Source organism: Promicromonospora sp. NPDC052451, assembly GCF_044547525.1.
In the GTDB taxonomy this organism is placed as follows: domain Bacteria; phylum Actinomycetota; class Actinomycetes; order Actinomycetales; family Cellulomonadaceae; genus Promicromonospora.
Genome location: NZ_JBIUAP010000003.1, coordinates 83,632 through 314,317, shown reverse-complemented (window position 1 = coordinate 314,317; position 230,686 = coordinate 83,632). Strand labels below are relative to the sequence as shown.

Genomic DNA, 230,686 nt, shown 5'->3' with positions numbered 1-230,686 from the left:
GGCCCGGACCCTGACGCGCACCTCGCCACGACGCGCGTGCGGTTCCGCGACGTCGCGCACGTGGAGCACCTCGGGACCACCGAATCCCTCCCGGACGACGGCGCGGCTCATGCGACGCTCCGGGCGTCGCCGACGAGCGCTCCCCCGATCAACCTGCCGTACATCCGCACCGACAGGCGCCGGGGCATGAGGTACCTGCTCATGAGGTCCGCGACGTTGTTGACGACGCCCGGGACCACGTGGGCGCGCCTGCCGAGCCCGTCCAGGGCAGCGCGGACCACCCGGGACGGGTCCATCTTGCGGCCCACGAGCCTGTCGAAGTCGATCCCAGGGGTGTTGTCCAGGCCCTCGGTCCGCGTCTGGCCGGGAGACAGCACGAGCACGTCGACGCCGTCCCGCTTGAGCTCGTGGTTCAGCGCCTGCCCGAGCGACGACACATAGGCCTTCACGGCCGCGAAGTTGGCCTGGTACGGCACCGGGACCGCCGCGATCATCGACGACAGCAGCACGACGGCGCCGCGGCCACGGCGCGCGAAGTCCTGTCCGAAGCCGTGGGCGAGCTGCAGGGTCACCGTGCCGTTCAGCGTGAGCACGTCGAGCTCGTCGGCCAGCGAGTGCTCCGTGAGGACGCCCGGTACCGACGTACCGGCGTTCGCCACGACCATGCCGACGTCCAGGTCGGCGACGGCGGCCCGCAGCTCCGCCACCGCACCGTCGTCGAGAAGGTCGAGCACCACGACCCTGCTGGCGGTGCCGTGCCGGTCGGCGAGCTCGGCGGCCAGCGCCGCGAGGCGGTCGCGGCGACGGGCCACCAGCACCAGGTCGAGCCCGGCGGCGGCCAGCTGGCGGGCGAACTCCGCCCCGATGCCCGAGGACGCCCCGGTCACGACAGCGTACGAGCCGTACGCACGAAGGTCTTTCATCTCGTCTCCCGTCCTGGGCGGTGCCCCGTGGCACACGCCGTCCTGCCCGCCCGGCCTGCGGCTGCCGAGCCGTGTCACCGACTTCCGTGCGGGCGTTCCAGAATTAACGTAGGACTTCTTGGACGACCAGTCAAGATGTCGTAGCCTGTGCCCATGGCGAGGACGGGACGACCGCGCGGGTTCGACACGGCGGTGGCTGTGGACCGTGCGCGCGGCATCTTCTGGGCGTCGGGCTACGGGGGCACGTCCATCCAGGACCTGGTGGACGGCCTCGACGTGGAGCGCGGTAGCCTCTATGCGGCGTTCGGCGACAAGCGGCTGCTCTACCTCGAAGCCGTGAAGCTGTACTGGGCGGAGTACGAACGAGCCCTGGAGACCGCACTGGCCAGCGTGCCGCTGCTGCCCGCCCTGCGCGAGCTCCTGGTCATGCCGGCGCAGCTCGGCGGCGCGGCCGACGATCCCGGCGCTCCCCACGGGTGCATGATGGGCAACACCGCGGTCGAGCTCGTGCCGTACGACGCGGAGGCGACGGCGATCGTCAGGCGGTCGTTCGGCCAGTTCGTGCAGCACGTGTCGGACGCTCTGCGCGCCGCCCAGAGCCGTGGCGAGGTGACCACGGCGTCCACCCCCGAGGCGCAGGCGCAGCTCCTTCTCGTCCTGGCCGAGGGAACGTCGCTGCTCGCGCGCACGGGTACGGATCCCGCAGTTGCCAGCGCAGCGATCGACGCGGCGCTCAGCGGGCTGCGCGGAACCAGCCCCGACGGCCCCTGACGCCGGCATCACGCCCGGCGTCAGGGACAGGCCGAGCCTGAGACGCCGGCGTCAGGCCCACCGGGAGAAGAAGCCGTGCAGCGCCTCGAGCAGCAGCTCCGGCTGCTCGTCGGGGATGAAGTGGCCGGAGCCGCTGATGCGGACCCCCGTGACATCGGCGGCGATCGGGCGCAGGGCCGCCGCCATGTCCGGGATCGAGCCCTGCTCGCCCGAGACGGCCAGCAGCGGGACGCGGACCTGCCCGCGCTCCGCGAGCTCGCGGTTCTGCGCGGCGGACAGCGTGATCGCGCGGTAGTACGCAAGGACGGCCCGCAGACCGCCGTCGGCGGCCAGGAGCCGCGCATAACGAGCCACGTCCTGCTCGCCGAACGTGCCGGGGACGGCCGACTTGCGGGTGAGGAACCACTCCACGTACTCGCGCTCCCGGCCGGCGATGAGCGTCTCGGGAAGGTCGGGCACGGCATGGAACGCGAAGTGGGCGAGCTTGGCCGCCCGCTCGTCGAGCGGAACGGCCTCCGGGAGGCTCACGCCGGGGATCCCCGCGTCCATCAGCACGACGCCGAGGAGCGCGGTCCCGTCGCCGCGCAGCGCGTAGGGGGCGGCGACCCACGCGCCCACGTCGTGCGCCACGAGCCAGTAGCGCGTCAGGCCGAGCTCGTGCACGGCCGACCGGATGCGCGACGCGACCGTCCCGGTGTCGTAGCCATCGGCCGGGCGGCCGGAGTGGCCCTGGCCCGGCAGGTCGAAGGCGATGACGCGGTACGTCCGGGCCAGGTCGGTCATGACCTTGTGCCACGCGTACCAGGTCTGCGGGAAGCCGGCGAGCAGCACGATCGCGGGCGCCGCCGGGTCTCCCCCGTCCACGAGGTGCAGCCGCACGCCCTCGACGTCGAGCGTCCGGTGCCGGAACCCGGGCACGTCGTCATGGGGCACATCAGCCACGGTGGTCGGCGTCGGGGACGCGCCGGACGCTGCCGCCTCCGGGACGGCGGAGGGCGTTCGTAGAGTCGTCACGAACACACGGTAGCCATCTTGAACCGATTGGTCCAACATGGATCAGGCGCGCCGCACCCGGCGCGGACGGCCCGCCAGAGAGGACCCGACCATGGTCGGCAGGAAGCAGTTCGACGTCGACGCCGCGCTCGAGCAGGCGATGCTCACCTTCTGGCGCCAGGGCTACGCCGAGACGTCCCTCGGTGACCTCACCACCGCCACCGGGCTCAACCGCAGCTCGCTCTACGCCACGTTCGGCGACAAGAGCCAGCTCTTCCTGAGCTGCCTGGAGCGGTACGCGCAGCGCTACGGCGAGCGGTACGACCGCGCGCTGGCGACCGCTGCCGACAGCCCTCTCGACGCGGTGGCCAGGTTCTACGACGTCACGCTCGACCGCATCGCCGATCCAGCCCTGCCCACCGGCTGCCTCGTGGCGCAGTCCACGATGGCGGCCCCCGCCCTTCCCCCGGGGATGGCGCGGCGCACCGCACAGGCCCTGGGCGCACAGCGTGACCGCCTGCGCGCAGCCCTCGCGCACACGCGGCTCGACCCCCAGGAGGCGGACCGGCTCGCCCTGCACCTGGCAGCGGTCAACCAGTCGCTGGCCGTGCTGAGCCGCGCGGACGTGCCCACCCGGCAGCTGCGGTCCGTCGCCGACGTCGCCGTCGCCACCCTGGCCCATGCCCTTGACGCCGCCGGGCAGAGGTAGGCCCCTCGGCGACGACGCCGCCGAGGGGCCTCCGCGATCACCGTGCGCGCTCAGCAGTGCGTCAGTACAGGATGGACGCCTGCTCGCGCGGCCACGCCAGGGTGGCGTAGATCTGCACCATGGCCGCCTGCTCCAGCAGCTCGGTGTGCTCGTCCCCGGCGTTGAACAGCCCGGTCGTGCGTTCCCGCTCGGTGCGCCACTGGTGGTCGGCGTAGTCCGCCATGGCGGTGCGGTAGGTCGTGCCGCCGGTCACGGACTCCAGCAGCAGGAGGTTCTTGAACCAGATGGAGTTGAAGAACATCGGCTGGCCGTCCAGCCGCCCCTCGGTCACGTAGTAGCGGTAGGACGCCGCCGCGATCGCCTTGGCCTTGTCCAGGTACCGCTCGTCGCCGGTCGCCTCGTACAGCAGCGTGTAGGTACCCACCGGGACGCCCTGGTTGTACGACCACTGCGTGCGGTCGACGGACCCGTCGAGCTTGATGTTGTCCCAGTAGAGGCCGTTCGGCGCCAGCAGGTGCTCGTCGGCCCACCCCACCATCCGCAGCGCCCAGTCGAGGTAGTGCCGCTCCCCCGTGATCATGTACAGCCGGGTGGCGAGCTGGGCGCCGGGCATCGTGGAGACGGTGTTCCGGTCGGTGCTCCACGTGGCCTGGGTCCAGAACACACCTCCGGGCGCCGGGTGGGACGGATCGGTGTCCCACCCCGAGACGACGAGCTCGAAGATCTCCTCGGCGCGTGCCAGTGCCGCCTCGTCGCCGGTCGCCAGGTGTTGCTGCACCTTGGCGAGCGCGACCCACTCGTTGTCGTCGTAGAACATGTCGCCGCCACCGCCGTACGGGGCGCGAGGGTACGAGTCGTAGCCGGGCAGCCCGGTGGTGCCGCCGTCGGCGTTCCAGAAGTGCTCCTGCCCGCGGGCGACGTCCGCGAGGTCGTCCTCGAACGACCGCCCCAGCGGCCCGGGCAGCCCGGTGAGGTCGAGCGTCGCGACGTGCGCCTGGGAGTGCGGCCACTCGAACGAGTAGGTGCGGTCCTCGGCACCGCTCGGGTACCGCTCGCGGTAGAGGCCGGTGCCGTCGTCCGCGGCCATGTACTCCTGCATCGCGTCGTACGACGCGACGGCCCGCTGCACCTGCGTGCGCTGCGACGTCGCGGCGGCGTCCTGCGCGCCGGCAGGGGTCGCCGCCCCCAGCGCGCAGGCCACCGCGACGACCGTGGCGGCAGCTCTGGTGAACCTCATCGTTCGCTCCTTCGTTCGGTGGTGCTCGGTCGTTCGGTGGTGCTCGGCCTGCCGGTGGTGCTCGGCACGAGCCCCACATCCCCGCAGCGGTGAATGTCAGCGCTGTCATCCCGACGTACGGACATCCACGTGCTCAGTTCCCTGTGCCACACCGGGAGCCCCGGCGATGCCGTCGGCCACGTGCTCGGCCACGGACGGTGCGGTGGTCGGACGCAGCCCCGCGAAGTCTTCTTCGACCCGGTCCTGAGAACGCCCTCGCCAACCGGCCGCCAGCCTAGGCGCCCTGGACCTGCCCGGTCAACGACACCACCTGGCCGGCGGCCCCCGAGGCGCTACGGGGCGGGCGCGTCGGCCCCCGCCTGGCAGGCGAGGCAGAGCAGCGTCGACTCGACGACACCGCGGCGCACGAACCGCTGCCCCAGCTCGACGGCGAACTCGTCGCACTCCGGACACGTCCAGGGTCCGTTCGCGCCCTCGTGCACCGACGTGATGATGTCGTTCCACCCGTAGCTCACGGCGGGGACTCTATCGGCCCGCCGTGCTCCGCGGACCGGCCCCTGGGGACCGGTGTCAGGTCAGATGGTCGAAGTCGCCGCGGGCCCACGCCGCGTGACGGTCCGCCGAGCGCAGCACGATCTGCCGGGCGTCGACCGGGATCACGCCGTCGAGGTTGTTGTAGAGCCGGTCGAACGCGAACCGGCTGACGTGGTGCGCCACCCGCTGCACCACCGGCCCCGACAGCGGGATCCGGTTGGGATAGCTACGCATGAACGACACCGACGTGCGGTCCGGGTTGGCGAAGATCGTGTCCCCGCTCAGCAGCACACCCCGGCCCCCGGCCCCGGGAGCCCAGTGCGCCACCGCGGACCCCGGGAAGTGCCCACCCGGCTGGCTCAGCGTCACCCCGGGCAGGATCTCCCGGTCGCCCTTCCACAGCTCCACGGCGTCGTCGGTGCGGGCCAGCCAGCTCGCGTCCGCCTCGCTGACCAGCACGGGGACACCGCCCAGGCGGCGGCTCCACTCGACCTGCACCCCGTACATGTGCGGGTGGCTGGCCACGATGTACGCCAGCCCGCCCAGGTCCCGCACCGCGGCCACGGCCTCGTCGTCCAGGTAGCCGGGCACGTCGAACATCAGGTTCCCGCCCGCGGTGCGCACGACCTTCGCCGTCGGGCCGATACCCACGTCCGGCACCGTCGTCAGACCGAACAGATCCGGCTCCAGCTCCTCCACGCGGATGGACCGCCCGTCGGCCCTGAGCCGGTCCAGCGTGGTCCAGCACTGTCCCTCCTGCGCCACGAACTCACGCTCGTCCGCGCACACGGCACACACCTCGGGACGGGACTCGTGCTCGAGCCCGCACCTGCAGCAGATCCAGAACGTCACACGTCGACTCCTTCTCCCTCGCGACACGCAGTGATCGCGACTTTGTGCGCACGACGTCGATCACGCAACCCGCAAGCGGTCCCGTCACGCCCCGTCCTGCGGGGTGAGGCACCACGGTCGAGAGCCGCGCCGCGGGACCGTCGGGTGGCCCGGGAGCCGGCCTCAGGGAGCCTTCCCCTTCCCGGTCGAGACCGCGGACGCTAGCCTTGCTCAATCGGTCTAGCACAGTTGCCCGACCGTCAGTGTGCACCGTTCCCGCGCCGTCGAAGGAGACCCGCATGCGCGCATCACATCGTCGTGCCCACCCTCGAACCCGGCCCCTGGCAGCAGTGCTGGCCGCCGTCCTCGTGCTGGGCGGGGCCACCGCGGCACGAGCCGCCGAACCCCCGACGGCGGACCGGAGCGCCCGGCACGAGGTCCTGGGCGTCACACCCGTGACGGAGGTGGGTTCGTTCGGCCAGCAGGTGACCAAGGTCGTCATCGAGTACCCGACGAGGGTCGACGGCAGGAGGCTCTCCCCGTCGGCGTTCCGTGTGGAGGACTCCGGGTACAACTTCCGCTTCGACCCGGCGTCCGAGCTCGGGAACCTCGTGGACCGGCGGATCGCCGACGTCTACACGACGGACGACCCCGCGCGGCTGCTCGACACCGACCGGCCCCGCCGGCCCGGGCGCTACGTGGTGCTCGAGCTGGCCGACGACCCGAACGGCGGCTGGACCGTCATCACCTCGCTGTGCCCCACGTTCCTGTGCTCGGTGCGCGTCAACCCCGACCAGCTCACCCAGGTCACCCAGCTGGCGGACGTCATGGGCCCGCGCGGCACCGTGGTCTCGGCCGCCGCGCCGCAGACCGCGCACCGGATCACCGAGGAGCCGATCGACCGCGAGGTCGACCAGTTCCGCAGCGGGTCGCTGGAGACCGAGACCGGTGAGCTCCTCTACGACTACCGCCTGCCCGACCGCTACGACCCGCGCAAGCGGTACCCGCTCGTCGTCGCGCTGCCCGGCCACGGCATGGGCTACGACGGGCAGAACCGCGGCGTCCAGCTCGCCTCGGACATGCTCGCCCTGGCGTGGAACCAGCGCGAGTGGACCAGGACGCACGAGGACGTGATCGTCGTCGCCCCGCAGAACCGGCGCGTCGGCAAGACCGTCGAGGGCGCGCAGGTCGTCGAGCTGGTCGAGGACCTCACGTCCCGCCTCGCGGTGGACCGACGGCGCGTGTACGCGACCTCGGTCTCGTACGGCTCACAGCTCATGTGGGAGGCGTTCTCGACGCGACCGGACCTGTTCGCCGGCGGACTGCTCACCGGAGGCTTCCCCGCGGACGCCGACGAGCTCGCGCCGATCGCGGCGGCCGAGGTACCGATGTGGATCACCCACGGCACCGGTGACCACCTGCTGCCGGTCGCGAACGCGCGGGCGTCGTACGACCGTCTCGTCGCGGCGTACGAGGCCCGCGGGCTGAGCCAGAAGCGCATCGCCCACCTCGCCCGGTGGACCGAGTACGGCGACGACGCGTTCTCGCTGCCGGACCGGCACCTCGCCGCCGCTCCGACGCTGGAGGACCCGGAGACGCTCCAGTGGTTGCTCGCCCAGCGCAAGCGGTCGTGACGCCGGGCGTCGGCTGGGAAGGCAGTGGCCGGCGCCCCTCGACGGGCGCCGGCCGGCCGTCGGGTCAGCCCTTGACCGCGCCCTGCATGAGCGCGGCCACGAAGTGCCGCTGGAACACCAGGAAGACCGCCAGCGTCGGCGTCAGGATCAGCAGGGACCCCGCGCACAGCAGCGGGATGTCGGTCCCCCACTGGCCCTGGAAGGCGCCGAGCGCGCCGGCCATCGTGCGCTTGGTCGGGTCGTCGACGAGCACGATGGCCAGGAGGAACTGGTTCCACGTCCACAGGAACAGCAGGATCGCCAGCGAGGACAGCGCGGGCATCGACAGGGGCACGTGGATCCGCGTGAAGAGCTGCCATGTCGAGGCGCCGTCGAGGCGCGCGGCCTCGGACAGGTCCTCGGGCATGTTGACGAAGTGCGCCCGCATCCACATCACCGCGAACGGCATGTAGAGGCCGATGAGCGGCAGGATGATCGCCCAGCGCGTGTTCAGCAGGCCCAGGTCGCGGATCTGGTAGTAGAGCGGTACCACGACGCCCTCGAACGGGAGCGTGAGCCCCAGGAGGAAGGCGATGAAGATCGCCCGGTGTCCCGGTGGTCGCAGGTGCCCGAGCGAGAACCCGGCCAGGGTGCCGATCAGGAGCGCGACGGGCACGACGCCCAGCTCGATGAGCACGCTGGAGACCAGCATGTCCGCCATGTCGGCCGACTGGAACGCCGTGACGAAGTTCCCCCAGTAGGGGGTCTCCGGCAGCGCGAGCCCTCCCGGGTACGTGCCCGGTTCGTGCAGCGCGGTGATGAACAGGCTCACGAAGGGCACGATCGTGAACGCCATGAGCAGGACCAGCAGGATGCGGCCGGTCAGCTTCTCGCGTGCCGAGGTGATCATGACTCCCTCCCGCGGGTGACCCGCTGGAGCGGCAGCACGACCGCGAGGACGAGGACCATCAGGACGACCGCGAGCGCCGAGGCCTGGCCGACCTCGCGCTCGAAGAAGGCCAGGTAGTAGATCTCCAGGCCGGGTACGAGGGTGCTGTTGCCCGGCCCGCCCTGGGTGGAGATGTAGATGATGTCGAAGCTCGCCAGGGCACTGATCACGGTCACGGTCAGGCACACCGCGAGCTCCTGGCGCACGCTGGGCAGGGTGATGGCGAAGAACTCGCGCACCGCTCCGGCGCCGTCGAGCCGTGCGGCCTCGTACAGTGCCGGGTCGATCTTGGTCATCCCCGCCAGCAGCAGGACCATGCACAGCCCGAGCGAGACCCATGCCCCGATGAGGCCGACGGCGGGCAGCGCGGTGTCGAAGTCACCGAGCCAGGCGCGGGCGACCGACCCGAGCCCGACCAGGCGCAGGAGCTGGTTCACGAGGCCGTCGGTGGACAGGAGCCAGGTCCACATGATGCCCGCCGCCACGAGCGGGATGACCTGGGGCAGGAAGAGGATCACGCGTGCCACCACCGCGACCCGGCTGGTCGCGAACTTGCGGATGGTCGCGGCGGCGAGCAGTCCCAGGCAGACGGGAACGAGGCTGAAGTACACGATGAGCTCGAACGCGTGCAGGATCGGCCCGAACAGCTCGGGGTCGGTCAGGATGCGGGTGTAGTTCTGCAGGCCCACCCAGGTCGACGGCGAGATGCCGTTCCAGTCGTAGAACGAGTACTGCATCGTGGTGAGGATCGGGCGGATCACGAACATGCCGTAGGCCACCGCGGCGGGCACGAGGAGCAGCAGGGCCGTGCCGGCCTGGCGCAGGCGCCGCGTCCGGCCGGCGCGACGCCTGCTGACCGGCGGCATGACGGGTCCGGCCGCGCGGCGGTCCGGCGCGAGGCCGGCGTGCGCTGAGTGCGTCATGGTGTGGCCTAGCCGCCGATCTGGCTCTCGTAGTCCGACTGGACGGAGCCGAGCAGTCCGGCCGGGTCCTGCTCGCCGGCGACCAGCTTCTGGAGGTTCGGCGTCCAGCTCTTGGCGTAGATGGAGCCGGTCGCGTTGGCGATGAAGTCCATCGCGCCGTTGTTCTCGCCCACGGCGGCACCCGCCTGGAGCGTCTGCGCGGTGACGGTGTCGGGGTCGACCTCGGGCATGAAGGCGTCGGTGGGGCCCATCGGGTGCGAGCCGCCGACCTCGACGGCGATCGTGCGCGCCTCGTCGTTCGTGGCGATCCAGTCCAGGAAGAACGCCGCGCAGTCCGGGTGCTCCGCCCGGGCCGAGATGCCGTAGGTCAGCGGGGCGGACATGGCGCCGATCCCGCCGTCCTCCTCGACGGGCGGCATGAGGAAGAAGCCGACCTGGCCGGGCATCTGCTCGTCGAGGTTTCCGGACTCCCAGTCGCCGTTGAACATGAAGACGCTGCGGCCGTCGATGAACCGGCTCATCATCGTGGCGTAGTCCATCGAGTTGATGTCCTCGGCGAAGTACCCGGCGTCGATCCAGCGCTGCAGGTGCTCGGCCGCCTCACGGCCGGCCGGGGTGTCGATCGTCGCGCCCGGCTGCTGGTAGATCCAGGCGTTGATCTCCGAGGGGTCGCCGTAGGAGGCCATGAGGCCCTGGAGCGGGAAGGCGAGGCCGCCGGTGGCACCGCCGTTGAACTGGGCGGCGGGAGTGAGGTCGGCGTCCTTGGCCGCCTGCATGAGCGCGTCGAGCTCGGTGAGCGTGGCCGGGGGCTCGTCCATGCCGATCTGCGCCGCGAGGTCCTTGTTGTAGAACACACCGGTCATCGAGAAGTTGAGCCCCATGGCGTACAGCGGGCCGTCACCGCGCCGTCCCTCGTCGTCGACCCGCATCTGCTCGAGCTGGGAGGACGGCCACTGGTCCCAGCCGAGCGCCTGCGCGTAGCCGTCGAGGTCGAGCAGCAGGCCGTCCGAGGCGAGCTCGGACACCTGGGGCAGCCGCATGAGGTCCGGCGGGTCGTCCGCCAGGACGCGGGGCGCGTTCTGGGTGAGCACCGCGAACTGGTCCTCGCGGATCTCGAAGGTGACGTTCGGGTGCTGTGCCGTGAACTCGTCCGCGAGCGCCTTGAACAGCGGGAAGCCCGTCTCGACGTACGAGTCGAGCGTGACGTCCTGCGAACCGCAGGTGGGCGCACCGGCGGCGGTCTGCCCGGACGGCGCGGACCCGCCGGGCTCGTCGGAGGTGCTGCCCCCGGGTGGCGTGCAGGCGGACAGCACCAGTGCGGTGGTCAGTCCCAGAACGGGTACGGCCGCCAGCCGTGTACGCATGTTTCCTCGTCGACGAGACACCGTCATCTCCCTCTGCTCGGGCTCCAGAGCTTCCTTGCCTGGATTGCTAAACCGACTTAGCATCGCCAAATATGGGCGCGGTCGCTCGAACCTGTCAAGTGTCGAGCGGGCGATCCCCGGACGGGCGCCGCACCGGCGGGGCCGCCGGTCTGGCTACTATTCAGGCGACGAGAGGAGGGCCGTGGGACACAAGCGGGTCACGCTCGCCGACGTCGCGCGGGCAGCGGGGGTGTCGTCGTCGACGGCCTCGCTGGTCATGACGGGTCGTGGTCGCCAGCTGCGGATCTCCGAGGCGGTGCACGCACGAGTGCGTTCCGCGGCCCAGGACCTGGGCTACCGGCCGAACGCCGTGTCGGTCGGGCTGCGCAAGGGCACCACCAGGACGCTCGGGTTCGTGTCCGACAGCGTGGCGTCCTCCCGCCTCGCCGGAGACATGATCAAGGGCGCGATCGAGGCCGGCCGGGAGCAGGGGTTCATGCTCTTCATCGGCGAGACCGGCGGCAAGCCGGCCGAGGAGGCCAAGCTCGTCGAGGCGATGCTCGACCGGCAGGTCGACGGGATCATCCTCGCCTCGATGTTCACCCGGTCCCGGCCCCTGCCCGAGGACGTCGACCGCATCCCCGCCGTCCTGCTCAATCTCGTCGCCCCGCCCGGGGCGACCGTCCCGAGCGTCGTGCCGGACGAGGAGCGGGCCGGGCGCGAGGCCGCCCAGCTGCTCCTCGACGCGGGCCACCGGGAGATCCACCTGATCGGCGCCGGCCCGGGAGCGGACGACTGGCCGGCGGTGTCCGTGGCCGCCCACCAGCGGCTCACCGGGATCCTGGGCGCCCTGGAGGCCGCCGGCGTCCGGCCCAGCTCCGGGTACGAGGATCCCGCGTGGCTCCCGCAGCAGGGCTGGGACGCGTTCCAGCGGATCGTCGCCGGAGGTGGCGGCCCGCCGCGCGCGCTCATCTGCTTCAACGACCGCCTCGCGTTCGGCGCGTACCAGGCCGCCCAGGAGGCCGGCCTGACCATCCCCGACGACGTCTCCGTCGTCTCGTTCGACGACGCCTCCGTCGCCGGGTGGCTCAGGCCCGGGCTCACCACCTTCGCGCTCCCCCACCGCGCTCTCGGGCGACGCGCCGTCGAGCTGCTGCTGGAGCTGGTGGCCCAGGGGAACGACGCGGCCCCCGCCACGGCGGCTCCCGTCGTCCACCGCCTGCCGATGCCCCTGCGGGCACGAGGGTCGGTCGCCGCTCCGCGGGCGGCGGGTGCCTGACCCCGGGCCGTCTCCTCTCAGGACGAGCGCGACGCCGCCGTCCGCGCCCGGTCGATCTCGGCGATGTGCTCCTCCGCCCACTCACGCAGCACCTCCAGCGGCCCCGACAACGAGCGGCCCAGCGGCGTGAGCGCGTAGAACACGCGCGGCGGCACGGCGTCCTCGACCCGGCGTGCGACCAGCCCGTCCGCGCCGAGCGACCGGAGCGTCTGCGACAGCATCTTGTGCGACACCCCGGGCATGAGGCGGTCGAGCTCGGCGAACCGCAACTCCCGCCCGCCGTCCTCGGCGAGCAGCTTGACGATCATCACGGTCCACTTGGAGCCCACGCGGTCCAGGAGCTGCCGGGTCGGGCAGGCCGGGTCGAACAGGTCCCCCCGACCGGTGCCCGCACCACTCGTCGTCACCACCGGGTAACCACCTTTCACCGAAGTGCGCTCTTCCGCGCGGGCACCACCCTACCTACGGTGACGTTGTCACCAATGGTTACCGGAGGACGAGAGATGACCGGCATCGATGTACGGACCGTGACCGCCCACGGCGTCGACCTGAACGTCGCGATCGCGGGCTCCGGCCCGGCGGTCCTGCTGCTGCACGGCTTTCCCCACACCTGGGCCGTGTGGTCACCCGTGATCCCCCGGCTCGCCGCCGCGCGCACGGTGATCGCGCCCGACCTGCGCGGGCTGGGCGACTCGCAGCGCACGGCCGGCGGGTACGACGCCGCGACCACGGTGGCGGACGCCGTCGCCGTCCTGGACGCCCTCGACGTCGCCACGGCGGACGTGGTGGGCATCGACCTCGGCGCCTCGACGGCGACGCTCCTGGCACTGACCGCGCCCGCACGCGTCCGCCGGCTGGTCGCGATGGAGGGACTGGTGGGCACCCTGCCGGGCGCCGAGGACTTCCTGCGCGACGGCGCCCCCTGGTGGTTCGGGTTCCACTCCGTGCCGGGCCTGGCCGAGCACGTCCTGGCGGGCAACGAGGCCCCCTACCTCGATTTCTTTCTCCGGGCGGGCACCCGCGGCCACGGGGTCGACGCCGCCTTCCGGGCCGAGGTGCACCGCACCTACGCCGGGACCGGCTCGCTGCGGTCCGCGTTCGAGTACTACCGGGCCCTGCCCGCGAGCGCCGCACAGATCGCCGACGCCGCTGCGGGTCGGCTCACCATGCCGGTCATGACGGTGGGCGCCGCCCCCGTCGGAGACGCGACGTTCCGTCAGCTCAGCCGTCTCGCCGACGACATCGTGGGCCACGTCGTCCCGGACTGCGGGCACATCATCCCCCAGGACCGGCCCCGCGAGCTCGCCGCGCTGCTGGAGGCCTTCCTGGCCTGAGCCGCTGCTGCCCGCACCCTGCGGCCGGCGGGCACGCGTCGCCGCCGCCCGCTCGCGTGTCACGGTGCGGGCTCCGACGCGGGGAACCGCTGCCGGCGCCCTACGTCATCCGGGCCGTCGCGCGTCCCTACAGCACGCGGGAGACGTGGTAGTGGCTGATCAGCCAGCGTCCGTCCCGCTCCACGGCGACGACGGTGAGGTGCACGCGCACCGGCCCGTCCGGGCGACGGAAGGTGACGTCCGCGTATCCGAGCGCGGCGCCCGGTGCGAGCTCGCGGGTGTGGAGCACGGTGTGATCGGCGGTGAGCCCGACCGGCTGCTTGCCGTAGTAGGCCATGACGGCGTCGCGGCCGAAGGCCGGCTCCGGGTCGAAACCCTGGAACAGGGCGTCCTCGGTGAACTGGGCGGCGATCTGCTCGAGATCGCGGCGGCGGATGCCGTCCGCCCAGCGGTCGAGCAGCGCCGAGATCGTGGCGGTGGCGGTTTCGGGGTGGGTCATGACAAGGGTCTCCTGGTTCGGTCGTTCGACGACGGGATGGCGGGCGGGACCTACGGGGCGGCCCGGCGGGCCGCCCCGTCACGGCTCAGTGGCCGGCGATCTGCCCGCCGTCGATGTGCAGGAACTCGCCCGTCACGAAGGGCGACTGCTCCAGGTAGACGACGCCGCGGGCGACGTCGTCGATCTCGCCGAGGCGGCCCATCGGGTGGAGGCCGGCGAGCGCCTCGTGCGTCTCCTCGGGGTGCATCGGGGTCTTGATGACGCCGGGCGAGACGGCGTTGAAACGGATGCCCTGCGCCGCGTACTCGATGGCCAGCGCGCGGGTCGCCGAGGCGATACCACCCTTGGTCACGGAGGCGAGGGCGGAGGGGAACACGGACAGCGCGCTCTCGACGAGGGTGGTGGTGATGCTGACGACGTGTCCGCCGCCGGACGCCTGCATGTGCGGGATGACGCGCTGGGTGAGGTGGAAGAAGCCGCCGACGTTGATGGCGACCATGGTGTCGAGGTCCTCGGCGGTGTACTCGGTGAACGGCTTGGCGATGAAGACGCCGGCGTTGTTCACGAGCGTGTCGACGCGCCCGAAGCGCTCGACGGCGGTCTTGACGATCATGTCCGCCGTCGCCGGGTCCGAGATGTCTCCCGCGACGACCGCGAGGTCGTCCGCCTCCTCCTGGTCGATGGTGCGCGAGCTGGCCACGACGGCGTACCCGAGCTGCCGGTACGCGACCACGAGGCCTGCACCGATGCCCTGGGAGGCCCCCGTGACGATGGCTACCTTGCGAGTGCTCATTGCCTGAGCTCCTTGTCGTTCGATCTAGTAGACGGTCGGTCAACTACCGACCGCTTCCCGTTATAGTTGACCGGTCGTATACTGTCAACATGCCGAGAAGCTCAGATGGTCGAGAACGCCTGATCCAAGCGGGCGTGGAACTGTTCTCCCAGCGCCCCTACGGCTCGATCGGCGTCGCGGAGCTCTGTGCGCACGCCGGCGTGAACAAGGGGTCCTTCTACTACTTCTTCCCGTCCAAGGAGGCACTGGCGCTGGCCGTCATCGACCGCCACTGGTCCTGGCAGCAGGGCGTCTGGGCGCAGATCCTGGACGGCCCTGGCACGATCCTCGAACGGCTGCGCGGGCTGTTCGACGCCACCGCCCAGATGCAGATCGACGCCCGCGCGGGCACGGGGTGGGTCACGGGCTGCCTCTTCGGCAACCTGGCACTGGAGGTCAGCTCCCAGAACGAGCCGGTACGGGTACGGCTCCAGGAGATCTTCGACGAGCAGATCGACATGATCCGCACCCGCCTCGCCGCGGCCGTCGAGTCGGGCGACCTGGAGCGCCCCGTCGAGGACGTGGACGGCGCCGCCAAGGCGATCGTCGCGCAGCTCGAAGGGCTCGTGCTCTTCGCCAAGGTGTTCAACGACCCCTCGCACCTGGACGCCCTCTGGCAGAACAGCCTGCTGCTGCTCGGGCTCACACCGGCGAACGCGGCCTGACGCCGGCGGGCCTGAGGCGTTCCTGACTGATCACACACTGTTCATTAACGATCCATTGCCCTTTTCTGGAAGTGCCGCCTATAAAGGTATAGACCGGGTCATCAGAGGTGGCCCGGCATACCTGCGGGGGTGCTGTCCATGAAGCGACACCTGTTACGCATCGTCGGAGCCATCGCGGCGACCGGCCTGGCCACCATCGGACTCACGGCGACACCGGCGCCGCCGTCGTACGCCGCCGGCGAGTCCTACGTCGCCCTCGGCGACTCCTACTCCTCCGGAACCGGCACCAGGACCTACATCGACGACGGCACCGAGTGCCTGCGCTCGACCTACGCCTACGCCAGCCTCACCGCGGCGGCCAAGGGCTACACGCTCAACTTCCGCGCCTGCTCGGGCGCGGTCGTGGCCGACGTGCAGAACACCCAGCTCAGCGCCCTGAGCTCCAGCACCCGCTTCGTGACCATCTCGGTGGGCGGCAACGACGCCGGTTTCGCCGACGTGCTCACCGAGTGCGCCCTCCCGGCGTGGGCCAGCGACTGTGCCGGCGCGGTGGCGGGTGCCCGCTCGTTCATCAACGGCACGCTCCCGGGCCGGCTGAGCGCCGTGTACGGCGCGATCCGCACGCGGGCACCGAACGCGAAGGTCGTCGTGGTGGGCTACCCGAAGATCTTCATGGGTGAGGACTGCAACCTCGCGACCTTCTTCAGCCCCGAGGACCAGACGGCGCTCAACAACGCCGTCGTGCTCATCAACTCGGTCACCTCCTCCGCGGCGTCCGCGCGGGGGTTCACGTTCGTCAACCCGGTCAGCCGGTTCACCGGCCACGCGGTGTGCGACTCGACCGAGTGGATCAACGGGTTCTCCAACCCCGTCCAGGAGTCCTACCACCCCAACCGGCTCGGCCACTCCACCGGCTACCTCCCGCTCGTCAGCGGCGTACTGACCGGGACGAGCAGCGTGGCGACCGACGCCGTCCTCACCGCGGCGCGGGCCGGCGCCGCGGACCAGGCGGAGCTCCAGCGGAGGTACGCCGAGCAGGACCGCTCGATCAGGCCGAAGCTCTTCCGGCCGCCGACCGAGGACCGGCTGCGCGAGCTGGCGAAGGAGAAGGGCGTCGACTACGACGCCTGGCGGGCGACCGGGTCCCACGCCTAGGACGCGAGCCCGTCCGGCCCACGGGCCGGACGGGCTCCGTCGCACCCGACAGCTCACCCCGTTCGGCCAGAGGGGTTGAAACGTTTTCGACACACGGGCGTCACGGCAGTGGTCAGGACGCATGCCAGCGTCTGCCCGACAGGTCCGGCCTTCCGCGCGGACCACACTGCGTGAACCCTGGAGATCGTCGTGAGAACGAGAAGATCAGTCGTCGCGGCCACGGTCGCCGCACTCGTCGTGGGCGTCCTGCCGACGGCGGCCGCCGAGAGCCCCACGCCACCGGACGCGGCCGCGAGCGCGGCGTCGCCGCCCGCGGTCCCCGACGCCGACGTCGTCCTCGTGACCGGCGACCGCGTCACCACCGGCACCGGCGCCGACGGCTCTCCGACCGTCGGGTTCGAGGCCGCACCCCGCCCCGACGGCCGCCCGGTCACCTACGAGGCCTTCGGCGACGCGGCCGGCCACTACTTCGTCGTCCCCTCGGACGTCGCGCCCCTGGTCCCGGACCGGCTCGACCTGAGGCTCTTCGACGTCGCCGCGCTCGACGCGGCGCAGGACGAGGGGACCGACCTGCCCGTGATCGTCGGGACCACCGGCGCCCGCGCCGCGCGGGCCGGCGTGCCGGCCTGGAAGACCCTCGGCGTCGACGTCGACCGGTCCCTGGAGTCCATCGACGCGGTCGCCGGCGACGTCCCGGCCGACGACGCCCGCGAGCTCGTCGACGCCGCCGAAGAGGGCGAGACCGTGACCAAGGTCTGGCTCGACGCCCCGCTCGAGACCTCGGACGCCGACTCGGCGCCCCAGATCGGCGCGACCGACGCGTGGGACGCCGGCGTCGACGGCACGGGGGTCACCGTCGCGGTCCTGGACTCCGGCATCGACACGAGCCACCCCGACCTCGACGGCGGCGTCGTGGCCCTCGAACGCGACTTCACCGGGTCGGGCAGCGCCGGCGACGCGCTCGGCCACGGCACGCACGTCGCCTCGATCATCGCGGGCAGCGGCGAGGCGTCGGACGGAGAGAACCGCGGTATGGCCCCCGGTGCCCGGCTGCTCAACGGCCGCGTGCTGAACGACGAGGGCGAGGGCGAGGAGTCCTGGGCCATCGACGCCATGGAGTGGGCGGCGGCCAACGGGGCCGACGTCATCAACATGAGCCTGGGCGTCCGTGGTGCTTACACCGACGGCACCGACCCGGCGGCGCTCGCCGTGGACGCGGTGTCCGAGCGCTACGACACGCTGGTGACCATCGCAGCGGGCAACGAGGGCAACTGGGGCACGCCGTTCACGGTCACGACGCCCGGCACGGCCGACAGCGCCCTGACGGTCGGCGCCGTGACGGACTCGGACGCCATCGCGTACTTCTCCTCGATGGGGCCCCGGGCCGGCGACCACGCGATCAAGCCGGACATCGCGGCGCCCGGCGACGGGATCGTCGCCGCCCGGGCCGCGGGTACCAGCCCCGAGGTGCCGGTGGGCGACCACTACGCGGCCATGTCGGGCACCTCGATGGCGACGCCGCACGTGGCCGGCGCGGCCGCGCTGCTCAAGCAGGCACGCCCGGGCCTGGACGGCGAGGCCCTCAAGTCCGTGCTCATGGGCTCCGCCCAGCCCGCGGGCAACTCGGTGTTCGCCGAGGGCGCCGGGCGCGCCTGGGTGCCCGGCGCGATCGCCGAGACCGTCTACGCCACACCGGCGTCGCTCTCGTTCGGCCTGTTCGGCTCGCCCCGGGCCGACCAGGAGCCGCGGACCGAGACGGTGACGTACACGAACGACTCGGACACGGCCGTCGAGGTGGACCTCGCCCTCTCGGTCAACGCGGCCGACGGCGAGCCGGTCCCCGCGGGTCTGACGTCGCTGTCCGCCGACTCCCTGGCGATCCCGGCCCACGGCACGGCGTCGGTCGACGTGACGATCGACCCGCGCGTCGACGAGCCCGACGTCTTCGCCGGGGTGCTGCGTGCGAGCGGGGCCGGCTTCCCCGCCGTCCGGACCGTGCTGGCCTTCCAGGTCGACCCCGACATGTACACGCTGCGCATCGAGGCGAGCCGCCTGGGCGGGCTGCCCGCGGGCAACCCCGACGCGGGCTGGGTCCACGGCATCGACGACCCGAACGTGAACCAGTGGTTCCAGTTCACCGACGGCGTGGCCGAGGTGCGCCTGCCTGCCGGCCGGTACGCGGTCCTGGGCCAGCTCTTCGACGCGGTGTCCCCCGAGGCGGCCTTCCTGGACGGCGTGGTCAACTTCGCCCGGGACGCCGACCTGACGGCGGGCGACGTGACCCTCGTGCTGGACGGCAGCACCGCCGTGCCGGTGCGGATGGACACGCCGCAGAAGGTCGCTCCCCGCGCCCTGTCCTCCGAGCTGGTCCGCGACCTGCCCGGCCGCGTCGGCCCGGTGGTCACCGACGTCTCGTTCAGCACCGGCGACTACACCGGCGGCATGGATCTCACCGCCTACGTGCTGCCGGGCGACGGCCCTCTGACGGGCGGGACCACGGTCGCGTCGCGCTACCTGCTCGACCAGCCGCTGCTCGACGTCTCCGCCACCGGCCGGGGCAAGCCGCTCGACGTGTCCCGCGAGCTCGGCTGGGCGGTCCGCTCGCCGCGGTACGAGGGCCGGATGGCGGCGCGGCTCGTGGACGGCGGGACGGGCACGCCCGAGGAGCTGGCCGAGGTACGGGCCCAGGGCGCGGTCGTGCTGGTCGAGGACACCGGGGACCTGTCGCTCAACCCGCAGTCGCGGGCCGCGAAGGACGCCGGCGCGGTCGCGCTGATCGTGTACGGGTCCACACCCGGCCCGTTCTACCACCAGGTGGACAACCGGACGATCAACACCATGGAGGACCAGGCCCTGCCGACGCTCACGCTCGAGCGCGACCTCGGGCTGGCCCTCGTGGACGCGGCACACCGCGGTGCGACCCTGCGGGGCACGGGCCGCGCGACGCCGTCCTACCAGTACGTGCTGGGCTACACCGAGGACGGCACGACGATCCCCCGCTCGCTCACCTACCGGCCCTCGGCCAGGGACCTCGCCGCCGTCGAGACCGAGCTACGGTCGTTCAAGCCGTTCGCGCCCGGGCTCCGCAACGCGGAGCGGGTCACGATCACCAGCGGCAGCACGATGAGCGGCTGGCAGCAGTCGTGGACCACCGGAGCCGTGAGCGACCGGACGGTCTACTACTCGACCGAGCCCGGCGTGCAGTTCCAGCGCGGCGCCACCGCCGCGCAGGGCCTGAACGCCTGGCCCGCGTGGGTGGACGGCACGGCGACGACCTACTCCCCCGGGCGGCAGCCCCAGGAGACCTACAACGCCCAGGTGCACCACGGCGGGTTCTGGGAGTCGCCGGCGGCGCCGCAGGACGCCGCCGTCCACCGCGACGGCAGCACGCTGGCGATCGACCTGCCCTACCGGGTCGACGGCGCGGGCCATGCCCAGGAGTGGGGTCCCGACGAGGCGTCGACGGGCCGGTTCCGCGTCTGGCGGGGCGACGAGCTGCTCACCGACGACACGTTCGGCACCTTCGCCACGCACGACGTCGGCTCGGCCCGCGAGCGGTTCCGCATCCGGCTGGACACGCAGCGCGAGACCCCCTGGTGGCCGCTGTCCACCGACGTGACGACCGAGTGGGGCTTCACCTCGGGAGCAACCAGGACCCCTGAGGTGCTGCCGCTGCTCCAGCTCGACTACGGGGTGCGGGGGCTGGACGAGTACAACACCGCGGACCGGCGCACCACGGCGCTCGACCTCAGGGTGTCGCACCAGGACGGCGCGACCGGCACCGCACGCGTGACGAGCCTGAAGCTGTGGTCCTCCGCCGACGGCGGCGCGCACTGGGCGCCTGTCCGCGTCACCCCGACGCGGACGGCCGGTGCCTACACCGCGAACGTCACCGTCCCGCGCGGGGCGTCGACGGTCTCGCTGCGCTCCGAGGCCCGGGACGCTGCGGGCGCGACGTTCTCCGAGACGGTGATCGACGCGTTCGCGGTCGACGCCCGCCGCTGAGCCGTCCGGCGCCGGTACGCGACGAAGGCCCTCGCCAGGTGGCGGGGGCCTTCGTCGTTCGGTTTCGTGGGTCTCCGGGTCCCGCTTGACTTCAAGCGCTTGAGGTATCGGAGGCTGTCGGCATGGCAGGAGCGACCAGAGAGCACACCGCGGACCTCACCATCCAGCAGATGGCCCGGAGGTCCGGTTTCAGCGAGCCGACGCTGCGCTACTACGAGCAGATCGGTCTGCTGGGCGAGATCCCCCGGGACGGGTCCAGCGGCCACCGCCGCTACGGTCCCGAGGCCGTGGACCGCATCGAGGCGCTGGCCTGCCTGCGCTCGTCGGGCATGACCGTCGACGGCCTGCGCCGCTACCTGGACCTGCTCGCCCAGGGCGCCTCCGCCGCTGCCGAGCAACGCGACCTGTTCACCACGCAGGCGGGCAAGCTCGCCGCCGAGATCGAACAGCTCCAGGTGCGCCTGAGGTACCTGCGCGGCAAGGCAGACATGTGGGACGCCCGCGTACGCGGCGACGCGGATGCCGAGGCGCAGGCGATCGACGCCGTCACGCGCGTCATGCACGACATCACCAGCGCTCACCTCGAATCCACGACGAAGGACCGATCACGTTGAGCACAGAAGACCTCATCACCCCGTCCCCCGCTGAGCTCGGCACTGAGCCCGGTACCGCGCTCGGTACCGTGCTCGTCACGGGCGGCACCGGGTTCCTCGGCAGTCACACGGTCGCGCGGCTGGTGCGCGAGGGGCACCGCACCCGCGTCACGGTCCGCGGACCCGAGCAGCAGGCCACCGTGCTGTCCGCGCTCCGCCAGGCCGACGTCGAACCGGCCGGCCGGCTGGAGTTCGCCGTCGCCGACCTGAGCGACGACCGCGGCTGGGCGCAGGCCATGGACGGCGTCAGCCACGTGCTGCACCACGCCTCGCCCTTCCCGTTCACGCCTCCGGAGACGGAGGAGGAGCTGATCCGCCCCGCACGTGACGGCGCGCTGCGGGTCATCGCCGCGGCCCGCCGGGCCGGGGTCCCGCGCGTCGTCATGACGTCCTCCTATGCCGCCGTGGGCTACACGCTCAAGCCGGACGACCACTACTCGGAGCTGGACTGGACCGACCCGCAGACCCCCGGGCTGCCCGCCTACCACCGGTCGAAGGTGCTGGCCGAACGTGCCGCCTGGGACGACGTCCAGGCCCACGGGGACATCGAGCTGACCGTGATCAACCCCACCGGCATCTTCGGTCCCCAGCTCGGTGACCGGCCGTCGGCCTCCGTGGGCCTGGTCAAGGCCATGCTGACCGGGCAGATGCCGCTGGTCCCGGTCATGTACTTCGGCGTCGTCGACGTCCGCGACGTCGTGGACGCCCACCTGCGCGCCATGGTGCACCCGAAGGCCGCCGGTGAGCGCTTCATCGCCGTCGGCGGACCTGCGATCAGCTTCTTCGACATGGCGCAGATCCTGCGCGAGCACTACCCCGCGGCCGCCGACCTGCTGCCCGCTACCGAGCTGACCGTCGAACAGGTCCGCGAGGCCGCCCGGACCGACCCGGCCCTGGCCGACGCCGCAGCACTCCAGGGGCGCATCCCGGTCATCAGCAACGACAAGGCCCGGTCCGTGCTGGGCTGGGAGCCCCGCGACGTCCGCGACACGATCGTCGCGACCGCCGAAGGGCAGATCCGGCTGGGCCTGACCCTGCCCGACGGCTCCTGACGCTCCTCGCCCTTCGCCGGGCGCGGGAGACCTGGCCGCCAGGGTCGAGCACGCCGCGGCGCCATGGCCGGCGCCGCGGCGTCTCGCGCCCACCGTGTCAGGCGGGCGTCGCCGGGGTCTGCTGCCCGAGCCACTCGGCGAACGTCTGCGTACCGCGTGGGCCCTGCCCCGTGGGCAGCAGGCCACCGCGGCTCATCCCGCCGGGAAGGTACACCGGCAGCACCGGACGCCGCCGGGCACGACCCGCAGCCATCAGCCGGCGCGCCATGTCGGCCAGCGACTCGACCTGCGGGCCGGCGAACTCGGGCGCCATGGCTCGCGCCGGCTCGACGACCAGGTCGGCAAGTGCCTGCGCCACCTCACGCACCGCGACGGGCTGCACCCTCGCCGTGGGCACCACCGCGACCGGCCCCGCGACGCTGCCGAGCATCTGGCCGGCGAACTCGTGGAACTGCGTGGCACGCAGGATGGTCCACGGCACCGACCCGTCGCGGACGATCTCCTCCTGGCGCAGCTTGCCGTCGTAGTACGGGTTGCGCACCCGGTCGACGCCCACGATCGACAGGGTCACCAGGTGTCCCACCCCGGCCCGCCGCGCCGCATCGAGGAGGTGCCGCCCCGCCCTGTCGAAGAAGCCGACGGCGACCGCCTTGCGCATCGTGATCACGTTGCTGACGTCGATGACGGCCTCGGCACCCTCCAGCGCCCGGTCCACCCCTGCCCCGGTCAGCAGGTCGACGCCCTGCCCGCGCGAGAGCACCACCGGGACGTGCCCCCGCGTCCGGAGCTCGTCCACCACCAGCCGTCCGGCCACGCCGGTACCACCGGCCACCGCGATCCTCATCGTCACTCCCGTCGCTCGATGCCGTGTACACCACATCGACCACGCGGGTACGCGGTTCGTGACAGGGGCCCGGCGTGACCGGAGTCACACAGCAAGGCGTCGGCGCCGTGTCACCGATCGGCGGCGCTCGTTGTCTGACGGGTATGACACCTGGACCTTCCACGACCTGGCTGCGGGCAGGGCTCCTCCTCCTGGCCGCGCTGCAGACCCTCGTCTCGGTCTGGCAGTACTTCTTCCCCCGCTCGTTCTACGACGGCTTCCCCACCGTGCGCCTCGATCCCCCGTACAACGAGCACCTGGTCACCGACATCGGCGGGCTCGGCCTGGCCCTGACCGCCGTCCTCTACGTCGCCGCCTGGACGCTCGACCGGAACGTGGTCCTGTCCGCCCTCACCGGCTACCTGATCTATGCCGCCACCCACTTCACCTTCCACGTCCGCCACTTCGACCACTTCTCGCTGCGCGACGCCGTCGGGGTGGGCACGGGGCTCGGCATCGAGGTGGCACTGGCGCTCGTCCTGCTCCTGGTCGCCTGGCGTGCCCGCCGGACAGCACCTGCCGGATCGAACGGGGACGCGGCAACCAGCCCCCGTACCTGAAGCCACGATCCGTCCGGCCCGCGGGTGCGGCTCCGGCACGGTCGCCCGGTCACCCCCGATCAGGGGTGTCCGGGCGACCGGCGACGACCGCCTCGGCCCTCAGTGGATGGCCGTGAACCGGGAGCGGTGGTGCTCCGGGGTGTCGATCTCGTCGAGGACCGCCAGCGCCAGGTCGGCCGCGGAGATGGTGGAGGTCCCGTCGTCGGCCCGGAGCAGCACGTCACCACCCAGCACGTAGGTGCCCTTGTCCGGGGTGCCGAGCCACGCGCCGAAGTCGGCGGGCGGGCTCACGTAGAACCAGTCCAGACCCGCCGGGCTGGAGCGGAGCAGCTCGAGCGCGTCGAGGCCGGTCTGGATCTCGGGCTTGGTCTCGGCCGGGAGCTGGTCCTCGGTGACGTCCCACAGCCGAGGCCCGCCCTCGGTGACGTGGAGCGACGACGCCCCGCCCACGTAGCCCAGCCGGGCGGGCGTGCCGGCGAGCCGCCCGATCAGGTCCTCCACCACGCCTTCGATCCGCCCGGCCATGTCGCCCCGCGGCGACAGCGCGACCACGACGACGTCGCGCCCTGCGGTGACGGCGTCCAGGACGTCGGCGTCGAGCACCGAGCCGGTGACGTACTCGACGTCCTGCACCGGGGCGTCGGGTGCCGTGCGGCTCACCGCCGTGACCTCGTGACCGCGCCGCTGCGCCTCCGCGACCAGGGCGGCGCCCGCGTAACCGGTACCACCCAGGACTGTGATGCGTGCCATTTCCTGCTCCCTCACTCGTGTTCCGGTCGTGAAGCCTCAGACCAGCATGATCAGATCAACGTGAATCCGCCGGTCCAGGGGGTCTTCTCGGCGGCGGCCAGCGTGATGCCGAGGAACGCGAGAGCCTCCAGCTCGCGCGCCCGCTTGAGCGCACCGGCGTCCACGGCCCGCAGGCCCGCGGCCGTCACCAGGTCGACCACCGCCTGCTTCGCCGCGCCGTCGTCGCCCGCGACCAGGACCGCCGTCACCAGCGGACCCGCCTCGCCGGTGGCGATCGTGGCCCCGAAGTTGGCGTTGAAGGCCTTGACCACGTGCGCGTCGGGCACCGCGTCCTGGATGACCCGGGTGGCCGAGGAGTCGGCGGGCACCACGAGGTCGTCGAACGTGGAGAAGTCGACCGGGTTGGTCACGTCGACCAGCGTCCTGCCCGCCAGCCGGCCCTTGTACTGGTCGAGCACCTCGGCCACGGCCTGGTACGGCAGCGCCAGCACCACCACGTCGCCCGTGATCGCGTCGCCCACCCGGCCTGCCTCGGCGCCCAGCGGTGCGGCGACCGTGGCCGCCTTCTCCGGGTCCCGGGCGAGCACCTGCACCCCCGCCCCCGCCTTGCTCGCCAGCGCGGCGACCGCGCCGCCGATGTTGCCTGCCCCGATGATCGTCACCGTCGTCATGTCGTCCATCCTTTGGTTGTTGCGACAACTTATGGGTCGAGTGCCCACACGGTCGCACACACTTGGTTGTCGCATCAAGTAACGTACGATGAGGCCATGGCATTCCAGGTCGCCCGCATGACCAAGCAGGAGTCCGACGCCTGGCTGGGCATCGTCACCGTGTGCCAGCTGCTCCCCACGGCCCTGGACTCCCAGCTCCAGCGCGACTCGGACATGACCCACTTCGAGTTCTTCGTGCTCAGCGCCCTGCGCTTCGCCCCCGAGAGCACGCTGCGCATGACCGCCCTCGCCGAGACCACGAGCGCCACCCTGCCGCGGCTGTCGCACGTGTGCTCACGGCTGGAGAAGCGCGGCCTCGTCCACCGCTCCCCTGACCCGGACGACCGGCGAGCGACCAACGTCCAGCTCACGCAGACCGGCCGAGCGGCGCTGGTCCGCGCCATGCCCGGCCACCTCGCCACCGCCCGGCGCCTCGTGATCGACGCGCTCACGCCGGAGCAGCTGGACGCCCTGGCCGAGGTGACGGCCGTCATCCGGGACAGGCTGGACGGGCACCTGCCGTTCGACACGACCGGATGACGCCTCGGGCTCGCGGGATCGGTTCGACGCCGTGCGCTCTTGTGGTCGAGGCACGGGCCCGTGACCACAACCCGAGCCCGTTCACCAGGGCCGAGCCCGGTGGGCTCGGAGATCGAGCCAGCCCGGTGGGCCCGGAGATCGAGCCATAGGATCGACGAGATGGTCGTCAGACCACCCCAGGTGCACGACAGGAGACAGCACGATGACCGCGGACGCCCGATACGAAGCTCTCCGAACCGCTCTCGAACAGGACCCGGACCTCGACGTCACGGTGCGCGACGGAGCCCTCGTGGTCCGCCAGACAGCATTCGCCTTCCTGGCGGGCACCTCGCTCGCCGTCCGCCTGCCCGCCGGCCGCGCGGAAGATCTCATCAAGCGCGACATCGCGGTGCTCCTCAGGCACGACCCCGGCGCCGACTGGGTGACGATCTCGGACCCTGAGGACTGGCCGGAGCTCGCCGCCGAGGCCCACGAGCTCGCCAGCGGCCACCAGCCCGGCAACAGGTCGTGACGCTGGTCCGGTACCCGGCACGGCCACCGGATCAGAGGCTCATCAGGCACGATGGCACGGAGCAACGACATGCCGGCGACATGTCGCAGAGACAAGAACGCCCCCGCCTGGAGCAGGGCGAGGGCGTCATACACGCAGCAGTGAGTACACGCGGTGCTCACGAGAGACCCGCAACTCAACATCTCCGCAGGTCATCAGTGGTGTCCGGAGGGGGACTTGAACCCCCACGCCCGATAAAGGGCACTAGCACCTCAAGCTAGCGCGTCTGCCATTCCGCCACCCGGACAGGTGGACCGATCCCGGCGTTTCCGCCGTCCCGGTGCGTGGAAAAACATAGCACGCAGGACGCGTCGGTTCCGAATCGAAAAGCGTGTGACCTGGGCCGCGCGCCAGGATCCGCCTCAGCGCGCGCCCGGCACCGGCGAGACCTCCCCGCACGCCGGCCCCTGGTCGCCACCCTCGGCGAGCACGCCGGCCACGAGCAGCTGGGCCAGGCGCGACGCGTCGTAGCGCAGCGCGTCGCACCCGCCGATGGACAGGTTCCCGATGCCGCGCATGAGCATGTAGCCGGTCACGCGGCCCGAGGCGGCGGGGCCCACCGCGGCCTCCAGCAGCGCGTCGCACACCGGCACGAGCCGGTCGATGAAGTACTCGTGCAGCGCGTTCGCGCCCTCCCCCGCGTCGGCCCCGAGGGCATCGGCCAGTCCGTGCTTGGTCACGAGGAAGTCGACGAAGCCCGCCACCCAGCGGCGCAGGGCCTGGCCCGGGTCCCCCGCCTCGCGCAACAGGGCCGGCCCGGCCTCCGCGAGCGCCTCCACCTGATGCCGGTAGACGGCCACCACCAGCGCGGGCCGGGTCGGGAAGTGCCGGTAGATCGTGCCCATGCCCACCCCGGCACGGGCGGCGATGAGCCGGACGGGGGCGTCCACGCCGTCCGTGACGAACACGGCGGCCGCGGCGTCCAGGAGCGCCTGCTCGTTGCGCCGGGCGTCGGCGCGTCGCGCGCGGGAGGTCGTGTCGGCCGGGGTGGGGTCAGACGTCGTCATGGGTCACCTTCGTCGATGCTTGCTAAACGGAACAGCGCTCCGTATGATCCGGAACGGCGCTCCGCTTCCATTCTCCCGGGCGGAGGCCCTCCATGCAAAGGACGGCACACCCACCATGAGCACCACCCCCGCAACAGCCATCGGTACCCCGATCGTCCGCGCCCTGGACGACGTCGTCGGCCACGGCGAACCCGTCGTCTCCGTCGCGCCGGTCACGCTCGACTCCCCCGGCCGCGCCCGCCCGCTCGAGGTGCGCGTCTCCGCCCCTGTCACCGGCACGGACCTGCCGGTGCTCCTGTTCTCCCACGGCAACGGCTGGTCCTACGACGGGTACGCGCCCCTGACCGCGTTCTGGGCCTCCCGCGGGTTCGTCGTGGTGCAGCCCACGCACCTGGACTCGCGTCGCGACGGCATCACGTTCGACGACCCCCGGTTCGGTCAGGTCTGGGCCCGGCGACGCGAGGACCTGGTGAGCGTCCTGGACCAGCTCGGCACCGTCGAGGACGCCGTCCCGGGCCTCGCCGGCCGGGTCGACCGCGATGTCGTGGCCGCGGCCGGCCATTCCTGGGGCGGGCAGACCGTGCAGATGCTGCTCGGCGCGCGCGTCCTGGACGAGGCCGGCCGGCCCGGTCCGGACTGGACGGACCGGCGCGTGCGCGCCGGCGTCCTGCTGGCCACGGCCGGTCTCGCGGGTGACGAGCTGCAGCCGTTCGCCCGGGAGCACTTCCCGTTCATGAACCCGTCGTTCGCCGAGCTGACGACGCCCACGCTGGTCGTGGCCGGTGACGCGGACCAGTCGCAGCTCACCAGCCGGGGGCCCGACTGGTTCACCGACGCCTACACCCACGCGCCCGGGGCCACCGACCTGCTCACGTTGTCCGGGGCGGCCCACGGCCTGGGCGGCATCTCGGGCTGGGAGGCCGCCGAGACCACCGACGAGAACCCGGAGCGCGTGGCGGTCCTTGCCCGCCTGACCACGGCGTACCTGCGCACCGCGCTGGACCCGGCCGATCCCTCGTGGGCACGGGCGAGCACCGCTCTGGCCGACGTCGGCGGCTCGGTCGGTCACGTCGAGTCCAAGTAACCGCCCGGACACGTGCTGCGCCACGCCGTGCGCCCCGACTCGGTGGACGTCGACCGTTGTCCACAGGGTCCACACCACCAGGGCGGCCGGTGTCACCGGCTCCTGGCACACTGGCGGCCATGACTTCACCGGACGGCGCCCCGACCGCACCCGCGCTCGACCTGGCGCCGACCCCGCTGGACGTGCTGCGCGACGTGTTCGGCTACGACGCCTTCCGCGGCGACCAGCAGGAGATCATCGAGACCGTCACGGGCGGCGGTGACGCCCTCGTGCTCATGCCGACCGGCGGCGGCAAGTCGCTGTGCTACCAGATCCCGGCCCTGGTACGACGGGGCACGGGCGTGGTGATCTCACCACTGATCGCCCTCATGCAGGACCAGGTCGACGCGCTGGCGGCGCTCGGCGTCCGGGCCGGGTTCCTCAACTCCACGCAGAACCCGGACGAGCGACGCGAGGTGGAGCAGGCCTACCGGTCGGGCGAGCTCGACCTGCTCTACCTCGCGCCCGAGCGCCTCGGCGTCGAGTCGACCGCCCGCCTGCTCGACCAGGGCACCATCGCGCTGTTCGCGATCGACGAGGCGCACTGCGTGTCCCAGTGGGGTCACGACTTCCGCCCCGACTACCTGCGCCTGAGCGAGCTGGCGGAACGCTGGCCCGGCATCCCCCGCATCGCCCTGACCGCCACGGCGACGCGGCACACGCGCGAGGAGATCGCCACGCGCCTGGGCCTGGCCGACGCGCGGCACTTCGTCGCGAGCTTCGACCGGCCCAACATCACCTACCGCGTCGCGCCCAAGGACAACCCCGGCCGGCAGCTCCTGGACCTGCTGCGCACCGAGCACGCGGGTGATGCGGGCATCGTCTACTGCCTGTCGCGCGCATCCGTCGAGAAGACGGCCCAGCAGCTCACCGAGCAGGGCATCCGCGCGCTCCCGTACCACGCGGGGCTGCCGGCCCCCGTGCGCGCCGCCAACCAGTCGACGTTCCTGCGCGAGGACGGCGTCGTCATGGTCGCCACCATCGCGTTCGGCATGGGCATCGACAAGCCGGACGTCCGGTTCGTCGCGCACCTCGACCTGCCCAAGTCGGTCGAGGGCTACTACCAGGAGACCGGCCGCGCGGGGCGCGACGGCCTGCCGTCGACGGCATGGCTCGCCTACGGCCTGGCCGACGTGGTGCAGCAGCGCAGGATGATCGCGGAGTCGGAGGGAGACCTCGCCCACCGCCGCCGCCTCTCGGCGCACCTGGACGCCATGCTGGCGCTGTGCGAGACCGTCGAGTGCCGGCGGGCCCAGCTCCTGCGCTACTTCGGTCAGGAGCATCCGGGCGGGTGCGGTGCGTGCGACACGTGCCAGAACCCGCCGGAGGCGTGGGACGGCACCGTCGCGGCCCAGAAGCTGCTGTCCGCGGTGTACCGGCTGGACCGCGAGCGCAACCAGCGGTTCGGCGTCGGGCACGTGGTGGACATCCTGCGCGGCAAGGCGACGCCGAAGATCACGCAGTGGAACCACGACGAGCTCACCGTGTTCGGGGTCGGGGAAGACCTCTCGGACGCGGAGTGGCGCTCGGTGGCCCGCCAGCTCCTGGCCCAGGGGCTGCTGGAGGTCGACTCGAACCACGGCACCCTGCTGCTCACGGAGGCCAGCGGTGAGGTGCTGGGCCGGCGCCGTGAGGTGCGGATGCGGCGCGACCCGCGCCCCCAGGGCGGCGCCCGCCGGCCGGCCCGCGCGGGCGGGACCCGCCCGGAGGCCGCGGCGCTGTCGGACGCCGACCAGGGCGTCTTCGAGCGGCTGCGCGCATGGCGTGCGGCGGCCGCCAAGGAGCAGGGCGTGCCCGCCTACGTGGTGTTCCACGACGCGACGCTGCGCGCGGTGGCCACCGAACGGCCGGCGGACCTGGACGCGCTGAGCGGGATCAGCGGCGTGGGACAGGCGAAGCTGGACCGCTACGGCGCGGGCATCCTGGCGGCGCTGCACGCCACGGACTGACCGGGGCCGCGCTCACAGGTCGTGCTCGGCGAGCTCACGGAACTCGTCGGGCACGACGCCGCCACGGCGCAGCACCACCGGGAGGTAGCCGACGGCGTCGGTGCCGAACCGCGAGCGGATCGCGTCCACCGACTCGTCGACCGCACTGCGCGCCACGCCCGGCCCGGAGCCGGGCCGCCACGGGTCGGGCGGTTGGAGGTCCAGCTCGAGCTGGACCGCCGTCTGGTCCACGATGTTCGAGACGGAGACGCCGAGCAGCGTGATCTCGCACGGGGCCGCGTCCTCGATGGCGGACCAGGCCAGCCGCACCGCCACCTCGGTGAGGGTGAGCGTGGCGGCGACCGGGACCGGCAGCGTGAGTGACCGCGTCGCCCGCTGCATCCCCGCGAACCGGACCGCCACCGTCACCGTGCGCCCCGCGCGCTGCTTGGCCCGCAGGCGCCGCGACACCCGGTCGGACAGGTGCGCCAGGACCGCCCGGACGTCCTCGGGCTCCGGAGCGCGCCGGCTCAGGGCCGACTGGGCTCCCACGGAGCGGGCGCGGCGGCTGGTCACGACCCGGCGGGCGTCCTGGTCCTGCGCCATCGCGCTGATCTTGTGGCCCACGGCGTGCCCGAGGATGTGCTCGACCGCGGACGACGGGGTGCGCGCCAGCTCGCCGATCGTCCGGATGCCGAGGTCGGCGAGCCGCTGTCCGGTCACGGGACCCACGCCCCAGATCAGGCCGACGGGCAGCGGGTCGAGGAACTCGCGCTCGGCGCCCGGGTCGACGACGACCAGCCCGTCCGGCTTGGCCACCTGGGAGGCGATCTTGGCGAGGTGCTTGGTCCGTGCGGCACCGACCGAGATGGGCAGACCCACCTCGGCACGGACGCGCTCACGGATCCGCGCCCCGATCGCGGCGGGTGGGCCGAACAGGTGCGTCGCCCCCGACACGTCGAGGAACGCCTCGTCGATCGAGATCCGTTCGACCGTCGGCGTGAGGTCGGCCAGGACCGCCATCACGGCGTCACCCAGGCGCTGGTACTCCCCGAAGTGGCCCCGCACGAACACGAGGTCCGGACAGAGCCGGGCTGCTCGCCAGCCCGGCATCCCGCCCTGGACCCCGTGGACCTTGGCCTCGTAGGAGGCCGCGAGCACCACGCCCCCGCGCGGCCCGCCCCCGACGGCGACCGGGCGCCCGCGCAGCGCAGGGTCCAGCAGCTGCTCGACCGACGCGTAGAACGCGTCCAGGTCGGCGTGCAGGATCGTGGCGCCGGGCTGGGACATACGGCCATGGTACTCGAACGCGTGTTCGACCCCTGGCGAGGCCGTCAGGGATTGGCGTACATCTGCACCAGGACCCGGTCGAACCGCTCCGCCTCCAGGTCCTGGCGCGTGATCGTCCAGTACAGGACGCCCATCGGCACCCCGACCCACTGCGCGAGCACGACCCAGTCCTCGGGGCGGGAGCGGTGCTCGCCGGAGCCCTCGTACGCCGAGGCACGAGCAGGGTCCCCGTACCCGTCGAAGTCGTAGGCGTGCCCGCCGAGCTGCCACTCGCCACCGCCGTCGGACTGCTCGGACCAGACCTCCTGGAGCACGCTGGCCCAGGGATGCCCGGCGGCACTCTCGGCGTCGAGCGGGCAGGTGGGCAGGGACACCCCGGGGACCAGCCGAAGGTCGCCGGTCCGGCGCAGGGTCGCGTCCAGGTCTGCGGGCGAGTCGAACTCGTACGGCTCGTAGTCGGGCGCGGCCTCCCGCGCCTCGACCGGAGCTCCCGCCGGGACGTACACGGCGCCGCCCGGCAGCACCACGTCGTCCAGCTCGACGTTCGCGAACAGGAGCACGTGGCCACCGGGCGGCAGCGGCAGGTCGGTGGCACCCGGCGGGATCGCCGCGAGGTCGAGCGTGACGATGAGCTGGTACTCGTCGGAGCGGTCGGGTCCGTACACCGTGGCGGGCGTGGGGACGTCCGGCGGGAGCATCAGGGGCGTGCCGAGGCGGCCCACGGCCGGGCCGCCGCCGTCGCGCGCCGTCCGCAGCATCGGCCGGGCCAGACCCAGCCACCGGTCGACGTCGTCCGCCGGGACGCCCCGGTCGATCGCCTGCTCACGAAACCGGTCGAGCCACCTCAACACGCCGGCCGGAAGGTGCCGCACCGGCCCGGGCAGCACCCCGGCGCCTACCCTCCGGCCCGCCGCCCGCCCGCCGGCACCGCCCTGACCTGCCGCTTCCCCATCACCTCTGTGCATATCGGGAGTTTACGGACACCCTTCAGGTGCCAGCCGACAGCCGCCCGGCCCACCCCGCTGAGATTCGTTCAGCAGGCCATGGGCGACCCGCAAGCACCCGATGACCACCAGCGGCGTCTGCTGAACGACGGACAGGACCAACCATCCCCCGCCGTCATATATGATGTACGACGTGACCACGACTCCCCCGGCCGCCCTCCCCTCCCGGACCGAGCACGCGCTCGCGACCATCAAGGAGGGCATCCTCAGCGGCCGCCTCGCCGCCGGACAGCCGCTGGTCGAGGCGGAGATCGCGACCGAGCTCGCCATGTCCAAGACACCGGTCCGCGAGGCGCTCAAGACCCTGGAGATGAGCGGGCTCGTCGTCGTGCGGCCCTACGTCGGGGTGCGGGTGCGCGAGCTGACGCAGGAGGACGCCGTGGCCATCTACGAGACCCGCCTGCTGCTGGAGCCCGAGGCCACCCGCCGCAGCGTGCTGCGCGGCATGGACACGGCCGCGGCCCGGGCCGCGCTGGAACGCGCTGCCCGGGCGACGGAACCCGCGCAGCGCAGCCTGGCCAACCGGGCGTTCCACGCGGCGCTGTGGGGCGCGTCCGGCAACACGATCCTGATCGGCATGCTGGAGGGCCTGCGGGACCAGACGGCGCTCGCCGCGGTCACCACGTGGGCCAGGCAGCCGAGCTGGCGCGACGAGGCGCAGGAGCACGAGCGGATCCTCGACGCCGCCGAGGCGGGCGACGCAGACCTCGCCGCCGACCTGACCCGCCGGCACATCGCCGGCTTCCTCGACCGGCTCCACCAGGGAGGTGCGACCGACTGACCCGCAGGATCTGAGCCGCGAGCGCCGGCCGGCCACAGTGCCTCAGGCCGGCAGGAGCGGTACGCACGCGAGGTGCAGCCCGTTCACCGCCAAGTTCCCGGGCCGCACCTCTGGAACGTGTGCTCCATGGCGGAGCACGCACGTCACTCGATGGAGGAGCAACGATGCTCAATAGTACAAAGCAGCCCGCGCCCGTCGCGGCCCGTGCCCGGCGCAGCCAGATGCGCTGGACGATCGTCGCGTTCTCGGCGCTCGGGCTCACGATCGCCTACCTCGACCGCGCCGCCCTGAGCGTGGCACTGCCGTTCATCGCGGAGGACTTCCACATCAGCCCGGCCGTCCAGGGCGTGCTGCTGTCGTCGTTCTTCTGGACCTACGCCCTGTTCCAGGTGCCGTCGGGCTGGCTCCTGGACAAGTTCGGACCGCGCGTCATCTACCCCATCGCCGTGGGCTGGTGGTCTCTCTGGACGGCGCTGACCGCCGTCGCGACGGGCGTGACGAGCCTGATCGTCTTCCGGCTCGGCCTGGGGATCGGCGAGGCACCGGTGCAGCCGGCGAACATCAAGGTGGTCTCCACCTGGTTCCCGCGCCGCGAGCGGGCGTTCGCCTCCAGCCTGTTCGACATGGGTCAGCAGATCGGGTCGGCCCTGTCCATCCCGATCGTCACCTCGATCGCGGTCTTCGCCGGGTGGCGCTGGACCTTCGTGGTGATCGGTGCCGTGGGCCTGCTCTGGATCGTGGGCTGGCTCGCCATCTACCGCGCCCCGCAGGACCACCAGCGCGTCAACGCCGCCGAGCTCGACCACATCCGCTCCGACCAGGCCGAGATGGTGCGGCACAGCGGCGAGGAGGTGCGCTGGAGCACGCTGCTGCGCGACAACCAGACCTGGGCGCTCCTGCTGGGTTACGTCTTCCGGTCGCTCGCCGGTGCGTTCTTCCTGACCTGGTACCCCAGCTACCTGCTCAACGAGCGCGGGTTCACCGAGGCCGAGTTCGGCATGGTCGGCGCCCTGCCCGCCGTGATCGCCATCGGTTCGACCGTGCTGGGCGGCATCGTCTCCGACCGTATGCTCGCGAGCGGCCTGTCCCCGAACGTCGCGCGCAAGGTGCCGATCATCTCCGGCCTCGTGCTCAGTGCGTGCATCGGGTTCAGCCCGTTCGTGGAGAGCAACGTGGTGCTCATGGTGATCCTCACGGTCTCCAGCGCCGCGCACTCGTTCGCGGGTGCCGCGATCCTCAGCCTGCCGGCCGAGGTCTCCCCCAGTCCCGAGCGCGTGGGCTCGCTGGCCGGCTTCCAGAACTTCGGCTCGCAGCTCGGCAACCTGATCAGCCCGATCGCCATCGGCCTGGCCCTGACGGCCTCGGACGGCTCCTACCTGTGGCCGCTCGTGTTCGCGGCGATCAGCTGCCTGGTCAGCGCCGCCGTCTACGGCTTCTGGGTCCGCATCAAGCCCGTCGAGCAGCAGGACACCCCTCAGAACGGAGAATCATGACCGGGTACCACGACGTCGTCGAACGCCTGCGGACGGTCGTCGGCATCCCCGTCGTCCCCTACGCGCCCGACGGTTCCGTCGACCTCGCCCTGACCGGGCGGCTCGCCGGGCGCCTGGTCGACGCCGGGCTCGGCGCCATCACACCCAACGGCAACACCGGCGAGTTCTACGCCCTGAGCCCGCAGGAGCGGGCCGACGTCGCCCGCACGGTCACCGACGCCGCGGGCGACCGGGCCGTGGTCGTCGTCGGCGTGGGGCTGGACCCGGCCACCGCACAGGCCGAGGCGCGGGCGGCCGCCGAGCTGGGCGCGCACGCCGTGATGGTGCACCAGCCGGTGCTGCCGTACATGTCACGGCAGGGCTGGGTCGAGTACACGGCCGCCGTCGCGCACGCCGTGCCCGGACTCGCCGTCCTGCCCTACGTGAGCTCGCCCGTGATCCGGGGCACCGACATCGCGGCGCTGGCGCAGGCCGCGGCCAACGTAGTGGGCATCAAGTACTCCGTGCCGGACCCGGTGGCGTTCGCCGAGACGGTGCAGGACACGGACGCCGACCTGCTGTGGATCGCGGGGCTCGCCGAGTCCTACGCGCCGTCCGCGTGGCAGGCGGGCGCCCGCGCGTTCACCTCGGGCCTGGTCAACGTGGCGCCCGACGTCTCGTTCGGCCTCCTGGACGCCCTGCGGCAGGACGACGCCGCCCGCGCGTCCGCGGTGTGGCGGCGCATCCGGGAGTTCGAGCAGCTCCGGGCCCGGGACCGGTCGGCGGACAACGTGTCGGTGGTCAAGGAGGCCATGCACCAGATGGGCCTGTGCGACCGCTCCGTGCGGCCGCCCAGCACCACCCTGGGCGAGCCCGACCGCGCCGCGATCACGCGCATCCTCGACGACTGGAAGGCCTCGGCATGACCACCGGAACGAAGATCGCCCGGCTGACCACCTACCTCCAGCGGGTGGGCAACCGCCCGCGGGTGCTGCTGCGGATCACCACCGACGGCGGCCTCGACGGCTGGGCCGAGATCTACAACCACGGCCCGGACCTCGCCTACCCCGCGATCATCGAGTACATCGCGGACCAGGTCACGGGCCTCGACGCGACCCGCGTCGCCTACGTGAACCAGCTGCTGCACCAGTCGGCACGGTTCCCGCAGGGAGCGCTGGGCCTGGCCGCCATCGCCGCGGTGGACCACGCCCTGTGGGACATCGCCGCGAAGGCCGCCGGCGTGCCCGTGTACCAGCTGCTCGGCGGCGCCGTCCGCGACCGGGTGCGGGTGTACGCGGGCCTGTACGACGCGCCCGACGTACCGCAGCTGGTCGAGCGCACTGCCACGCTGCACGAGCACCACGGCGTGGACGCGTTCAAGCTCAGCCCCTACCGCCGCGACCTGCACCGGTCGCGGTTCGGGCTGGTCGCCCGGGAGCTCGGCGACTGGTTCGGGCAGATCCGCGAGAGCCACCCCGAGGAGTGGGAGTTCGCGTTCGACGCGCACGGCTGCCTCTGGGAGCCGCGCCAGGCCGTGGACCTCGCGGCGGCGCTGGCGCCGAACGAGCCGCTGTTCCTCGAGGAGCCCATCCGCCCCGAGTACCTGCCGGCGTGGGGCCGGATCCGCGCGGAGATGACGGTGCCGCTCGCCACGGGCGAGTCCCTGTACTCGCCGAACGAGTTCCTGGGCCTGCTGACCGTGCAGGGCGCCGACATCGTCCAGCCCGACATCGCCGTGGTGGGCGGGCTGACCCAGATGCGCAAGATCGCCACGCTGGCCGAGGCGCACGACGTGCCCGTGGCGCCCCACAACCCCATGGGCCCGCTCGCGACGGCGGCCAACGTGCACTTCGCGGCGGCCACGTGGAACTTCTCGATCCTCGAGTACAAGCCGGACGACGTCTCCTGGTGCCACGACCCGTACGTGCCGGTCGACGGGCACCTGGAGCTGCGGCCGGACCGACCGGGCTGGGGCATCGAGATCGACGAGTCCGCGCTGGCCACCGACGACTGGGTGCACTGGGAGCGCACGGTGCCCGTGCGCCGGGACGGGTCGACGGCATGGATGTGACGACGCCGGGCGCGGCGCCCGATCCGCAGGCCGTGACCAGCCGCGACGCACGCACGGGCCAGGTCGTGGAGCTGCCCGTGCGGGAGACCCTGCCCGCTGCCCTGGACGAGGTGGCCCACCGGGCCGCCGCGGCCGCCGACGAGCTCGCCGCGTGGCCCCGCGCCCGGCGCGCGGAGCTGCTGGACGCGCTCGCCGACGCCCTCGACGCCGAGCGTGCCGCCCTGGTCGCCGAGGCCGACCGGGAGACCGCCCTCGGGCCCGCGCGGCTCGGCGGCGAGCTCACCCGCACGGCCTACCAGCTGCGCACGTTCGCGCGCGTGGTGCGCGACGGCGGCTACCTGGAGGCGACGATCGACCACGCGGGCGACACCCCCATGGGCCCGCGCCCCGACCTGCGCCGCATGCTGGTGCCGCTCGGTCCCGTGGCCGTCTACGCGGCGAGCAACTTTCCGTTCGCCTTCTCCGTGCTCGGCGGCGACACCGCCTCGGCGCTGGCGGCGGGCAACCCCGTCGTGGTCAAGGCCCACCCCGGGCACCCCGCGACGTCGGAGCGCGTGGCGCGGCTGGCCGAGCGGGCCGTCGCGGCAGCCGGTGCGCCCGAGGGCACGTTCGCGCTCCTGCACGGGTTCGACGCGGGATCCGCCCTCGTGTCGCACCCCGCGATCCGGGCGGCCGGGTTCACGGGGTCGCTCGCCGGCGGGCGGGCCCTGGCCGACGCCGCCGCCTCGCGGCCCGCGCCCATCCCGTTCTACGGGGAGCTGAGCAGCATCAACCCCGTCCTGGTCACGCCGGCCGGCGCGCGGGAGAACGCCGACAGCTTCGGCACGGGGCTCGCGGCGTCGGTGCTCCAGGGCGGCGGGCAGTTCTGCACCAAACCGGGGCTCGTGCTGGTGCCCGCAGGCGACGCCGGGGATTCCCTGGTGGACGCGCTCGGCCGCGCCGTCCAGCGGGCGCCCGCCCTGCCCGCCCTCACGGCGGGGATGGCCCGGGCCTACGCGGACGGGGTGGTGGCCCGGTCGGCAGACGCCGCCGTCGTCGCACGCGGGCGGGACGACGGCGGGCACACCGGGTCCGACGTCGCGGCCGACGGCGGTGCGCCGCACAGCCAGGACGTCGGAACCACCCGCCCGGCCCTGCTGGAGGTCGCCGCGAGGTCGGTCACGCCACGCCTGGTCGAGGAGTGCTTCGGCCCCCTCGCCGTCGTGGTGCGCTACCGCGACGAAGCCGAGGCGGTCGCCGTCGTCGAACGGGTCGAGGGGTCCCTCACCGGCAGCATCCTCACCGGGGGTGCTTCCGACCGGGACCTGCCCGCCGCGCGCGCCGCGCTCACCCGACGCGTCGGGCGGGTGCTGTACGACGGCTTCCCCACCGGGGTCGCCGTCACCTGGGCCCAGCACCACGGCGGACCCTGGCCGTCGACGAACACGCTGCACACCTCCGTGGGCGCGACGGCGATCCGCCGGTTCCTGCGCCCGGTCGCCTGGCAGCAGGCGCCCCAGCACGCCCTGCCACCGGAGCTGCGGGACGGACCGGCGGTCGTGCCCGTCCGGGTCGACGGGGAGCTGGTGCTGCCCGACGGGTCCACTTCACCCGCTGCCCCGGGGGCGCCCCTGGGTTCCCCGGCGTAGCGTCGCGGGTACCGCAGCACCAGGCGGTGCGCCCGGACCCGACCCGCGGCACTGCCGCGCACCGGCCCGGCGCGCCCGCCCTGGTCCGTCCCCGCGGAAGGCTCCGCGGCCGGGCGCAGCGTCGCCGGCCGCGCGGTGGGCTCCGTGGAACGCCCGCGCGCACCACGCCCGGGCGCGACCATGAGAACTCGACGCGAGCGGCGTCCGGTCCGTCGACCCGCCCCAAGATCGCCGGGACCCCGCGATCGAGCGAGCCACCGATCCGGTACGGCACGGTCCCACCCGGCGGCGCCCTCGCGCGGCTGGAAGGAGAACGGGATGAGCTCCGAGAACCGTCGGGCCGGAGGATTGAGCCCGCAGGCCTGCGCAGTGATCCTCGGCGTCGCCGGCATGTGCGCCTGGGTGGCGCACGACGTCCTGACCGCTACCACAGCGGCGCCACCCGCGGCCGCGGCCACCGCGCCCGCGCCCGCGGGCGACGTCTATGTGACGACGCCGGGCGCACCACCGGCGGACACGCCACCGGTCGTGCTGATGCTCGCGCCGGACGGCTCGGCCCGGCCCGCCGAGACCACCTTCGCGCCGGCCCAGGCCGCACCCGCCCCGGCCGCACCCGCCCCGAGTGCCGGGCGCGCCCGCACCGCGCCGTCGGCCACGCATACCGGGCCCCAGGCCGCACGTACCAGCGGTGCGGCCCCGCTCACGGAACCGCCGCAGGCCGCGGGCACGCCACCACGCCCGGTGCGCTCCGCACCCGACCAGGGGCGAACGACCGACGCCGCAGGCCCTGCGGACCCCGTCGTCGTCGTGCCCATGGGACGGGAGCCCCGGAGCGGCGGTACGCACGGCACCACCTACCAGGTGCTCGCGGCCGACGGATCGATCGTCTACATCGGCGAGAACGGTGAGCTGGTGGCCAACACCGGCGCGGTCACCTCCAGCGGTGTCCTCTCCCTCGGGTCCGACGGCTCGTCGCTGCGGTCCGGGCAGTCCACGACAGGGTCGCACCAGAACGACACGTTCGGCGGGCTGCTCCTGGGTTCCGCCGGCGACCGGCCCATCGCGATCAGCGGCTTCGAGGACCACTCGGTCAGCGTCGTCGGCGACGACCAGGTGGTGACCTACGACGACTCGAACGTGTTCCTGGGCCGGGACGGCCGGATCAACGCGAACACGGGCGACACCGACTCCAGCGGTCTCAACGCGGTCGACGTGACCGGGTCGGTGGTCCGGTCGGGCAACTCGGGGGACGCGGAGGACACGGAGGACGAGAAGGAGGACGAGCAGGAAGACGACGGGCAGGACGACGGCGACGACGGTAAGGACGAGGAGGTGACCGCCCGGCAGAGCACCGGGAACAGTGGTGCCCACCGCGACCGGGGCGGTCCCGCCGGAGCGTTCGTCGGCCCCGTCGCCGGCCGGGTCGCCAGCCCCGCACCGGCCGGGCAGGCCACGGTCACCGACGAGGGCGAGTCCTCGGCCACCGGGCGCGGTGCGCTCGTCGTCGGGGCCGACGGGTTCGACGACGTCTCCGTCCGGAGCCGGGGTCATCGCAACGTCGTCACCTACGACGACTCGAACGTCGTGATCGGCGGTACCGGCCCGGTCAACACCCAGATCGGGGACAGCGACACCGGGGGCGCCGTCGTCATGGGCGTGCACGGCTCGGACGTGCGGGCGGGCTGCGAGGGAGACCTCTGCTACTCCGACTGACCCGCACCGACGCGCGGGTCCGCGCCCGCCCGCCGCCGCCGACGTGCTGGCGGACGGGCGCGGACCGGCGACGTCTCGCCCCGGAGCGGGATAGCCCCGGCGCCGTCGTCGACCTACGCTGGAGGAGTCCCCCTTCCGCGACGACGACGTGGCGGTGACGATCGATGGTCTGGACCTTCCTGACGCGCCCGAGGCCGGCGCCCGACCCGCTGGTGACCCTGCGGCTGCAGTCGCGGCTCGGCCAGCTCGCGACCGAGCTGCGCCGCGTCGAGCAGGACCCCGGCCTGTACGCGCGCGCCCACCACTGGTTCGCGGTGCAGAACGCCTACGACGCCCTGCTGCGCGAGGCGTGCCGCCTGGCGGAGCTGCCGACCGACGCGGACCCGCTGCGCGCGGACCAGCGGTCCGCCGCGGACGAGCGGCTCCGCGAGGAGCTGGAGCTCAGCGCGCGCGGCTGGTCGTGGTGACGCGCGCGACGCACCCGGCCGCCGCCGGACCGGCGCAGGCCCGCCTAGAGTCAGCACATGCTCCCCTGGCTCGAGATCGCCGGCTGGGTCGGTTCCGCCCTCGTCGTCCTGTCGCTGACGCAGGCCCGCGTGCTCCGCTTCCGCTGGCTCAACCTCACCGGCTCGGTCGTGGCCACGGCCTACAACGCGATCGCCGGCATCTGGCCGTTCGTCGCGATGAACGCCGCGATCAGCCTCATCAACGTCTACTGGCTGTGGCGCCTGAACCGCGAGCGGCACGACGCCGCCGTCTACGAGGTGGTGGAGGTGGCGCCCGACGACGCGTACCTGCTGCACGTGCTGCGCACGCACGCGGCGGACATCGCGGGCTTCGCGCCAGGGTTCGTGGCCGTCCCGGAGCCCGGTGAGGAGCGGTCGGCGTTCCTGGTGCAGCGCGGCGACGAGACCGTGGGGGTCGTCGAGGTGCGCGACGCCGGGGACGGCGCGGGCGTGGTGGAGCTCGACTGGGTGTCCAAGCGGTTCCGCGACCTGACACCGGGCGAGTTCGTGTACCGGCGCAGCGGCATCTTCGCGGCCAAGGGCTTCGACCGCGTCGTCGTGCCGCGGGCGGCACCGAGCGAGCACGCGTACCTGAGCGGCATGGGTTTCCGTCCGCAGGACGGGGCGTGGGTCCGGGACGTGACGGCGGACGGCGGAGGCTGATCCCGCGGCGCTGATCCCGCGGCGCTGATCCCGCAGCCGGCGTCCGCGCCGCTCCCGGCCCGGTCGCCCGTCAGACTGCCTCGGGGTCGGCGCCCTGGGCGGCTCGTCCCCCGTCGACGGGAAGCACGGCGCCGTTGACGAAGCCCGCCTGGTCGGAGAGCAGGAACGCGACGACGTCGGCCACCTCGCGCCCCGTGCCGACCCTGCCGAGCGGGTGCAGGGCGGCCATCTGCCGGTCCACGTCGGGGTGCTCCTGCCGGTACCGCTCGTAGCGCTCCGTCTCCACCGACCCGAGGGCGACGGCGTTGGTGCGGATCGCTGCGGGCCCGTGGTCGACGGCGACCGCGCGGGTCAGCGCCTCGATCGCGCCCTTGGCGGTGGCGTAGGGCAGGGCACCGCGCACCGGGCGCTGTGCCTGGTGGGAGGAGACGTTGACGACGGCGCCCGGCCGCCGGTACCGCAGGAAGTGGCCGACGGCGGTGTGGCAGCCGGTGATCGCCAGGGCGAGGTTGGCGCTGACCGCGGCGAGCACCTCGCCGGGCGGTGCGGTGACCGGCAGGTCCCGGAAGACGGCGGCGTTGTTGACCCAGCCGGCCAGGGGTGCCCGGTCCTCCGCCGCGTCGGCCGCCCGGCGGGCCGTCCCGGGGTCCGCGGCGTCGCCGCGCACGAGCGTGACGCGCGGGTCGTCCGTGAGCCTCCTGATGTCGCCGCTGGGCGGCTCCCCCGGCTCGCCCACGAGGTCGAGGACGACGACGTGGCCGTCCTGGGCCAGCCGCTCCACGACGGCACGTCCCACACCACGACCACCTCCGGTCACCACGAACGAGCGCATCCAGGCCTCCCCTGTGTCGCGTCCACCGACGACATCACACCTTGACACCGGAGCGCACCCCCGAAAAACTCACGGCAGCATCCGTCTGCATCGAGGCAACCGGATCCCCAGCTGCGACACCGACGTCCGGGAGAGAGAACAGTGGATACACCTTCGCGAGCTCAGGCAGGCCGGCGACCCCGGTACAGACCCCACCCCGCGGCGGCGTTGACCGCGGCGACGACCGCCGTGCTGCTCCTCGGCCCGGCGGTCGTCGCCGCCGGGGCTCCCGCCGTACCCGGCACGAGCGCCAGCGCCGTCACGGCGCAGGACCGGGCCGGCACGCTCGACGGACACCGGGTCGCGTCACCGGACAGGTCGATCGAGGCGACCGTCGGCGTCGTGGACGGCACGCTGACGTACGAGGTCGTGCGGGACAGGACCACGACCGTCGTGGCGCCGTCGGGTCTCGGGCTCACGCTGCGCGATCCCGCGGTCGACCTCACCGCGGGCCTGAGCATCACCTCCACCGACCGCGACGAGGTCGACGAGACCTGGACCCCGGCCTGGGGCAACGACGCACGGGTGCGCAACCACGCCAACGAGCTGACGGTCCACGCCGTGCACGAGGCCTCGGGCGTGGAGCTCGACGTGGTCCTGCGCGTGTTCGACGACGGTGTCGGCCTGCGCTACCGCTTCCCGCAGCAGGAGGCACTGGGCGACGGCGTCGTCGTGGCCGGGGAGACCACCGAGTTCGCGCTGCCCGCCGACACCACGGCGTACTCGATCCCCGCGGGAACGAGATGGAGCGCCGACGAGCAGCACTACCGCACGCAGCCCCTGCCCGACGTGGCCTCGGCGCAGACCCCGATCACGATGTCCCGCTCCGACGACCTGTTCCTGGCCGTGCACGAGGCGGCCCTGATCGACTTCCCGAGCATGACCGTGGTCCGTGGCGGCACGCCCGGCACCCTCGTCTCGGACCTGATCGCGCTGCCGAACGGTGACAAGGCGGTGATCGACGTCGACGCCGACGGGTTCAGCACGCCCTGGCGCACCGTGACCGTCGGCCGCACCGCCGGCGACCTCGCCGGGTCGCACCTGATCGAGAACCTCAACCCGCCGTGCGCCATCTGCGACGTCGACTCCGACGGCGACGGCACGGCGGACACGACCGACTGGATCGACCCCGGCACCTACGTGGGCGTGTGGTGGGAGCTGCAGCGCCGCGACACGACGTGGAACGCGGGGCCGAAGCACGGCGCCACCACGGAGCGCATCAAGGAGTACGTGGACCTGGCCACGGAGGCCGGCGCCAAGTACGTGCTGGCCGAGGGCTGGAACCAGAACGCGGGCGGCGAGTGGAAGGGGCAGGACTTCGTCACGCCGCAGGCCGACGTCGACATCGACGAGGTGCTGGCCTACGCGGAGGCGAACGGCGTCGGCTTCATGGCGCACAACGAGACGCGCGGCTACGTCGACTACTACGACGAGCACATGGACGAGATCTTCGACCAGTACCAGGAGTGGGGCATCCACGCCCTGAAGACCGGGTACGCCACACGGTTCGAGCTGGGCGGCGTCAACCGCAGCCACTACGACCAGGAGGCGGTCAGGCACTACCAGCGCGTCATCGAGTCGGCGGCGCGGCACGAGATCTCGGTCAACGCGCACGAGGCGATCAAGCCGACGGGGCTGTCACGCACCTACCCGAACATGATGACGGGCGAGGGCGTGGCGGGCATGGAGCAGCACAACTACATGGGCGCGGGCGGCAACCCGCCCGAGCAGGCCACCATCCTGCCGTTCACGCGGTGGATGGGCGGCCCGGCGGACTACACGCCCGGCGTGCTGGCCGTGACCTGGGACCCGGCGAACCTCAAGACGCGCGTGCAGACCACGACGACGGCGCAGCTCGCGCTCTACCCGACGTTCTCCAGCCCGCTGCAGATGCTCGCGGACACCCCGGAGAACTACGCGGAGCACGCGGACGCGTTCGACTACCTCAGGGACATGCCCACGCGCTGGGACGAGTCGCACGTGCTGGACGCCGAGCTCGGCGACCACACCGTCACGGCACGCCGCAGCGGCCCGGTCTGGTACGTCGGCTCGATCACCGACGAGCACGACCGCGCGGTCCGCGTACCGCTCGGGTTCCTGGACCGCGGCACCACCTACGTGGCCGACATCTGGTCCGACGCCGCGGACGCGTCCTGGAAGGGCAACCCGACGGCCGTCGAGGTGAAGCGCGCGCTCGTGGACCGGACCGACACGATCGAGGCGGCCATGACGGCCGCCGGCGGCCAGGCGGTCCGGCTGCGCCCGGCCACCGCCACCGACCTCGCGGAGCTGCCCCGCTACGCGGCCCCGACGTTCCGGCTCCAGGGGTCGCCCGAGGCGTCCTACGACCCGGTCGCGGAGGTCGTGACCGTCACGGCGACCGTCCGGAACAGCGGCACCACCGTCGGCCAGGCAGGGCTCGCCGTGGACGGAGAGGCCGTCGACGGGGCCACGGGCCGCGTCGCGGGCGGCGGCACGAGGACGTTCACCGCCCGGATCCCGGCCGACGACGTCACCTACGACGCCCGCAACGCGCTGAGCGTCGTCGACGCCGCGGGGAACGCCGGCCGGGCCGTCGACGTCGCGCTGCTGCCCTACCCCGACGCGGACCTGCTCGACCTGGTGGGCGACCGCCGTGTGGCGCCGGACCGGTCCGCGCTCCTCGTGCGGCACGCGCGACGCGCCCTGGAGGCAGCCGAGCGGCACGACCTCGCGACGACCCGGCTCGCTCTGCAGGCGGTGCGTCACGTCGCGCTCACCTCCGGTACCGACGACGTCCCGGCCGACGTCGGCGCGGCCGTCGACGCCGCCGTCGTCCCGTACCTGGGCGAGGCAGTGGGCGTGTTCGGCGTGCTGTCGCTGGTCCGGGACGCGGAGCAGGCGGGCGCCGTCGACCACCCGACGGCAGCCGCCCTGCGCGAGCCGGCGGCGGCCGCGGCCACCCACGCCCGCACGGGCGACGCCGCCGCGCTGGCCGGGTCGCTGGACGATCTCGCGGAACGGGTCGCCGGCGCCGCGGGCGACGCCGCTGCCCTGGACCGGCTCCGGGCCGCCGTCGGGGCGCTGCGGGCCGAGCACGTCGCCGAGGCCGAGACCGCCACGCTGGTGGGCGGCGCGCGGATCACCACGGAGCACCCGGGCTACACGGGGACCGGGTTCGTCCGTGACCTGACCCGCACGGGAGCCGGGGTGCGGTTCACGTACGAGGCGGCCGCTCCCTCGGCCGTCGACATCTCGTTCCGCTACGCCAACGGCATGGTGGTCGCACCGTTCGACCGGCAGCTCTCCGTGTCGGTCGACGGCGGACCGGACCGGCCAGTCACCTTCCCCAACCTGGGGCAGGACGCCGACCGGTGGCGGCGCTGGGGGCACTCCCCCGCCCTGCAGGTCACCCTGGCGCCCGGGCGGCACGAGATCCTGCTGCACCACACCGCCACCGACACGGGCAACATCAACCTCGACCACCTGCGCGTGGAGGCGACGCCGGGCGTGCGGCCCGAACCCGCGCTTCCGGCCTGGTCGGCCACGGAGACCTACACGGCGGGCGCCCAGGTCGTGTTCGAGGGATCGGTGTGGCTGGCATCCTGGTGGACCCGGGGCGAGACACCGGGCACCTCGGCCCACGGCGCGTGGCAGGAGGTCACCGAGGCCGTCGACGGCACGGCGGTGTGGACACCGTCCCGGATCTTCGTCGCCGGCGACTTCGCGGTGCACGACGGCAGGCTGTACGAGGCCCGCTGGTGGACCCGCGGGCAGGTGCCGGGCGCCGCGGACGGCCCGTGGCGCCCGGTGGCCTGAACGAGCCGAGGCAGGCCGCGGGGCTGCGTGGACGTCGTCCCCGCAGCCCCGCGGCCGTCGGGTCGTGGCGTTCTACCCCGGGTAGGGACGGAACGTCTGGGTGCGGTCGAGGAACGCCTCGGAGAAGTACTCGCTGCCGGCCGTGCCCTGCTGCACCCCGCGCAGGAAGTCGGTCGTCGTGATCTCGAGCCGCTCCCAGTCGCCGTCGGCGCTCTGGACGTACAGCGGGTAGGACGCCGGGGCGACACCGGGGTCGACCCGCCAGAACAGGGTGGCGCCGGTGCCCGTGCTCGCCCACGCGATCAGCTTCGTGTCCTCGCCGATGTCCTCCGGCGGGTCGGAGAAGCCGTTGTCCCAGAAGATCTTGAGGTCCTCGAACACGCCGAGCGAGTCGAGCAGGTTCCGGTCCTCGTACCGCTCACCCGGGGCGTAGACGCGCACGTAGTCGAACCACAGGCCGGCGCCGCCGGCGTCGACCAGGGCCCGGTAGTCCTCCGGGAGGGCGACCTGGAGGGTGGCCTCGGCCTGCTCCCAGTCGTAGGCGTCGGCGGGGGGAACCAGTCCGCCCGCGTCGATGAGTTCGTCCAGGCTTGCCATCTGTTACCTCGTCCCGAAGAGAAAGCCGTGCTGGTTCACGGAGATGTTCCCGGCCTTCATCTCCTGGCTGAGCAGGGGAAGGTTCGAGTTCGACAGGGTGTAGTCGAGCTGGTACCCGTTCGACCCCTGACCGCTGAAATGAATCGAGTGGGGAATCTCCGACGCTCCGTCATACTGCGGTGTCACCTTATACACGACGTCCTCGCCGTTCTCGACGACCTTGCGCACCTCGCCCTCGATGGCCCGCTGCCAGGGATTGTTGGACCTGTTGTACTGCGAGACGAAGTTGGCGGCATGGTCGTTCGGACCGCCGAGCTGCGCGCCGTGGAGGTGACCCGCCTGATGGATGGACGGGTCGTACCCGAGCGGCTTGACCGAGGGGTTGGTCTTGCCACCGATGGAGCTCTTGGTGAGCTTGACGTCGATCCCGGCGGGACGGCCGAGACCGTCCACCTTGTAGCTGCCGCCGTTGATCTTGTACGTGTGGTTCTTCTTCAGGGCGTTCGCATGAACGGCGTTGTGGACGAGGATGCTGATCTCACCGGCGTGGACGTAGTAGGTGGTGTAGGTCTCGACGTGGAAGTTGTAGACCGTCTCGACCTGATCCTCGGGCCGCTGCTCGATCTCGATGGCCTGAACGGGTGTGGTGGTTCCCTCGGGGGTGACCAGCAGGTCACCTTCCTTCAGGAACGCCGCATCGGTCCACCCCCGCCCGGCCACCATGAACGGATGCTCCGCCGTGGTCGAGACGACCTGGTCGTTGATCCTGAGGTGGAACAGCTCGTCGGTGGTCCGCACGAACGTCTCGACCACCAGACCCAGCTCGTCCCGACCGGTGACCGTGTCATGAGCCCAGACCTTGTCCCCCACCCGGATCTCCTCGATCGGGCGCGGACCGTCCGGAGTCCGGACCATCGTCCCGGCCACGAAACACTTCCCGAACCCGAACTTGCACCACCCGTTCTTCAACCCCTGCTTGAACGTGCCCTTGGCGATGCTCTTGGACAACCCCATCGCAGCCTTCGCCGCACCACCCAGACCGATCAACGACAACGCCGCACCCGCGATCGCGATCCCCGCCTCCGCCCACGACCGCTCACCCGTGGCAGCCAACGTGATATTCGCAACCGCCGACACGATCGCCGCCACGGCGGCGATCACGATCAACACCCCCGCCAACGCCTGACCCACCACCGGGATGAACGCCACCACGATCGCCAGAATCCCCGCGATCGTGGAGATCATGTCCGCGATATCAGCAATCGCCGCGACCAGCTTCGAACCCCAGTTGTCCCACCACCCATCATTGAGATCATCCGAAGAGGTGATCTCCTCGATCCGGTCCACCGCCGCGTTCGCCGCACGATCCCGATCCGACACCGCCGACTCGATCGTGCTCTTGGCCGCACTGATCGCCCCAGCAGCCTGGTCGGCATCATTGCCGGCCTGATCCGCCTTCGACTGGAACTCCTGCTTCTCGGTCTCGTCCTTCGCCGAATCAGCCAGCTCCTGCCACCGGTCCTGCGACCCCGACGCCGAGGCAGCCTGATCCTGGGCGTCCCGCGCCCGGTCCAACGCCGCCAGCGTCTCGCCCTGCACCCGCTCCAACGCCGAGGCATACCCCACCAGAGCGTCCCCCGCCGCGACATACCGCGCATGCGCCCGACGGATCTCACCAATGGTGTCCTCCTTGGCACCCATCAGAGAATCCACCGCCTGCGACACCGTCCCCGCCACATCCAGACGCGACATCGCCCCCGCCGCATCATCGATCGACCGAGCAACCTCCAGATACTCCTGCCCACCAGCAAGCACCAACACCGGATCACCCGGCGTGGGATCCACATCCAACCCCACCGGCGACCAATCCGACGGCCTCACAGCGCACCACCCGGGCCACCACCCGACGAAGGAGCAGCCTCATCGCCCTCCATCGCCCTGGCCAGATCCCTATCAATATCCGTGAACGCCTGCGCCACCTGCGTCGAGGCCTCCGCCAGCTTGCGCAAGTTCTCCGTCATCTTGCCCCGCGTGTCATCCCACTTGTGCGCGAAATCCCGCACCACCCCCGCCAACCCCTCATGACCCACCGCACCCGCAATCCGATCACTGTTCGCATTCGCGTTCTCGAACTCACCCGCCACCACCGACAAACTCGACCCCAACTCACGCACCGCATCCAGATCAACCCGCAGATCCACCATCACCAGACCTCCGTCCTGTTCGTCGCCGACCGCCGTCGAGTACCGTCACCGAAGCGTGAGGATACGGTGTCCGTGCAGGTCACACCATGGATATAACTCCCCATGCGGGGTGACCCGACGGCGGCCGGGACGACCGGACGCGCCTACGCCGCCATCAGCTCGCGCAGGGCCTCGACCACGAGTGCGTGGTCGTCCTGCTGCGCCAGACCCGACACGGTCACGACGCCGACGATGCCCACCCCGGCCACCCGCACCGGCACGGCCCCGCCGTGCGCGGAGTACTCCTGGAAGGGCAGACCGTGGTCGGCGTTGAAGTCGCTCCCCTTCGCCCGGGCGCGCAGACCCACCAGGTACGACGACGCGCCGAACCGGTAGACGACCCGCACCTTGCGCTCGATCCAGGAGTCGTTGTCTGGCGTGGTGCCGGGGCGCGCCGCGTGGAACACCTGCTGGGTGCCCTTGCGGATGTCGACGGTGACGGGCAGGTCCCGCTCGGTCGCCAGCCCGACCAGCCGCACACCCAGGTCCCACGCCTGCTCGTGCGTGAACGAGGGCAGGACCAGCTCGGCCTCCTGGGCCTCGACCTCGGAGACGACGGCAGTGACATCGAGTTCGCTCATGGCCTCATCCTGGCAGCACCTCAGTCCGTCCCGAACGTCGCCGAGACGTGGTAGACCCCGCCGCCCCAGCCGTCCGCGGGGAACGCGTCGGTCACGCGGATGTAGACCGCCTTGTCCGGCCCGAGGTACGGCGTCAGGTCGAGGGTGTGGTCGGCCTTGTTGGAGCCGTCCCGGACCTGCTCGTCCTCCGCCAGGACCGTGGTCCAGCTCTCGCCGTCCGGCCCGAGGGCCACGACGTACTGGTTGTCGATCGTGAGGGTCGCCTCGGCCGACGTCGCCTCGGCCGGGAACGGGAGCTTGTAGACGAAGCGGCTGGTGCCGTCGGCGAACCGGCTGCCCGCCTGGCTCAGGCCGGACCCGCCCGCGTCCCAGAGCCACGCGACCTCCTCGGTGCTGCCCGCGTCGAAGTCGACCACGCTCGCCACCTGCACCGTGGCGCGCGTGGTCCAGCTCAGACCCGGCCCCGCGGTGACGGTCACGGTCAGCGGATAGCTGCCGTCCGCCACGCCGGCGGGGACCGTCACGTCCAGCGGCACGACCGCCCGGGTGGGCGTCCCGTCCCCCGTGGTGGCGAGCGTCAGCCGGCTACGGTCCGGGTCGACGGTCCACCCCCGCGGGCCGTCCACCCGCACGTCCACGCGCAGGGGGCGGCGGCCGTCCGACGTGGCCGCGACCCCGACCTCGGTCCGCAGGGCCGACGTCGCACCCGGGCTGGGCATCACCACGAGCTGGTCGGGCGACATGGTCGCGGACAGCGACCGGGCGGGGGCGTCCTGCGGGACGTCCGCGATCAGGGCACTGAGGGCGCTGGCCTGGGTGCGCCAGTCGAAGACGTTCGGGTGGTCGGCGCTCGTGCCGCCTGCCCAGCGCTGCCCCAGGCGGTCGGAGGAGTCCCGGTCGGCCGCCCAGATCGTCTCGGCCTGGTGCGCGGCGAACTCCTGGTAGCGCTGGTCGCCGGTGGTGTCCGCCAGGTCCATCAGGTACCGCATGAAGATGCCCTTGAACTGCTTCTGGTTGTCGTCGCAGGACCGGTCCACCCGGTCGCAGGACTCGGTCAGCACGTCGTCGGTGACGAGTGCCGTGGAGTCCAGGGCGGCGTCGGCCAGGCGGCGCGCCTGCGCGAGCAGCTCCGGGTCACCCGTGGCCCGGTACAGCTCCAGGGGTGCGCCGATCGCCAGGCCCTGGTTGTAGCTCCAGACCGTGTCGCCGTTGCTGGCGCAGGCGTCCGTCAGCCCGTCGTTGACCAGGCCGTCGGCATTGATCATGCCGCTGGCGACGTACCAGTCCCACGCCTCCTGCGACCGGTCGAGCCACACCGTGTCGCCCGGGATCCGGTTGTGCAGCTCGGCGGTCAGCCGCACCCACTGGCCGTTGGTCACGGCATTCTTGTAGGTGCGCTCCTCGTTCCACCAGATCCCGCCACCGCACGTGCTCGGGTCCCAGAACCCGTGCATGAACTCGCCGATGGTGCCGGCCATGTCGAGGTACTTCGCCTCGCCGGTCAGGTCGTAGGCGGTGACCCAGTTCAGCGCCCACCACCCGGCGTCGTCGATGGCGCGGCTGGTGAAGTTGCCGTAGATCTCGTCGGTGGACCGCTCGCCCGCCGGGAACGGCCCCTTGTTGGTCTCGAAGCTGTGGTCCAGCACGTCCACGTAGCTGCGGTCACCGGTGCGCAGCATGTAGTCGCCGATCGTCTGCAGCGCGACGGCCGAGTTCCACCAGCTCGACGGGAACCACGCCTTCTCCTGGTCGTAGGACTCCAGCAGCACCTCGGTGGCCACCCGGGCGCGCGCCACGTCGGCCGCCCCCGCGGCCTGGGGGTCCGCACCGGGCGGGCCGGCGTGCGCGAGGGCCGCTGGCTGGCCCCCGGCGGTCAGGGCGACCGCCACGACGGCGGTCAGCAGGGCATTCCGGGTACGACGAAGCATCGACATCGATGGACTCCTCCCCCTGGGTGCGGCGTTGCCCCCAGGCGCTCGTGAATTCACCCAAAACCTACAGGAGAAATGGGTGCAATACACCTATTGGGCGAGGTCGCGGCTCAGCGGGTCGAGCTGCCCGGCACGAGCTGCGTGGGCAGCGTCACCTTGGTGACCTGGCCGGCGTCGCGCAGCTGCGCCAGCACGAGCGCGACCGCCTCGTGGCCCATCCGGGACTCGTCCTGGCGGATGTGGGTGAACCGGTAGCGCGCCTGGTCGTAGAAGGCGTCCGGGTGGTCGAAGCAGACGATGCCGAGGTCGTCCGGCACGGTCCGCCCGGTGCGCTGGGCGGCCTCACGCAGCAGCACCGCGATGTTGTACTCGGTGGCGACCACACCCGTCAGGCCGGGGTTGGCGGCCAGGAACTTCTCGAGCCCGGCGATGTCCTCGTCGGGCGCCACACCGCTGCCCGGCACGGTCGAGCGCACCTGGCGGTACTGGTGCGCCGGGTCGAACGGGACGTGCCGGGTCGCGTGCGCGGCGACGACGCCGTCCAGCCGGTCCTGCACCGTCGACACCGTGCTCGCGGCCGAGACGAGGCCCACGTGGTCGTAGCCCGCGGTGAAGAGCACCTCGGCCGCCTGGCGGCCCGCCGAGACGTTGTCGGAGCAGACCGACGACACCGGGACGCCGTCGAACACCCGGTCCAGGATGGTCACCGGGAACGACCGGGTGATCAGCTCCAGCACCGCGGGCGGCACGTACTGCGAGGAGCTGGGCTCCAGGATGAGCCCCTGGACGCCGTCGGCCACCAGCGCGCGCACCAGGTCGCCCTCGGCCTCGCCGTCCCCCAGGCTCCGCTTGACCACCAGGTTGGCCGCCGTGCCCGACGCGTCCAGCAGGCCCGACAGGACCCGGGTGCCGAAGGTGTCGTCGAAGTCGGTCAGCACGCACCCGATCAGCGGCGCCGGCCCGGACCGTGGGCCGGCCGGGCCGGTCGCGGTGGCACTCACCACGACCGTGCCCAGCCGCGGCCGGCGCGTGATGTAGCCCTCGGAGCGCAGCAGGTCCATCGCCCGCTTGAGCGTGATGGCGCTGACGCCGAGCTGCTTGGTCAGCTCCGCCTCGGCGGGCATCCGGTCGCCGACACCGTAGGTGCCCGCGTGGATGGCGTCACGGAGCTGCTGGTACACCTCGACGTAGAGCGGCTGGCTCACGGATGCCCCTTCACCGGTGGGAGACGACCCACGAATCTACCCCGGACCACGGTCATCGCCGCGCCTCCACCGCGGCCCGCAGCTCCAGCGCCATGATCGCGCTGAGCTGGGTCGAGTAGAACACCGGGGGCTGCGCGGGGTGCCGCCAGTCGTCGCCGGCCAGCAGGTGCCCGTCGCGCTGTGCGGTCTGCCACAGGCGGTCCGTGCTGGTACGCACGAACTCCACGAGCGGCCCGCTGGCGGGCGCCGTCGGCCCGAGGCGGTCCAGGAGCATGCCCAGGTAGCGGTACAGCACTCCCTTGAACAGGCCCTCGTCTCCCCCGCCGCCCTCGCTGCCCACGATCCCGTCGGGGGCGAGCTCGCGCAGCGCCGTCGTGGCGGTCCGGACGGCCCGGTCGACCAGCTCGGGCTCGGGCCGCACGGCGTCCAGCGCGACCGCCGCGCCGATGTACAGCCCCTGGTTGTAGGTGAAGCGCCACTGCGTGTCGACGCGCCCGTCGCCCTCGCGGTTGATGCCGTCCTCCACGAACCCGTCCGGCCCCACCAGCGTCGCGGTGATCCAGTCGAACGCGGTGCGCCCGCGCTCCAGGTACTCCGGGCGCGGGTCGTGGTCGTACAGCCGCGCGGAGAGGATGACGAACGGCCCGTTGGCGGGCGTGTTCTTGTAGTGGAGCTGCTGCTTGCGCCAGGCCACGCTGGCGCCATGGGTGTCGTTCCACCCGTGCTCGACGACGTGGTCCCAGATGGCGCGGGCGTCGTCCAGGGGTTCGGTGCGCCCGGTGGCCCGGGCCAGCCGCTCCAGTGCCAGCGCGTACCAGAGCATGTCGTCGAAGTAGTCGTTGAACAGCGAACCCCCGTTCCGCCCGCGCAGGTTCGCGCTCGTGGCCCGTGCCGCCGCCAGCCAGCGCGGGTCTCCGGTCCGCGCGAAGGCGTCCAGCCGCACGTCGATCACGTGCGCCAGCCACCAGTAGTTGAACGTCGAGTTGTCGCCGACGGGGTAGGTGTTGTCGAGCAGCTGCGGCTCGGCCGTGCCGAAGAAGTGGTCCAGGCTGCGCTGGGCCAGGTCGGCGCGGGCGGACCAGGGGTTCGGTGCGTTCATGTGGTTCGGGTCGTCCTTACTGCGCGCGGAGCGCGCGTCATGGTTCGGCGCGCGGAGCGCGCGTCATGGTTCGGGGCGCGGTGCGCGCCTCGTTCGGGGCGCGGAGCGTGCGTCGTCGTCCTCGGGGTTCACTGCGCGTTGTCCGCCAGGATCTGGTCGCCCAGCTCCTGGGCCTCGGCAAGTGCCGTCGCCGCGTCCACCTCCCCGCCCAGGAACCGTTCGAGGGCGGGGATCAGGGCCTTGCCCTCGACGTCGGAGGCACCGGGCACGTTCGAGCGCACCTGGGCGTACTCCATGGTCTCGATGAACGCCTGGTACCGGCCGTCCTGCGTGAAGTACGGGTCGTTGGCGGCCTCCACGTTCGCGGGGATCCAGCCGGAGATCTTGGCGAAGTCGACGCCGTTGGCGGGCTGCGTGGTCCACCACTTCATGAACTCCCAGGCGCCGTCAGGGTTCTGTGCGCCCTGCGGGATGACCAGGCCGAAGCCGCCCATGCCGGCGCCCTGGTCGCCGTCGGGACCGACGGGCGGCTGCACGATGCCGTAGTCCACCCCGGCCTCGTCCAGCGCGGTCAGCGCCCACGGTCCGTCGTACTTGAGCGCCACGCTGCCCTCGGCGAACGAGTCGACGCCCTCGCCGAAGCCGGGCTCGTACACGCCGGCGTCGAGCAGGCCCTGCCAGAACTCCAGCACCTCCAGACCCTCCGGGCTGTTGAAGGCGGTGGTCGTGCCGTCGTCGCTGAACATCTGGCCGCCGGCCTGCTTCAGCCAGATGTTGAACAGGCCCGGGTCGTCGAGCGCGAAGCCGGCCACGCTCAGCGTGCCGCCCTCGCGTTCGGTCGCGGCCTCGGCGGCCTTCTTGAGCCCGGCCCAGTCGGTGGGCGGCTCGACGCCGGCGTCGGCCAGCAGCTCGGTGTTGTAGAACAGCGACCGGTTGTCCACGAGCAGCGGCAGGCCGTAGGTCTGGCCGTCGACGACGAGCTCGCCCATCGCCTGCTCGTAGAACTGCCCGGTGTCCACGCCGTCGGCCTCCAGGTACTCGTCGATCGGCGCCAGCGCGTTCTTGGGCACGTACAGCGGCGTCGCGTACCGGTCCCAGAGCACCACGTCGGGCACGCTGCCGGACGCGAGCGCCGTGAGCAGCTTCTCCTCGACGAGCTCCTGGCCCACGTAGGTGACCTCGTACTCGTCCTGGGACTCGTTGAACGCGTCGGCCTGCTGCTGGAGCTGCTTGGCCTGGGCGCCGGACCAGGAGCCCCAGAAGGTCACCTCCTCGGGTCCGCCGCCGGACCCGCCGTCCGACGCGCCGCCGCACGCGGTCAGGGTTCCGGCCAGGACCGCGGCCGCGGCGAGGGCCCCGGCGATCCGTGGTGCACGCTTCATGACTCTGCTCCTTTGCAGTGTGTTGCTCACTTGGTTCCTGAGTGGGCGAAGTTCTCGATGATGTAGCGCTGGGCGAGCACGAAGACGACCAGGACGGGCAGGCTCGCCAGGATCGTCCCGGCCAGCAGGGGCCCGTATTCGGTCTGGTACTCGTTGACGTACCCGGCCAGGCCCACCTGCACGGTGAGCATCTCGGGGTCGTTGAGGGCGATGAGGGGCCACAGGAAGCTGTTCCACCCGGCCTGGAAGGTGAGCACGCCGAGCACGGCCAGGCCGGCCCGGGCCAGCGGCAGGTAGATGTTCCAGAAGATGCGGAACTCGCTCGCGCCGTCGATACGGGCGGCGTCGCCGAGCTCGTCGGGCAGCGCCTGGAAGAACTGGCGCATGAAGAACACCGCGAACGGCCCGGCGGCGAACGGGATGAGCACGGCGCCGTAGCTGTTGATGAAGCCCGCACCGCCCTCGCCGAACAGATCGTTGCCCCCCACCAGCGGGAACCGGCGCAGCACCAGGAAGGTGGGGACCATCGTGATGATGCCCGGCACCATCATGGAGCCGAGGAACAGCGAGAAGACCACGCCGCGGCCGCGGAAGTGCAGCTTGGCCAGCGCGTACCCGGCCAGGCCCCCGAAGAACAGGTTGGTGGCCACGCCGCCGAGCGCGATGATCGCCGAGTTGGCCAGGTAGCGGCCGAAGGGCCCGTCGCTGAACAGGGTCACGTAGTTGGCGAGCGTGGGGTTCTCGGGCAGGAGCCGGAGGTAGGACGAGAGGATCTCGCCCTCCGGCTTCAGCGACGTGGCCAGCGTCCAGACCAGCGGCATCACGGTGGTGAGACTGATCAGCACGACGGCGAGGGTCCACAGCACGCGGCCGGCCACGCTCCGTGCGGTGGGGGGTCGCTCGTCCGACCCCGGGCGCGCGGGGGCGGTCACCGCGGCGGGGACGATGCCCGCCGGTGCGGGGCTGGTGGGCGCGCTCATCGGTCGTTCTCCCGTCCGGTGGCGCGGGCGTTGGCGACGGAGAACACGAGGATGACGAGGAACAGCACGAACGACAGTGCCGAGGCGTATCCCATCTCCAGCCGGCCGAACCCGCGGTCGTAGATGTAGTAGACGAGAGTGAGGGTCGAGTTGCCGGGGCCGCCCTTGGTCAGCACGTACGCCTGGTCGAACACCTGGAAGGCGGCGATGAGCAGCAGCGTGAGGATGAGGAACGTGGCCCGGGAGATGGCCGGCAGGGTCACGTGCCAGAACACCCGGAACGCCCCGGCCCCGTCGACGCGGGCGGCGTCCACGAGCTCGCCGGGCACGCCCTGGAGCGCGCCGAGGTAGATGATCATGTTGGCGCCGAACCCGGCCCAGACACTCATCATGACGATGGCGATCATGGCCCAGCGGGACTCGTACAGCCACGCCGGGCCGTCGATGCCGAACCAGCCGAGCACCGCGTTGAGCAGTCCGTACTGGGGGTTGAGCAGCCAGAACCAGATGGCGGCGGTCGCGACGGTCGAGGAGACGACCGGGATGTAGAACAGGGTGCGGAACACGCGCGAGACGCGGGTGCTGCGATTCAGCAGCAGCGCGGTGCCGAGCGCGACCACCAGCCCGGCCGGCACGTACAGCACCGTGTAGAGCGCGGTGTTGCGCACGGCCACCCAGAAGATCGGGTCACCGGCGATGCGGGCGTAGTTGTCCAGGCCCACCCACTGGAAGTCGCCGATGACGGCGTAGTCGGTCAGGCTCAGGCCGACCGCCATGACCACCGGGAGCAGCAGGAAGACCGCGAACAGCAGCACCGGTACCGCGAGGAAGATCCACGCGCTGATGGTCTGCTGGCGTCGGGTGGCGCTGACCGCCGGCGGCGGGGCACTGCTGAGCTTCATGGTCCGAACTCCGTCGTCCGTGTTCTCGCCGGGACGTCGTCGACCCGGCTGCCCGCAGCGTAGGGAGCGCTTTACCCCTATGTCAACGTATAGAAATAGGGGTAATAGTGGAAGACGCGGGCGCCGGACCGCGTGGCGCCCGCCTACACCGCGATGAGCACGACTGCCGCACCGGCCACGACCAGCCCGGACACCTGGCCCGCCGACAGCCGCTCGCGCAGGAGCACCACCGCCAGCAGCACGGGGACGGCCGGGTACAGCGACGCCAGGACGGTCGTGGTGGTCAGCAGGCCCTCGGCGACCGCCGCCCAGTACAGGACGGTGGCGACCGTCCCGACCCCGCCCGCCACGAGGGCCGCCCACGTGGCTCGCCGGGACAGGCGCGCCGGCGCACCGAGCGCCACGGCCAGGGCGACGATGACGGCGACGGACACCCCGCGGCTCACCGCGAGGGGCCACGCCCCGGCCTCGGCGGGGATGCGGGCGACGGCGACGAAGTGCGCGGCGATGCCCACACCGGCGAGCAGCGCGTCCGGCACGCCGTCGACCGTGCGCCGCACGCCGCGCGAGCCGCCCGCACCGGGTGCCGGACGGCGGCGCGAGACCAGCCAGACCGCCACCAGCGCCAGGAGGATCCCGGCGACGGCGAGCGGCGAGGGCCGCTCGTGCAGCAGCGTGACACCCACCACGACCGGGAGCGCCACCCCGGCCAGGTCGCTCACCGGGGCGACGACGCTCATCGGCCCACGGCTCATGGCCCGGTAGAGGAACGCGACGCCGACGCCGGTGCCGAGCCCGGACAGCGCGCCCCACCAGAGGGTCCCCGCCGTCGGGTGCCCCGCGGGCAGCAGGACGGCGAGCGGGACGCTGAGCACCGTGCCGCCCACCTGTGCGACGGCCGCCACCGTCACGCCGTTCCAGGTGCGGGACACGACACCGTTGACGAAGTGCGTCAGCCCGAAGCACAGGGCCGACAGCAGCGCCAGGACCTCGGTCACGGTGTCATCCCGGGCTACGCCTCCGGCGCTCTCGCCTGCGCCTCCCGCTCGGCGGCCCCGACCGGGCAGTGGTCCGCACCGCCGTCCAGGCACGACTCCCGGTCGCACAGCCGGCACAGCCACTGGCTGTCCGGCCGTTCGCCGTACACGGCGGTCAGCACCTTCTCGAGGATCCCCGAGAGCGTGTCCCGCTCGTCCGCGTCCAGGGCGGAGAGCAGAGCGCCCACCCGGTCCTCCCGGCTGGTCAGCACCGACCTCGCTGCCTGCGCACCCTGCGGCGTGAGGTGGACGGTCACCCACTTGCCCAGGGACGGACGCCGTTCGGCGAGCCCCCGCCCGACCAGCGCGTCCACCATGCGCGTCGCGGCCGACTGGGTCAGGCCGACCCTGCGCCCGAGCTCGGTGGTGGACAGGCCTGGGGTCGCGGACAGCACCACCAGGGCCGCCGTACCACTGGGTCCGGTCGCGGCAGCCGCGGTCGCCGCCCCCAGCAGCACGTCGGTCACCGCCAGGGACGCCGCGCCGAGCAGGTTCGCCGTCCTGTCATGCATGACTCATGCATATCAAGTGATCCACGTCACCGCAACGGCCGCGTCGCCCAGGCGCTCGGAGGTGTGCCGGCGCTGCGGGCCCGGAAGACCGTCGTCGGGCCGCGCACCCGGCCGGATCCGGGGCGCCGCGTCTGGCGCGGACCCGCAGCATTCCGCGGGTCCTGGATCGTCATCGGGCCAAGGTTCAGGCACGGGTCGAAGGTCGGGCCGGCACTGGGTTCAGGTTCAACCTCAGGTTGAGAGTTGGCCCGGCATCGTTCGGCCTCGGACCACCGGCCCCGAGGCGCCGCCCTCCCCGGGACGGGGCGGAATGCCGGGCCGCGACAGGCAGTTGAGGACGTCGTGAGCCTCCTGACAGACCCCGCGTTCGACACCCCGGCCTACGACGACTCCGTGCTGGACGACGCCGCCTGGTCGTCGCTCACCGGCGAGCACGCCCACCTGGCCGAGGGCGGCGATCTCGTGCGCCGGTACCCCGTCGACGTCTCCCCCTTCGCCGCCGTGCGGACCTGGGACGACCCCGACGTGTGGGCCGCGATCATCGACCTGGTCGGGTACGACACCGACTTCCCCGCTCCGCCCGAGTCGGTGGCGCTGCCGGCAGGCTGGACGCGCGGCGAGCTGCACGCGGGCGTGCAGCTCGTCGAGACCGACCGGATCGCCGCCCGGCCGGACCCGGAGGCCGTCGTGCTGGGCGAGGCCGACGTGCCGGAGATGCTCGACCTCGTGGCCCGTGCCAAGCCGGGCCCGTTCCTGCCGCGCACCCACGAGCTCGGCCGGTACGTCGGCATCCGGCGTGACGGGCGGCTGGCGGCGATGGCGGGCGAACGCCTGCGCCCTGCGGGCTGGACCGAGATCAGCGCGGTTGCCACCGACGAGCGGTACCGCGGGCAGGGCCTGGCCTCACGCCTCGTGCTCGACGTGGTGCACCACGTCCACGAGCGCGGCGCCCGGGCGCTGATGCACGCCGCGGCGGGCAACACGAACGCGATCCGGCTCTACGAGAGCCTCGGGTTCGTGCTGCGCCGCCGCAACGAGTTCGGGACCGTGCGCACCCCGTCCGCCGCCTGACGTCTTCGGGGTCGCGCGCGCCGCGTCCGTGGTGTGCCGGCGTCAGTGGCCGGCCGGGGCCTCCTCCGCCTTCTTGCGGGACGGCAGCAGGTGCAGCACGGCCACCACGACGGCGCCGACCACGAGGCCCACCACGGCGGAGCAGAACGTGTTGAACAGCCAGCCCAGCGTCCCGCCGAGAGCGCCGGTCGCGTCGTGGATCGCCACCTCCAGGTGGTGCACCCACTCATAGGGCGCCGGCACCCAGCCCGTGCCGTCGGCACCGAGGTTGACCAGCAGGATGTGCCCGCCCACCCACAGCATCGCGACGGTGCCGACCACGGAGATCACGGCGAGCACCCGCGGCATCGCCTTGACCAGACCCCGGCCCAGCCGCCGGGAGAAGCCGGACTCCCGCTCGGCGAGCCGCAGCCCGACGTCGTCCATCTTCACGATGGCCGCCACGATGCCGTAGACGATGACCGTGATGACCAGGGCCACCACGACCAGGATCGCCAGCCGCGACCAGAACGGCTGGTCGGCCACCTCGGCGAGCGCGATCACCATGATCTCGGCCGACAGGATCAGGTCGGTGCGGATCGCGCCCGCGATCATCTTCTGCTCCGCCTCGGGGCTGACCTCGGTGGCGGGCACCTCGGCGTCGTGGTGGCCGGAGACCTTGTGCCAGATCTTCTCCGCGCCCTCGTACGCCAGGTAGGTGCCGCCGACCATGAGGATGATCGGCAGCGCCCACGGCAGGAACTGGCTGAGCAGCAGGGCGGCCGGGAGGATGAAGATCAGCTTGTTCCGGATCGACCCGATCGCGATCTTCTTCACGATGGGCAGCTCGCGCTGCGCCGCGACGCTCCGCAGGTACTGGGGCGTGACGGCGGTGTCGTCCACCACCACGCCCGCGGCCTTCGCGGTCGCGCGCCCCGCAGCCGCGCCGACGTCGTCGATGGACGCCGCCGCCAGCTTCGCGAGCGCCGCGATGTCGTCCAGGAGTCCCATCAGGCCGCCCACGGCGCCTCCCGGTGCGATCGATGTGTCGTCATGCCCGCAGCCTATGCAACACGGCCGCCCCGGGCGTCACCGGCGCAGCGGGGTGAGCTGCACGTAGTCGAGGTTCCAGTTCTGGTAGGCGCCGGAGGGCAGGTCGATCCGGAGCGTGTGCGTGCCCTTCTCCAGCCGCTGGGCGACGCCGCTCGGCTGGAGCACCTGCTTCGCGTGGCTGGTGGTGTTCGCGACCTCGACCGGCGGGCCGGCGGTACCGCCGTCGAACGTGACGGTGTAGGTACCCGCCGGCGAGTAGGGCGACGAGGCGCGCACGGCCACCTCGTAGGTGCCGTCCCGGGGCACCTCGACCGCGTAGGTGAGCCACTCGCCGCCGCGCATCCAGCCGAGGCTGACGGCACCGTCCAGGTCCTGGATGTCCACGCCCTCCCCCGGGCGCATCTGGAGGTTGCTGCGGTTGGCGGGCTCCAGGTCGTGGTAGCCCACGCCCTCGCCGGGCAGGAAGTCCTCGGCCTGGACTCGGACGGCGCCGCGCGGCAGCGGGTCACCCTCCCCGGTGCGCAGCCAGCGCTCGATCTTCTCGACGTCGTCGGTCTGGAAGATCGTGGTGCGGTATCCCTCGACCAGCGCCTGCCAGCCGCGCAACGGATCGATCAGCGAGGCCTCGTCGGTCATCCGCTCCGACAGGCCGTCCCACATCGTGTTGCTCCAGACCCGGCTCCCGCTCGCCACCCGGTCGAGGAACGGACGGCGCGCGACGGCGTCCGCGGTGCTGTCGAAGTTGACCTCGTAGGCCACGGGCTGGTCGTCGCCGAACCGGTCGACGTCCGCGAGGTTCGCGTCGGTGACCATGTGCATGTAGACGGCGCCGCGGTGCATGGCGCGGAACTCCTGGACCTGGTCCACGGGTGCGTCCGACTTGAACAGGCCGTTGCGCACCGTGCCGGTCTCGGTCAGCACGTCCCAGATCTCCTCCCGGAACGGCCAGCCCTTGTCGAGGTTGACCAGGCCGCGATCCTTGGCCAGGAGCATCGCCTCGGCCAGCGTCGGCACGCGCTCGTCGGTGAGCGCCGCCTGCGCGCCGCCCAGACCCTCGCGGAGCCGGAGACCACGGACCTGCTCCAGCGTGAGGCTGTCCACGGGACCGGTCCCGTTCGTGGTGCGGTCCACGGTGGTGTCGTGCATGAGCACGGGCACGCCGTCGGCCGTGAGCCGGACGTCCAGCTCGACGATCTCCGCGCCGTCCTCGAACGCCGCCAGGATCGCGGGCGCGCTGTTCTCGGGTGCGGAGCGCCACTGCGCACGGTGGGCCGCCGTGAGGATCTTGGCGTCGGGACCGTGGTCGAGCAGGTCGCGGTAGGCGCGGTCGGCGGCCGTGCGTCCTCCGAGGCCCGGGCCACCGTGAGAGACGGCCTGCGCGGGGCCTGCCTGCGCGGGAACGGCGTCGGCCGGGCTCCCGGCGGGGAGCGGGACGAGGGACGCGACGGTGCCCGACAGCACCAGCGCGACGGCGGAGACGACGGCACCCGCCCGGGTGCCACGACGTGTGTTCATGAGGGTGAGCCTCGCGCCGCCGCCGGCCGGCCGGGCGACCGGCAGGCGGCGCGGGGCTGAACACTCGCTGAACCCTGCTCCTCAGCAGGTCGTGGCCGGTCAGCAGGTCACGCGCGCGTCCGCCCAGTCGGCGTGGTCGAAGTTCTTGCCGTCGCCGCCCTCGTCCGCGACCAGCCGCAGCCGCCGCACACCGGTGACGTCGACGTCCAGCGGCACGCCACCGTCGTCGTTGGACAGCACGGGCGTCTCCGTCAGCAGCACGCCGTCGCCGTAGACCTGGAACCGCACGGAACCCACGCCGGTGTCGCCCGGCTTGTCGAGCACCTCGTCGTCGATGCCGACCACCGCGGTGAGCCGCGTGCACGTGCCGCCGAGCCACGCCGTCACGGAGCCGGTGGCGTGCATGCCCACGCCCTTGTCGTAGGTGACGCCCGCGATCCGCAGCGGGCCGCCGTCACCGCCCGCGGCCTCCCCGTTGGACCGGTCGCGCTCGACCGGGCCGTACCCGTTGGTCTCGTCGATCCAGTCGAGGTCGGACACGTGGTGCGTGCCGGTCAGGGACGGCGGCGTCACCCAGAGGGTGGCCTGGCCGGCCGCCGTGAACTGCTCCCGCCCCGCGCGGTAGCCCACGTCGACCGGCAGCTCGAACGTGCCGGTGGCCCCGTCGGCGGGCACCTGGACCCGCCACGTGACCCGCGCCGTCCGCCCGGCGCCGAGCCGGGCCACCGTCTCGGCGCCGTGGTCCGCGACCCATCCCGCGGGCAGGTCCGGCGTCAGCCGCACCCGCGTCACGTCGCGGTCGGCCACCGTGAACGCGGCCGTCACCGCCACCGTGCCGCCCGGTTCGACGTCCGCCTCGACCGGCTCGATGTCCAGCGTCGCCGCGGGCCGCGCCTCGATCTCGTCCAGGCACGAGGCGCCCGGCCGGGTCGCGGCGCACACGACCGCCAGGAAGCCGCCGTTGTCCGCGGTCGGGATCTCCAGCGTCTGTCCCGCGGCGGCACGCACCGTGGTGTGCACCGTGGCCGAGCCGTCCGTGCCGTCGTCTGCGAGCAGGTCGACCACGGCCGCACCGCCGACCAGGCCCGCGAGCGGGAGGCGGAGCGGGGCACCCGAGCCCGCCCGCAGACCGCCGACGAACCAGCGGTCGCCGGACCGGCGCGCCAGCACCGCGTCCCGCCCCGGCGTGCCACCCAGCAGCCGCACCTCGTCCCAGCGGGCCGGGACGTTCCGGAGGAACGGCAGCGCGGCGGGCTCGGCGTCGTACCCCTCGGGCCGGTCGGACATGTGCTGCCAGCCCGACTCGTACACCACGCTCATCGCGGCCTGCTGGGCGCGCGACGTCTTGTCGTTGTCACGGGAGAACACGACCGGCGTGAAGTCCATGGAGCCGACGACGTTGCGCGTGAACGGCACCACCACGTTGCGCTCGGGGTGCACGCCGTTCTCCATGCCGCGCACCGACTCGTAGCTCATGATGTGCGGCCACGTGCGCTGCAGGCCCGTGGGCAGCGCCGAGCCGTGGAAGTTGAGCATCAGCTCGTACCGTGCCGTGTCCCGGGCCACGTCCTCGTACCACTGGTGGATCTCCTGGGAGTCGGAGTCCATGAAGTCCACCTTGAGCCCGCTCACGCCCCACGCCTTGAGCCGGGGCAGCCACTCGTCACGCTGCTCCTGGGTGCGCAGGTCGCGGTTGTGGAACCAGACGATCACGTCGACGCCACGGGTGTGCGCGTACCGCACCGTACGCGGCACCCAGGTGGCGTCCCAGCCCTCGTCGAGGAGCACGTACTCCCAGCCGTTGCGCGCCGACAGGTCCACGAAGTCCCGCTGGCGCGCCTCGTCACGCGGGCTGGCCGGGTCGGTGAGCCAGCTCCAGCTCGACCGGCCCGGACGGATCCAGTCCGCCCCCGGGTCCAGCGCGGCGGGCGTCGCCAGGTCGTCCACCAGGTTCGAGCCGACGACGCCGGGCAGGTCACCGACCACCGCCACCCGCCACGGGCTCGCCACACCACCGGCCGAGGCCCCGGACGACGTCACCGGGCGCCCCTCGAACAGCTCGACGGAGTAGCGCAGCGTGCCCGGCTCGTGCGCCAGGTGCGTGCCGGACCACTGACCGTGCACGTCGGACTCCGTGACCAGCGCGTACCGGTCGCCCTGCTGGAACAGCACCGGGTACCCGACGCTCGTGGCCCCGTGGCCCTCCGCCGCCGTGGTGGTGGCCCACTCCGCCTCGTAGTTCACGGCGTACGAGCGCTGCATCCACGCGGGTCCGTCGGCGGCCGGCTCCCACGCGCCGGACTCGTCGTCCACCCGGTGCTCACCGGCACCGTCCAGCAGGTAGCGGTAGGCCACGCCGTCGCGGGCCACGCGGACCGCGATGCCGAGCCGGGCGCCCGCGGCGTCCTCGAAGGTGAAGACCGACTCGCGGTGGTCGTAGGAGCGGCGGAGGCTCTTGCCCGTCGTCATGGCATACGTGTCGGAGACCCGCCGGTCCTGACGGCTCACGAACGTCAGGCCCGTGGTGAGGTCACCGTCGCTGCCGCGCAGCCCCAGCCGGGTCGCCGAGAGCACCGTGGCGCCGTCGGCGACCACGTCGAGCGCGACCTGCCCGGCATCGTCCAGCCGCAGCACGCCGTCGAGCCCGGAGCCGCGCGGCCCGTCCACGCGCCACACGTCGACGCCGTCCGGCGGGTCGCCCGCCGCGGTGGCGCCCGTGACGGGCGCGGCGCTCGCGGTGCCGCCGACGACGAGGCCGCCGACGGCCAGCGCGATCACTGACACCGCTGTCATCAGCTGGGGCACAGGACCGAACGCAGGTAGGTGCTTCACGAGGTCTCCCTTGACTCCGGCAACCGGCGCCCGGTGCGCCGCCGGACAGGGTAGGTAGGCCGGAGGCGACCGGTCAACACCCCGGCTGCGGGCGGGGCGGGGTCGTCCGGTCACGACCCCGCCCCACCGGTCACGAGCCGGGCCGCAGGTCCAGCCTGCGCAGGAGCTGCGCGTTGAGGGCCACCACGACCGTCGAGAGGGACATCAGGACGGCGCCCGCGGACATCGGCATCACGAACCCGACCGGCGCCAGGACGCCCGCCGCGAGCGGCACCGAGATCAGGTTGTACCCGGCGGCCCACCAGAGGTTCTGCTTCATCTTGCGGTAGCTCGCCCGGGACAGCTCGATCACCGACAGGACCGAACGGGGGTCGTCGCTGGCGAGGATGACGCCCGCCGACGCGATGGCCACGTCGGTGCCCGCCCCGATCGCGATGCCCACGTCGGCCTGCGCGAGCGCCGGGGCGTCGTTCACGCCGTCGCCAACCATGGCGACCTTGCGGCCCTCCTGCTGGAGCTCCAGCACCTTCGCGGACTTGTCCTCGGGCCGGACGCCCGCGAACCAGCGGTCGATGCCGAGCTCGGTGGCCACGGAGCGGGCCACGGCCTCGGCGTCGCCGGTGATCATGACCACCTGCACGCCCAGCCCGTGCAGCCGCCGGACGGCGTCCGCCGCCTGGGGCCGCACCTCGTCGGCGAGGCGCAGCGCGCCCACCACCACGCCGTCGCGCAGGACGTGCAGGACGATCGCGCCGTCCGCCCGCCACGCGTCGGCGGCGCCGAGCTCGTCCTGGCCGGTCTCCTGCAGGAGGCGCGGCCCGCCGACCCGGACCTCGTGGCCGTCGACCGTCGCCGTCACGCCGACGGCGGGCGACGACGTGAATCCGGAGGCCTGCGACACGACCGCACCGCGCTCCTGCGCCGCACGGACGATCGCCCGGGCCAGGGGGTGCTCGCTGTCCTGCTCGGCTGCCGCCGCGAGCGCCACCAGCGCGTCGCCGTCGAGACCCGCGCCCGTCGCGGTGCTGACCTCCGTGACGACGGGCTTGCCCTCGGTGAGGGTGCCGGTCTTGTCGAACAGCACGGTGTCGACGGTGCGCATGCTCTCCAGCGCCAGCCGGTCCTTGATCAGGACGCCGCCGCGGGCGGCGCGCTCGGTCGCGATCGAGACGACGAGCGGGATGGCGAGGCCGAGCGCGTGGGGGCAGGCGATGACCAGGACGGTGACCGTGCGGATCACGGCGTCGTCGGGCATCCCGGCGGCCGACCAGACCACCGCCGTGATCGCCGCGGCCGCCAGGGCGAACCAGAACAGCCAGCCGGCGGCGGTGTCGGCCAGGCGCTGGGCGCGCGAGGACGAGTTCTGCGCCTCGGTCACCAGACGCTGGATCCCGGCCAGGGCGGTGTCGTCGCCGGTGGCCGTGACCTCCACGCGCAGACCGGAGTCGGTGGCGACCGTCCCGGCGACCACCGGCTCGCCCGTCCCCCGGGACACGGTGCGCGACTCGCCGGTGACCATGGACTCGTCCATCTCGGCCCGGCCGTCGGTGATGCGGCCGTCCGCCGGCACGCTGCCACCCGGCCGCACGACCACGACGTCGCCGACCACCAGGTCGGCCGGCGCGACCGTCACCACCTGGTCACCCTCGACACGCTCGGCCTCGTCGGGCAGCAGGGCGGCGAGCGAGTCGAGCGCCGACGTCGTCTGCGCGAGCGAACGCATCTCGATCCAGTGCCCGAGCAGCATGATGACGATCAGGAGCGCCAGCTCCCACCAGAAGTCGAGCTGGTGGTCCAGCACCCCGAGGCTCGCCCCGAGGGAGGCGACGAACGCGACGGTGATGGCCAGCCCGATGAGCAGCATCATCCCGGGCCTGCGGGAGCGCAGCTCGCTCACGGCGCCGGTCAGGAACGGCCGCCCGCCCCAGACGTACATGACGGTACCGAGCACCGGCGAGACCCAGGAGACCCAGGCGGCGTCAGGGAGCTCGTAGCCGAGGACCATGGCGAACATGCCGGACAGACCGACCACCGGCACCGCCAGGACGAGCATGATCCAGAACAGTCGCCGGAACTGGGCGACGTGGTCGCCGTGACCTCCGTGACCTCCGTGACCGGTGTGACCTCCGTGGCCGGCGTGCTCTACGTGGCCGGCGTGATCGGTGTGATCGGCGTGGCCGGCGTGATCGGCGTGGCCGGCGCCGGCGTGCTCCGTGTGGCCGGTGTGGCCGGTGTGGCCTGCGTGCTCGCCGTGGACCGCGTGCTCCGCGTGGCTCGCGGGTGGCACGTGCTCATGGTGGCGCTCGGCGGTCTCGCCGTGCGCGTGGTCGTGCGCCATGGTCATCCCTTTCTGCCACACCTCGGCGAGGCATGACAGAACCAGATATACCCCTGTGGGGTATCCAGGTCAAGTGTTTCCTTCCGACCGGGGCGCCACTCCCACCACCACTCCCACGCAGGTGTGTTGCTGTGAGTAGACGATGTCTCTCCACAGCAACACACCTGCGGGACGATGTCCTGCCCGGAGCGTCCCGGCGCCGCTCAGTGACCCAGCTCCGGCTCCCCCTCCGTCGACATGCCCGAGTGCAGAGGAAGGAACGCGTGCAGGTGCCCGCGGTCCGCCGCGATGTACTGCATGTCGAGCTGGACCGCGGCCTGGGCCCACGCGTCGACGGCCCGCGAGCGCAGCGCGCCCGCGACGTCGTACAGGCGGCCGGTGCCGCCGGCGTCCGCGGCCCCGGCCACCTCGAGGACGTCGAGCGTGTCCCCCAGCAGGCCGGTCGAGAGCAGCAGGCCGTTGCGCACGATGTTGTGCTCGGAGGAGCCGGGCGGGAGCTCCTCGACGTCCTCCTGGACGTCGTCGACGACGGCCCGCCACTCGCGCAGGTCAGCGGCGTCCGGGGAGACCCCGTCCGCCGCGCCAGGTACCCCGTCCGCCGCGCCGGGCGCCCCGTCCGCCGCGCCGGGTACGCCGGACGATGCCCCCTCGTCGAGCGGGAGCGCCTCGTACAGGCCGTCCATGACCGGCAGCAGGCGCTCCTGCGCCGAGACCGCCAGCTCCCCGGCCGCGGCGAGGTTCTCCGTGTTCCGTCTCGCCTCGGCCGCCTCCAGCTCCGCCACCCGGGCGGGATCGACCTCGATCCCGCCCGGCGGGCGGGGTGCGGCCTCCCACGGCCGCACCACCAGCGCCACCCCCAGCGCCACCACCACGACGGCGAGCAGCAGCGCCACCACCGCCACGCCGCCCCACCTCGGCCACCGGCGCCGCGCGGGCACCGGTGGCCGGGGTCCGGGGCGGCCGGCACCGCCCCGGCTCGACGGACGCACCCCGGTACGCGGCCTGCTCCTCGTCCTCGGCACGTCCTTGCTCCTCTCGTCAGATGATCTCGGTCAGGTGATCCCGGTCAGGTGATCCCGGTCAGATGATCTCGGTCAGGTCACCTCGCTATCGGCACCGCACCGCGTCGTAACCCGCCTCGACCACCACCTCGTGGGGGCCGTTGACCGCCGTCACCGTCGCGGTCCCGGCGTCCGCCTGCCGTGAGCCGGCCTTGAACAGGCGGGACACCGTCTCGCCCGGCAGCACGTCGCCGAAGGTCGCGTTCTGGTACACGGTGCCGAGCTCGATCCGGGCGGGATCGGACCCCACGTTCGTCGCGGTCACGAGCACGCGGGCGAGCGGACCGGTGCACCGGCTCGTCGCCGAGGCCTCGATCGCCGGCGGGTCCGGCTCGTCGACGAACGTGAAATCCTGGAACTCCACGGCGCTGCGGGCCGTCGTGCTGTGCGCGGTGACGAACAGGCCGACGTCCTGCACGTCGGCGGCACCCGGCAGGGCCTCCGGCGCACCGATCTGGGTGAACGTCTCGCCGTCGGCACTCCAGTAGGCCGAGTACAGGTCACCGTCGCGCACGAGCCGCACCCAGGCCGGGTACGCCGTCGGGCCGCCGTTCGACGAGGCGACGAGCTGTCCCGCGGCGTTGCCCCGCAACCACTCGTACCCACCGCTCGGCCGGATGCCGAGCGCCGCGTAGCCCGGCGACGAACCCGGCTGGGTCACGTCGTTGCGGACGATGATCCCCGCCTTGGCGGACCCGGCCGAGTTGCCCTGGCTGACGATCTTCACCGTGGCCGACCAGTGCCGGTCCGACCCCTCGCGGAAGATCGTCGAGTACTCGTCCGTGCCCTGCCACATGTTGGCCCCGCCCGACTCGATGACGTACCGCCCGGCCGACAGCTGCTCGAACTCGCCGCCCGCGTTGCTGAACGTCCGCATGCCGTCGAACAGGTTGCCGACCCGCGCGAGGACCACCCGGGACGTGGTCGTGAGCCCGCGGTCGTTGGTCGCGACCGCCGTCAGCTCGTAGTTGCCGTCGGCCGTGACGTCCCACGACGCCGCGTACGGCGCCGTCTGGTCCACGCCCACCGAGGTGCCGTCGACGAAGAACTCCACCTGGCTGACGGAGTTCTCCGCGTCGGTCGCGTCCGCCGTGACCTCGACCTGGCCGTGCTCCAGGTCCGACCCGCCCTCCGGTGCCGTGATCGTCACCTCCGGCCGGGTGGTGTCGGCGGCGCCCTTGCCCACCGCCTCCACGAAGTTCAGGCGCCGCTCACCCGCCCCCGGGAAGACCACGTAGAGCGTGAAGCTCTCCCCCGGGTCCGGGACGTCGACGCGCACGTCGGCGAAGTCGCTGATCCCGGTGCCCGCGACCTCCGCGGTGCCGAGCAGCTCGCCGTCCGGCCCGTCCCGCCGCAGCTCCACGACGCCCGGCGCCGCGGACGCCACGCGCAGCGTCAGGGCGTCGAGACCGTGCAGGCTGACGGGGTCGTAGGAGGCCCACGCGCCGTCGGCGCCGACCAGCACGGAGCCGCCGCCCTCGACGTCCCGGCTCGGCACCGTCGTGGTGCCCTCCTGCGCCGTGTGGAACTCCGCCTGGCGCTGCCGCGGGAACAGCAGGGTCGTGTCGGAGCCGGTCAGCGCGGGGATGTCGTCGGCCCCGCCGTCGTCCTCGTACCGCGCGTCGAGCACGTAGAACACGTTGGTGTCCGCCCCGTGCCCGCCGCCCAGCGAGGTGGCCACCGAGCCCGTGCGGCCGTGGAGCGGCTCGGACGGGTGCGCGTGCGCGTCGTGACCCAGCGCCGGCTGGATGACCACGCGCTGGTCGTCGATCTGCGACCCGTCCGGCGAGTCCTCCGCGTCGGTCACGTCGACGTCCCAGGACACGGTGTCGCCGAACTCGAAGAACGAGCCCGTGGGCGGCAGCCCGAAGCCGACCTCGGGCCGCGTGTTGCCCACGGTGATCGGCACCGTGGCCGTCCCGTCCTTGCCCGCGGGGTCGGTGACGGTCAGGCGCGCGTCGTAGACGCCGTCGGCCGTGTAGGTGTAGGAGGCCGTCGGGTCGGTGGAGTCGGTGGTCCCGTCGCCGTCGAAGTCCCACGCGTAGGTGAGGTTCTCACCCTCGGGGTCGGTGCTGCCCGTCCCGTCGAACGTCACCTCCAGCGGCGCCTGCCCGGAGTCCGGCGACGCCGTCGGGGTCGCCTCGGGCGAGCGCGAGCCCGTCACGTAGTCCACGCGGTGCAGGCCCGAGTCGGGGTTGTCCCGGCCGAAGCCGCCGCCCCAGTCGAGCACGTACATGGCGCCGTCGGGCCCGAACTTCGCGTCGATGGGCGCGAGGAAGTCCTCGTCGGGCAGGAACCGGTTGACCTTCTCGACGTCGCTCTGCCCCGGTCCCGCCTCGGGGTCCTTGGTCTGAAGAGTGAACACCTGGTTCCGCGACCACTCGTAGAAGAACGCCTTGCCCTCGTAGAACTGCGGGAACTTGGTGTCCGAGTCGAGGTCGGGGTCGTAGTCGTAGAACGGGCCGCCCATCGGCGCCAGACCGCCGCCCTGGTTGATCGCACCGGGCACGGAGGACCGCTGGTAGCCGTACCACAGGTCCGCCGGCTGGGCCGGGGGCAGCTCGGTCAGGCCCGTGTTGCGGACGGAGTCGTTGACCGGGGCGTCGCAGTCGAAGAAGTCGCCGACGGTCACGGGGCTGGTCCGGTAGTCGACGTCACGGAAGGGCTCGTTGTCCCCCATGCACAGGGGCCAGCCGAAGAAGCCCGGCTCCTTGATCAGGTTCCACTCGGCGATGCCCGCCGGGCCACGCTGCGCCAGGTTGTCGGACCCGTTGTCCGGCGAGTAGTCCGCGACGCCGAGGTTGCCCGTCGCCGGGTCGAGGGCGAACCGGAACGGGTTGCGGAAGCCCATCGCGTAGATCTCGGGCAGCGTCTTGTCGGACGTGTCCTCGGACTCCGGGAACAGGTTGCCCTCCGGGATCGAGTACGTGCCGTCGTCCTCCGGGTGGATGCGCAGCACCTTGCCGCGCAGGTCGTTGGTGTTGGCCGACGTCGCCCGCGCGTCGTGGAACGTGCCGTCCCGCTCCGAGATCGGGGCGTACCCGCCCGACGGCTCGGTGTGCGGGTTCACGTCGTCGCCGACACCCAGGTAGAGGTCGCCGGTCTCGTGGTCGACGATGACGCCGCCGCCCGTGTGCCCCGGCTCGTCGGGCAGGCGCCGGGCAGGGACCTCCAGCAGCACCTTCTCGGAGGCCGGGTCGATCACCGTCGCCCCGCCCGCACCGGAGGTCACCGTGAACCGGGACAGCCGGTTGTGGAAGCTCGCCGGGTCGGTGTCGTCCTCGCTCGCGGGCGACCAGTACTGGTACAGGTACCCGTTGGTGGCGAAGTCCTCGTCGAGCGCGATGCCCAGCAGCCCGTCCTCGCCGCCCGAGTACACCGGGAGCGTCACGGCGGTGGACGTCGTCCGCGTCGCCGGGTCGAACACCCGGATCTGCCCGCGCACCAGCTCCGTGAAGAACACCCGGCCGTCGGGCGCCACGTCGATCCCGAACGGCGCGCTCGTGTTGGTGTCCAGCGACACCTTCTCGAACTGGCCCCAGTCGGTGCCGCCGCAGTCCCCCGGGGCGAGGCCCGCGGCCCAGCGGACACCACCGACGATGTGCTGCACGAAGTCGGGCTCCTCCGTGTAGTGCGCGCCGAAGTGGCCCATGCCGGTCATCCAGGCGCGGCCGCCGTCGTACGCCTTGCACCACGAGATCGGGTGGTCGTAGCCCATGGCGTTCTCGCCGGGGTCGTAGGTCGACTCGTCCATCGTGGCCAGCACGTGCGCGTCGCCGCGCACGTTGGTCGAGAAGTTGTACCACTCGTCGGCGCGGTCCCACCGCTGCGGCAGGTGCTCGGTCGACGGGTGCGTACGGTCCTCGACGCGGACCGTGCCGGGCAGCCCGGGGCTCGACCCCGTGGCTGCGTGCCCGGGCATCAGCGAGCCGATCATCTCGTCCCACCAGGCGTAGCTGCCCCGCATGTCGGTGGCGTTGTGGATGGCGACGATGCCGCCGCCCGCCTGCTGGTACCGCTCCATCGCGGCCTTCTGCTCGGCGTTCCACGGGTCGCCCGAGGCCTGGAACATGACCAGCGCGTCGTACTGCGCCAGGTCGGCGTCGTTGAAGACGGCCGGGTCCTCGGTGTGGTCGGACGCGATGCCCGCCTCGGCGAACGCGGCCTCGAGCACCGGGGTGCCCTGCGTGATCGCCTCGGCGTGCCGGTACTGGGTCGTGGCGGTGAAGATCAGGACGCGGCCTTCCTCCACGGCCTCGGTCCCGGGCTGCGCGTGCGGTCCGTGGTCGGCCGTGGCCACCGGGACGGGCGCGAGCGTGAGCGCCAGTACTCCGACGGCGAGGGCCGCCACGGACTTCCCCCAGCGGGGGCGTCGTGCTGCGGTCATCGTGTTGCCTCCTGGGCAGATCGACGTGCGGACCCGCCGGGACACCCCGGCGGAAACGTGGAGCGTTGATCAGCCCGGCGTGCCGGCGCCGAGCGCGCGTGGAAACCTCGGGCGCGTGTCAGACCTGTGCGACGGGCATCAGTCCTCTCAGGTACGCGAGGCCCTCGGTCGCGAGGGCGTCCTGGCTCGCGGCCAGCGGCCGCCAGATCGACGCCGCCGTGGCGATGGTGGCGTTGTCCGCCGTGAACGACTCGATGACGAGCGGCCCCCGGTAGGCGACCCGGTCCAGCGCCGTCAGCAGGCCGGGCCAGTCGATCCCGTCGTGGCCGGGCGCACCCCGGTCGTTGCCGCACACCTGGACGGCCGCGATGCGCGCGCCGGCGCGCTCCACGGCCGCGGGCAGGTCCCGCTCCTCGATGTTCATGTGGTAGACGTCGAGCATCAGGCCGATGCCCTCGGCGGGCAGCGGGCCGACCACGGCGAGCGCCTGGTCCACGGTGTTGATCAGGCTGGTCTCGTACCGGTTGAGGGGTTCCAGCCCGACGACGACGCCGGCCGAGACCGCGTGCTCGACCACGGGCGCGAGCTGCTCGACCAGCTCGGCGCACGCGGCGGCCCGCTCCTGCGGCGTGGTACGCCACGTGCGCCCCACGGACGCGTACGCCGGCCCGCCGATCACGCGCGCACCCACCGTGTGCGCCGCGTCCACCACCGTCCGCAGGTAGTCCTGCGTGGCCCGCACGGTGGCCGCGTCGGCGGCGACGAGCTCGCGTCCCGGACCCATGACGAGCGACACGCTGGCCGCGAGCCCGTGGTCGGCGAGCACCTGTGCCGCGCGGCGCGGGTCCCAGTCGCCGGGCTGCTCGACGGGCAGCTCCAGCACGTCGAACCCCCACGCCGCGACGCGGGGCGCGAGCTCGGCCAGCGAACGGTCGGTGAGCGGTGACGTCCATACCCAGGTGTTGACGCCGACCGGCCAGGTCGCCCCGGCCATTCAGCGGTCCGTCCAGACCTCGGGGTACCCGGGCAGGTCCTCGCCGCCGAACTTCGCGTAGTGCAGCGAGGGCATGTCGGCGTTGGCCTCGAGGAACCCGGCCAGGTCCGCCTCGGTGACCGGCTCCTGCGGCAGCACCCACTCGGCGGGGACCTCCTGCCCGGCCCAGATCTTCTGCGCCGCGAGGACCGGCGTGCGCCACTGGAAGTTCGAGTACACGTTGCCGATGGCGGTCATCCCGGTCTCGTCCCACTTGCGCAGGAAGCTCATCTCGTCCTCGCCCACGAAGACCGGGTACGGCTGCCCGGCGTCCTCGAACGCCTCCACCGCGGCGACGGCGCCGTCCCCGGCGTCCATCCAGATGCCGTCGACCTCGCCGCGCTGCAGGTACTGGGTCACGACGTCCTTGATCTTGGCGCCGTCGCCGCCCGTGAACTCCACGCCGACCACCTCGATGTCCGCCTCGGAGAACACCTTGTCGGCGGCGGCCCAGCGGTGCTCCAGCACGTCGACGCCGGGCAGGATGCGCAGCGCCAGGACCGTCGAGCCGGGCTCCAGGTTGTCCACCAGGAACTCCGCGCCGACCGCGCCGTAGGCGTAGCCGCCGATCGGATGGATGAACGTGACCATGCAGTCGGTCTCGACGCCGCGGTCGAACACGATCACCGGGGCACCGCTCTCGCACGCGGCCTCGACCGCGGGGGTGAGGGTCGCCGTCGTCGACGGCGAGACGATGATCGCGTCGCAGTCGCCTGCCTCGACGAACGCCTGGATGTCGGAGATCTGCTTGTTGTCGTCGGCGGCGGCGTCCGAGACCCGGAACTCGCCGATCACGCCCTCCGCCTGCAGCACCTCGACCTGCTGCTGCATGGTGATCCAGCCGGTCACCCGCCACGGGTTGGAGACCGACGCGTTGGAGAAGCACAGCGTCTTGTCGCCGCCCTCGCGGGCCATGCCGGCGGTGTCCACGTACTCCGGCTCGATGGCCTGGAGCCACGGCTGGTCGGCCGGGCCCTCCGGCTCGATCTCCCGCTGGGCGAGCTCACGGTCGTAGTCGGCCTGGACGAACCACTCGCTGGAGGCGCCCGAGTCTGCAGGGGCCTCCTCGGCGGGACCGGTCTGCGCGGCCGGGCCCTGGTCGGTCGGTACGTCGGTGGTGCAGGCCGTCAGCAGGAGCAGCCCTGCCGCTGCCGTACCCGCCAGCAGTGCTCGGATCGGTCGCATGTCCATCTCCCTTGATGAGTGCGGGTCCATCGATCGGTGTCGAGCTCAGGTGCGCCTCCGGCGCGCGGCGTAGGCCACGGCGGCGATGATGATGACGCCCTGCACGGCCGGACGGACCGTGGAGGGCAGGGCGAGCTGGTTGAACAGGGTGAACAGGGCCTCCAGCGTGAGTGCGCCGACCATCGCCGCCACCACGGTGCCGCGCCCGCCGCCGAGGGCCACGCCGCCCAGCACGACCGCGGTGATCGCCATGAACTCCAGGCCCTGACCCACCTGGGCGGTCACCCCGGCGAACCCCCCGATGAGCACGGCGGCGACGGTCGCGAGCACCGAGGAGAGCACGAACGCCCGGGTCCGCAGCCACCACACGGAGGCACCGCTGTAGGCGGCCGCGACCGCGTTGTCGCCCACCGCGACGAGCGACCGGCCGAACGGGCGGCGCATCAGGAGCACCGCGAGCACACCCACGACGACCGCCACGAGCAGCGCGTACGGCACCTGGAACTGGCCGGGCACGTCCGGGAACCCCTTGCGCCCCAGGACCCGGAACGCGTCGGTCAGCGCGCCGGTGGGCGCGCCACCGGTCCAGAGGCGGACCGCGCCGAACAGCACCAGCATCATGCCGAGCGTGGTGATGAACGACGGCACGCGCAGCAGCGTCGTCACCAGCCCGTTGACGAGCCCCACGACCAGCCCGACGACGAGCATGAGCCCCAGCACCGGCCAGGTCAGCGCCTCGTCGCCGTCCATCAGCCGGGCGGCGATCACGACCTGCGCGCCGACGAGCGAGCCCACGGACAGGTCGAACTCCCCCGAGACGATCACGAGGTACTGCCCCACGGCGAGCACCACCAGCGGCGCCGCCTTCTTGGCGAACGCCATGAGGGAGACCGGCTCCGCGAACGAGGGGTTGATCGCCACGATCACGACCAGCACCACCGCGAGCAGCGCGAGCACGGTCCAGCTCCCGCCGGACAGCAGGTGGTCGCGCCATCGCCGCGCGCGCACCGAGGAGGTCTCTGCGGTCAGGGTCATGCGGGCACCCCCCTTCGCCGAGCCGCGCCGCCGGGAGCGAACCGGGCGCGCCGGCTCGCCGGGTCGAGCTGGCGACGGGCGTACAGGGCCACGGCCGCGACGATGATCACGCCACGCAGCACGTCCTTGAAGAACGGGTTCACGTCGAGCACGTTGAACGACGTGTCGAGCACGGCGAGGATCGCGACGCCGCCGACCGTGCCGATCACCGAGCCCCGCCCGCCGAACAGGAGCGTGCCGCCCAGCACGACCGCGGCGATCGAGTCGAGGTCCAGGCCGTAGGAGTAGACCAGCGCGTTGCCCGTGCCGAACCGGGCCGCGATGAGCAGGCCCGCCGCACCGGCGCACAGGGAGCACAGCACGTGCGCCAGGACGAGGGTCCGGCCCGTGCGCACCCCCGAGAGCCGCGCGACGTCGAGGCTCCCGCCCACCGCGAACATGTGGTACCCGGCCCGGGTGCGCGTAAGCAGCACGACCGCGGCGGCCGCGACCACCAGCAGGACGACCGTCGAGACCGGGACCGGACCCACCCGGGTGTACCCGAACGTCTGGAACGCGACGGGCACCTCACCCTCCGGCCCCTTGAACTGGGTGTCGAGGAACCCCTTGACGATCAGGCCGGTGCCGAGCGTGGCGATGAACGGGTTGACGCGCAGGGCCGAGACCACCAGGCCGTTGGCGAGCCCGATCCCGGCGGCCACGACCAGCGCCGCCAGCACGCCGGCCCACACGCGGGACGGGTCGCCGGCCATCGTGGTCGCCCCGACGAGCGAGCACAGGGCGACCACGTACCCCACGGACAGGTCCAGCGAGCGGCACAGCACCACGAAGGTCTGCCCGACGGCGACGAACCCGAGCAGGCTGGTCTGCGTGAGCATGTAGCTGATGTTCTGCTGGGCGAACAGGTTGCCGCCGCGGACCGCGACGAGCAGGCCCGCGAGCAGCAGGATGCCGGCCAGCGCCAGGTAGACGATCTCGGTGGACCCGAGACGGCGGCGTGCCCTGGCGGCGGTCATGCCGCCCCCGTCGCGAGCGCCATGACGTCCTCCTCGGAGCTGCCGCCGGGCAGCTCGCCGACGACCCGGCCGTCGCGCAGCACGAGCACGCGGTCCGCCATCGCCACGACCTCGGGCAGCTCGGACGAGATGAGCAGCACGGCCGTGCCGCCGGCCGTCAGCGTGCGCACGAGGTCGTAGACGGCGCGCTTGGCCCCGACGTCGATGCCGCGCGTCGGCTCGTCGAGCACCACGACGCGCGGCTCGGTCACCAGCCACTTCGCGAGGACCACCTTCTGCTGGTTGCCCCCCGAGAGGTACTGCACCTCCGTGTCCGGGGACGCGGCGACCAGGTCGAGGGAGGTCAGCAGCCCGGGGATGCGGCGGGCGCCGCGGTCCGAGGTACGGGGCAGCACCGCGTCGAGCACCAGCCGGGCGTTCGCGAGGACCGACTGCGCCAGGGCAAGGCCTTCGCCCTTGCGGTCCTCGGTGACCAGCGCGAGGCGGTGGCGGACGCCGTGGCGCGGGGAGCGCACACGCACCGTCCGCCCGTCCACGGTCATCCGACCACGGGTGAACGGGGCGATCCCGAACACGCCGTGGGCGATCTCGGTGCGGCCGGAGCCCTGCAGGCCGGCCAGCGCGACGATCTCGCCGGCCCGCACCTCCAGGTCCACGCCGTCGACCATCGCGTTGCCCGCCCCCTCCAGCGCGAGCCGCACCTCCCCGGGGGTGAGGTCGGCCGGCCTGTCCGGGAAGAACCCGGCGAAGTCGCGGCCCACCATGGTGCGGACCAGCCGGTCCGGCCCCACCTCGGCGGCCGGCGCGGTCAGCACGTGCTCGCCGTCCTTGAGGACCGTGATGGTGTCGGCCAGGTCGTAGATCTCCTGGAGCCGGTGCGAGACGTACAGGATGGCGACGCCGCGGTCCCGCAGCCGCCGCACCAGGTCGTACAGGAGCGCCACCTCGTGATCGGCGAGCGCCGCCGTCGGCTCGTCCATCGAGATGATGCGCGCGTCGTACGACACCGCCTTGACGATCTCGACCACCTGCTGCTGGGCCACGGACAGGGACCCGACCCGGGTTCCCGGCGTGATGCCCGTCAGCCCCAGGTCCTCGAGCAGCCGCGCGGTGTCGGCGTGCAGCCTGCGCCGGTCGACCAGGCCACGCCGGAGCGGCTCACGGCCCAGGTACACGTTCTCGGCGACGGTCCGGTCGGGCAGGAGGTTGAACTCCTGGAAGACGGTCGCCACACCCGCCCGCTGGGCGTCGAGCGGGGTGGCGAACGTGACGGTCGCGCCGTCCAGCTCGATCGTGCCGGCGTCCGGCTGGTGCACACCGGCCACGATCTTCATGAGCGTCGACTTGCCGGCGCCGTTCTCGCCCACCAGGGCGTGCACCCGTGCCGGGTAGAGCTCCAGGTCGATCTCCCGCAGCACCGAGGTGCCGAAGAAGTCCTTGCCGACGCCGGTCAGGCGCAGGACGGGGTCGGTGGATGAAGCGTGCGCGTCGTCATCGGCTCGCATATCCACCAATGTAGGGACCTTTTACCAGATGTCAAGCAAAAGTTGCATGTCCCTTGTGCGGCTTATGGGGTACGCGCCACGGATGACCGCCCGAACGACCGCAGCCGCAGGCTGTTGCCGACGACGAAGACGCTGGAGAACGCCATCGCCGCACCGGCGAGCATGGGGTTGAGCAGGCCGAGGGCAGCCAGCGGGATGGCGGCGACGTTGTACCCGAACGCCCAGAACAGGTTGGCCTTGATGGTGCCGAGCGTGCTCCGGGAGAGCCGGATCGCGTCCGCGGCCGCGCCGAGGTCGCCGCGCACGAGCGTGATGTCCGCAGCCTCGATGGCGGCGTCGGTGCCCGTGCCCATGGCGAGCCCCAGGTCGGCCTGGGCCAGCGCGGGCGCGTCGTTCACCCCGTCGCCCACCATGGCCACGACCTTGCCCTCCGCCTGCAGCCGCGCGACGACGTCGGCCTTGTCCTGGGGCAGCACCTCCGCGACGACGTCGGTGATGCCGACCGCCGCGGCCACCTGCTCGGCGACAGCCCGGTTGTCTCCCGTGAGCAGCACCGGCGTGAGCCCGAGGGCTCGCAGCCGGGCGACGGCGTCCGCGCTGGTCGGCTTGATCCGGTCCGCCACCACGAGCAGGCCGCGCGCCTGCCCGTCCCAGCCGACCGCGACGACGGTCCGGCCCTCGGCCTCGGCCCGGGACTTGGCCTCGGCCAGCTCCGGCGACAGGTACTGCGACCAGTCGGCGAGCAGGCTCTGGCGCCCGACGACGACCGCGTGCCCCTCCACGACGCCCTGCACACCCTCGCCCCGGACGCTCTCGAACGACTCCGGGACCGGCAGGACGCCGACCTCCTGGGTGGCCCCCTTCGCCACGGCCTGCGCGACCGGGTGCTCGGAGGCGTCCTCCAGGGCGCCGGCCAGGCGCAGCAGCTCCGCGCGGGAGGTGCCGGCCTCGACCACGACGTCCAGCAGCGCCATCTTCCCGGTGGTCACCGTGCCGGTCTTGTCCAGCACCACCGTGTCGACCTTGCGCGTGGACTCCAGGATCTCGGGGCCCTTGATCAGGATGCCGAGCTGCGCGCCGCGCCCGGTGCCCACCAGGAGAGCGGTGGGCGTGGCCAGCCCGAGCGCGCACGGGCACGCGATGATCAGCACGGCGACGGCGGCCGTCAGCGCGGCGGTCGCCGGGAACCCGGCGCCCAGCCAGAAGGCGAGCGTGGCGACGGCGATCGCGATGACCACCGGCACGAAGATCCCCGAGACCCGGTCGGCGAGGCGCTGCACCTCGGCCTTGCCGGACTGGGCGTCCTCCACGAGCTGCGCGATGCGCGCGAGCTGCGTGTCCGCGCCCACCTGGGTGGCCCGGACCACGAGCCGGCCGCCCGCGTTCACGGTGGCACCGGCCACCGTGTCGCCGACACCCACCTCGACCGGGACGGACTCGCCCGTGAGCATCGACGCGTCCACCGCGGAGGACCCGGCCACCACCTCGCCGTCGGTGGCGATCTTCTCCCCCGGCCGGACGACGAACTCGTCGCCCACGGACAGGTCACCGATCGGCACGCGGGTCTCGGTGCCGCCCCGCAGCACCGCCACGTCCTTCGCGCCCAGCTCCAGCAGTGCCCGCAGGGCGGCTCCCGCCCGGCGCTTGGACCGCTTCTCGAACCAGCGCCCCGCCAGCACGAACACGGTCACGCCGGCCGCGACCTCCAGGTAGATGTTGGCCGCGCCGTCGGACGGCGCCACCGACAGCTCGAACCCGTGCGTCATCCCGGGCTCGCCCGCCGTACCGACGAACAGCGCGTACAGCGACCAGCCGAACGCCGCCAGGACGCCCACCGAGACCAGGGTGTCCATGGTCGCCGCCCCGTGCCGCAGGTTGGTCCACGCGGCCCGGTGGAACGGCCACGCGCCCCACAGCACGACCGGCGCGGCCAGCGTCAAGGACGCCCACTGCCAGTAGGTGAACTGCCACGCCGGGACCATCGCCAGCGCGATCACCGGGACGGCCAGCACGATCGAGACCACCAGGCGGTCCCGGAGCGTGAGCAGCTCGGTGTCCCGGGCACCGTCGGCGTCCCCGGCCGCCAGGGCCGGGTCCTCCTCGGGCGCCGGCAGCGCGGCCGTGTACCCGGTCTTCTCCACCTCCGCGACCACGGCCGCCAGGTCGTACCCGGCGGGCGTGGTGACCTTGGCCTTCTCGGTCGCGTAGTTGACCGTGGCGGTCACGCCGTCGAGCCGGTTGAGCTTCTTCTCGATCCGCATGGCGCACGACGCGCACGTCATGCCGCCGATCTCCAGGTCCACCGTGGTGACCGGCTCGTCCGTCCGGGACGGGGCGTCGGACATCGTGCCCTCTCCTTACTCCGCTGCTCGCGTCAGTCAGTCAGTCGTGTCGAGGACGAGGTGCGCCGTGCGCACCACGCCGTCGACCTTGAAGTCCAGGTACAGCAGGTACCGCCCGGGCGTGGGCGCCGACGTCACGAACGTGACGTCCGGGCCCGACACCGACCCCGGCGCGGGCTCGGCCCCCTCGGGGTGCACGTGCAGGTACGCGAGGTCGCCCGCACGCAGCGCCACCAGGTGCCCGGAGGCGCCGAGGTACGGCTCCAGGTCGGTCACCGGCTCGCCGTCCCGCGTGATGCGGGCCGTGAGCACCGAGTCGCCATCCGTACCCAGGTCGCCGGTCAGCGTGGCGGTGTAGCCGTCCACCGTGTCCGACGCCGACACCCGGGTCGCGGGCTCGGCCGGCACCCGACCCGCGACGTCCACCGTACGGCTGAGCGTCACGTTCTCGCCTGTCGCGGCGGGCACGAAGTCGGCGTACACCCGGTAGCTGCCCGCCTCGTCCCAGGCCCACGGGATCGACCAAGTGCCGTCGGCCGCCATCGTGGGGTGCACGTGGCGGAACCCGGCGCCGTCCGAGCGGACCACGACCAGGTGCAGCTCCTTGTCGTGCTCGGTGGCGAAGTCGGTGACGGCGGCGCCGTCGGCCGTCACCGTGAAGGACAGCGTGCCCTCCTCGCCGACGGCGTCGGGCGCGCGCACGGGGCCCAGGAGCAGACCGTCCTGCTCCAGCGAGAGACCCCGGACCGGTGCACCGGCGTGGGCGTCGGTGTCGGAACCGCCGTGGGCGTCCGCGCCGGAACCACTCCCGGCGTCCGCACCGGACCCGCCGTGGGCGCCGTCGTCGGGACCGCCGCCGACGCCCACGGGTGCCGCGTGCTGCGCCCCGTCGCCTCCCGCCGTCGCCGACCAGGCGGCGACGGTGCCGTCCGGGACCACGGCCCCGGCCACGGCGAAGGTGACGGCGAACAGCGCCGCCAGCCCGCCGCCGTACAGCCCGAGGCGCTGGGGCGCGTTCACGAGAGGCGCTCCGCCGCGTACCCGGCCTCGTCCACGGCGGCCAGCACCGCTGCCTCGTCCAGCGCGTCGGCGCTGCGCACCACGAGCCTGCCCGTCGCGGCGCTCACGTCCACCTGCTCGACGCCGGGCAGCCGGCCCACCTCGCCGCGGACGGACATCTCGCAGTGCCCGCACGTCATGCCCGTCACCTGGTACTCGCTCGTCGCCATCGTCTTGCCTTCCACTCGTGCGATGCTACCCCTAGGGGGTAACCGTATGCGGCACACCATATACCCCTGCGGGGTATGCGGGTCAACCCGGCCCTGCTCGTCTCCCGGCTCGGCCCGCCACCGCCGCCCGCCACCGCCGCCCGCCACCGCCGCCCGCCACCGCCGCCCGCGACCTCGCCACCCGGTCGCACCAGGACCAGGACCCGGACCCGCACGGCCGCCAGGACGGCGAGCCGCGAGACGGTGGTCCGCCGTGTCCGGCACCGGTACGGTTCCGGCATGTTCACGCTGCAGGTACCTGATCTCGTCGCCGTCGCCGTCGCCGTCCTGCTCCTGGGGCTGTTCATCACGATCAGCGGCAACGCCCGGGCCAACGGGCAGGCGGCCGAGCGGATCGAGCGCAAGCTCGACCTCGTGATCAAGCACCTCGGCATCGAAGGGCCCGCCGCGGAGGGCATCGCGCCCGGCACCCTCGCCGAGATCGACCGGTGCATCCGCTCGGACCGGCGGATCGAGGCGATCAAGCTCTACCGTGAGGCCACCGGCGCGGGCCTGGCCGACGCCAAGCACTGGGTCGAGCGCCGCGCCTCGTCGTACTGATGCCGCCCGCCCGTCCCGTCCCGGCGAGGTCACGGCCTCGGAAGGGCCCGCACGAGTGCGCGGTTTCGGGGACAGCTCACCCCGCTCCTCGATAGGCTCGTCCCGCGCCGCCCGTGCGAGCTCCGGGCGGTCGCGTTCACCATGACGCCTGCACCAGGCGACGACGATCGAGGAGAGAAGCATGAGCCTGGTCTCGCGCGTGATGGAGAACCGCCGCTCGGTCGCGTCGGTCGGCGCGGTCACCCTGTTCGGCGCGGGGCTGGTCGGGTTCGCGCTCTGGTACGACGGCGAGGCGACGGCCGACGTGCACCTGAACGACTCGGGTGTCTGGGTGACCAACTCCGCCAAGCAGGAGCTGGGCCGGTTCAACTACGAGGCCAAGGCGCTGGACGGCACCCTCCTGGCCAACTCCGTCGGCTTCGACGTGGAGCAGGACGCGCAGCGGGTGCTGCTGAACAGCGTCGGCGACTCCTCGGCCAGCCCGGTGAACCCCGCGCTGCTCTCCCTGGAGGGCACCATGAAGTTCCCGCCGGGCGTGCAGGTCGCCTCCGGCGGCGCGACCACGGCGGCCTACGACCCGGAGTCGGGGCTGGCGTGGGTGCTGCCCTTCGACCAGGCCGCGTTCGACGAGAAGAAGACGAGGCCGACCGTCGAGGCCGGCCCGGGCGGCGCGATCGCGGTGGGCACGGACGGCACCGTCCACCTGGCGGTCCCCGCCGACGGCACGCTCTACACCGTGCCCACGGGCACCCAGGGCGTGGCGGAGGACGTCCAGGAGTCCGAGCTCCCGCTGGACGCCGACGCCGACGTCCAGGTCTCCGCCGTCGGTGACGAGCCGGTGGTGCTGGACCGGTCGAGCGCGACGCTCGTGCTGCCCGGCGGGGACACCGTCCCCGTCGAGGACGGCGCGCAGGGCGTGCTGCAGCAGCCGTCGGCCGCCTCGGACGTCGTGGTGGTCGCCGTCCCCGAGGGCCTGGTCTCCCAGCCGCTGGGCGGTGGCGACCCGACCCGGCAGACGACGTCGGCGGGCGTGCCCGCCGCCCCGGTCCAGCTCGGCGGGTGCGTCTACGGCGCCTGGGCGGAGTCGGGCCAGGTCGTGCGCAACTGCCCGGACCGCGCCCACGACGTCGACCAGGTGCTGGAGGGTCTGGCGCCCACGTCGAAGCTCGTCTACCGGGTCAACCGGAACGTGATCGTCCTGAACGACGTGGCGGACGGCACGCTCTGGATGGCCGCCGACGAGTTCGAGATCGTCGACGCCTGGAACCTGAAGCAGCCCGAGAACTCCAAGGACAAGGAGGAGACGGAGTCGGAGGACACGACCCCGGAGCAGGTGGACCAGCTCGTCGCGGACCGCAGCAAGCCCAACCGCCCGCCGGAGCCGCAGCCCGACGACATCGGCGTGCGCCCGGGCCGCACGACGGTGCTGAACGTGCTGGGCAACGACATGGACCCGGACGGCGACGTCATGACGGTCTCGGTCGAGGGCGAGGTCAACGGTGACGCCGCCGTCGACCGGGTCCTGGACGGCGCGGCGCTGCAGGCGAACGTGCCCGCCGACGCGACCGGGAGCATCACGTTCAAGTACCAGGTCGACGACGGCCGGGAGAACGGCACCGCCACGGCGTCGGTGAAGGCCCGGATCGTCCCGCTGGAGGAGAACAACCCGCCCGAGCAGCCGGGTGAGCCGAAGCTGGAGGTCGGTCAGGGTGGCATCGGCACCATCAAGGTGCTGCCGTACTTCAAGGACCCGGACGGCGACGACCTGTTCCTGTCCAACGCGTCCACCGCCGACCCCAAGGACGAGGTCCGGTTCCGGCCCGACGGCACCATCGAGTTCCGCGACGGCGGCACCACGGTGGGCAGCAAGATCGTCGACGTCACGGTCTCGGACGCGCTGAACGCGCCGTACCAGGGCAAGGTCAAGATCAACGTCTCGGCCGCGAACGTGCCGCCGATCCCCGTCCAGGACCATGTCACGGTGCTGGCGGGCGAACCGGTCACCGTGGCACCGCTGAGGAACGACGCCGACCCCAACGGCGACGACCTGCAGCTCACCAAGGTCTCCGACGAGCCCGGCGCCGAGATCACCACCAACGCCACCGCGAACACGTTCCAGTTCGAGACCGACCAGCCTGGCTCGTACGACGTGACCTACCAGGTCTCCGACGGGCCGAACCCCGCCACCGGCCTGGTCCGGGTGGACGTGGTGACCCCGCCGGACGACGGCGGCGTGCCGGTGGCCGTGTCCGACCAGGTGCTGCTGCCCACCGGTGGCACCGCCCTGGTGGACGTGCTGGCCAACGACACCGACCCCGCCGGCGGCGTGCTCGTGGTGCAGAACGTGGAGGTGGCGCCGAACGCCCCCGTCAGCGTCTCCGTGCTCAACCACCAGATCCTCAAGGTCTCCGAGCTCAAACGGCTCGAGGGCCCGGTCGTGGTGCACTACACGGTCGCGAACGGGGCGGGCACCGTGGCGGGTCAGGTGCGGGTGGTGCCGATCCCGGCGCCGGCGCAGCTGCGCCCGCCGGAGGCCGGGCCGGACACCGCGACCGTGCACACGGGCGACGTGGTGACGATCCCGGTGCTGAAGAACGACACGCACCCCGACGGGCTGGAGCTCACCCTCAACGACGAGCTGCAGGAGGCCCCGCCGGCCAGCGCGGGCGAGGCGTTCGTCTCCGAGGACACCGTGCGCTTCCGCGCGGGCGACGAGGCCGGCACCGTGCACGCCGTGTACGAGGTCGTGGACTCCAACGGCCAGAAGGACTCCGCCCAGGTCACCATCGACGTGGTGGACGCCCCGGAGAACGGCGCCCCGCAGCTCCCGGACATCGAGGCCCGCGTGCTGGCGAACGGCATCGTGCGGATCCCCCTGCCGCTGGACGGCACCGACCCCGACGGCGACCACGTCACCCTGAGCTCCATCTCCGGTGCCCCCGCCCAAGGCACCGCCACCATCGTGGACGGGTTCATCGACTACCAGGCCTCGGAGGACGCCGCCGGCCTGGACACGTTCACCTACCAGGTCACCGACACCCGCGGCGCACCCGCCGAAGGCCTGGTCCGCGTGGGAGTCGCCGCTCCCCCGGCGTCCAACCAGAAGCCGCAGGCGATCGACGACGAGACGACGGTCCGCCCCGGCCGCACGGTCGCCGTCGCCGCGCTGGAGAACGACTCCGACCCGGACGGCGACCAGATCGGCCTGTACACCAAGGGCTTCGAGGGCACCGAGGAGATCGGCGTCGACCCGAAGGCGGTCGAGGACGACGTGGTGCTGACCGCGCCGGAGGAGGAGGGGGCCTACTCCTTCTACTACGGCATCCAGGACACGTACAAGGAACGGGCCAGCGGCGCGATCACCGTGAACGTCGAGCGCGACGCCCCGCTGCTGCGCCCGGTCGCCCGCGACGACGTGGTGACGGCCGACGACGTCGAGGGCTCGTCCAGCGTGACGGTCGACGTGCTCGCCAACGACTCCGACCCCGACGGTGTCGCCGCCGACCTGGAGGTCTCGGTGGACGAGGGCCTGGAGGGCGTGACGGTCGCGGAGGACGGGCGCGTCCAGGTCCGGCTCGCCGAGAGCGCGCAGGTCATCACGTACACGGTGACGGACATGGACGGCCTGGAGGCCAAGGCGTTCGTGCGGGTGCCGGGCGACCAGTCCCGTCCGCACGTGAAGCCGGGCCTGGAGCCGCTCAAGGCGACCACGGGTGAGCCGCTGACCATCGACCTGGCCGAGTACGTGGTGGTCCGTGAGGACCGGGAGCCGCGCATCACCGAGGAGAAGACGGTCAAGGCCCTGGAGGGCTCCGTCTCCGTCGAGGACGCGGACACGCTGGTCTACACCTCGGCGGCGGACTACGCCGGGCCGGCCTCGGTCAGCTTCGAGGTCACGGACGGCTCGGGGCCCGACGACGCCGAGGGCCTCACGTCCGTGCTGACGCTCCCGGTCGACGTGACACCGGCCAAGAACATGCCGCCGAAGGTCACGGGCACCCCGGTGCTGGAGGTCGCTGCCGCCGAGGAGGCGACCGTGGACCTGTCCCGGTACGTCAAGGACCCCGACAAGGACGACCTCACGTACCGAGTCACGGGCGGCGAGGGCATCACGACCTCCGTCTCCGGCGCCACCATCACCGGCGAGGTCGACGTGGCGGTACCGAAGGGCACCGTCCGGGAGCTGCCGATGACCGTCTCCGACGGGTTCAACCCGCCCGTCGAGGCGAGCCTGACCGTGAAGGTCGTGCCGTCGACCCGCTCGCTCGCGCAGACCACCGACGACGTGGTGACGGACGCGCACCAGGGCGAGCCCACGACCATCCCGGTCCTCGCCAACGACGTCAGCCCGTTCGAGGGCGAGCCGCTCACGCTCACGGGCTCCCCCACCGTCGACACGGGCCAGGGCACCCCGGCGTATCAGGGTGACCAGCTCGTGGTGACCCCCGCGGCGGACTTCACGGGCACCCTGGTGGTCCGCTACCGCGTCGCGGACGCCACCGGCGACCCGGACCGGGAGGTCGACGGCCTCGCCCGCCTCACGGTGCTCGGCAGGCCGGACGCACCGCGCGCGCCGCGGGTCGAGGAGGTGCGCTCGGAGACGGTGGTGCTGAGCTGGGACCAGCCGAACAACAACGGCTCGGACATCACCGGTTACACGCTGCGCACCCAGAACGGGCAGGAGCACGCGTGTGCCACGACCACCTGCACCTTCGACGGTCTGCAGAACAACGTGAAGTACCGGTTCACGGTGGTGGCGACGAACGACGTCGGCGACTCCGAGCCGTCCCCGGCCTCCCGGGAGGCCCGCCCGGACGAGAAGCCGGACAAGCCCGCCCCGCCGAGCCTCGAGTTCGGGGACAGCAAGCTCACGGTGTCGTGGAAGAACCGGACCTACACCGACCGGTCCCCGATCGAGTGCGTGAACCTGGAGATCAGCCCGCCGCCGGCCGACGGCGTGACCCAGAAGACCTGCGTCGCGGGCAGCCCGATCACGTGGGAGGGCCTGGAGAACGGCACGGCGTACACGGTGCGGGTGCAGGCCAAGAACGACGCGCCCGACCCTTCCGACTGGAGCGACCCCTCCGCTCCCGAGGTTCCCGCCGCACCTCCGGCCGCTCCCGCTGCCCCGACGGCCACGCGGGTCAACACCGCCGTGGGCGGCCAGATCACGGTCAGGTGGACCGCTCCGGCGAACAACGGTGACGCGATCGACAAGTACTGGCTGGGCGTCTACACCGACGGCCAGCTCGTCAAGGCGATCGACACCACCGACACCGAGCAGACCGTCCAGGACCTCTCGACCGGCTCCTCGTACAAGTTCCGTGTGCGGGCCACCAACAAGGCCGGCAACGGGGAGGCCAGCCCGTTCTCCAACGAGGTGGTGCCCTACGGCACCCCGGACCGGCCTGGCACGCCCTCCGCGTCCCTCGGGTCCACGACCAGCGGCCAGGCGGACGTGGCGTGGGGCCGGATCGGCGAGTTCCGGGGTACGGGGCACCGGTACGAGGTACAGGCGAACGGCGCGGGCGCGCAGAACGCCGGCGACACCACCTCGCACACCTACAGGCCGCTGACCAACGGCACCTCGTACACGTTCCAGGTGCGGGCCTGCAACGACTACATCTGCTCCGACTGGTCGGCGTCGTCGAACGCGGTGACGCCGTACGGCCCGCCGCCCACGCCGAGCATCAGCGCCGCCGGCGGCGGCGGCCAGGTGACGTTCACCTGGGACGCCCGGGCCACCAACGGCCGGCCCACCACGGTCCGCGTCACCGGGGCGATCACCAGCACGGCCAAGAGCGGGACCGAGTCCGCGAGCGCGAGCGCCGGCCAGACCAAGCGGGCGTGCGTGACGGTGACCGACTCCGAGGGCAACTCCGCCCAGAAGTGCGCCGAGGGCACCGCCCTGACCCCCAGGGCGTGGCTCAGCTACGGCTCCGAGGTGAGCTGCGCGAGCACGTGCCGGCACTGGGTCGTCAACTGGTCGGGCTTCGACTCCGGCAACCACCAGGTCGCCTGCTGGGCAGGTGACACGTCGCGGTACGACGCCGACAGCCCGAGCTACTGGCACGACATCCACCCGCCGCACCCGAACACGTGGTCGGGCGCCACCAAGTACTCGATGAACGGGACCAGCGGGTCCAAGGAGCTCCCGTGCTTCATGGGATCCCAGTACAACGGGGCGGAGGTCGCGTTCTACGTGGACGGCGAGCGGTACCAGATCTCGAGGTGGAACAGCTAGCGCGCCGCGGGTCCTGACCCCGGGTCGCTCGCGGGGGCGAGCCGCGTGGCCGCCTCCAGCAGCGCCCTGGTGCCGCGGGTCAGGGCCCGCAGGTCCTCGACGTCGAGCAGGGCCAGCAGGTCGGGCGGCAGCTCCTCGTCGTGCGCGACGATGCGCCGGATCGTCTCGCTGCCCTGCTCGGTGCTGGTGACCCGCCGGACCCGGCCGTCGGCCGGGTCCGGCGTGCGCCGGGTCATCCCGGCCGCGGTGAGCCGGTCGAGGATGCCCGACACGGTGGCCGCCGAGACGCCGAGGGCGTCGGCCAGCCGCTGCGGCGTCGACTCGCCGTCCACCTGCACGAGCGCCAGCGCCCGGAGCTGCTGCACGGTCAGGTCGGTCTCCAGCAGCGGTACCAGCCGGGTGGCGAAGAACTCCTCGCCGAGCCGACGGTGCAGGGTGGCGAGCTCGGCGACGAGCTCGGCGCGGGTCTGGTCGGTCACGGGGTGACTTTAGCGGCCCCGGGCCGGGCCGTGACCGGTGCGGAAGCCGCGGTTGCGGGGCGGGAACCCCGGCAGGATCCTTTGCGTTAGGCAAAATACTGCGCCGACGGAGTCGCGGGACCCCGGCGTATCCCCCCAGAACTGGAGGCAGTGTGTTCCGTCTTGCCCGAATGTCGCTCGCGAACCGCGCGCTCGTCGCGCTCGCGACGACAGCCGTCTTCCTCGTCGGCATCTTCAGCATGGGGCAGCTCCGCCAGGAACTCATCCCGTCGATGACCGTGCCCATGGTCGCGGTCACCGCGGCCGACCCGGGCACGTCGCCGGAGATCGTCGCCGAGCGGGTCACCGAACCGATCGAGAACGCCGTCCAGGGCGTCGACGGCGTCACGGGCGTGACGTCGACCGTCGCCACGGGCCTCTCGGTGACCAGCGTCGAGCTGGAGTACGGCACCGACGTGGACGCCGTCGAGCAGGAGGTGAGCTCGGCCCTGGGCGGTCTGAGCGACCTGCCTGAGGACGTCGAGCCGGAGGTCATGGCCGGTTCGCTGGACGACCTGCCGGTGATCCAGCTCGCCGTCTCGGGCAACGGCAGCGAGCGCGAGCTCACCGACGCCATCGACTCGGTGCTGGTCCCGGAGCTGTCGGGCATCGCCGAGGTCCGCGACGTCACCGTCACCGGCGTCACCGAGCGCCAGGTCGTGATCGAGCCCGACGACGAGAAGCTCGCCGCCGCCGGCCTCACCGCCGCCCAGCTCTCGACGCTCCTCCAGGACAACGGCACGGTCGTGCCGGTCGGCTCCATCACCGAGGACGGCACCACGAGCAGCGTCCAGGTCGGCACCTCGGTCGCCTCCGTCGAGGAGCTGGAGGACCTGCCGATCCTTCCCGCGGCGGGTGCCGCGGGGGCGGGTTCCGGTGCGGCGGCAGGCCCCGGCGGTGCAGGCGCCGTCCCGGAGGCCTCCGACGCCGGCACCGGCGCTGCCGACGTCGTCCACCTCGGCGACGTCGCCGAGGTGAGCGTGCAGGACGTGCCGCCCACCTCCTACTCCCGGCTGGACGGCGAGCCGTCGCTCGCCGTGGCGCTGACCAAGACCCCGGACGGCAACACGGTGGACGTGTCGCACGCGGTGCACGACGTGCTGACCGACGTGGAGGACGAGCTCGACGCCGACGGCGTGACCACCGTGGTGACGTTCGACCAGGCGCCGTTCATCGAGGAGTCGATCGAGGGGCTGACCACCGAGGGCGGCCTCGGCCTCCTGTTCGCGGTGCTCGTGATCCTGGTGTTCCTCGCCTCGCTGCGCGCCACGCTGGTCTCCGCGATCTCGATCCCCCTGTCGCTGGCGGTCACGTTCGCGGCCATGAACCTCACCGGCTACACGCTGAACATCCTCACGCTCGCGGCCATGACCATCTCGATCGGGCGCATCGTGGACGACTCGATCGTCGTGATCGAGAACATCAAGCGGCACCTGTCCTACGGCGAGGACCGCGTCCACGCGATCGTCACCGCCGTGCGCGAGGTGGGGGCCGCGATCACCGCCTCGACGGTGTGCACCGTGGCCGTGTTCGCGCCGATCGCGCTGGTCGGCGGCATGGCGGGCGAGCTGTTCCAGCCGTTCGCCGTCACCGTGGCCATCGCCATGGGTGCGTCGCTGGTCGTGGCGCTGGTCGTGGTGCCGGTGCTGGCCTACTGGTTCATCAAGGTCCCGGCGCAGCCCGACGGCGGCGTCGCCCTGCGCGAGGCGGCCGAGGAGAAGGAACGGCGCGGTGTCTGGCAGCGTGCGTACGTGCCGTCGCTGGCCGCGGCGCTGCGCCGTCCCGCCGTGACCCTGGGCATCGCCGTGGCGCTGCTGGCCGGCACCGTGGCCCTCGTGCCCCGCATGGAGACCAACTTCATCGGCGCCGCCGGGCAGGACACCCTCTCGGTGACGCAGGAGTTCGAACCGGGCACGTCCCTGGCGGCGCAGGACGACGCCGCGAAGGAGGTCGAGGACGTGCTCTCGGGTGTCGACGGCGTCGAGACCGTGCAGACCACCGTCGGTTCCGGCGACGGCATGGCCGCCGCGTTCGGCATGGGCGGGGGCGGCAGCAGCGCCACCTTCGCCCTCACCCTGGACGAGGACGCCGACGGCACGGCCGTGCAGGACGAGGTGAGCGACGCGCTCGACGCCGCCACCCTGGACGGCGAGGTCACCGTGGCCGCGGGCGACGCCGGCTTCGCCAGCAGCACCGTGGACCTCGTGGTCACCGCGCCCGACGCCGAGGGCCTGGCCGAGGCGGCGAGCACCGTCGAGGACGCCGTGACGGACCTGGACGGCGTCGACGGCGTGACGAACAACCTCGCCGCGGAGCAGTCGACCGTGCAGGTGACCGTCGACCGGGACGCCGCGGCCGAGGCCGGGCTCACCGAGCAGGCCGTCTCCGGTCTGGTGGCCGGTGCCATGAACGAGTCCAGCATCGGCACCCTCGATCTGGCGGGCTCGTCGCGGGACGTCGTGGTGGCGGGCGACGTGCCCGCGACGACCGACGAGATCGAGGAGATCCAGGTGCCGACGGCCGCAGGGATGATCCCGCTGAGCGACCTGGTGACGGTCGAGCGGGTGTCGGCCCCGGCGTCGGTCACGCGGGTGGACGGCGAGCGCAGCGCCACCGTCGCGGTCACGCCCGCCGGACAGGACCTGGGCTCGCTGACGGTCACCCTGACCGAGGAGATCGACGGCCTCGACCTGCCCAGCGGCGCGGAGGTGACCATGGGCGGCGTGGCGGCCGACCAGGCCGACGCGTTCGCCGACCTCGGCCTGGCGCTGCTGGCGGCCATCCTCATCGTGTACCTGGTGATGGTGGCGACGTTCCGGAGCATCGGGCAGCCGCTGATCCTGCTGGTCTCTGTGCCGTTCGCGGCCACGGGCGCGCTGGGCGCGCTGCTGCTGACCGGGACGCCGCTCGACGTCGCCGCTCTGATCGGCCTGCTGATGCTGGTGGGCATCGTGGTGTCGAACGCGATCGTGCTCATCGACCTCATCAACCAGTACCGCGCCGACGGGCGGGCCCTGGACGAGGCGGTCCGGGAGGGGGCACGGCAGCGTCTGCGGCCCATCGTGATGACGGCAGCCGCGACCATCCTCGCGCTGACGCCCATGGCGTTCGGCCTCACCGGCGGCGGGGCGTTCATCTCGCAGCCGCTGGCGCTCGTGGTGATCGGCGGGCTCGTCTCCTCGACCCTGCTGACGCTCTACGTGGTGCCGGTGATCTACACGCTGTTCGAGCGCCGGTCGGAGGACCGCACCTCCAAGCGTGCAGCGCGGGCGGTACGGCGCGCTGAGAAGGCGCAGGCCAAGGCGGCGGAGGCGGCCCGCGTCGCGCAGCGCCTGGCCGCGGACACGGCCCGGTAGGCAGTCGCCGGGCGCCCGCGGACTGAGCGGGCGCCCGGCGGACGGGCAGGCGGTCACCCCGGGCGGAGGTGCCCCGGGCCGAGCTGCCCCAAGCCGAGCCGCCCCAAGCCGAGCCGCCCCAGGCGGACGTGCCCCGGGCGGAGGTGCCCCGGGCGGAGGTGCCCCGGGCGGAGGTGCCCCGGGCAGGTGGGTTGCGCTGTGTAGACAACGTCTACACAGCGCAACGCACCTCCGTCGCCATGTGTCTCCGCGGGGCGCCGCGATCCATCCGAAATCGTAGAGTTGTCCCGTGACGGACACCCCCGCGACCTCCCCCGAGCCGTTCGCGCCCCGCACCGCCCCCGAGGCGATCGAGGACCTGCGCGCCCGGCTGCGGATGACCCGCTGGCCCGACGCGCCGCAGGACGTGGGGTGGACGCTCGGCACGGACCTCGACTACCTCCGCGACCTGGTCGCGTACTGGGCGGACGGCTTCGACTGGGCGGCGCAGGAGGCCGCGCTGTCCCGGCTGCCCCGGTTCCGCACCCGGGTCGGCGGACTGGGGATCCACTACGTGCACGCGCGCGCCGTCGCGCCGTCCGGCCCGGTGCTGCCGCTGGTCCTGTGTCACGGCTGGCCCGACGCGTTCTGGCGGTACTCGAAAGTGGTCCCGCTGCTGACCGACCCGGGCGCGCACGGCGCCGACCCGGCCGATGCCTTCGACGTCGTGGTGCCCGACATGCCAGGGTTCGGGTACTCGGACCGGCCGTCCGGGCAGCCGCTGAGCTCGATCGCCGTCGCCGACCTGTGGGCCGCGCTCCTGCGCACGCTGGGCTACGAGCGGTTCGGCGCGGCGGGCGGCGACATCGGCAGCCACGTCAGCCGCTACCTCGCGCTCGACCACCCCGACCGGGTGGTCGCCGTGCACCGGATGGACGGCGGCCTGCCCGTCTTCGCCGACGACCCGGCAACCCTCCGGCCGCAGGAACGGGCCTGGTTCGCCGAGGCCGCCGGCTGGAACGCCGCCGAGGGTGCGTACGGCGCCCTGCACCGCACCAAGCCGCAGACCCTGGCGGCCGCACTCACCGACTCGCCCGCCGGCCTGGCCGCGTGGATCGTGGAGAAGCTGCACTCCTGGAGCGACGGCGGCATCGAGCGCTGGTCGCGGGACGACGTGCTCACGCTGCTGTCGATCTACTGGTTCACGGGGACGATCGGCTCCTCGACGCGCATGTACACCGCCAACTCCGCGATCCCCGCCGCACAGCTGACCCGCCGGGTCGAGGTGCCGTCCGGGTTCTCGCTGTTCCCCGGTGACATCGTGCGGCCTCCGCGCGCCTGGCTGGAACGCACGGCCAACACCGTCTCGGTGACGGAGCCGGCGCGCGGCGGCCACTTCGCCCCTTTCGAGGAACCGGAGCTCTACGCCGAGGAGCTCCGCGCCTTCTTCCGCCCGTACCGCCGGACCTGAACCGGGCCGCCCACCCCTGCCCCGCCTCATCCCTGCCCCAAATCGGCAGTTTGCCCCACGAACTCGGCAGTTTGCCTCGAGGTCGGCACAGGCCTGTACCGACCTCGACGCAAACTGCCGACCGGCACAGCGCACGGCGCGCAGCGCACACCGCAGACTGCCGCAGCGCGCACCGCTACCTGCCGAGCTGAACCGCCCCTCAGCGAGCCGCCGTGCTCACCACTGTGCCGACGCCCCTCGCGGTGACACCGTGCGGGGCACGCCCCAGGGGTTGTCGTCGCGCAGCGGCGGCGGCAGCAGGGCCTGCGGGGCGTCCTGGAACGTGACACCGCGCAGGAAGCGAGCGATCGCGGCGGTGCCGACCGACGTGCCGTCCGTGGTCGTCGCGGGCCACGGCCCGCCGTGCTGCATCGCGGGGGTCACCGCGACACCCGTGGGCCAGCCACCCAGCAGCACGCGCCCGGCGTGCTCGCCGAGCCGGGCCACGAGCGCCTGCAGGTCCGCGCCCGTCTCCCCCGCACCGAGGTGCAGGGTCAGCGTCAGGTTGCCCGGGAACAGCTCGCCGACGACGGCGGCCAGGTCGGTGCCGCGCGGGTACTCGACGATGACGGAGAACGGCCCGAACACCTCGTCCAGCAGCGCCGGCCCGGCCGTCCGCAGCACGTCCAGCGGCACGGAGACGAACGTCGGCGTCGCCCACCCCTGGCCATCGGTGTCCCGCCGGAACCCGCCGGGGCGCACCACGCGGACCCCGTCCACCCCCAGGACCTCGGAGACGCGCCGCTCGTACCCGTCCGCGATCGACGGGTTGAGCAGCCGGTGCTCGGCGACGTCCGCGGCGGCGGCGACCACGGCGTCGTCGTAGGCCGTGCCCTCCGGGACGAGCAGGAAGCCCGGCTTGGTGCAGAGCTGCCCGGCCGATCCGGAGACGCTGGCGACGTACCCGGCCAGCAGCTCGCCACCGCGCTCCTCCAGCGCCGCTGCCGAGACGAGCACCGGGTTGACGCTGCCCAGCTCGCCGAAGAACGGGACCGGGTCGGGCCGGGCGGCCGCCCGCGCGGCCAGGAGCTGCCCCACGCGCTGGGACCCGGTGAAGGCCGCGGCCCGCACCGCCGGGTGCTCCAGCAGCGCCACGCCGGCGTCCTGGCCCGTGACGAGCTGGAGCGTGCCCTCCGGCAGGCCGGCCTCGACCAGCGCGCCGGCCACGAGCTCTGCGACCCGCTCCGACAACCGGGGGTGACCCGGGTGCGCCTTGACGATCACCGGGCAGCCCGCCGCGAGCGCCGCCGCCGTGTCCCCGCCGGCCACGGAGAACGCGAACGGGAAGTTGCTGGCCGCGAAGTTGAGCACGGGGCCCACCGGCCACAGGCTGCGGCGCAGGTCCGGGCGGGGGCCGAGCACGAAGTCGGGGTCGGCCTCGTCGAGGCGCACGTCGAGATAGGCGCCGTCGGCCACGACGTGCGCGAACAGCCGTAGCTGCACCCGGGTGCGGGTGAGCTCGCCGCGCAGCCGGGCCTCGGCAAGGCCGGTCTCCTCCTGGGCGATCGCGACCAGCTCGTCGGCGTGGTCGCCGAGCGTCGCGGCGGCGGCGCGCAGGGCTCCCGCGCGGACCTCGGGCGGCGTCTCGGACAGCGCGGTGAACGCCTCGGCGGCGAGGCGGGCGACGTCGTCGACGGCGAGGTCGGGTGCCGTGGTGGCGGTCATGGGTGTCGGCTCCTCAGCGGTTCTCGGGCGGGCTCAGGTGGTGCGGTCCGGCGGCCGGGCAGGGTCGGCGCCCGCCTCCGGGACGGGTCAGAAGACGAACCCGGTGGGGAACGGGTCGCTCGGGTCGAGCAGGTAGTTCGCGGTGCCGGTCACCCAGGCGCGCCCGGTGATGGTGGGCAGGACGGCGGGCAGGCCGGCGACCGTGGTCTCCCCCACCAGGCGCCCGACGAACCGGCTGCCGATGAACGACTCGTTGACGAAGTCGGTCCCCAGCGCCAGCTCACCGCGCGCCCACAGCTCGGCCATGCGGGCCGAGGTCCCGGTGCCGCACGGCGACCGGTCGAACCAGCCGGGGTGGATTGCCATGGCGTGCCGGGACAGCGTCGCGTCCGAACCGGGGGCGATGAGCTCGACGTGGTGGCAGCCCTCGACCCCGTCGAGCTCCGGGTGCCTCGGCATGGCGGTCTCGTTGATGGCGTCCATGATCGCGAGCCCGGCGGACAGCACGTCCTGCTGGCGCTCGCGGTCGAAGGGCAGCTTGAGGTCGTCGAGGTCGACCAGGGCGTAGAAGTTGCCGCCGAACGCCATCGAGTAGGGCACGGTGCCGTAGCCGGGCACCTCGACCTCCTGGTCCAGCGCGGTGACGAAGCTGGGCACGTTCTCGATGGTCACGGCGTCCGCGTGGCCGTCGCTGACGGCGACCTTCGCGACCACCAGCCCGGCGGGCGTGTCGAGCCGGATCTCGGTGACCGGCTCGACCACGTCCACCATGCCTGTCTCGACCAGCACGGTGGCCACACCGATGGTGCCGTGCCCGCACATGGGCAGGCAGCCGGACACCTCGATGTAGACCACGCCCCAGTCGCAGTCGGGCCGGGCGGGCGGCTGCAGGATGGCGCCGCTCATCGCGGCGTGCCCCCGCGGCTCGTTCATGAGGAACTGCCGCAGCTCGTCCATGTGCTCCATGAAGTACAGCCGGCGGTCGTTCATGGTCTCGCCGGGGATGAGCCCCACGCCGCCGGTGACGACGCGCGTGGGCATGCCCTCGGTGTGCGAGTCGACGGCGGTGATGGTCCTGCTGCTGCGCATGGCGCCTCCCTGTGCTCGGCCCGGCCCGGTCAGCGCGAGGCGATGTAGCTGAGCGCGGCCTCGGTGTCCTTGCGCACCTGCGCCTCGTGCTCCGCGGACAGCGGGCCGCGTGGCGGGCGGGTGGGCCCACCGTAGCTCTGCCCGGCGATGTCGATCGAGTGCTTGATGGCCTGCACGAACTCGGTGCGCGAGTCCCAGCGGAACACGGGCACGAGGTGGCGGTACAGCTCGCGTGCCTCGTCGATCCGGCCCGCGGTGACCAGGTCGTAGATCTCGACGGCCTCGCGCGGGAACGCGTTGGGGTACCCGGCGAACCAGCCGACGGCGCCCGCGACCAGCGACTCGAACAGCAGGTCGTCGGCCCCGGCGATCACGTCGAGGTCGGGGGCGAGCTCCTTGATCTCCAGGACCCGCCGCACGTCGCCGGAGAACTCCTTGACGGCCACGACGTTCTCGAGCTGGGCGAGCTCGGCCAGGATGTCGGGCGTCAGGTCGACCTTGGTGTCGATCGGGTTGTTGTAGACCATGATCGGCAGGCCCACCTCGTTGACCGCGGCGTAGTGGGCGATCACCTCGGACCGGTTGGCCCGGTAGAGCGTGGGGGGCAGCAGGAGCACGCCGTCGGCGCCGTCCTCGGCGGCGAGCTCGGCCCAGTGCCTGGCCTGGTGCGAGCCGACGCCGTGCACGCCGGCCACGACGAGCCCGCGCCCGTTCACGGCCTGCACGGCGGTCTGGATGACCCTGCGACGCTCGTCGTCGGTGAGGGAGGAGTACTCGCCGAGCGACCCGTTCGGGCCCACGCCGCGGCAGCCGTTGTCGATGAGGAACTCGCAGTGTGCGGCGAACTTCTCGTGGTCGACGGCGAGGCCCGCGGGCGCCGACTCGTCGGGCGTGAAGGCGAGCGTGGTGGCGACGATGACGCCGCCGAGGTCGAAGCGCTGGTTCATGGGAGGTCTCCTGTGGTTGTGATGCTGTCGGAAGAAGAGGTCGGTGGTGCGGGCAGGGCCGCGAGGTCGCCGAGCCGGACCGGCACGACGAGGGAACGCCGGTCGACGCCGGGCGCGGCCCCGGCGTCGCCCAGCAGCTCCTGGAGCGTGCGGCCGCACGTGCGGGCCTGGCACGGGCCGAGCCCGGCGCGGCTGGTGAGCTTGACGGAGCGGGCCTCGCGCGAGCCGGTCAGGTCGACCACCTCGCGCACGCGGCCGTAGGTGGTCTCCTCGCAGCGGCAGACCACGGTGTCGTCGCTCAGCCAGCGGACCCACCCGCCGCGGATGCCGTGGGCGGCCTCGATCCGGGCCGCGAAGCCGCGCGCCCGGTCCCGGGCGCGCACCGCGCGGGCAGCAGCGGCCGACCCGAGGTCGTCCCCGGCCGCCGCCGTCCCGGCCACGGTGCCCTCCGCGAGTGCGGCGTCCGCCCCGCCGATGCCCGTGATCTCCCCCGCGGCCCACACGCCGGGTACGGACGTGGCCTGCGCGGCGTCGACCACCACGAACCGGCCGGGCGTCAGATCGCATCCGGCGGCGATCGCCAGCTCCAGGCGCGGCGTGAACCCGTGGCTCACGGCCACGGCGTCGGCCGCGACCTGCCGTTCGGTGCCGGGGACGGGTGCCCAGCGCGCATCCAGCCGTGCGACGGTGACCGCCTCGACCTGACCGTCCCCGTGCGCGGCCACCACGGCCTCGCCGGGACGCCAGGGCACGCGGTGCGCCGCCAGCTCGCGGACGTACCCGGCGAGCTCACCGGCCTTGCCGGCCGCCCCGAGCAGCTCCCAGGGCCGGTCCAGCCAGCGCGCGAGGGCGCCGGTCCGGCTCGCCTCGTGCACCCCCAGCACGCGGGCCCCGGTACGCAGCAGCGACGAGGCGACGGGCAGCAGGAACGGCCCGGCCCCGGCCACCACGACCCGGCGCCCGACGGCGACCCGCTCCCCCTTGGCCAGCGCCTGCGCCGCCCCCGCCGTGTACACGCCCGGGAGCTGCCAGCCCGGGAACGGGAGGGTCCGGTCGTGGGCGCCGGTGGCCAGCACCAGGGCGTCGGGCTCCAACGGTACGGCCTCGCGGCCCGCGCCGTCCGGCTCGCCGACGAGGACGTTGAGGCGCACGCCGTGGTCGAGCCGCTCCAGGGACCACACCTGCGCCGACGGCAGCACCGTGACGGCCGGGTGCGCGAGCAGGCCCTCGCTCAGCGCGCGGTAGGTGCCCCACCGGTGGTGCAGCACCTGCTCCTGCCCGGCCGGGCGGACGGCGGGCAGGTGCCGCCAGTACTGGCCGCCGAGCACGTCGGCGGCGTCGAGCAGCGTGACCCGAGCGCCGGCGTCCGCGGCGGCCCGCGCGGCGGCGAGTCCCGCAGGTCCCGCGCCCACGACGACGACGTGCCGCGCGCTCACCGCTCCCCCTCCGGCCGGTCCGCCGGGCCGCCCTGCCGCACCACGACGTCGCCGTCCTGCGCCCGGCGCAGGCAGGCCCGCACGTCCCGCAGGCCGTTGACCTCCACGAGGCAGTCGAAGCAGACGCCGATGCCGCAGAACACGCCGCGCGGCGCCCCCTCCCCGCCGGTCGTGCGCCACTGGCGCCGGCCGGCACCGAGCAGCACGCCGGCCACGGTCTGCCCGGCGGTGCCGGTGACGGCCTCGCCGTCGACCCAGACGGTCAGCGGCTGGTCCGGGCCCGGCCGCACCGGGTCGGCACCGGGTGGTATCCGGCGTGACGTCATGGTCGTGCTCCCTCGTGGTCGTTCTCCGGCGCGCCGGGGCGCAGCGCGTCGAGCGCGGGCCGGCCGGCGGCGTACGGGCGTGGGTCCACGGCGGGCGCGGACCCCAGCAGCGCGGCGGCCAGCAGGTCGCCGGTGGCGGGAGCCAGGCCGACCCCCGCCCCCTCGTGGCCGGTCGCGAACCAGAGCCCGGCCAGGGCCGGGTCCGCGCCGATCACGGGCAGGTGGTCGGGCATGTACGGCCGGAAACCGAGGTAGGTGCGCATGACGCCGGTCCGGGCGAGGAACGGGAACACCGCGACCGCGCGCCGTGCCATCTGGGCCAGGACGTCGGCGCGCAGCCGGTCGTCGAAGCCCACCTGCTCGCGGCTCGACCCGATCAGCACCGTCCCGCCCTGCGTGGACTCGACCACCGCGGAGGTCTGCAGCTCGGCGCCCGCGGACTGCGTGGCGGCGAAGTAGTCGCCGTCGTACACCTTGTGCCGGATGCGCTGCCGCATCGGCGTAGTCACGAGCACCATGCCGCGGCGGGGCCGCACCGGCAGCCACGAGCCGAGCCGCCGCGCGACGTCACCCGACCACGGACCGGCCGCCACGACCACGTCGCCGGCGGGAACGTCACCCTGCGTGGTGGTGACCCCGGTCAGGCGGCCGCCGTCGAGCAGCGGGCCGGTCACCTCGACCCCCGTGCGGACCACGGCTCCCGCCCGGCGCGCGGAGGCGAGCAGCGCCTCCGCCGCGGCCACGGGCTGCACCTGTGCGTCCTGCGGGTAGTGCACCGCTCCGACGACGCCGGGGGCGAGGTCGGGCTCCAGCTCCCGGGCCTGCCCGGGGGTGAGCTCCACCGCCTCGACGCCGGCCGCGCGCTGCGCGCTCGCGAAGGTGCGCAGCCCGTCCAGGCCGTCGCCGGAGGTGACCACGACCAGGCCGCCCTTGGCCTCGTGCTCGACCGACGGGAACCGGGGCCCGAGCTCGTCCGCGAGCTCGCCGGCCAGCTCCGCCCAGCGCCGCAACGACACCCGGGCCAGCTCCAGCTCCGCGCCGGGTCCCTTGTCCGAGACCAGCAGGTTGCCCTCGCCGTGCGCACTGGTGGCCGACGCCGCCGCGCCCCGGTCCAGCACGGTCACCCGTGCCCCGGCCCGGGCGAGGGACCGGGCGCACGCGGCGCCCACGATCCCGGCGCCGACGATCACCACGTCCGCGGTCACGTCCACCCCTCCTCCGTCGGCCGGCAGCCCGGTCGCCCTGTCCGCCTCATGCCTGCTGTCAGATTCCTGCTGTCAATTGCTGCTGTCACACGCTGCTGTCACACGCTGCTGTCACGGGCCCCGCCGTCGCCGGGCCCGCTGTCCGCCGCGCCCCGTGCCGGGCGCTCCCGCTCAGTCCTCGGGCTTGCCCGCCCACGTGCCGAGCGAGTGCCCGATGTGCCGCTCCATGAGCGCCTTGGCGCCCGGGCCGTCGCCGGCCGCGAGCAGGTCGAGCAGCTCGTGGTGCTCCTGCGCGGAGCTGGCCAGGGTGCCGCTGGCGACCATCGTGGACAGCCCCAGCAGCCGCGCCCGGTCGCGCAGGTCGGCCACGATCTCGCCGGCCACCGGGTTACCCAGCAGACCCATCAGCCGCAGGTGGAACGCCTGGTCGGCCTGCAGGTAGGCGACGAGGTCGCCCGTCCGTGCGCCCTCGACGATCTCGTCGGCGAGCGCACGGAACTCCCCGAGCTGCGCCACGGGGAACGACCTGGCGAGCCGTTCCATCCAGACCGGCTCGATCACGAGCCGGACCGCGGCGACGTGCCGCAGCGTCTGGTCGCTCACCCGCGTGACGCGGAATCCCTTGTTGCGCACCGCCTCCAGGAACCCGCGCCGCTCGAGGTCGAGCACGGCCTCCCGGACCGGCGTCGCGGACACGTCGAACCGCGCGGCCAACGTGGGCACCGAGACCAGCTCACCGGGCTCCAGCTCGCCGGCGACGATCGCCGCCACGAGGGCACGGTGCACCTGCTCGCGCAGGCTCGCGACCGGCGCGAGACGACGGACCGAGGGGGTCGATGATGCTGAGCTCATGGTGCTCTCCAGGGGTCGGGCTACGACAGTAGAATATTACACACGACGGAGAACTCGTCGTCAACGCCGCCAGAGGGTACCTGAGCGCAGCCCGGTTCGCCGGTCTTTCGCCCGCCAGAACCCGCGTTATTTCGCCGAAACGCGACGTTTACATTCACCCCGTCGACAGCACCGCTTCATCTCAGTAACATATCACGCATCACATATCGAAGGCGGGTCGGGTCGACGACGACCCCGCCGCGCCCGGGCCCTACCCGTACGACCACCCGACGCAAGTCACCGATCGAGAGGCCACACCGTGAAGCACCATCGGATCGCGACAGCAGCCATCGCCGTCGTCACGACTCTCACGCTCGCCGCGTGCGGCGGCGGCAGCAGCCAGAACGCCTCCTCCGGGGGCGGCGGGTTCACGGCCGAGCCCGCCACGGGCGGAACCGTCCACGTGCTGCAGAACGCCGACTTCTCCTACCTCGACCCGGCCCGCGGCTGGGACGGCGGGGTGAACAACTTCTACCGGCTCGTCTACCGCCAGCTCACGACCTCCGCCCCGGGCTCGTCGGACAACCCGACCGAGATCGTCCCGGACCTCGCCGAGTCCCTCGGTGAGGTGTCCGAGGACGGCCTGACCTGGACGTACACGCTCAAGGACGGGCTGAAGTTCGGCAACGGCGACCCCATCACCTCGGCCGAGGTGAAGTTCGGCATCTCCCGCGCGTGGGACCCGGAGATCGGCATCGGCTCCCCGTACCTCAAGCAGGTCATCGACGCCCCCGAGGGCTACGAGGGCCCGTACCGCACCGGCGACCTGCCGACCATCGAGACGTCGGACGAGAAGACGATCGTCTTCCACCTCAAGGAGCCGTTCCCGGAGTTCGACGCCGTGCTCTCCCAGGTGAACGCCACGCCGTTCCCGGAGGGCACCGGCGCCGGGGACGAGTTCATCCACGAGATCATCGCCTCGGGCCCCTACCAGCTCGCCGAGTACGTGCCGGGCAGCACCATCAAGCTCGAGCGCAACGAGAACTGGGACCCGGCCACCGACGAGGTGCGCGCCGCCAAGCCGGACGCCTGGGAGTTCACCATCGGCCTGGACCCGGCCACCATCGACGAGCGCCTGATCGCCGGGCAGGGGGCGGACGTCAACGCGATCGCCGGCACCGTCCAGCCCGCCACGCTCCCCCGCCTGCAGACGCCGCAGCTCAAGGAGCGCACGCTGCAGCTGCCGGGCATCTGCACCACGTACATGGGTCTGAACACCACCAAGAAGCCGCTCGACGACGTCCGGGTGCGCCAGGCCATCAGCTACGCCATCGACCGCAACGCCATCGTCAACGCGAGCGGCGGCACGCAGCTCGGCGAGCCGTCCACGACGATCCTGCCCAAGACCGTGGCCGGTCACAAGGACTTCGACCTGTACCCGTCCGCGGACGGCACGGGCGACGTCGAGGCCGCGCAGAAGCTGCTGGACGAGGCCGGGCTGTCCGACGGGTTCACCCTGACGCTCGACATCCGCGCCCAGGAGTCCATGCAGGCCCAGGGCGAGGCGGTCCAGCAGGCGCTGGAGCGCATCGGCATCACGGTCGAGCTCAACCTCATCGACACCGCCACCTACTACGAGACCATCGGCACCCCGTCGCAGCAGCACGACGCCGCCATCACGGGCTGGTGCCCGGACTGGGCCTCCTCGGCGGCCACCTTCATCCCGCCGCTGTTCGACGGCCGGAACATCTACGAGAAGGGCAACTCGAACCTCGCCCAGCTGAACGACGCGGACGTCAACGCCCGGATCGACGAGATCAAGGCGATGACCGACATCGACGCCGCCAACAAGGAGTGGGGCGACCTCGACGAGCAGATCCTCGAGCTGGCCCCGATCGTGCCGCTCATGGTCGCCAGGACCGTGTCGCTGCCCGGCGAGAACGTGACCGGCCTGTTCTCCTCGGCGAACGCCGCGACCGGCGGCATCGACTACGTGGGCGTCGGTCTCAAGGACCCTGAGAAGGGCTGATCCATGACGTCCTCCCCGACCGATCTCACGACGGCGAAGCCCGTCGAGGCCGGGACCGACGCCACCCCCGGGGCGCCGGCGGCAGCAGCCGCCGGCGCCGTCCGGGCGGGTGCCGGCGGTACCTGGCAGGCCCTGCGCCGCGACGTCGGCGCCATGCTCGGGCTCGGCTACATCGTGCTCGTCACCCTGGTGGCGATCCTCGCACCCGTGCTCACCTCGATCAGCGGCTGGACGCCGTACGCGTTCGACCAGACCGCGATCGACCCCAACCTCGGCGGCATGCCGATCGGCCCCTGGGGCGGGGTCAGCGCCGAGCACTGGTTCGGCGTCGAACCGGGCAGCGGCCGCGACATCTTCGCCCGCATCGTCTACGGCGCGCGGGTGTCCATGAGCATCGCGCTGTCCGCCACCGTGCTGACCACGGTGCTGGGCGTCTCGCTCGGGCTCGTGGCCGGGTACTTCGGCGGCCGGGTCGACCTGGTGATCTCGCGCGTCATGGACTTCCTCATGGCCTTCCCGGCGCTGATCTTCATGATCGCCGTGCTGTCGGCCCTGCCGGCGAGCAACCGGTCCACGCTGCTGGTCGTGGTCATCTCCGTGTTCGGCTGGCCCTACCTGGCGCGCATCGTGCGCGGGCAGACCATGTCCCTGGCGCAGCGCGAGTTCGTCGAGGCGGCCCGGGCGGCGGGCGCGAGCGGCACGCGCATCGTGTTCCGCGAGATCCTGCCCAACCTGCGCTCCACCATCATCGTGATGGCGACGCTGGCCGTGCCCGGCTACATCGGCACCGAGGCCGGGCTGTCGTTCCTCGGCGTCGGCGTGGTACCACCCGCACCGAGCTGGGGTCAGATGATCGCGGCCTCGGTCAAGTGGTACGCCGTCGACCCCGCGTACTTCGTCTTCCCCGGCGCGTGCCTGTTCCTGCTCGTGCTCTCGTTCACCGTGCTCGGCGACCGCCTGCGCGCCGTCGTCGACGCCCAGGAGGGTCGCTGATGCCAAGGTTCCTGCTGACCCGGATCACGTCGGGACTCGGCGTGCTGCTGCTCGTGTGCCTGTTCACGTTCGTGGTCTTCTTCGCGCTCTCGCCGGACCCTGCGGTACAGATCTGCGGCAAGAACTGCACGCCCGAGGTCATCGACCAGATCCGCGGCAACCTCGGGCTGGACCAGCCGTTCTGGACCCAGTTCTTCCACTTCGTCGTCGGCATCTTCGCGGGCCGGACGTACGGCGAGGGCGCGGGCGCCATCGAGTGCGCCGCGCCGTGCCTCGGCTACTCGTTCCAGTCCAGCCAGGCCGTGTGGGACATGATCATCCAGCGGCTGCCCGTCTCGGCGACCATCGCCGTCGGCGCCGCCGTGCTGTGGCTGCTCGCCGGGCTGGCCGGCGGCCTGCTCAGTGCCGTCAAGGAGGGCACGTTCCTCGACCGGTTCACCACCGGCCTGACGCTGACCAGCATGTCCATCCCCAACTACGTGCTCGCGCTCGTGCTGCAGTACGTGCTGGTGGTCCAGCTGCAGTGGCTGCCGTTCCCCCAGGCCGTCTCCTTCACGGACGATCCCGCGCAGTGGTTCGCGAACTTCATCATGCCGTGGATCGTCCTCGCCGTCGGCTACGCGGCGTCGTACACGCGGCTCACCCGGGCCAACGTGCTCGACGTGCTGCGCGAGAACTACGTGCGCACGGCCTACGCCAAGGGCCTGGCGCAGCCGCTGGTCTGGCGGCGGCACGCCCTGCGCCCGGCGCTGACGCCGATCGTGACGATCTTCGGGATGGACTTCGCCGGCCTGCTGGGCGGGGCGCTCATCACCGAGACCGTGTTCGGCATCAACGGCGTCGGCAAGATGGCCGCCGACTCCATCGCCCGCAACGACCAGCCGGTGATCATGGGCGTCACGCTGCTGGCCGGGTTCCTCGTCGTGGTCGGCAACATCGTGGTCGACGTCGTGTACACCGCCATCGACCCGAGAGTGCGGGTGAACGCATGAGCCTGCTGACGGTACGCGACCTCACGGTCACCTTCCCCACCCCGCGCGGGCCGCTCGACGCCGTCCGCTCCCTCGACCTGGACCTGGAGCCCGGCGGTGCGCTGGGCATCGTGGGCGAGTCCGGCTCCGGCAAGTCCATGACCAGCCTGGCGATCATGGGCCTGCTGCCCCGCGCCGCACGCCGCACGGGCAGCGTGCTGCTGGGCGACCAGGAGCTCGTCGGGATGTCCGAGGCCGGGCTGCGCCGGGTGCGGGGCGACCGCGTCGCGATGGTCTTCCAGGACCCGCTCTCCTCCCTCAACCCCTACTACACGGTGGGCCTCCAGATCGAGGAGGCCTACCGGGCGCACCGCCCCGGCACCACGCGGCGCGTGGCCCGGCGGGTCGCGATCGAGGCGCTGGAACGCGTGCACATCCACGACGCCGCCCGGCGCGTGGACCACTACCCGCACCAGTTCTCCGGCGGCATGCGCCAGCGCGTCATGATCGCCATGGCCCTGAGCACCGAGCCCGAGCTGCTCATCGCCGACGAGCCCACCACGGCGCTCGACGTCACCGTGCAGGCGCAGATCCTCGACCTGCTGCAGGAGATCCGGCGCGAGACCGGCACCGGCCTGGTGCTGATCACGCACGACCTGGCCGTGGTCAGCGAGGTCACCGACCACATCGTCGTCATGAAGGACGGCGAGTGCGTCGAGCGCGGTGCGGTCGAGCAGATCTTCACCGACCCGCGCCACCCCTACACCCGGGCGCTGCTCGACGCCGTGCCGCGCATCGACGACGAGATCGGCGAGCTGCGGGCGGTCACGAGCGCACCGAACGAGAAGGACGGAGGCGCCGCATGAGCACCCCCCTGCTGAGAGCCACCCACCTCGTCAAGGAGTTCCCCGTCCTGGGCACGGGCGGGCTGCTGCGCCGTCCGGACACCTTCCGGGCCGTGGACGACGTGAGCTTCGAGATCCACCCGGGCGACACGCTCGCCCTGGTGGGCGAGTCGGGTTCGGGCAAGTCGACGACGGCGCGGCTGGCCGCCCGGCTGCTGGACGCCACCTCGGGCACCGTGGAGCTCGACGGCGAGGACGTGACCCGGCTGGGCCGGGCCGACCTGCGCCGGTTCCGCAGCGACGTGCAGGTGGTCTTCCAGGACCCGTTCTCGTCGCTCAACCCGCGGCACACCGTGGAGCGCATCGTCACCGCTCCCCTGGTCTACCAGCAGCGCAGCATTCCCGGCGGGGCCCGCGCGTTCACCCGGTCGCTCATGGAGCGGGTGGGGCTGGACCCGGACCACTCGCAGAAGTACCCGGCGCAGTTCTCCGGCGGGCAGGCGCAGCGCATCGGCATCGCCCGTGCGCTCGCCGTCGGGCCGCGCGTCGTCGTGTGCGACGAGGCCGTCTCGGCCCTGGACGTCTCCGTCCAGGCGCAGGTCATCAACCTGCTGCGCGACCTGCAGCGGGAAGAGGGCCTGACCTATCTGTTCATCGCGCACGACCTGGCGGTGGTGCGGCAGATCGCCACCCGGGTCGCGGTGATGACGCAGGGCCGCATCGTCGAGCAGGGCGACCGGGACGCCGTCTTCGACAGCCCGCGGCACGAGTACACGCGCAAGCTGCTCGACGCCGTGCCCCGGATCCGTCCCGAGTGGGAGGCTCAGCGGCGGCGCAACGCGGCGCTCGCCGCGGAGGGGGCCCGATGAGCGCCGCCTGGACCACGTACCTGCTGCCCGGCATCGGCGTCCGCGAGCGCCGTCTCGCCGTGCCGCTGGACCGGAGCGGTCGCCTGCGCGGGGAGGTGTCGTTGCTGGTCCGCGAGCTGGTGGACCCGACGCGGCGCGACGAGGACCTGCCCCTGCTGGTGTACCTGCAGGGCGGGCCGGGCGGGGCCAACCCGCGACCGCTGCGCCGGGACGGCTGGCTGGACGTGGCGCTGCGCGACCACCGCGTGGTGCTCGTGGACCAGCGCGGCACGGGCGGCAGCTCGCCGCTGGACGGCGAGGCGCTGGCGGGGCTGGGCGCGCGCGAGGGCGCCGACCTGCTGGCGTGCTACCGCGCGGACTCGATCGTGGCCGACCTGGAGGACGTGCGCCACCAGGTGTACGGCGGGCGGCCGTGGACGACGCTCGCGCAGAGCTTCGGCGGCTGGATCACCCTGACGTACCTGTCCTTCGCCCCCGAGGCGCTACGCGCCTGCTATGTGGCGGGCGGCATCCCGGGCACGCCGCCCGACGCCGCGGAGGTCTACCGCCGCACGTTCGGCCGGGTGGCGGCCAGGACCGCGGAGTTCTACCGGCGCTACCCGGCCGACGTCGACGCCGTGGCCGCCATCGCGGACCGGCTCGCGCAGGGCGACGTCCTCCTGCCGGACGGCGACGTGCTGACCGTCCACCGGTTCCAGTCCATGGGCATCGACCTGGGCATGAAGCCGGGGCCGGAGCGCCTGCACTGGTTCGTGGAGAAGGCGTTCGCCGCGCCGGGCCGGCTGTCGGCGGGGTTCCTGCAGGAGGCGATGGTGCGCACGGCGCAGGCCGACGGCCCCCTGTTCTGGACGCTGCAGGAGTCGATCTACGGCCACGGCGCGGGCGGCCCCACGGGCTGGGCGGCGCAGGGCGAGCGCGACCGGCGCCCGGAGTTCGGCCCGGAGCGGCGTCCGCTGCTGTTCACGGGCGAGATGGCGTTCCCGTGGATGTTCGACGAGATCCGCCTGCTGCGCCCGTTCGCGGGTGCGGTGCACGAGCTGGCGGCGCGCCAGGAGTGGTCGCCGCTGTACGACCTGGACCGTCTGGCGGCCAACGAGGTGCCCCTGGCGGCCGTCGTCTACCACGACGACATGTTCGTGGACTGCGGCCTGCAGCTCGACACGCTCTCGCGGGTCGGGTCGGCGCAGGCGTGGGTCACCAACGAGTACGAGCACGACGGGATCGGCGACGGGCGGGTGCTGGAGCGCCTGCGGGAGCTGGTCCGCGACCGAGGAGGAGAGATTCGATGACGAACCCGGAACGCCCGCCGTACGCGGGCACGCGTGCGCCGCGCCTGGTCGAGAGCGGCGGCTTCAACGACTACATGGCACGCGGCTGGGGAGCGCCCGACGTCGTCGTGCCGCTGCCCGCGGGTGCGGCCGAGGCCGCGGCCGCACACCGTGCGCGCCTCTCGGAGCGCATCGGCGCGGCCGACGTCGTGGTGGGCGCGGGCAGTGCCGCCCTGCGCAACGGGGACGTGCAGTACGGCTTCCGCGCCGACAGCGACTTCGTGTGGCTCACGGGTGCGCAGGCCGAGGCCGGCGTGCTGGTCCTGCGTGCCGTCGGCGACGGCCACGACGCGACGCTCTACCTGCCGCCGCCCGCCAAGCCCGGCGACCCCGCGTTCTTCGGCAACGCGGCGTACGGCGAGCTCTGGGTGGGACCGTCGCCCGACCTGGCCGCGTGGGCTGAGGCGCTCGGCATCCCGGTCGAGCCGCTGTCCGCGCTGGACGGCGTCCTGGAGGGCCTGGGCGGGGCGCTCGCCACGCCGTCGGTGGACGCCGACGTGGTGCGCCGGTTCGGCCTGAAGCCGTCGGAGGACCTGTCCCGCGCGCTGTCCGACCTGCGGATGATCAAGGACGACTGGGAGGTCGCCCAGCTCCGGGAGGCCGTGGACCACACGGTCACCGGGTTCGAGGCCGTGGTGGCCGAGCTGCCGCGCGCGATCGGCGGGCTGGGCGAACGCTGGCTCCAGGGCACCTTCGACCGGCACGCCCGCACGTTCGGCAACGGCCCCGGCTACTCGACGATCGTCGGCTCCGGTCCGCACGCCCCGACCCTGCACTGGGTGCGCTGCGACGGGCCCGTGCTGCCCGACATGCCGCTGCTGCTCGACATGGGCGTCGAGGCGAGCTCGCTGTACACGGCGGACGTGACGCGCACCGTGCCGCCGACGGGCACGTTCAGCACGGTGCAGCGGCAGGTGCACGACCTGGTCGAGAAGGCGCACCGCGCCGGCATGGCCCAGATCCGGCCGGGCGTGGAGTACCTCGACTTCCACTTCGCCGCGATGGAGGTGATCGCCCAGGGCCTGCACGACTGGGGGCTGCTGGACGTGTCGGTCGACGAGGCCCTGTCCCCCGGCGGGCAGCAGCACCGGCGCTGGCTGGTCTGCGGCGTCGGGCACCACCTGGGGCTGGACGTGCACGACTGCGCCCACTCCGACTACGCCGCCTACCAGGCCGCGCCCCTGGCCCCCGGGGTGGTGATGACGGTCGAGCCGGGCCTGTACTTCCACGCCCACGACGAGACCGTGCCGCCCGAGCTGCGGGGCATCGGCGTCCGCCTGGAGGACGACCTGCTCGTCACGGCCGACGGCGCCGAGGTGCTCTCGGACGCGCTGCCGATCGACGCCGCCGGCATCGAGCGCTGGACCGCGGAACGGCTCGGCGATGGCTGAGGCCGTGCTCCCCGCCCCGAGCCGCCCCACCGTCCCCGCCCGGGTGGCCGAACCGTTCGGCCTGGACGCCGTCGCGCTGCACGAGGGGATCTTCACGCGGGCCCGGGACCAGGTGCTGCACCTGGCGCGCGTCTACCCCGTCGACCGGCTCCTCGCCGTCTTCCGCGCCAACGCCGGCCTGGACACCCGCGGCGCACTGCCGCCGGGCGGCTGGGAGGACTTCGGCCACGCCGACGAGGAGGCGTGGGGCCCCGACGACTACCCCGGCCGCGAGGCCGCGCCCACGGCCAACCTGCTGCGCGGTCACTACGCCGGCCACTTCCTGTCGATGCTGGCGATGGCGGCGGGCGGTGCGGACGACGACGTCGTGCGCACCGAGCTGCGTGCCAAGGTCGACGAGATGGTCGAGGGGCTGCGGGAGGTCCAGGAGGCGCTCGCGGCCACCGGCCGGTACAGCCACCCGGGGTTCCTGGCCGCGTACGGCGAGTGGCAGTTCTCCCGCCTGGAGCACCTGGCTCCCTACGGCGAGATCTGGGCGCCGTACTACACGTGCCACAAGATCATGGCGGGCCTGCTCGACGCGCACCGGCACACGGGCTCGGCCACCGCGCTGGAGGTGGCGGCGGCGATGGGGCGCTGGGTGCACGGCCGGCTCTCCGTGCTGCCGGCCGAGCAGCGCGCCGCCATGTGGGCCCTGTACATCGCGGGCGAGGCGGGCGGCATGAACGAGGTGCTGTGCGAGCTCGCGGTCCGCACCGGCGAGGAGATCTTCGTCGGGACGGCCCGCCTGTTCGACCTGGACTCCCTGCTGGACGCCGCCGCCGAGGGCCGGGACGTGCTGGACGGCATGCACGCCAACCAGCACGCCGCGACGCTCCTGGGCTACCTGGCCCTGCACGACCTGACGGGTGAGGCGCGCTACCGCGACGCCGTCGTCCACGTCTGGGACATGCTCGTGCCCGGCCGCACGTTCGCCCACGGCGGCTCGGGCGAGAACGAGCTGTGGGGACCGGCCGGCGCCGTGGCCCGCGACATCGGCACCCGCAACGCCGAGACCTGCGTGGCCTACAACATGCTCAAGCTCGCCCGCGCGCTGTTCGAGCGCACCGGTGACGCGCGGTACGCCGCGTACTACGAGCGGGCCGTCACCAACCAGGTGCTCGGCTCGCGGCGGGACGCCGGCTCCGACGACTCCCCCGAGGTCACCTACATGTTCCCGGTCCACCCGGGAGCCCTGCGCGAGTACGACAACGTGGGCACGTGCTGCGGTGGCACGGGGCTGGAGAACCACGTCAAGTACCAGGACTCGGTGTACTTCCGGTCCGTGCCGGGCGCCGCGCGCACGCTCTGGGTCAACCTGTACGTGGCCTCGGCGCTGGACTGGGCCGAGCAGGACGTGCGGGTGGTCCAGGAGACCGCCTACCCGCTGGAGGGCACCAGCCGGATCACGGTCGACGCGACCGGCGACCTCGAGCTGCGCCTGCGCGTGCCGGACCAGGCCGGGTTCGGCGTGCGCGTCGACGGCGAGGCGCAGCCCGTCCGGGACGAGGGCGGGTACGTCGTGGTGCGGCGCGACTGGACCCCCGGCACGGTGGTCGAGATCGCCCTGCCGCTGGCCCTGCGCGAGGTGCCCGCGCCGGACGACCCGTCGCTGGTCACCCTGGAGCTCGGGCCGACCGTGCTGCTGGCGCGCAGCGAGGCCACGACCTGGTTGCCGCTGTCCGCCGCGACGTGGCGGCGCCTGGACGGGACGCTCGACGCCCCGCTGGACCCGGTCGGCGACGGCACGTGGCGGCTCGGGGACCTGGTCCTGGAGCCGGCGTGGTCCGGGTCCGACGCCCGCTACCACATGTACCTGCGCCGCGCGGACGCCCGCATCGCGTTCGCCGGGGCACGCACCGACGTACCGAACGTCGCGCGCGAGGACGGCCGTACCTTCCTCGACGTGCTCTGGTCGGACGGCGGCTTCGCCTCCCGGGCCGGCCTGCTCCGGGCGGTGCTGCGCACCACCCGCGAGTTCGTGGACCTCGGGCTGCTCGGCGCCGCCGAGGCGGAGGCAGTCCTGGAGGCCGCCGTCCGCTCGTCCGTCGGCGAGGTCACGGACACGGCGGCCGAGGCCGCGTTCCTCGCCGAGGCGCAGGCGGACCTGCGGACCACGGCTCGCGCCGGGTCCGCTCCCCGCGTCGACCTCGTCGCGGCCACGACCCCCGCCGTCACGGGCTGGTACCGCCGGCCGGCCGAGCTCACCGTGACGGCCCGCGCCGACGCCGGTGAGCCCACGGTCGAGACCCGGGTCGGCGACGCGCCCTGGACCCCGGCGGGGGCGGAACCGCTGGTCGTGGGCGACGGCGTGCACACCGTACGGGCGCGGGCGACCGACCGCGACGGACGCGAGCGGCACGTCGTCCGCGAGGTGAGCGTCGACACCGCACCGCCGGTGACCACCGCGACCGTCCGGCGCCTGGGCGCCCGCGGCGTCGAGATCAACCTGACGGCCACCGACGACGTCTCCGGCGTGGACAGCATCCGCTGGAAGGGACCCGACACGTTCTGGGCCACCTTCCGGGAACCGTTCGCGCGGGCGCTGTCCGACGAGCCCCAGGTCATCGAGTTCACCGCGACCGACCGCGCGGGCAACGCGGAACCAGTCCGCACCCTGGTGCTCCCGCCCGCCGGCTGATCCCGGCACCCGCCGTGCAGGTCGTTCCGGCGACCTGCACGGCGGGCGGCGCCGCACAGGACCAGCGGAACGCCCACGGGCGACGGTCCGGCTCCTGGACCGGCCCAGGAGCCGGGATGTCAGTGGCGGCGCCTACGGTCGTCCCATGAGCGAGCCACGGCCCTTCACGATCGACGTCCCGGACGACGTCCTGACCGACCTGCGCGAGCGCCTGGCCCGCAGCCGCATCCCCGACGACTCGCCACGGCGGCCGCCGTCGGGCATGACGGCCGGCTACCTGCGCGAGCTGGTGGAGCACTGGATCGGCTGGGACTGGCGGGCGCGGGAGGCGTGGCTCAACGAGCACCCGCAGTTCACGGCCCGGATCGACGACGTCGACCTGCACTTCGTCCACCGCCGCTCGGACCGGGCGGACGCCCCCGCGCTGGTCGTGATGCACGGGTGGCCGCACACGTTCGCGCTCCAGCTCGACTTCGCCGACCTCCTGCCCGACGTCCACGTGGTCGTGGCGAGCCTGCCCGGCTTCGCGTTCTCCTCGCCCTACGCGAAGGGGGCGATGACGGAGACGCGGCTCGCGGCCACGATGCACGCGCTGATGACCGACGTGCTGGGCTACGAGCGGTACGTCACCTACGGCGAGGACGTGACCGCGAACGTCAGCGACCTCGTCGCGGCACGGTACCCGGAGCACGTGGCGGGCATCGTCGCCACCCACGCGCACTTCCCCACCCCGCAGGAGCGGGCGGCCGACGACGACCGGGCGGTCCGCGACTTCTTCGCCCGGATCGCCGCGCGGCACACGACCGACGGCGCCTACGGGCACGTCCAGGCCACCCGGCCCGACACGCTGGCGACGGCGCTCGACGACTCCCCGGCCGGCCTGCTGGCCTGGCTGACCGAGAAGCTCGTCGAGTGGAGCGACACGCCGCCGGGTGACCCACGCGCGGTGGAGCGCCGCATCTCGCGCGACCGCATCCTCACCGAGGCCACCATCTACTGGGTCACCCGGACGATCGCGTCGTCGTTCCGGCCGTACTACGAGGGCGCCGACCAGCCGGGACCGATCCCGCCGACGACCGTGCCCGCGGCCGTGCTCGTCCAGCGGCACGAGGCGGACTACCCCGAGTCGCTCGCGCGCCGTCACTACCTCGACCTGCGCACGTTCGACCGGCTCGTCGAGGGCGGCCACTTCACGGTCGGCGAGGTGCCCGGGGAGATGGCGGCGCGCGTCCGGCAGTTCCTCCGGTCGCTGGAGCCGCGGTGAGGAGCAGACAGCCTCAGGCCACCGGCTTTAGCCGGATCACCGGGAACTTGCGGTCGGTGTGGGTCTCGTACTCCTTGGCGTCCGGCCAGTACTCCGCCCAGAGGCCGTACAGGCGCTCCCACTCGGTGTCCCCGGGGCGGACGACGTCCGCCTTCGCGCGCAGGGTCCGGTCCCCCACCTCGATGGTCACCTCGGCGGGGCCGTCCTCGACGTTCGCGACCCAGGCCGGGTCCTTCGGCGCGCCACCCATCGACCCGACGACCAGATAGGCGTCGCCGTCGGTCGCGGCCACCAGCGGCGTGATCCGCTCCGTGCCGCTGACGCGCCCGACGTGGTGCAGCAGCACGAGGCGCTTGCCCAGGAAGTGCCCTCCGGCGACGTCGGCGCCCAGCACGCCCGCGTTCGCCCGGAACGCCTCGATGATCTGAGTGTTCATGTCTGCCATGTCGTCCTCCTCGTCCGCCCGCCGGCCACCCGGCGGAAACCTAACCGGACTTTACCCCGGTTAACGCTCCGGCGATAGCATCCGCCCATGAGCACACCCATGACGTGGGGCACACCGCAGCCCGAGCGCGCCGACGCCGCGCGCAACCGGCAGGTGCTGCTCGCCACGGCACGGGAGCTGCTGGCGGAGGCGGGCCCCGAGTGCCTCACCATGGACCTGCTCGCCGAGCGGTCGGGGCTCGGCAAGGGCACGGTGTTCCGGCGCTTCGGTAGCCGCGCGGGGATCTTCCAGGCCGTCCTCGACGACGCCGAGCGCGACCTGCAGCAGCAGGTGCTCAGCGGGCCGCCCCCGCTCGGCCCGGGCGCACCCCCGGTCGACCGGCTGATCGCCTACGGCACGGCCCGCATCCGCTTTCTCGCCGAGCACCGGGCCGTCGCGCGCGCGACGATCGACGGCCGCGGCTCGGCCGAGCGGAGGCCACCCCTGACCGAGATCCATCTCCGGGTGCTGCTGCGCGAGGCGGCCCCGGCGGGCGCGGACGTCGACGTGCTGGCCGCACAGCTCACGTACGCGCTCGACGGGCCGCTGCTGCTCCAGCTCGTCGCGGGCCCGGACCTGGCCCGGGGCACCGAGCGGTTCGAGTCGGGCTGGCGCTACCTGGTCGAGCGCCTGTGCGGCCCGCCGGACGGCCGCCACGAAGACGGCCGGCCCGGCTGAGGCACCGCCTCCTCACGCGTGCGTCGGCGCCTCGTGCCGGGCGTGCTCGGCGGGTTCGAGCTGGAAGGTCGAGTGCTCCACGGACACGTCGAACTGGGTGGCCACGCACCGCTGGAGCGCGTCGAGCACGGGCGGCGCGTGCCCGTCCCGGAAGCAGGCGTCCCGCACCACGACGTGCGCGCTGATGGTGGGCAGGCCGGTGGCGACCAGCGACGCGTGCAGGTCGTGCACGGACTCGACGTTCTCCACCTCCAGCAGCCGGGCGCGCACCTGCTCCAGGTCGATGCCGGGCGGCGTGGCCTCCAGCAGCACGTTCGCCGACTCCACCAGGAGCCGCACGGCCCGGGGCAGGATCAGGACGGCGATGACCAGCCCCGCGACGGCGTCGGCCCGCTGCCACCCGGTGGTCGCGATGACCACCGCGGCGACGATCACCGCGACCGAACCCAGCGCGTCGTTCACGACCTCCAGGAACGCGGCACGCAGGTTGAGCGACGCCGACCTGCCCCCCGCCAGCACCAGCAGGGCCACGACGTTGCCCGCCAGGCCCACGACGCCGAACACCAGCAGCCCCGGCCCCGGCGCCTCGGCCGGCCCGACGAGGCGGCTCACCCCCTCGACGAGCGCGTACACGCCGACGGCGAGGAGCACGGCGGCCTGGGCGAGCGCCGCGAGGATCTCGGCCCGCCGGAAGCCCCAGGTCCGCCGCGGCGAGGGCGGGCGCAGGGCGAGCGAGGCGGCGAACAGCGCGATGGCCAGCCCCGCGACGTCGGTCAGCATGTGCGCGGTGTCGACCAGCAGCGCGAGGCTGCCGGTCAGCACCGCACCGACGGCCTGGGCCAGGAACACCGCAGCCGTGATCCCGAACGCGACGGCGAGCCGGCGGCGGTTGCCCTCCTCGCCCGCGGCGCCGTGCGCGTGCCCGTGCGCGCCGTGATGGTGGTCGGCCATGGTTCGCTACCTCTCGTCCTCGGTGCCGTGGTCGTGGGCACCCGCCGGGGCTCCCGTCAGCGCGAGCAGCCGCTCGGCCGCGGCCAGCACGTCGAGCATCCGCTCCGGGTGGGTCAACGAGTAGACCGATGCCCGGCCCTGCGGCCGGGACTCGACCAGACCGCAGTCACGCAGGCAGGCGAGATGTTTCGAGACGGTCGACTGCGCGAGCCCCAGGTGACCGGTCAGGTCCACGACCCGGTGCTCACCCAGCCGCAGGTGCTGCAGGATCACGAGCCGTGACGGGTCTGCGAACGCGTGGAACAGGTCCGCGGACGCCGCCGGCGACTCCACGACCGACTCGTCACCCAACCCATCGCCCAACTCATCGTCTACAGCCTCTGTCATCGCCATCTGGCGATGCTAACATCCGGCCGCGACGCGGGCACCCCAGGCGACCGCCGTCGCGTCGAGCAGTTTGCCCCACGGCGTCGGGCGCACGCCGAGCACAAGAGCCAGCGCGCGGGCAGAGCTATTAGTCATACAGGTTGCTGACTTGTATGCTCGAACCACCCACCCGCAAAGGAGCGACATGACCTACCAGCCCGACGCCGTCCGGGCCGTGCGGCTCTCGACCGTCACCCTGCCGCTGGCCACCGCGATCTCCGACGCCAAGGTCTTCACCGGCCGGCAGAAGCCCATGACCGAGGTCGTGCTCCTGCTCGCGGAGATCACCACCGAGCAGGGGTTCGAGGGCCTCGGGTTCTCCTACTCCAAGCGCGCCGGCGGCCCGGCCCAGTACGCGCACGCCAAGGAGGTGGCGCAGGCCGCCGTCGGCGAGGACCCCAACGACATCGCCAAGCTCTACACCAAGCTGCTCTGGGCGGGCGCCTCCGTGGGCCGGTCCGGCGTCGCGACGCAGGCGCTCGCCGCGATCGACATCGCCCTGTACGACCTCAAGGCCAAGCGCGCCGGGCTGCCGCTGGCCAAGCTGCTCGGTGCGCACCGCGACTCCGTGCGCACCTACAACACCTCGGGCGGCTTCCTCAACGCGAGCATCGACGAGGTCAAGGACCGCGCGAGCCGGTCCATCGCCGAGGGCATCGGCGGCATCAAGATCAAGGTCGGCCTGCCCGAGGGCGCCACAGACCTGGCCCGGGTCGAGGCCGTCCGCGAGCACATCGGCCCCGACGTTCCGCTCATGGTCGACGCCAACCAGCAGTGGGACCGCACCACCGCCCTCCGGATGGGCCGCCGCCTGGAGCAGTACGACCTCGTCTGGATCGAAGAGCCGCTGGACGCCTACGACGCCGAAGGGCACGCCGCGCTCGCCACCGCGCTCGACACGCCGATCGCCACGGGTGAGATGCTCGCGTCGGTCGCCGAGCACGAACGCCTGATCGCCACCCGTGCGTGCGACATCATCCAGCCCGACGCCCCGCGCGTCGGCGGCATCACGCAGTTCCTGCGGCTGCTCACCCTGGCCGACCAGGCGGGCCTGGACCTCGCACCGCACTTCGCGATGGAGATCCACCTGCACCTGGCCGCCACCTACCCGCGCGAGCCGTGGGTGGAGCACTTCGACTGGCTGGACCCGCTGTTCAACGAGCGGCTGGAGACGAAGGACGGTCGCATGCTCGTCCCCGACCGCCCCGGCCTGGGTGTCACGTTCAGCGACCAGGCCCGCGCCTGGACCACGGACACGGCACTGTTCGGCCCGTCCTGATCCCCCGCCGCACGGACGGCACGAGCACGCACCGAGATGGAAGCATGAGGCCATGGCCCGGACGTTGAGCGGAACCCTCGTCGAGACCCTGCGCACGCGCATCGCCAACGGCGACATCGCCCCGGGCGAGAAGCTGCCCAGCGAACCGCGCCTCGCCGTCGAGCACCAGGTCAGCCGCACGGTGGTGCGCGAGGCCATCGCCCGGCTGAACCTGGAGGGCCTCGTGCACACCCGGCGGGGCAGCGGCAGCTACGTCCTGACCCCGCCGGCCGACGACGCCGCCCCCGTCGCCCGCTCCCTGGCCGACCGGATCGCCCTGGTGGAATACCGCACCGCGCTGGAGACCGAGGCCGCGGCGCTCGCCGCCGCCCGGCGCACGCCTGCGCAGCTCGCGGCCCTCGGCGACCGGCTGGACGCGCTGGCATCGGCCCATGCACATCCGGCCACGGCCGTGCAGCACGACTTCGCGTTCCACCGCCTGGTGGCCGAGGCGGCGGGCAACAGGTTTCTCCTGGAGGCCCTGGACCGGCTCGGCCCGCAGATGATCGCGATGCCGCGGGGCCGGCTCGCGCCGTCCGAGGGCGCCCGGAGCGGTGACGCGCACGACGGCGGCCGGTTCGCCGCCGTCGTCCACGAGCACCGCGCCGTCCTCGACGCGCTCACCGCGCAAGACCCGCTCACCGCGGCCGCGGCGATGCGGCTCCACCTGACCTCCACCCGCCACCGACTGGAGGCGGAGGCCCCCACCGCCTGACCCCGGCGGCGGGGGTGAGCCGGGCGTCAGCGCGGGGGTTTCACCGCCAGCACCGGGTGGTCGGCCTGGAGCAGGATGCGCTGGGCCACCGAGCCCATGATGAACTTGCCGACCGTGCTGCGGCGGCGCAGGCCGATCACGATCAGCGAGGCGTCGTGCTCGGCCGCGAGGTCGAGGATCTCGTCGGTGAAGTCGTCGCGGTGCGCGCCACGGACCACCCGTGCCCGCACCCCTGCCCCCTCGGCCTGCGCCAGCACCCGGCCCAGGTCCTCGTCGGAGGCGACCGTGGTCTCCACGAGGGACCCCTCCCGTGCCGAGTTGAGGACCAGCAGGTCCTCACCGCGCAGCCTGGCCTCGGCGACGGCCGCGCGCACGGCGGCCTCCCCCGCGGGCGTCGGGACGTACCCCACGACGATGCTCATACGGACTCCTCCTCTCGGTTCTTCGGGGACCCGGCCTCGACCGGCACGGTCCGCCGGGCACGGACCGAACGGATCAGGGGCAGCACGGCTACCACCACGAACGCGACCAGGAGCGTCGCGGAGATGGGGCGCGTGAGGAAGCCCGCGGCCGAGCCGTCGAACAGGAGCAGCGAGCGCCGCAGGCTGTCCTCCAGCAGGGAGCCCAGCACGAACGCCAGCACCAGCGGCCCGGGCTCGAAGCCGAGCTTCTTCATGAGGTAGCCGACGGCGCCGAAGACGACCACCAGGAGCACGTCGAACACCGAGTTGTTGATGGTGTAGGCGCCGATCATCGTGATCAGCGCGGTGACCGGCGCGAGGATGGCGGCCCGCACCCGCAGGATGCGGACGAAGACGCCGACCAGCGGGATGGACATGATCAGCAGCAGCACGTTGCCGATGTACATCGAGTTGACGACGCCCCAGAACAGCTCGGGGTGCTGGGAGACGAGCTGCGGGCCGGGGGTGATGCCCTGGATGAGCAGCGCCCCGAACATCAGCGCCATCGTCGCGTTGGCGGGGATGCCGAGCGTGAGCAGCGGGATGAACGAGCTGGTCGCGGCGGCGTTGTTCGCCGTCTCCGGGCCGGCCACACCCTCGATGGCGCCCTTGCCGAACCGGCTCGGGTCCTTCGCGCGCTTCTTCTCCGCGGCGTAGGCGGCCATCGAGGCGATGGTCGCGCCGCCGCCGGGCAGGATACCCAGGAAGAAGCCGAGCACCGACCCGCGGGTGACGGCGCCCGAGGACTCCTTGAGGTCCTTGCGCGACGGCCAGACGTTGGCAACCTTGCCCGGCGCCTGCACGGCACGGTGCCGCTCCTCCAGGTTGTAGAGGATCTCGCCCAGGCCGAACAGGCCCATGGCGACGGGGACGAAGTCGATGCCGTCGGCCAGGCTCAGGTTGCCGAACGTGAAGCGTTCGGCGCCGGTGAAGGCGTCGCGGCCCACGGTGGCCAGCAGCAGGCCGATCGCGGCCGCCACGAGCGCCTTCACCCGCGCGCCGGACGCGATGGTGGAGACCAGCAGGATGCCGAGCAGGGCCAGCGCGGCGTACTCGGGCGGCCCGAAGTCGAGTGCGAAGCCCGCCACCAGCGGCGCGAGGAACGTGAGCCCGACGATGGCCACGGTGCCGCCGACGAACGAACCGACGGCCGCAACTCCGAGCGCGGTGCCCGCCCGGCCATGCCGGGCGAGCGCATGACCGTCGAGCACCGTGACCACGGAGCTGGCCTCGCCGGGCAGGCGCAGCAGCACCGAGGTGATGGTGCCGCCGTACTGGGCGCCGTAGAAGATGCCGGCGAGCATGATGATCGCGGTGACGGGCTCCACGCCGTACGTCAGCGGGAGCAGGATGGCGATGGTGGCCGCCGGGCCGAGGCCCGGCAGCACCCCGATGAGCATGCCGATGACCACCCCGAGCAGGCAGTACAGGAGGTTCGTCGGTTCCAGCACGACGGCGAACCCGGCGGCGACGTTCTGCAGCGATTCCACGTGCTACTTCCCTTGCGGATCAGAGCGGGGGCGGGTCAGAAGAGGTGCGGGACGGTGGTGCCGAGCGCCCCGACGAAGACCCCGTAGAGCGCGCCCACGACCAGCACCGAGAACAGGACGGCGGACCGCCACGACTCGCCGCCGAGGAACTTCATCCACACGAGGCTCAGCAGCAGCGCCGGGATCTCGAACCCGATCACGGGCAGCAGCGCCACGAGGCCCAGCAGGGTGACGAGGCCGACCAGCGACAACCACGAGTACCGGGAGAACCGCTCCCCGTCCCCGCCGTGCCGCCCGACGACGACCTGGGCCAGCGACAGGACCACCACGGCGACGCTGATCGCCAGCGGCCACAGCCCGGCGCCGGGCCGCTCCAGAGTGCCCAGGCCCAGCGCCACGGCCCCGGCCGCGCCGGCCACGCCGACGCCGGCCGTGACCAGGCAGGCCGCGAGGTTCGCGACCGGCCCGCCGGACGGCGGCGCCTCCTCGGCGGGCTCGGCGGGCAGGGGCGCGTCCTCGGCGGGCCCGCGCTCGGCTCGTTCCTCCACGCCTGTCTCCTCGGTTGCCGTTGCCACGGATCAGCCCTCGGCGAGGCTGATGTCGTACTCCTCGGTGAGCGCCTTGTACTTCCCTGCCAGGTCGGTCCACTCCGTGGTGACCTCCTCGCCCGAGATCTCGTGCGGCGTCAGCAGGTTGTTCTCGTTGAACGAGGTGTAGGTGTCCGACGCGACGGCGGCGTCGATCGCCTCCACGAGCCGCGCCTTGACGTCCTCGGGCAGGCCCTTGGGCGCCGCGACCGCACGGAACTGCGAGACGGGCACGTCGTAGCCCTCCTCCACGGCGGTCGGCACGTCGGGCAGGAACTGGTTGCGCTCGGCGGAGAACGCGAGCAGCGGCACCACGTTGCCGGCGTCGATCTGCGGCTTGGCCTCACCGAGCTGCACCGTGGCCACCTGGACCTGGTCGCCGACGACGGCGGTCAGTGCGGGCGAGCCGGAGTCGAAGGGCACCGCGGTGCCGTCGATCTCGGCCTGCTTGAACAGCGCGGCCTGCGCGAGCTGGGAGCCGGTGCCGACACCCGTGGTGCCGTACTTGATCTCGCCGGAGGCGCCCTTGAGGTCCTCCAGGGTCTCGAAGCCGGACTCCTTGCTGGCGAGCAGCACGTAGTCGTCCTGGGACAGCCCCTTGAGCACCTCGAGGTCGTCCAGGCTCACGGCCTCGTCCTCGGAGACGGCCAGCGGCGTGATCGTGATGAGCGACGCGTTGAGCAGCACCAGCTCGTACCCGTCGGCGGGCTTCGCGGCGACCTCCTCGGTCGCCAGCGCGCCGTTGGCGCCGTCGCGGTTGACCACCGGCACGGCGACGCCGAGGTCCTCGGCCATGCCCTCGGCCACGGCGCGGGCGATCAGGTCGGTCGAACCCCCCGCCTCCTGGCCCACGGTGATGGTCACGGGACCCGACGGGAAGTCGGCCCCCGCGTCGTTCCCGCCGCCCACGTTCCCCCCGCACGCGGCGAGGGTCAGGGCGGCGATCGCGGCGGTGACGCCCAGCGCGGCCCGGCGGGCGCGGGGGCGGTTCTCAGTCGTCATCTCAGGCTCTCCTCATTGAGATCTCGCCGTCGGCACACCGGACGGCAGGAAGGTCGCGGACGGGCATCTGCCGGTCGGGCGTTGAGCATAGGAAGGCCATACGATGCCTGTCTAAGCCTCTTACTGCATTGCTTGATTCCCGGAATGCATCGAGTCTCGGAAAGGCCATCGTGTACACCCTCGATCAGGTCCGCTGCTTCCTGGCCGTGGCAGAGGAGCTCCACTTCGGGCGCGCCGCCGAGCGGCTCAACATGACCCAGCCGCCGCTCAGCCGCCAGGTGCAGAAGCTGGAGCGCGCCGTCGGCGTACCGCTCCTGGAGCGCGACAACCGGCACGTCGAGCTCACCACCGCCGGCGCCGTGTTCCTCCAGGAGGCCCGCCGCCTGCTGGCCGCCGCCGACGCCGCGCCGGCCCTGGCCCGCAGGATCGCGGCCGGCCGGGCCGGCGTGCTGCGGCTCGGGTTCACCGCCGCCTCCGGGTTCAGCCTGCTCGGCACGCTCGTGCAGGAGGTCGCCGAGTTCATGCCGGACGTCGACCTGGACCTCCAGGAGCTGGTCACGATCGAGCAGATCGAGGCCATCGGACGCGGCGAGCTCGACCTCGCGCTGGGCCGGCCCCCGTTCGACCAGGAGACCCTCGACTCCCGGCTCCTGCTGTCCGAGGATCTCGTGCTCGCGGTACCGCACGGACACCCGCTGACCCGGCTGGACCGGCCGGTCAACGGCCGCGACCTGCGCGACCAGCCCCTGATCGGGCACCACCCGACCAAGGCCCGCTACTTCTACGACATGGTGGTCCGGTACATCGCCGTCGAGCACGGCAACGTGGTGCACGTCGTCAGCCAGATCCTGACCATGTGCTCGCTGGTCGCCGTCGGCCGGGGCGTGGCGTTCGTGCCCGAGTCGGCACGGCTGCTCGGCCTGTCCGGCGTGACCTTCCTGGAGCTCGGCGACGTACCGCACGGCGTGGTCGAGCTGCACGCCATCTGGAACCGCGACTCGAAGAACCCCGCACTGCACGAGTTCCTCCGCTACCTCCGCCCCGTCCACGACTGAACGCGCCGCAGCGATACCCCTGCGGCATGAACCGATGCAACATCGGGCTTGGACAGGCATCGTGGACGGTTCTTAGGTTGGCGGCCGGACCTGCCGGGCATCGGCCCGTCACCACCGCACCAGCACGCCATCGCCGACGTCTGTCACAGGAGGGGCCACCGTGGCCACGTACGCACCCCAGGAGCTCGCCGCCGCCCTCAAGGACGGGCTGCTCTCCTTCCCCGTCACGCCGTTCACCGCCGACGGCGCGGTCGACGAGGCCCGCTACCGCGACCACATCGACTGGCAGTCGGGCTTCGAGATCGGCGGCCTGTTCGCCGCGGGCGGCACGGGCGAGGGCTTCAGCCTCACCCCGCAGGAACAGGCCCGCGTGGTGCGGCTCGCCGTCGAGACGGCGGGCGGACGCACCCCGGTCCTGGGCAGCGCAGGCGGCAACACGGCGCAGGCGATCGAGAACGCGCGCGCCGCGCAGGACGCCGGCGCCGAGGGCATCCTCCTGCTGCCCCCGTACCTCACCGAGGCCGACCAGGACGGGCTCCTGGAGCACGCCTCCGCCGTCTGCGCAGCCACCGGCCTCGGCGTCATCGTCTACAACCGCGCCAACGCCGTGTACTCGGCGCGCACCGTCGAACGGCTGGCCGACCGGCACCCCACGTTCATCGGGTTCAAGGACGCGATCGGCGACATCGAGCAGCTCAGCCGCGTGCACGCGACCAACGGCGACCGGCTCTTCTACCTGGGCGGGCTGCCCACCGCGGAGACCTACGCCCTGCCGCTGCTGCAGCTCGGCATGAGCACCTACTCCTCGGCGATGTACAACTTCGTGCCCGAGTTCGCGCTGGAGTTCTACCGCGACGTGCGCGCGCTCGACCAGGCGGCGGTCACGGAGAAGCTGCGCCGGTTCGTGCTGCCCTACCTCGACATCCGCGACCGCGCCAAGGGGTACGGGGTGTCCATCGTCAAGGCCGGCCTCAGGGCGGTGGGCCGGGACATGGGCAGCGTCCGCGCCCCGTTGCAGGACCTGACCGCGCAGGACCTCGCCGACCTCATCGCCCTGATCGACGCCGCCGGCGTCCGCCCCGCGAGCGCCACGAACCCCGCGGGCGCCACCGGCCCCGCCGCCCTGGCCGGCTGACCGACCCGCACCCGAGGAGACACCCATGACAGCCCACCTCACCGGCCACTCGATCGTCGCCGGCGCGTCCCTGCCGGGCACCGCCGGCACGTTCGCCGGGCAGGACCCGGCGACTGCCGAGGCGCTCGCCCCCGCCTACTCCCTGCTCGACGAGGCACAGGTCGCGCAGGCCACCGCCGCCGCACAGGACGCGTTCGCCTCGTTCTCCGCGCTCGCGCCGGAACCCCACGCACGGTTCCTGGAGCGCGTGGCGGACAACATCGAGGCGATCACGTCCGACGTCGTCGCGCGGGCCGTGCGGGAGACGGGCCTCCCGGCGGCCCGGCTCACCGGCGAGGTGGCCCGGACCACCGGCCAGCTCCGCCTGTTCGCGCAGGTCGTGCGGCAGGGCGACCATCGCGGTGTGCGGATCGACCCCGCCCTGCCCGACCGCACTCCCCTGCCGCGCGCCGACATCCGGCAGCGCAAGGTGCCCGTGGGCCCCGTGGCCGTGTTCGGCGCCAGCAACTTCCCGCTCGCCTTCTCCACCGCGGGCGGCGACACCGCCTCCGCGCTCGCCGCCGGCTGCCCCGTCGTCGTCAAGGCGCACAACGCGCACCCCGGCACGGCCGAGCTGGTGGGCCGTGCGGTGGCCGACGCCGTGGCCGCGTCGGGTCTGCACCCCGGCGTGTTCTCGCTGGTCTACGGTCCGGGCAAGGTCGTCGGCCAGGCGCTGGTGTCCGACCCGGTGATCCAGGCCGTCGGTTTCACCGGCTCCCGCGGCGGCGGCCTCGCGCTCGTCGAGGCGGCCGCCGCCCGGCCCGTGCCGATCCCCGTCTACGCCGAGATGAGCTCGATCAACCCGACGATCCTGCTCGACGGCGCTCTGGCCGGCGACGTCGACGCGCTCGCCACCGCCTACCTCGCGTCGGTGACCGGCTCGTCGGGCCAGCTCTGCACGGCCCCAGGTCTCGTGTTCGTGCCGGACGGCGAGCGCGGCGACGCGTTCGTGGCCGCCGCCGGACGCGCCGCGGCGGCCGCCGCCGGACAGACCATGCTCACCGACGGCATCGCCCGCGCGTGGCAGGACGGCGTGGACACGCTGGCCGCCCAGGACGGCGTCTCGCTCGTGGGTGCCGGGTCGCCGGGCGCGACGCGCAACGCCCCCGCGCCTGCCGTGTTCGCCAGCGCGGTGCCGACCCTGCTGAACAACCCAGTGCTGCAGGCCGAGATCTTCGGCGCAGCCTCGCTCGTGGTCCGGTACGACGGCGCCGACGAGCTGATGGCCGCCGTCGAGCACCTGGAGGGGCAGCTCACCGTGACCCTGCACCTGACCGAGTCCGACCGGGAGGCGGCTGCGGCACTGCTGCCCCTCCTGGAGCGCAAGGCGGGCCGCATCCTGGCCAACGGCTGGCCCACGGGCGTCGAGGTGGGCCACGCGATGGTGCACGGCGGGCCGTTCCCCGCGACGTCCGACGGGCGCACCACCTCGGTGGGCACGCTGGCGATCGAGCGGTTCCTGCGCCCGGTGGCCTACCAGAACCTGCCGGAGTTCCTGCTGCCGGAGCCGCTGCGGTCGGACAACCCGTGGCACCTGACCCGTCGGGTGGACGGCGTGCTCGACGTGGTGCTCGGCACGACGGGACCCGACGTCACGGACGCGACCAGCACGGACGGCACCCCCGCGGAGGCCGGCCGGTGAGCGCCCGCCCCACGATCGCGCGCGTCGAGGTGGTGCCCGTCGCGGGACACGACTCGATGCTGCTGAACCTGTCCGGCGCGCACGCCCCGTTCTTCACGCGGAACGTCGCGATCGTCACCGACTCCGACGGCCGCACGGGCCTCGGCGAGGTGCCCGGCGGGGAGAAGATCCGGGCGACGATCCAGGAGGCGGGCGAGATGGTCGTCGGGCAGCCGGTGGCACGGTACCGCTCCCTGTTGCGCTCGGTGTCGGCCGCGTTCGCCGATCGCGACGCGGGCGGCCGTGGTGCGCAGACGTTCGACCTGCGCACCACGGTGCACGCGGTCACGGCCCTGGAGTCCGCGCTGCTGGACCTGCACGGACAGGATCTCGGCGTACCCGTCGCGGAGCTGCTGGGCGACGGCGTCCAGCGCGCGGCGGTGCCCATGCTGGGCTACCTCTTCTACGTGGGCGACCCGGGGGCGACCGACCTCCCGTACCTGCGCGGCGACGACGAGTCCGACGCGTGGGGGCGGCTGCGCCGCGAGGAGGCGATGACGCCCGACGCCGTGGTCCGCCTGGCCGAGGCCGCCGCAGCGCGGTACGGGTTCACCGACTTCAAGCTCAAGGGCGGCGTGCAGGCGGGCGACCTCGAGGTCGACACGGTGGTGGCCCTCAAGGAACGGTTCGCCGACGCCCGGATCACCCTGGACCCCAACGGCGGCTGGCTGCTGGCCGACGCGATCCGGCTGGGCCGGCGCATGCGCGGCGTCGTCGCCTACGCGGAGGACCCGTGCGGGGCGGAGGGCCGCTTCTCCGGCCGCGAGGTCATGGCGGAGTTCCGCCGGGCCACGGGCCTGCCGACGGCGACCAACATGATCGCCACCGACTGGCGCGAGATGGCACACGCCGTGCGCGCGGGCGCCGTCGACATCCCGTTGGCCGACCCGCACTTCTGGACCATGGCGGGCTCGGTGCGCGTGGCCCAGCTCTGCCACGAGTTCGGGCTCACGTGGGGGTCGCACTCCAACAACCACTTCGACATCTCGCTGGCCATGTTCACGCACGTCGGCGCGGCGGCGCCCGGCGAGATCACAGCGCTGGACACGCACTGGATCTGGCAGGACGGGCAGGGCCTGACCACGGCCCCGCCACGCATCGAGGGTGGTGCGATCCAGGTGCCGACGACGCCGGGCCTGGGTGTGAACCTCGACCTCGACCGCCTGGCCGCCGCCCACGAGCTCTACCTGGAGCACGGCCTGGGGGCCCGTGACGACGCCCGGGCGATGCGGTATCTGATCCCGGACTGGACCTTCGACCCGAAACGTCCGTGCCTGGTCCGGTGAGCGCTCGTCTGAGTGCTGGGTGTTCGTCGGGCCCGTGCCCCGGGACCTCGCGGATGCCCAGCACTCAACGGGACGCGGGGCGGGGGCCGGCTATGCCGAGCAGGATGTTGGTGACCAGGGCGTCGGCGAACGACTCGGTGACCGGCTCGTCCGGGATGAGCAGCCGGTGGTAGACGGCGCCCCAGAGCTGGTCGACCACCACCTGCACGTCGACGTCGTCCCGGACCTGCCCCGCCTCCTGGGCCGCGCGCAGCCGCTCGGCCGCGAGGCGGCGGCGCTCGGACGAGTACAGCGTGCGGTAGGCGACGGCGAGGTCCTGGTCGGTCTGCGCCTGCCCGATGAGCTCCGTGAGGATGCGACCCGCGGGCGTCGCCGTCATCAGGTGCACGAACGCCCGGAGCTGGTCGCGCAGGTCCACGCGGATGTCGCCGGTGTCCGGGAACGCGAGCGTCTGCTCGACGGCGTGGAAGTAGCCGTCCAGGGCGAGCGCACCCCTGGAGGGCCACCACTTGTAGAGCGTGGTCTTGCTGACCCCGGCGACGCGCGCGACGCGCTCGAACGTCAGGTCGGCGATGCCCTCGGCCAGCAGCAGCTCGCCGACGGCGCGCAGCACGTCGCCACGCACCTCGTCGGCGGGCCGCCGCCCGCGGCCACGGCTACGGGCGGGCGGCTGGTCGACGGCGGCCGTCGTCGGCTGGTCAGTCATGTGCGCTCCTGTGATCCCCCGCTGCTGCACCCCGGACGCCCGCCAGCATAGGTGTGTGCCAGGCCTGCCGATCACCCGGCGGCACCGGCACCCCCCGCACCGCCGACCGCGACCGTCAGCAGGTCGGCCAGGCCGACACGGTCGAGGAACTCGCGACGGGTGCGGTCGGCGAGGTCCGAGACCGCTTCGGAGCCGTCGTCCGCCGGGTCGATGTGCACGCGGTACGGTCGCTGCCCGGCGGGCAGCGCCACGATGCGGGCGATCTCGTCGGAGACGAGCGAGACGTCGGCGTCGGGCGCCAGTGCGGCGAGCTTGTCCGCGACCTGGCCCATCAGCCCGGCGTACCGGGTCTCGTAGTCGGCCTCCACCGCCGCGTCGGCGGGGTGCCCGGCGTGCGCGAAGTGGTTGGTGCCGCTCGTGAACGAGCCGGGGACCACGATCGACGTCTCCACACCCCAGCGGGCCAGCTCAGCGGCGTAGGACACCGCGAGGGAGTCCATGCCCGCCTTCGCGGCGAAGTACGGCGCCAGGTACGGCGGGGTGCCGCCCTTCACGCTGGAGCTGGACACCCAGATCACGAGCCCCGCGCCGCGGCGACGCATACCGGGCAGCACGGCGCGGTTCACGCGCTGGGTCGAGAGCACGTTGACGTCGTAGAGCTGGGCGAGCTGTTCCGGCGTGAAGGCCTCGGCCGGGCCGACGACCATGTGCCCGGCGTTGTGGACCAGCACGTCCACCTGCCCGTGCTCGGCCTCGATCCGCTCCACGGCGCGGTCCACGGACTCCTGCGAGCTCACGTCGAGCTCGACCGGCCGCAGGTCCGCGTCGTGCTCCGCGGCCCAGGTCCGCGCGGCCGCGACCTGCGGCGCGTTGCGCCCCTCGGTCTCGCGCATGCCGGCGTAGACGGTGTGACCCGCCGAGGCGAGCGTCCGGGCCGTGAGGGCGCCGAAGCCGCTGGACGCCCCGGTGATGACGACGGTGCTCATGCCATCCCCCCGTTGGTGTAGATGACCTGCCCGTTGACCCACCGTGCGGGCCCGGCCAGGAACGCGACCGTCTCGGCGATGTCCTCGGGCTGGCCGAGGCGCTCGAGCGGCACGGCGTTCGCCAGGTTCTGGATGGTCTGCTCGTCCTTGCCGTCCAGGAAGAGCGGGGTGGCCGTGGGGCCGGGGGCCACCACGTTGACGGTGACGTCCTTGCCGCGCAGCTCGCGCGCCAGGATCAGCGTCATGCCCTCGACGGCGGCCTTGCTGGCCACGTAGGCGGCGTACCCGGGGAACTGCGTCCGGACCACCGACGTCGAGAAGTTGATCAGCGCGCCCCCGGACCGCAGCCGGTCCGCGGCCAGCTGGGACACGACGAACGTGCCCCGGACGTTGGTGCGGTGCATGCGGTCGAGGTCGGCCAGGTCGAAGCTCGCGACCGGGCCCAGGATCATGATCCCGGCCGTGTTGACGACGACGTCGACGCCGCCGAACGCCGCCTCCGTCGCGTCGAACGCGGCGGCCATCGCGGTCTCGTCGGCCACGTCCCCGCCGACGGCGAGCGCCTGGCCGCCGGAGGCCTGGACGGCCGCGACGACCTCGTCGGCCCGGGCCTGGTTGCCGGCGTAGTGGACGGCGACGGCGAACCCGTCGGCAGCGAGCCGTTCGACGACGGCGCGGCCGATGCCGCCGGACCCGCCCGTCACGAGGGCGACGCGGGTGCTGGTGTCGGTGGTGCTCATGAGGTGCTCCCTGGTCTCGATGTGGACTGCGCGTCCATATAAGCACAGAAGTGCACGTGCCGTCCATATATTCCCGCACAGCGGTCCCGGGAGACGACGAAGGTCCGCCCCCGGCCGGCGACCGCGCACGCCCGGAGACCGGGGAGCATGCGCGACCACCTGCCGGCGGCGGACCCGTTCAGACGGCGGCCGGGGCACCCCCAGAGTGCCCCGGCCGTCGTCGGTCCGTGAGGTCAGACGCCGGTGGGCTCGGCCACCTTGGCGCGCGCGCCGCCCGTGCGGCCCGCCTCGTCGGCGTCGCGGGCGGCGCCCGGAGCGCCGGCCTCGCCGTCGGCCGCGTCCTCCGGGCCGTGCAGGTCGGCTGCCGCGGCCTCGTCGAACGGCAGCGCGCCGGCCAGCACCTGGTCCACGCGGTCGCGGTCGATCTCCTTGGTCCAGGTGCCGATGATCACCGTCGCCACGGCGTTGCCGGTGAAGTTGGTCAGCGCACGGGCCTCGGACATGAAGCGGTCGATGCCCACCACGATGCCCACGCCGTCGACCAGGTCGGGCCGGTAGGTCTGCAGGCCGCCCGCGAGCGTGGCCAGGCCGGCGCCGGTGACCCCGGCGGCACCCTTGGAGGCGATGATCATGAAGGCGAGCATGCCGATCTGCTCGGGGATCGACAGCGGGGTGCCCATGGCCGAGGCGATGAACAGCGACGCCATGGTCAGGTAGATCGCCGTGCCGTCCAGGTTGAACGAGTACCCGGTCGGCACGGTGATGCCGACCACCGGCTTGGACACGCCCAGGTGCTCCATCTTGGCGATGAGGCGCGGCAGGGCCGCCTCGGACGACGACGTGCTGACGATGAGCAGGTACTCGCGCGCCAGGTACTTCATGAGCGAGAAGATGTTCACGCGGGCCACGAACCAGAGCACGGCGCCCAGCACCACGGCGATGAACACGATGCAGGTCAGGTAGAACCCGAGCATCAGCGTGCCGAGCGCGACGACGGCGCCCCAGCCGGTCTCGCCGACCACGCCGGCGATGGCGCCGAACGCGCCCACGGGGGCCACCCACAGGATCATCGTCAGCACGCGGAACACGATGGCCTGGATCATCCGGATCGCGTCGAGCGCAGGCTTGCCGCGCGCACCGAGCTGCTGGATCGCGAACCCGACGAGCAGCGCCACGAACAGCGTCTGCAGCACGGACTCCCCGGTCAGCGGCGAGACGAGCGTGGTGGGGATGATGCCGAGCACGAAGTCGACCAGGCCCTCGGCCTCGCCGTCGGCCTCGTAGCTGGCGTCGGCGATGTTCAGGCCCTCGCCCGGGTGCAGCACGTTGCCGACGACCAGGCCGATGAACAGCGCGAACGTGGACATCACGAGGAAGTACAGCAGGGCCAGCCCGCCGACCCGGCCCACCGTCGCGGCCTTCGCGATCGAGCCGATGCCCAGCACGATGGTGCAGAAGATGACCGGCGAGATCATCATCTTGATCAGCGCGACGAACCCGGTGCCGAGCGGCTTCAGCGCCACTCCGGTGTCCGGGGAGGCCAGGCCCACGACGACACCGGCCACGACGGCCACGATCACCGCGATGTACAGGTAGTGACTCTTGTCGAGCCGGCGGCGCGGGGTCGTCCCGGCACCGGCGGGCTGCGTGACAGCCATGGTGGTTTCCTCTCACGACGCTGTGTGGTCAGCGACCAGGGTGCTGTCCCGGCCGCCGGAAACCCCCATTGCGTACATAGTGTTCTCGCGGTGCGCCCCGATGGTCGGTGGCACGGCGCGCGGGGGCCACAATGGGTCCGTGGCGCAGCGGCGGGGTGCGAGTATCGCGAGGTGGTTCCTCGCCGTGCACACGGCCCTGCTCTTCGCGGGTGCGGTGATCGTGTTCGGCCTGCTGGCCGTGGACGCGCGCTCCTCGGCGGAGGCGCACGCGGCCACGGAGAGCACGGACCTGGCGGCCACGGTGGCCGCGGAGGCGCTCGTGATCGACACGGTCGCCCGGGCGCACGCCGACGCCGCCGACGACCGTGAGGGTTCGGTGGCCGAGGCCTCCGCGCAGCTCCAGCCGTACGCGGAGCGTGTCATGGAGGCCACCGAGATCGACTACCTGACGGTCATGGACACCGACCGCACCCGGTACACCCACCGCAACGCGTGGCAGATCGGCCACCCGTTCGTGGGTTCGACAGCGCCCGCGCTGCGTGGCGAGACGTTCACCGAGGTGTACGACGGCACGCTGGGGCCGTCGGTGCGCGCCGTCGTCCCGGTGGTGACGCAGGACGGCGAGGTGGTGGGCATGGTGTCGGCCGGCGTGACGCTGGACCGGCTGTGGGACAGCATCGTGCCCCGCCTGCTGGTGGTCGGCGTGGCCACGCTCCTGGCGTTCGCGACGGGCGCCGTGGCCGCGACGCTGCTGGCGCGCCGGCTGGACCGGATCACCGAGTCCCGCGGCCCGGACGAGCTGGCACACCTGTTCGCCGCGCACGAGGCGGTGCTGCACTCGGTCGAGGAGGGCATGCTGCTGGTCGAGCACGGCACGGTGGTGCTGGCGAACGACGAGGCGCTGCGCCTGCTCGACGTGCCCGACCTGGCCGCGCCGTTCGCGGTCACGGACCCGCGGCTGTCCCCCGCCGTCCGCGACCTGCTCGGGGGCACCGCGCCCGAGGGGCCGGTGCGGGTGGGTTCCCGCGTGCTGCTGGTGGGGCGCGAGGCGGCCGCCACGCGCGGGCGGACCGTGGGCGAGGTCGTGGCCCTGCGTGACCGCACCGAGCTGCAGCGGGTGACCGGTGAGCTCTCCTCCGTGCGGACCATCTCGGACGCGCTGCGGGCTCAGACGCACGACTTCAGCAACCGGCTGCACACCATCGCGACCCTCATCGAGCTGGGCCGCAGCGACGAGGCCCTGCGGTTCGTGGCCGGGGAGCGCGACCTGGGCCAGCGCCTCACCGACCGCGTGGTGCAGGCCATCGAGGAACCGGTGATCGCGGCGCTCGTGCTGGGCAAGGCCGCGCAGGCCCGCGAGCGGGCCGTCGAGATGCACTTCGAGACACACCTGGCGCCGGGCACGCACTGGCTGGAACCCGTGGACGTGGTGACGATCCTGGGCAACCTGATCGACAACGGCATCGACGCCGCGACGGCCCGCGTCCTGGAGGACGACGGCGCGGGCGCCGACGCCTGGGTCGAGGTGTACCTCGCCAACGGTGACGACGGGTCGCTGGTGTTCCAGGTCTCCGACTCCGGCCGGGGCATCGCCCCGGCACACGTCGCCCACATCTTCGAGCAGGGCTGGAGCACCAAGGACGCCGCGGCCGGCGGGCGCGGCTACGGGCTCGCGCTGGTGCGCCAGGTGGTCGAGAGCCTCGGCGGCGACATCGAGGTGTCCGGCGGCGCGGGCACGAACGCGGGCGCCGTCTTCACGGTCACGCTCCCCCGCCCCGCGGACCGCCCGGCGACGCCTCGCGCGACCGCGAGCCCTGCGACCGCGAGCCCTGCGACCGCGCGCCCTGCGACCGAGACAGCGACCGGGACAGCGACCGGGACGGCGGCCCGCGCATGATCCGTGTCCTGGTCGTGGAGGACGACCACCGCACCGCCGAGGCGCACGGCGAGTACGTGCGCCGGGTGGAGGGCTTCGAGCTCGCGGGCGTGGTGCACACCGCGAGCGAGACCGTGCGCGCCCTGCGCGACGCCCAGGCCGCGGGAGCGGAGGTGCACCTGCTCCTGCTCGACATGAACCTGCCCGACCGGCACGGCCTGGTGCTGTGCCGGCAGCTGCGCGCGGCGGGCCTCGTCGTGGACGTGATCGCCGTGACGGCGGCCCGCGAGCTGGAGGTGGTGCGCGAGGCGGTGGCCGTCGGCGTGGTGCAGTACCTCATCAAGCCGTTCGTGTTCGGGCTGTTCGCGGAGAAGCTCGGCGCGTACCGCACCTACTTCGAGCAGATGCGCTCGCCGGTCTCGACCCTCAGCCAGCGCGAGGTGGACACCGCGTTCGCGGCGCTGCGCACCTCCAACGCCGCCGGCCTGCCCAAGGGCCTGTCGCAGGACACCCTCGACGCCGTGTCCGACCTGCTCGCCCGGCAGACGGGCGCGCTGTCGGCCAGCGAGGTCGCCGACGAGCTGCACCTGGCCCGCATCACGGCGCGCCGCTACCTGGAGTTCCTGGCGGACAGCGGGACCGCCACCCGCGCGCCCCGGTACGGGACGCGCGGGCGGCCGGAGCTCGAGTACTCCCGGCAGCGCGCCTGACGTACGGCACGACCGGCGTCGCACAGCCGGAGCCGCACGGCGCACGGCGCACGGCCGACGGTCGCGCCCGATCAGCGCCCGACGGCGGCCGCGAGCCGGTCGAGGTAGTCCTGCTCGCCCGCGGAGACCTTGACGCGCCTGCTGAAGAAGCCGCCCTCCTTGGTCGACGCCGCCTCGGCGACCTGCTCCGCGATCCGGTACACCCACGCGGCGTAGGCGGCGGCGTCCTTCTCGTCCGCCCGCGCGCGCAACAGGGCCACGGCGGCTCCGGTCAGCTCGACGGCCTCGGCCGTCGCCCCCTCCGGGTCGGGGCGCACGCCCACCGTCGCCGCCTCCTGCGTGGCCGCGGCGGCGGCCGCCACCCCGACCTGCGACGCCGGGTTGCGTCGCGCCTCCTCCTCGGCCGCGGACTGCTCGGCGATCCGCTCGCGCAGCGCGACCGCCACCGACCGGACGAAGTCGTTCTCGTGCACCTGCGCCTCGCGGAACACCTTGGCACCGGCCGCCGTCTCGAGCAGGAACCGGAGCCCTCCGGGTTCGCCGTCCGCGAGGGTCGCGCCCTTGAGCACGGCACCCGGTGCGTCCAGGATCTGGTCGATCTCGTCGTCGGTGAAGTCGGACAGGTTCGTCATGCGGCACAACCTACTGGGTGCGGCCCGGCCCGCGGGAACCCGGCCCGAGGTCGCGGACGAACCCGCGCAGGTCGTCCACCAGCAGGTTCGGCCTTCCGTCGCCTGACGGACCGGGCTCAGCGCGCGGCGGGCGTCGCGCCCGCGTAGCGGGCGGCCAGCTCCCGGGTCGCCGCGACCAGCTCGGGCGGCCCCACCACCTCGAAGGGCACGTCGAACACCCCGAGCCAGCCGGCCAGCCCGCCCCACGACCACGAGCCCAGCACCACCCGGCACCGGGGCGCGCCGTCGACGTCGGGCAGCGGCTCGCACAGCCCTCGGGCGCCGATCCACGGCGCGATGTCGGCGGCCCTCGCGTGCAGCACCACCTCGCCCCGCACCGGCGACGGCGAACCGCTGATCCGGTCGGCGACGAACGCACCCACGTCACCGCCCGGCACCTCCCGCCGGGTGAACCGGGGCCCCGTACCCGACCGGAGGGTCAGCCGGTCCACCCGGAACAGCCGCCAGTCCGCCCGGTCCAGGTCGTACGCCACCAGGTACCAGCGCCCCTCCGAGGTCACCAGGTGGTGCGGCTCCACGCGGCGCGGCGGCCGGAAGGCGGCGTCCCCCTCGCCGACGACGGCCATGCTGCCACCCGCGTAGTCGAACCGCACCACCTCCCCCGCCCGGCACGCGGAGCCGAGCGCCAGGAGCGTCTCGGGCTCCACGACCGCATCCTCGGTCCCGGGCCGGCGCCGCACCGTGGTCACCTCCAGCGCGTCGAGCCGGGACCGGAGCCGGGCAGGCATGACCTGCCGGATCGTCGCGAGCGCCCGCAGTGCGCCCTCCTCCGCCCCGGGGATCGCGGCGGTACGCAGGGCGAGGGCCACGGCCACGGCCTGCTCGTCGTCGAACAGGAGCGGCGGCAGGTCGGCGCCGGCGGCGAGGCGGTAGCCGCCGTCGGGCCCCTTGGTGGCGTTGACGGGATAGCCGAGCTCGCGCAGGCGGTCGACGTCGCGCCGCACCGTGCGCGGGCTCACGCCGAGCCGGTCGGCCAGCAGCGCACCCGGCCAGTCGCGGCGGGCCTGCAGGAGCGACAACAGGGTCAGGAGGCGTCCGGAGGTCTCGAGCACGGATCCAGGATCGCACGCGGTAGAGGCCAGGAACTGACCTCTACTGACGAAAGGGTGGGTCCTGTCAGCAGCACCAGGACAGAAGGAGACACCGTGATCCGCACAGACGCGCTCACCAAGGACTTCGTGGTGAGCCGCACCCGCACCGTGCATGCCGTGCGCGGCATCTCGCTCGACGTCGCGCCGGGCGAGCTGGTGGCGGTGCTCGGCCCCAACGGCGCCGGCAAGACCACCACGCTGCGCATGCTCACCACGCTCGTCCCGCCCACGTCGGGCACCGCGACGGTCGCCGGGTACGACGTCGTCGCCCACCCCGACCGGGTCCGCGCCGCCATCGGCTACGTGGGCCAGGGTGGCGCCGGCGGGGCGTCCCAGGTGGTCCGCGACGAGCTCGTGGTCCAGGGCGAGATCTACGGCCTCGACCGGCGCACCGCCCGCCGCCGGGCCGGCGAGCTGCTGGAGGCCCTCGACCTGACCGAGCAGGCCGACCGGAAGGTCGAGAGCCTGTCCGGCGGGCAGAAGCGCCGCCTCGACGTCGCCGTCGGACTGGTCCACCAGCCGTCGCTGCTGTTCCTCGACGAGCCCTCTACCGGCCTGGACCCGCACAACCGCGCCAACCTCTGGGAGCACATCCTCCGGATGCGGACAGCCGCTGCCGAGCCCATGACGATCGTGCTCACCACGCACTACCTCGACGAGGCCGACACGTTCGCCGAGCGGGTCATCGTGGTGGACCACGGGCAGGTCATCGCCGACGACACCGCCGACGCCCTGAAGGCCGACCTGGCGGGAGACCTCGTGACGCTGCGCGTGGCGGCCGAGGACGCGGGGGCGCTCGCGACGCTCGCCGAGCGGGCGCCAGGGGCACGGTCGGTGCAGGTCGGACCCGCCCGGCGAGGGCCGGCCGGCGGGCCCCTGTCCGCCGGCCCGGCAGACAGCACCGCAGACCGCACCGCGGGGCACGCCGCCGGTGACGGCACGAGCGCGGTCGAGATCCGGATGGCGGACGGCCCGGGTGCCACGCCCGGCCTGCTCCGCGCGGCCGACGCCGCGGGCCTGACGGTGCTCCGCGTCGACGTCGCCCGGCCCACGCTTGACGACGTCTTCCTCGGCCTCACCGGCCGCAGCCTGCGCGAGACGGGGGTCGGTGGCGAGGACGGGACGCCGGACCAGGGCCCGGTCTCCGCGCGCCCGGTGGGCGACACCAGCACGTCCACCACCACGTCCACCACCAGCACCGACACCACCGCGAAGGAGGTCCTGGCATGAGCGCCGCGACCCTGTCCCCCGGCTCGGCCCCGACCACACCGGCCCGCCCGCTCCCCCGGCGCAGCCTCGTCCGTGACACCCGGATCGTGCTCCTGCGAGAGCTCGCCCCCGTGGTGCGCGACCCGTTCTCGCTGGTCTTCGGCCTGATCCAGCCCCTGGTGTTCCTCGGCCTGTTCGGTCCGCTGCTGGCGGGCTCCACGGGCGGGAGCCTGGGCGGCGACGTCTGGCTCTGGTTCGTGCCCGCCGTGCTGGCCATGACCACCCTGTTCGGCACGTCGGTCACGGGCTCCAACCTGCAGCTCGACCTCACCTCGGGGGTGCACGAGCGGATGCTCGTCACCCCGCTGTCGCGCTCGGCGCAGCTCGTCGGCCGCGCGCTGAAGGAGATGGTGCCGATCGTCGCCCAGTCGGCGGTCATGCTGCTGGTGATGCTGCCGTTCGGCCTGCGGCCCGACCCGGTGGGCGCGGTGCTGACGCTGCTGCAGCTGGCGGTGCTCGGCATCGGCGTCGGCTCGCTGTCCTACGCGCTCGCCCTGGCGGTACGCAAGCAGGAGTGGATGTTCTGGGTGGTGCAGCAGACGGTCCTGTTCCCGGTGATGCTGCTGTCCGGCATGCTGCTGCCCCTGGAGTCCGGCCCGGCCTGGATGCGCGCCGTCTCGGCGGTGAACCCGCTGCGCTACGTCGTCGACTCCGGCCGCGCGGCCTTCGCGGGCGACATCCTCTCGACGACGGTCGCCTGGGGCTGGCTGGCGGCCGTCGCCACGGCGGCCGTGGGCCTGACGATCGGCGTCCGCGCCATCCTCCGCTCCACGGACTGACCCCGCCCGCCCGCCGAGTGCTGGATGTTCGCCCTTCTTCGTGTGCCAGGAGGGCGAATACCCAGCACTCGACGACGCGGGGTCAGGCGGCGATGTCCAGGGACTTCTCCGCGAAGCGGGGGGCGAAGACGCGTTGCATGACGCGCTTGCCCGTCGGGTTGCCGAGCAGGGTCTGGGTGAAGGTCCTGGCCCGCTTGTCACGGCGGGTCTGCGGCACGAACATGACCAGGTCCCGGCGGCCGTTGCGCTGGTGGGCGGCGATGAACGGGCGCATCCGCAGCTCCCACTCGCGCAGCGCGCGGGCGGGGTTGCCGGGGTTGCGCTGCAGCACCGTGCCCAGCAGGTCCGCCCCGGCCATCGCGCTGGAGGCCCCCATGCCGGAGTACAGCGTGACGCACCAGGCGGCGTCGCCGAGCAGCACCACGCGGCCGGAGTGCCAGCTCGGCATCACCACCTGGTGCACGGAGTCGAACAGGGCGTCGTCCGCAGCCTCGAACTGGTCCAGGAGGTTGCCCAGCACGGTCCCGGTGGGCTCGGGCCCGAAGGCCCGGCGCAGCGACTCGACCGGCGGACGGCGGAACTGCGCGTCCTCGTCGTCGGTGCGGTAGCTGAACAGCACGGTCGGCCGGTGGTCGGTGAACGGGAACACCCACGCCGACCGGCCGGGCTCCGCGACCACGATGCCGTCGGTCGGGCCGAAGCCGGGCACGGGCTCCTGGAGCACCGACACGCCGATGATGTGGTGGAACGGCCGCAGGTACGCGGCGTCGGGGCCGAACACGAGGCGGCGCACCGTGGACCGCAGGCCGTCGGCGCCCACCACCAGGTCGAAGCGTTCGGTCGCCTCCGTGGCCGGCCCGCCGGGGGTGTCGCCGGTCGTGCGCAGCGTGACGTGCACGCCGTCGCCGCGCTCCTCGACGGCCACGGGCGTGGTGCCGAACCGCATCTCGGCGAGCGGTTCGACGGCGTCGTACAGCGCACCCTCGATGTCGCCGCGCAGCACGAGCTGGGGTGCGCCCGGCAGGTCGCCGTAGCCCATGCCGGGACGACGCCGGCCGTCCCGCTCGACGTCGTAGGTGATCGACGCCGGGTCGGTCCTGTTGCCGATGGCGTCCAGCACCCCGAGCCGGGCCGCCGCCGACTGCCCCGTGCCGAACATGCCGACGAAGTAGCCGGCGCCGCGCCGTGCGGGCGCCCGTTCGACGAGCACGGACTCCCACCCGACGTCGTGCAGGCGCAGCGCCGTGGCCAGTCCCCCGACACCCATCCCGACCACCAGTGCGCGCGGCTTGCTCATGTCGATCCCTCTCCTCGGTCTGCGAACGTGCCTCGATTATTGACTGCACAAATTTCGCCAGTCAAGAACTCGCGACTAGGATGGCCGTCACGTGAGGAAGGGGGAACGATGGCACGACCCGTGCAGGACCGCGCCGAGGTGATCCTGGCCGCGGCCAGGACCCAGTTCCTCCTCGACGGACCGGAGCGCACGACGGTCGACGCCGTCGCCGCCCGCGCCGGCGTCGGCAAGGGGACGGTCTTCCTCTACTGGCCCACGAAGGCACGACTGCGCGAGGCCGTCTTCCGCCTGGAGGCCGCCCGGATGCTCACCGATCTCGCCGACGACCTGCGCACCGGCGCGACACACCTGAGCGTCGGCCGCGTGGTCCGCAGCGAGATCGCCGCCGTCCTGGAGAACCCCGGCATGGCGCCGCTGCCGATGACCGAACCCGACACGCCCTTCGACCTCGACGAGTTCCCGGGCCCCGCGCTCCACCGGGTCCTGTCGATCATGCAGCGGCACGGCCTGGTCCGGGACACCCCGACCGACGAGGTCGCCACGGCCTTCCAGACCGTGATGAGCGGCTCCGTGACGCTCGCGCTGGCCGCGCCGGACCGGCGGGCGACGGTCCTGGACGCCGCGGAGCGCCTCATCCGGTCCACCTACGACCGCCCCGACGCCGACCCGCGCGCCGTCGCCGCGGCCCTGCCCGAGGTGCTCGACGCCCTGGAGGACACCGTCGACCGGCTCGTCGGCTCCGCCGCCCCCGACCGGCCCACCACGGCGGAGCTGCGGCCCCGCCCCCGGCCGGCACCGGCCACCGCCTGAGCGGGACCGCCGTCAGGCCCGGGCGCCCAGGTGCTCGTCGAAGAACCCGAGCGTGCGCGCCCAGGCGTCCGCGGACGCCTCCGGGTCGTGCGACATGCCCTGGACCCGCATCAGCATCCCGAGCGCGCCCGTGTACTGCGCCAGGAAGGAGTGGGTGGCGCCCGGGTACACCTTGAGGTCCACGGGCACCCCGGCCCGCTCCAGCCCGGCCCGCAGCTTGGCCACCTCGGCGACGTCGACCACCGTGTCCCGGTCACCGAAGCTCGCCACGACCGGGCAGGGCGCCGACAGCATCGCGTCGAGCGCTGCCGGCTCCTGCTTGCCCTTCGGCAGCAGCCCGTAGTTGACCGACGCGGCGTCGAACCCGCCGCGGCCCGCCGCCACCAGCGCGAACCGGCCACCCATGCAGAAACCCATGATGCCGACCCGGCCCGTGCAGTCCGGCCGGTCCGCGAGCGCCGCGCGCTCGGCCTCCAGCCGGTCGTAGGCCGGACCCTGGTCGGCGACGAAGCTGCGGAACGTCTGCCGCAGGCACCGACCACCCTGGAACATCGAGGGGGCGTGGACCACGTAGCCCTGGGCCGCGAGGTGGTCGCACACGCGGCGCAGCTCTGCCGTCATGCCGTAGGCGTCGTGCACCACCACGACGCCGGGGAACGGTCCGTCACCGTCGGGAACCGCGGTGTATCCAGGGTGCACGGGGTACCTCCGTCACGCCGACGTCGGGGCGCCCGGCCGGACGCCGCCGTCGGACCGTACCAGCGCGCCGCGCGCGCTGCACGGACTCGTGTGCGACCGACTCCTCAGGGCCGCACCGCCCCCGGGAACCCCGTCCAGCGCAGGTCCGCCGGCAGGTGGCCCATGTCGTTGAACAGCACGACCGCGGGCGGCAGGCCGTCGCGGTACTCGATCACCGTGAGCGCGGCGTTGCCCGCGTTCAGGCCGAGCCAGCGCGCGGGCGGAGCGTCGAGCGCGTGCCGCAGCAGCCAGGCCACCTGGAACGCGTGGGTGACCAGCACCTCGTGCGTCTCGGCCTCGGCGGTCCGGGCGAACCGGTCGACGAGCGCCGTGGCGAGCCGTTCACCGGGGACACGCTCGGCGTCGTCGAACCCGTCGAAGAAGCCCGCCCAGGCCGGTGGCAGGTCGGCCCCGGAAGGGACGTACGGCACGTGGTCGACCAGCTCGGCGGCCTCCGCGACGGGCACGCCCGGCAGGCGGCGGGCGATCTCGTGCGCACTCGCGGTCGCGCGGGGCAGGGGCGAGTGCCAGACGGTGTCGACCGGGAGCAGGGCCAGCCGTTCGCCGAGCAGCTCGGCCTGCCGCCGTCCGACGTCGGTCAGCTCTCCGAACGCGTCGGCCGCACCGTGCCGGGCCAGGTAGAGATGTCTGGTCGCCATGCGACGAACCTACTGGCCGGCGGTGGCGGCGCGGTCGATGCCGAGGGTCGAGATCAGATCCTCGTGGAGCTCCATCCACACCGCGTGGCAGGAGGCGACGCCCGTGCCCGCCACCCACTCCCCCTGGCCCGCCCGGGCGCGGGCCAGCGCCGAGGAGAAGCGCCTGTCGTACCCCTCGAAGCGTTCGAGCGCCTGGCTCAGCTCCGCGACCAGCGGCTCGAGCTCGGCCTCCAGCGTCTCCAGCTCGTCGAGGACGCGCGCGTCCCACTCGGGGTCGGTGTGGGCGTTCGGCACGAGCCGTTCGTCGCCGTCCGCCCGCAGCTGCCAGTCCGTGCAGGCCTGCAGCAGGCGTGCGTTCAGCGGCCCGAACCTCTCGTGCACGCTCTCGACCGTGGACCGCGCGCCGGCCTGCTGCAGCTCCTCGGCCAGCCGCCGGTCGTCCTCGGTCCGACCGCGCTCCGTCATCGACCACCCGCTGGTGCCCGTGAAGACCGCGTGACTGACCCAGCCGTACGCCTCGTCGTCGAGCAGGATCTCGCGCGTCCCCGCGGTGTCGAGGCCGAACCGGCCCGCTACGGCGTCCTCGTCCGCCATCCCCTGGATCCGGACGGAGTGGAGCACGAGCAGCTCGGGCTGAGAGGATCGGCCGGGCAGCGTGTCGTTGGTCATGTCTGGACCGTGCGTCCTGCGGCGGCCGGTGTCAACGCGAACAGGTACGCCCAGGGAGGAAGCATGTCGCACAGCACGGCCGGCGTCGCCGGCACACCCGGCAGCCCGGGCCGGGCCACCGGGCCCGCCCGCGTGGTGCACGGCCCCGACGACTTCACCCGGGTCCGTGCCGGCGACGTGCTGGTGTGCCGCTTCACCGAACCGGCCTGGACCGCGCTGTTCGGCGTCGTTGCCGCGGTCGTCACCGAGACGGGCGGCGTGCTGTCGCACGCCGCGATCGTGGCCCGTGAGCACGGCATCCCCGCCGTGCTCGCGGTGCCGGGGGTCACGACCATGCTCCGGGACGGCCAGACGGTGACCGTCGACGGCGACGCCGGGCGGGTCTCCACCTGACCCTGCGGGAACGTGGGCCTCACGACGTGAGCTGGAGCCGGCGCTGGAGCAGCGCCGAGACCGGGCGGTAGGACGCCAGGCGCAGCGGCAGATCACGCACCCAGAGCCGGAACGGGTCGGCGGGGGCGTACAGGCCCTTGACCTGGCGGCCGAGTCTCTGCTTGCGCTCCGCCTCAGGGCGGATCTGCGCCTCCCACTCGCGCAGGGCGAGGGCGACGTCCGCCGGGTGCCGCTCCAGGGCTGCGCCCAGCGCATCGGCCCCGGCCACGGCCAGCGAGGAGCCATACCCCGCGAAGAGCGTGACGCACCACGCGGCGTCGCCCAGCAACACCACCCTGTCCCGGCTCCAGCCGCCCACGACCATCTGGCTGACCGTGTCGAAGTAGACCGACCCGGCCCCGGCGAGCTGGCCCAGCACCTGCGGGGCCACCCAGCCCATGTCGCCGTAGGCGCGCGCCAGGGCGACGTGCGGCCCGTCGGCGAGCTCGGCCGAGGGCCGCTGCGTGCGGTAGCCGAAGAACGCGACCGCCCGCTGCGCCCCGACGCTCACCACCGCCAGCGTGCGCCCGGTGTCAGTGAGCGAGGCCGTGACGCCCGGTTCGACGCCGTCGGGCAGCCTGTCGAGCTCGAACACCCCGGCCATGTGGTTCAGGTCCAGCCGCACGTCGTCCTCAGGACCGAAGACCAGGCGCCGGACCGCCGAGTGCAAACCGTCCGCGCCGACGAGCAGGTCCGCCCGCTCCACGGTGCCGTCCGACAGGGTCACGTCCACGCCGTCCGGATCCTGCCGGACCTCGGTGACGCTCGCACCGAACCTCACCTCCACCGTGCCCGACGCCGCGCCGGTGACAGCCGCGTACAGCACGTCCTCGATGTCTCCGCGCAGGATGTTCAGCGAACGGTCCCCCACCATCGCACGGACCGTGGGGCCCGGGACGGTGAAGCGGGTGCGCCCGTCGGGGCGGACGTAGTCCATCCGGTCCGGCACGATGTGCCGGCGGGCCAGCTCGGGCAGCACGCCCATCCGCTCCGCGGCGTCGTACCCCAGGCCCGCGAAGGTCACCGCGTACCCGCCGGAGCGACGCTCGGGCGCCCGCTCCACCACAAGGGCTTCCCAGCCCGCCTGGTACAACCGCAGCGCGGTCGCGAGCCCGGCGATGCCGGCTCCGACGACGACGGCACGGGGGTTGCGGTGTGTGGTCATGACACGTCTCCTCGACGACGGCGCGCGACCCTGCCGGCCGCTCGCTCGACCTTCATGAAAACATGATTGCAGATTCGTTTTCAAGAGTGGGCGGGACCACGCACGAGTGGCTGGGGACGTCCACGGGGAGCACTCCCCATGGGCGCCCTCCGGGGCGCCGTGCCAGCCTTCGCCAGGTCAGACCAGGAGTCCGACCCCAGGATGGAGAGCACCATGGCAGTCACCTCCCCGTTCCGCAGGAAGATCACCAGGCGTTGGACGTTCGCGGCCGTGACCGCGCTCGCCCTGGCCGCCTCCCCGGCGGCCGCCGCCACGACCTCGACCCAGGACGCGGGAGTCCTGGCCATCGCCCACAAGGCACCGTTCGACTGCGGCAAGACCTTCTACGCCAACAACTGGACCGGCGGGCACAACCCGTCCGGCTCCATCGACTGGCAGACGTACGGCAGCGACGCCATCAACGGCGAGACGGTCCGTGCCACGGCGGGCGGCACCGCGACGTTCGACGACGAGGGCAGCACGAGCTACGGCAAGTGGGTGCAGATCGTGCACAGCGACGGCACCCGCACGCGCTACGCCCACCTCGCCACGATGGTGCGGGCCGCGGGCCAGACCATGTCCGTCAGCCAGGGCACCGTGATCGGCACCGTCGGGTCCACCGGAGGGTCGAGCGCACCGCACCTGCACTACGAGCAGCGCACCTCGTCCGGCGTGGTCGACACCTCGCCGACCGTCGACGGCGTCACCGTCTCGCTGGGCCAGAAGAAGGCGGTCACCAGCACCAACGGCTGCGGCGGCTCGAGCAACCCCTACACGCCCGCCGAGGTCTGCGGCAGCGGCTACTCGGTGATCGACTCCGCGGCGCTGGGCACCGTGGGCCGCACCTACCTGCTCTACAACGCCGGCAACGGCTACAACTGCGCGGTCACGCTCAAGTCCACCAACCTGGGCACGCCGAGCGCGGTCTCGGCCTTCCTGGAACCGGAGGGCGCGTCCCGCACCACCGACTCGGGGAACTTCTCCTACTACGCCGGCCCGGTCAAGCGGTCCGCACCGGGCACCTGCGTGAAGTGGGGCGGCTCGGTGGGCAGCACGAGCTACACCAGCCCGTTCGAGCACTGCGGCTGACGCCGGCCGAACCGGCCGCCGGGCCCCCGGGACGCATTCCGGCGGGCCTGGCGGCCCTGGCGTGGTCCGACGGATCAGCCGCGCGGCGGTTCGATCAGGTCCCAGGGCATGCCGTACAGGTCCTCGAACACGGCCACCGTGCCGTAGGCCTCGTGGCGCGGTTCCTCGCGGAACCGCACGCCGGCCGCCGTCATGCGGGCGTGCTGCGCGGCGAAGTCGTCGGTCTCCAGGAAGAACGCGACCTTCCCGGCGGCCTGGTCGCCCACGGCGGACGGGGCGTCCGTCCGGGCGAGGACCAGCCCGGTCCCGCCGTCCGCCGGGCCGACGACGACGCGACGGCGTCCGGCCGCGTTGGTCTCGTCCTCGCGGAGGGCGAACCCGAGGGCGTCGACGAAGAAGGCGATGGCCTCGTCGTGGTCGCGGACGAGATAGGTGACGTCGGAGAGTCGCAGCACGCCGTGATCCTAGGCCGCGCGGACCCCGACCCCCGCCGGCCCGCGATGCGCCCGCACCCGACCGATACTGGACGGCACGAACCTTTCCGGTGCCGGACACCGTACGTCCGGCCGACCCCGAGGACTGACGTGACCTTCACCCACCCCACCGGCACGCGCGGCGCGAGGCAGCCCGGGCGCGGCTTCCGCTGGATGAACCGGCTCCTCATGCGACGCGCCCGCCGCGCCGAGGGCACGACCATGGGCATGAACCTGCTGGTCCTGACCACCGTCGGACGCAAGAGCGGGCAGCCCCGCTCCAACCCGCTGGCCGGGTTCCCCGGGCCCGACGGGAGCTGGCTGGTCGTGGCCTCGGCCGGAGGTGCCCCCGCCAACCCGGCCTGGTACCTCAACCTCGCCGCGCACCCCGACCAGGTCACCGTCGAGCAGGGCGGCCGCAAGGTCGCCGTCACCGCCACGGAGCTGCACGGTGCCGAGCGCGCCGAGGCCTGGCAGAAGATCACCGCCCAGGCGGCGAACTTCCGCCGGTACGAGCAGGTGACCGACCGGGAGATCCCCGTGATCCGGCTCACGCCCAGGGCCTGAGCCCGCGACCCTGCCCCGTGCGACGCCGCCGCGGTGGGTAGTGTCGTGCGCATGACGTACGCCACCACCTCCCCGGCCGTCACGGCGCTCCAGACCGCGGACTGGCGCCGCCGCGTCTTCGCGCTCTACGCCGAGGCCCGCACCCGTGCCGTCGTGGACCCGGCCGCCGCCCACGCCGGCTGGGTCGCCGCCCGGGACGAGCTCTTCGCGACGCACCCGGTGTCGCCGATCCTGCCCGAGGACCGGCCCGGCTTCACCGGCCTGACCGTCACCCCCTACGACCCGGCCTGGCGCCTGAGCGCCCCGATCGTCCCGGCCGAGCCCGGGCCCGACGGCGCGCCGCGCCGCCTCGACGTGCCCACCGGGACCGACGGTGTGGTGCCGTTCGAGCTGCTCGGCACGGTGACCCTGGCGTCCGACACCCTGGGCGACCTCGGCACGCTCGACGTCTGGCGGCTCGCCTCCTACGGCGGCGGCCTGTTCGTGCCGATCAAGGACGCGCTCGCGGGCCCGCCCGGCGGCACCTACGGCGGTGGGCGCTACCTCATCGACACGATCAAGGGCGCCTGGCTCGGGCACACCGGCGGGCCCGACGGCGGCGAGGGCGGCGGGCCCGGCGACTTCGGCGACGGTGACCTGGTGCTCGACCTCAACTTCGCCTACAACCCGTCCTGCGCCTACGACCCGGCATGGACGTGCCCGCTGGCCCAGGACGGCAACACGCTGGCCGTGGAGGTCCCGGTGGGCGAGCGCACCCCGGACACGCAGGCGTACTGAACCACGGCCGGGGGCAAGGTGAGGCTGTCCAACCCCGCCCCCGGCACTGGCTCTCCGCGCCGACTCCTGGTTGCCTGAACCCATGACCACCCCCACGTCCGGCACGAACCACCCGGACACCGGCCGCGACGCCGCCGGACACCCCGACGAGCCGCACACCAACGGGCTCGCAGAGCGCCTGAACTGGCTGCGCGCCGGCGTGCTCGGCGCGAACGACGGCATCGTCTCGGTCGCCGCGGTCGCCGTCGGCGTCGCGGCCGCCACGTCGCAGACCGGGCCCATCCTCACCGCCGGCCTCGCCGCCCTCGTCGGCGGGGCGATCTCGATGGCCCTGGGCGAGTACGTGTCGGTCTCCAGCCAGTCCGACAGCCAGAAGGCCCTCATCGCCAAGGAGAAGGCCGAGCTCGCCGAGATGCCCGAGCAGGAGCTCGCCGAGCTGGCGGGGCTCTACGAGGCCAAGGGCCTGTCCCCCGCCACCGCCCGCCAGGTCGCCGTTGAGCTCACCGAGCACGACGCCCTGGCCGCCCACCTGGAGGCCGAGCTCAACATCGACGAGGACGAGGTCGTCAGCCCCTGGCACGCCGCCCTCGCGTCCGCCGTCGCCTTCACGCTCGGCGCCGTCCTGCCGCTCGCCGCCGTGCTCCTGATCCCGGAGCCCTGGCGGGTCGGCGTGACGTTCGTCGTCGTGCTGGCCGCCCTGGCCGGGACGGGGTGGATCGCGGCCTGGATCGGCGGCGCACCGCGGGTGCGCGCCACGGCGCGCGTGGTGATCGGCGGAGCCCTGGCGCTGGGCGCGACCTTCGCGATCGGCTCGCTGCTCGGCACGACGGCGGTCGGGTGAGTACCGTTAGCGCCCGATGAACACCATCGACAGCACCCCGCCCCCGGCCGGCACACCCTCGTCGGCGTACGGCGTCCACTCCGAGGTCGGCCGGCTGCGCAAGGTCCTGGTCTGCGCGCCCGGGCTGGCCCATCAGCGGCTCACGCCGTCCAACTCCGCCGACCTCCTGTTCGACGACGTGCTGTGGGTCGAGCGCGCGCAGCAGGACCACGCCGACTTCGTGGCGGAGCTGCGCGGCCGCGACGTCGACGTCGTCGAGCTGCACGCCCTGCTCGCCGAGACGCTCCGCGTGCCGGGCGCCCGCAACTGGCTCCTGGACCGCAAGATCGTGCCCGAGATCGTGGGCAACGGCCTGGTGGAGGCCACGCGCGAGTACCTGGAGTCGCTGCCCGAGCACGAGCTGGCGCGCTACCTGATCGGCGGCCTCGCCGTCGCGGACGTGCCCGAGCTCCCGCCGGGCTTCCGCGCACTGGCAGACCTCAGCCCCGACGCGCGCGAGTACCTCATGCCGCCGCTGCCGAACACGCTGTTCACGCGCGACACGACGTGCTGGATCTACGGCGGCCTCACCCTGAACCCGCTGTACTGGCAGGCTCGCCGCGACGAGACGCTGCTGATGAAGGCCGTCTACACGTTCCACCCCCAGTACGTGGGCAGCCGGGTGTGGTGGGGCGACCCCGAGACCGGCCACGGAGAGGCCACCTTCGAGGGTGGCGACATCATGCCGATCGGCAACGGCACCGTGCTGATGGGCATGAGCGAGCGCACCTCGCGCCAGGCCATCACGCAGGTCGCCGCCTCGCTGTTCGAGGCCGGCGCGGCCGAGCAGATCGTCGTGGCGGGCATGCCCCGCCTGCGTGCGGCCATGCACCTGGACACGATCATGACGTTCGTCGACGTCGACACCGTGACCGTGTACCCGCGGATCGTCGACCGCGTGCACCCGTTCGTGCTGCGGCCCGACGGCGGGCCGCTCGGCGTCTCGGTGACCGACGCCGGCGGGTCGTCCTTCCTCGACGTCGTCGGGCAGGTCTCCGGGCTCGGCGAGCTCCGGGTCATCGAGACCGGCGGCGACGTCTACGAGTCGGAGCGGCAGCAGTGGGACAGCGGCAACAACTCGGTGGCGGTCGAGCCGGGCGTCGTGTTCACCTACGACCGGAACACGACCACCAACGACCTGCTACGCAAGGCCGGCATCGAGGTCATCGAGATCGCCGGCGGCGAGCTGGGTCGCGGCCGGGGCGGCGGGCACTGCATGACCTGCCCGATCATCCGTGACCCCGTGACCTGGTAGGGCCGGGCCCTGCGCCGGGCCGGCGTCGGCCCGGCGCCGGACCTCGCGGCGCCGCGCGCCACGCGCCAGTTACCCTGCATTCCGGACAAACCCCCTGAAAGGAGTCCGGAATGCCGGTCGGTGGCGTGTCGGTGCGCGGGCGTCTGCGGACGCTGGTGGACCACCCGTGGTTCCAGCGGGTGGTGCTCGGCGTGATCATCGCCAACGCGGTGGTGCTGGGCCTGGAGACGTCGATCGTCGACGGGCCGGCCGACGAGGTGCTGCAGACCATCGACGACGTGATGCTCTGGTTCTTCGTCACCGAGATCGCCCTGCGGCTGATCGCCCACGGGACGCGCTTCTTCCGGGACCCGTGGAGCGTCTTCGACCTGCTCGTGGTCGGGATCGCGCTGATCCCCGCGACCGGACCGCTCTCGCTGCTGCGCGCCCTGCGGATCCTGCGGGTGCTGCGCCTGGCCGACTCCGTACCGTCCATGAAGCGCGTGGTGAACGGCCTGGTCGCCGCGGTGCCCGGGATGGGCTCCGTCGGGGCGCTGCTGCTCCTGGTCATGTACGTGTCGGTGGTCATCGCGACCAACCTCTACGGGAGCATCGCCGAGGAGCACTTCGGCGACCTGGGGACCACGGCGTTCACGCTGTTCCAGGTCATGACGGGCGAGGCGTGGCCGGACATCGCCGACGACGTGATGGCGCACGAGCCCACCGCCTGGATCTTCTTCGTGGTCTTCATCCTCGTGGTGTCGTTCGCGGTGCTGAACCTGTTCATCGCGGTGGTCGTCAGCGGCATGGAGAGCATCGACGAGCTCGCCGAGCACGAGGAGCGGTCGGACGCCGAGGTCATGGACGAGCTGCGGGCGATCCGGGGACAGCTCGCCGCGCTCCAGGCGGAGCTGGCGGCCTCCCGGGCCGGGGATACCGACCTCGAGCGCCGGGCCGCCCCGGCCCCCTGAGCGACACGCCGGGACGTGCCGCCACGCGGAGGTTCTTGATGCATCCTTGGGTTGCAGTTCCGGAAAAGCCATAGACGACACCAAGTCCTCGTTGTACCTTTCTTCACACACGGACTCGCGCCGTGAAGGCATGACGTGTGTCCGCACGCCTGCCGCAGCACCGATACCAGCCCTTCGAACGAGACGGGAAAGGACGAGAACACGATGGTCCGCACCAGCTTCGCGCTCCAGGCCGCCGGCCTGTGCAAGGTCAGTGCCGCCACCGCGTCGTCCTACCCGACCACTGCCACGCACCTGTGGGACGGCCGTGAGGCCATCCGGGGCGCCATACGCTCCTGATCCGGCAGTGCCGGACCAGTGCTGTGAGCCGCCTCGGGATGCCTGTTCCCGGGCGGCTCTTGTCGTCCCGGGCGCGGACACGTCCCGCCCGACAGCACGACCCGAGACATCCAGGAAGTACGACACGCTCACCGGAAGGAGCAGGCCCGTGGCCGACGTCCTTGTCCTCAATGCCGGTTACGAGCCGCTGCACCGGGTATCGGTCCGGCATGCCATCCACATGCTCGTGCGCGAGGTCGCGGTCGTGGAGGAGGCGGTCGACGGCCGCTCCTTCGGGCCGTTCCCCTTACCGCGCGTGCTGCGGCTGGTCCGGTACGTCACGATGCGGTGGCTCTACAAGTCGGGCGGCGCGCCCGCGTGCACCAAGCTGGGCGTCAAGCGGCGCGACGGCCTGTGCGCGTACTGCGGCGGCCCCGCCGAGACCGTGGACCACATCCTGCCGCGGTCCCGCGGCGGGCCCTCGACGTGGATGAACCTCGTGGCCGCCTGCTACGAGTGCAACTCGCACAAGGCGGACCGCACCCCGGCCGAGGCCGGCATGGTGCTCCACGTGACGCCGCACGTCCCCCGCGCGGACTACGCGCGCGCCATCCGGCACCGGGCGGCACGCGCGGCGTGACCGCCCCGGCTGCCCCGCGCGGTCCGCGGTCGGCAGAAGGTCAGGTGATCGGCAACCCGGGTTGCCGATCACCTGACCTTCTGCCGACCAGCGGGTGGAGCAATCGCCAGGCGGGAGCGACGGTTCCTGGGGTGCCCAGGACGGGCCGCTCCGGCGTGTACAGCGCGCTCAGTCCTTCAGCGCCTCGACCAGGAGCTCCAGGGTTCGTGCGCGCCCGGGCGTGGCGTCGAGGGGCTCCTCCGCCCGCGAACCGGCCACCGGCACGAGCATGACCTCCTCGACGCCGTACCGCCCGGCCAGGTCGCGCACCTGGCCGGCCACCTGCTCGGCGTCGCCGATGAGCCAGCGTGCGCGCATCGACTCGATCGACTGGGCGATCATGCCGTCGGCGGGTTCGGCGGCCTGGGCGTCCAGCGCCTCCTCCACCGTCTCCAGCGGCCCGAGCCGCTGCCCGGAGCGCAGCCGGGCCATCTGGCGCAGCTGGGGCAGGGCCCTGTCGTGCGCCTCGTCCGACGTCGGCGCCACCACCGCGTTGGCCGTCACGAAGGTGCGCGGCTCGGGGTGCTCCTCCGACGGCCGGTAGCCGTCCCGGTACAGGCCCAGGATCTGCTCCATGCCCTGCCCGGAGAAGTGGTTGGCGAACACGTACGGCAGGCCGAGCTCGGCGGCCAGCCGGGCCGAGTAGTCGCTGGAGCCCAGCAGCCACACCGTGGGTGTCCCGGCGGCCGCGGGGGTGGCCCGCACGTCGTAGACGTCGCCCGAGACCAGGCGGAGGCGGGCGCCGTCGGGCCCCATGAGGCTCAGGATGTCGGTGACGTGCTGCGGGAACCGGTCCACGTCCGCCGTCGGGCCCGTGGCGCGCAGCAGGGAGGTGACCACGGGGTCGCTGCCGGGCGCGCGGCCGATGCCGAGGTCGACGCGGCCGGGCGCGATCGCCTCCAGCGCCGCGAACTGCTCCGCGACCACGAGCGGGGCGTGGTTCGGGAGCATCACGCCGCCCGAGCCCACCCGGATGCGGGAGGTGCGCGCGGCAGCCGCGGCGATCATGACGGGCGGTGACGACGCGGCGACGGCGGCCATGTTGTGGTGCTCGGCGAACCAGTAGCGCTCCAGACCGAGGCGGTCGGCGAGCGCCACCAGGTCGAGCGAGGCCGCCAGGGCCTGGGCGCTGGTCTGGCCCGAGCGGACGGGCACGAGGTCAAGGACGGACAGGCGTGGCTGGGTGTTCATCGCCTGTGTCAACCGTTCCGGGCGCCGTCGTGTTCCTGTATCACCTCTCGGATCTTCGCGGTATCGCGGGAGGTCGTGGCGCCGACCCCCTGCGGCCTGACATGATCGCGAACGTGTCTGTTGATGTGCGCCCCGCGACCGACGACGACGTCGATGCCGTGGTCGACCTGTTCCGCCAGTACCTGAGGTTCTACGACCAGGAGGTACCCGATGCCGAGGCGCGGGCCTACCTGACCGCCCGCCGCGACGCGGGCGACAGCGTGCTGCTGGTCGCCGAGCTCGGGCCGGACGACGCCGGGACCCCGGGCGGGCTGGTGGGCTTCGCCCAGAGCTACCCGACCTGGTCGTCGGTGAGCCTGAGCCGCTCGTGGGTGCTCAACGACCTGTTCGTCACCCCGGCCGCACGCGGCACGGGTGCCGGGCGCGCGCTGGTGCAGGACACGTGCCGCCGTGCCAAGGAGGCGGGCGCCATCCGCGTCTCGCTGGCCACCGCGTGGGACAACGTCGCAGCGCAGGGTCTGTACGAGTCGGAGGGCTTCGTGCGCGACCAGAGCTTCCACCACTACATGTACGTCACGGGCGCCTGACGCCCCCCGTGCCAGACCCTCAGGTCACCTGGTTGACCTGAGGGTCTGGCACGTCGCGCGCGCCTGCGGAGGTGTGTCGGAGGTGCGCGTTAGGGTTCCGGGACAAACCTGGTCAGAGTTAACAAATCAATCGGGATTCCCCGGGAACTGGAGCGCACACGACCATGATGGGAGGCAACCACGCCGCGACGGGAGCCGCGGCCTGGGTAGCGGTCACCGCGTCCACGCCGATCGCCTTCGGCTGGTACCCCGTGACGGACACCGGTGTGATCGCGGGAGCGCTCGTGTGTGCGGGCGCCGCGCTCCTGCCGGACGCCGACCATCACTCCGGCACCATCGCGAACTCCCTCAAGCCGGTGTCGAACGTCGTGGTCAAGGGCATCGAGGCCGTCTCGGGCGGGCACCGCAAGGGCACCCACTCGATCCTCGGCATCGCGGTGTTCACGGCCATCGCCTGGGGCCTGAGCTTCCTGAGCATCGACACGGGGAACCCGGAGATCGGTGCGATCCTCATCGGCCCGGGCATCATGTGCGTGCTGCTGGTCGCGTTCGCCCTCAAGGCGCTCAAGATCACGCGTGACACGAAGGTCCTGCCGTGGACGACGTCGATCACGCTTGCGGTGCTCATCGCCATCTTCGCGCCCGAGGAGTGGTTCTGGATGCCGTTCAGCGTGGCCCTGGGCTGCACCGTGCACATCCTGGGCGACATGATCACCACCAACGGCGTGCCGCTGCTCTGGCCGCTGAAGTTCCGCTCCCCGCGCTGGATGCGGGACGGTCGGGGCCTGGAGCTCGACATGATCTGGCGGTCCGGCGGCAACCTGTCGATCCCGATCCTGGGCGACGCGGGATCGGTCCGCGAGTGGATCTTCCTGGTCCCGGTCTCGCTCTACGCGATCGTGGGCATCGTGTGGGCGCTGCTCAACGAGATGGGCTACGACACCATGGCGACCTGGTACCAGATCGTCGGGCTGTTCGGGGCCTGATCCGGCCGGCCCTGCACGGACCGGCCGGACGCCCCGCCGGTCACAGGCCGCCGGCCACCGCTGCGCCCGCCGCCAGCCAGGCGCGACGGGTGTCCGGGCGCAGCGCGCCGTACCGCAGGTGGCCGTCCACCATGGCCGGGTCGAACGGGATGGTCACCACCTCGCGGGCCAGCGACCGGTACCCGTCGGCGACCCGCTCCAGCTCGCTCGCGGGCTGCTTCTGGTCCGCCTGGCTCACCACCACCACCGCCTGCTGCGCCAGGTACGCCGACCGGCCGTCGCGCGTCGAGAGCGCCTCCAGCAGCAGGGCACCGGCCTCGGCGTGGTCGTCCCGCGTGGTGGTGGCGACCACGAGCTGGTCGGTCAGGTCGATCATCCGCTGCCACATCGGGTCGGACTCGTCGTTGCCCGAGTCGATGAGGATCATCCGGTAGTACTTCGACAGCACCGAGTGGATCGCGTCGACGTCCTGCGGCTCGATGCGCTGCTCGTTCGCCATGGCGATCGGCTTGGAGCGCAGCACGTCGAACCGGTCGCGCGTCTGGTGGTGCACGTACCGGGCGAGGTCCGCGGCCTGTGCGGACGGCCCCAGCAGGCGGTCGGTCTGCGGCAGCAGATCCAGGAGCGTCGACTCGTGCGGGCCCTGCTCGGTGCGCCAGCCCAGCGTGCCGCGCGTCTGGTTGTTGTCCCAGGTGACCACACCCGCGCCGCCGAACTGCGCGAACACCGCTGCGAGCAGCACCGTCGACGGCGTCTTGCCCGCGCCCCCCTTGCCGTTCACCATCGAGATGGTGCGCGGCCCCGGCCAGTGCTGGCTGACGGCGCGCTCGTCGGCCCGCTCCGCCCGCTCCGACTCGCTGGGCCCCACGCGGATGCCCAGGCGCGTCAGCACGCCGCGGAACCCGCGCGTGGCCGGGTCCTCGTCCTGCTGGTGGGTGAGGAAGGACTCCCGCGCCTCGCGGCGCGAGCGAGGCGCCTCCGTGCCGCCCGTCCGCCCGGTGTCGGTCGGTGCGGCAGACGCGCCCGCGCCGGACGGGACGCCGTCCACGGGTCCGGACGGGACGGGCACCGTGTCCAGGGGGCCGGCCGGGCCGGGCACCGTGTCCAGGGGGCCGGACGCCGGTCCCGCGGCGTGATGACCCGCCATGTCGCCGGGCACCGTGCCCGGCAGGGCGCCCGGGTCGACGCCCGGGTCCGCGGCGGGGGCGACGAGGTCGCGGTCCGCGGCGCTCTCTCCCAGCCGGTCGGCCGCGCCCGGAGCGTCGGCCGGGCCGGACGTGAGGTCGGAACGGGGTGCGAGGTCCGGCCTGGGCCCCAGGTCCGGGGCGGGGCCGGGCGCCGGCACGCGGCGCACCGTGTCGTCCGGGTCGATCTCGACGGCGGAGGCGAGCGGGTCGGCCGACGGCCCGTCGTGCGCGCCGGGTAGCGGCTCGCGCGTGGGCAGGTCGGCGGCGGACGCGTCGTCGAAGACGGGCCCCGGGGCCTGTCCCGGCACCTGGTCGGGGACGGGCCCGGCAGGCGGGGCCTGCGGGGTCGGGGCCGACGGCGGGGCGAGCTCGTCCTCCTCCGGGACCACCGTCCCGTCGGGGTGCACGATCAGGTTCCAGAGCCCCTCGGGACCGGTCGCGGAGGCCCGTACCGGCCGGCCCACCCGGGCCGCGTTCTCCGTGACCCGGCGCAGCACCTCCACGCGTGCCTCTTCCAGGCTGGCGGCGCTGATGGGATGGAACGTCCCGTCGATCGTCACCTCCCCGGAGCCGTCCTCCCGGACGACCGCGTCGATCCGAGGCCAGCGGGGCACGGTGTCAGAGCTCATGCGTTTCCTCCGAAGTTCCTGGACAGGCGGCATTGCGTGGTCCGCCCCCGAAGCAAGGGTCGGACATGTTGGCCTGCCTGGCCACCCCAACGGGGCATTCACCCCACCTGGTAGGTTCTCGCGAAACAGGTGTCGAAACCGGACCACAACCGAGGAGCCTCCGCGTGTCCGACGAGCCCACCCGCCGAATTCCTCCGGCAGCCGACCCCACGCAGATCCAGCGGCCACCCGCTCGGACAGGTCGCCCGGACGCGCAGCCCGATGCCCCGTCATCGTATGCCGCGCCGCACCGCACGGAGGTCTTCCCGGCCGGCCGGTCCGGGCAGGGGGCCGCGCCACAGGCCGCCACGGGCTACGACCAGACGCAGGTCATGGGCCCCGGCACGGCGGGGTACGACGACCGCACCCAGGTGGTGACGCCGGGCACGACAGGCTACGACGACCGCACCCAGGCCATGCCGCCCACGCAGGGCGGCGGCTACGCCGACCACGCCCAGGGCGGGTCGTACGGCGACGCGACCCAGGTGCTGCCGCCGTCGGGCGCGGCGGACGCTCCCGGCGTCGCCGGGCAGGGCCGCGACTTCCGGGCCGCGACACCTCCGCCCGCGCAGCCGTACCGCCCCTACGAGACCGCCCAGCCCACCCAGGTCCACGGGGCCGGCCCGTTCCCGGGCGAGCCCGGCGCGGGACAGGGCGGCTACGGGCAGCCGACCCAGGTCTACGGCCGGCCCGCCGCCGGCTACGGCCAGCAGCAGGCTCCGGGGTATCCGCAGCCCACAGCCGGCTACGGGCAGCAGCAGGGTCAGGGCTACCCGCAGGCGCCCCACGCCTACGGCCGGCAGCCGGGCACGGGCTACGACCAGGACCAGCAGGGCTACGCACCGCAGCCGTCCGGGCCGACGCCGCCCGCACCCCGCCGTGACCGCGACGACGACTCCCGCCCCGGCGGTTCGGCGGCCGGCGCGGTGCTGGCCTGGATCCCGCGCCTGCTGCTCGTGCTGAGCGTCTACCAGCTCGTCCGGCTCGTCCCGGGCTTCGACGTCATGCCCGACGTCGCGCAGTTCCCGCTGTTCCGCGGCATCGGCGACGGTGTGCTCGGCATGCTCAACCTCAACCCCGAGTGGTCCGACCAGGCCGCCAACCTGACCATCCCCGTGCTCGGCATGGCGCTCGCCGGCGTGTTCAACACGATCCGGGCGCTCAGCACGTCGCTGGCGGTCTGGCCGTACGGCGTGGCCGTCTTCGCGTGGATCGTGGTGTTCGCCGTGGGCGGCATCGTCGGCTACGCGCAGGACGCCGCCGAGAACGCGCGGCAGAACATCGAGCGGTCGGTGGACGAGGGCATCGAGGACGCCAAGCAGGACGCCGAGGACACCGCCCGCGAGGAGCTGGAGAAGAGCGTCGACGACGCCCGCCAGGACGCGACCGACAGCATCGAGGAGAGCGTCACCGAGCAGCTCCAGGACGCTCTGCCGGGCGGCGAGGGCTAGCGCGGAGGCCGCCGGTCCGGAGCCCGCGCGGTCACGGAACCGGCACGAAACCGGCCAGGCACATGCCTGATCGGCACAGCGGGACGCTGATAGGTTTGCTCAGGTCCCCACCGGTCGTCCCGGTGCACTGCTGAGGAGCCCTGCTTGTCCGACGAGACCACCCGCACGCCGGCCGTACGCCCCGCCGGCCAGCCGGCCCAGGGCGGTGACCGGACCGCCGTCGTGCGACCGGCCACGGGCACCGCCCCGACGCCGCCGCCCACCGCGCCGACGCAGGTCGTGCTGCCGTCGGGCAGAGGACAGGCGGGCTCAGGTCAGGCGAGCACAGGCCAGAGCGGCACAGGGCAGACGGGCACCGCCCGGTTCGCGGAGACCGCCGTGCGCCCGGCGCCCGGAGCGCCGCCCGCGGGACAGGGTGGCCCCGCGGCGCCGTCGTCCGCCGGGTTCGCGCCCGCCGCGTCGACGTTCGCGCCGCCGCCCGCGAGCGGCGGACCTGCGGGCCGGCCGGCCGGCCCGCAGCAGGCGGGGCCCCGCATCCCCGCGACCGGCGAGGTGCTCGGTCCGTACCAGCTCGTCGGGACGCTCGGCCACGGCGGTTTCGCGCACGTGTACCGCGCGCTCGGGCAGGGTGGCGAGGTGGCCCTCAAGGTCCTGACGAACGCGGAGCACGGCTCGCTGGACCGGTTCGTCGGCGAGGCCGCCCTGCTGGACCGTCTGGCCGGGCGCGGTTTCCCGCGGCTCCTGGCGGCCGACCTGCGGTCCGCGACGCCGTGGTTCGCCATGGAGCTCGTGCCGGGTCCGACGCTGGCCCAGCGGGTGGCCGCCGAGGGGCCCCTGCCGGTGCACGACGTGCTGCGCGTCGCCGACGACGTGCTGGACGCCCTCGCCGTGCTCCAGGAGGAGCACTACCTGCACCGGGACGTGAAGCCCGCGAACATCATCGCCGCGCCCGGCCGGTACGTGCTGATCGACCTCGGCATCGCCAAGGGGCACGGCACCTCGACGTCGACCCACGCGGCGGGCACCATCTCGTACATGGCGCCCGAGCTCTTCGTGCGCAAGCCGCACGCCCGCTCGGACGTGTTCAGCCTCGGCCTGCTGCTCATCTTCCTCGCCACGGGCCAGCTCCCCAACGACCTCAACTTCGCGGGCCGTGACCTGACCGCGGCCGACGTCGGACCGGTCGACCAGCGGCTGCTCCCCCTCGTGCTGGCCATGACCCGGCACCGGCCCGAGGACCGGCCGCCGCTGCACAACCTCATCGGCACCGTGGCCCAGCTCGCGGGCGACAGCGCGCGGCTGGACCCGTCGCTCCTGGCGGCGACCGACGCCACGACGATCGAGCGCGGCCTGGTCACCGAGGTGCTGACCGGCAGCGGGGCGCCCACGGGCGCCGTCGCCCCCACCAGTCCCCTGGCGAGCAACCCGGTGCGGCAGGGCGAGCCCGTCACCAACCTGGTCTACGACCAGCAGCTCATGGGCCGGCTGCACCAGGTGCACGGCGACGGGTTCGACGGCGCCGCCGAGGAGATCATCTCGGTCTACCTGTCCGCCGTCGGGCCGCAGCGGGCGGGCGGGCGCGCGCCCGCCGAGATCAAGGACTACCTGTGGGCGGCGATGCGCTGGGGTCCGGCCTTCACGCCCGAGGGGTATGCCGACACCTACGACGGCTGGGTCGCCTACCGGAAGCGGCACGGCCTGCCGCTCCCCGGCGTCCCGACGCCGCCGGCGCCGCCCCGCCCGGCCGGCAACCCCACGCAGCGCATGGCGCCGGTCAGCAACCAGCAGGCCACGCAGGTGGCGCCCGCGTACCGGCCCGGTCCCCCGCCGGGCACGCGCCCGGTTCCCACGCCCGTGCCCGCTGTGGCGGCCGCGCCCGCCACAGCGCAGCAGCCCGCGGGTCGGGCCGCGCAGCCGGAGGCCCCGCAGCCGCCGGCTGCCCCCGCACCCCGGCGCGAGGACGACCGGGACCGCCGGGACTCGCGGGAGCCCCGGGACGACGAGCGGCGGAGCACGGGCGGCGGCCTCGGCGTCGTGGCGACGGTTCTCGGCTGGGTCCCGCGCCTGCTGCTCGCGCTGGCCGTGTACCAGCTCGTCCGGCTCCTGCCGGGCTTCGACGTGATGCCCAGCGCGGCCGGGCTGCCGTTCTTCGCCGCGCTCGGCGACATCGCCGTGGCGCTGCTGAACCTCGACCCCGTCTGGGCACCGCGGATGGCCGAGCTGTCGATCCCGCTGCTGGGCATCGTCACCTCCGCCGTCGTGAACCTCTTCCGGGCGGTGCGGATGCGCCGCGGCGGCCGGACGTGGCCGTTCTGGCTGGTCGTGGTGGTGTGGGTGATCGTGATCGCCGTCCAGGGCGTGGTGGGTTACGCCCAGCAGGTCACGCAGGACGCCCGCGACTCCCTGCAGGAGCAGCGCGAACAGCTCCAGGACGACCTGCAGCAGGGCGTGCAGGACACGACGGAGGACGTCCGCGACTCCCTGTGGGAGTCCGTGGAGGACGCGCTCCCCTGGAGCTGAGGCCGGCGGCTGACTCTTCTGCGGTCGGCAGTCTGTCGTGCGGAGTCGGCACTTTCCCTCGAGAGCGGCAGTTCGCCGCGCAGAGTCGGCGGTTTGCCTCGAGAGCGGCAGTTCGCCGCGCAGCGTCGGCGGTTTGCCGCGCGGAGTCGGCACTTTCCCTCGAGAGCGGCAGTTTGGAGCGCGGAGTCGGCACTTTCCCTCGAGGTCGGCAGTTTGCAGCGCGGAGTCGGCACTTTGCCTCGAGGTCGGTACAGGCCTGTGCCGACCTCGAGGCAGACTGCCGACGTCGCAGGAAGGTGCCGACCTCAAGATGCTGTCAGGCCGCGCGGAGACCCTCTGCGCCGTGCCGCAGGGCTCATCGCGTGACCACATGTCCCGCGGCGTCGGACCTGTGCACATCCCCTGACACCGCAGGCAGCACGCCGCACGCGGTTGGCGCACTCTCGTCCCATGACCGCCGCATCGTCCACCCCCGTCGTGACAATCCCCTCCGTCCTGCTCGCCGCCGAGCGCGACCGCAACCAGCTCGCGAACGCCCACCGCCGCGGCACCCTCGTCAAGGTCCGCCGCGGCGCCTACTGCGAGGTGGACGCCGTCCAGGTCGGCGGCCCCTCGTCGGCGCCGCGCGAGAAGCGGATCAAGGAGCTGGCCCGGGCACGCGCCCTGCACTCCCAGCTCCGCGCGGACCACGTCTTCAGCCACACGACCGCCGCCCTGCTGCTGGGTTGCCGGGTCTGGACGGTGCCCGACGCGACGCACGTCTACCAGGGCTATCGCGCCTCAGGTCGATCGGCGAAGGACGTCGTACGGCACCGGGGAGCGGTCCCGCCCGCGGACGTCGCCCTGGTCGACGATCTTCCCGTCACGTCGCTCGACCGCACCGTGGTCGACTGCGCCCTGGCGCTGCATCCCCTGGAGGCGCTCGTGATCGCCGACTCCGCCTTGTCCCTCGGCGCCGACCGTCAGGTCCTGCTCCAGATGATCGACGCCCGCGCCGGACAGCGCGGGGTGCAGAGGGCCCGGTCGGTCGTCGAGCTCGCGGACGGCGGCGCAGGATCAGCCTGGGAGACCTGGGTGCGCTACGAGATGCTGCGTGCGGGCCTCCCCCGCCCCAGCACCCAGATGCCGGTCCAGACCGACCGCGGGCTCTTCCATACCGACCTCGGCTACGAGCAGTGGCGGCTGGGCATCGAGTTCGACGGCCTGATCAAGTACCGGCCGGACGGCGTCCGCGCCGGTCACGACCCTGCCGCGGAGTACATGAGCGAGAAGAACCGCGCCGAGGCCATCCGCCGGGCCGGCATCACCCTGGAACGGACGAGCGCCGCCGACCGCGCCGACACCCGGAAGATGCTCGCCAGGATCACGGCACACCTGCCGCCCGACGTGGTGAGAGGGTCCCGGCCCAACCCTTACCTGCCACCTGCCTGAGGTCCGGGGGCTGTCGGCGGACTGCCGGTGATCGGCAGCTTGCGGGGTGATCGGCAGCTTGCGGGGTGACCGACAGACCGCGGGGTGACCGACAGACCGCAGGGTGACCGACAGACTGCAGGGTGGCAGACCGCAGGGAGGCCTTCGGCCAACCTGGCGGTCGGCAGTTTGCAGGGTGAGTCGGCAGTTTGCCGCGCGGAGTCGGCAGTTTGCCGCGCGGAGTCGGCAGTTTGCCTCGAGGTCGGCACAGGCCTGGACCGATCTCGAGGCAAACTGCCGACCTCGCAGGAGAGTGCCGACCTCGCAGGACATGCCGACCTCGTCGGAAAAACAGGTGCGCGCCGTCCCGCACGCGTGACATGCTCCTCGCACGGTCATCGAGACAGCCCTGCAGGCGGCGCTCGCTGGCCGGCCAGACCCCGGGCCCAGTGCCCGTCACGGTGCGCTCGATGAGTGCGGACAGGAAGGAGGCGGTCATGGACGACGTCGTTCGCGCAGCTGCCTCCGCGGCAGCAGACGCCACTGTCACCAGGAGCACCCGGCACTGATCCGGTTGTGCTCCGGCATCAAGGAGCACCGTCTTGCCCCGTTTTCCCGAAGCACCGAAGCCTGTCCTGATCCAGTCCGCGAGCAGGAAGCGCAGCGACAACCGTCGCGGCACCGTCGGCCGTGCGGACCTGGAGGGCCCCCACCCGAGCACGTTCGCCCTGATGGAGGACGCCGAGCACGGCGCCTTCGCGCCGGACACCCCCGATCACGACGCACCCACGCACCACACACCCACCGACCCCACCCAGCCGGGACCTGGGCAGCGGTGGTCCACCTGGCGTTCCGTCGCCAAGGGCCAGCGCGGCCCCGAACCGGTCCCGGACTGGCTGGTCACCCGGGACGCCGCGTTCGACACCGAGCTCGGCATCCTCAAGACCGGCAAGGAGGCGGACGCGTTCCTCGTCGAGCGCGCCGTCCCGCCGAGCGCAGACCCGGCCGACGTTCCGTCCGGCGCCACACCCGCAGGCCCGGCCGACCTGTCGCACAGCGCCACACCCGCGGGCCCGTCCGACCTGCCGCACAGCGCCACACCCGCAGGCCCGGCCGGCCTTGCACACGGCGCCACACCCTCCAACGCGTCCGCCCCGCCGACGGGCACCCCACCGCACGACACCCCAGCGCACGGCACCCCGCCACACGGCACCCCACCGCACGGCACCCCACCGCACGGCACCCCACCGCACGGCACCCCGCCCCACGACACCCCGCCGTCGGACCCGGCCCGCGAGCCCGAGCGCTGCCTCCTGGTGGCCAAGCGGTACCGCAGCCTGGACCACGGCCAGTTCCATCGCGGCACCGAGTACACGGAGGGCCGCCGGGTGCGCCGCACGCGCGACCAGCGCGCCATGGAGGACCGCAAGTCCGCGTGGGGCCGCGCGGTCTCGGCCACCCAGTGGGCCGACGCCGAGTTCGTCGCCCTGCGCGACGCGTGGTCGGCGGGTGCCCCGGTGCCGTACCCGGTCCAGATCGACGGCACGGAGGTGCTCATGGAGTTCGTGGGCACCGAGGAGGTCGACGACGAGGGCCGCACGCAGATCGTCGCCGCGCCGCGGCTGGCCCGGGAGCGTCCCTCCGACGACCTGCTGGAGTCGTACTGGGACCAGCTCACGCACGGCATGTCGGTGCTGGCGCGGCTGGGCTTCGCGCACGGCGACCTGTCGCCGTACAACATCCTGGCCCACGGCGAACGGCTGGTCATCATCGACCTGCCGCAGGTCGTGGACCTGGTGGCCAACCCGTTCGCCAGCGAGGTGCTGCTGCGCGACTGCCGCACCGTGTGCGCCTGGTTCACGGCCCGCGGGCTGGACGTCGACCCCGACGCCCTGTTCGCGGACCTGCTGGCGCAGGCGCTCTGACCGGCCCGCCGGACGACAGGTCACCCCGGTGGCCTGTCGTCCGGCCCGGTCAGTCCGCCGGGGTGACCGGGCCGCAGGTCCAGGAGGAGAACACCAGGTCGGTCTGCACGCGGCCCACCTCGCCGCGAGCGGTCAGGTCGAGCACCAGGCGCTGCAGCTCGTCCGTGTCGGCGCAGGCCACGTGGACCAGGAAGTCGTCCGGGCCGGACACGTGGTGCACCGCCCGCGTCTGCGGCAGGCGCCGCACCCACTCGACGAACGGCCCCAGCAGGGGCCGGGAGTGGGTGGTCAGCCGCACCATGAGCATGGCCTGCAGCCCGCGCCCGACGGCGGCCGGGTCGATCTCCGCGCGGTAGCCGCGGATCACCCCGGCGTTCTGCAGGCGCTGGGTGCGGGCCAGGCACGTCGACGGCGCGACCCCGACCCGCTGCGCAAGCACCTTGTTGGACAGCCGGCCGTCCTTCTGCAGCTCGTCGATGAGCGCACGGTCGACCGAATCGAGGATCACGTTCTGGCCCATGGCCCGAATTTGTAGCATGCCCGCCCCACGCGAGCCGTGCCGGGTGCCGATAGTCCCCCATGACCACGCATCCGGGGCCCGTGCACCCACCGTCCGTGCACCCCGCGCCCACCCGCCCAGCCTCCGCGCACTCCTGGTCCACGCGCGCCGTCCACGCCGGCAAGGACGACCTGGCCGCCCTGGGCCTGCACGCCCCGCCGATCGATCTGTCCACCACCTACCCGTCGCACGACGTGGCCGCCGAGGCCGCGCGCCTCGACCAGTTCGCCGACGGGCACGACGACGGCGGCCCGCCCGTGTACGCGCGCGTCGCCAACCCGACCGTGCGCCGCTTCGAGACCGCCCTGGCCGAGCTCGAGGGGGCCGACGCCGCCGTCGCCTTCGCCAGCGGCATGGCGGCCCTGTCGGCGTGCCTGCTGGCGCAGGCCGCGGCGGGCCGGCCGCACGTCGTCGGGATACGGCCGCTGTACGGCTCCACGGACCACCTCCTGAGCTCCGGCCTGCTCGGCACCTCGGTGACGTGGGCGACGCCGGACGAGGCGGCGTCGGCGATCACGGACCGGACCGGGCTGGTGGTCGTGGAGAGCCCGGCCAACCCCACCCTGGACGAGGTGGACCTGCGCGCGCTGGCCGCCGCCTGCGGCCCGGTCCCCCTGCTGGTGGACAACACGTTCGCGACCCCGGTGCTCCAGCGCCCGCTCACGCTCGGCGCCGGCATGGTGCTGCACAGCGCCACGAAGTACCTGGGCGGGCACGGGGACGTGATGGGCGGCGTCGTGGCGTGCGACGAGGAGACGGCGCGCACCCTGCGCCAGGTCCGGTTCCTCACCGGCGCCGTGCTGCACCCGATCGCGGGCTACGAGCTGCTGCGCGGCCTGGCGACGCTGCCCGTGCGGGTGCGGGCGGCGTCGGCCACGGCCGCGGAGCTCGCGCGGCGGCTGGCCGAGCACCCGCGGGTCACCCGGGTGCACTACCCGCGGGTGGGCGGGGCGATGGTGTCGTTCGAGACCTCAGCCGATCCGGTGGCGGTGGTCTCCGCTGTACGGCTGATCACGCCGGCGGTGAGCCTGGGCAGCGTGGACAGCCTGATCCAGCACCCGGCGTCACTGACCCACCGGATCATGGACGAGGTCTCCCGCAAGGACGCGGGCATCTCCCCCGACCTGATCCGCCTCTCGGTGGGCCTGGAACACCTGGACGACCTCTGGCAGGACCTGGCCCAAGCCCTCGACCACGCCCGTTGAGTGCTGGACATTCGCCCTTCGGGACGCTCCTGGAGGGCGAATGTCCAGCACTCGACGGTGAGGGCCGTTAGCGTGTGGCGGATGGAGAGCTTCGATCAGGACGATCTGGTGAGTTTCTTCGTCCGGTACGGCGTCGCGCTCGGGGCCGGGGACCTGGAGGTCGTGACCGACAGCCTCGGCTATCCGTCGATGGTGGTGCAGGCGGACCGGTCCCTCGTGGTGCCGGACGCCGAGGTCGCGCGCGAGAGCCTGGGCGGCATGCTGACCGCCTACCGGGAACAAGGCCTGGTGGCGGCGGTCCCGGAGGTGCGCTCCGTGGAGCAGGTCGGCGACGCCCTGCTCTGGGTGGACGTGCGCTGGAGCTACAAGGACGAGAACGCGTCGGAGGCTGCGGCCGACCGGGCACGCTACCTGCTGCGACGTGGCCGCGAGACGTTCGAGGTGTGCGTGGTCGTGCCCGTCGAGGAGTAGCCGGCCCCGGACGGCCTGCTACGCCGGGGCGATCTCGCGGCGCAGGTGCCAGCGGGTCAGGCGGGCGCTGGTGGCGCCCGTGGGGCCGAGCCGGTCGAACCCGGCCCGCTCGTACATGCCGACCGTGCCGACGAACGCGGCGCTGACCGGGACCCGGCGCCCCGGCGGGGGCTCGACCGGGAACGCGTCCAGCGCGGTCGCGCCGTGCGCCGCGGCGTAGCCGACGCCGCCGTCCAGCAGGGCCTGCGCAACCCCCTGCCTGCGGAAGCCCGTGCGCACGGTGACGCACATGAAGACCCACGTCGTGTCCCAGGTCCCGGGTTCTCCGACGGGCAGCACCCGGGACCGCTGCAGGGAGCGGGCAGCCGACCTCCGCGAGAAGCCGAGCCAGCCCGCCACCTCGCCCGGGGCCTCCCCCGTGCCCAGGTACGCGAGCATGCCCGGTGCCGGTTCCTGCGCGGTGAGCTCCCGCAGGCGCGCGCCGCGCGTCGTCACGTCCTCCTGTGCCGGCGCGCGCCAGTGCATGCACCAGCAGGCCTGCTCGCGCCCGGTCGGGTTGAGGACGCGGGCGATGTCGTCGAACCGGTCGGTGGTCGCGGGGACCACGTCGATACGGGCCATGACCGGAACCTACCCCGCCTCGCCCACATGCGTAGGCGGACCCGCTTGGCACACTTTTTCTGGACGACACATGGCGTCCTCTTGCGAGAGCGGCACGCGTGTGGCATAAATAAGTGTCCACTTATAGAAGGAGACACCATGACCACGCTCACCGACCCCGCCGCGACCGCCGGCCTCGTGACCCGCGAGGTCCGCGACGGCAGCCGGGGCGACGCACCGACCAAGATCGCCGTCGCGCGCCGCACCTACGCGACCGACCGCGACGACCTGTGGGACGCCCTCACCTCGGCCGAACGGCTCCCCCGGTGGTTCATGCCGATCACCGGCGACCTCACGGTCGGCGGCCGCTACCAGCTCGAGGGCCACGCCGGCGGCGTCGTGGAGCGTTGCGACGCCCCGCACGCCTTCGCCGTCACGTGGGAGTCGAACGGCGGCGTCTCGTGGCTGGAGGTCTCGCTCACCCCCGCCGACGGCGGCACCACGCTCGAGCTGGTCCACGAGGCCCCCGTCGACCCGGACTTCTGGGCACAGTACGGACCCGGCGCCGTCGGCGTGGGCTGGGACCTGAGCCTCATGGGCCTGGGCCTGCACCTCGACACCGGGGCATCGCTCGACCCGCAGGCGGTCGAGGAATGGTCCCTCTCCGACGAGGGCGTGACGTTTGCGCGCGCCGCCAGCACCGGCTGGGCCGACGCCGCGGCCGCCGCCGGGGACGACGCCGACCAGGCCCGCGCCGCGGGCGAGCGGACCCTCGCCTTCTACACCACGCCGCCGGAGGCCTGAGTGCCGCGCGCTGCTGCCGCCTCCGCGCACGACGACGGGCCGGCCGGGGCGCACGACGACGGGCCGGCCGGGGCGCGGGCCGACGCCGGGGAAGCCGCCGGCCACCCCGACACGGCGCCGCCCGGCGTGTTCGAGGCGCTCGGCGACCCCGTCCGCCGTCGGCTCCTGGAGCTGCTGGTACCGGGCGAGCAGCCCGCGGGCGCCCTGGTCACCGCGCTGCAGGCCCGGATGCGCATCACCCAGCCGGCCGTGTCACAGCACCTGCGCGTGCTGCGCGAGGCCGGCCTGGTGCACGTGCGCGCCGAGGGCACTCGTCGCCTGTACGCCGTGGACGACGCCGGGACGGCGGCCGCCCGTGCCTGGCTCGCCCGCTTCGAGGACACGTTCGCCCAGCCGCTCGACGCCCTGGCGACGGAGCTGGCCCGCGGGCGCCGCGAGCGCCGTCGTGCGGCTCCCCCGGCCGGGACGGACGCCGCCGCGGGCTGACCGCGTCAGTAGCGCTTGGGGAGCTTCAGGTGACGCTCCGCCATGATGGTGCGCAGCAGGTCCGGGCGGTCGGTGATGATGCCGTCCACGCCGATGTCCATGAGGGACTCGATCGTGGCCCGGTCGTCGACGGTCCACGGGATCACGGCCATGCCCCGCCGGTGGGCGGCACGGACGAGCTCCGGCGTCGTGAAGGGCACGTAGCCGGGGTCGGCCACGCCGCCGCCCTGCGGGTCGCCGTGCACGGGCGAGACGGCGTCGGCCCCGAACGATGCGGCGGCCGCGACGAACTTCTCCTGGATCGACCCGGGGAAGTCGTCGATGTCGAGGCCGCCGAGCCACGGGGAGGCTCCGTCGGCCCCGACCTGGAGGAACTGCTGGCCGTTGGTCAGCGCCACCAGACCGAAGCGGGGCTCGACCTCGCTCATGCGCATCAGCGAGCCCCAGTCGAAGCTCTGGATCGTGACCTGGTCGACCAGGCGGGCCGCGCGCACCTCGCGGGCGACGACCTGCACGAACTGCTCGCGCGGCGCCGTCTGCTCGGGGGCGCCCGCCTCGACCTTGGTCTCGATGTTGAGCGTGACCTGGTGGGCGCGGTGGCGGCTCACGAGGTCGAGCACCTCGGACAGCAGCGGCATGCGCTCGCCGGGGTGCAGCTCCTGCCCGGGGAACTGCGGCTGGCGCAGCGAGCCGCAGTCGATGGTGCGCACCTGCGCGAGCGTGAGGTCCTTGATGTACGTGCGCTCGGGGACGTACGGGAACTGCGGGTCGCCGGGGAACGCGGGGGCGGTGTCCACGCACTTGGCCGGGCTGGGGTCGCGGTCGTGCGTGACGACGGCGTACCCGTCGCGCGTGATCTGCACGTCCAGCTCGAGCGTGCTGACGCCCAGCGCGAGCGCCCGGTCGAAGGCGGGCAGCGTGTTCTCCACCGTCAGCGCGATGCCACCGCGGTGCGCCTGGAGGTCGAAGGCGCGCGGGTGGTGGGCGCCGGAGGTGTCGGCCGCGCTCGCGGGCACGGCGGCGGACGCCGGAGCGATGCTCAGCGCGAGGGTCGCGGCGACGGTCATGGCGAGTGCTGCGGTGCGGGCGGCGGGGCGGCGACGGGCGGTTCTCATGCCCCGAGCCTGGAGCGGCCCTGTGACGACGGCGTGGCGCCGCGCCGTCCCGCGGACGACGCCCGCGTGAACGCGCGGCGACGCCGGCCGGATCCTGCGCGGGGGGCGAGGCTCGCGTACGGTCCGAGGGTGGGGCACATCGAGGTGGGCGGGCTGCGCGTCGCCTACGAGCGGGTGGGCCAGGGTCCGCCTCTGGTGCTGCTGCACGGCGCGGCCGAGGACGGCCGCGTCTGGCGGCAGCAGACGACCGGGCTGGCCGGGGAACTCACCGTCGTCGCGTGGGACGAGCCGGGCGCCGGTGGTTCCTCCGACCTGCCGGAGGGCTTCAGCCTGGCCGGCTACGCGGACGCCCTCGCGGCGCTGCTGGAGGCGCTCGACCTCGGCCCCGCCCACGTGGCGGGCGTGTCGTGGGGCGGCACCGTGGCTCTCGAGCTGTACCGCCGGCGCGCGGAGCTGGTCGCCACCCTGATCCTGATCGACACCTACGCCGGCTGGAAGGGGTCGCTGCCCGCCGACGAGGTACGTGCCCGGGTGACCGGGGTGCACCGGATGCTCGCCGCACCCGCCGCGGAGCCTGCTCCGGTGCTGCCCGGGCTCTTCGCCGTCGGCCCACCGCCCGAGCTCATACCACTCCTTGTCGACGTCGCCGCCGGCGTGCGCCCCGCCACCCTCGCCCAGCAGGTGGACATCATGGCGCGGACCGATCTGACGGCGCTGCTGCCCCACGTCGCCGTGCCCACGCTGCTGGTCTGGGGACGACTGGACGCACGCTCCCCGCTCGCGGTCGCACACCGGTTCGCGGCAGCGATCCCGGACACCACGCTCGTGGTCGTCGAGGGTGCGGGCCACCTGAGCCACCTGGAACGGGCCGAGCAGGTGAACGACGCCATCCGCGACTTCTGCCGCGCCCACCCACCGGCGGCGGGCTGACGTCCCGGGGAGCGAGTGCAAAGCGGTACCAATCGCCCTTCGGGGGTACCGTTCTCGGGTGGCTCATCTGGACTGGGAGATCAAGGCAAGCCTGCTGATGTACGTGATGGGGGCGCCCGGCGGCCGCATCGTGCAGGACGACGCCGTGGGCGGCACCGGCGCCTCGTTCCACTTCCCGCTCGACCCGGAGCGCACGGCCGAGCCGTCCGGCGACGCGTCGTCGTTCGCGTTCACGGGGTCCGTCGTCTTCATCGGGCACTTCGGCTCGTTCGTCGGTGAGGTCGCCGACATCGAGGTCGTCTCCCCCGCCGACGGCGGCCCCGACTGGACCATGTCGATCCGGGACCGCGAGTCGGACGTGCGCACCGTCGCGTTCCGCCTGGCCGGCGCCCCCGAGCGCACGGCCGACGGCACCCGCCTCACCTGGTCGCGGGTCGAGCTCACCGAGGACGGCGCGAAGCTGTGGGGCGGCAACTACCCGGTAGGCACCGCCTTCGAGCCGGTCACGATCGACCTCACCTGAGCCATCGGGTCAGCGGCCCTCTCAGGGACGGCCGGCCGCGTGGCCCCCGGCAGGACGCCGGGCCCCGGCGGCGTGTTTCGCAGGACGGACAGACCGACCGGAACTCCTGCCGTCGACAGGGCGGACTTTCCTCGGGTCCGGGCCTGTGCGCTGGTAGGTTGCCCGGTATGACGTCACCCGTCGGCGAGGCCGCGCAGGCGGCCGTCGGCCCCGGTCCCGTCCCGTCAGCCGAACCGGCCGTCGCGCCGGTCCCTGCGCCACCAGCCACCACCCTTCCGGTCCCCGGGCCGCCAGCCACCGTGGCACCGGCGACAACGCCGTCCGCCACCGTGCCGCCGGTGCCCGCGCCACCGGCGGCCCTGCCGGTGCCCGTGCCGCCGGGCGCGGACGAGCCGGCAGACGGCTCCGGACCCGATCACGACGCCTGGGGTGGCGGCAGGGACGACGCCGGGTCCGCCGACGAACCCGTGGCCGCCACCCCCGAGGCGGACGCCGAGCACCCGGCGGACGAGGCCGCGAGCGCCCCGGAGCCGGCCGACCGCCCAGGCAACCCGGAGCCGGCCGCGGACGAGCACGCTCCCGCCGGCACCCAGGACGCGCCCGCCTCGGAGCACGCCGAAGCCGAGCCCGATTCCGCGCCCGATTCCGCGCCCGATTCCAAGCCCGAGGCCAGGCCCGACGCCAAGTCCGACGCCAAGTCCGACGCCGAGCCCGATCCGGGCGTGGAGATCGATCCGGAGGCCGAGTTCGATCCGGAGGCCGAGTTCGATCCCGAGGCGGCCGCCCCCACCCGGCCGAACGCCGACCGGGCTCCCGCGCCGCCCGCGCCCGCCGTCGGACCGGAGGCTGCCGCCGCCCCGCCGCTGGCGCCCCGACCCGCGGGGCTCCCCGTGCGTCCCGTCCGCCGCATCCCCGCCAGCGGCGAGCGTCTGGGCCGGTTCACGCTCGGCGAGGCCCTGGGCCACGGCGGGTTCGCGCACGTGTACCGCGCGCAGGCGGACGACGGCGCGGAGGTCGCCCTCAAGGTCCTGACCGGCCTGCACGACGACGCCCGCGAGCGGTTCGTCCAGGAGGCGGAGCTCCTGGAGCGCCTGGACGGCCGTGGCTTCCCGCACTTCGTGGAGTCCGGGCTGGACGCCACGCAGCCGTGGTTCGCGATGGAGCTCGTGCCCGGCAGAACACTGCGCGACCGGGTGCGCGAGGACGGTCCGCTGTCCGGGCCCGAGGCGCTGCGCCTGGCCCGGCAGGTCGTCGACGCGCTGCTCGTGCTCCAGGAGCAGCGCTGCCTGCACCGCGACCTGAAGCCGGCGAACATGATGGTCGACGGCGAGCGCGCGGTGCTCATCGACCTCGGTATCGCCAAGGTCTTCGACGCCGCGACCTCCACGCAGCCCGCCGGGACCATGGCGTACATGGCCCCGGAGCTGTTCGGACGCCGGGTGCACCCGCGCTCGGACGTGTACAGCCTGGGCCTGCTGCTCGTGTACGCGAGCACGGGCGCGCTGCCGCTGGACCTGAACTTCATGGGCCGGGACCTGGTGGCCACCGACCTCGTGGACCCGGACGAGCACGCGGACGCCCCCGACGGGCCGCCCGTCATCGACCGGCACCTGCAGTCCCTGGTGCTGGCGATGACCCGCTACCAGCCGAACCACCGGCCTCCGCTGGAGAACATCGCGAGCGTGGTCCGCGCGCGCCTGGCGCACTCGACGCCCGACCCGACGCTGCTGCTCACCTCGCAGCTCGTCAGCGACGGCGTCACGGCCGCCGAGGTCGCCGCGCTCCCGGCGACCGACGTGCTGCACGGCCGGGGTCACACCCGCATGTTCCCACCGGGTCCCGACGAGGCGGCACCGGGCCCCGTGTCCACCGCCCGCACCCCGGAACCCTGGCACGCCCTGGTCTACGACCGTGCGCTCATGAGCGTCCTGACGGAGGTGCACGCCGACGGGTTCGACGGCGCCGCCGAGCAGGTGGTCGCCGACCACATCGCGGAGATCGGCGCGGAGGTCGCCGGCGGCCGCACCCCGGCCGAGATCAAGGACTGGATCTGGCAGGCGATGCGCTGGCAGGTGACGTCACCCGCCGACGGCCACTCGGACACGCTCCGCGGCTGGCGCGCGTTCCGCAGCCCCCAGCCCGAGCCGGCGAGCCGGCGTGCGCCCGTCCGCAGCCAGCCCGTCCCGCCCGCCGCGGCGACCCAGGTGGTCCGCGAGCAGGCGCCCCGGCCGAAGTCGTACGAGCCGCGCAAGAGCCCGGTCAAGCACCTCGGCCCCGCCCCGCAGCCGCCCCGGTCGACGACGCGCGCCACGCGGCCGATGCCCGCCGTCCAGCAGCGCGGTGGGCAGCCGCCGTCGGTACGGCCCGCCGTCGTCCAGCCCGCGGTGCTGCCACCAGAGAGCTCCGGTCCGCGTCCGCCGCGCAGCCCGCAGCCGGCGCAGGGCCGAGCCCAGGCTGCACCGCAGCCGGCTCAGGGCCGGGCGCAGGCCTCCCCGCGGCGGGGGGCCCAGCCGGCCGCGGCGCCCGTCGCCCAGCGGCCGCAGACCGCCGGTCGGCCGGGCGGACCGCCGCAGGCCGCGGCCGCGCCCCGTCGCAGGCCGTGGCCGGTGCGCCTGCTCGGCGCCCTGCTGCGCTGGGTCCCGCGGCTGCTGCTCCTCGCGGCCGTCTACGTGCTGGTCGTGCAGCAGACGGCGGACACCCCGTACCTCTCGGCGCCTGCGCTGGCCGTCGCGGCGTTCGGCGTCGCCGTCCTGCTGCGGGTGGCCGGGCACCGCATGCGGATCTGGTTCTACGTGGTCTCGATGCTGGTGGTGGGGGCGGCGTCCGCGGCGCTGTGGGCGACGAGCACCGGGCTGCTGCGACTGTTCTGACGCGCTCCCGGCCCGGCGGACGGACAGCTCCCGGCGGACGGACAGTTCCCGGCGGACGGACAGTTCCCGGCGGACGGACAGTTCCCGGCGGACGGACGGTGAGCCGTCAGCGCCGGACGCGGGCGCGGGAGCGCGCGACGCCGGCCAGGGTGGCGCGCACGGGTGTGCCGAGATAGATGCCCAGCGACGCGCCCGCCGCCAGCCCGATACCGACGGACGCCGCGAGCACGAGGGAAGCGGCCCCGCCTCCGGCCGTCGACGCCGGGTCGGCGTGCACCATGCCGAGCAGCCCGTAGAAGACCGCACCGCCGGGTACCAGCGGCACGATGGCCGCCGTCGTCACCGCGACGGACGGGACGTGCAGGTTGTGGGCGATGAAGACGCCCACGAAGCTGGCGAGCGCCGCCGCGATGCCGCTCGCGGCGGCCTCGTGCAGGTCGGACGTCAGCACCATCGCGTGGCTGAGTGCCGTGACCGTGCCGAGCACGGCGCTGACCGCGACGATGCGTGCTCCCGCGCCGTTGAACAGCGCCACCGCGACCGCGATGATGACCGCTCCGGCCACCTGGTCCGGCAGCGGGCCGAGCGGTGGCGGGCCGTCCGGCAGGGTCATCCGGAACCCGAGCACGCTGCCGAGCTCCAGCCCGGCGAGGATGCCCACCACCAGGCCGAGCGTCTGCAGCGTGAGATCGAGGATGCGGCCCGCCGCGGTGAGCGCGAACCCGTCGATAGCGTCCTGGGCCGCACCCACCACGGTGAGCCCGGACAGCATCAGCACGATCCCGGACGCCACGATGATGGCGGGCTGCACCCCGGCGAAGGGCTCGACGTCCGCGGCGGCGAGAGCGGACACGACCACCGCCACCACCGTGGTGACGAAGGCGCCCGCGATCTGGCTGAAGAAGGACGGCACGCGCAGCCGGGCCAGACCGGACTGGGTCGCCGCGGCCGCGAGCGCCGCGACGAACGTGAGCCCCACCAGCACCGCCGATCCGCCGGACAGGAGGCTCGCGCCCACGGCGAGCAGCGCCCGGGTCACCACGACGACCGGCTGCCGGTACCGGAACGGCACCCGCCGGATGGCCCGGAAGGCGGTCCGGGCCTCGTCGAGGTCCATCCCGTCGTCGACGGCGACCAGGAGCGCCTGCATGCGCTGCAGCTTGGTGTGGTCGGGCGCCGCCACGCGCACCACCCGCAGCAGGGTGTGCGGCCAGCCGTCACCGCTGGGCTGGTACGAGAGCGTGATCGACGTGTAGGTGACGTCCACGTGCACGCCCTGGAGCCCGTACGCGCCGGCGACGCGCGTGATGGCGAGCGTCACCTCGTGCGCGGACGCCCCGACCGCGAACATCGACTCGCCGATCCGCATCGCCAGGTCCAGGGCCCGGATCACCCTCGTGTCGTCGACGGCGGGGTGGACCTCGGTGTCCGGGGCCTCGGAGGGATCGGTGTGCAGGGCTCGGCGCACCGACGCGTACAGGCTTCGACGGGCTGGCTGGGGCATGCAGCCCATTGTGCTGAGGGGCGCTGTCACCGGCATCCGGCCTGGGCGGGCCCGTACGGCGCGTCAGCCGTCGACCAGACTCGGCCCCGCGCGTCCGCCGTCACCCGTTCATGGAGTAGTCCCCCTGTTGATGGTGTGATCTCGACCTTCCTGTCCGGCATGGTGGTGGTCGGGCCGATTCACGCCCCTCGGGTCAGTCCACGGTGATCGAGACGGTCTGCCAGCCCGACGCGCCGTCGGGAGCGGGCGGCGCCTTGGTCTCGGTCTGGACCTGGCCGTCCGAGTCCGTGGCGCGCACCGTCAGGGAGTGGTAACCGGCGTCCAGATCGATCGACACGTGCCACTGACGCCACGTGTCGGGGCCCACCGTCTCGGCGAGCTCGGCGGTGACCCAGTCGCCGCCGTCGGCACGGACCTCCACCGTGCTGATGCCGGTGTGCTGCGCCCAGGCCACGCCGGCCACGGTCACGGCCCCCGCAGGCACAGGCGCGGACAGGCGCGGCACGTCGATGCGCGACGCGATCTTGATCGGACCCCGCGCCGACCAGCCGCGCGGGGTCCAGTAGCCCTCGTCGGCCTCGAAGGTGGTCACCTCCAGCGACGTCACCCACTTGGTGGCCGAGACGTACCCGTACAGCCCGGGCACCACCAGCCGCGCGGGAAAGCCGTGCTCCTCGGGCAGCGGCTCGCCGTTCATGCCGATCGCGAGCAGGCACTCGCGGTCCGGGTCCTGGAGCACGTCCAGCGGCGTGCCGGCGCTGAACCCGTCGTCGCTGCGGGAGAGCACCATGTCGGCGCCGGCCTGAGGCCTGGCCCGCTCCAGGAGCGCGCGGATCGGGTAGCCGAGCCAGAGGGCGTTGCCGACCAGGTCGCCACCCACGGCGTTGCTGACGCACGAGAGAGTGACGTAGTGCTCCTCCATCGGCAGCTCCATGAGCTCGTCCCAGGTGAGCGTGAACGGCTCGTCGACCAGACCATGCACCTCCAGCGACCAGTCCTGCGGGTTGACCTGCGGCACGATCAGCGCGGTGTCGATGCGGTAGAAGTCCGCGTTCGGGGTGACGTACGGCGCCAGGTCGTCGAGCTTGAGGTCGGCCCCGGCGGGCACCGGCGGCGCCGGCGTACGCGCAGCGGGCAGGCGGAGCCTCTCCCGCACGGCGCTGATCGCCGTGGAGCCCATCGACAGCACCCGCGAGCCGGCCAGCGCGAGCACCGCGACACCGACGGTGATGCCCGACACGGTCAGGAAGCCACGCCGGTTCATGGCGCCGCCCGGAGTCTCGCCCGCCGAGGCCCCGCTACCTCCTCCCGGCGCAGGCCGTAGCCGCGCCACGGCGGCACGCAGCAGGAGCACCGCGGCACCCAGCCCGATGGCGCTGGGCAGTGCCCACAGCGGCGTCGCGCTCGGGCGCAGCACCGCGACCACGACCCCGACGACGCCGACGACGCCCATCAGCACCGCGCCCACCGGCGGGCGGCGCAGCTCCAGCCAGCCCGCGAGCGCCGCCCCCAGGGCCAGCACCACGCCCATCGAGGCGAGCAGCACGACCTTGTCGTTGGTGCCGAACCACTCCACGGCAAGGTCCTTGAGCCATGGGGGCACGGCGTCGACGACGGCGGCGCCGCCTGCGAACAGCGTGCTGGCACCGGGTGCGACGACCGCGGCGACGAGCTCCGCGACGGCCAGCCCGGCGCCACCGGCAAGCACGCCTGCTAGGGCGGCCCAGCCCACGCCGCCCGGAGAGCGTTCGGCCGAAGGAGCCGCGGGGCTCTCGGTTGCCTGTGTCATGAGCTGAGCGTGAGCTCGTCGAAGAGAGCGATTCTTGACGTATCCATAACCGATCCTCCTGTGTGCCGGCGGCAAGCTGCCGCCTGATAGAAGGTTCGGAGCGGTGGTGCATCGGGATGGGTCGGGGGCGCATTGCAGGCTACGGCGCCTCGCCGTCCTGGTCCGGCCGCCCGAGGCGGGCTGCTGCACTGCTCGTCCGCAGAACGACGGGCGTTCGGTGCCGACGATCGCATGATGCCGGGTTGGCGAGACAGCTCAGGGTCGGTCGAGCAGCAGTCCCCGACGCTCTCCTGGCGCGGCTCAGCCCAGGCGGAGAGCCACCCGCCCCCGCTCCTGGGCCGTCCAGCGTTCGACCCCCACGTCCACAGCCGCGCACCGCCGGTGCACCTCGTCGAACACGCCGGCGAACCCGTCGTTGAGCAGGTCCAGCTTGTCCTGCCACTGGGCGACTGCCGGCATCCGCTCGCGGAGCTCGGCGATGGCGGCCTGCTCGTCAACCGTGGTCAGGCGACCGTGGTCGACGACGATCCGGCCGTCGACCAGGACGTACTCCAGAGATGACCCGTTCTCGGAGTAGACGAGCTGGTTGTCGACCCGGGAGCGCGGTGTGAACGCGAGCGTGCCCAGGTCGTAGACGTTGAGGTCGGCCCGCTTGCCGACCTCGATCGATCCGGTCACCTTGTGCAGCGATGCCGTCCGGGCGCCCCCGATCGTCGCGGCACGCAGGGCTTCGTCCACGGTTGACCAGGTCGTGTGGTCCGGCCCCCCGGCCTTGTGCAGGAGCGCCGCCATCTTGACCACCTCGTGCAGCCGGGGGGTGTCCGACGACGAGCACCCGTCCGAGCCGAGGCCCACGGGCACGCCGGCGTGGTGATACCGGCGCCACGGGGCCAGCCCGGAACCGAGCTTCAGGTTCGAGATCGGGTTGTGGGAGACGCTGACCCCGGCGGACGCCATCAGCTCGATGTCGTGGTCGGTGACCCAGATCCCATGGGCGAACGTGGTACCGGACGACAGGGCACCTATGTCGGCGAGGTGCTGCACGAGGGTGGTGCCGTACAGGTCCTGACCCGTGACGGCCTGCACCCGGGTCTCGAGCACATGGATGTGCACCTCGAGGCCGTGCTCCAGGCCCAGCACCGTGGCGCCGGCGAGCAGGTCGTCGGTACACCGCTGCGGACCGGACGGCGCCAGCATGTACCGGAGCCGCCCGCCCCCGCGGCCGTGCTGGTCCCGGATCGCGGCACGGGAGTAGTCGAGGTACTCCTGCGCGGTCAGCACGGGCTGGGCGCGCACCTGGACGACCAGGTCCGCGGGCAACAGGTCGGACGCGAACGGGAGCGTGTCGACGAAGGGCCGGTTGATGACATGCCCCGAGATGTTCGCGCGGATCCCGACCTCGTCGTAGGCGTCGAACACCGCGGCGAGCTGCGCCCGGTCCTGCGTCGGTGTCTCCAGCACGTCGTCGACGAGGGTGGTCACCCCGTTCTTGAGCGACTCCATGGCGAACAGCCGACTACGCAGACCGACGAGCTCGGGGCTGAGCGGTCTGCCGCCCAGGATCGGGTAGGAGTACAGCATCCACAGCTCGAGCGGCAGGTTGTCGTACCGGCCTTTGTAGAGGTACTCCCACGAGTGGGTGTGCGCGTTGACGAAGCCCGGCACGACGAGACGGTCGGTGCCGTCGATCACCTCGTCGCCGTCGCGCACGTCGACATCTGGCGCGACCTGGGTGATGGCGCCGTCCTCGATCCGGATCGACCGGACGACCGGGCTGCTCCCGGTCGCGGCATCCATGGTGATGACGGTGGCAGCCTTGATGACGGTGGCGTTCACTGGGTCTCCGCCCGGTCGGTGACGACGCGCGCCGCCGCGGAGCACACGGGGGCCGCGACCGCGGCGACCAGGATGCCCTGCAGCGGAGGGATACCGATCGCCAGGGCGTTGGTGCCGAACGCGGTGGCGACACCGAGCAGGTAGGCGATGACACCGGGCCAGACGACCAGTGGCGCGGCGTCCAGGACCGTACCCGGGTCACGCCCCTTCCACACGAGGAAGAACGTGCCGATCATGACGCCGCCGAGCGGCGGGACGAGCGTGCCCAGCAGGGTGAGGAAGCCGCCGATCGCGTCGCCGAGTCCGCTGACGGCCAGGATGATGCCGACGACGGTTCCGCCGATCACGAAGGGCCGTTTGTCGTCCTTGTCGAAGAGCTCGGCCCCGGCTACGCCATAGGCGTACGCCGTGTTGTCGTTGGTGGTCCAGAGGTTGGCCACGACGAGGAACAGGCCCACGCCGATCAGGCCCATGGAGAGCAGGAGCTCTGCGAAGTCCGCGATGCCGAAGGCCGCCGTGCCCACCCCGCCGAAGAAGAGCATCGCGCCCTGGATGAGGCCGACACCGACGAGAAGGAGCCAGAACGTCCGGTTCTTCGGCGTCGAGAACCGCGCCCAGTTGCCCACCTGGGTTCCGCCGGAGATGAAGGTGGCGATGAGCATCGTCATCGCGGTGGCCGCCGAGAGGGATCCGTCGCCTTCGACGGCGAGCAGCGACGCCCAGCCGCCCGCCTCCTCGAACGAGCGCAGCGTGATCCACACGCAGAGCACGAGCATCAAGGGCACCGAGACCCAGGACAGCAGCTCGATCCCACGGAATCCCTTGTAGGCCGTCACGGCCATCAGGACACCGCCGGCGACGACCACCGGCCACGTCGTCTCCCACCCCAAGGCGGTGCCGAAGAGGTCACCGAGGACCGCGATGGTGATCGCGTACCAGCCGACCTGCGTGCCGCCGAGCAGGACAGAGGCCCACTTGCCGCCGGCCCTGCCGAGCACGAGCCTGGCGGTCAGGACGGTCGACAGGCCGGTGCGTGCCGAGATCAGGCCGAGCGTGGCGACGTAGAGGGCCAGCACGAGCGAGGCGATGGCCGCGGCCGCGAGGTACGCGGAGAAGCCGAAGGCGGCGGTGACCTGCCCGCCGGTGACCATCGTCGGGGTGAAGAAGCAGAAGCCCGCCATCACGATCGCCACGGCAGCGGGGCCGCGCCGACTCCCGGCCGGGACCCGCTCGAGGGGGTAGTCGGGGTCGACAGCGCCCGGTGGCGCGGCCACGTGGTTCTGCGGTGGCTCTGTGGCGGTCATTGCGGTGCCCTCTCCTGGGTGTCCGGGCGAGGTTGCCCGTGCACCGAGTAGAAGGGTGGCCGGCGCCGGCGCCAAGATCTCGCGCGGAACGGTGGGCGGCCGCACACCGCGGTGCGCCGACCGGTGTCAGGACGCACACCTGGCCGTAACACGAGGGACATCGGGCGTCCCTACGGTGAGGCGCGTGAGCACAGCCATGTCGGTGGCAGCACCGCTCCAGGTCCAGGTCCGCGACATGCTCGGGTGGGCCGACGTCCCGCTCGACCTCGTCGGAGACGCCGTCGGCATGGATCGCCACGTCCGGTGGGCGCAGGCGACCGAGCTCATCGACCCGGAGCCGTTCCTGCGTGGCCGCGAGATCGTGCTGACCACCGGCCTCGAGCTGCGCACCCCGGCAGACTGCGCGCACTTCGTCGACTCTCTCGTCGCGGCCGATGCGGTGGCGATCGGCTACGGCATCGACGTCGTCACCACCGCGCCGCCACCCGCACTCGTCCACCGTGCGAACGCGGCGGGCCTGCCGGTCCTGAGCGTACCCCGGACAGTCCCCTTCCTCACCTTCACCGAGCGTCTCGCCCAGGAGCAGACCCGGCTGTGGGTGCTCGCCCAGGACCGTCTGGAAGCCGGCCACCTGTTCGACGCCGTCCGACGAGGGCTCGCGGACCCGCTCGTGCTGTTCGAGCGATTCGTCGAGCTCGACCGGCCCGGCATCGAGTTCGCAGCGGCATGCTGGGCGGCACGTGAGCGCCTGCCGGAGGTAGCCGGGCCGCACCGGGTCGGCTACGTCAGGGACCGGACGATCGTGCTCGGCCCCGCGAGCGTCGTCAGCGGCCTCGTCGAAGCGGTCGATGGTGCACTGGTACTCGGTTGCGGCGGGCCCGCCCCCCGGCAGGAAGTACGCCGCGTGCTCGCGGAGGCCGTCGCCGCGTTCGACGTCGCGTCCCGGCGTGGGCGGTCCGCCGGCGCTGCGGACCTCGCCACGCTGGAGGGGCTGCTAGGACGGTTGACGCACGAGCAGGTCACACCGTTCCTGGACCATGTACTACGGCCGATCATGGAGCACGACCAGCGCCGGTCGGACAGTCTGCTGGCGACGGCCCGCACGTTCGTGGCTACCGACGGATCTGTGGCCCGGACGGCGGAGGCGCTGTTCCTGCACCCGAACACCGTGCGCAAGCGGCTGGACCGGATCGACGAGCTCACGGGCCTACGGGTGCGCGAGGCAGCAGGGCGGATAGCACTGCAGATCGCCGACTCCGGCCACGCTCGTACCCTCGGGCACGAACAACCGTCCAGGCCTCGCTCGTGAACGGCGCCGGATCGGCCCGTCACGGAAGCTCGGTCGCTGCCGTATGGGCTTTCTTCGCGTCAGCTCCGAGCCTCCGCCACCCAGGGTGAGACAAGGATCTCCTCTGCGGCGTGTACCTCCACGCGGACCATGTCAAGTGGACGAGGACACGCGAGCGGGCTACCGATCCGGGAGGGATAGCCGGGTGAACATCACACATCGGGGCACGGACTACCGCGGTGACGCCCCAAGCCAGTACCTCCTTGGCACAGACACCCGATCCGGCAATGCCGGGTGGTGTTCATGGTGATGACGGTCAGCGACCACAGTCACCGGTCGGGATCAGTCTCGCTCTTTGGTCGGGTCGCGCCACAGCTCGTGGGTGCACGGCACGCCGCCTGCGTAGCACCGCCTGACGATCAAATGACGGCGTGGATCTCGCGCGGGACACCACTGGCGAGATCCACGCAGATGCACCGCACCCTAGCTGGTGAGCGGCGTTCTGGCCGGGCCGGTTGCGCGGGTGCGAATCCACACCACGATCGCGGTGGCGATCACCACCAGCGCGGGACCGATCAAGGCGATGCCGTTAGCCGCATTCGCTGTAGAGCGGTCGATGCCCGCGCCCAGGTCGGTACTCAGGGCGATCGCAAAGACGAAGCTGAGGGTGTTGAAGGCGACGTGGATGGCCACTGCGATCTCGATGCCTCCGGAGCGCCATGTGATGAGGGCCGTGGAGACAGCGAGCACGAAGTACCAGATGTAGAGCCACGGGTCTCCCGCCAGGTGGAAGGCGGCGAAGACCGCGGCGGAGACCGCGATGCCAAGAAACAACGACACACGCGGGCCCCGGCCCCAGCTGGCGGCCACGCGGAACACTAGACCGCGCAGTCCGTACTCTTCGCCAGCTGCCTGCAGCGGCATGAGAACAAGAGTGGCCGCCAAGATCCACAGAAGGTCGTTCTGAACCCAGACGGTCGACTCGGAAGGCAGGACGTAGTTGCTGACCACGTTGAGGACGACGAAAGCCGGGGCGATGATCAGCAACGCACATGTCAGCAGATCGAACCGAAAGCGGGAGAAGACGGAGTGCAGCGACGCGCCCGGCACTCCATACAACCAGCGCTGGATGACCATGGCCCACGGCAGCAGCACTGCGTTGCCGACCAGCCCGAAGGCATGCAGTGCTGGCGTGAGGGGTCCGCGGCCGGGCGCAGTGTCCGGCGTCCCGATCACTCCGTCCAGCCAGTGCGCCAGCACGGAGAACCCCAAGATTGCCGCCCACATGCCACCGACGAGGAGCACGATCGCAAGGATGCCGCGTCCGATCCGTCGCTCGTCTCCGGCTAGGACGCGGTGATACTCGACTCCGGGTGGAACGGCATTCGCGCGCGATTCGCCTTCTCGCCGCGCGGCGAGCACGCCGTCGCCGGCGTCGATTCGGGAGTTGTCCATCGGCATTACTGTCCTGTTCATCTGGAAGCTGGTCGCTGACGGGGCTCTTCGCCGGTACGACGGCGAGCTCTGCCACCCTGCGACTCTGACATTCCCAGCATTGACCGGACAGACAATTGCTGGCAGTGCCGAGGATCATCCGAAGAGATGACAAACGTCATGCCGGATCCTTGAATCCTGAAACAGACGGCTTGAATCCGTCAGAGCCAGCCGCGGTCTCGAGCAACACGCGCCGCGTGATGACGATTAGAGGTCCCGCTCTTCTGCATCGCACTCGAGAGATAGTTTCGAACCGTGCCCGGTGCGAGGTAGAGCTTCCGTGCGATGTCCTTGACCGAGTGGCCCTCGAACGTCTCACGAAGTACATCGAGCTCGCGATCCGTCAGAGGCGAATCGTCGACGACCGACGCTTCCAGCACCTCGTGTGCGATCCAACGCTGTCCCGCGTGCACCTGTCGAACGACCTCGGCTATGTCGTGCGCCTCGGCATTCTTGCTCATGAAGCCCGTCACGCCGAGCTTGAGTGCACGACGGAGAACGCCAGGGCGCGCATGTCGGGTGAGCATCAGGACGCGTTGCTCAGGTATCTGCTTCCGTATGTCGACAGTCGCCGCGAGGCCGTCCGTTCCGGGCATCTCGAGGTCGATGACCAGGACGTCTGGTCGGTGCGTGAGCGTCAGTGCCACGGCCTCAGCGCCGTCCGTGGCCTGGGCCGCGACCTCGATCGTTCCGTGCAGGGGTAGGAGAGCGGCCAGTGCGGTGCGCAGAAGATGCTCGTCGTCGGCCAGAACGATCCGTATCGGGCGGCTCTCAGTCATGCCCTACCTCCCCGCCGCCACCCGGAACCAGCTGTGCTCTCACTTCGAAACCGTTGCTCTCTCGCACGATATGCAGTGTTCCGCCCGCCGCCTCGACGCGCTCGCGAAGCCGGGCGAGCCCACGCAGCGGAGTCGAGCTGCTGTGGAGCACCCCGTCGTTGGTGACCGCCACGGCTGTCGTTGATGCCTCGATCCGGACCGTGGTCGGACGTGCATGCCGAAGGAGGTTTGTCGTGGCCTCGCGAAGTACCTGAGCAAGCAGCGGATGCGCCACGGCACCAGGATCGAGGTCGCTGCGTGCACCAACTGAGATGCCTGCAGCCTCGCACAGTCGTTTCGCGTTCTCGATCTCCGTTGCCAAATTCAGCTCATGACGCGCGTACGTGAGGGATCGGGTTTCAGCGATTGTCTCTCTGGCTAGTCGCCTGATCTCGTTCAGTTCTTCCTCGGCTCGTTCGGGCTCGCTGTGAACCAGGCTGTGCGCCAGCTCAGCTTTGAACTTGATGATGTGCAGCGAGTGGCCCTGGATGTCATGCAAGTCGCCCGCGAAGCGAATGCGCTCGCGCGCCACGGCGAACTGGGCCTCCGTGTCCTTGGCGAGTTCGAGCCGGCGAGCGACCAACCATGCCTGCTCGCTCACGAGGATCACGCCGGCCACGAAAAAAGTGCCGACCAGCGGCGTGGCGACGTACGCAGCGGCGAGCTCGAGCGTCACCGGATGCAGCACGAACACTGTGGCGCCGATGCCCGCAACGCTGAGCGCTGAGATGAAGACCCACAGCGCCCGTCGTCTTGTTCGCGCGACCATGAGTGCGCAGGCGAGGGATAGCGGGACGAAGCCGAGGGGGCTGGCGACGGTGAACGCGCCGACTGCCCACGACGCCCCCGTGACACCGAGTGCCAAGATCGAATGGCGCGGATACTCGTCCAGACTCCACTCGCGCACCGAGCCCAGTGTGAGCAGGAAGCAGGCCGAGATGATCAGTCCTTCCAGCCAGCTGTTCGCAGTAAGGGCGACGCCCAAGACGCACAACGGTGCGATGGTGGCGACTGCCGTCAGCATCGCGAGCCGCCGCATGTGACCGATGGTTGGTGTCTCTTGTTTGCACATGGTCTCGATCATCAGGTTCGATTGTGCGTGTCGTGCCGTCTGATCGCGCGGCCGGTAGGGAACTTCGCCGCAACGGCCGCTATCAGGAGGCCGAGTGCCAGATGCTGTAGGGCGTTGTTGGTGATGAAGAAGTCTGAGACATCATCCGGGAGTGTTTTCAGCAGTCCGAAGTCGCCGTAGTACAGCGAGACGTAGGCAATGACCACGGTCGCCGAGAGCACGATGATCAAGCTCAGTACGAGGTCGACGAACTTCATAGCCATCAGCGTCCTGTCCGCCGGTCGCGCGGGGTAGTGACGAAATGTCACACCTCTTCGTGGCGCACGTCACGTAGGCGGGAGTTCCCTGGCCGGGACCAGCGCGTTCGACGATTGCTGGTGGCGCGCCACGGGAGCGCAGGCGAGGAGCACCGGGCGGCCGCGGTGCTCCCCGCCTGATCTCGCCGCCCCTGGAACTGGAGCTCCCGATGGCGGACCGTCAGGCGTTCATGCCGCCGTCGATCGTGAGGACCGACCTGGTCATGAAGGCTGCCCGGCGACCGGCCAGGAAGGCGACCACGCCCGCGACCTCCTCCGGCGTCCCATAGCGCCCGAGCGGGACCAGGCTGCGCAGGTAGTTGGCGGACTCGCCGTCGGCGGGGTTGAGCGCGGTGTCGAACTCCACCGTGATTCCGTGGCGCGCTCGCGGAATCACCTCCAGCCTCGCCCAGGGATCATGTCGGCGATCTTCTGTCCGACCTCGGGGCGGGCTGCGGGATCGTCCTCGGCATAGATGAGCAGGGCCGGCGCTGCGATCTCGGGCAGGCGTTCGGTGACGTCGAAACCTGGGATCGCAGCCAGCCGCCGCGCATCCGCCTCGGGCGAGCGGTAGACCGGTATCGACCGGAGCTCGGCCACCATGCTCTCGTCCACTTGCCCGCGTTCGGACAGGGCGAAGGCGAGCATCTGCGCGTCGCGCTGCGATGGTGACAGCTCGACGATCTCGGAGGCCACGCTGTGCTCCCCTTGTCTGGCAGGCTGCCCACGGCGCGAACCTCAGCGGCCCCCTCGAAAGCCGGGCCGGGGTGTTCTGGAACCTGACCGACGCCGCCGGCGATCCGCCGTCGATCCTGTACTCAGCGATGGGCGCACAGATGTCGCACACGGTCGCGGCGCGCGGCGGGCTGCCTGAGCACGCGGTCACCTTCCTGCTCGGCGTCAGGATGCACGACACGGGCCGCGTCAGGCTCGCGTCGGCCGACCCTTCGGTCAACCCGATCATCGAGACCGGCTTCTTCGCCAACCCGGCTGACGTCGACAGCGCGCTGCGCGCTCTCGACACCGCGCGGACCATCGGCAGGGCCAACGCCCTGGATGCGTTTCTGCAGACTCAAGCCGTTGGGCTCAGGTGCTCGCTGATCCATTCTTCGGTGAGGTCCACTGTGCGCGGGACCGACAGTGTCATGGAGACCGCCAGGGAGTTTCCCGAAAGGAACCCGTGAGCGATTACCGTACGCCCCAGGGCCTCGGCATGGTCCACCACGGTAAGCAGGCCGGTCGAGGTTGCCTGCGTCAAAATGCCGACCGGCTGACCGTCCACGCGGACCTCGACAACACGCTTCTCACTACGAGGGTGTTTGATCGTCAGCGCGTGCAGGGTGCACCACAACGCCATCGTGTGCCCCGCAACCACCATCGGACCCAAGATGTCCAGGTACTCATGTTCCCCCGTCACCTGGATCGTTCGCCCCTCGGGCAGTTCGGCAGCAGGCTGGCCAGGATGCGCGTTCACCGGGAAAATCGAGTCCGGTTCGCCGAGTTTCAGCGTGACTCGGCCTCGCCAGGTGCCGTCGTCGTTGGTCGCCCACATCCTTGCCTTCACGACGGCACATTGGCCCTCCAGGGCCAGTCGGACAAGCAGCGGTCGGTAGCGCACAGCGTCCTCTCGGGCGAGGTATCCGACCGTGTGCCCCTCGATATCGACACGAACCGCATGCGCGTCGTGGGCATTGCCCACCTCGGCAACGAGCGCAGCCTCCGCCTCAAATTCCTCACCCGGCCGGCGCCCACCCGGCCGATACAGCGCCGCCAGCTCACGCCGGCGGTACGCCTCACCGACAACCTCCACGGAGGAGCCGCTGCCGTTCCACAACTCAAACACGGTCAGCGTAACTTCCCGGCGCTTCGCCTTCGCCACCATGTCCCGGAGGGCGTCCTCCTGGTCGGCCGCCCCGGTCGCGACACGGGCGGTCAGCTCCCGTCGCGAGGGCTGAGCAGCCAGGAGCGAGTCCACCTGCGCGCGCAGCGCCTCAAACGAAGCCCGATCCTTGCGACGCCAGTGGACCACGAGGGACTGCGGGTTAATCGCGTTGGGACGCGCCCCATACGATCTGAGGTCCACGCCGTCTGATACGAACACGCGCGCGTGACCGTTGACGAGCATTCCTGCGTCCTTCCACTCGACGCGTACGACGTCGGTGAGCGGGATGGTGATGGTCGTCGCCTGCTGGATCGTCGCGGCCACCTTGCCCGCATGGATCATCAACGCATCTTGAGTCAGCTCAAGGTCGGCACCGTACCCAGTCGCGCGCATGCTCTCGATGATTCCACCGAAGGCGACCGCGACCACCTCCTGTCGTACAAGTTCACCCCCATCCCGCTACCAGACCTTCGTGCCATCCCGGCCGGTGACAATAGGTCCAGCACAGACGCCGCGGAAGGACTCCATGACCACCACCTCCGAGGGCGGTCTCACGTGACCGCCCGCGCGACGTACCAGACTCAGGCCATGGCCCTGTCTTGTGATGCCTCGGCGGAGGAACTGGCCACGATCTTCAACGGTGGCGGCCGCACGGGGCACAGCGACGAGCTGCGCGCGATGATCGTCCACGAGCTGGTACTGGCCGGGCACGACGTCCTCAACCACCCCGCCGTCGGTCGTTGGGCACGCCTGCGCCACTGGCGCCATCACGGACTGGGCTGGCTCCCGATCGAGCTCGCGGACTTCGAGCAGCCCGATGCCCGGCCCGGGACGCCAGAGCCAGGCTGGCAGGCACTGCTCGCTGGCAAGACCGTCGATGCCGCCGGCCTCGGCCTCGACCTGGTCGCGACGACGACCGAGGACTTCACCGCCCGTGCCGGACGGGTGTTCGCGCACTGGGTCGAGTACTCCAACGGCAAGGTCGATGCCCACGAGTACCTCGCCGCGGACCCGGTCCGCGATCACGACCTTCGCGATCTGCTCGCCGGCGCGGCACCTGCCTTCCTTGCCGGCGGCGACATCCGCACGCTCCGGGCTGTCCCAGCCACTCTGAGGCAGGTCTGGACCAGGCTCTTCCAGGCGGCCAGTGGCTCCAGCTTCTACGGGCCTCTCCAGGGCGGCGCCTACGGGAGACTGCACACCTGGCAGACGATGGCCGCGCTCACCGGCGCGCCGGCTACCGCAACCCCCGACGACGTCGCCGACCTGGCACGTGCCTGCCGATGGTTCGCCCTGGACACCACCAGTACCTGGTTCTGGAGCGTGTGGGAGCCCTCCGACCTCGCGCTGGCCTGCATCGGCCCCGAACTCGAACGGGTGACCGTCATCGCCGCAACCGACAGCGACTGAACCTGCTCCTAGGTACCGCCGAGCCCGCCACGGGCGTGACAGCAATCTCTCGCGCCTCAGCGTACGAGTTGGGTCCACACCTACCGAAAGTCCCGCGACCGCCCCGCAACCGCCATCGTCAGCGGCGCAAGATGCTCCGCCAGGAGGTTGACGGCACGGCCATCCTCCGGCAGCGGGGCGCCGTCGTCCTCCGGGTCCTGCGCCTCGATCCGCCCCCTGATCACCATGGCCTGCGCCGACCGCGCCACCCTCCGGAACCGCTGCCACAGCCCGACGGTGCAGATCACGTTGAGCAGCCCCGTCTCGTCCTCCAGGGACAGGAACGTCACTCCCCCGGCCGTGCCCGGCCGCTGCCGGTGCGTCACCACCCCGCCGACGGCGACCCGGCGACCCGACTCGGTCGCCAGCGCCTGCGCCACGGTGAGCACGCCCGCGGCCTCCAGCCCCGGGCGCACGTGCTGCGTGGGGTAGGAGTCGGGGGTGACGCCGGTGGCCCAGGCGTCGGCCTGCGCCAACTCCACCTCGCTCATCCCGGGCAGGGTCGGGGCGTCGACGCCGACGCTGACGCCGGGCAGCGTCGTCGGCCCCTCCTGGCCCAGCGCGCCCGCGGCCCACAGGCCCGCCCGGCGGTCGACGCCGAGCGCCTCCAGCGCCCCGGCCGTGGCGAGCGCCTCGAGCTGCGCCGTGGACAGCTCGACCCGCCGCACCAGGTCCCGGAGCGAGGCGAACGGCCGCTCGGCGCGCGCCGCGACGATCTCCTCCGCCTTGTCCTTGCCGATGCCGCGAATCGACTCCAGGCCCATGCGGACGGCGAGCGCCGGGTCGGCCCGAACGAGCCGCACCGCGGACGGGACCGACTCCGCCGGTGGCCCGGCCTGGCTGTCGCCGGCGCCGGCGCCATCGCCGTCGGTCAGGCGTTCCACGCAGGCGAGCACACGGGAGCTCACCACCGAGGGCCGCAGCACGCGCACCCCGTGCCGGCGCGCGTCAGCGGCCAGGGACTGCGGCGAGTAGAACCCCATGGGCTGGGCCGCGAGCAGTCCCGCGTAGAACGCGGCGGTGTGGTGCACCTTGAGCGACGAGCTCACGTAGACGAGGTGCGCGAAGGAGTAGGCGTGCGACTCGGGGAACCCGAAGTCGGCGAAGGCTCTGAGCTTCTCGAAGATCTCCTCCTGCACCTCGGACGGGATCTTGTTCTCGGTCATCCCCGCGTAGAGCCGTTCGCGCAGTGCCTCCATGCGTTCCTGCGACCGCTTGGACCCCATGGCCCGCCGCAGCTGGTCGGACTCCTTCGGGGAGAACCCGGCCACGTCGATCGCCATCTGCATGAGCTGTTCCTGGAACAGCGGCACGCCCAGGGTGCGACCCAGGGAGTTCTCCAGCAGGGGGTGCAGGTACTCCACCTTCTGCCGCTCTCGCCGCCGCTCGATGTAGGGGTGCACCGACCCACCCTGGATGGGCCCGGGCCGGATGAGCGCGACCTCCACGACGATGTCGTAGAACGTCCGGGGCCGCAGGCGCGGCAGGGTCGCCATCTGGGCACGCGACTCCACCTGGAACACGCCCACGGTGTCGGCGGCGCACAGCAGGTCGTAGACGAGCTCGTCGTCCTGCGGCAGCCCGTGCAGCGTAAGCACCTCGCCCGTGTGCTCCTCGACGAACTCGAACGCGTACCGGATCGCGGTCAGCATGCCCAGGCCCAGCAGGTCGAACTTCACCAGTCCCGCGTCGGCGCAGTCCTCCTTGTCCCACTGCAGCACGGTGCGGCCCTCCATGCGGGCCCACTCCACGGGGACCACCTCGATCACCGGCCGGTCGCACATGACCATGCCGCCCGAGTGGATGCCGAGGTGCCGGGGCAGGCGCAGCATCCGGTCGGCCAGGTCGAGCACGTCGTCGGGGATCTCCCCCTCCTCCGCGGCCGTCGGCGGCGTGCGGAACGGCACCACGTCGTGGGTGTCGTCGGCGCGGGCCGGCCGGGGCTCGCCGGCGGCACGCGGTTCCTCGGCGAGCACGTCGACGAAGACGCCGGGAGCGCCCGCGTTCGTACGCCCCGGGCCAGGCCGGCCCCCGTCCCGGTGCCCGGCGTGCGGGCGCGGTTCCCGCGGGCCCCACAGCGCTGCGACGCGGGCATCCTTGGCGGCGGTCTTGTTCCGCGGCGCTGCCGACGCCGCGGTGCCACCGGTGCCTGTCCCGCCGCCCCTGCCGGCCTCGTCGGGCATCGTGCCGCCCGACGGCGCCGGGGCCGACGGCGGCTTCAGCGACCCCCAGCGCTCGATGCTCTTGGACCACGCGTCCTGCTGCCCGATGTCGTAGCCGAGCGCGCGGGCGGCGTCGCGCACCGCCGAGCGCGGCCGGTAGGAGATGACGTTCGCGACCTGCGCCGCGTGCGTACGCCCGAACTTCTCGTAGACGTGCTGGATCACCTCCTCGCGGCGCACCGACTCGATGTCGACGTCGATGTCCGGCGGGCCGTTGCGCGCCTCGGCGAGGAACCGCTCGAACAGCAGGCCGTACTTCACCGCGTCCACCGCGGTGATGCCCAGGGCATAGCAGACCGCGGAGTTGGCGGCGCTGCCCCGGCCCTGCGCGAGGATCCCGTGGGTGCGGCAGAACTCCACGATGTCGTAGACCACGAGGAAGTACCCGGGAAAACCCAGGCGGATGATGATGTCCAGCTCGTACTCGATCTGCTTCCAGGCCTTCGTGTTGCCCGTCCGGGGACCGTACCGCCCCTCCGCTCCCCGGTAGGCGAGCTCGCGCAGCCAGGACGCCTCGTTGTACCCAGGCGGTACGTCGTAGGGCGGCAGGTTCGGCGCGATGAGGTCCAGGTCGAACGCGCACTCCGCCCCGAGCGCGGCCGCCGTCGCCACGGCCTGCGGGTACCGGCGGTGCAGGCGGGCCATCTCGGCGCCGCTGCGCAGGTGGGCGGTGGGGGCTCCGGGCAGCCAGCCGTCCAGGTCGTCCAGGCTCGACCGCGCCCGGACGGCGGCAAGCGCCCCGGCCAGGTCGGCGTCCCGGGGGCGCGCGTAGTGCGCGGCGGTCGTGGCGACCAGCGGCAGGCGGGCGTCGGCGGCCAGCAGGGCGAGCGCGTCGTGCAGGTCGGCGTCGCGCGGGTCGCCGGTGGCGGTGATCTCGACGGCGACGTTGTCCCGCCCGAAGGCGTCGACCAGCCGCTCGATCTCCCGCCGCCCGGCGTCGAACCGGTCGGCCCGGTTCCCCGCCAGTTGAGTGCTGGACATTCGCCCTGCCGAAACGTTGTGAGAGGACGAATATCCAGCACTCAACGAGGGCGTCAGGGCCCGGCGGACGGCGCCCTTGCGGCAGCCCGTCAGGACCAGCCACTCACCGCCCGACGCCTCGCCCAGCGCCTCGAGCGTGTAGTTCGCGGCCCCCTTGACGCCCGCGTCGAGGTGCGCCGCGCCGATCGCGCTCGACAGGTTGCGGTAGCCCTGGTCCCCGCGTGCCAGCACGAGCAGGTGCGTGGCGCGCGGGTCGGGGATCCCGGTGGGCGGGTCGAGCACGGGGGCGCCGCCGGAACCCGCCGGGACCGGCAGGTGCAGCTCCGCCCCGAACACCGTCCTGAGCCCCACCTTCTTCGCAGCCTCCGAGAACCGCACCACCCCGTACAGCCCGTCGTGGTCGGTGACCGCGAGCGCCTCCAGCCCGAGGCGCGCGCCCTCCGCGGCGAGCTCCTCGGGGTGGGAGGCGCCGTCGAGAAAGCTGAACGCGGAGTGCGCGTGCAGCTCGGCGTACGGCACGCCCTCAGTCATAGAGCGCCTCCAACGACCATTCCCCTGCCGACGACGACAGCAGCAGGCCCACGTCCCCGGGCAGATCGGTCGTCACCTGCAGGAACACGCGGCGTCTGCCCCGGGGCGTCCACCACCGCTCGGCGACGGGCCACGGCCCGGCCCAGTCGACGACCACGACGTCGAGGCCGCTTCCCGCCTCGCCTGCCACCCCGCCGCCGGCACCGTCCCCGGGCACGACGACGCGCGCCGGGTCCCCGCTGACCGCCAGCCGCACGTCGACCACCACCGGCCGCCCCTCGGCGTCGAGCACCCGTGCGAGGACGGGTTCGGGCAGCACCACGGACGGCGCCGGCGGCGGCAGGGCCCCGGGCCACGGCCGGTCGGGCGCGCGCTCGGGCGGCACGTGCTCGCCGTGGGGCACGAGCTGGACACGGTCGCGCGGGTCGCGCCCGCCCTGGAGCCGCACGGTGAGCACGGCATCGCCGCCGAGCAGCGCCTGGACGCGCTCGACGGCGCGACGGGCGCGCAGGTCCTCGCCCGCGCCGGGTCCCCACAGGCGCGGCTGCAGCGCCCCGGCGGGGGTCACCTCCTCGGCGGCCAGGCTCAGGCCCGCGATCGGGGCGGGCGCCTCGCCCTGCCGCAGGGACGACGCCGTGAGCCAGCCCTCGAGCTGCCACCGCACCCGGTCGGTGATCCGGGCGGCCGACAGCCCGCCGAGCGTGTCGTCGGCGCGCCACAGCCGTTCCAGGGTGCGGGCCTCGCCCGTGACCGGGTCGACGGCGCGCGCCGTGATCCGCAGCCGGCCGCACGCCAGGCCGCGCCGGTGCAGGTCGTCGTGCAGGCGCTCGGCCAGGCGGCGGGCGGCGAACGTCGCGACGTCGACCCGGTGCGCCGGCGGGTCCAGCTCCTCGGTGACGGTGAGGTCCTCGACGAGCCGGCGCCGGGCAGGCGGGCGCACGTCCTGCCCGCGGGCGAGCCGCTGCGCCCAGACGCCGAGGTCGCCGAACCGGGCGGCGACGGCGGCGTCCGGCAGGGCGGCGAGGTCGGCGAGCGTCCGCACGCCGAGCCGGCGCCACAGGTCGACCAGCTCCGTGAGGGCACGGTCGGCGGGCCGGGCGTGCACGAGCGTCGCGGCGGGCCGGGGCGCGAGGTAGTCCCGCGACTCCCCCGGCGGCACGACGGCGTCGTCCCGGGCCGCCAGCACCGCGGCCAGGAAGCCGTCGGCCACCCCGACCTGGCACTCGTGGCCGGTGCGGACGGCGACCTGCTCGGTCAGCTCGCGCGCCAGGTCGTGCTCCGAGCCGTGGTACCGGGCCGCGCCGCCCGACGGCAGCAGGAGCAGACCCGGGCGGGCGATCTCCAGCCCGGAGACCACGGTCTCCGCAGCCACGGCGACGGGTTCGAACTCGCGGGCGTCGCGGGCGTCGTCCGCGACCCAGAGCTGCAGGTCGGGGCAGCGCCCCTGGGCCTCGCGCCGGCGCATGCCGCGGCGCACCCCGGCGCTGCGGGCAGGCGCGGACACCGCGACGATCCGCCCGCCGGGGCCGCCCGTGACGGCCGCCGGCGTCTCGGGCCCCAGCCCGGCGACGACCAGGGCCGCGACGACGGGCCAGTCGGGCGCCCAGAGGGCCGCCGTGCGGGTGGCGGTCCCGTCGCCGGCGGTCATCCCACCAGCTCCAGCGACGGCCGGCCCCCGACACCCTCGTCCCGCGCCCCCACGGGTTCCGTGCCCCCGGCCGCCCGGCAGACCGGGACCTCGACGTCCAGGTGCAGCGGCCGCGCCGCGCTCCCCCGCCCGGTGCGCCGCACCCGGAGGGTCCGCCGCCGCAGCCACCCCACCCCATGATCGATCCCACCCCATCCCCCGCCGACGACCTCCAGCACCACGTCCGCCCCCACCCACCCTGCGCGTTGAGTGCTGGATCTTCGCCCTGTCGAACCGGTTCGAGAGGGCGAAGATCCAGCACTCAGCGCGGGAGCGGAGGAGAGCAGGACCGTGCCCCGGTCGCGGGCGCGGGCCGCCAGCCGACGGCGGTCCCGGTCCAGCAGGGTCACCTCCGGGCCGACCACCACCACGTCCATGCCGTCGATCAGCGCGGCCAGCACCGCGGGCGCGTCCACGCCCGACCCGGCCGGCAGCGGCACCATCAGGGTGCGCCCCAGGTCGCACCCGGCGTCGGCCGCGGCGGCCATCCCGGCGGCCGGGTACCCCACCAGCACCGTCCACGCCCCGTCGCGGGACGCCTCGGCCAGCAGCGTCAGCAGCAACGACGTCGACCCCCGGACCGCCACGGTGGTACCGGCCCGCAGCCCGCCGTCGGGCAGGAGGTCCGCGAGGTGCGGGTGCACGGGCAGCACGCGCGCCCGCTCGTCCGGATGCCCCACCCGGCCGTGCGACGGTGCGGGCTCGGCAGGGCGCGCCTCGGCAGCCGCGGGTCCCGGCACCGGCACCGGTCCCGGCACCGGCACCGGCTCGGTGAGGAGCCCGCCCCGTAGCGCCCGGACCTGTCTCCGGGAGGGCCCGTGGGGCGACTGGGACAGCTCGTGGGACGGCTCGTGCGGGTGCTCGGCCGGCGGTGCCTGGCCGGCCCGGGCAGGTGTGGCCTGCCTGCGCACGCCGGTCCGTGCCTCGGCGTGCCGCAGCGCCGCGAGCGCCTGTGCGTGCTTCGTGGCGGCGGCGTCGGTGGCGTCGGGGCTGGTCCTCGAGGAGATGGTTACGACGGTCATGTCCCTCCAGCGATGGTGCCTGCCGGCAGGAGACCGGTGGTGGAGCACTCTACGAACGCATGTTCGATAGAACACCAGTACACAGCGCCCGGTGCGCGCTGTCAAACCATCCAGGCCACAACACTGCGGCGGAGGCATGCCGGGGAGGTCACTGCCCCGGGTGGGTGTTGCTGTGAGTAGACAACGTCTACTCACAGCAACACGGCTCCGCGCCGGTCAGACCTCCGGCACGTAGAGCGACACCGTGTGCGCGACCAGCGCCGGCTTCTCCGCACCCTCGATCTCCACGGTGACCTTGGAGGCGAGCCGCACGCCGGCGGCCGCCGGCTCGACCGAGAGGATCTCGGTGACGGCCCGCACCCGCGCACCCGAGGGCACCGGGCTGAGGAATCGCAGCCGGTCCATGCCGTAGTTCATCACCATGGCGACGCCACCCACCTGCACGAGCGAGGACGCCAGGTGCGGCAGCAGCGACAGCGTGAGGTACCCGTGCGCGATCGTGGAGCCGAACGGTCCGGCTGCGGCCCGCTCGGCGTCGAGGTGGATCCACTGGTGGTCCTCGGTCGCGTCGGCGAACGCGGCGATGCGCTCCTGCGTGACCTCGAACCACTCGCCCGTGGCGGTCCGGCCCACGGCGTCCGCGAGCGCGTCCGGCGAGGCGACGACGATGACGCCGCCCGCGCCGGCCTCCGCGCCGCCCGCCACGGCACCGGCCCCGGCCGCGCTCACGCCTTCGGCCCGCCCGCCACGTACAGCACCTGGCCCGAGACGAACCCGGACTGCTCGGAGCAGAAGAACGACACGGCGTTCGCGATGTCCTCGGGCTGGCCCACGCGCCCCACGGGCACGTCCTTCGCGGCCACGCTCAGGTAGTCACCGAGGGACACCCCGATCCGCTCGGCGGTCTCGCGGATCATGTCGGTCTCGATCACGCCGGGCGCCACGGCGTTGGCGGTGACGCCGAACTTGCCGAGCTCGATCGCCAGGGTCTTGGTGAAGCCCTGCATGCCCGCCTTGGCGGCCGAGTAGTTGGCCTGGCCGCGGTTGCCGAGGGCGGAGGTCGAGGACAGGTTCACGATGCGGCCGTACTTCGCCTCCACCATGTGCGCCTGCACGGCCCGGGTCATGAGGAACGCGCCCCGCAGGTGCACGCCCAGCACGGCGTCCCAGTCACCCGCGGACATCTTGAACAGCAGGTTGTCGCGCAGGATGCCGGCGTTGTTCACCAGCACGGTGGGCGCGCCGAGCTCTGCCGCGACGCGGGCGACGGCGTCGGCCACCGACTGCTCGTCGGCGACGTCGACGCCGACGGCGAGCGCGCGGCCGCCGTCGGCCACGATGGCCTCCGCGGTGTCCTTGGCCTGGTCCTCCAGGAGGTCCAGGACGGCGACGGCGAAGCCGTCCTGCGCGAGCCGGCGGGCCGTGGCGGCGCCGATGCCGCGAGCCGCTCCGGTGACGATGGCGGTACGAGTCATCAGGGGTTTCCTCTCGTTGCGTGAACTTCGGTGGACGTCGTTGTGCGACGCGTCAGGATCAGGACATCACGAGCTGCCGCAGCGCCGCGCCGGACGCGAGGCGGTCGAGCGCGGCGGGCAGGTCGTCCAGGGTGATGCGGTCGGACACCAGGCGCTCCAGGGGCAGGCGCCCGGCCCGCCACAGCTCCACGTAGCGCGGGATGTCGCGGCCCGGCACGGCCGAGCCGAGGTAGGACCCCACCACGGTGCGAGCCTCGGCGGTCAGGCTGAGCGGCGAGACGCTCGCCCGGGCGTCGGGGTGGGGCAGGCCGACCGTGACGGTGGTGCCGCCCGGGGCCGTCAGCGCGTAGGCGGTCTCGAAGGCGCGGGCCGATCCCGCGGCCTCGATCACGACGGGCGCACGCAGCCCCCGGTCGGCAGCCTCCTGCGGCCCGACGGCGAGGCTCGCGCCGAGCTCGCGCGCCAGGTCGAGCTTGGCGGGCACGGCGTCGACGCCCACGACCTCGTGCCCCAGCGCGACCACGACCAGGAGCGCCGCCATGCCGACGCCGCCCAGCCCGACGACGGCGACCCGGTCGCCCGGCGCGGGCCGCCCGGCGTTCACGACGGCGCCACCGCCGGTCAGCACCGCGCAGCCCAGCAGGGCGGCGACGTCGGGCGGGACGTCGTCGTCCACGGGCACCACGGAGGTCTCGGAGACCACGGCGTGCGTCGCGAACGCGCTCACCCCGAGGTGATGGTGCACCTCCTGCCCCTCCCGGGACAGCCGCCTCCCACCACCCACGAGCGTCCCGGCGGAGTTGGCCGCCGAGCCGACGCCGCACGGCAGCCGACCGTCGGTGGCGCACTGCGCGCACTGCCCGCAGCGCGGCAGGAACGTCATGACCACCCGCTGCCCGACGGCGAGGCGCGCTCCCGGGCCGGTCGCCTCCACGATCCCGGCGGCCTCGTGGCCGAGCAGCATCGGCACGGGCCGGGCGCGGTTGCCGTCCACGACCGACAGGTCGGAGTGGCACAGCCCCGCGGCCTCGATCCGCACCAGCACCTCGCGCTCGCCCGGCGGGTCCAGCTCCAGCGGCCCGACCGTGACCGGCCGGGACTCCGTGTAGGGCGCGGGCGCGCCGCAGCGCTCCAGCACCGCGCCGGTGATCCGCATCAGAGCTTCTCCAGCACCATCGCCATGCCCTGACCGCCGCCCACGCACATCGTCTCCAGGCCGTACTGGCCCCCGGCGTCCGCGAGCGCGTTGATCAGGGTGGAGGTGATGCGCGCGCCGGTCATGCCGAACGGGTGCCCCACGGCGATGGCGCCGCCGTTGACGTTCAGCCGCTCGGGCTCGACGCCGAGCTCGCGCGCCGAGGGGATGACCTGCGCGGCGAACGCCTCGTTGATCTCCACGAGGTCCATGTCGTCGACGGTGAGCCCGGCGCGCCGCAGCGCCCGCCGGCTGGCCTCGACCGGGCCGAGCCCCATGATCTCCGGGGACAGCCCGCTCACGCCGGTGGACACGATGCGGGCCAGCGGGGTCAGCCCGAGCTCCTCGACCACGCGGCCGGAGACGATCACGACAGCGGCGGCGCCGTCGTTCAGGGGGCAGGCGTTGCCCGCGGTGACGGTGCCGTCCGGGCGGAACACCGGCTCCAGCGTCGCCAGCGTCTCCACGGTCGTGCCGGGGCGCGGGCCGTCGTCGGCGGCCAGGACCGTGCCGTCGGCCAGGGTGACCGGCGTGATGTCCCGGGCCCAGAAACCGGACGCGATGGCGGCCTGTGCGCGCTGCTGGCTGCGGGCGGCGAACTCGTCCTGCTCGGCGCGCGTCACGTCGCGCAGGGCCGCGACGTTCTCCGCCGTCTGACCCATGGCGATGTACGCGTCGGGCAGCGCGCCCTCCAGCCGCGGGTCGGTCCACAGCCCGGTACCGGCCCCGGCGCGCTTCTCGGTGCGGGCCAGGGCGTCGGCGAAGACCGGGTTGTGCAGGTCCACGCCCGGGATGTCGTCGCTCGACCCGGTGGCGAACGAGCTCACCGACTCCACGCCCGCCGAGACGAACACGTCGCCCTCCCCCGCCTTGATGGCGTGGAAGGCCATGCGGGTGGTCTGCAGGCTGGAGCTGCAGTACCGCGTGACGGTCGCGCCGGGCACGGTGTCCCAGCCGCACAGCACCGCCACGATGCGCGCCATGTTCATGCCCTGCATGCCCCCGGGCAGGCCGCAGCCCAGCAGCAGGTCGTCGATGCGCGCCGGGTCCAGACCCGGCACCTGGTCGACGGCGGCCCGCACCATCTGCGCCGCGAGGTCGTCGGGGCGGACGTCCTTGAGCGACCCCTTGTGGGCGCGCCCGATGGGCGAGCGCGCGGTGGCGACGATGTACGCCTCGGTCATTGCTCCTCCTCGAGCCGGTCAGACGAACGCCGCGTGGCCGGTGATCGCCCGGCCCACGATGAGCTGGTTCATGTCCTTGGTGCCCTCGAACGTGTACACGGCCTCGGCGTCGGCGAAGAACCGGGCCACGCCATGGTCCAGTGTGATCCCGTTGCCGCCGCACGCCTCCCGGCACAGCGCGACGGTCTCGCGCATGCGGGTGGTGACGAACGCCTTGGCCATCGCGGCGTGGGCGTCCTTCTGCGTACCGAGGTCCTGGAGCTGGGCCACGCGCACGCACATGGCGAAGCTCGCCGTGACGTTCGCGTACGCCGTGGCGAGCTTGTCCTGGATCAGCTGGTAGCTCGCGATCGGGTTGCCGAACTGCTCGCGCTGCCTCGTGTAGGCCACGGCGGCCTCGTAGGCGCCGATCATGGTGCCCAGCGCCTGCCAGGACACGCCGTCGCGCGTGATGCGGAGCACCTTGGCGACGTCCCGGAAGCTGTCGATGCCCTGCAGCCGGTCGGCCTCGTCCACGCGGACGCCCTCGAGCACGATGTCGGCGTTCTGCACGATGCGCAGGGACTGCTTGCGCTCGATCTTGGTGGCCGTGAAGCCGGGCGTGCCCTTGCGCACCAGGAAGCCCTTGACCTGGTCGTCGGCGGTGTCCTTGGCCCAGATGACGACGACGTCGGCGAACGTCGCGTTGCCGATCCAGCGCTTGGCGCCGTTGATCACCCAGGTGTCACCCGTGCGGGTGGCCGTGGTGCGCAGGCCCTTGGCGGTGTCGGAGCCGGCCAGGGGCTCGGTGAGCCCGAACGCTCCGATCAGGTCGCCGGCCGCCATGGGCGGCAGCCACTTCTGGCGCTGCTCGGCGCTGCCCCCGACGCCGATCGAGGTCATCGCCAGGCCGCCCGAGACACCGATGAAGGTGCAGAACGAGGAGTCGACGCGCGCCGTCTCCATGCCCACCCAGCCGCGGAACACGGCCGAGGTCTCCTCCCCCTGCGTCTCGGCCCAGCCCGACCCGATGGTGCCGAGCTGCGCGTAGGGCTTGAACAGGTGCACGGGGCACTCGGCGCGCTCCCAGTAGTCGTCCGCGATGGGACGCACCTCGCGCTCCATGAACTCGCGGACCGCGAGCGCCTTCTTCTGCTCGGCCGGGGTGAGCAGGTCCTGGAACGCGTAGAAGTCCGCCTCCAGCAGGGTGCCGCCGGGCGGTTCGGGTGAGAGCGTCATCGGTCCTCCGATCGTCGTCGATCTGCATGTCCAGTATGCATCATCTGCGAATACGTTGCACACCCCCTCCGGTGCGGGGCTACGCTGCGACGGACCCCGACCTCGAAGGAGATGCCTCCATGGGTTACCGGCACCCCTTTCCCCTGCGCTGGAACGACAACGACCAGTACGGGCACATGAACAACACCGTCTACTACGAGGCCATGGACACCGCGGTGAACACCTGGCTCATCAGGCACGCCGGCCTGGACCCCGCGGGCGACGTGATCGGGCTCGCCCGGGCGTCCTCGTGCGAGTTCCTGGCCCCGGCGTCGTTCCCGGACGAGCTGGAGGTCGACGTCGCCGTCGGGCGCCTCGGGCGCACCTCGCTCACCTGGGACCTGGCGATCCTGCGCGCGGGCGCCCCCGACCGGAGCGCGGCGTACGCGACGGGCGCCTTCACGCACGTCTTCGTGGACCAGGTGGCACGGCGGCCGGTCCCCGTGCCCGACGTGATCCGCACGGCGGTGGAGCACCACCTGGGCCTGCCCCCGGCCTGAACCGGTCCAGGAGGTGGGCTCGGGGGCGCACGATGTGCGCTTGTACCCAGCCATCGTGCCCAGAAGACCGCCGTGTCTGGGCCTGATGACTGGGTAGAAGCGCACCTTTGACGCATCGGACGTCAGCCCTGCGCCGAGTACCGGGCCGTGAGCTCGCGCTTGAGCACCTTGCCGCTCGGGCCGAGCGGCAGGTCGGCGGACACGTGCACCACCCGCGGGTACTTGTACGCCGCCACGTGCTCACGCATGTAGGCGACGACGGCGTCCGGGTCCACCGCCACGCCGTCGGACGGCACCACGGCCGCGTGCACCTCCTGCCCGCGCGTCGCGTCGGGCACGCCGAACACCGCGGCCAGCGCGACGCCCGGGTAGCGGGCCAGCACCGCCTCGACCTCCGTGGGATACACGTTGTAGCCGCTGCGGATGATCATGTCCTTCTTGCGGTCCACGATCGTCACGATGCCGTCGGCGTCCACGGTGCCCAGGTCGCCGGTACGGAACCAGCCGTCCACGACGGCGGCCGCCGACGCGTCGGGCCGCCCCAGGTACCCCTTCATCAGGTTGTGCCCGCGCACCACGATCTCGCCCAGGTCGCTCTGCTCCCCGGGCGCCGAACCCCGCGCCGGGGCGGGCAGCAGCTCGACCCGGTCCTCCACCTCAGCCACGGCCACCGCCACGTCGACGCCCCACATGGGGCGGCCCACGGTGCCGGGCCGGATGGGCTCGGACGTCACGTTGAAGGTGCACGACGGCGACGTCTCGGTCAGCCCGTAGCCCTCGTGCACCTGCGCGCCGAACGCCTCCTCGAACGCCTCCAGCAGCGCCACCGGCAGGGCCGCGCCGCCGGAGACAGCGAACCGCAGCGGGGGCCGCGCCGCCGTGCGCCGGGCCGCCTCGACCATGCCCGCGAAGTTGGTCGGCACCGCCGTGAACACGGTCGCGCCGTGCGCCACCAGCAGCTCCAGGGCCTCGTCCGGGTCGAACCTCGGCAGCAGCACGATCGACGCGCCGCGCCGGAACGCCATGTTCAGCACAGCCATCTGGCCGAACGAGTGGAAGAACGGCAGGCCGCCGTACACCACGTCGTCGGGTTGCAGGTCGAAGGAGTCGATCAGGGAGCAGTGCACCTGCTCGACCATCGCCAGGTGCGAGCCGACGGCGCCCTTGGGGGTGCCCGTGGTGCCGCTCGTGTACAGGATCGTGGCCGCGGCCAGCGGGTTCACGCCCGCGTGCCGCTCGATCGGCGTCGCCACGGCGGCCTCGTCCTCCAGCCGCGCCACCGGGGTGCCCCGCTCGGCGAGACCGGCGGCGGCGTCCGACGGCAGCAGCACGGTCAGCAGCGGCACACCCGCCCGGGCGGCCGCGGGCGCGGCCTCCGCCAGCATGGGGGCGGCGACCACGACGACGTCGGCCCCGGCGTCCCGCAGGACGAACTCGATCTCGTCGGCGCGGAACAGCAGGTGCACGGGTACGACGACGGCGCCGAGCGCGAGCGTGGCGTAGTAGACGCGCGCGAAGTCGGGCACGTTCGGCACGATCATCGCCACGCGCGAGCCCGGCCCGATGCCCCGGGCCGCGAGCGCCCCGGCGTAGGCCCGGGTCTGGTCCCAGAGGTCGCCGTAGGTGGTGGTCTGCCCCGCGAAGTACAGCGCGGGCCGCTCGGGGAACCGGCGGGCGGTCTCGGCCAGCATGCTCGCGATGGACAGGGTGCCGTACCCGGGCCCGTCGACGGCGGGGTCCGGCGCGGCGGGCGGCAGGGTGTCGGGTGCGTGCGTCATCTGAGGTCTCCTTCGACGGTCGACGAACGGGGCGACGGGCTGAACAAGGGGCCGGGTGAGGGGACGGGCTGAGGGACCGAGCAGCGGACCGGGGCGAGGATCAGGTGGCCGGACCGCCCGCCGGCCGCGCGAGGTAGGGCGTACGGCGCAGCTCGGCCCGGCCGAGGGAGGCGAGGTGCACCTCGTCGGGCCCGTCGGCCAGGCGCAGGGTGCGCACGCCGGCGAGCAGCTCGGCCAGGGGGTGGTCGCCGGACACGCCGGCGGCGCCGAACACCTGGACGGCGCGGTCCAGGATCTGCCCGACGGCGCGGGGCACCGCCACCTTGATCGCCTGGATCTCGGTCATGGCGGCCCTGTTGCCGACGGTGTCCATGAGCCAGGCGGTCTTGAGCACGAGCAGGCGCAACGCCTCGATCTCGGTACGCGCGGTCGCCGCCCACTCGCGGACCACGCCTTGGTCGGCGAGCGGACCACCGAACGCGACCCGCTCGGCGGCGCGCTCGCGCACCAGGTCGAGGGCACGCTCGGCCGTGCCGAGCGCCCGCATGCAGTGGTGGATCCGGCCGGGGCCGAGCCGCGCCTGGGCCATGGCGAACCCCTCGCCCTGGCCGCCGAGCAGGGCGGACGCGGGCACGCGGACGTCGTCGAACACGATCTCGGCGTGGCCGCCGTGGTCGCGGTCGTCGTAGCCCAGCACGGTCAGGCCACGCAGCACGGTGACACCAGGGGTCTCTCGGGGTACGAGCACCATGGACTGCTGCCGGTGCCGTGGCGCGTCCGGGTCGGTCTTGCCCATGACCACCAGCAGCCCGCAGTCCGGGTTCATGGCGCCGGTGGCGAACCACTTGCGGCCGGTGATCACGTACTCGTCACCGTCGCGCGCGATCCGCGTGGCGATGTTGGTGGCGTCCGACGACGCGACGGCGGGCTCGGTCATGCAGAACGCGGACCGCTGGGCGCCGTCGAGCAGCGGGTCGAGCCAGCGTTCGCGCTGCTCGGGCGTGGCGAAGTGCGCGAGCAGCTCCATGTTGCCGGTGTCGGGGGCGGCGCAGTTCATGGCGACGGGCGCGAGCCGCGGGCTGTACCCGGTCAGCTCGGCCACGGGGGCGTACTGCAGGGTGGTCAGGCCGCCGCCGCGCTCCGCAGCCGGACCCCCGGGCGGCAGGAACAGGTTCCACAGCCCTCGCTCCTTCGCGGTGGCCTGGAGCTGCCGGACGACGGGCCGGAACGACCAGTCCTCGGGCGTGGCCGCGACCTGCGCGGCGAGCACGGGCTCGGCCGGCAGCACCTCGTCCACCAGGAAGTCGCGGACCCGGGCGGTGATCTCCCGCGTGGTCGCGTCAGGGGCGAGGTCCATCAGGCTCCTCCTGTCGTTCCGGCGCGGTCGCCGGGCGAGGTGCCGAGCCGGGCCAGCCCCTCGCGGGCCAGTGGCTCCACGAGGGCGCCGATCGTGTCGAACCCGGCGCCGACGGTCTGGCCGCCGGTGTACCGGTAGTGGATGCCCTCGAGGATGACCGCGAGCTTGTAGCAGGCGAACGCGCGGTACCAGGCGAGGTCCGGCACGGTGGTGCCGGCACGGGCGGCGTACGCGTCGACGACCTCGGCGAAGTCCGGGTAGCCCGCACCGGGCACGATCGCCCCGGCGACGCCGACCACGCCCGCCGCCCGTGTCAGCTCGTGGATGTCCCAGTACATGCCGAGCATGCCGAGGTCCACGAGCGGGTCCCCGAGCGTGGCCATCTCCCAGTCCAGCACCGCCGCGACGTGCGGCGTGCCGGGCGGCCCGGACACCAGCAGGTTGTCGAGCCGGTAGTCGCCGTGCACGATCCCGGTGCGCGCCCCGTCGTCGGGCGCCGTGGCGCCCAGCCGCTCCTGGAGGGTGTCCAGGAGCGGCTGTGGCCGCGACCGGGAGGCGTCGTACTGACGCCGCCAGGTCGTGAGCTGGCGGGTCAGGTACCCGGCGGGCCGGCCGAAGTCGGCCAGCCCGACGGCCGCGGGGTCGGTGGCGTGCAGGTCGGCCAGCACCTCGGCCAGCTCGACGGACAGCGCGCGCAGGCCCGCGGGGGTCCAGGCGGCGTTGTGCTCGGGCCGGGCCAGGACGGCGCCGTCGACGTGCTCCATGACGAAGAACACCGTGCCCGTCACCTCTCCCGCGCCGGTGTCGTCCACCACCGCCACGGTGGGCGGCACCGGGACCGTCCCCGCCAGGGCGGTGATGACGCGGTGCTCGCGGCGCATGTCGTGCGCGCTGGACAGCACGTGCCCCAGCGGCGGGCGCCGCAGCACCAGCGGGCGGGCGGCGCCGTCCACCCGGTAGGTGAGGTTGCTGCGCCCGCCGGTGATCAGGGTCGCGGTCAGGCCCGGAGCCTCCCCGGAGCCCGAGCCGGAGTCCGGCCCGGCGAGCTCCGGGTGCTCCCGGGCCAGCCAGGCGGCCAGGCCGGCGACGTCCAGGCCGGGAAGTTCGTGCGTCATCGTTCCCCTCTCGTGGCACCTCGTCGTGCTGGGTGGAGCCGGGCGGGTCTACCGGTGCGGGATCCCGCTGGTCATGCCGCCGTCGACCACGATCTCCTGGCCGGTGATCCAGGCCGACGCCTCGCTCGCCAGGAAGAGGACGGTCCCGGCCAGGTCGGCGGGCACGCCCGGGCGGCTGAGCGGGATGATCAGCGTCTCCGGGTCGATCCGCGTGCTCATCTCGGTCAGCACCAGGCCGGGGTGCACCGAGTTGACCCGGATCCCGGCGGGGCCGAGCTCGACGGCGAGCGACTTGGTCAGGCCCCGCACCGCGAACTTCGAGGCGGTGTAGCCGTGCAGGCTGCGGCTGCCGCGCAGGCCCTCGACCGAGGAGACGTTGATGATCGAGCCGCGCCCGGCGGCCTTCATCGCGGGCACCACGGCCCGGCAGCCCAGGAACACGCCCGTGGCGTTGACCGCCAGCACGGCGTTCCACTTGGCGAGCGTGAAGTGCTCGATCGGGGCGGCGTTCGCGATGCCCGCGTTGTTGACCAGCACGTCCACGCCGCCGAGCTCGCCCGCCACCCCGCCCACGACGCGTTCCCAGGCGTCCTCGTCGGTCACGTCCAGGTGCGCGAACCGGGCCCGCTCCCCCAGCTCGTCGGCCAGCGCCCGGCCCTCGGCCTCCAGCACGTCGGTGATCACGACGTGCGCCCCGGCGTCGTGCAGGGTCCGCACGTACGCCGCGCCGATCCCGCGGGCCGCGCCGGTCACCAGGGCCACGCGGCCGCTCAGGTCGTGCAGGCGCGCCGCCTGCTCGCCGGTCATGCGCCCGCCCCCTTCTCCGCGCCGGTGCCGGGGCCGACCACGGCGTCGTCGGCCACCTTGACCACGAGCCGCCCTGTCGTCGCGCCGCCCGCGAGCCGCGCCACGGCGGCGGGCGCCTGGTCGAACCCGACCACGTCGCCCAGCACCGGCCGCAGCACGCCGTCGGCGGCGAGCCGCTCCAGCTCGGCGTGCGCGGCGTCCACCAGGTCGGGGCGACGCTGCTGGTAGAGGGCCCAGTGCAGGCCGAGCACCGCGTAGTTCTTCACCAGCACGAGGTCGGGGCGCACCGTCGGCGTCCGCCCGCCGGCGAACCCGACCACCACGAGACGGCCCTCGAACGCCAGGCAGCGCGTGGAGCGCTCGAACGAGTCGCCGCCCACCGGGTCGAACACCACGTCCGCGCCCGGGCGGCGCAGCGCACCCACCCAGTCGTCGTCGCGCAGGAACACCTCGTCCGCGCCCGCGGCGCGAGCCGCCGCCACCTTCCGGTCGCTGCCCACCACTCCGACCACGCGTGCCCCGGCGGCCTTGCCGAGCTGGCACGCGGCCGTGCCCACGCCGCCCGCGGCGGCGTGCACCAGCAGCGTCTCGCCCGCCCGCAGCCCGGCCCGCCGGTGCAGCCCGAACCACGCCGTCTGGTACGCGATCGTCAGCGCGGCAGCCTGCGCGTCGTCCAGCGCCGACGGCGCCGGGTGCACCGCCTGCACCGGCACCGTCGCGTACTGCGCCAGCACCCCGATCTTCGAACCGACCACGCGGTCGCCCACCCGCACACGGTCCCCCTCGGCCACGCCGGGGCCGAGCGCCACGACGTCGCCGCACAGCTCGATGCCGGGCACGAACGGCAGCTCCGGCCGCTCCTGGTACTCGCCGCGGGCCAGCAGCACGTCGGGAAAGTTCACCGCGACGGCCCGCACCCGGACCAGCACCTCGCCCGGACCAGGTTCCGGCACCGGGACGTCGTGCAGCTCCAGCACCTGCTCGGGCTCCCCGTGGGAGACCACGCGCCACGCCTTCGTCGCCGTGGGTGGGTTCACGCGTCATTCCTTCCGTGTGCTCGCGTCGCCGGTGCGGATGCTGCGCAGGAACAGCTCGGTGAGCTGCGCCGCGACCTCGGCGGTGGTCTCGGGGCCCGTCAGCGAGTACCACTGGGGCAGGTAGTGCACGTCGGAGAAGAAGTGCGCGATGAGCACCGCGGTGGGCACGTCGCCACGGAACACCCCTTCCCGGATGCCGCGCTCGAGGAGCGCGGCGAAGTCGTCGTGGTAGGCCCGGCGCCGGCGCTTGACCTCCGCCTGGCGCTCGGGCGCGAGCATGTGCTGGCTGCGGGTGAACACGGTGCCCTCGGCCATCAGCTCGATCGAGGTGGTCACCACGTCCTCGCACACGGCCCGCAGCACCTGCTCGACGCCGTCGCCCCGCTCGGCTCCCGCCGCCACGAGCTCGTCGAGGCGCGCCTTCTGCAGCGACAGCATCCGCTCGTAGATCGCGAAGAGCAGGTCGTCCTTGGAGGTGAAGTAGTGGTACATCGCGCCCTTGGTGACGCCGGCGGCGGCGACCACCTGCTGCACACTGGTGGTGGCGTACCCCTGGCTGGAGAAGAGGTCGAGGGCGGCCCGCAGCACCTGCTCGCGGACGTTCGTGGTGCGCATGGCCACATCCTCCACCGTCCCCGCCGCCACGGCCGCGCGGCTCACCAGGCCGCCCGCACGCTCGCGCCGCCGTCGACCAGGAGGGTCTGGCCCGTGATCCACGCGGCGTCGTCGGACAGGAGGAAGGCGGCGGGGCCGGCCACGTCGTCGGGCTCGCCGAGCCGGCCCAGCGGGTAGCCGCGGGCGGCCTCCTCCTCGCGACCCTCGTACAGGGCGCGCGCCAGCCGGGTCCGGACCACCGCCGGTGCGAGCGCGTTGACCCGGGTCGCGGGAGCGAGCTCGTCGGCGAGCTGGACCGTCAGGTTGATCAGTGCGGCCTTCGAGACACCGTAGAAGCCGATGTTCGGCGCCGACACCGTCCCCGCGAGCGACGCCATGTTGACCACGGAGCGGAGCCCGCCCGCAGGGCCGGCCGCCGCGACCGCCGCGCGCGTCCACTCCAGCGCGGCGATCACGTTCACCTCCAGGATCTTGCGGGCCACACCCGCGTCCAGGCCGGCCAGCGGCCCCCAGGCGGGATTGATCCCGGCGTTGTTCACGAGGTGGTCCAGCCGCCCGAAGCGTTCGATGGTCCGCTCGACGACGTCGGCGCGGTGGGCGGCGTCGTCCGCCTTGCCGGGCACGCCGAGCGCGCGGTCCGCGCCGAGCCCGGTCACCGCCTCCGCCAGGGCGCCGGCGGTCCGCCCGGTGATCGCTACGCGGCCGCCCTCGGCCACCACACGGCGGGCGACCGCGAGGCCGATCCCACGGCTCGCGCCCGTGACGAGCACGACCCTGCCGTCGAACCTGCCGTCGACCCTGCCCCTGAACGTGCCGTCCTCGGCGACGTCGTCGTCTGCCACAGCGCCCTCCATACCGGCCGGTCGGTTTGTGCGAGGACCGTAGCACGCCCCCGCGCCCGGCGATAGAGTGCGACGCATCGGGTCGAGTGTCCCGAATGCATCGTTCTGCATTTTGTTGCACGGCCCCCTCCGTCGCGGTTGGATGAGTGGATGACGACAACGACGCCGAGCGTCGCGACCGTCGGGCTGGACGCCGCGCCGAGCCGGCTGTCGGCCCGCCTGGGCACGCGCCCCGAGGCGCAGCGGGTGCTCGACATCGCCCGCGACACCTTCATCGAGGGCTATCGCATCGACATGGCCCCGCTGGCCGCGCGCCTCGGCGTGGACCGCACGTCGGTGTTCCGCTGGGTCGGCAACCGGGACGCGCTGCTGAGCGAGGTGCTGTGGTCGCTCGCGGTGCCCACGCTCGTGCAGGCCGACCGCGCCACCGAGCACCTCACCGGTGCGGAACGGCTCGCGGACCTGCTGACCACGTTCGCCCGCGACCTCATCGAGGCGGACTACTTCCGCGCCTTCCTGCGCCGCGAGCCGGCCCGCTCCCTGCGCCTGCTCACCACCGCCGACAGCCCCATCCAGCGGCGCTTCGTCGCCACGGTCGAGTGGCTCGTGGTGCGCGACCTGGGCGAGGCGCCGTTCGACGGCACCATCACGCCCGAGGAGCTGGCCTACCTGCTGGTACGCGTGTCGGAGTCCCTGACCTACGCAGACCTCATCACCGGCGACGAACCGAGCCCGGCCCGCGCCCGCACGGCGTTCCGCCACCTCCTGCGGGTGGCCCAGACCTCCTGAGACCGGTTCAGCAGGCCAGGGGCCGGTGGGGTGAGGCGTCGTTGGCAGGTGAGCAGGGGATTCGGCAGAGTGAGGGCATGGACTTCACTCGCCCCTATCCCCCGGACCCGTACACGCTCCTGCCCGCACCCGCGACCTTCACGCTGACGAGCGCCGACCTCACCGACGGCGAGCGCATGCCGGACGCGCACGCGGCGCACGACCAGAACGTCTCGCCCGCGCTGGAGTGGAGCGGGTTCCCCGAGGGCACCCGGTCGTTCGTGGTCACCTGCTACGACCCGGACGCCCCGACGCCGATGGGCTACCAGCACTGGACGGTCGTGGACCTCCCGGCGGACGTGACGTCACTGCCCACCGGCGCCGGCGCACCCGACGGCTCGGGCCTGCCCGCGGGCGCGTTCCACACGCACAGCGACGGTCACACGCCCGGTTTCGAGGGGGCCGGCCCGCCGCCCGGGGACCACCCGCACCGGTACATCTTCGCCGTGCACGCCCTGGACGTCGCACCCGGTGAGCTGGGCCTGGGCCCGGACAACAGCAACGCGCAGGTGGCGTTCAACGTGTACTTCCACCTGCTGGGCCGCGCCACGCTGACGGCGACGTACAGCCGATGAGCCGGCACGCCACCCTGCCCACCCTGGGCGACCTCGCCTGGGCGCCCGCGCTCGACCACCCGGAGCTGCTCGCCGACCCGGTGCGCGCGGCGCTGACTGCCTGGGCCGCCGCCGACCCGCGCGTCGCAGGCCAGGTCGCCGTCACGGAGATCGACCCCGAGCACGCCGACACGGCCACCCTCAACGAGCTGCACGACCTGCCGCCGGAGGCGTCGGCCAACTGCGTGCTCGTGGCCGGCAAGCGCGGCGAGGAGGAGCGGATCGCGGCGTGCGTGGTGCCCGCCAGTACGTTCGCCGACGTCAACAAGCGCGTGCGCAAGCTGCTGGACGTGCGCAAGGCGTCGTTCCTGCCGACGGACCGCGCCGTGGCCGACTCCGGCATGGAGTACGGCGGCATCACGCCCGTCGGCCTGCCCGGGAGCTACCGCGTGCTCGTCGACGCACGCTTCGCGCAGGACGGCACCATGGCCCTGATGGGCTCGGGCGTGCGCCGGTCCAAGCTCCTCATGCCGGGGCCGCTGCTGTGCGCCATGCCCGGCGTGGAGGTGACCGAGGACCTGGGCGTGCTGCGCTGACCGCTCGCCCGGAGCGGGACCCTCAGCCAGGCGGGACACGCCCGTCGAGGGCCGCAGACATCCGGTCGGCGAGCTGAGCGGCGTCGAACCGTGCGTCGCCGCCGGGCGACAGCGCAGCCCGGACGTAGCGGCGGAAGTCCTCGCTGAGCCCGACGTAGTGCTGCAGGCGCGGTCGGGGCGCTGCCCCGACCAGCGCCAGCCGCAGCGCGTCGTTGGCCTTGCGCAGCGGGTCGTTCGTCCCTCGCGCTCCCTTCCCGGTGGCGTAGTCCACCAGCGACGCCGCCAGGCCGTCGGTGTCCGCCGGGCGCGCCCAGGGCGCCTCCGGGTCGAGGTACGGTGCCTCCCGGCTCGCGGCGAACCCGCCGCGCTCGAAGATGAGCTGGTGGCTGCGTTCGTCCGTGAGGAACTCGACGAGCCGTCGGGCCGCCACCGGGTACCTGGACGCCGTCGCGACGGCGAGGCTCTGCCCGCCCAGCACCCCGCCACCCGGCATCGGCATGAAGCCGACCCGGAACGGTGCCGAGTCCGCCCCGCGCAGCACCCGTAGCGCGCGCGGCCAGTGCCGCAGGAAGACCGCGCGGCCCGCGGCGAACGCCGCGAGCGCCCCCTGCTCGTCGAACGCCAGGGACGCCGCCGCGCCGCCCGGCCCGCCCGACGACGCGCTGATGCGCTCGGCGAGGGCGTCGACCGTCGCTGCGATCCCGTCGATCCCGTCGAACCGCGGGCGCCCCTCGGCGTCGAGCGAGAGCGCGCCCGCGCCGAGCAGGATCTCCCAGAGGTTGACGGTGCAGCCCTCGTAGTCGGCGAGCTGCAGTGCGATCGCGATGTCGGCGGGCGGACGGCTCAGCCCCGTCCGGTCGCCGCCCACCGCGTCGAGCACCTCGTGCGCGAACCGGTCGAGCCCGGCCCAGCCGCCGCGCACCGGGATCGGGTCCGCCGCCGGGACGTCGCCCCCGTAGTACTCGGCGACCAGGTCCAGGTTGCAGTACAGGAGCCCGACGTCGGAGTTGAACGGCAGCGCGTACACGGCGCCGTCCCACGTGCCCGCCGCCCAGGGCCCGGCGAGGAACCCCTCGCCGGACGCATCCTCCAGCACCCTCAGGTAGCCGCCCCGCGCGAGCTGCGGGACCCACGGGATGTCGAGGTTGTAGACGTCGTAGGCGGGGTCGGCGGCCTGCGCGGCGGACAGGATCGTGCTGTACGCACGGTCCGCGTTGCTCGACACCTCGACGATCCGTGCGGGGTGCTCCCGGTGCACCCGGTTCCACAGGTCCACGAGCAGCCGGCGCTGTCCGCCATCCGTCTCGTCCCGGCCGCTGAGCACGGTGAGCTGGTCCCCCGCGGCGAACCGCTCGAGGTCCGCCGGGCCGCCGAAGAGCCGCTCTACGCCCAGCGGCAGCGCAGCGCCCGCGAGGAGCCCGGCCGCGCCACCGACGAGCAGGCCGCGACGGGTGATCCCGTGCGCACCGCCGTCCTCACCACCGGCCATGTCACCTGCCATGTCACCGGTCATGTCACCGTCCTCCCAGCTGGCCGAACAGGCTGTCCAGGGTGTCCTCCAGCTCTCCGAAGGAGCTGTCCCAGCACTCGCCGCCCCATGCGGTGGTGATCTGGCGCAAGTCACTCACCTGGCACGACGCCTCGCCCACCGCCACCGCGTACACCCGCACGCCGGCCGCCGTCCCTGACGCTGCGGACGCGACCAGGTCCTGCGCCGTCAGCGTCGGCCCCGGCTCCGGCCCCGGGCGGTCCTCCCCGTCCGTCAGGACGACCAGCGCGGTCAGGTGCCGGCGGGAGGCACCAGCAGGATCCAGGCCGGACAGGTAGGACGTCCCGGCGTCGAGCGCGTCGTACAGCGGCGTCGCCCCGCCGGGTTCCACTCCGGCCAGAGCATCGGGCGCCGCGCTGCGCGCCGCCGGGTTCCGCGTCAGGTCGAGGAGGGGGCGCGGGCTCGACCCAGGAGCGCCGGAGAAGGACCAGATGCCCACCTCGTCGGCGTCGCTGAGGTGGCCGAGCGCGTCGAGCACTCCGCGTTCGGCCACGTCGTCCCGCATCCGCTCGCCGTCGGCGGGCCGGGCCATGGAGGCGGAGGCGTCCACGAGCACGAGGACGCGTGCCGGGCGGCGGGCCGCACGGTAGCGCTCCTCGGCCGACAGGACGCGCGTGTATGCCAGGAGGTTCGTACCCGGCACGATCACCGGCGCGTCCACCAGTGCGGACGGCGGCTGCCCGTCCGGGCCGCGTACGCCCGCCTCCCGGCCCAGCGCCGCACGGCCCGCAGGCGTACCGAGCCACTCGACGAAGGCTTCCGCCCCGCCTGCCCGGCGTCCGGCCCGCGTGCCCGCCCAGTCCAGCCGGACCGCCGTGTAGTCCAGGCCGACGGCGGAAGCCGGGTAGAACGGGACCAGCGCGGCGCGGCTGCCGCCCGTGCCCGAGACGGGGCAGGCGGCCCCGCCGTCGAGCACCGCGCGCTCACTGGTCAGCACCGCGACCTGCGGTGGCTCCGCCGCGGACAGCTCGTCCAGTCGGCACAGGAGCGCACCGTCCGAGCCGAAGGGCAGGCCCGCACGTTCGAGCGAGCGCCCCAGGTCCAGCTCCAGCGGCCGGGCGTCGGGCTCGGCCTCGTACAGGCCCACGGTGTGCAGCGCCGCGGCGAAGGAGGTGTCCGGGTTGGCACGCGCGACGTCGAGCCCGGCGGCCCCCGCGGCGTCGACCAGCTCGCGGACCGAGTCGCCGGGACCCGTCGTCGCCCGCAGCGCGTCCGCATACGGCTCCGGGACGGCCAGGACCAGCGGTGACCCGGCCACGAGCACCCGGTCGGCCACCGTGAACGCCGGACCAGGGGCCTCCCGCGTCACGATGTCGGCCTGGGCACCGGACTCCGCGATCCAGACGTCCGGCCGGGGGCCGAGGCCGAGCGACGAGTCATGGCGCCCGTCGGGAATCTCGGCCCAGCCCGAGACGAGCGCCGCACGCAGCGCCGGCCACCCCACGCCGAACGTGGTCACATGGTGCTCGGGACAACCGAACGCGTTGACCGAGTCCCGCTCGAAGGCGTCGGCCGCCGCGGCGAAGCCCACGGCGCCGTCCTCCGGCACTGCCACGGCCACCTCGGTCGGGTCCTCGCAGGACCGTTCGCGCTGCACCACCAGCACGACGAACGTCGCACCGGCCAGCACCACGGCCACCAGGGGCAGGACGACGACGCGACGGCGCCTGCCCCACTCCCAGGCGACGGTGGACAGACGTACGTAGGTGCGCACGCGCACCAGCGCGGCCAGTCCGAGCAGGAAGAGCGCCACGGCGATCACCAGGAGGACGATCTGCCCCTGACGGTCCACGATCCCCATGGCGGCGGTGCAGATACCGGCTACGGTGCCGAACACGGTGAACACCGTGGTGCGGTGATCCCCCCACCACGGGCGGGGGCCGCCGCCCTCGCGTCCCCCGGTCCTGCCTGGCTGCCCCGTCGCACCCATCCGTTCCTCCCCGAACGTCTGGGTCTGATATCTACCACATTGCCCCGAGATACCCGCTGAGGCGGTGCGATATCACCGCAGCAGCGACCGGCGGCGCGGGTCCGTCACCTCGCGCCGGAGCTGCTCCTGCCGGTCCTGCCAGCCCTTGAACTTCTCCTGCGCCTCCAGCTCCGAGGCGCTGGGCGCGACGCCGATCACCAGGAGCAGCAGGATGGTGCTGATGGTGACGCCGATGATGAGCGGCCCGAGCAGCGCGGACACGGACACGCCGCCGTCGGCCACGACCATGCCGCCCCGGACCACCTCGGCGCGCATGGCCGCCATGCCCGTGTAGTGCATGCCGGAGACGGCGATCCCCATGATGAGCGTGGCCCCGATGCCCGCGGCCATCGTGTGCACCTTGGCCGACAGCCACAGCCCTGCGGTGGCCGCGACGATGCCGACCAGCACCGACACGGCGACGGTCACGAGGTCGTAGGTCACCTCGACGCCGACGTGCAGGGCGCGCATGCCGAGGTAGTGCATGGCGGAGATCCCCAGGCCGGTGACGGTGCCGCCCGCGAGGAGCGCGCCGATGCCCACGCCCGCCGCGCGGACGATGAACAGGCCGAGCCCCACGACGGCGACGGCCAGCACGCCGCTGGCGATCGTCAGGGGCACGTCGAACCGCGTCTCGGTACCGCGGATGTGGAACCCGAGCATCGCGACGAAGTGCATGACCCAGATGCCCGTGCCGCCGATGGAGACGGCACCGAGGGCGAGCCAGCCCGTGCTGGCGGCACCCCGGGAGACCCGGGCGCGGGCCGTGCAGGTCAGACCGACGGCGCACCCGGCGCACGACAGCAGGAACGACAGGACCGGTGTGACCCAGCCCAGCGCGAAGTGGTCGATCATGTGGAGCTCTCCAGCGAGTGGGGACAAGGCAGAGCGCGCCGGACGGAGCCGTCCCGGCGTCAGAGGCCCTGCCGGAACGTCACCCGGGCAGAGACCATGCACAGTAAATAGGCCGAATAAGACGCAATGCACCCTTTGTACTGGGTGAACTTCCTGAGTGAGCGGGTGATCTTCCGGCGCTCGACGTGCGCTCCTGCGCCGACCGGGTATGTGACCCGTGTCGCATTCTCGAACCGTTGCGAAGGGGTAGCGAACTTAGGTTAGGCTCACCGTCGTGACCACCAAGACCGGGGGGCTCGACACCAGGCCCTCGCGCATGTTCGACGTCGAGGTCGCGCGTGTGACGCGCCTGTGCCCGTCCTTCGTCCGGATCACCTTCCGGGGCCAGGACCTCGACAAGTTCGCGGACAACGGCCGCGACCAGCGCATCAAGCTCCTGCTCCCGTCGCCGCGGGGCGGCTGGGACGGCCTGCGCCGCGACGACCCCGACTGGTACGCCGCCTGGCGCTCGCTCCCGGACGAGGAGCGCAACCCGATGCGTACCTACACGGTGCGCACGGTGCGGCAGAACCTGCGCGAGGTCGACGTCGACGTCGTGATGCACGGTGACACCGGCCCCGCCTCGCGCTGGGCGCTGAACGCGACCGCCGGTGACCCGCTGGTCATCATGGGCCCCAACGCCGAGTACGACGGCATCCACGGCGGCGTCGAGTTCGCCCCGCCGTCGACCAGCCACGCGCTGCTCCTGGCCGGCGACGAGACCGCCGTGCCCGCCATCGCCGCCATCTGCGAGTCCCTGCCCGCCGACGCCGTGGGCGAGGTCTTCCTGGAGGTGCCGCACCCCGAGGACGGCTGGGACCTCGCCGCACCCGAGGGCGTGCGCGTGCACTGGCTGGCCCGCGACGGACAGGAGCACGGCGACGTGCTGGTCCCGGCCGTGCAGGACGCCGCCGACCGCCTGCTCGCGATGGGCGTGCGCCCGTCGGCGTCCGACACGACGCCGGCCCTCACCGCCGCCGGGCTCGACCTCTCGGGCGAGGCGGACGACGTCGACATCGACGCCGGGATCCTCTGGGAGGTGCCCGTCGACGGCACCGGCCAGCCCCTGGTGCAGGAGACCGTGCTGTACGCGTGGCTCGCCGGCGAGGCGGGCGTCATCAAGTCGCTGCGCCGCTACCTGGTCAACGAGTGCCAGGTGGACCGCAAGTCGGTCGCGTTCATGGGCTACTGGCGCAAGGGCCGCGCCGAGAACTGACCCCGCGCGCCGCGCCGCCTACTCGGCGGCGTGGCCCGGTACCCGCGTCGCCCAGGCGGCCACCGCCACCGCGGAGGCCACGTTCAGCGAGTCCACTCCCCCGGACATCGGGATCCGGACCGTCAGGTCGCAGCCGGCGATCGTGCTGGGCTTCAGCCCGTCCCCCTCGGTGCCGAGCACCATGGCCAGCTTCGCGGGCGGGTCCGCCACCAGGTCGTCCAGCGAGACGGAGTCGTCCTCGAGGGCCAGGGCGGCCACGGTGAAGCCGTGCTCGTGCAGCACGTCGATCCCGCCCGGCCACGGGTCGATCCGCGTCCAGGGCACCTGGAACACGGTGCCCATGGAGACGCGCACCGCGCGGCGGTAGAGGGGGTCCGCGCAGCTCGGGGTGAACAGCACCGCGTCCACGCCGAGCGCCGCGCAGGCACGCATGGCCGCGCCGACGTTCGTGTGGTCCACGATGTCCTCCAGGATCACCACCCGCCGTGCCCCCGCCAGCAGGTCCCGCACGTCCGGCAGCGTCGGCCGGTGCATCGCGGCCAGCGCACCACGGTGCAGGTGGAAGCCCGTGATCTCCTTCAGCACGGGCTCCTCCGCGACGTAGACGGGCACACCGGGAGCGATCACGTCGGCCATCGAGTCCAGCCACTTCGGCGCCATGAGGTAGGACCGGGGCCGGTGGCCGGCGGCCACCGCCCGACGGATCACCGTCGAGCTCTCCGCGATGTACAGGCCCTTGGCCGGCTCGTGCCGGGAGCGCAGGACGACGTCCGTGAGGCGGTTGTAGTCGGCGAGCCGCTCGTCGGCAGGGTCGTCCACGTGGACGACGTCGGGGGTGGTCACCGGCCCATTCTCCCTGCACCGGGGCCCGTCCTGGAACTCGGGTTCCACGGCGCGCCGCACCGGGACGCCGTTATCGTCCCGTTATCTCTCACAGCGAAATCCTCTCGGCTTCCCACAACGGCCCAAGATTCCATATGCTCCGGGCAAGGAAAGTTCGTCTCACTCAAGAGGAGAGTTGCGATGAGAACTACCCGGACTCCCCGGTCGTCCCGCGCACGCCGCAGCAAGGACACCGTTCCGCATCCCGCGCTACCTCCGTCCTACGCTGCGATGATCGAGCGCACGCCGTCGCTGGACGAGGCGCAGCTCGAGTCCCTCCTCGAGCGGGCGGTCGCCGGCGCCGACGCCGCACGCACCCTCGAGTCCACCGCGGTCTCCCCCAGCCTCCGCACACAGCTCGAAGCGCGGGTCAAGGACGGGCAATACGCAAAGGAGCGTCTCGTCCTCGCCCACCTCCGCCTCGTACCGGCGATCGCGAGCTCGTACTCGGGCCGCATGCCGTTCATGGACCTGGTCCAGGAGGGCAACGTCGGCCTGGTCCGCGCCGCCGACTCCTACGACCCCGCGCACGGCACGTTCGCCGCCTACGCCCACCGCTGGGTACGCCGCTCGATCGTCCGCGCGGTCGCCGCGGCCGAGCAGGCCTCTCCCGCGAGCCAGGCCGGCCCCACCCCCGAGCAGACCATGCTGCGCCGCCGCATCCGGCAGGCCGTCGCCCACCTCGACAGCGTCGAGGCCCGTGTGCTGGAGATGCGCTTCGGGCTCCTGGACGGCACCACGCGCACCCTCGACGAGATCGGCCGCCGCCTCGGTGTGACCAAGGAGCACGTGGCGCAGATCCTCGAGCGGGCGCTGGCCCGCCTGCGCGACGTCGTCACCCCCGCACCGCTCGCCGCGTGACCGCCGGCTGGGCTCCCGACGGCCCAGCCGGCGTCAGCCTTCGCGTGTCGCCTGAGCGTGCGGTTCAGCTCCGGCCCAGGCGAGAGATCACCTCGTCCAGCGCCTCGTGGTACGCCCACGACGACTGGTAGCCCGAATGGGCGGCCACGGCGAAGAGATAGGCCGACCGGTCCATCTCCTCGGCCCCGCGGTCCGTCTCGTTCTCCCCGTACCCCACCACCGGGAAGCCCAGGAAGTCGGTGCGCCGCCACAGGTTCACCCACGCGGGCTTCGCACCGCAGGTCAGCAGGGACATCAGCGTGACCTGTTCCCCCGAGCCGGGCTCGGGGCGTCCCGGCGTCAACGGCGCCGCCGGGTCCGCCCCGGGTCCGGAACCCAGTACCTGACCGCCCCACGGGTCCGCCGACCAGGCCGGACCGGTGCACGGCGGCGTGCCGGTCGTCGTCGGACCCAGGAGGTCCGGGAAGAACCGGCCGAAGAAGGGGCGCAGCTGCGTGCCGTAGGTGAGCAGACCGATCCGGCCGTCCACGAGACCCGGCACCGGGTTGCCCGCACGGATCAGCACGACCGCCGCGGCCAGCACGGCGCCCATCGAGTGCGCCGACAGCACCACGCGCCGCGTCGGGGCCACGCGGGCGCGCTCGGCGTCGTCGGTGAGGTCGGCACCCGCGAGCCAGGCGTCGACGCGCGAGCGAACCTCGGGCACGACCCGCTCGGCGTAGCTCGGCGGTCCGAACGGGTGCGCGCTGCGGGGCAGGAAGCACAGCAGGTCCCACAGCAGGCCCCAGGGACGGGACGGCCCGCCGCCCGCGGCACCCGCCATCGCGCTGACCACCAGCGTCGCGGCGAGCACCCCCAGGGCCGGCACCGCCAGGCCGGACAGCCAGAGCGGGATCTGGACGCTGCCCGTGTCGTCGTGCTGGGCGATCAGCGGGATGTGCGCCACGACGGCCGCCACGTAGGCGGCCGCCGCCAGCGCGCCCACGGCGAGCTCCGCCCTGTGCGACATGGCCGCGACCTGCCGGCCGCGCAGCACCCGCTCCAGCACGGGGCTGGGGCCGCCGTCGGGGTCGGGGGCGTCGGCCACGGCGCGCCACGCGGGCGCCGCCGGACCGTACGGCGGCCCGGACGTGCGCGGCGCGGCGGGGATCCACAGGGGCCGCGAGCGCAGCACGTCCATCACGTACGGTCCGGCGAGCGCCACGACCAGCAGCACCAGGAACACGAGCGCGATCACCACGGACGCGGTGCCGAACTCGGTGTACACGGGCGGCACCCGGACGAGGTCGGGGTCGGGCACCCGGCGGACCACACCGACCAGACCCTCCCCGAGCGGCTCGGGCGCGGCGGGCTCGCCGGTGCGCAGGAACCACTGCACGCCGAGCACCAGCAGGCTGGAGTACACGGCGGCGGCCGCCGCCGACACGAGCAGGAAGACGCCCGGGCCCGCGCCGTTCCAGCCCTCGTGGACGCGGCGGCGCAGGAGCATCGCGACCAGGACCACGACGGCCGGGCTCAGCACGGCGAGCATGGCGAGGCCCACGAGAAGGTGCCGCAGCGGGGCGCCCGGCTCGGTGACCAGCACCACCGCCACGCAGAGGGTGGCCACGACCGGGACCAGGGTCCACGCGGCGACGGCGCGGACGTGGCGCGCCGTGCGCCAGGCCAGGCCGGTGGCCGCGATGCCGAACAGGCCGACGCCCAGCAGCGCCGGCACGAGGTCCACGCCGATCAGGGCGGGCATGCGCGCCGGCTGCGGCCCGGCGAAGGCCGCCCAGCAGGCCAGCACCCAGACGAGCAGGCCGGCCGCGAACACCGCGAGCGCGGCCCGGCCCTTCCAGCGGGGTGCGTGCGCCTGGACCCCGTCGTCGTCGGTGCGCAGGGCCACCAGTGCGCACGCCCCGAGGATCACGACCAGGGCGGCCACGGGCAGACCGGGCATCGGCAGGCCGACGTCGGCGTACCGGGTCCAGGTGAGGAACTGGCCGGTGAGCGCGAGCGCCGCGCCCAGGTGCGCCCAGAGCAGGCCGGAGCCGGTGCGCTGCGACCAGAAGCCGGCCCGGTGCAGCGGCGGGCCGGACGGCGGGACGACTCCCCCGGCGCGCATCACCGAGAACTTCGACTCGAACCGGACCTGCCCGCCGTGGGCCACCAGCACCAGCACCGCGACCAGGAGCACCGGGACGAGCGACAGCAGGGCGAGGCGGTCGCCGACGTCCATCCGCGCCAGCCCGTACAGGACGCCCGGGATGCGGGCGCAGACGGGGACCACCGAGTCGGGGCCCGGCGTCGCCAGGCCCATGCAGCGCGTGCCGACCACGGACAGCGCGACGGTGGCCACCGCCGACACGAACAGGAGGGTGAGCCCGAGCGCGAAGAGCCGCGTCAGCGCGGCGGTCGCCTCGGGGACCAGCCTGCCCGACGGCGGACGGCCGGCGTCGGCGGGTGGCGTGGCCGCTGTGCCGCCGGAGCCGGTGTCCGGCGCCGGGATGCGCCGCGCCCAGTACCCCGCGTTCGCCAGGCCGAACGGGACCATCGCGGCCCACATGAGCCGCACCGCGGCGGTTCCCACCAGCCCCAGCACGCCGCCGAACGGGAGGCCGCCGAGGCGCGCCATCGCACCCCAGGAGTAGGCCTCGCGGCGCACGTCCGGGCGGATCGCGTGCACGTGCCCCGGCGGGAGCGCCTTGTCGCGGGCCTCGGCCTCGGGCCGCGGCGTCCAGAAGCTGCCGAGGCTGTCGCCGTCGGACTGGGTGACCTCGCCGCGCGGCAGGTCGAGCGAGCTGTGCGGTACGGCGTTCGCGATGCCGTGGATGCGCAGCTCGAGGACGGTCGACCCGGAGGCACCGGGAGCAGGTGCCGGGCGTTCCTGGGGGTCACGTCCGGGGTCACGTCCGGGGTCACGTCCGGGGTCACGTCGGGGGTCGGGTCCGGGGCTGGTCGGAGTGCCGGGCGGCGCGCTGTCCATAGCGCACCAACGTAGAGCGGGCGAACGGCGCCACGCGTGCCGCCACGCGCGCGCCGCCCGCATCCTGCGGGAATCCCGCACACGCCCGGACCGGTGACGCCGTCAGGAACCGAACGTCGTCGCCAGCACGGCCGCCGCCAGGAGCACGTCGTAGACCACGCAGGCCTCGGCGTACCAGCGCCACATCACGGCGCCGGCCCTGTGGTGCAGGACGTCCCAGACACCGTGCCCCACGAGCCCGGCCGCGAGCACCCAGGCCCCGGCGTCCTGTCCCGCGAGCGCGCCGGCCAGCAGGCTGACGCCCGCGAACACCGCGAGCCCTGCCGCCTGGAGCACCAGCATCGACCGGCCGCGGACCTGGTTCCGCAGGACGCCCACGACGGGGTACACGAGAGCCATCGCCACGACGAGCCAGGCCGGCACGTCACCCGCGCCGCCCGCGACCGTGCCCGCGAGCAGCAGCAGCGCCAGGAGCACCGGCCACCGCCGGGCGAGCCACGCGAGGTCGACGCCGTGCGCGTGCTCGGTGTACTCGGCCGGCCGCAGCAGCATCGCCGCCGCCATCGCCGGCACCATCAGCACGTGGCCCCAGAGCATCAGGCCGCCCGCGCCGACGGCGCCCGTCCAGAACAGCACCAGCAGCACCGCGAACGGCGCCGCCATCGCCGCGTTCATCTCCCCGACCGCCGCCCAGCCGTGCCGCCGGACCCGCATCCACACGGTCATCGCCACCACCATGTCCGCCACCATCACCACCGCGGCGACGTCGGGCCGGGCGAGCAGGGCCGCGACGCCCAGGGCCGCTCCCGCCACGTCCCAGGCCGGGGCGAGCAGCATCATCCCGAGCACCATGACCACGACCATCTCGGCCAGGTGCGCGAGGAACCGCAGGGTCCTGCGCGTCCGGGTGGCGGGTCGCGCACCGTGGTGCGTACCGTGCGGTCCGGCGTGGGTCTGCGCCGGGGGTCGCCCGTGCACCGTGCCGGGCACCGGCGAGATCGTCGTCTGGTCCGTCTGCCGGGCCGTCGTCTGCGTCATCGTCGTCTCCTCGTCGTCCGGGGCGGCGTCGTTCGCCGCGCCGGTCTCCACGCTGTCCGACCACGCGGGCGCCCAGTAGTGCCGGACGGCACCCGCGGACGGGCATCTGTCACGACCTCGCATGACAGATGTCATCGAGACCCGCGCCGCCGCCCCGGCCGGGCCCGGGCGCTGGCAGGATGGCGCCATGAGCACGGTCAGGGCACCCGCGGACGACGGCGCCGGCGGGCTCGCCGGTTTCCGCCGCAACGTCTGGTGGGCGCTGGCGGGCACCGTGGCGTGCGTGCTCGGCTTCGCCGTCGGCGACTGGGTGCTCGATCCCGGCGTCCACCCGGGCCTGCGCGCCGTCACCGGCCTGGCGACGGCGGCCACGATCGTGGCGTGCGCCGTGCTGCTCGGCCGGCGCGTGCGGGACGAGCCGGCGTCGGCCGGCTGGCTGGTGACCGCGTGCGGCGCCGCGGTGCTCGCCGGCGCGGTGCCGCTCGCGGCCGGGAACTTCGGCATCTGGTCGATCGCGCCGGCCGCGACGATCGCCGTCCTGGTGATGTTCCTGCCGCCGCGGCGGGCGTGGCCGGCGCTGGCCGCGGCGCTGGTCGCGCTGCCGGCGGTCGGCGTGGCCGTGGCCCTGGCCACGGGCGAGCCGCACGTGGGGCACGCCGCGTGGATGCCCGCGCTGATGGTGGTGGCGTTCGGCCCGGCGATGCTCGGCATGCTGCGTGGCTGGCAGGTCGCGGCCCGGCTCGACGACGCCCGGCGCATGGCCGGCCGGCTCGCCGTGGCCGACGAGCGCCTCCGGTTCGCCGCCGACCTGCACGACATCCAGGGCCACCACCTCCAGGTCATCGCCCTGAAGAGCGAGCTGGCCGCACGGCTCGCCGAGGCCGACCCCGCCCGGGCCGCCGAGCAGATGCGCGAGGTCCAGCAGCTCGCCGGGGACGCCCTGCGCGAGACCCGCGCCCTGGTCCAGGGCTACCGGCGCACCACGCTGTCGGCCGAGATCAGCAACGCGTCCAGGGTGCTGACCGCCGCGGGCGTGACGGTCCGGACCGACGTCGACGCCGACCTCGCGGCCGCCCTGCCCGAGGCTCCGCGCGGGCTGCTCGGCCTGGTGGTGCGTGAGGCCACGACCAACCTGCTGCGGCACAGCCGCGCCACGCGCGCGGCGTTCGTCCTGCTCCCCGAGGACACCGGGGCGCGCCTCGTCATCGACAACGACGGCGCGTCGCCCGGCGGGCCGGCCGCAGGCGACGGCACGGGCCTCGTCTCGCTCGCGGAACGCCTCGCCGCGGTGGGCGGGCGGCTGTCCTGGGCGGGCGAGGACGGCCGGTTCGTGGTCACCGCGACGGTGACCGCATGATCCGCCTCCTGCTCGCCGACGACGAGGAGCTCCTGCGCGGGGCCCTGGGCGCGCTGCTCGACCTGGAGGACGACCTGCAGGTCGTGGCCGAGGCCGCCACCACGACGGACGCCGTGCGCCTCGCCGCCCGGCACCGGCCCGACGTCGCCGTGCTGGACCTGGAGATGCCGCCCACGGACGGTCTGCACGCGGCCGGGCAGATCCTGGCGGCCGCCGACGGCACGCCGCCGCGCATCGTCGTCGTCACGCGGCACGCCCGCCCCGCCGTCCTGCGCCGGGCGCTGGCCGCCGGGGTGAGCGGGTTCGTGCCCAAGTCCACGCCCGCGGCGCGCCTCGCGCAGATCGTGCGCGACGTCGCCGCCGGGCACCGGTACGTGGACCCGGAGATCGCGGCGTCCGCGCTCACCGAGAACGAGTGCCCGCTGACCGACCGCGAGCTGGAGGTGCTGCGTGCGGCCCGCGCCGGGGCGCAGGTCTCCGAGATCGCGGCCGCGGTACACCTCGCGCCCGGCACGGTGCGCAACTACCTGTCCTCCGCGATGGCCAAGCTGGGCGTCGCGACCCGGCACGCGGCCGCCCACCGCGCGTGGGAGGAGGGCTGGATCTGAGCGGTCTCAGCGGGCCTCGCGTACGCCGTCGACGTAGAACCAGCGCCCGCCGGTGCGGACGAAGCGGCTGGTCTCGTGCAGGCGGCCCCGGGTGCCGGTGGCCGGGTCGCGGTAGTGGGCGGTGAACTCGACCACGCCGGCCGTGTCGAAGGGACCGCCCCGCTCCGTGCGGTGGATGTCGAGGCGGCGCCACTCCTCGGCTCCCAACCCGGCACTGTCCGGCCGGGTCCCGGGTGCCCAGGTGGCCAGCAGGTAGGCCTCGTCGCCCACCGCGAAGGCGGAGTAGCGGGAACGCATCAACGCCTCGGCGGTCGGGGCGGTCGCGGCACCGGAGTGGTAACGCCCGCAGCAGGCGCCGTAGATGTCGCCGGAGAGGCAGGGGCAGCGGTCGTCGTCGTGCACGGGACGATCCTCGCACCCCGGCGCACCGGTCACGCGAACGTCTCGTGCCCCAGCACCGCCAGCAGCCGCAGCTTCTCCTCCGCCTCGGTTCCCGGCGCCGGGGTCAGCACGAGGAGCGCCTGGGACTGGTCCTCGGTGAACAGCGCCTGGCAGTCCACGTCGATCCGGCCGAGCTCGGGGTGCACCAGCGTCTTGTGGTCCTCGAACCGGCGCGCCACCTCGTGCCGCTCCCAGATGCGGACGAACTCCTCGCTCTCCCGCAGGAGCGCCTGCAGCACCTCGTCGGCGAACGAGCCCGGACCCGCGGCGGCGTGCGCCGCCCGCAGGGAGGAGACCTGGCTGCGCCCCTGCTGCTCGTGGTGCTCGGGCGCGTACACGTTCCGAGACTCCGGTTCCATGAACCACCGGTACGCCGAGGCCCGGGCCAGGCCGCTCGCGGGCGGCTCGCCGAAGACCGACTCCGCGAGCCGGTTCTGCACCAGCACCTCGCCCAGGCCGGACAGGATCAGGGCAGGCGAGTCCTCCAGCCGGTCCAGGACGCGCAGCAGCGGGGGTGCCACGTGGGACTCGAGCGGCACGCGCCGGGGCACACCGTGACCGGCGAGCCGGAACATGTAGTCGCGCTCCTCGGCGGTCAGGCGCAGGGCACGGGCCAGCGCGGCGAGCATCTGCTCGGACGGCTGCGGCCCGCGCTGCTGCTCCAGCCGCGCGTAGTAGTCCACGGACATCCCGGTCAGGAGCGCGACCTCCTCGCGGCGCAGCCCGGGTGCACGACGGCGCGGCCCGGGCACCAGGCCGACGTCGGACGGGCGCAGGGCCTCCCGGCGACGGCGGAGGAAGTCGGCGAGGGCGGAGCGGTTCATGTCCCTATCGTGCGCCAGGCGGGCCGCACGAGCCAGGGACCGCCGGTCCCTGGTTCACCGGGTCTCTCCCGCCGCCGGGCAGGCCGGAGCACGGTGGTGACATGAACATCACCGGAAACACCATCTTCGTCCCCGGCGGCACGCGCGGCATCGGGCTGGCTCTCGCCGTCCGGCTGCGGGACCGGGGCAACACCGTGATCGTCGGCGGGCGCAGCGTCTCGGCGCTGGACGCCCTGGCCGCCGAGCACGGCTTCGCCACCGTGCGGATCGACACGACGGACGCCGCGTCGATCGCGGCGGCGTCGGCCGAGGTGATCGAGCGGTTCCCCGACGTCAACGTGCTGGTGCCGATGGCCGGCATCATGCGCGCGGAGGACTGGCGCACCCCGGGCTTCCTCGCGGACGCCGAGGCCACGGTCGTCACCAACCTGCTGGGCCCGATCCGGCTGATCGCCGCGTTCACCGAGCACCTGCAGAGCCGCCCCGAGGCGACCATCCTCACCGTGTCCTCAGGACTGGCGCACGCCCCGCTGCGCGTGACCCCGACGTACAACGCGACCAAGGCCGCGGTGCACATGCTGTCGGAGTCGCTTCGGCTCCAGCTCGCCGGGACCAGCGTGTCCGTGGTGGAGCTGGTGCCGCCGTCGGTCCAGACCGAGCTCATGCCGGGGCAGGAGACCAACCCGCACGCGATGCCGCTGGACGAGTACATCGACGAGACGACCGCGCTCCTGGAGGCGCACCCGGACGCCCACGAGATCCAGGTCGAGCGGGTCAAGTTCCTCCGCTACGGCGAGGTCCGCGGCGACTACGACGAGGTCGTCTCGGCGCTGAACGCGACGGACCCGCACGCGGCGGCCTCCGCCTGAACCCGTCGAGACCTGGTGGTGGCGCCGAGATCTGGCCGCGCACCAGGTCTCGGCGCCACCACCAGGTCTCGACGGTGGCGGACGCCGACGTCAGCGGGGCGGCAGGGTGACGGCCGCCGCGGACCGGCCCGGGGTCGCCAGCGTGAGGGCTGTCGTGCCGGCGTCCGGTGCCTCCACCTCGTAGTCGCCGAGAAAGCCCTCGACGCGGATCCGGCCCTCGGCGTCGGTGCGCAGCGTGGTGGGCGCAAGCCACCACTCCCCCTTGACCAGCTCGCGCAGCCGCGCGAAGGCCGGCTTGGGCGAACCGTCGGCACGCAGCAGGCCGCCGGGCGCGTTGAGCCACATCCCCCGGTCGGACAGCCCCCAGTAGGTGGTCGCCTCGACCGCCGGGTGGGACAGCAGCGTGCGGTGGTGCCGCTCGACCTCGTCGGCCTGCCGCTCCTCCCCCTCGGGCGTCGAGGGCCAGGACTCGACCTGCCAGTCGTTGAGGTCCTCGATGTGCGCGGGCATGACGTCGCCCGAGAGCAGCGTCGTCTCGGTGAGGTGGATCGGGATGTTGTACCGGGCGAAGCGGTCGAGGATCTCCAGGGTCTTCTCCTCGCCCCAGTAGCCCTGGTGCATGTGGCTCTGCAGCCCGAGCCGGTCGATCCGGATCCCGGCCTCCAGCACGGCCTCGATCAGGCACTCGTACGCCGTCGACATGTCGAAGTCGTTGAGCAGCAGGGTCGCGCCCGGGTTCTCCGCGCGAGCCTCCTCGAACGCCATCCGGATCATCTCGACGCGGCCGCGGCGGCGCGCCAGCGGCGTGATCGCGTTCTCCTGCGCGGTGAACACGGGCATGATCACCACCTCGTTGATCGCGTCCCAGGTGTCGATCACGCCGCGGAACGCCGCGACGTCGCGCCGGATGCGCTCCCGCTGGAGCCGCTCGACCTCGGCATCGGGCAGCCCGAGCAGCCAGTCCGGCTGGACCGTGTGCCACACCAGCGGGTGCCCCTTGACGACGACGCCCCGCGCCGCGAACCACCGGGCCGCACGGAGCAGCTGCTCGGTCCGGGGCGCCCCGCGCTGGGGCTCGAACGTGCCCCAGTAGAACGGGAGGGTGGTCTGGTTGAAGACGTCGAACCAGGCGTCGGCCAGGCGGCCGTCGTACTCCGGGTCCGGTGAGGTGCCGTTCGCCAGGTCCACCAGGTCGAACCCGATGCAGCCGAACAGGAACGCGTGCCGCGTCTGCCGCACGACGACGTCGTGATGGGCCAGCGGGACGCCGTCCGGCCCGTGCAGGGTCACCGTGACGTCGGCGCGCCGGTGCGCCAGGGCCGGGTCGGGGGTGCGCCCGCCGTCGGGCGCGCTGAAGAGAGAGCTCACGCGGCGACCCTAGTGCCAGGCCGCCCACGACCAAGCGGTTGCTGCCAGGACTGGGCTCGTCCTGGCAGCAACCGCATGGTCACCACGACTGCGCCACCCGCCTACGTGGCCGCCGGCTCCTCCACCACCGGGGCCGCGAACTGGCTCGCGTACAGCCGTGCGTAGGCGCCGTTCGCGGCGAGCAGGTCGTCGTGCGAACCCTGCTCCACGATGTCGCCGTGCTCCATCACCAGGATCACGTCGGCGTCGCGGATGGTGGACAGCCGGTGCGCGATGACGAACGACGTGCGGTCCTTGCGCAGCCGGTTCATCGCCTCCTGCACCAGCACCTCGGTGCGGGTGTCCACCGACGACGTCGCCTCGTCGAGCACGAGGATCGCCGGATCGGCCAGGAACGCGCGGGCGAGGGTGAGGAGCTGCTTCTCGCCCGCCGACACCGACGAACCCTCCTCGTCCACGACGGTGTCGTACCCGTCGGGCAGCGTCCGCACGAACGGGTCCACATGGGTGGCCTGCGTGGCGGCGAGGAACGTCTCCTCGTCGACCGAGGCGCCGTCGGGCACGCCGTACCGGAGGTTCTCCTCGATGGTGCCCTTGAACAGCCAGGTGTCCTGGAGCACCATCCCGATCGACGAGCGCAGGTCGTCGCGCGACATGTCGCGCGTGTCGACGCCGTCGAGCGTGATGCGGCCGCCGTCCACCTCGTAGAACCGCATGAGCAGGTTGACCAGTGTGGTCTTGCCGGCGCCCGTGGGGCCGACGATGGCGATGGTCTGCCCCGGCTCGGCCACCAGGTTGAGCCCGGTGATGAGCGGCTGGTCGGGCGTGTACGAGAACTGGACGTCCTCGAACGCGACCCGGCCGCGCACCGGCTCGACCTTCTGCGACTCGGCCGGGTCCGCCGACTGCTCCGGCGCGTCCAGCAGGTCGAACACCCGCTCCGCCGAGGCCACGCCGGACTGCAGCAGGTTCATCATCGAGGCCACCTGCGTGAGCGGCTGCGTGAACTGGCGCGAGTACTGGATGAACGCCTGCACGTCACCCAGCGACAGGGTGCCCGACGCGACCCGCAGGCCACCGATGACCGCCACGATCACGTAGTTCAGGTTCGCGAGGAACCCCATCGCGGGCTGGATGGTGCCCGAGATGAACTGCGCCTTGAAGCTGGAGGTGTACAGCGCACCGTTCTCCTTGGCGAACGCCTCGGCGGTGCTCTCCTGGTGCCCGTACACCTTCACCAGCGCGTGACCCGTGAACGACTCCTCGATGTGCGCGTTCAGCCGCCCGGTGGCCGCCCACTGCTCCACGAACTGCGGCTGGCTGCGCTTGGCGATCTGCGCCGTCAGGATCACCGACAGCGGCACCGTCACCAGCGCGACCAGGGCGAGGATCGGCGAGATCCAGAACATCATGAACAGCACGCCGATCACCGTCAGCACGGCGGTCACGAGCTGCGCGAGCGTCTGCGTGGTCGTCTGCGCCACGTTGTCGATGTCGTTGGTGACGCGCGACAGGATCTCGCCGCGCTGCTGCTTGTCCACGTAGGACAGCGGGATGCGGTGCAGCTTGGCCTCGACCTGGTCACGTAGCGTCCGCATGGTCCGCTGCACGACGCCGGTGGTGATCCGGGCCTGGAGCCACCCGAACAGGAAGGCCCCGAGGTAGGCGGCGACGACCCAGCCGAGCGTCTGCATCAGGAGGGTGAAGTCGATGCCCTGGCCGGGGACGACGCCGACCACGCCCGTGAGCAGGTCGGCCATCTGGTCCTGGCCCGCGGCGCGCAGCCCGGCCTCCGCCTGCTCGACCGTCTGGTTCGCGGGGAGCTGCGCGCCCACGACACCCGCGAAGATCACGTTCGTCGCGTTACCCAGCAGCTTGGGCCCCAGCACGGTCAGCGCCACCGACCCGATACCCAGGATCATGAGCACCACGATGTTGAGGCGCTCCGGGCGCAGCGCCCCGGCGAACCGGCGCAGCGAACCCTTGAAGTTCATCGGCTTCTGGACGGGCATGCCCATCCCCATGCCCATCGGGCCGCCGCCACCCGGGCCGCGCCCGCCGCCGGGACCACGCCCGGGTGCCGCCGGAGCGGCCGTGGTGGTGCTGCCCTGAGGCTTCTCTTCCGCGCTCACGCGGCCTCCTCCTCTACCTTGCGGGACACCCGCACCCGGTCGGCCCGCACGATCGGGGCTTCGCCATGCTCGATCACGCGGCCTCCTCCAAGCTCATCTGGGACGTCACGATCTCCTGGTACGTCTCGTTCTCGGCCAGCAGCTCCGCGTGCGTGCCCCGGCCGACGATGCGTCCGTGGTCGAGCACCAGGATCTGCTCGGCGTCGCGGATGGTCGCCACGCGCTGCGCGACGACGATCACCGTCGCCTCGCGGGTCTGCGGCCGCAGCGCGGCGCGGAGCCGGGCGTCGGTCGCGTAGTCGAGCGCGGAGAAGCTGTCGTCGAACAGATAGATCCGCGGCTGGCGGATCACCGCCCGCGCGATGGCCAGGCGCTGCCGCTGCCCGCCCGAGAAGGTGGCACCGCCCTGCGCCACGACCGACTCCAGCCCGTCCGGCAGGGCCTCGATGAAGTCGCGCGCCTGCGCCACCTCCAGCGCCGCCCACATCTCCTCCTCGGTGGCGTCCGGCTTGCCGTACCGCAGGTTGTCCGCCACCGTGCCGCTGAACAGGAACGCCTTCTGCGGCACCAGCCCCATGAGCGAGCCCAGGTCGCGCTGGGTCACGTCGCGCACGTCGATGCCGTCGACCCGCACGGCGCCGTCCGTCGCGTCGAACAGGCGCGGTACCAGGTTCAGCAGGGTCGACTTGCCGGACCCCGTCGAACCGATGATCGCCGTGGTCCGGCCCGGCTCCGCGGTGAAGGACAGGTCGTGCAGCACCGGCTCCTCGGCGCCCGGGTACCGGAACTCGACGTTCTCGAAGGTGACCTGGCCGCGCGGGGCGGGAACGGCGTCCTCGTCCTCCGTGGGGAAGAGCGCGACGGGGGCGTCCGGGTCGACCACGGACGAGCTGGTCTCCAGCACCTCCCCGATCCGGTCCGCCGCGACGGCAGCGCGCGGGATCATCATGAAGATCATCGTGGACATCATCACGGCCATGAGGATGTACATGAGGTAGCTGAGGAACGCCGTCAGGGAGCCGATCTGCATGCCCCCGGCCTCGATCTCGTGCGCACCGAACCACAGCACCGCCACCGAGGACATGTTCATGATGAGCATGACCACCGGGAACGTCAGCGCCATGAGCCGGCCCGCGCGCAGCGAGGTGTCGAACAGCTCCTCGTTCACCACGCCGAACCGCTCGGTCTCGCGGCGCTCGCGCACGAAGGCACGTACCACCCGAAGCCCCGTGATCTGCTCGCGCAGCACGCTGTTGATGGCGTCGATGCGCTTCTGCATGCGGCGGAAGTGCGGCACCATGCGCCACACGATGACGCCGGCCGTGGCCGCCAGCACCGGCACGATGACCAGCAGGAGCCCCGACATCGTGACGTCCTCGGACAGCGCCAGGATCACGCCGCCGACCAGCATGATCGGCGCCATCACCATGATGGTGAACGTCATGAGCACCGTCATCTGCACCTGCTGCACGTCGTTGGTGCCGCGCGTGATGAGCGTGGGCGCACCGAACTTGGCCATCTCGCGCGCGGAGTAGGTCTGCACGGTGTGGAACAGGTCGCGCCGCAGGTCACGACCGAACGCCGTGGCCACCTGCGCGCCGAAGTAGACGGCGACCACCGAGGCGGCCACCTGGCCCAGCGACACCAGCAGCATCCAGCCGCCGATGCTCCAGATGTGGCCGATGTCGCCGAGCACGACACCCTGGTCGATGATGTCCGCGTTGAGGCTGGGCAGGTACAGGGCCGCGAGCGTCTGCACCAGCTGCAGCACGAGCACCGCGACCACCGCCCAGCGGTACGGGCCCAGATATCTCCGGGCGAGCGTGACTAGCATCAAGAGTTCCCTTCAGGGCTGGGGGTTGGAGAACCTGGTGCATCCGGTCCCGCAGTGGAGGCTGCACCGTCCACGGAGCGCGGGCCAGACTTTTTCGCGGGGCCGGCGAGCCCGTTGACGAGGGCGTCGGCCAGGACGTCGGCCGGCACCGCCGGCTGCAGGTGGTCGATCCGCAGGTGTGCGCCGGCGATGGCCGACTCGATCAGCGAGACCGCCACCTCGACGGGGACCCGCAGGCGGTGCGCGTCCGGGGCGAGGACGGCGGTGATGCCCTCGACGGTAGCCGCCCGCTGCCGGGTGCGCTGTTCCAGCAGCGTCTTGCGGTAGCTGAGCATCCGCTCGTGCTGGTCGGCGGCGGTGCCGGCGCCCGTGTACGGCGGCCCCGGCGCGCCGGGCCGGCCGGGCGGAGAGCCCGGCGGCACCGGCTGACCCGGCGGCGGACCCGGCACGATCGGCGGCCCGTCGTCCGAGCCCGGCACACCGGGAACGAGCGGCCGGCCCGGCACCGCGCCCGGGATGAACGGCGGGCCGTCGGTCGAACCAGGCACACCCGGCGTCACCGCCGCACCGGGCGGGGAGCCCGGCGGCGCCCCGGGCGTCGGTGCCATGCTGCGCAGGACGGACATCCACCGCAGCACCTCCGCCACGCGGTGCCGGCCGAGCTCGATGACGAGCTCCAGGCGCCGCTCGAGGGGTAGCCCCGGGTCGATGCCGGTGAGCTCCGCGAGGGTCTGCTCGGGCTTGCCCGCCCGGGACAGGCCCTCGATCGCGACGGCACCGACCAGCGCCGTCTTGTCGCCGAACGCCCGGAACAGGGTGCCCTCCGCGACCCCGGCAGCCTGCGCCAGCTCGCGGGAGGTGACGTCGTGCCCCCGCTCGGCGACCAGCGGCAGCACCGCGTCGACGATGGCCGCCTTGCGGTCGTCGGGAGACATGCGGGATGCCCGGGGGCGCGCGCTCTGCATAGCAGGAACAGTAAATGAGTGAGCACTCACTCCGCAACTGGTTCGCCTCTGAGCAGATCAGACATGCCGAGAGCCCCTGCGGCACGAGGCAGCAGGGGCTCTGGAAACGACTGCGAGGTCGTGGGGGGTTGGGGGGGGGGGGGGGGGGGGGGGCCGGGGCGGCCGCGCCCGGGGCACCACCCACCACCCCGCGCGCGCGGG

200 protein-coding genes, 1 tRNA gene and 1 pseudogene (1 of these 202 cut by a window edge) are annotated in these 230,686 nt (G+C 73.1%); 86 read left to right on the top strand and 116 right to left on the bottom strand.

Annotation, left to right across the window (positions count from 1 at the left end; translation table 11 throughout):
• On the bottom strand, positions 1–111 hold the start of the coding sequence (locus ACIG47_RS07140) for an alcohol dehydrogenase catalytic domain-containing protein (protein WP_397430222.1). Its footprint begins 345 nt before the window's first position; the window shows 111 of its 456 coding nt (coding positions 1–111); its start codon is at positions 109–111; its stop codon lies off the left edge, out of view.
• Complete coding sequence (locus tag ACIG47_RS07135; RefSeq protein ID WP_397430221.1) at positions 108–923, bottom strand: SDR family NAD(P)-dependent oxidoreductase; 816 nt, start codon at positions 921–923, stop codon at positions 108–110. Before ACIG47_RS07135 ends, ACIG47_RS07140 begins: the two co-directional genes overlap by 4 nt.
• Before the next feature lie 153 nt (positions 924–1,076).
• On the opposite strand from ACIG47_RS07135, the gene ACIG47_RS07130 reads away from it, so the two are divergent.
• Positions 1,077–1,694: a TetR/AcrR family transcriptional regulator gene (locus tag ACIG47_RS07130; protein ID WP_397430220.1), complete on the top strand. Its 618-nt coding sequence runs from the start codon at positions 1,077–1,079 to the stop codon at positions 1,692–1,694.
• Between the two features lie 51 nt (positions 1,695–1,745).
• On the opposite strand, the gene ACIG47_RS07125 is transcribed toward ACIG47_RS07130, so the two are convergent.
• Positions 1,746–2,708 carry an alpha/beta fold hydrolase gene (locus tag ACIG47_RS07125; protein WP_397430219.1) on the bottom strand — a complete coding sequence of 321 codons (963 nt, stop codon included), beginning with the start codon at positions 2,706–2,708 and terminating at the stop codon, positions 1,746–1,748.
• A 91-nt stretch (positions 2,709–2,799) separates the two neighbouring features.
• Between ACIG47_RS07125 and ACIG47_RS07120 the strand changes: the two genes are divergently transcribed.
• Entirely contained in the window at positions 2,800–3,396 is a 597-nt protein-coding gene (locus tag ACIG47_RS07120) for a TetR/AcrR family transcriptional regulator (RefSeq protein WP_397430218.1), read from the top strand.
• Positions 3,397–3,457: 61 nt separating this feature from the next.
• Here the strand turns inward: ACIG47_RS07120 and ACIG47_RS07115 are convergent, their stop codons facing one another.
• The 3 genes from ACIG47_RS07115 to ACIG47_RS07105 form a co-directional block, all read right to left on the bottom strand.
• Complete coding sequence (locus tag ACIG47_RS07115) at positions 3,458–4,633, bottom strand: glycoside hydrolase family 76 protein (RefSeq protein WP_397430217.1); 1,176 nt, start codon at positions 4,631–4,633, stop codon at positions 3,458–3,460.
• A 332-nt stretch (positions 4,634–4,965) separates the two neighbouring features.
• The gene (locus tag ACIG47_RS07110) at positions 4,966–5,148 is read right to left on the bottom strand and encodes a hypothetical protein (RefSeq protein ID WP_397411681.1); all 183 of its coding nucleotides are present in this window, start codon (positions 5,146–5,148) and stop codon (positions 4,966–4,968) included.
• A gap of 55 nt (positions 5,149–5,203) precedes the next feature.
• Complete coding sequence (locus ACIG47_RS07105) at positions 5,204–6,019, bottom strand: hydrolase (RefSeq protein WP_397430216.1); 816 nt, start codon at positions 6,017–6,019, stop codon at positions 5,204–5,206.
• A 278-nt stretch (positions 6,020–6,297) separates the two neighbouring features.
• Between ACIG47_RS07105 and ACIG47_RS07100 the strand changes: the two genes are divergently transcribed.
• Positions 6,298–7,632, top strand: a complete 1,335-nt coding sequence (locus ACIG47_RS07100) for a hypothetical protein (protein WP_397430214.1) — start codon at positions 6,298–6,300, stop codon at positions 7,630–7,632.
• A gap of 64 nt (positions 7,633–7,696) precedes the next feature.
• Here ACIG47_RS07100 and ACIG47_RS07095 read toward each other — a convergent pair whose 3' ends face one another.
• From ACIG47_RS07095 to ACIG47_RS07085, 3 genes are all read right to left on the bottom strand, one after another.
• Positions 7,697–8,521, bottom strand: coding sequence for a carbohydrate ABC transporter permease (locus tag ACIG47_RS07095; RefSeq protein ID WP_397411684.1), 825 nt, complete (start codon positions 8,519–8,521; stop codon positions 7,697–7,699).
• The gene (locus tag ACIG47_RS07090) at positions 8,518–9,426 is read right to left on the bottom strand and encodes a carbohydrate ABC transporter permease (protein WP_397430355.1); all 909 of its coding nucleotides are present in this window, start codon (positions 9,424–9,426) and stop codon (positions 8,518–8,520) included. Before ACIG47_RS07090 ends, ACIG47_RS07095 begins: the two co-directional genes overlap by 4 nt.
• Positions 9,427–9,491: 65 nt before the next feature.
• On the bottom strand, positions 9,492–10,847 hold the full coding sequence (locus ACIG47_RS07085; protein WP_397430213.1) for an ABC transporter substrate-binding protein: 1,356 nt from the start codon (positions 10,845–10,847) through the stop codon (positions 9,492–9,494).
• Between the two features lie 202 nt (positions 10,848–11,049).
• Between ACIG47_RS07085 and ACIG47_RS07080 the strand changes: the two genes are divergently transcribed.
• On the top strand, positions 11,050–12,126 hold the full coding sequence (locus tag ACIG47_RS07080) for a LacI family DNA-binding transcriptional regulator (protein WP_397430211.1): 1,077 nt from the start codon (positions 11,050–11,052) through the stop codon (positions 12,124–12,126).
• A 17-nt stretch (positions 12,127–12,143) separates the two neighbouring features.
• On the opposite strand, the gene ACIG47_RS07075 is transcribed toward ACIG47_RS07080, so the two are convergent.
• A complete protein-coding gene (locus ACIG47_RS07075; RefSeq protein ID WP_397430210.1) occupies positions 12,144–12,536 on the bottom strand; it encodes a winged helix-turn-helix transcriptional regulator in 393 nt (130 codons plus the stop codon).
• Positions 12,537–12,629: 93 nt separating this feature from the next.
• On the opposite strand from ACIG47_RS07075, the gene ACIG47_RS07070 reads away from it, so the two are divergent.
• On the top strand, positions 12,630–13,460 hold the full coding sequence (locus tag ACIG47_RS07070; RefSeq protein ID WP_397430209.1) for an alpha/beta fold hydrolase: 831 nt from the start codon (positions 12,630–12,632) through the stop codon (positions 13,458–13,460).
• Between the two features lie 127 nt (positions 13,461–13,587).
• Here the strand turns inward: ACIG47_RS07070 and ACIG47_RS07065 are convergent, their stop codons facing one another.
• Positions 13,588–13,959 (bottom strand): SgcJ/EcaC family oxidoreductase, encoded by a 372-nt coding sequence (locus ACIG47_RS07065; RefSeq protein WP_397430208.1) that lies wholly within the window; start codon positions 13,957–13,959, stop codon positions 13,588–13,590.
• 85 nt (positions 13,960–14,044) lie between these two features.
• Entirely contained in the window at positions 14,045–14,752 is a 708-nt protein-coding gene (locus ACIG47_RS07060) for an SDR family NAD(P)-dependent oxidoreductase (RefSeq protein ID WP_397430207.1), read from the bottom strand.
• Between the two features lie 89 nt (positions 14,753–14,841).
• Here ACIG47_RS07060 and ACIG47_RS07055 point away from each other — a divergent pair, with 89 nt between their 5' ends.
• The 5 genes from ACIG47_RS07055 to ACIG47_RS07035 all read left to right on the top strand — a co-directional run bounded on the left by ACIG47_RS07055 (position 14,842) and on the right by ACIG47_RS07035 (position 22,321).
• The gene (locus ACIG47_RS07055; RefSeq protein ID WP_397411698.1) at positions 14,842–15,456 is read left to right on the top strand and encodes a TetR/AcrR family transcriptional regulator; all 615 of its coding nucleotides are present in this window, start codon (positions 14,842–14,844) and stop codon (positions 15,454–15,456) included.
• 138 nt (positions 15,457–15,594) lie between these two features.
• Positions 15,595–16,611: an SGNH/GDSL hydrolase family protein gene (locus ACIG47_RS07050; protein WP_397411700.1), complete on the top strand. Its 1,017-nt coding sequence runs from the start codon at positions 15,595–15,597 to the stop codon at positions 16,609–16,611.
• A 189-nt stretch (positions 16,612–16,800) separates the two neighbouring features.
• Entirely contained in the window at positions 16,801–20,616 is a 3,816-nt protein-coding gene (locus ACIG47_RS07045; protein WP_397430206.1) for a S8 family serine peptidase, read from the top strand.
• A 122-nt stretch (positions 20,617–20,738) separates the two neighbouring features.
• Positions 20,739–21,230 (top strand): MerR family transcriptional regulator, encoded by a 492-nt coding sequence (locus ACIG47_RS07040; RefSeq protein WP_397411704.1) that lies wholly within the window; start codon positions 20,739–20,741, stop codon positions 21,228–21,230.
• A complete protein-coding gene (locus ACIG47_RS07035; RefSeq protein WP_397430205.1) occupies positions 21,227–22,321 on the top strand; it encodes an SDR family oxidoreductase in 1,095 nt (364 codons plus the stop codon). Before ACIG47_RS07040 ends, ACIG47_RS07035 begins: the two co-directional genes overlap by 4 nt.
• A 97-nt stretch (positions 22,322–22,418) precedes the next feature.
• Here ACIG47_RS07035 and ACIG47_RS07030 read toward each other — a convergent pair whose 3' ends face one another.
• Positions 22,419–23,165, bottom strand: a complete 747-nt coding sequence (locus ACIG47_RS07030) for an SDR family oxidoreductase (RefSeq protein ID WP_397430204.1) — start codon at positions 23,163–23,165, stop codon at positions 22,419–22,421.
• Between the two features lie 143 nt (positions 23,166–23,308).
• On the opposite strand from ACIG47_RS07030, the gene ACIG47_RS07025 reads away from it, so the two are divergent.
• Positions 23,309–23,764 carry a hypothetical protein gene (locus ACIG47_RS07025; RefSeq protein ID WP_397430203.1) on the top strand — a complete coding sequence of 152 codons (456 nt, stop codon included), beginning with the start codon at positions 23,309–23,311 and terminating at the stop codon, positions 23,762–23,764.
• 99 nt (positions 23,765–23,863) lie between these two features.
• On the opposite strand, the gene ACIG47_RS07020 is transcribed toward ACIG47_RS07025, so the two are convergent.
• Positions 23,864–24,514, bottom strand: a complete 651-nt coding sequence (locus ACIG47_RS07020) for an NAD(P)-dependent oxidoreductase (protein WP_397430202.1) — start codon at positions 24,512–24,514, stop codon at positions 23,864–23,866.
• A gap of 50 nt (positions 24,515–24,564) precedes the next feature.
• Positions 24,565–25,185 carry an NADPH-dependent F420 reductase gene (locus tag ACIG47_RS07015; RefSeq protein ID WP_397430201.1) on the bottom strand — a complete coding sequence of 207 codons (621 nt, stop codon included), beginning with the start codon at positions 25,183–25,185 and terminating at the stop codon, positions 24,565–24,567.
• Positions 25,186–25,281: 96 nt separating this feature from the next.
• Between ACIG47_RS07015 and ACIG47_RS07010 the strand changes: the two genes are divergently transcribed.
• Both ACIG47_RS07010 and ACIG47_RS07005 read left to right on the top strand, forming a co-directional pair.
• Complete coding sequence (locus ACIG47_RS07010) at positions 25,282–25,764, top strand: MarR family winged helix-turn-helix transcriptional regulator (RefSeq protein ID WP_397430200.1); 483 nt, start codon at positions 25,282–25,284, stop codon at positions 25,762–25,764.
• Between the two features lie 202 nt (positions 25,765–25,966).
• Complete coding sequence (locus ACIG47_RS07005) at positions 25,967–26,275, top strand: hypothetical protein (RefSeq protein WP_397430199.1); 309 nt, start codon at positions 25,967–25,969, stop codon at positions 26,273–26,275.
• A gap of 198 nt (positions 26,276–26,473) precedes the next feature.
• Here ACIG47_RS07005 and ACIG47_RS07000 read toward each other — a convergent pair.
• A tRNA-Leu gene (locus ACIG47_RS07000) sits at positions 26,474–26,561 on the bottom strand.
• Positions 26,562–26,676: 115 nt separating this feature from the next.
• Positions 26,677–27,321, bottom strand: a complete 645-nt coding sequence (locus ACIG47_RS06995) for a TetR/AcrR family transcriptional regulator (RefSeq protein WP_397430198.1) — start codon at positions 27,319–27,321, stop codon at positions 26,677–26,679.
• A gap of 115 nt (positions 27,322–27,436) precedes the next feature.
• Here ACIG47_RS06995 and ACIG47_RS06990 point away from each other — a divergent pair, with 115 nt between their 5' ends.
• A complete protein-coding gene (locus ACIG47_RS06990; protein ID WP_397430197.1) occupies positions 27,437–28,405 on the top strand; it encodes an alpha/beta hydrolase family protein in 969 nt (322 codons plus the stop codon).
• Positions 28,406–28,524: 119 nt separating this feature from the next.
• A complete protein-coding gene (gene recQ / locus ACIG47_RS06985; RefSeq protein ID WP_397430196.1) occupies positions 28,525–30,393 on the top strand; it encodes a DNA helicase RecQ in 1,869 nt (622 codons plus the stop codon).
• 12 nt (positions 30,394–30,405) lie between these two features.
• Here recQ and dinB read toward each other — a convergent pair whose 3' ends face one another.
• Both dinB and ACIG47_RS06975 read right to left on the bottom strand, forming a co-directional pair.
• Complete coding sequence (gene dinB / locus ACIG47_RS06980) at positions 30,406–31,662, bottom strand: DNA polymerase IV (RefSeq protein WP_397430195.1); 1,257 nt, start codon at positions 31,660–31,662, stop codon at positions 30,406–30,408.
• Between the two features lie 44 nt (positions 31,663–31,706).
• Positions 31,707–32,513 carry a DUF1963 domain-containing protein gene (locus ACIG47_RS06975; protein WP_397430194.1) on the bottom strand — a complete coding sequence of 269 codons (807 nt, stop codon included), beginning with the start codon at positions 32,511–32,513 and terminating at the stop codon, positions 31,707–31,709.
• A gap of 277 nt (positions 32,514–32,790) precedes the next feature.
• On the opposite strand from ACIG47_RS06975, the gene ACIG47_RS06970 reads away from it, so the two are divergent.
• The 8 genes from ACIG47_RS06970 (at position 32,791) to ACIG47_RS06935 (ending at position 41,500) form a co-directional block, all read left to right on the top strand.
• On the top strand, positions 32,791–33,447 hold the full coding sequence (locus ACIG47_RS06970) for a GntR family transcriptional regulator (protein WP_397430354.1): 657 nt from the start codon (positions 32,791–32,793) through the stop codon (positions 33,445–33,447).
• A gap of 164 nt (positions 33,448–33,611) precedes the next feature.
• Positions 33,612–34,940, top strand: coding sequence for an MFS transporter (locus ACIG47_RS06965; protein ID WP_397411728.1), 1,329 nt, complete (start codon positions 33,612–33,614; stop codon positions 34,938–34,940).
• Complete coding sequence (locus ACIG47_RS06960) at positions 34,937–35,845, top strand: dihydrodipicolinate synthase family protein (RefSeq protein ID WP_397430193.1); 909 nt, start codon at positions 34,937–34,939, stop codon at positions 35,843–35,845. Before ACIG47_RS06965 ends, ACIG47_RS06960 begins: the two co-directional genes overlap by 4 nt.
• Entirely contained in the window at positions 35,842–36,990 is a 1,149-nt protein-coding gene (locus ACIG47_RS06955; protein WP_397430192.1) for a mandelate racemase/muconate lactonizing enzyme family protein, read from the top strand. Before ACIG47_RS06960 ends, ACIG47_RS06955 begins: the two co-directional genes overlap by 4 nt.
• Complete coding sequence (locus tag ACIG47_RS06950; protein WP_397430191.1) at positions 36,981–38,618, top strand: aldehyde dehydrogenase (NADP(+)); 1,638 nt, start codon at positions 36,981–36,983, stop codon at positions 38,616–38,618. The genes ACIG47_RS06955 and ACIG47_RS06950 overlap by 10 nt, the downstream gene beginning before the upstream one ends.
• A 318-nt stretch (positions 38,619–38,936) precedes the next feature.
• Positions 38,937–40,331 (top strand): hypothetical protein, encoded by a 1,395-nt coding sequence (locus ACIG47_RS06945; RefSeq protein ID WP_397430190.1) that lies wholly within the window; start codon positions 38,937–38,939, stop codon positions 40,329–40,331.
• A gap of 164 nt (positions 40,332–40,495) precedes the next feature.
• Positions 40,496–40,798 carry a hypothetical protein gene (locus tag ACIG47_RS06940; RefSeq protein ID WP_397411738.1) on the top strand — a complete coding sequence of 101 codons (303 nt, stop codon included), beginning with the start codon at positions 40,496–40,498 and terminating at the stop codon, positions 40,796–40,798.
• A gap of 57 nt (positions 40,799–40,855) precedes the next feature.
• Complete coding sequence (locus ACIG47_RS06935) at positions 40,856–41,500, top strand: hypothetical protein (protein ID WP_397430189.1); 645 nt, start codon at positions 40,856–40,858, stop codon at positions 41,498–41,500.
• A 70-nt stretch (positions 41,501–41,570) separates the two neighbouring features.
• Here the strand turns inward: ACIG47_RS06935 and ACIG47_RS06930 are convergent, their stop codons facing one another.
• Entirely contained in the window at positions 41,571–42,332 is a 762-nt protein-coding gene (locus ACIG47_RS06930; protein WP_397430188.1) for an SDR family NAD(P)-dependent oxidoreductase, read from the bottom strand.
• A gap of 207 nt (positions 42,333–42,539) precedes the next feature.
• On the opposite strand from ACIG47_RS06930, the gene ACIG47_RS06925 reads away from it, so the two are divergent.
• Positions 42,540–46,169, top strand: coding sequence for a glycoside hydrolase family 97 catalytic domain-containing protein (locus ACIG47_RS06925; RefSeq protein WP_397430187.1), 3,630 nt, complete (start codon positions 42,540–42,542; stop codon positions 46,167–46,169).
• A 72-nt stretch (positions 46,170–46,241) separates the two neighbouring features.
• On the opposite strand, the gene ACIG47_RS06920 is transcribed toward ACIG47_RS06925, so the two are convergent.
• From ACIG47_RS06920 to ACIG47_RS06865, 12 genes are all read right to left on the bottom strand, one after another.
• The gene (locus ACIG47_RS06920) at positions 46,242–46,766 is read right to left on the bottom strand and encodes a hypothetical protein (protein WP_397411746.1); all 525 of its coding nucleotides are present in this window, start codon (positions 46,764–46,766) and stop codon (positions 46,242–46,244) included.
• A 3-nt stretch (positions 46,767–46,769) separates the two neighbouring features.
• Positions 46,770–48,611, bottom strand: coding sequence for a polymorphic toxin-type HINT domain-containing protein (locus ACIG47_RS06915; RefSeq protein WP_397430186.1), 1,842 nt, complete (start codon positions 48,609–48,611; stop codon positions 46,770–46,772).
• 32 nt (positions 48,612–48,643) lie between these two features.
• Positions 48,644–48,973 carry a hypothetical protein gene (locus ACIG47_RS06910; protein WP_397419260.1) on the bottom strand — a complete coding sequence of 110 codons (330 nt, stop codon included), beginning with the start codon at positions 48,971–48,973 and terminating at the stop codon, positions 48,644–48,646.
• Between the two features lie 140 nt (positions 48,974–49,113).
• Positions 49,114–49,590 (bottom strand): heme-degrading domain-containing protein, encoded by a 477-nt coding sequence (locus ACIG47_RS06905; protein ID WP_397430185.1) that lies wholly within the window; start codon positions 49,588–49,590, stop codon positions 49,114–49,116.
• Positions 49,591–49,610: 20 nt separating this feature from the next.
• Positions 49,611–51,524, bottom strand: a complete 1,914-nt coding sequence (locus ACIG47_RS06900; protein ID WP_397430184.1) for a glycoside hydrolase family 76 protein — start codon at positions 51,522–51,524, stop codon at positions 49,611–49,613.
• 107 nt (positions 51,525–51,631) lie between these two features.
• The gene (locus tag ACIG47_RS06895; protein ID WP_397419266.1) at positions 51,632–52,726 is read right to left on the bottom strand and encodes a GntR family transcriptional regulator; all 1,095 of its coding nucleotides are present in this window, start codon (positions 52,724–52,726) and stop codon (positions 51,632–51,634) included.
• Positions 52,727–52,778: 52 nt separating this feature from the next.
• The gene (locus ACIG47_RS06890) at positions 52,779–53,825 is read right to left on the bottom strand and encodes a glycoside hydrolase family 76 protein (RefSeq protein WP_397430183.1); all 1,047 of its coding nucleotides are present in this window, start codon (positions 53,823–53,825) and stop codon (positions 52,779–52,781) included.
• A gap of 128 nt (positions 53,826–53,953) precedes the next feature.
• Positions 53,954–55,207, bottom strand: coding sequence for an ABC transporter substrate-binding protein (locus tag ACIG47_RS06885; protein ID WP_397430182.1), 1,254 nt, complete (start codon positions 55,205–55,207; stop codon positions 53,954–53,956).
• A 26-nt stretch (positions 55,208–55,233) separates the two neighbouring features.
• Positions 55,234–56,187, bottom strand: coding sequence for a carbohydrate ABC transporter permease (locus ACIG47_RS06880; RefSeq protein ID WP_397430181.1), 954 nt, complete (start codon positions 56,185–56,187; stop codon positions 55,234–55,236).
• Positions 56,184–57,089: a carbohydrate ABC transporter permease gene (locus ACIG47_RS06875; RefSeq protein ID WP_397430180.1), complete on the bottom strand. Its 906-nt coding sequence runs from the start codon at positions 57,087–57,089 to the stop codon at positions 56,184–56,186. Before ACIG47_RS06875 ends, ACIG47_RS06880 begins: the two co-directional genes overlap by 4 nt.
• A 143-nt stretch (positions 57,090–57,232) precedes the next feature.
• Positions 57,233–58,087 carry an EamA family transporter gene (locus ACIG47_RS06870; protein ID WP_397430179.1) on the bottom strand — a complete coding sequence of 285 codons (855 nt, stop codon included), beginning with the start codon at positions 58,085–58,087 and terminating at the stop codon, positions 57,233–57,235.
• Between the two features lie 14 nt (positions 58,088–58,101).
• The gene (locus ACIG47_RS06865; protein WP_397430178.1) at positions 58,102–58,638 is read right to left on the bottom strand and encodes a MarR family winged helix-turn-helix transcriptional regulator; all 537 of its coding nucleotides are present in this window, start codon (positions 58,636–58,638) and stop codon (positions 58,102–58,104) included.
• Between the two features lie 342 nt (positions 58,639–58,980).
• Between ACIG47_RS06865 and ACIG47_RS06860 the strand changes: the two genes are divergently transcribed.
• Positions 58,981–59,709, top strand: a complete 729-nt coding sequence (locus tag ACIG47_RS06860) for a GNAT family N-acetyltransferase (RefSeq protein WP_397430177.1) — start codon at positions 58,981–58,983, stop codon at positions 59,707–59,709.
• Positions 59,710–59,751: 42 nt separating this feature from the next.
• Here ACIG47_RS06860 and ACIG47_RS06855 read toward each other — a convergent pair whose 3' ends face one another.
• The 4 genes from ACIG47_RS06855 to ACIG47_RS06840 all read right to left on the bottom strand — a co-directional run bounded on the left by ACIG47_RS06855 (position 59,752) and on the right by ACIG47_RS06840 (position 67,141).
• Positions 59,752–60,699: a DUF808 domain-containing protein gene (locus tag ACIG47_RS06855; protein WP_397430176.1), complete on the bottom strand. Its 948-nt coding sequence runs from the start codon at positions 60,697–60,699 to the stop codon at positions 59,752–59,754.
• 78 nt (positions 60,700–60,777) lie between these two features.
• Positions 60,778–62,256, bottom strand: coding sequence for a glycerophosphodiester phosphodiesterase family protein (locus ACIG47_RS06850; protein ID WP_397430175.1), 1,479 nt, complete (start codon positions 62,254–62,256; stop codon positions 60,778–60,780).
• Between the two features lie 99 nt (positions 62,257–62,355).
• Positions 62,356–65,049, bottom strand: coding sequence for a glycoside hydrolase family 97 catalytic domain-containing protein (locus ACIG47_RS06845; protein WP_397430174.1), 2,694 nt, complete (start codon positions 65,047–65,049; stop codon positions 62,356–62,358).
• Between the two features lie 169 nt (positions 65,050–65,218).
• Complete coding sequence (locus ACIG47_RS06840) at positions 65,219–67,141, bottom strand: heavy metal translocating P-type ATPase (protein ID WP_397430173.1); 1,923 nt, start codon at positions 67,139–67,141, stop codon at positions 65,219–65,221.
• A gap of 39 nt (positions 67,142–67,180) precedes the next feature.
• Here ACIG47_RS06840 and ACIG47_RS06835 point away from each other — a divergent pair, with 39 nt between their 5' ends.
• Positions 67,181–67,462: a hypothetical protein gene (locus tag ACIG47_RS06835; protein WP_397430172.1), complete on the top strand. Its 282-nt coding sequence runs from the start codon at positions 67,181–67,183 to the stop codon at positions 67,460–67,462.
• Positions 67,463–67,629: 167 nt separating this feature from the next.
• Here ACIG47_RS06835 and ACIG47_RS06830 read toward each other — a convergent pair whose 3' ends face one another.
• The 10 genes from ACIG47_RS06830 to ACIG47_RS06785 form a co-directional block, all read right to left on the bottom strand.
• Positions 67,630–68,328 (bottom strand): hypothetical protein, encoded by a 699-nt coding sequence (locus ACIG47_RS06830; protein ID WP_397430171.1) that lies wholly within the window; start codon positions 68,326–68,328, stop codon positions 67,630–67,632.
• Positions 68,329–68,533: 205 nt separating this feature from the next.
• A complete protein-coding gene (locus ACIG47_RS06825) occupies positions 68,534–72,874 on the bottom strand; it encodes a ThuA domain-containing protein (protein ID WP_397430170.1) in 4,341 nt (1,446 codons plus the stop codon).
• A gap of 118 nt (positions 72,875–72,992) precedes the next feature.
• On the bottom strand, positions 72,993–73,868 hold the full coding sequence (locus tag ACIG47_RS06820) for a sugar phosphate isomerase/epimerase family protein (protein WP_397430169.1): 876 nt from the start codon (positions 73,866–73,868) through the stop codon (positions 72,993–72,995).
• Entirely contained in the window at positions 73,869–75,098 is a 1,230-nt protein-coding gene (locus ACIG47_RS06815) for a substrate-binding domain-containing protein (RefSeq protein WP_397430168.1), read from the bottom strand.
• 39 nt (positions 75,099–75,137) lie between these two features.
• Positions 75,138–76,127: an ABC transporter permease gene (locus ACIG47_RS06810; RefSeq protein WP_397430167.1), complete on the bottom strand. Its 990-nt coding sequence runs from the start codon at positions 76,125–76,127 to the stop codon at positions 75,138–75,140.
• Positions 76,124–77,143, bottom strand: a complete 1,020-nt coding sequence (locus ACIG47_RS06805; protein ID WP_397430166.1) for an ABC transporter permease — start codon at positions 77,141–77,143, stop codon at positions 76,124–76,126. Before ACIG47_RS06805 ends, ACIG47_RS06810 begins: the two co-directional genes overlap by 4 nt.
• Entirely contained in the window at positions 77,140–78,648 is a 1,509-nt protein-coding gene (locus ACIG47_RS06800; RefSeq protein WP_397430165.1) for a sugar ABC transporter ATP-binding protein, read from the bottom strand. Before ACIG47_RS06800 ends, ACIG47_RS06805 begins: the two co-directional genes overlap by 4 nt.
• A gap of 62 nt (positions 78,649–78,710) precedes the next feature.
• Entirely contained in the window at positions 78,711–80,993 is a 2,283-nt protein-coding gene (locus ACIG47_RS06795) for a heavy metal translocating P-type ATPase (protein ID WP_397430164.1), read from the bottom strand.
• 33 nt (positions 80,994–81,026) lie between these two features.
• Positions 81,027–82,010 carry a heavy-metal-associated domain-containing protein gene (locus tag ACIG47_RS06790; RefSeq protein WP_397430163.1) on the bottom strand — a complete coding sequence of 328 codons (984 nt, stop codon included), beginning with the start codon at positions 82,008–82,010 and terminating at the stop codon, positions 81,027–81,029.
• A complete protein-coding gene (locus tag ACIG47_RS06785; RefSeq protein WP_397430353.1) occupies positions 82,007–82,219 on the bottom strand; it encodes a heavy-metal-associated domain-containing protein in 213 nt (70 codons plus the stop codon). The genes ACIG47_RS06790 and ACIG47_RS06785 overlap by 4 nt, the downstream gene beginning before the upstream one ends.
• Before the next feature lie 279 nt (positions 82,220–82,498).
• Here ACIG47_RS06785 and ACIG47_RS06780 point away from each other — a divergent pair, with 279 nt between their 5' ends.
• Together ACIG47_RS06780 and ACIG47_RS06775 are read left to right on the top strand one after the other, a co-directional pair.
• The gene (locus ACIG47_RS06780; protein ID WP_397430162.1) at positions 82,499–82,819 is read left to right on the top strand and encodes a hypothetical protein; all 321 of its coding nucleotides are present in this window, start codon (positions 82,499–82,501) and stop codon (positions 82,817–82,819) included.
• Between the two features lie 181 nt (positions 82,820–83,000).
• Complete coding sequence (locus ACIG47_RS06775) at positions 83,001–89,063, top strand: Ig-like domain-containing protein (protein ID WP_397430161.1); 6,063 nt, start codon at positions 83,001–83,003, stop codon at positions 89,061–89,063.
• On the opposite strand, the gene ACIG47_RS06770 is transcribed toward ACIG47_RS06775, so the two are convergent.
• On the bottom strand, positions 89,060–89,542 hold the full coding sequence (locus ACIG47_RS06770) for a MarR family winged helix-turn-helix transcriptional regulator (RefSeq protein ID WP_397414831.1): 483 nt from the start codon (positions 89,540–89,542) through the stop codon (positions 89,060–89,062). The two genes, ACIG47_RS06775 and ACIG47_RS06770, sit on opposite strands and share 4 nt — an antisense overlap.
• A 170-nt stretch (positions 89,543–89,712) precedes the next feature.
• Here ACIG47_RS06770 and ACIG47_RS06765 point away from each other — a divergent pair, with 170 nt between their 5' ends.
• Both ACIG47_RS06765 and ACIG47_RS06760 read left to right on the top strand, forming a co-directional pair.
• Positions 89,713–92,937, top strand: a complete 3,225-nt coding sequence (locus tag ACIG47_RS06765; protein WP_397430160.1) for an efflux RND transporter permease subunit — start codon at positions 89,713–89,715, stop codon at positions 92,935–92,937.
• A 289-nt stretch (positions 92,938–93,226) separates the two neighbouring features.
• A complete protein-coding gene (locus ACIG47_RS06760) occupies positions 93,227–94,387 on the top strand; it encodes an epoxide hydrolase family protein (protein WP_397430159.1) in 1,161 nt (386 codons plus the stop codon).
• Positions 94,388–94,603: 216 nt separating this feature from the next.
• Here the strand turns inward: ACIG47_RS06760 and ACIG47_RS06755 are convergent, their stop codons facing one another.
• The 7 genes from ACIG47_RS06755 to ACIG47_RS06725 all read right to left on the bottom strand — a co-directional run bounded on the left by ACIG47_RS06755 (position 94,604) and on the right by ACIG47_RS06725 (position 101,946).
• Positions 94,604–96,091, bottom strand: coding sequence for an aldehyde dehydrogenase family protein (locus ACIG47_RS06755; protein ID WP_397430158.1), 1,488 nt, complete (start codon positions 96,089–96,091; stop codon positions 94,604–94,606).
• Positions 96,092–96,178: 87 nt separating this feature from the next.
• Complete coding sequence (locus ACIG47_RS06750) at positions 96,179–97,180, bottom strand: proline racemase family protein (protein WP_397430157.1); 1,002 nt, start codon at positions 97,178–97,180, stop codon at positions 96,179–96,181.
• Between the two features lie 29 nt (positions 97,181–97,209).
• Complete coding sequence (locus ACIG47_RS06745) at positions 97,210–98,127, bottom strand: dihydrodipicolinate synthase family protein (RefSeq protein ID WP_397430156.1); 918 nt, start codon at positions 98,125–98,127, stop codon at positions 97,210–97,212.
• Complete coding sequence (locus ACIG47_RS06740) at positions 98,124–99,563, bottom strand: FAD-dependent oxidoreductase (RefSeq protein WP_397430155.1); 1,440 nt, start codon at positions 99,561–99,563, stop codon at positions 98,124–98,126. Before ACIG47_RS06740 ends, ACIG47_RS06745 begins: the two co-directional genes overlap by 4 nt.
• Positions 99,560–99,889 carry a (2Fe-2S)-binding protein gene (locus ACIG47_RS06735; protein ID WP_397414817.1) on the bottom strand — a complete coding sequence of 110 codons (330 nt, stop codon included), beginning with the start codon at positions 99,887–99,889 and terminating at the stop codon, positions 99,560–99,562. Before ACIG47_RS06735 ends, ACIG47_RS06740 begins: the two co-directional genes overlap by 4 nt.
• Positions 99,886–101,094 (bottom strand): NAD(P)/FAD-dependent oxidoreductase, encoded by a 1,209-nt coding sequence (locus ACIG47_RS06730; protein ID WP_397430154.1) that lies wholly within the window; start codon positions 101,092–101,094, stop codon positions 99,886–99,888. Before ACIG47_RS06730 ends, ACIG47_RS06735 begins: the two co-directional genes overlap by 4 nt.
• Before the next feature lie 171 nt (positions 101,095–101,265).
• On the bottom strand, positions 101,266–101,946 hold the full coding sequence (locus ACIG47_RS06725; RefSeq protein WP_397414813.1) for a GntR family transcriptional regulator: 681 nt from the start codon (positions 101,944–101,946) through the stop codon (positions 101,266–101,268).
• Positions 101,947–102,244: 298 nt separating this feature from the next.
• Here ACIG47_RS06725 and ACIG47_RS06720 point away from each other — a divergent pair, with 298 nt between their 5' ends.
• From ACIG47_RS06720 to ACIG47_RS06680, 9 genes are all read left to right on the top strand, one after another.
• Complete coding sequence (locus tag ACIG47_RS06720; protein ID WP_397430153.1) at positions 102,245–103,954, top strand: ABC transporter substrate-binding protein; 1,710 nt, start codon at positions 102,245–102,247, stop codon at positions 103,952–103,954.
• A gap of 3 nt (positions 103,955–103,957) precedes the next feature.
• Positions 103,958–104,947 (top strand): ABC transporter permease, encoded by a 990-nt coding sequence (locus ACIG47_RS06715; protein WP_397430152.1) that lies wholly within the window; start codon positions 103,958–103,960, stop codon positions 104,945–104,947.
• Complete coding sequence (locus tag ACIG47_RS06710) at positions 104,947–105,939, top strand: ABC transporter permease (protein WP_397430151.1); 993 nt, start codon at positions 104,947–104,949, stop codon at positions 105,937–105,939. The genes ACIG47_RS06715 and ACIG47_RS06710 overlap by 1 nt, the downstream gene beginning before the upstream one ends.
• Positions 105,936–106,784, top strand: coding sequence for an ABC transporter ATP-binding protein (locus ACIG47_RS06705; protein ID WP_397430150.1), 849 nt, complete (start codon positions 105,936–105,938; stop codon positions 106,782–106,784). The genes ACIG47_RS06710 and ACIG47_RS06705 overlap by 4 nt, the downstream gene beginning before the upstream one ends.
• Positions 106,781–107,632: an ATP-binding cassette domain-containing protein gene (locus tag ACIG47_RS06700; RefSeq protein WP_397414803.1), complete on the top strand. Its 852-nt coding sequence runs from the start codon at positions 106,781–106,783 to the stop codon at positions 107,630–107,632. The genes ACIG47_RS06705 and ACIG47_RS06700 overlap by 4 nt, the downstream gene beginning before the upstream one ends.
• Positions 107,629–108,921: an alpha/beta fold hydrolase gene (locus ACIG47_RS06695; RefSeq protein ID WP_397430149.1), complete on the top strand. Its 1,293-nt coding sequence runs from the start codon at positions 107,629–107,631 to the stop codon at positions 108,919–108,921. Before ACIG47_RS06700 ends, ACIG47_RS06695 begins: the two co-directional genes overlap by 4 nt.
• Positions 108,918–110,351 carry an aminopeptidase P family protein gene (locus ACIG47_RS06690; RefSeq protein ID WP_397430148.1) on the top strand — a complete coding sequence of 478 codons (1,434 nt, stop codon included), beginning with the start codon at positions 108,918–108,920 and terminating at the stop codon, positions 110,349–110,351. Before ACIG47_RS06695 ends, ACIG47_RS06690 begins: the two co-directional genes overlap by 4 nt.
• Positions 110,344–113,031 carry a beta-L-arabinofuranosidase domain-containing protein gene (locus tag ACIG47_RS06685; RefSeq protein WP_397430147.1) on the top strand — a complete coding sequence of 896 codons (2,688 nt, stop codon included), beginning with the start codon at positions 110,344–110,346 and terminating at the stop codon, positions 113,029–113,031. Before ACIG47_RS06690 ends, ACIG47_RS06685 begins: the two co-directional genes overlap by 8 nt.
• Before the next feature lie 145 nt (positions 113,032–113,176).
• Positions 113,177–114,295 (top strand): epoxide hydrolase family protein, encoded by a 1,119-nt coding sequence (locus ACIG47_RS06680; RefSeq protein WP_397430146.1) that lies wholly within the window; start codon positions 113,177–113,179, stop codon positions 114,293–114,295.
• 13 nt (positions 114,296–114,308) lie between these two features.
• Here ACIG47_RS06680 and ACIG47_RS06675 read toward each other — a convergent pair whose 3' ends face one another.
• Positions 114,309–114,740, bottom strand: a complete 432-nt coding sequence (locus ACIG47_RS06675) for a nitroreductase/quinone reductase family protein (protein ID WP_397430145.1) — start codon at positions 114,738–114,740, stop codon at positions 114,309–114,311.
• An 87-nt stretch (positions 114,741–114,827) separates the two neighbouring features.
• Here ACIG47_RS06675 and ACIG47_RS06670 point away from each other — a divergent pair, with 87 nt between their 5' ends.
• The gene (locus ACIG47_RS06670) at positions 114,828–115,457 is read left to right on the top strand and encodes a TetR/AcrR family transcriptional regulator (RefSeq protein WP_397414791.1); all 630 of its coding nucleotides are present in this window, start codon (positions 114,828–114,830) and stop codon (positions 115,455–115,457) included.
• A gap of 12 nt (positions 115,458–115,469) precedes the next feature.
• On the opposite strand, the gene ACIG47_RS06665 is transcribed toward ACIG47_RS06670, so the two are convergent.
• Together ACIG47_RS06665 and ACIG47_RS06660 are read right to left on the bottom strand one after the other, a co-directional pair.
• Positions 115,470–116,408 (bottom strand): cation diffusion facilitator family transporter, encoded by a 939-nt coding sequence (locus tag ACIG47_RS06665; protein WP_397414788.1) that lies wholly within the window; start codon positions 116,406–116,408, stop codon positions 115,470–115,472.
• Between the two features lie 6 nt (positions 116,409–116,414).
• A complete protein-coding gene (locus tag ACIG47_RS06660) occupies positions 116,415–116,801 on the bottom strand; it encodes an ArsR/SmtB family transcription factor (RefSeq protein WP_397430144.1) in 387 nt (128 codons plus the stop codon).
• Between the two features lie 178 nt (positions 116,802–116,979).
• On the opposite strand from ACIG47_RS06660, the gene ACIG47_RS06655 reads away from it, so the two are divergent.
• Both ACIG47_RS06655 and ACIG47_RS06650 read left to right on the top strand, forming a co-directional pair.
• Positions 116,980–118,113, top strand: a complete 1,134-nt coding sequence (locus ACIG47_RS06655; protein WP_397430143.1) for a mandelate racemase/muconate lactonizing enzyme family protein — start codon at positions 116,980–116,982, stop codon at positions 118,111–118,113.
• Positions 118,114–118,165: 52 nt separating this feature from the next.
• Positions 118,166–118,867 carry a FadR/GntR family transcriptional regulator gene (locus tag ACIG47_RS06650; protein ID WP_397414781.1) on the top strand — a complete coding sequence of 234 codons (702 nt, stop codon included), beginning with the start codon at positions 118,166–118,168 and terminating at the stop codon, positions 118,865–118,867.
• 26 nt (positions 118,868–118,893) lie between these two features.
• Here the strand turns inward: ACIG47_RS06650 and ACIG47_RS06645 are convergent, their stop codons facing one another.
• The 4 genes from ACIG47_RS06645 to ACIG47_RS06630 are packed head-to-tail and all read right to left on the bottom strand — an operon-like array spanning position 118,894 to position 122,407.
• Positions 118,894–119,289, bottom strand: coding sequence for a universal stress protein (locus tag ACIG47_RS06645; protein ID WP_397430142.1), 396 nt, complete (start codon positions 119,287–119,289; stop codon positions 118,894–118,896).
• On the bottom strand, positions 119,286–120,818 hold the full coding sequence (locus tag ACIG47_RS06640) for a tripartite tricarboxylate transporter permease (RefSeq protein WP_397430141.1): 1,533 nt from the start codon (positions 120,816–120,818) through the stop codon (positions 119,286–119,288). The genes ACIG47_RS06645 and ACIG47_RS06640 overlap by 4 nt, the downstream gene beginning before the upstream one ends.
• Before the next feature lie 35 nt (positions 120,819–120,853).
• Positions 120,854–121,366, bottom strand: coding sequence for a tripartite tricarboxylate transporter TctB family protein (locus ACIG47_RS06635; protein WP_397414775.1), 513 nt, complete (start codon positions 121,364–121,366; stop codon positions 120,854–120,856).
• A 30-nt stretch (positions 121,367–121,396) separates the two neighbouring features.
• The gene (locus tag ACIG47_RS06630) at positions 121,397–122,407 is read right to left on the bottom strand and encodes a tripartite tricarboxylate transporter substrate binding protein (protein WP_397414773.1); all 1,011 of its coding nucleotides are present in this window, start codon (positions 122,405–122,407) and stop codon (positions 121,397–121,399) included.
• A 170-nt stretch (positions 122,408–122,577) separates the two neighbouring features.
• On the opposite strand from ACIG47_RS06630, the gene ACIG47_RS06625 reads away from it, so the two are divergent.
• From ACIG47_RS06625 to ACIG47_RS06610, 4 genes are all read left to right on the top strand, one after another.
• The gene (locus ACIG47_RS06625) at positions 122,578–123,462 is read left to right on the top strand and encodes a LysR family transcriptional regulator (protein ID WP_397430140.1); all 885 of its coding nucleotides are present in this window, start codon (positions 122,578–122,580) and stop codon (positions 123,460–123,462) included.
• 160 nt (positions 123,463–123,622) lie between these two features.
• A complete protein-coding gene (gene kdgD, locus ACIG47_RS06620; protein WP_397430139.1) occupies positions 123,623–124,597 on the top strand; it encodes a 5-dehydro-4-deoxyglucarate dehydratase in 975 nt (324 codons plus the stop codon).
• 25 nt (positions 124,598–124,622) lie between these two features.
• Complete coding sequence (locus ACIG47_RS06615) at positions 124,623–126,278, top strand: aldehyde dehydrogenase (NADP(+)) (protein ID WP_397430138.1); 1,656 nt, start codon at positions 124,623–124,625, stop codon at positions 126,276–126,278.
• Positions 126,275–127,603 (top strand): enolase C-terminal domain-like protein, encoded by a 1,329-nt coding sequence (locus ACIG47_RS06610; protein WP_397430137.1) that lies wholly within the window; start codon positions 126,275–126,277, stop codon positions 127,601–127,603. The genes ACIG47_RS06615 and ACIG47_RS06610 overlap by 4 nt, the downstream gene beginning before the upstream one ends.
• Positions 127,604–127,667: 64 nt before the next feature.
• Here the strand turns inward: ACIG47_RS06610 and ACIG47_RS06605 are convergent, their stop codons facing one another.
• The 4 genes from ACIG47_RS06605 to ACIG47_RS06590 all read right to left on the bottom strand — a co-directional run bounded on the left by ACIG47_RS06605 (position 127,668) and on the right by ACIG47_RS06590 (position 131,693).
• A complete protein-coding gene (locus ACIG47_RS06605; protein WP_397430136.1) occupies positions 127,668–128,309 on the bottom strand; it encodes a TetR/AcrR family transcriptional regulator in 642 nt (213 codons plus the stop codon).
• 71 nt (positions 128,310–128,380) lie between these two features.
• A complete protein-coding gene (locus ACIG47_RS06600) occupies positions 128,381–129,295 on the bottom strand; it encodes an SDR family oxidoreductase (protein WP_397430135.1) in 915 nt (304 codons plus the stop codon).
• On the bottom strand, positions 129,292–130,035 hold the full coding sequence (locus ACIG47_RS06595; RefSeq protein ID WP_397430134.1) for an SDR family oxidoreductase: 744 nt from the start codon (positions 130,033–130,035) through the stop codon (positions 129,292–129,294). The genes ACIG47_RS06600 and ACIG47_RS06595 overlap by 4 nt, the downstream gene beginning before the upstream one ends.
• A 233-nt stretch (positions 130,036–130,268) precedes the next feature.
• Positions 130,269–131,693: a cation:dicarboxylate symporter family transporter gene (locus ACIG47_RS06590; protein WP_397430133.1), complete on the bottom strand. Its 1,425-nt coding sequence runs from the start codon at positions 131,691–131,693 to the stop codon at positions 130,269–130,271.
• Positions 131,694–131,832: 139 nt separating this feature from the next.
• Between ACIG47_RS06590 and ACIG47_RS06585 the strand changes: the two genes are divergently transcribed.
• Together ACIG47_RS06585 and ACIG47_RS06580 are read left to right on the top strand one after the other, a co-directional pair.
• On the top strand, positions 131,833–133,590 hold the full coding sequence (locus ACIG47_RS06585) for an ATP-binding protein (RefSeq protein WP_397430132.1): 1,758 nt from the start codon (positions 131,833–131,835) through the stop codon (positions 133,588–133,590).
• Positions 133,587–134,279, top strand: a complete 693-nt coding sequence (locus ACIG47_RS06580) for a response regulator (protein ID WP_397414753.1) — start codon at positions 133,587–133,589, stop codon at positions 134,277–134,279. The genes ACIG47_RS06585 and ACIG47_RS06580 overlap by 4 nt, the downstream gene beginning before the upstream one ends.
• A 71-nt stretch (positions 134,280–134,350) precedes the next feature.
• On the opposite strand, the gene ACIG47_RS06575 is transcribed toward ACIG47_RS06580, so the two are convergent.
• Both ACIG47_RS06575 and ACIG47_RS06570 read right to left on the bottom strand, forming a co-directional pair.
• Entirely contained in the window at positions 134,351–134,911 is a 561-nt protein-coding gene (locus ACIG47_RS06575) for a hypothetical protein (protein WP_397430131.1), read from the bottom strand.
• A gap of 116 nt (positions 134,912–135,027) precedes the next feature.
• Positions 135,028–136,023 (bottom strand): helix-turn-helix transcriptional regulator, encoded by a 996-nt coding sequence (locus tag ACIG47_RS06570; protein ID WP_397430130.1) that lies wholly within the window; start codon positions 136,021–136,023, stop codon positions 135,028–135,030.
• A gap of 93 nt (positions 136,024–136,116) precedes the next feature.
• On the opposite strand from ACIG47_RS06570, the gene ACIG47_RS06565 reads away from it, so the two are divergent.
• Together ACIG47_RS06565 and ACIG47_RS06560 are read left to right on the top strand one after the other, a co-directional pair.
• Positions 136,117–137,292 carry an ATP-binding cassette domain-containing protein gene (locus tag ACIG47_RS06565; protein WP_397430129.1) on the top strand — a complete coding sequence of 392 codons (1,176 nt, stop codon included), beginning with the start codon at positions 136,117–136,119 and terminating at the stop codon, positions 137,290–137,292.
• On the top strand, positions 137,289–138,110 hold the full coding sequence (locus tag ACIG47_RS06560) for an ABC transporter permease (protein WP_397430128.1): 822 nt from the start codon (positions 137,289–137,291) through the stop codon (positions 138,108–138,110). Before ACIG47_RS06565 ends, ACIG47_RS06560 begins: the two co-directional genes overlap by 4 nt.
• An 82-nt stretch (positions 138,111–138,192) precedes the next feature.
• On the opposite strand, the gene ACIG47_RS06555 is transcribed toward ACIG47_RS06560, so the two are convergent.
• Positions 138,193–139,407 carry an FAD-dependent monooxygenase gene (locus ACIG47_RS06555; RefSeq protein ID WP_397430127.1) on the bottom strand — a complete coding sequence of 405 codons (1,215 nt, stop codon included), beginning with the start codon at positions 139,405–139,407 and terminating at the stop codon, positions 138,193–138,195.
• Positions 139,408–139,515: 108 nt separating this feature from the next.
• Here ACIG47_RS06555 and ACIG47_RS06550 point away from each other — a divergent pair, with 108 nt between their 5' ends.
• Positions 139,516–140,217, top strand: coding sequence for a TetR/AcrR family transcriptional regulator (locus tag ACIG47_RS06550; protein WP_397430126.1), 702 nt, complete (start codon positions 139,516–139,518; stop codon positions 140,215–140,217).
• Positions 140,218–140,229: 12 nt separating this feature from the next.
• Here ACIG47_RS06550 and ACIG47_RS06545 read toward each other — a convergent pair whose 3' ends face one another.
• The 3 genes from ACIG47_RS06545 to ACIG47_RS06535 all read right to left on the bottom strand — a co-directional run bounded on the left by ACIG47_RS06545 (position 140,230) and on the right by ACIG47_RS06535 (position 142,283).
• Positions 140,230–140,916, bottom strand: coding sequence for a dienelactone hydrolase family protein (locus ACIG47_RS06545; RefSeq protein ID WP_397430125.1), 687 nt, complete (start codon positions 140,914–140,916; stop codon positions 140,230–140,232).
• A 104-nt stretch (positions 140,917–141,020) separates the two neighbouring features.
• Positions 141,021–141,614 (bottom strand): histidine phosphatase family protein, encoded by a 594-nt coding sequence (locus tag ACIG47_RS06540; RefSeq protein WP_397430124.1) that lies wholly within the window; start codon positions 141,612–141,614, stop codon positions 141,021–141,023.
• A 9-nt stretch (positions 141,615–141,623) separates the two neighbouring features.
• Positions 141,624–142,283 carry a transcriptional regulator gene (locus tag ACIG47_RS06535; RefSeq protein ID WP_397430123.1) on the bottom strand — a complete coding sequence of 220 codons (660 nt, stop codon included), beginning with the start codon at positions 142,281–142,283 and terminating at the stop codon, positions 141,624–141,626.
• A 63-nt stretch (positions 142,284–142,346) separates the two neighbouring features.
• On the opposite strand from ACIG47_RS06535, the gene ACIG47_RS06530 reads away from it, so the two are divergent.
• Positions 142,347–142,676 carry a PEP-utilizing enzyme gene (locus ACIG47_RS06530; RefSeq protein ID WP_397430122.1) on the top strand — a complete coding sequence of 110 codons (330 nt, stop codon included), beginning with the start codon at positions 142,347–142,349 and terminating at the stop codon, positions 142,674–142,676.
• A 19-nt stretch (positions 142,677–142,695) separates the two neighbouring features.
• Here ACIG47_RS06530 and ACIG47_RS06525 read toward each other — a convergent pair whose 3' ends face one another.
• Entirely contained in the window at positions 142,696–143,880 is a 1,185-nt protein-coding gene (locus ACIG47_RS06525) for an FAD-dependent monooxygenase (protein ID WP_397430121.1), read from the bottom strand.
• A gap of 213 nt (positions 143,881–144,093) precedes the next feature.
• Here ACIG47_RS06525 and ACIG47_RS06520 point away from each other — a divergent pair, with 213 nt between their 5' ends.
• A complete protein-coding gene (locus tag ACIG47_RS06520; protein WP_397430120.1) occupies positions 144,094–145,008 on the top strand; it encodes a M23 family metallopeptidase in 915 nt (304 codons plus the stop codon).
• Between the two features lie 74 nt (positions 145,009–145,082).
• Here ACIG47_RS06520 and ACIG47_RS06515 read toward each other — a convergent pair whose 3' ends face one another.
• The gene (locus tag ACIG47_RS06515) at positions 145,083–145,463 is read right to left on the bottom strand and encodes a VOC family protein (RefSeq protein ID WP_397430119.1); all 381 of its coding nucleotides are present in this window, start codon (positions 145,461–145,463) and stop codon (positions 145,083–145,085) included.
• Positions 145,464–145,592: 129 nt separating this feature from the next.
• Between ACIG47_RS06515 and ACIG47_RS06510 the strand changes: the two genes are divergently transcribed.
• The 7 genes from ACIG47_RS06510 (at position 145,593) to ACIG47_RS06480 (ending at position 150,868) form a co-directional block, all read left to right on the top strand.
• On the top strand, positions 145,593–146,048 hold the full coding sequence (locus ACIG47_RS06510) for a nitroreductase/quinone reductase family protein (RefSeq protein WP_397430118.1): 456 nt from the start codon (positions 145,593–145,595) through the stop codon (positions 146,046–146,048).
• A 51-nt stretch (positions 146,049–146,099) separates the two neighbouring features.
• Positions 146,100–146,825, top strand: a complete 726-nt coding sequence (locus ACIG47_RS06505; protein ID WP_397430117.1) for a DUF1684 domain-containing protein — start codon at positions 146,100–146,102, stop codon at positions 146,823–146,825.
• A gap of 82 nt (positions 146,826–146,907) precedes the next feature.
• Positions 146,908–147,666, top strand: coding sequence for a VIT family protein (locus ACIG47_RS06500; protein WP_397414719.1), 759 nt, complete (start codon positions 146,908–146,910; stop codon positions 147,664–147,666).
• 16 nt (positions 147,667–147,682) lie between these two features.
• On the top strand, positions 147,683–148,960 hold the full coding sequence (locus ACIG47_RS06495) for an arginine deiminase (RefSeq protein WP_397430116.1): 1,278 nt from the start codon (positions 147,683–147,685) through the stop codon (positions 148,958–148,960).
• Positions 148,961–149,070: 110 nt separating this feature from the next.
• The gene (locus ACIG47_RS06490) at positions 149,071–149,910 is read left to right on the top strand and encodes an ion transporter (RefSeq protein ID WP_397430115.1); all 840 of its coding nucleotides are present in this window, start codon (positions 149,071–149,073) and stop codon (positions 149,908–149,910) included.
• Between the two features lie 204 nt (positions 149,911–150,114).
• Positions 150,115–150,249: a hypothetical protein gene (locus ACIG47_RS06485; protein ID WP_397414713.1), complete on the top strand. Its 135-nt coding sequence runs from the start codon at positions 150,115–150,117 to the stop codon at positions 150,247–150,249.
• Between the two features lie 148 nt (positions 150,250–150,397).
• The gene (locus ACIG47_RS06480) at positions 150,398–150,868 is read left to right on the top strand and encodes an HNH endonuclease (protein WP_020018328.1); all 471 of its coding nucleotides are present in this window, start codon (positions 150,398–150,400) and stop codon (positions 150,866–150,868) included.
• A gap of 168 nt (positions 150,869–151,036) precedes the next feature.
• Here ACIG47_RS06480 and ACIG47_RS06475 read toward each other — a convergent pair whose 3' ends face one another.
• Positions 151,037–152,098, bottom strand: a complete 1,062-nt coding sequence (locus ACIG47_RS06475) for an LLM class flavin-dependent oxidoreductase (protein WP_397430114.1) — start codon at positions 152,096–152,098, stop codon at positions 151,037–151,039.
• Between the two features lie 113 nt (positions 152,099–152,211).
• On the opposite strand from ACIG47_RS06475, the gene ACIG47_RS06470 reads away from it, so the two are divergent.
• Positions 152,212–152,685, top strand: a complete 474-nt coding sequence (locus ACIG47_RS06470; RefSeq protein ID WP_397414709.1) for a GNAT family N-acetyltransferase — start codon at positions 152,212–152,214, stop codon at positions 152,683–152,685.
• A gap of 164 nt (positions 152,686–152,849) precedes the next feature.
• The gene (locus ACIG47_RS06465) at positions 152,850–153,671 is read left to right on the top strand and encodes a metal-dependent hydrolase (protein WP_397430113.1); all 822 of its coding nucleotides are present in this window, start codon (positions 152,850–152,852) and stop codon (positions 153,669–153,671) included.
• A 40-nt stretch (positions 153,672–153,711) separates the two neighbouring features.
• Here ACIG47_RS06465 and ACIG47_RS06460 read toward each other — a convergent pair whose 3' ends face one another.
• A complete protein-coding gene (locus ACIG47_RS06460; RefSeq protein ID WP_397430112.1) occupies positions 153,712–155,487 on the bottom strand; it encodes an ATPase in 1,776 nt (591 codons plus the stop codon).
• Positions 155,488–155,651: 164 nt separating this feature from the next.
• On the opposite strand from ACIG47_RS06460, the gene ACIG47_RS06455 reads away from it, so the two are divergent.
• The 5 genes and pseudogenes from ACIG47_RS06455 (at position 155,652) to ACIG47_RS06435 (ending at position 162,832) form a co-directional block, all read left to right on the top strand.
• Positions 155,652–156,977, top strand: coding sequence for a hypothetical protein (locus tag ACIG47_RS06455; RefSeq protein WP_397430111.1), 1,326 nt, complete (start codon positions 155,652–155,654; stop codon positions 156,975–156,977).
• 144 nt (positions 156,978–157,121) lie between these two features.
• Complete coding sequence (locus tag ACIG47_RS06450) at positions 157,122–159,497, top strand: protein kinase (RefSeq protein ID WP_397430110.1); 2,376 nt, start codon at positions 157,122–157,124, stop codon at positions 159,495–159,497.
• Between the two features lie 450 nt (positions 159,498–159,947).
• Entirely contained in the window at positions 159,948–160,928 is a 981-nt protein-coding gene (locus ACIG47_RS06445; RefSeq protein ID WP_397430109.1) for a hypothetical protein, read from the top strand.
• Between the two features lie 803 nt (positions 160,929–161,731).
• Positions 161,732–161,902 (top strand): annotated as a pseudogene (locus ACIG47_RS06440) (serine/threonine protein kinase); the annotation flags it as partial.
• Between the two features lie 321 nt (positions 161,903–162,223).
• Positions 162,224–162,832 carry an RIO1 family regulatory kinase/ATPase gene (locus tag ACIG47_RS06435; RefSeq protein WP_397430352.1) on the top strand — a complete coding sequence of 203 codons (609 nt, stop codon included), beginning with the start codon at positions 162,224–162,226 and terminating at the stop codon, positions 162,830–162,832.
• 49 nt (positions 162,833–162,881) lie between these two features.
• Here the strand turns inward: ACIG47_RS06435 and ACIG47_RS06430 are convergent, their stop codons facing one another.
• Positions 162,882–163,352 carry an Lrp/AsnC family transcriptional regulator gene (locus ACIG47_RS06430; protein WP_397414695.1) on the bottom strand — a complete coding sequence of 157 codons (471 nt, stop codon included), beginning with the start codon at positions 163,350–163,352 and terminating at the stop codon, positions 162,882–162,884.
• A gap of 59 nt (positions 163,353–163,411) precedes the next feature.
• Here ACIG47_RS06430 and ACIG47_RS06425 point away from each other — a divergent pair, with 59 nt between their 5' ends.
• Entirely contained in the window at positions 163,412–164,596 is a 1,185-nt protein-coding gene (locus tag ACIG47_RS06425) for a trans-sulfuration enzyme family protein (protein ID WP_397430108.1), read from the top strand.
• Between the two features lie 81 nt (positions 164,597–164,677).
• Positions 164,678–165,067, top strand: a complete 390-nt coding sequence (locus ACIG47_RS06420; protein ID WP_397414691.1) for a hypothetical protein — start codon at positions 164,678–164,680, stop codon at positions 165,065–165,067.
• An 18-nt stretch (positions 165,068–165,085) separates the two neighbouring features.
• Here ACIG47_RS06420 and ACIG47_RS06415 read toward each other — a convergent pair whose 3' ends face one another.
• Positions 165,086–165,688: a GNAT family N-acetyltransferase gene (locus ACIG47_RS06415; protein WP_397430107.1), complete on the bottom strand. Its 603-nt coding sequence runs from the start codon at positions 165,686–165,688 to the stop codon at positions 165,086–165,088.
• A gap of 138 nt (positions 165,689–165,826) precedes the next feature.
• On the opposite strand from ACIG47_RS06415, the gene ACIG47_RS06410 reads away from it, so the two are divergent.
• Together ACIG47_RS06410 and ACIG47_RS06405 are read left to right on the top strand one after the other, a co-directional pair.
• Positions 165,827–166,471 carry an SRPBCC family protein gene (locus ACIG47_RS06410; protein WP_397430106.1) on the top strand — a complete coding sequence of 215 codons (645 nt, stop codon included), beginning with the start codon at positions 165,827–165,829 and terminating at the stop codon, positions 166,469–166,471.
• The gene (locus tag ACIG47_RS06405) at positions 166,472–166,957 is read left to right on the top strand and encodes an ArsR/SmtB family transcription factor (RefSeq protein ID WP_397430105.1); all 486 of its coding nucleotides are present in this window, start codon (positions 166,472–166,474) and stop codon (positions 166,955–166,957) included.
• Between the two features lie 5 nt (positions 166,958–166,962).
• Here the strand turns inward: ACIG47_RS06405 and ACIG47_RS06400 are convergent, their stop codons facing one another.
• Complete coding sequence (locus tag ACIG47_RS06400) at positions 166,963–168,072, bottom strand: glycerophosphodiester phosphodiesterase family protein (protein WP_397430104.1); 1,110 nt, start codon at positions 168,070–168,072, stop codon at positions 166,963–166,965.
• Positions 168,073–168,201: 129 nt separating this feature from the next.
• Between ACIG47_RS06400 and ACIG47_RS06395 the strand changes: the two genes are divergently transcribed.
• From ACIG47_RS06395 to ACIG47_RS06385, 3 genes are all read left to right on the top strand, one after another.
• On the top strand, positions 168,202–169,002 hold the full coding sequence (locus ACIG47_RS06395) for an alpha/beta fold hydrolase (RefSeq protein ID WP_397430103.1): 801 nt from the start codon (positions 168,202–168,204) through the stop codon (positions 169,000–169,002).
• 58 nt (positions 169,003–169,060) lie between these two features.
• Entirely contained in the window at positions 169,061–169,525 is a 465-nt protein-coding gene (locus ACIG47_RS06390; RefSeq protein WP_397430102.1) for an HtaA domain-containing protein, read from the top strand.
• Between the two features lie 338 nt (positions 169,526–169,863).
• Entirely contained in the window at positions 169,864–172,395 is a 2,532-nt protein-coding gene (locus ACIG47_RS06385; protein ID WP_397430101.1) for a protein kinase, read from the top strand.
• 106 nt (positions 172,396–172,501) lie between these two features.
• Here ACIG47_RS06385 and ACIG47_RS06380 read toward each other — a convergent pair whose 3' ends face one another.
• From ACIG47_RS06380 to ACIG47_RS06365, 4 genes are all read right to left on the bottom strand, one after another.
• A complete protein-coding gene (locus ACIG47_RS06380; RefSeq protein ID WP_397430100.1) occupies positions 172,502–173,899 on the bottom strand; it encodes a threonine/serine exporter ThrE family protein in 1,398 nt (465 codons plus the stop codon).
• Positions 173,900–174,092: 193 nt separating this feature from the next.
• Positions 174,093–175,688: a molybdopterin-dependent oxidoreductase gene (locus ACIG47_RS06375; protein WP_397430099.1), complete on the bottom strand. Its 1,596-nt coding sequence runs from the start codon at positions 175,686–175,688 to the stop codon at positions 174,093–174,095.
• 300 nt (positions 175,689–175,988) lie between these two features.
• The gene (locus ACIG47_RS06370) at positions 175,989–177,524 is read right to left on the bottom strand and encodes an amidohydrolase family protein (protein WP_397430098.1); all 1,536 of its coding nucleotides are present in this window, start codon (positions 177,522–177,524) and stop codon (positions 175,989–175,991) included.
• Positions 177,521–178,828, bottom strand: a complete 1,308-nt coding sequence (locus ACIG47_RS06365; RefSeq protein ID WP_397430097.1) for a cytosine permease — start codon at positions 178,826–178,828, stop codon at positions 177,521–177,523. The genes ACIG47_RS06370 and ACIG47_RS06365 overlap by 4 nt, the downstream gene beginning before the upstream one ends.
• Positions 178,829–179,012: 184 nt before the next feature.
• Between ACIG47_RS06365 and ACIG47_RS06360 the strand changes: the two genes are divergently transcribed.
• The gene (locus ACIG47_RS06360) at positions 179,013–180,137 is read left to right on the top strand and encodes a PucR family transcriptional regulator (protein WP_397430096.1); all 1,125 of its coding nucleotides are present in this window, start codon (positions 179,013–179,015) and stop codon (positions 180,135–180,137) included.
• A gap of 462 nt (positions 180,138–180,599) precedes the next feature.
• Here ACIG47_RS06360 and ACIG47_RS06355 read toward each other — a convergent pair whose 3' ends face one another.
• The 6 genes from ACIG47_RS06355 to ACIG47_RS06330 form a co-directional block, all read right to left on the bottom strand.
• Positions 180,600–181,571 carry a lysostaphin resistance A-like protein gene (locus ACIG47_RS06355; protein ID WP_397430095.1) on the bottom strand — a complete coding sequence of 324 codons (972 nt, stop codon included), beginning with the start codon at positions 181,569–181,571 and terminating at the stop codon, positions 180,600–180,602.
• A 200-nt stretch (positions 181,572–181,771) separates the two neighbouring features.
• A complete protein-coding gene (locus ACIG47_RS06350) occupies positions 181,772–182,389 on the bottom strand; it encodes a response regulator (protein WP_397430094.1) in 618 nt (205 codons plus the stop codon).
• On the bottom strand, positions 182,382–183,512 hold the full coding sequence (locus ACIG47_RS06345) for a sensor histidine kinase (RefSeq protein ID WP_397430093.1): 1,131 nt from the start codon (positions 183,510–183,512) through the stop codon (positions 182,382–182,384). The genes ACIG47_RS06350 and ACIG47_RS06345 overlap by 8 nt, the downstream gene beginning before the upstream one ends.
• Positions 183,512–183,757 carry a hypothetical protein gene (locus ACIG47_RS06340; protein WP_397414658.1) on the bottom strand — a complete coding sequence of 82 codons (246 nt, stop codon included), beginning with the start codon at positions 183,755–183,757 and terminating at the stop codon, positions 183,512–183,514. Before ACIG47_RS06340 ends, ACIG47_RS06345 begins: the two co-directional genes overlap by 1 nt.
• A gap of 220 nt (positions 183,758–183,977) precedes the next feature.
• Positions 183,978–184,163, bottom strand: coding sequence for an SDR family oxidoreductase (locus tag ACIG47_RS06335; RefSeq protein ID WP_397430092.1), 186 nt, complete (start codon positions 184,161–184,163; stop codon positions 183,978–183,980).
• Positions 184,164–184,189: 26 nt separating this feature from the next.
• Entirely contained in the window at positions 184,190–184,492 is a 303-nt protein-coding gene (locus ACIG47_RS06330; protein ID WP_397430091.1) for an alpha/beta fold hydrolase, read from the bottom strand.
• 71 nt (positions 184,493–184,563) lie between these two features.
• On the opposite strand from ACIG47_RS06330, the gene ACIG47_RS06325 reads away from it, so the two are divergent.
• A complete protein-coding gene (locus ACIG47_RS06325) occupies positions 184,564–184,980 on the top strand; it encodes a GMC oxidoreductase (RefSeq protein ID WP_397430090.1) in 417 nt (138 codons plus the stop codon).
• Here ACIG47_RS06325 and ACIG47_RS06320 read toward each other — a convergent pair.
• Positions 184,869–186,107: a hypothetical protein gene (locus ACIG47_RS06320; protein ID WP_397430089.1), complete on the bottom strand. Its 1,239-nt coding sequence runs from the start codon at positions 186,105–186,107 to the stop codon at positions 184,869–184,871. The two genes, ACIG47_RS06325 and ACIG47_RS06320, sit on opposite strands and share 112 nt — an antisense overlap.
• Before the next feature lie 126 nt (positions 186,108–186,233).
• Between ACIG47_RS06320 and ACIG47_RS06315 the strand changes: the two genes are divergently transcribed.
• On the top strand, positions 186,234–187,088 hold the full coding sequence (locus tag ACIG47_RS06315) for a DUF6183 family protein (protein WP_397430088.1): 855 nt from the start codon (positions 186,234–186,236) through the stop codon (positions 187,086–187,088).
• An 80-nt stretch (positions 187,089–187,168) separates the two neighbouring features.
• Here ACIG47_RS06315 and ACIG47_RS06310 read toward each other — a convergent pair whose 3' ends face one another.
• The 8 genes from ACIG47_RS06310 to ACIG47_RS06275 form a co-directional block, all read right to left on the bottom strand.
• The gene (locus tag ACIG47_RS06310) at positions 187,169–190,861 is read right to left on the bottom strand and encodes a PHP domain-containing protein (RefSeq protein WP_397430087.1); all 3,693 of its coding nucleotides are present in this window, start codon (positions 190,859–190,861) and stop codon (positions 187,169–187,171) included.
• The gene (locus ACIG47_RS06305) at positions 190,854–192,509 is read right to left on the bottom strand and encodes a DNA polymerase Y family protein (protein WP_397430086.1); all 1,656 of its coding nucleotides are present in this window, start codon (positions 192,507–192,509) and stop codon (positions 190,854–190,856) included. The genes ACIG47_RS06310 and ACIG47_RS06305 overlap by 8 nt, the downstream gene beginning before the upstream one ends.
• The gene (locus ACIG47_RS06300; protein ID WP_397430085.1) at positions 192,506–193,570 is read right to left on the bottom strand and encodes a hypothetical protein; all 1,065 of its coding nucleotides are present in this window, start codon (positions 193,568–193,570) and stop codon (positions 192,506–192,508) included. The genes ACIG47_RS06305 and ACIG47_RS06300 overlap by 4 nt, the downstream gene beginning before the upstream one ends.
• Before the next feature lie 216 nt (positions 193,571–193,786).
• On the bottom strand, positions 193,787–194,299 hold the full coding sequence (locus tag ACIG47_RS06295; protein ID WP_397430084.1) for a MaoC family dehydratase: 513 nt from the start codon (positions 194,297–194,299) through the stop codon (positions 193,787–193,789).
• Positions 194,296–195,045 carry a 3-oxoacyl-ACP reductase FabG gene (gene fabG, locus ACIG47_RS06290; RefSeq protein ID WP_397430083.1) on the bottom strand — a complete coding sequence of 250 codons (750 nt, stop codon included), beginning with the start codon at positions 195,043–195,045 and terminating at the stop codon, positions 194,296–194,298. The genes ACIG47_RS06295 and fabG overlap by 4 nt, the downstream gene beginning before the upstream one ends.
• 58 nt (positions 195,046–195,103) lie before the next feature.
• Positions 195,104–196,201, bottom strand: a complete 1,098-nt coding sequence (locus tag ACIG47_RS06285) for an alcohol dehydrogenase catalytic domain-containing protein (protein ID WP_397430082.1) — start codon at positions 196,199–196,201, stop codon at positions 195,104–195,106.
• Complete coding sequence (locus ACIG47_RS06280; protein ID WP_397430081.1) at positions 196,201–197,424, bottom strand: acetyl-CoA C-acetyltransferase; 1,224 nt, start codon at positions 197,422–197,424, stop codon at positions 196,201–196,203. Before ACIG47_RS06280 ends, ACIG47_RS06285 begins: the two co-directional genes overlap by 1 nt.
• A gap of 18 nt (positions 197,425–197,442) precedes the next feature.
• On the bottom strand, positions 197,443–198,642 hold the full coding sequence (locus ACIG47_RS06275; RefSeq protein WP_397430080.1) for an acyl-CoA dehydrogenase family protein: 1,200 nt from the start codon (positions 198,640–198,642) through the stop codon (positions 197,443–197,445).
• Positions 198,643–198,761: 119 nt separating this feature from the next.
• Between ACIG47_RS06275 and ACIG47_RS06270 the strand changes: the two genes are divergently transcribed.
• Positions 198,762–199,181, top strand: coding sequence for an acyl-CoA thioesterase (locus ACIG47_RS06270; protein WP_397430079.1), 420 nt, complete (start codon positions 198,762–198,764; stop codon positions 199,179–199,181).
• Positions 199,182–199,303: 122 nt separating this feature from the next.
• On the opposite strand, the gene ACIG47_RS06265 is transcribed toward ACIG47_RS06270, so the two are convergent.
• From ACIG47_RS06265 to ACIG47_RS06235, 7 genes are all read right to left on the bottom strand, one after another.
• Positions 199,304–200,959 carry an AMP-binding protein gene (locus tag ACIG47_RS06265; protein ID WP_397430078.1) on the bottom strand — a complete coding sequence of 552 codons (1,656 nt, stop codon included), beginning with the start codon at positions 200,957–200,959 and terminating at the stop codon, positions 199,304–199,306.
• Positions 200,960–201,059: 100 nt separating this feature from the next.
• A complete protein-coding gene (locus ACIG47_RS06260) occupies positions 201,060–202,316 on the bottom strand; it encodes an acyl-CoA dehydrogenase family protein (protein ID WP_397430077.1) in 1,257 nt (418 codons plus the stop codon).
• Entirely contained in the window at positions 202,316–203,431 is a 1,116-nt protein-coding gene (locus tag ACIG47_RS06255) for a phosphotransferase family protein (protein WP_397430076.1), read from the bottom strand. The genes ACIG47_RS06260 and ACIG47_RS06255 overlap by 1 nt, the downstream gene beginning before the upstream one ends.
• A gap of 48 nt (positions 203,432–203,479) precedes the next feature.
• On the bottom strand, positions 203,480–204,238 hold the full coding sequence (locus ACIG47_RS06250; RefSeq protein WP_397430075.1) for an SDR family NAD(P)-dependent oxidoreductase: 759 nt from the start codon (positions 204,236–204,238) through the stop codon (positions 203,480–203,482).
• A complete protein-coding gene (locus ACIG47_RS06245) occupies positions 204,235–205,275 on the bottom strand; it encodes an NADPH:quinone oxidoreductase family protein (protein WP_397430074.1) in 1,041 nt (346 codons plus the stop codon). The genes ACIG47_RS06250 and ACIG47_RS06245 overlap by 4 nt, the downstream gene beginning before the upstream one ends.
• Positions 205,276–205,278: 3 nt before the next feature.
• The gene (locus ACIG47_RS06240; RefSeq protein ID WP_397430073.1) at positions 205,279–205,890 is read right to left on the bottom strand and encodes a TetR/AcrR family transcriptional regulator; all 612 of its coding nucleotides are present in this window, start codon (positions 205,888–205,890) and stop codon (positions 205,279–205,281) included.
• Between the two features lie 41 nt (positions 205,891–205,931).
• Complete coding sequence (locus ACIG47_RS06235; RefSeq protein ID WP_397430072.1) at positions 205,932–206,732, bottom strand: SDR family oxidoreductase; 801 nt, start codon at positions 206,730–206,732, stop codon at positions 205,932–205,934.
• A gap of 150 nt (positions 206,733–206,882) precedes the next feature.
• Here ACIG47_RS06235 and ACIG47_RS06230 point away from each other — a divergent pair, with 150 nt between their 5' ends.
• From ACIG47_RS06230 to ACIG47_RS06220, 3 genes are all read left to right on the top strand, one after another.
• Positions 206,883–207,521: a QsdR family transcriptional regulator gene (locus ACIG47_RS06230; protein WP_397414616.1), complete on the top strand. Its 639-nt coding sequence runs from the start codon at positions 206,883–206,885 to the stop codon at positions 207,519–207,521.
• 77 nt (positions 207,522–207,598) lie between these two features.
• Positions 207,599–208,135 (top strand): YbhB/YbcL family Raf kinase inhibitor-like protein, encoded by a 537-nt coding sequence (locus ACIG47_RS06225; RefSeq protein WP_397414613.1) that lies wholly within the window; start codon positions 207,599–207,601, stop codon positions 208,133–208,135.
• Positions 208,132–208,710, top strand: a complete 579-nt coding sequence (locus ACIG47_RS06220; protein WP_397414611.1) for a YbaK/EbsC family protein — start codon at positions 208,132–208,134, stop codon at positions 208,708–208,710. The genes ACIG47_RS06225 and ACIG47_RS06220 overlap by 4 nt, the downstream gene beginning before the upstream one ends.
• A 22-nt stretch (positions 208,711–208,732) precedes the next feature.
• Here the strand turns inward: ACIG47_RS06220 and ACIG47_RS06215 are convergent, their stop codons facing one another.
• From ACIG47_RS06215 to ACIG47_RS06205, 3 genes are all read right to left on the bottom strand, one after another.
• Positions 208,733–210,223 (bottom strand): extracellular solute-binding protein, encoded by a 1,491-nt coding sequence (locus ACIG47_RS06215; RefSeq protein ID WP_397430071.1) that lies wholly within the window; start codon positions 210,221–210,223, stop codon positions 208,733–208,735.
• Position 210,224: 1 nt separating this feature from the next.
• Positions 210,225–212,096 carry a VWA domain-containing protein gene (locus tag ACIG47_RS06210; protein WP_397430070.1) on the bottom strand — a complete coding sequence of 624 codons (1,872 nt, stop codon included), beginning with the start codon at positions 212,094–212,096 and terminating at the stop codon, positions 210,225–210,227.
• Between the two features lie 165 nt (positions 212,097–212,261).
• The gene (locus ACIG47_RS06205; RefSeq protein ID WP_397414609.1) at positions 212,262–213,083 is read right to left on the bottom strand and encodes an MHYT domain-containing protein; all 822 of its coding nucleotides are present in this window, start codon (positions 213,081–213,083) and stop codon (positions 212,262–212,264) included.
• Positions 213,084–213,357: 274 nt separating this feature from the next.
• Between ACIG47_RS06205 and ACIG47_RS06200 the strand changes: the two genes are divergently transcribed.
• Positions 213,358–214,338, top strand: a complete 981-nt coding sequence (locus ACIG47_RS06200) for a siderophore-interacting protein (protein WP_397414607.1) — start codon at positions 213,358–213,360, stop codon at positions 214,336–214,338.
• Positions 214,339–214,356: 18 nt separating this feature from the next.
• On the opposite strand, the gene ACIG47_RS06195 is transcribed toward ACIG47_RS06200, so the two are convergent.
• The gene (locus tag ACIG47_RS06195) at positions 214,357–215,181 is read right to left on the bottom strand and encodes a TrmH family RNA methyltransferase (protein ID WP_397414605.1); all 825 of its coding nucleotides are present in this window, start codon (positions 215,179–215,181) and stop codon (positions 214,357–214,359) included.
• Positions 215,182–215,451: 270 nt separating this feature from the next.
• Between ACIG47_RS06195 and ACIG47_RS06190 the strand changes: the two genes are divergently transcribed.
• Positions 215,452–216,081, top strand: a complete 630-nt coding sequence (locus ACIG47_RS06190) for a sigma-70 family RNA polymerase sigma factor (protein WP_397414603.1) — start codon at positions 215,452–215,454, stop codon at positions 216,079–216,081.
• A gap of 64 nt (positions 216,082–216,145) precedes the next feature.
• Here ACIG47_RS06190 and ACIG47_RS06185 read toward each other — a convergent pair whose 3' ends face one another.
• Positions 216,146–219,049, bottom strand: a complete 2,904-nt coding sequence (locus ACIG47_RS06185; protein ID WP_397430069.1) for a hypothetical protein — start codon at positions 219,047–219,049, stop codon at positions 216,146–216,148.
• 102 nt (positions 219,050–219,151) lie between these two features.
• Positions 219,152–220,210 (bottom strand): hypothetical protein, encoded by a 1,059-nt coding sequence (locus tag ACIG47_RS06180; RefSeq protein ID WP_397430068.1) that lies wholly within the window; start codon positions 220,208–220,210, stop codon positions 219,152–219,154.
• Between the two features lie 64 nt (positions 220,211–220,274).
• On the opposite strand from ACIG47_RS06180, the gene ACIG47_RS06175 reads away from it, so the two are divergent.
• Together ACIG47_RS06175 and ACIG47_RS06170 are read left to right on the top strand one after the other, a co-directional pair.
• Positions 220,275–221,444, top strand: coding sequence for a sensor histidine kinase (locus tag ACIG47_RS06175; protein ID WP_397430067.1), 1,170 nt, complete (start codon positions 220,275–220,277; stop codon positions 221,442–221,444).
• Positions 221,441–222,052, top strand: a complete 612-nt coding sequence (locus tag ACIG47_RS06170) for a DNA-binding response regulator (protein ID WP_397414595.1) — start codon at positions 221,441–221,443, stop codon at positions 222,050–222,052. Before ACIG47_RS06175 ends, ACIG47_RS06170 begins: the two co-directional genes overlap by 4 nt.
• 6 nt (positions 222,053–222,058) lie before the next feature.
• Here the strand turns inward: ACIG47_RS06170 and ACIG47_RS06165 are convergent, their stop codons facing one another.
• Together ACIG47_RS06165 and ACIG47_RS06160 are read right to left on the bottom strand one after the other, a co-directional pair.
• Positions 222,059–222,454, bottom strand: coding sequence for a YchJ family protein (locus ACIG47_RS06165; protein WP_397430066.1), 396 nt, complete (start codon positions 222,452–222,454; stop codon positions 222,059–222,061).
• 29 nt (positions 222,455–222,483) lie between these two features.
• A complete protein-coding gene (locus ACIG47_RS06160; RefSeq protein WP_397430065.1) occupies positions 222,484–223,317 on the bottom strand; it encodes a helix-turn-helix transcriptional regulator in 834 nt (277 codons plus the stop codon).
• A 101-nt stretch (positions 223,318–223,418) separates the two neighbouring features.
• On the opposite strand from ACIG47_RS06160, the gene ACIG47_RS06155 reads away from it, so the two are divergent.
• Entirely contained in the window at positions 223,419–224,186 is a 768-nt protein-coding gene (locus ACIG47_RS06155) for an SDR family oxidoreductase (RefSeq protein ID WP_397430064.1), read from the top strand.
• 90 nt (positions 224,187–224,276) lie between these two features.
• Here ACIG47_RS06155 and ACIG47_RS06150 read toward each other — a convergent pair whose 3' ends face one another.
• The 4 genes from ACIG47_RS06150 to ACIG47_RS06135 form a co-directional block, all read right to left on the bottom strand.
• Positions 224,277–225,554 carry an endo-1,4-beta-xylanase gene (locus ACIG47_RS06150; RefSeq protein ID WP_397430063.1) on the bottom strand — a complete coding sequence of 426 codons (1,278 nt, stop codon included), beginning with the start codon at positions 225,552–225,554 and terminating at the stop codon, positions 224,277–224,279.
• A gap of 101 nt (positions 225,555–225,655) precedes the next feature.
• Positions 225,656–227,566 carry an ABC transporter ATP-binding protein gene (locus ACIG47_RS06145; RefSeq protein ID WP_397430351.1) on the bottom strand — a complete coding sequence of 637 codons (1,911 nt, stop codon included), beginning with the start codon at positions 227,564–227,566 and terminating at the stop codon, positions 225,656–225,658.
• A 193-nt stretch (positions 227,567–227,759) separates the two neighbouring features.
• Positions 227,760–229,520, bottom strand: coding sequence for an ABC transporter ATP-binding protein (locus tag ACIG47_RS06140; protein WP_397430062.1), 1,761 nt, complete (start codon positions 229,518–229,520; stop codon positions 227,760–227,762).
• Entirely contained in the window at positions 229,520–230,455 is a 936-nt protein-coding gene (locus tag ACIG47_RS06135) for a TetR/AcrR family transcriptional regulator (RefSeq protein WP_397430061.1), read from the bottom strand. The genes ACIG47_RS06140 and ACIG47_RS06135 overlap by 1 nt, the downstream gene beginning before the upstream one ends.
• Positions 230,456–230,686: the final 231 nt, after the last annotated feature.

Coding starts and splice junctions, on each gene's coding strand:
- ACIG47_RS07135 (WP_397430221.1), bottom strand. CDS start 923: ATGAAAGACCTTCGTGCGTACGGCTCGTACGCTGTCGTGACCGGGGCG.
- ACIG47_RS07130 (WP_397430220.1), top strand. CDS start 1,077: ATGGCGAGGACGGGACGACCGCGCGGGTTCGACACGGCGGTGGCTGTG.
- ACIG47_RS07120 (WP_397430218.1), top strand. CDS start 2,800: ATGGTCGGCAGGAAGCAGTTCGACGTCGACGCCGCGCTCGAGCAGGCG.
- ACIG47_RS07115 (WP_397430217.1), bottom strand. CDS start 4,633: ATGAGGTTCACCAGAGCTGCCGCCACGGTCGTCGCGGTGGCCTGCGCG.
- ACIG47_RS07100 (WP_397430214.1), top strand. CDS start 6,298: ATGCGCGCATCACATCGTCGTGCCCACCCTCGAACCCGGCCCCTGGCA.
- ACIG47_RS07095 (WP_397411684.1), bottom strand. CDS start 8,521: ATGATCACCTCGGCACGCGAGAAGCTGACCGGCCGCATCCTGCTGGTC.
- ACIG47_RS07090 (WP_397430355.1), bottom strand. CDS start 9,426: ATGCCGCCGGTCAGCAGGCGTCGCGCCGGCCGGACGCGGCGCCTGCGC.
- ACIG47_RS07085 (WP_397430213.1), bottom strand. CDS start 10,847: ATGCGTACACGGCTGGCGGCCGTACCCGTTCTGGGACTGACCACCGCA.
- ACIG47_RS07070 (WP_397430209.1), top strand. CDS start 12,630: ATGACCGGCATCGATGTACGGACCGTGACCGCCCACGGCGTCGACCTG.
- ACIG47_RS07065 (WP_397430208.1), bottom strand. CDS start 13,959: ATGACCCACCCCGAAACCGCCACCGCCACGATCTCGGCGCTGCTCGAC.
- ACIG47_RS07060 (WP_397430207.1), bottom strand. CDS start 14,752: ATGAGCACTCGCAAGGTAGCCATCGTCACGGGGGCCTCCCAGGGCATC.
- ACIG47_RS07055 (WP_397411698.1), top strand. CDS start 14,842: ATGCCGAGAAGCTCAGATGGTCGAGAACGCCTGATCCAAGCGGGCGTG.
- ACIG47_RS07050 (WP_397411700.1), top strand. CDS start 15,595: ATGAAGCGACACCTGTTACGCATCGTCGGAGCCATCGCGGCGACCGGC.
- ACIG47_RS07040 (WP_397411704.1), top strand. CDS start 20,739: ATGGCAGGAGCGACCAGAGAGCACACCGCGGACCTCACCATCCAGCAG.
- ACIG47_RS07030 (WP_397430204.1), bottom strand. CDS start 23,165: ATGAGGATCGCGGTGGCCGGTGGTACCGGCGTGGCCGGACGGCTGGTG.
- ACIG47_RS07025 (WP_397430203.1), top strand. CDS start 23,309: ATGACACCTGGACCTTCCACGACCTGGCTGCGGGCAGGGCTCCTCCTC.
- ACIG47_RS07020 (WP_397430202.1), bottom strand. CDS start 24,514: ATGGCACGCATCACAGTCCTGGGTGGTACCGGTTACGCGGGCGCCGCC.
- ACIG47_RS07015 (WP_397430201.1), bottom strand. CDS start 25,185: ATGACGACGGTGACGATCATCGGGGCAGGCAACATCGGCGGCGCGGTC.
- ACIG47_RS07010 (WP_397430200.1), top strand. CDS start 25,282: ATGGCATTCCAGGTCGCCCGCATGACCAAGCAGGAGTCCGACGCCTGG.
- ACIG47_RS07005 (WP_397430199.1), top strand. CDS start 25,967: ATGACCGCGGACGCCCGATACGAAGCTCTCCGAACCGCTCTCGAACAG.
- ACIG47_RS06995 (WP_397430198.1), bottom strand. CDS start 27,321: ATGACGACGTCTGACCCCACCCCGGCCGACACGACCTCCCGCGCGCGA.
- ACIG47_RS06990 (WP_397430197.1), top strand. CDS start 27,437: ATGAGCACCACCCCCGCAACAGCCATCGGTACCCCGATCGTCCGCGCC.
- recQ (WP_397430196.1), top strand. CDS start 28,525: ATGACTTCACCGGACGGCGCCCCGACCGCACCCGCGCTCGACCTGGCG.
- dinB (WP_397430195.1), bottom strand. CDS start 31,662: ATGTCCCAGCCCGGCGCCACGATCCTGCACGCCGACCTGGACGCGTTC.
- ACIG47_RS06970 (WP_397430354.1), top strand. CDS start 32,791: ATGTACGACGTGACCACGACTCCCCCGGCCGCCCTCCCCTCCCGGACC.
- ACIG47_RS06965 (WP_397411728.1), top strand. CDS start 33,612: ATGCTCAATAGTACAAAGCAGCCCGCGCCCGTCGCGGCCCGTGCCCGG.
- ACIG47_RS06960 (WP_397430193.1), top strand. CDS start 34,937: ATGACCGGGTACCACGACGTCGTCGAACGCCTGCGGACGGTCGTCGGC.
- ACIG47_RS06955 (WP_397430192.1), top strand. CDS start 35,842: ATGACCACCGGAACGAAGATCGCCCGGCTGACCACCTACCTCCAGCGG.
- ACIG47_RS06950 (WP_397430191.1), top strand. CDS start 36,981: ATGGATGTGACGACGCCGGGCGCGGCGCCCGATCCGCAGGCCGTGACC.
- ACIG47_RS06945 (WP_397430190.1), top strand. CDS start 38,937: ATGAGCTCCGAGAACCGTCGGGCCGGAGGATTGAGCCCGCAGGCCTGC.
- ACIG47_RS06940 (WP_397411738.1), top strand. CDS start 40,496: ATGGTCTGGACCTTCCTGACGCGCCCGAGGCCGGCGCCCGACCCGCTG.
- ACIG47_RS06935 (WP_397430189.1), top strand. CDS start 40,856: ATGCTCCCCTGGCTCGAGATCGCCGGCTGGGTCGGTTCCGCCCTCGTC.
- ACIG47_RS06930 (WP_397430188.1), bottom strand. CDS start 42,332: ATGCGCTCGTTCGTGGTGACCGGAGGTGGTCGTGGTGTGGGACGTGCC.
- ACIG47_RS06920 (WP_397411746.1), bottom strand. CDS start 46,766: ATGGCAAGCCTGGACGAACTCATCGACGCGGGCGGACTGGTTCCCCCC.
- ACIG47_RS06905 (WP_397430185.1), bottom strand. CDS start 49,590: ATGAGCGAACTCGATGTCACTGCCGTCGTCTCCGAGGTCGAGGCCCAG.
- ACIG47_RS06900 (WP_397430184.1), bottom strand. CDS start 51,524: ATGTCGATGCTTCGTCGTACCCGGAATGCCCTGCTGACCGCCGTCGTG.
- ACIG47_RS06890 (WP_397430183.1), bottom strand. CDS start 53,825: ATGAACGCACCGAACCCCTGGTCCGCCCGCGCCGACCTGGCCCAGCGC.
- ACIG47_RS06885 (WP_397430182.1), bottom strand. CDS start 55,207: ATGAAGCGTGCACCACGGATCGCCGGGGCCCTCGCCGCGGCCGCGGTC.
- ACIG47_RS06880 (WP_397430181.1), bottom strand. CDS start 56,187: ATGAGCGCGCCCACCAGCCCCGCACCGGCGGGCATCGTCCCCGCCGCG.
- ACIG47_RS06875 (WP_397430180.1), bottom strand. CDS start 57,089: ATGAAGCTCAGCAGTGCCCCGCCGCCGGCGGTCAGCGCCACCCGACGC.
- ACIG47_RS06865 (WP_397430178.1), bottom strand. CDS start 58,638: ATGCATGACAGGACGGCGAACCTGCTCGGCGCGGCGTCCCTGGCGGTG.
- ACIG47_RS06855 (WP_397430176.1), bottom strand. CDS start 60,699: ATGGGACTCCTGGACGACATCGCGGCGCTCGCGAAGCTGGCGGCGGCG.
- ACIG47_RS06850 (WP_397430175.1), bottom strand. CDS start 62,256: ATGAACACACGTCGTGGCACCCGGGCGGGTGCCGTCGTCTCCGCCGTC.
- ACIG47_RS06845 (WP_397430174.1), bottom strand. CDS start 65,049: ATGACAGCGGTGTCAGTGATCGCGCTGGCCGTCGGCGGCCTCGTCGTC.
- ACIG47_RS06840 (WP_397430173.1), bottom strand. CDS start 67,141: ATGCTCGTCCTGGCGGTGCCGGTGGTCGGTCTGTCCGGCATGTTCGCC.
- ACIG47_RS06825 (WP_397430170.1), bottom strand. CDS start 72,874: ATGACCGCAGCACGACGCCCCCGCTGGGGGAAGTCCGTGGCGGCCCTC.
- ACIG47_RS06820 (WP_397430169.1), bottom strand. CDS start 73,868: ATGGCCGGGGCGACCTGGCCGGTCGGCGTCAACACCTGGGTATGGACG.
- ACIG47_RS06815 (WP_397430168.1), bottom strand. CDS start 75,098: ATGGACATGCGACCGATCCGAGCACTGCTGGCGGGTACGGCAGCGGCA.
- ACIG47_RS06810 (WP_397430167.1), bottom strand. CDS start 76,127: ATGACCCTGACCGCAGAGACCTCCTCGGTGCGCGCGCGGCGATGGCGC.
- ACIG47_RS06805 (WP_397430166.1), bottom strand. CDS start 77,143: ATGACCGCCGCCAGGGCACGCCGCCGTCTCGGGTCCACCGAGATCGTC.
- ACIG47_RS06800 (WP_397430165.1), bottom strand. CDS start 78,648: ATGCGAGCCGATGACGACGCGCACGCTTCATCCACCGACCCCGTCCTG.
- ACIG47_RS06795 (WP_397430164.1), bottom strand. CDS start 80,993: ATGTCCGACGCCCCGTCCCGGACGGACGAGCCGGTCACCACGGTGGAC.
- ACIG47_RS06785 (WP_397430353.1), bottom strand. CDS start 82,219: ATGGCGACGAGCGAGTACCAGGTGACGGGCATGACGTGCGGGCACTGC.
- ACIG47_RS06780 (WP_397430162.1), top strand. CDS start 82,499: ATGTTCACGCTGCAGGTACCTGATCTCGTCGCCGTCGCCGTCGCCGTC.
- ACIG47_RS06775 (WP_397430161.1), top strand. CDS start 83,001: ATGAGCCTGGTCTCGCGCGTGATGGAGAACCGCCGCTCGGTCGCGTCG.
- ACIG47_RS06765 (WP_397430160.1), top strand. CDS start 89,713: ATGTCGCTCGCGAACCGCGCGCTCGTCGCGCTCGCGACGACAGCCGTC.
- ACIG47_RS06755 (WP_397430158.1), bottom strand. CDS start 96,091: ATGACCGCCACCACGGCACCCGACCTCGCCGTCGACGACGTCGCCCGC.
- ACIG47_RS06750 (WP_397430157.1), bottom strand. CDS start 97,180: ATGCGCAGCAGCAGGACCATCACCGCCGTCGACTCGCACACCGAGGGC.
- ACIG47_RS06745 (WP_397430156.1), bottom strand. CDS start 98,127: ATGAACCAGCGCTTCGACCTCGGCGGCGTCATCGTCGCCACCACGCTC.
- ACIG47_RS06735 (WP_397414817.1), bottom strand. CDS start 99,889: ATGACGTCACGCCGGATACCACCCGGTGCCGACCCGGTGCGGCCGGGC.
- ACIG47_RS06725 (WP_397414813.1), bottom strand. CDS start 101,946: ATGAGCTCAGCATCATCGACCCCCTCGGTCCGTCGTCTCGCGCCGGTC.
- ACIG47_RS06715 (WP_397430152.1), top strand. CDS start 103,958: ATGACGTCCTCCCCGACCGATCTCACGACGGCGAAGCCCGTCGAGGCC.
- ACIG47_RS06710 (WP_397430151.1), top strand. CDS start 104,947: ATGCCAAGGTTCCTGCTGACCCGGATCACGTCGGGACTCGGCGTGCTG.
- ACIG47_RS06705 (WP_397430150.1), top strand. CDS start 105,936: ATGAGCCTGCTGACGGTACGCGACCTCACGGTCACCTTCCCCACCCCG.
- ACIG47_RS06700 (WP_397414803.1), top strand. CDS start 106,781: ATGAGCACCCCCCTGCTGAGAGCCACCCACCTCGTCAAGGAGTTCCCC.
- ACIG47_RS06695 (WP_397430149.1), top strand. CDS start 107,629: ATGAGCGCCGCCTGGACCACGTACCTGCTGCCCGGCATCGGCGTCCGC.
- ACIG47_RS06690 (WP_397430148.1), top strand. CDS start 108,918: ATGACGAACCCGGAACGCCCGCCGTACGCGGGCACGCGTGCGCCGCGC.
- ACIG47_RS06685 (WP_397430147.1), top strand. CDS start 110,344: ATGGCTGAGGCCGTGCTCCCCGCCCCGAGCCGCCCCACCGTCCCCGCC.
- ACIG47_RS06680 (WP_397430146.1), top strand. CDS start 113,177: ATGAGCGAGCCACGGCCCTTCACGATCGACGTCCCGGACGACGTCCTG.
- ACIG47_RS06675 (WP_397430145.1), bottom strand. CDS start 114,740: ATGGCAGACATGAACACTCAGATCATCGAGGCGTTCCGGGCGAACGCG.
- ACIG47_RS06670 (WP_397414791.1), top strand. CDS start 114,828: ATGAGCACACCCATGACGTGGGGCACACCGCAGCCCGAGCGCGCCGAC.
- ACIG47_RS06665 (WP_397414788.1), bottom strand. CDS start 116,408: ATGGCCGACCACCATCACGGCGCGCACGGGCACGCGCACGGCGCCGCG.
- ACIG47_RS06660 (WP_397430144.1), bottom strand. CDS start 116,801: ATGGCGATGACAGAGGCTGTAGACGATGAGTTGGGCGATGGGTTGGGT.
- ACIG47_RS06655 (WP_397430143.1), top strand. CDS start 116,980: ATGACCTACCAGCCCGACGCCGTCCGGGCCGTGCGGCTCTCGACCGTC.
- ACIG47_RS06650 (WP_397414781.1), top strand. CDS start 118,166: ATGGCCCGGACGTTGAGCGGAACCCTCGTCGAGACCCTGCGCACGCGC.
- ACIG47_RS06645 (WP_397430142.1), bottom strand. CDS start 119,289: ATGAGCATCGTCGTGGGGTACGTCCCGACGCCCGCGGGGGAGGCCGCC.
- ACIG47_RS06630 (WP_397414773.1), bottom strand. CDS start 122,407: ATGACGACTGAGAACCGCCCCCGCGCCCGCCGGGCCGCGCTGGGCGTC.
- ACIG47_RS06615 (WP_397430138.1), top strand. CDS start 124,623: ATGACAGCCCACCTCACCGGCCACTCGATCGTCGCCGGCGCGTCCCTG.
- ACIG47_RS06605 (WP_397430136.1), bottom strand. CDS start 128,309: ATGACTGACCAGCCGACGACGGCCGCCGTCGACCAGCCGCCCGCCCGT.
- ACIG47_RS06600 (WP_397430135.1), bottom strand. CDS start 129,295: ATGAGCACCGTCGTCATCACCGGGGCGTCCAGCGGCTTCGGCGCCCTC.
- ACIG47_RS06595 (WP_397430134.1), bottom strand. CDS start 130,035: ATGAGCACCACCGACACCAGCACCCGCGTCGCCCTCGTGACGGGCGGG.
- ACIG47_RS06590 (WP_397430133.1), bottom strand. CDS start 131,693: ATGGCTGTCACGCAGCCCGCCGGTGCCGGGACGACCCCGCGCCGCCGG.
- ACIG47_RS06580 (WP_397414753.1), top strand. CDS start 133,587: ATGATCCGTGTCCTGGTCGTGGAGGACGACCACCGCACCGCCGAGGCG.
- ACIG47_RS06575 (WP_397430131.1), bottom strand. CDS start 134,911: ATGACGAACCTGTCCGACTTCACCGACGACGAGATCGACCAGATCCTG.
- ACIG47_RS06560 (WP_397430128.1), top strand. CDS start 137,289: ATGAGCGCCGCGACCCTGTCCCCCGGCTCGGCCCCGACCACACCGGCC.
- ACIG47_RS06555 (WP_397430127.1), bottom strand. CDS start 139,407: ATGAGCAAGCCGCGCGCACTGGTGGTCGGGATGGGTGTCGGGGGACTG.
- ACIG47_RS06550 (WP_397430126.1), top strand. CDS start 139,516: ATGGCACGACCCGTGCAGGACCGCGCCGAGGTGATCCTGGCCGCGGCC.
- ACIG47_RS06540 (WP_397430124.1), bottom strand. CDS start 141,614: ATGGCGACCAGACATCTCTACCTGGCCCGGCACGGTGCGGCCGACGCG.
- ACIG47_RS06535 (WP_397430123.1), bottom strand. CDS start 142,283: ATGACCAACGACACGCTGCCCGGCCGATCCTCTCAGCCCGAGCTGCTC.
- ACIG47_RS06530 (WP_397430122.1), top strand. CDS start 142,347: ATGTCGCACAGCACGGCCGGCGTCGCCGGCACACCCGGCAGCCCGGGC.
- ACIG47_RS06525 (WP_397430121.1), bottom strand. CDS start 143,880: ATGACCACACACCGCAACCCCCGTGCCGTCGTCGTCGGAGCCGGCATC.
- ACIG47_RS06520 (WP_397430120.1), top strand. CDS start 144,094: ATGGCAGTCACCTCCCCGTTCCGCAGGAAGATCACCAGGCGTTGGACG.
- ACIG47_RS06505 (WP_397430117.1), top strand. CDS start 146,100: ATGACGTACGCCACCACCTCCCCGGCCGTCACGGCGCTCCAGACCGCG.
- ACIG47_RS06500 (WP_397414719.1), top strand. CDS start 146,908: ATGACCACCCCCACGTCCGGCACGAACCACCCGGACACCGGCCGCGAC.
- ACIG47_RS06495 (WP_397430116.1), top strand. CDS start 147,683: ATGAACACCATCGACAGCACCCCGCCCCCGGCCGGCACACCCTCGTCG.
- ACIG47_RS06490 (WP_397430115.1), top strand. CDS start 149,071: ATGCCGGTCGGTGGCGTGTCGGTGCGCGGGCGTCTGCGGACGCTGGTG.
- ACIG47_RS06485 (WP_397414713.1), top strand. CDS start 150,115: ATGGTCCGCACCAGCTTCGCGCTCCAGGCCGCCGGCCTGTGCAAGGTC.
- ACIG47_RS06475 (WP_397430114.1), bottom strand. CDS start 152,098: ATGAACACCCAGCCACGCCTGTCCGTCCTTGACCTCGTGCCCGTCCGC.
- ACIG47_RS06465 (WP_397430113.1), top strand. CDS start 152,850: ATGATGGGAGGCAACCACGCCGCGACGGGAGCCGCGGCCTGGGTAGCG.
- ACIG47_RS06460 (WP_397430112.1), bottom strand. CDS start 155,487: ATGAGCTCTGACACCGTGCCCCGCTGGCCTCGGATCGACGCGGTCGTC.
- ACIG47_RS06445 (WP_397430109.1), top strand. CDS start 159,948: ATGACCGCCGCATCGTCCACCCCCGTCGTGACAATCCCCTCCGTCCTG.
- ACIG47_RS06430 (WP_397414695.1), bottom strand. CDS start 163,352: ATGGGCCAGAACGTGATCCTCGATTCGGTCGACCGTGCGCTCATCGAC.
- ACIG47_RS06425 (WP_397430108.1), top strand. CDS start 163,412: ATGACCACGCATCCGGGGCCCGTGCACCCACCGTCCGTGCACCCCGCG.
- ACIG47_RS06420 (WP_397414691.1), top strand. CDS start 164,678: ATGGAGAGCTTCGATCAGGACGATCTGGTGAGTTTCTTCGTCCGGTAC.
- ACIG47_RS06415 (WP_397430107.1), bottom strand. CDS start 165,688: ATGGCCCGTATCGACGTGGTCCCCGCGACCACCGACCGGTTCGACGAC.
- ACIG47_RS06410 (WP_397430106.1), top strand. CDS start 165,827: ATGACCACGCTCACCGACCCCGCCGCGACCGCCGGCCTCGTGACCCGC.
- ACIG47_RS06400 (WP_397430104.1), bottom strand. CDS start 168,072: ATGAGAACCGCCCGTCGCCGCCCCGCCGCCCGCACCGCAGCACTCGCC.
- ACIG47_RS06380 (WP_397430100.1), bottom strand. CDS start 173,899: ATGCCCCAGCCAGCCCGTCGAAGCCTGTACGCGTCGGTGCGCCGAGCC.
- ACIG47_RS06375 (WP_397430099.1), bottom strand. CDS start 175,688: ATGACACAGGCAACCGAGAGCCCCGCGGCTCCTTCGGCCGAACGCTCT.
- ACIG47_RS06365 (WP_397430097.1), bottom strand. CDS start 178,828: ATGACCGCCACAGAGCCACCGCAGAACCACGTGGCCGCGCCACCGGGC.
- ACIG47_RS06355 (WP_397430095.1), bottom strand. CDS start 181,571: ATGGACAACTCCCGAATCGACGCCGGCGACGGCGTGCTCGCCGCGCGG.
- ACIG47_RS06350 (WP_397430094.1), bottom strand. CDS start 182,389: ATGACTGAGAGCCGCCCGATACGGATCGTTCTGGCCGACGACGAGCAT.
- ACIG47_RS06345 (WP_397430093.1), bottom strand. CDS start 183,512: ATGATCGAGACCATGTGCAAACAAGAGACACCAACCATCGGTCACATG.
- ACIG47_RS06340 (WP_397414658.1), bottom strand. CDS start 183,757: ATGAAGTTCGTCGACCTCGTACTGAGCTTGATCATCGTGCTCTCGGCG.
- ACIG47_RS06310 (WP_397430087.1), bottom strand. CDS start 190,861: ATGACTGAGGGCGTGCCGTACGCCGAGCTGCACGCGCACTCCGCGTTC.
- ACIG47_RS06305 (WP_397430086.1), bottom strand. CDS start 192,509: ATGACCGCCGGCGACGGGACCGCCACCCGCACGGCGGCCCTCTGGGCG.
- ACIG47_RS06300 (WP_397430085.1), bottom strand. CDS start 193,570: ATGACCGTCGTAACCATCTCCTCGAGGACCAGCCCCGACGCCACCGAC.
- fabG (WP_397430083.1), bottom strand. CDS start 195,045: ATGACTCGTACCGCCATCGTCACCGGAGCGGCTCGCGGCATCGGCGCC.
- ACIG47_RS06285 (WP_397430082.1), bottom strand. CDS start 196,201: ATGCGGATCACCGGCGCGGTGCTGGAGCGCTGCGGCGCGCCCGCGCCC.
- ACIG47_RS06280 (WP_397430081.1), bottom strand. CDS start 197,424: ATGACCGAGGCGTACATCGTCGCCACCGCGCGCTCGCCCATCGGGCGC.
- ACIG47_RS06275 (WP_397430080.1), bottom strand. CDS start 198,642: ATGACGCTCTCACCCGAACCGCCCGGCGGCACCCTGCTGGAGGCGGAC.
- ACIG47_RS06270 (WP_397430079.1), top strand. CDS start 198,762: ATGGGTTACCGGCACCCCTTTCCCCTGCGCTGGAACGACAACGACCAG.
- ACIG47_RS06265 (WP_397430078.1), bottom strand. CDS start 200,959: ATGACGCACGCACCCGACACCCTGCCGCCCGCCGCGCCGGACCCCGCC.
- ACIG47_RS06260 (WP_397430077.1), bottom strand. CDS start 202,316: ATGGACCTCGCCCCTGACGCGACCACGCGGGAGATCACCGCCCGGGTC.
- ACIG47_RS06255 (WP_397430076.1), bottom strand. CDS start 203,431: ATGACGCACGAACTTCCCGGCCTGGACGTCGCCGGCCTGGCCGCCTGG.
- ACIG47_RS06250 (WP_397430075.1), bottom strand. CDS start 204,238: ATGACCGGCGAGCAGGCGGCGCGCCTGCACGACCTGAGCGGCCGCGTG.
- ACIG47_RS06240 (WP_397430073.1), bottom strand. CDS start 205,890: ATGCGCACCACGAACGTCCGCGAGCAGGTGCTGCGGGCCGCCCTCGAC.
- ACIG47_RS06230 (WP_397414616.1), top strand. CDS start 206,883: ATGACGACAACGACGCCGAGCGTCGCGACCGTCGGGCTGGACGCCGCG.
- ACIG47_RS06225 (WP_397414613.1), top strand. CDS start 207,599: ATGGACTTCACTCGCCCCTATCCCCCGGACCCGTACACGCTCCTGCCC.
- ACIG47_RS06220 (WP_397414611.1), top strand. CDS start 208,132: ATGAGCCGGCACGCCACCCTGCCCACCCTGGGCGACCTCGCCTGGGCG.
- ACIG47_RS06215 (WP_397430071.1), bottom strand. CDS start 210,223: ATGACCGGTGACATGGCAGGTGACATGGCCGGTGGTGAGGACGGCGGT.
- ACIG47_RS06205 (WP_397414609.1), bottom strand. CDS start 213,083: ATGATCGACCACTTCGCGCTGGGCTGGGTCACACCGGTCCTGTCGTTC.
- ACIG47_RS06190 (WP_397414603.1), top strand. CDS start 215,452: ATGATCGAGCGCACGCCGTCGCTGGACGAGGCGCAGCTCGAGTCCCTC.
- ACIG47_RS06185 (WP_397430069.1), bottom strand. CDS start 219,049: ATGGACAGCGCGCCGCCCGGCACTCCGACCAGCCCCGGACCCGACCCC.
- ACIG47_RS06180 (WP_397430068.1), bottom strand. CDS start 220,210: ATGCGAGGTCGTGACAGATGCCCGTCCGCGGGTGCCGTCCGGCACTAC.
- ACIG47_RS06175 (WP_397430067.1), top strand. CDS start 220,275: ATGAGCACGGTCAGGGCACCCGCGGACGACGGCGCCGGCGGGCTCGCC.
- ACIG47_RS06170 (WP_397414595.1), top strand. CDS start 221,441: ATGATCCGCCTCCTGCTCGCCGACGACGAGGAGCTCCTGCGCGGGGCC.
- ACIG47_RS06160 (WP_397430065.1), bottom strand. CDS start 223,317: ATGAACCGCTCCGCCCTCGCCGACTTCCTCCGCCGTCGCCGGGAGGCC.
- ACIG47_RS06155 (WP_397430064.1), top strand. CDS start 223,419: ATGAACATCACCGGAAACACCATCTTCGTCCCCGGCGGCACGCGCGGC.
- ACIG47_RS06145 (WP_397430351.1), bottom strand. CDS start 227,566: ATGCCCGTCCAGAAGCCGATGAACTTCAAGGGTTCGCTGCGCCGGTTC.
- ACIG47_RS06140 (WP_397430062.1), bottom strand. CDS start 229,520: ATGCTAGTCACGCTCGCCCGGAGATATCTGGGCCCGTACCGCTGGGCG.
- ACIG47_RS06135 (WP_397430061.1), bottom strand. CDS start 230,455: ATGTCTCCCGACGACCGCAAGGCGGCCATCGTCGACGCGGTGCTGCCG.